At 70.3% G+C, this 229,041-nt stretch carries 192 protein-coding genes and 19 pseudogenes (1 of these 211 cut by a window edge); 121 read left to right on the top strand and 90 right to left on the bottom strand.

The window, feature by feature from the left end:
• Positions 1-1,279, top strand: the 3' portion of a protein-coding gene (locus ACIQU4_RS19165; RefSeq protein WP_403731756.1) for a sialidase family protein. 194 nt of this gene lie to the left of the window's left edge; only the last 1,279 of its 1,473 coding nucleotides appear in the window; the start codon falls outside the window, past its left edge; the stop codon is at positions 1,277-1,279.
• Positions 1,280-1,340: 61 nt separating this feature from the next.
• Here ACIQU4_RS19165 and ACIQU4_RS19160 read toward each other — a convergent pair whose 3' ends face one another.
• Positions 1,341-2,480: a hypothetical protein gene (locus tag ACIQU4_RS19160; protein ID WP_403731754.1), complete on the bottom strand. Its 1,140-nt coding sequence runs from the start codon at positions 2,478-2,480 to the stop codon at positions 1,341-1,343.
• A 122-nt stretch (positions 2,481-2,602) separates the two neighbouring features.
• Here ACIQU4_RS19160 and ACIQU4_RS19155 point away from each other — a divergent pair, with 122 nt between their 5' ends.
• The 3 genes from ACIQU4_RS19155 to ACIQU4_RS19145 all read left to right on the top strand — a co-directional run bounded on the left by ACIQU4_RS19155 (position 2,603) and on the right by ACIQU4_RS19145 (position 5,000).
• Positions 2,603-2,809, top strand: a complete 207-nt coding sequence (locus ACIQU4_RS19155) for a hypothetical protein (protein WP_403731751.1) — start codon at positions 2,603-2,605, stop codon at positions 2,807-2,809.
• Between the two features lie 212 nt (positions 2,810-3,021).
• Complete coding sequence (locus tag ACIQU4_RS19150) at positions 3,022-3,438, top strand: hypothetical protein (RefSeq protein WP_403731749.1); 417 nt, start codon at positions 3,022-3,024, stop codon at positions 3,436-3,438.
• Positions 3,439-3,818: 380 nt separating this feature from the next.
• Positions 3,819-5,000, top strand: a complete 1,182-nt coding sequence (locus ACIQU4_RS19145) for a 3-hydroxybenzoate 6-monooxygenase (RefSeq protein WP_403731746.1) — start codon at positions 3,819-3,821, stop codon at positions 4,998-5,000.
• A 133-nt stretch (positions 5,001-5,133) separates the two neighbouring features.
• On the opposite strand, the gene ACIQU4_RS19140 is transcribed toward ACIQU4_RS19145, so the two are convergent.
• The gene (locus tag ACIQU4_RS19140) at positions 5,134-5,910 is read right to left on the bottom strand and encodes an MIP/aquaporin family protein (protein ID WP_403731743.1); all 777 of its coding nucleotides are present in this window, start codon (positions 5,908-5,910) and stop codon (positions 5,134-5,136) included.
• A gap of 242 nt (positions 5,911-6,152) precedes the next feature.
• On the opposite strand from ACIQU4_RS19140, the gene asnB reads away from it, so the two are divergent.
• On the top strand, positions 6,153-8,006 hold the full coding sequence (gene asnB, locus ACIQU4_RS19135; RefSeq protein ID WP_403731741.1) for an asparagine synthase (glutamine-hydrolyzing): 1,854 nt from the start codon (positions 6,153-6,155) through the stop codon (positions 8,004-8,006).
• 64 nt (positions 8,007-8,070) lie between these two features.
• Positions 8,071-8,763 (top strand): DsbA family protein, encoded by a 693-nt coding sequence (locus tag ACIQU4_RS19130; protein ID WP_403731738.1) that lies wholly within the window; start codon positions 8,071-8,073, stop codon positions 8,761-8,763.
• Here the strand turns inward: ACIQU4_RS19130 and ACIQU4_RS19125 are convergent.
• A pseudogene (locus ACIQU4_RS19125) lies at positions 8,760-9,605 on the bottom strand (IS481 family transposase); the annotation flags it as partial. The gene ACIQU4_RS19130 and the pseudogene ACIQU4_RS19125 overlap by 4 nt on opposite strands.
• Positions 9,606-10,015: 410 nt before the next feature.
• Here ACIQU4_RS19125 and ACIQU4_RS19120 point away from each other — a divergent pair.
• Positions 10,016-11,026, top strand: a complete 1,011-nt coding sequence (locus ACIQU4_RS19120; RefSeq protein WP_390800904.1) for a quinone oxidoreductase family protein — start codon at positions 10,016-10,018, stop codon at positions 11,024-11,026.
• A gap of 351 nt (positions 11,027-11,377) precedes the next feature.
• Positions 11,378-11,884, top strand: coding sequence for a DinB family protein (locus tag ACIQU4_RS19115; RefSeq protein WP_403731735.1), 507 nt, complete (start codon positions 11,378-11,380; stop codon positions 11,882-11,884).
• A 5-nt stretch (positions 11,885-11,889) separates the two neighbouring features.
• On the opposite strand, the pseudogene ACIQU4_RS19110 reads toward ACIQU4_RS19115, so the two are convergent.
• The 3 genes and pseudogenes from ACIQU4_RS19110 to ACIQU4_RS19100 all read right to left on the bottom strand — a co-directional run.
• Positions 11,890-12,258: pseudogene (locus ACIQU4_RS19110) on the bottom strand (IS5 family transposase); the annotation flags it as partial.
• A gap of 24 nt (positions 12,259-12,282) precedes the next feature.
• Positions 12,283-12,783 carry a DUF4232 domain-containing protein gene (locus tag ACIQU4_RS19105; RefSeq protein WP_403731732.1) on the bottom strand — a complete coding sequence of 167 codons (501 nt, stop codon included), beginning with the start codon at positions 12,781-12,783 and terminating at the stop codon, positions 12,283-12,285.
• Between the two features lie 199 nt (positions 12,784-12,982).
• Positions 12,983-13,120 (bottom strand): hypothetical protein, encoded by a 138-nt coding sequence (locus ACIQU4_RS19100; RefSeq protein WP_403731730.1) that lies wholly within the window; start codon positions 13,118-13,120, stop codon positions 12,983-12,985.
• A gap of 49 nt (positions 13,121-13,169) precedes the next feature.
• Between ACIQU4_RS19100 and ACIQU4_RS19095 the strand changes: the two genes are divergently transcribed.
• Positions 13,170-14,729, top strand: coding sequence for an AMP-binding protein (locus ACIQU4_RS19095; RefSeq protein ID WP_403731728.1), 1,560 nt, complete (start codon positions 13,170-13,172; stop codon positions 14,727-14,729).
• Between the two features lie 43 nt (positions 14,730-14,772).
• Here ACIQU4_RS19095 and ACIQU4_RS19090 read toward each other — a convergent pair whose 3' ends face one another.
• The 4 genes from ACIQU4_RS19090 to ACIQU4_RS19075 form a co-directional block, all read right to left on the bottom strand.
• The gene (locus ACIQU4_RS19090; RefSeq protein ID WP_403731725.1) at positions 14,773-15,771 is read right to left on the bottom strand and encodes an endonuclease/exonuclease/phosphatase family protein; all 999 of its coding nucleotides are present in this window, start codon (positions 15,769-15,771) and stop codon (positions 14,773-14,775) included.
• A gap of 79 nt (positions 15,772-15,850) precedes the next feature.
• The gene (locus tag ACIQU4_RS19085) at positions 15,851-16,924 is read right to left on the bottom strand and encodes a M14 family metallopeptidase (protein WP_403731722.1); all 1,074 of its coding nucleotides are present in this window, start codon (positions 16,922-16,924) and stop codon (positions 15,851-15,853) included.
• Between the two features lie 10 nt (positions 16,925-16,934).
• Positions 16,935-17,249 carry a hypothetical protein gene (locus ACIQU4_RS19080; RefSeq protein WP_403731719.1) on the bottom strand — a complete coding sequence of 105 codons (315 nt, stop codon included), beginning with the start codon at positions 17,247-17,249 and terminating at the stop codon, positions 16,935-16,937.
• A 145-nt stretch (positions 17,250-17,394) separates the two neighbouring features.
• Positions 17,395-18,165, bottom strand: a complete 771-nt coding sequence (locus tag ACIQU4_RS19075) for a TetR/AcrR family transcriptional regulator (RefSeq protein ID WP_403731717.1) — start codon at positions 18,163-18,165, stop codon at positions 17,395-17,397.
• Between the two features lie 248 nt (positions 18,166-18,413).
• On the opposite strand from ACIQU4_RS19075, the pseudogene ACIQU4_RS19070 reads away from it, so the two are divergent.
• The 16 genes and pseudogenes from ACIQU4_RS19070 to ACIQU4_RS18995 all read left to right on the top strand — a co-directional run.
• A pseudogene (locus tag ACIQU4_RS19070) lies at positions 18,414-18,953 on the top strand (carbohydrate binding domain-containing protein); the annotation flags it as partial.
• 42 nt (positions 18,954-18,995) lie between these two features.
• Positions 18,996-20,069, top strand: a complete 1,074-nt coding sequence (locus tag ACIQU4_RS19065) for a chitinase (protein WP_403732113.1) — start codon at positions 18,996-18,998, stop codon at positions 20,067-20,069.
• 119 nt (positions 20,070-20,188) lie between these two features.
• The gene (locus ACIQU4_RS19060) at positions 20,189-20,731 is read left to right on the top strand and encodes a GNAT family N-acetyltransferase (protein WP_403731714.1); all 543 of its coding nucleotides are present in this window, start codon (positions 20,189-20,191) and stop codon (positions 20,729-20,731) included.
• A 164-nt stretch (positions 20,732-20,895) separates the two neighbouring features.
• A complete protein-coding gene (locus ACIQU4_RS19055; RefSeq protein ID WP_403731712.1) occupies positions 20,896-21,438 on the top strand; it encodes a hypothetical protein in 543 nt (180 codons plus the stop codon).
• Between the two features lie 20 nt (positions 21,439-21,458).
• The gene (locus tag ACIQU4_RS19050) at positions 21,459-22,640 is read left to right on the top strand and encodes a sensor histidine kinase (RefSeq protein ID WP_403731710.1); all 1,182 of its coding nucleotides are present in this window, start codon (positions 21,459-21,461) and stop codon (positions 22,638-22,640) included.
• Complete coding sequence (locus tag ACIQU4_RS19045) at positions 22,637-23,308, top strand: response regulator (RefSeq protein ID WP_403731707.1); 672 nt, start codon at positions 22,637-22,639, stop codon at positions 23,306-23,308. The genes ACIQU4_RS19050 and ACIQU4_RS19045 overlap by 4 nt, the downstream gene beginning before the upstream one ends.
• Positions 23,309-23,477: 169 nt before the next feature.
• Complete coding sequence (locus tag ACIQU4_RS19040; protein ID WP_403731704.1) at positions 23,478-23,801, top strand: hypothetical protein; 324 nt, start codon at positions 23,478-23,480, stop codon at positions 23,799-23,801.
• Positions 23,798-25,261: a PrsW family glutamic-type intramembrane protease gene (locus ACIQU4_RS19035; protein WP_403731701.1), complete on the top strand. Its 1,464-nt coding sequence runs from the start codon at positions 23,798-23,800 to the stop codon at positions 25,259-25,261. Before ACIQU4_RS19040 ends, ACIQU4_RS19035 begins: the two co-directional genes overlap by 4 nt.
• Positions 25,258-25,611 carry a hypothetical protein gene (locus ACIQU4_RS19030; protein ID WP_403731698.1) on the top strand — a complete coding sequence of 118 codons (354 nt, stop codon included), beginning with the start codon at positions 25,258-25,260 and terminating at the stop codon, positions 25,609-25,611. The genes ACIQU4_RS19035 and ACIQU4_RS19030 overlap by 4 nt, the downstream gene beginning before the upstream one ends.
• Positions 25,612-25,648: 37 nt before the next feature.
• A complete protein-coding gene (locus ACIQU4_RS19025) occupies positions 25,649-27,730 on the top strand; it encodes a hypothetical protein (RefSeq protein ID WP_403731695.1) in 2,082 nt (693 codons plus the stop codon).
• A 243-nt stretch (positions 27,731-27,973) separates the two neighbouring features.
• A complete protein-coding gene (locus ACIQU4_RS19020) occupies positions 27,974-28,549 on the top strand; it encodes an NADPH-dependent FMN reductase (protein WP_403731692.1) in 576 nt (191 codons plus the stop codon).
• Between the two features lie 578 nt (positions 28,550-29,127).
• Positions 29,128-31,026, top strand: a complete 1,899-nt coding sequence (locus ACIQU4_RS19015) for a PQQ-binding-like beta-propeller repeat protein (RefSeq protein ID WP_403731689.1) — start codon at positions 29,128-29,130, stop codon at positions 31,024-31,026.
• Complete coding sequence (locus ACIQU4_RS19010; RefSeq protein ID WP_403731686.1) at positions 31,023-32,306, top strand: MFS transporter; 1,284 nt, start codon at positions 31,023-31,025, stop codon at positions 32,304-32,306. Before ACIQU4_RS19015 ends, ACIQU4_RS19010 begins: the two co-directional genes overlap by 4 nt.
• Positions 32,307-32,317: 11 nt before the next feature.
• Positions 32,318-32,989, top strand: coding sequence for a GTP cyclohydrolase II (gene ribA, locus ACIQU4_RS19005; RefSeq protein WP_403731683.1), 672 nt, complete (start codon positions 32,318-32,320; stop codon positions 32,987-32,989).
• Positions 32,986-34,725 carry a WD40 repeat domain-containing protein gene (locus tag ACIQU4_RS19000; protein WP_403731680.1) on the top strand — a complete coding sequence of 580 codons (1,740 nt, stop codon included), beginning with the start codon at positions 32,986-32,988 and terminating at the stop codon, positions 34,723-34,725. The genes ribA and ACIQU4_RS19000 overlap by 4 nt, the downstream gene beginning before the upstream one ends.
• A 282-nt stretch (positions 34,726-35,007) precedes the next feature.
• Positions 35,008-35,745, top strand: coding sequence for a hypothetical protein (locus tag ACIQU4_RS18995; RefSeq protein WP_403731678.1), 738 nt, complete (start codon positions 35,008-35,010; stop codon positions 35,743-35,745).
• Positions 35,746-36,169: 424 nt separating this feature from the next.
• On the opposite strand, the gene ACIQU4_RS18990 is transcribed toward ACIQU4_RS18995, so the two are convergent.
• The 5 genes from ACIQU4_RS18990 to ACIQU4_RS18970 form a co-directional block, all read right to left on the bottom strand.
• Positions 36,170-37,120: an SDR family NAD(P)-dependent oxidoreductase gene (locus ACIQU4_RS18990; protein WP_403731676.1), complete on the bottom strand. Its 951-nt coding sequence runs from the start codon at positions 37,118-37,120 to the stop codon at positions 36,170-36,172.
• A 202-nt stretch (positions 37,121-37,322) separates the two neighbouring features.
• Complete coding sequence (locus ACIQU4_RS18985) at positions 37,323-38,288, bottom strand: DMT family transporter (RefSeq protein WP_403731673.1); 966 nt, start codon at positions 38,286-38,288, stop codon at positions 37,323-37,325.
• Positions 38,289-38,368: 80 nt separating this feature from the next.
• Positions 38,369-39,109 (bottom strand): ArsR/SmtB family transcription factor, encoded by a 741-nt coding sequence (locus ACIQU4_RS18980; protein WP_403731671.1) that lies wholly within the window; start codon positions 39,107-39,109, stop codon positions 38,369-38,371.
• Positions 39,110-39,216: 107 nt separating this feature from the next.
• The gene (locus tag ACIQU4_RS18975) at positions 39,217-39,570 is read right to left on the bottom strand and encodes a PRC-barrel domain containing protein (RefSeq protein WP_403731668.1); all 354 of its coding nucleotides are present in this window, start codon (positions 39,568-39,570) and stop codon (positions 39,217-39,219) included.
• 78 nt (positions 39,571-39,648) lie between these two features.
• The gene (locus ACIQU4_RS18970) at positions 39,649-40,044 is read right to left on the bottom strand and encodes a hypothetical protein (protein WP_403731665.1); all 396 of its coding nucleotides are present in this window, start codon (positions 40,042-40,044) and stop codon (positions 39,649-39,651) included.
• Positions 40,045-40,110: 66 nt separating this feature from the next.
• Here ACIQU4_RS18970 and ACIQU4_RS18965 point away from each other — a divergent pair, with 66 nt between their 5' ends.
• The gene (locus ACIQU4_RS18965) at positions 40,111-40,710 is read left to right on the top strand and encodes a SixA phosphatase family protein (RefSeq protein WP_403731663.1); all 600 of its coding nucleotides are present in this window, start codon (positions 40,111-40,113) and stop codon (positions 40,708-40,710) included.
• Positions 40,711-40,861: 151 nt separating this feature from the next.
• Positions 40,862-41,299 carry a DUF5709 domain-containing protein gene (locus ACIQU4_RS18960; protein ID WP_403731660.1) on the top strand — a complete coding sequence of 146 codons (438 nt, stop codon included), beginning with the start codon at positions 40,862-40,864 and terminating at the stop codon, positions 41,297-41,299.
• A 124-nt stretch (positions 41,300-41,423) separates the two neighbouring features.
• Here ACIQU4_RS18960 and ACIQU4_RS18955 read toward each other — a convergent pair whose 3' ends face one another.
• From ACIQU4_RS18955 to ACIQU4_RS18940, 4 genes are all read right to left on the bottom strand, one after another.
• Positions 41,424-41,975, bottom strand: a complete 552-nt coding sequence (locus ACIQU4_RS18955; RefSeq protein ID WP_403731657.1) for a hypothetical protein — start codon at positions 41,973-41,975, stop codon at positions 41,424-41,426.
• 472 nt (positions 41,976-42,447) lie between these two features.
• Positions 42,448-42,948, bottom strand: a complete 501-nt coding sequence (locus tag ACIQU4_RS18950) for a hemerythrin domain-containing protein (RefSeq protein ID WP_403731654.1) — start codon at positions 42,946-42,948, stop codon at positions 42,448-42,450.
• Positions 42,949-43,080: 132 nt separating this feature from the next.
• Complete coding sequence (locus ACIQU4_RS18945) at positions 43,081-44,769, bottom strand: SWIM zinc finger domain-containing protein (protein WP_403731652.1); 1,689 nt, start codon at positions 44,767-44,769, stop codon at positions 43,081-43,083.
• A 74-nt stretch (positions 44,770-44,843) separates the two neighbouring features.
• Positions 44,844-45,278: a hypothetical protein gene (locus ACIQU4_RS18940; RefSeq protein WP_403731649.1), complete on the bottom strand. Its 435-nt coding sequence runs from the start codon at positions 45,276-45,278 to the stop codon at positions 44,844-44,846.
• Between the two features lie 283 nt (positions 45,279-45,561).
• Between ACIQU4_RS18940 and ACIQU4_RS18935 the strand changes: the two genes are divergently transcribed.
• The 4 genes from ACIQU4_RS18935 to ACIQU4_RS18920 all read left to right on the top strand — a co-directional run bounded on the left by ACIQU4_RS18935 (position 45,562) and on the right by ACIQU4_RS18920 (position 49,069).
• Positions 45,562-45,870 carry a putative quinol monooxygenase gene (locus tag ACIQU4_RS18935; protein WP_403731645.1) on the top strand — a complete coding sequence of 103 codons (309 nt, stop codon included), beginning with the start codon at positions 45,562-45,564 and terminating at the stop codon, positions 45,868-45,870.
• 268 nt (positions 45,871-46,138) lie between these two features.
• The gene (locus ACIQU4_RS18930) at positions 46,139-46,513 is read left to right on the top strand and encodes a VOC family protein (protein ID WP_403731642.1); all 375 of its coding nucleotides are present in this window, start codon (positions 46,139-46,141) and stop codon (positions 46,511-46,513) included.
• Positions 46,514-46,796: 283 nt separating this feature from the next.
• A complete protein-coding gene (locus ACIQU4_RS18925) occupies positions 46,797-47,750 on the top strand; it encodes an SGNH/GDSL hydrolase family protein (protein ID WP_403731640.1) in 954 nt (317 codons plus the stop codon).
• Positions 47,747-49,069: an MFS transporter gene (locus tag ACIQU4_RS18920; protein WP_403731637.1), complete on the top strand. Its 1,323-nt coding sequence runs from the start codon at positions 47,747-47,749 to the stop codon at positions 49,067-49,069. Before ACIQU4_RS18925 ends, ACIQU4_RS18920 begins: the two co-directional genes overlap by 4 nt.
• Positions 49,070-49,196: 127 nt before the next feature.
• On the opposite strand, the gene ACIQU4_RS18915 is transcribed toward ACIQU4_RS18920, so the two are convergent.
• Together ACIQU4_RS18915 and ACIQU4_RS18910 are read right to left on the bottom strand one after the other, a co-directional pair.
• Entirely contained in the window at positions 49,197-50,393 is a 1,197-nt protein-coding gene (locus ACIQU4_RS18915; RefSeq protein WP_403731635.1) for a macrolide family glycosyltransferase, read from the bottom strand.
• A gap of 158 nt (positions 50,394-50,551) precedes the next feature.
• Entirely contained in the window at positions 50,552-51,988 is a 1,437-nt protein-coding gene (locus tag ACIQU4_RS18910; protein WP_403731632.1) for a CocE/NonD family hydrolase, read from the bottom strand.
• 608 nt (positions 51,989-52,596) lie between these two features.
• Between ACIQU4_RS18910 and ACIQU4_RS18905 the strand changes: the two genes are divergently transcribed.
• The 3 genes from ACIQU4_RS18905 to ACIQU4_RS18895 all read left to right on the top strand — a co-directional run bounded on the left by ACIQU4_RS18905 (position 52,597) and on the right by ACIQU4_RS18895 (position 54,252).
• A complete protein-coding gene (locus ACIQU4_RS18905; RefSeq protein ID WP_403731629.1) occupies positions 52,597-53,181 on the top strand; it encodes a TetR/AcrR family transcriptional regulator in 585 nt (194 codons plus the stop codon).
• A gap of 90 nt (positions 53,182-53,271) precedes the next feature.
• Positions 53,272-53,964 (top strand): alcohol dehydrogenase catalytic domain-containing protein, encoded by a 693-nt coding sequence (locus ACIQU4_RS18900; protein WP_403731626.1) that lies wholly within the window; start codon positions 53,272-53,274, stop codon positions 53,962-53,964.
• Complete coding sequence (locus tag ACIQU4_RS18895) at positions 53,965-54,252, top strand: zinc-binding dehydrogenase (RefSeq protein ID WP_403731623.1); 288 nt, start codon at positions 53,965-53,967, stop codon at positions 54,250-54,252. It abuts the gene before it with no gap.
• A 201-nt stretch (positions 54,253-54,453) separates the two neighbouring features.
• Here ACIQU4_RS18895 and ACIQU4_RS18890 read toward each other — a convergent pair whose 3' ends face one another.
• Positions 54,454-54,690: a SulP family inorganic anion transporter gene (locus ACIQU4_RS18890; RefSeq protein ID WP_403731620.1), complete on the bottom strand. Its 237-nt coding sequence runs from the start codon at positions 54,688-54,690 to the stop codon at positions 54,454-54,456.
• Positions 54,691-55,480: 790 nt separating this feature from the next.
• Here ACIQU4_RS18890 and ACIQU4_RS18885 point away from each other — a divergent pair.
• Both ACIQU4_RS18885 and ACIQU4_RS18880 read left to right on the top strand, forming a co-directional pair.
• Positions 55,481-56,314 carry a PIG-L family deacetylase gene (locus ACIQU4_RS18885; RefSeq protein WP_403731618.1) on the top strand — a complete coding sequence of 278 codons (834 nt, stop codon included), beginning with the start codon at positions 55,481-55,483 and terminating at the stop codon, positions 56,312-56,314.
• Positions 56,315-56,681: 367 nt separating this feature from the next.
• Positions 56,682-57,090: pseudogene (locus ACIQU4_RS18880) on the top strand (MerR family transcriptional regulator).
• A gap of 42 nt (positions 57,091-57,132) precedes the next feature.
• Here ACIQU4_RS18880 and ACIQU4_RS18875 read toward each other — a convergent pair.
• The gene (locus ACIQU4_RS18875; protein WP_403731614.1) at positions 57,133-57,960 is read right to left on the bottom strand and encodes an enoyl-CoA hydratase/isomerase family protein; all 828 of its coding nucleotides are present in this window, start codon (positions 57,958-57,960) and stop codon (positions 57,133-57,135) included.
• Positions 57,961-58,466: 506 nt separating this feature from the next.
• On the opposite strand from ACIQU4_RS18875, the gene ACIQU4_RS18870 reads away from it, so the two are divergent.
• The 6 genes from ACIQU4_RS18870 (at position 58,467) to ACIQU4_RS18845 (ending at position 63,352) form a co-directional block, all read left to right on the top strand.
• On the top strand, positions 58,467-60,239 hold the full coding sequence (locus ACIQU4_RS18870) for a BCCT family transporter (protein WP_403731611.1): 1,773 nt from the start codon (positions 58,467-58,469) through the stop codon (positions 60,237-60,239).
• 162 nt (positions 60,240-60,401) lie between these two features.
• The gene (locus tag ACIQU4_RS18865) at positions 60,402-60,815 is read left to right on the top strand and encodes a hypothetical protein (protein WP_403731608.1); all 414 of its coding nucleotides are present in this window, start codon (positions 60,402-60,404) and stop codon (positions 60,813-60,815) included.
• Positions 60,816-60,881: 66 nt separating this feature from the next.
• A complete protein-coding gene (locus tag ACIQU4_RS18860; protein WP_403731605.1) occupies positions 60,882-62,357 on the top strand; it encodes a serine/threonine-protein kinase in 1,476 nt (491 codons plus the stop codon).
• Positions 62,350-62,730: a hypothetical protein gene (locus tag ACIQU4_RS18855; protein WP_403731602.1), complete on the top strand. Its 381-nt coding sequence runs from the start codon at positions 62,350-62,352 to the stop codon at positions 62,728-62,730. The genes ACIQU4_RS18860 and ACIQU4_RS18855 overlap by 8 nt, the downstream gene beginning before the upstream one ends.
• A gap of 138 nt (positions 62,731-62,868) precedes the next feature.
• Positions 62,869-63,105 (top strand): hypothetical protein, encoded by a 237-nt coding sequence (locus ACIQU4_RS18850; RefSeq protein ID WP_403731599.1) that lies wholly within the window; start codon positions 62,869-62,871, stop codon positions 63,103-63,105.
• Complete coding sequence (locus ACIQU4_RS18845) at positions 63,095-63,352, top strand: hypothetical protein (protein WP_403731596.1); 258 nt, start codon at positions 63,095-63,097, stop codon at positions 63,350-63,352. The genes ACIQU4_RS18850 and ACIQU4_RS18845 overlap by 11 nt, the downstream gene beginning before the upstream one ends.
• On the opposite strand, the gene ACIQU4_RS18840 is transcribed toward ACIQU4_RS18845, so the two are convergent.
• The gene (locus ACIQU4_RS18840) at positions 63,337-63,519 is read right to left on the bottom strand and encodes a hypothetical protein (protein WP_403731593.1); all 183 of its coding nucleotides are present in this window, start codon (positions 63,517-63,519) and stop codon (positions 63,337-63,339) included. The genes ACIQU4_RS18845 and ACIQU4_RS18840 overlap by 16 nt on opposite strands.
• A gap of 125 nt (positions 63,520-63,644) precedes the next feature.
• On the bottom strand, positions 63,645-65,222 hold the full coding sequence (locus ACIQU4_RS18835; RefSeq protein WP_403731590.1) for a purple acid phosphatase family protein: 1,578 nt from the start codon (positions 65,220-65,222) through the stop codon (positions 63,645-63,647).
• A gap of 276 nt (positions 65,223-65,498) precedes the next feature.
• Here ACIQU4_RS18835 and ACIQU4_RS18830 point away from each other — a divergent pair.
• Positions 65,499-65,707: pseudogene (locus tag ACIQU4_RS18830) on the top strand (IS5/IS1182 family transposase); the annotation flags it as partial.
• 18 nt (positions 65,708-65,725) lie between these two features.
• Here the strand turns inward: ACIQU4_RS18830 and ACIQU4_RS18825 are convergent.
• From ACIQU4_RS18825 to ACIQU4_RS18810, 4 genes are all read right to left on the bottom strand, one after another.
• A complete protein-coding gene (locus ACIQU4_RS18825; protein ID WP_403731587.1) occupies positions 65,726-67,234 on the bottom strand; it encodes a DUF4246 domain-containing protein in 1,509 nt (502 codons plus the stop codon).
• A 358-nt stretch (positions 67,235-67,592) separates the two neighbouring features.
• On the bottom strand, positions 67,593-68,324 hold the full coding sequence (locus tag ACIQU4_RS18820; RefSeq protein ID WP_403731584.1) for an alpha/beta fold hydrolase: 732 nt from the start codon (positions 68,322-68,324) through the stop codon (positions 67,593-67,595).
• 142 nt (positions 68,325-68,466) lie between these two features.
• Complete coding sequence (locus tag ACIQU4_RS18815; protein WP_403731581.1) at positions 68,467-69,291, bottom strand: SDR family NAD(P)-dependent oxidoreductase; 825 nt, start codon at positions 69,289-69,291, stop codon at positions 68,467-68,469.
• Between the two features lie 166 nt (positions 69,292-69,457).
• Positions 69,458-69,946, bottom strand: coding sequence for a GNAT family N-acetyltransferase (locus ACIQU4_RS18810; protein WP_403731578.1), 489 nt, complete (start codon positions 69,944-69,946; stop codon positions 69,458-69,460).
• A 64-nt stretch (positions 69,947-70,010) separates the two neighbouring features.
• Between ACIQU4_RS18810 and ACIQU4_RS18805 the strand changes: the two are divergent.
• The 4 genes and pseudogenes from ACIQU4_RS18805 to ACIQU4_RS18790 form a co-directional block, all read left to right on the top strand.
• A pseudogene (locus tag ACIQU4_RS18805) lies at positions 70,011-70,124 on the top strand (transposase family protein); the annotation flags it as partial.
• 70 nt (positions 70,125-70,194) lie between these two features.
• Positions 70,195-71,112, top strand: coding sequence for a DUF6891 domain-containing protein (locus tag ACIQU4_RS18800; protein ID WP_403731575.1), 918 nt, complete (start codon positions 70,195-70,197; stop codon positions 71,110-71,112).
• Between the two features lie 510 nt (positions 71,113-71,622).
• Positions 71,623-72,129, top strand: a complete 507-nt coding sequence (locus tag ACIQU4_RS18795; protein ID WP_403731572.1) for a hypothetical protein — start codon at positions 71,623-71,625, stop codon at positions 72,127-72,129.
• Positions 72,130-72,223: 94 nt separating this feature from the next.
• Positions 72,224-72,850, top strand: coding sequence for a hypothetical protein (locus tag ACIQU4_RS18790; RefSeq protein ID WP_403731569.1), 627 nt, complete (start codon positions 72,224-72,226; stop codon positions 72,848-72,850).
• On the opposite strand, the gene ACIQU4_RS18785 is transcribed toward ACIQU4_RS18790, so the two are convergent.
• The gene (locus ACIQU4_RS18785; protein ID WP_403731566.1) at positions 72,816-73,760 is read right to left on the bottom strand and encodes a hypothetical protein; all 945 of its coding nucleotides are present in this window, start codon (positions 73,758-73,760) and stop codon (positions 72,816-72,818) included. The two genes, ACIQU4_RS18790 and ACIQU4_RS18785, sit on opposite strands and share 35 nt — an antisense overlap.
• Positions 73,761-73,878: 118 nt before the next feature.
• Positions 73,879-74,817, bottom strand: coding sequence for an amidohydrolase family protein (locus ACIQU4_RS18780; RefSeq protein WP_403731563.1), 939 nt, complete (start codon positions 74,815-74,817; stop codon positions 73,879-73,881).
• A 1,069-nt stretch (positions 74,818-75,886) separates the two neighbouring features.
• Between ACIQU4_RS18780 and ACIQU4_RS18775 the strand changes: the two genes are divergently transcribed.
• Entirely contained in the window at positions 75,887-76,777 is an 891-nt protein-coding gene (locus ACIQU4_RS18775; protein ID WP_403731560.1) for a hypothetical protein, read from the top strand.
• Positions 76,778-77,069: 292 nt separating this feature from the next.
• On the opposite strand, the gene ACIQU4_RS18770 is transcribed toward ACIQU4_RS18775, so the two are convergent.
• Together ACIQU4_RS18770 and ACIQU4_RS18765 are read right to left on the bottom strand one after the other, a co-directional pair.
• Positions 77,070-77,540 (bottom strand): peptidase inhibitor family I36 protein, encoded by a 471-nt coding sequence (locus ACIQU4_RS18770; protein ID WP_403731558.1) that lies wholly within the window; start codon positions 77,538-77,540, stop codon positions 77,070-77,072.
• Between the two features lie 947 nt (positions 77,541-78,487).
• Positions 78,488-79,468, bottom strand: a complete 981-nt coding sequence (locus tag ACIQU4_RS18765) for a hypothetical protein (protein WP_403731556.1) — start codon at positions 79,466-79,468, stop codon at positions 78,488-78,490.
• Positions 79,469-79,595: 127 nt separating this feature from the next.
• On the opposite strand from ACIQU4_RS18765, the gene ACIQU4_RS18760 reads away from it, so the two are divergent.
• Positions 79,596-79,739, top strand: coding sequence for a hypothetical protein (locus tag ACIQU4_RS18760; protein ID WP_403731554.1), 144 nt, complete (start codon positions 79,596-79,598; stop codon positions 79,737-79,739).
• A gap of 115 nt (positions 79,740-79,854) precedes the next feature.
• Positions 79,855-81,894, top strand: a complete 2,040-nt coding sequence (locus ACIQU4_RS18755) for a SpoIIE family protein phosphatase (protein WP_403731552.1) — start codon at positions 79,855-79,857, stop codon at positions 81,892-81,894.
• A gap of 159 nt (positions 81,895-82,053) precedes the next feature.
• On the opposite strand, the gene ACIQU4_RS18750 is transcribed toward ACIQU4_RS18755, so the two are convergent.
• Positions 82,054-84,096, bottom strand: a complete 2,043-nt coding sequence (locus tag ACIQU4_RS18750; RefSeq protein WP_403731550.1) for a M4 family metallopeptidase — start codon at positions 84,094-84,096, stop codon at positions 82,054-82,056.
• 449 nt (positions 84,097-84,545) lie between these two features.
• Here ACIQU4_RS18750 and ACIQU4_RS18745 point away from each other — a divergent pair, with 449 nt between their 5' ends.
• Together ACIQU4_RS18745 and ACIQU4_RS18740 are read left to right on the top strand one after the other, a co-directional pair.
• The gene (locus tag ACIQU4_RS18745) at positions 84,546-85,943 is read left to right on the top strand and encodes a S8 family serine peptidase (RefSeq protein ID WP_403731547.1); all 1,398 of its coding nucleotides are present in this window, start codon (positions 84,546-84,548) and stop codon (positions 85,941-85,943) included.
• A 250-nt stretch (positions 85,944-86,193) separates the two neighbouring features.
• Complete coding sequence (locus ACIQU4_RS18740; RefSeq protein WP_403731544.1) at positions 86,194-87,210, top strand: hypothetical protein; 1,017 nt, start codon at positions 86,194-86,196, stop codon at positions 87,208-87,210.
• Between the two features lie 115 nt (positions 87,211-87,325).
• On the opposite strand, the gene ACIQU4_RS18735 is transcribed toward ACIQU4_RS18740, so the two are convergent.
• The 4 genes from ACIQU4_RS18735 to ACIQU4_RS18720 form a co-directional block, all read right to left on the bottom strand.
• Positions 87,326-89,092, bottom strand: coding sequence for an HEXXH motif domain-containing protein (locus ACIQU4_RS18735; protein WP_403731541.1), 1,767 nt, complete (start codon positions 89,090-89,092; stop codon positions 87,326-87,328).
• On the bottom strand, positions 89,093-89,302 hold the full coding sequence (locus tag ACIQU4_RS18730) for an aldo/keto reductase (protein ID WP_385575349.1): 210 nt from the start codon (positions 89,300-89,302) through the stop codon (positions 89,093-89,095).
• Between the two features lie 142 nt (positions 89,303-89,444).
• The gene (locus ACIQU4_RS18725; protein WP_403731538.1) at positions 89,445-90,593 is read right to left on the bottom strand and encodes a caspase family protein; all 1,149 of its coding nucleotides are present in this window, start codon (positions 90,591-90,593) and stop codon (positions 89,445-89,447) included.
• Complete coding sequence (locus tag ACIQU4_RS18720) at positions 90,590-91,783, bottom strand: alpha/beta fold hydrolase (protein ID WP_403731535.1); 1,194 nt, start codon at positions 91,781-91,783, stop codon at positions 90,590-90,592. Before ACIQU4_RS18720 ends, ACIQU4_RS18725 begins: the two co-directional genes overlap by 4 nt.
• A 177-nt stretch (positions 91,784-91,960) precedes the next feature.
• Here ACIQU4_RS18720 and ACIQU4_RS18715 point away from each other — a divergent pair, with 177 nt between their 5' ends.
• On the top strand, positions 91,961-93,268 hold the full coding sequence (locus ACIQU4_RS18715; RefSeq protein ID WP_403731532.1) for a cation:proton antiporter: 1,308 nt from the start codon (positions 91,961-91,963) through the stop codon (positions 93,266-93,268).
• A 113-nt stretch (positions 93,269-93,381) separates the two neighbouring features.
• On the opposite strand, the gene fxsT is transcribed toward ACIQU4_RS18715, so the two are convergent.
• Genes fxsT through ACIQU4_RS18700 form a run of 3 tightly spaced genes read right to left on the bottom strand, consistent with a single transcriptional unit; the run spans position 93,382 to position 100,495 of the window.
• Entirely contained in the window at positions 93,382-97,839 is a 4,458-nt protein-coding gene (fxsT, locus tag ACIQU4_RS18710) for an FxSxx-COOH system tetratricopeptide repeat protein (protein WP_403731529.1), read from the bottom strand.
• Positions 97,839-99,002 carry an AAA family ATPase gene (locus ACIQU4_RS18705; RefSeq protein ID WP_403731524.1) on the bottom strand — a complete coding sequence of 388 codons (1,164 nt, stop codon included), beginning with the start codon at positions 99,000-99,002 and terminating at the stop codon, positions 97,839-97,841. The genes fxsT and ACIQU4_RS18705 overlap by 1 nt, the downstream gene beginning before the upstream one ends.
• The gene (locus tag ACIQU4_RS18700; RefSeq protein WP_403731522.1) at positions 98,999-100,495 is read right to left on the bottom strand and encodes a hypothetical protein; all 1,497 of its coding nucleotides are present in this window, start codon (positions 100,493-100,495) and stop codon (positions 98,999-99,001) included. Before ACIQU4_RS18700 ends, ACIQU4_RS18705 begins: the two co-directional genes overlap by 4 nt.
• Before the next feature lie 580 nt (positions 100,496-101,075).
• Here ACIQU4_RS18700 and ACIQU4_RS18695 point away from each other — a divergent pair.
• On the top strand, positions 101,076-101,564 hold the full coding sequence (locus ACIQU4_RS18695; protein WP_403731519.1) for an isochorismatase family protein: 489 nt from the start codon (positions 101,076-101,078) through the stop codon (positions 101,562-101,564).
• 338 nt (positions 101,565-101,902) lie between these two features.
• On the opposite strand, the gene ACIQU4_RS18690 is transcribed toward ACIQU4_RS18695, so the two are convergent.
• Positions 101,903-103,135: an MFS transporter gene (locus ACIQU4_RS18690; protein WP_403731517.1), complete on the bottom strand. Its 1,233-nt coding sequence runs from the start codon at positions 103,133-103,135 to the stop codon at positions 101,903-101,905.
• Positions 103,136-103,300: 165 nt separating this feature from the next.
• On the bottom strand, positions 103,301-103,882 hold the full coding sequence (locus tag ACIQU4_RS18685) for a TetR/AcrR family transcriptional regulator (RefSeq protein WP_403731515.1): 582 nt from the start codon (positions 103,880-103,882) through the stop codon (positions 103,301-103,303).
• A gap of 165 nt (positions 103,883-104,047) precedes the next feature.
• Here ACIQU4_RS18685 and ACIQU4_RS18680 point away from each other — a divergent pair, with 165 nt between their 5' ends.
• Positions 104,048-104,986 (top strand): alpha/beta hydrolase, encoded by a 939-nt coding sequence (locus ACIQU4_RS18680; protein WP_403732110.1) that lies wholly within the window; start codon positions 104,048-104,050, stop codon positions 104,984-104,986.
• A gap of 716 nt (positions 104,987-105,702) precedes the next feature.
• Positions 105,703-106,734, top strand: a complete 1,032-nt coding sequence (locus ACIQU4_RS18675) for a hypothetical protein (RefSeq protein WP_403731512.1) — start codon at positions 105,703-105,705, stop codon at positions 106,732-106,734.
• Positions 106,735-107,380: 646 nt separating this feature from the next.
• Here ACIQU4_RS18675 and ACIQU4_RS18670 read toward each other — a convergent pair.
• Positions 107,381-108,787, bottom strand: a complete 1,407-nt coding sequence (locus ACIQU4_RS18670; protein ID WP_403731510.1) for an MFS transporter — start codon at positions 108,785-108,787, stop codon at positions 107,381-107,383.
• A gap of 100 nt (positions 108,788-108,887) precedes the next feature.
• On the opposite strand from ACIQU4_RS18670, the gene ACIQU4_RS18665 reads away from it, so the two are divergent.
• Positions 108,888-109,415, top strand: a complete 528-nt coding sequence (locus ACIQU4_RS18665; RefSeq protein ID WP_403731507.1) for a winged helix-turn-helix transcriptional regulator — start codon at positions 108,888-108,890, stop codon at positions 109,413-109,415.
• 212 nt (positions 109,416-109,627) lie between these two features.
• Positions 109,628-110,065, top strand: coding sequence for a VOC family protein (locus ACIQU4_RS18660; RefSeq protein WP_403731504.1), 438 nt, complete (start codon positions 109,628-109,630; stop codon positions 110,063-110,065).
• Positions 110,066-110,339: 274 nt separating this feature from the next.
• Here the strand turns inward: ACIQU4_RS18660 and ACIQU4_RS18655 are convergent, their stop codons facing one another.
• The gene (locus ACIQU4_RS18655) at positions 110,340-110,993 is read right to left on the bottom strand and encodes a TetR/AcrR family transcriptional regulator (RefSeq protein ID WP_403731501.1); all 654 of its coding nucleotides are present in this window, start codon (positions 110,991-110,993) and stop codon (positions 110,340-110,342) included.
• Positions 110,994-111,363: 370 nt separating this feature from the next.
• On the opposite strand from ACIQU4_RS18655, the gene ACIQU4_RS18650 reads away from it, so the two are divergent.
• The 4 genes and pseudogenes from ACIQU4_RS18650 (at position 111,364) to ACIQU4_RS18635 (ending at position 115,219) form a co-directional block, all read left to right on the top strand.
• Positions 111,364-111,657, top strand: a complete 294-nt coding sequence (locus tag ACIQU4_RS18650) for a hypothetical protein (protein ID WP_403731498.1) — start codon at positions 111,364-111,366, stop codon at positions 111,655-111,657.
• A gap of 280 nt (positions 111,658-111,937) precedes the next feature.
• Positions 111,938-112,135: pseudogene (locus ACIQU4_RS18645) on the top strand (hypothetical protein); the annotation flags it as partial.
• 130 nt (positions 112,136-112,265) lie between these two features.
• On the top strand, positions 112,266-112,733 hold the full coding sequence (locus tag ACIQU4_RS18640; RefSeq protein ID WP_403731495.1) for a hypothetical protein: 468 nt from the start codon (positions 112,266-112,268) through the stop codon (positions 112,731-112,733).
• Positions 112,734-113,401: 668 nt separating this feature from the next.
• Complete coding sequence (locus ACIQU4_RS18635; protein WP_403731493.1) at positions 113,402-115,219, top strand: IPT/TIG domain-containing protein; 1,818 nt, start codon at positions 113,402-113,404, stop codon at positions 115,217-115,219.
• A 303-nt stretch (positions 115,220-115,522) separates the two neighbouring features.
• On the opposite strand, the gene ACIQU4_RS18630 is transcribed toward ACIQU4_RS18635, so the two are convergent.
• Together ACIQU4_RS18630 and ACIQU4_RS18625 are read right to left on the bottom strand one after the other, a co-directional pair.
• On the bottom strand, positions 115,523-116,635 hold the full coding sequence (locus ACIQU4_RS18630) for a C40 family peptidase (RefSeq protein WP_403731491.1): 1,113 nt from the start codon (positions 116,633-116,635) through the stop codon (positions 115,523-115,525).
• A gap of 183 nt (positions 116,636-116,818) precedes the next feature.
• A complete protein-coding gene (locus ACIQU4_RS18625; RefSeq protein WP_403731488.1) occupies positions 116,819-117,262 on the bottom strand; it encodes a hypothetical protein in 444 nt (147 codons plus the stop codon).
• Between the two features lie 328 nt (positions 117,263-117,590).
• Between ACIQU4_RS18625 and ACIQU4_RS18620 the strand changes: the two genes are divergently transcribed.
• Positions 117,591-118,556, top strand: coding sequence for an amidohydrolase family protein (locus ACIQU4_RS18620; RefSeq protein WP_403731485.1), 966 nt, complete (start codon positions 117,591-117,593; stop codon positions 118,554-118,556).
• A 326-nt stretch (positions 118,557-118,882) separates the two neighbouring features.
• On the opposite strand, the gene ACIQU4_RS18615 is transcribed toward ACIQU4_RS18620, so the two are convergent.
• Positions 118,883-119,461 (bottom strand): TetR/AcrR family transcriptional regulator, encoded by a 579-nt coding sequence (locus tag ACIQU4_RS18615; protein WP_403731482.1) that lies wholly within the window; start codon positions 119,459-119,461, stop codon positions 118,883-118,885.
• 91 nt (positions 119,462-119,552) lie between these two features.
• Between ACIQU4_RS18615 and ACIQU4_RS18610 the strand changes: the two genes are divergently transcribed.
• Positions 119,553-119,999, top strand: a complete 447-nt coding sequence (locus tag ACIQU4_RS18610) for an anthrone oxygenase family protein (protein WP_403731481.1) — start codon at positions 119,553-119,555, stop codon at positions 119,997-119,999.
• Positions 120,000-120,007: 8 nt separating this feature from the next.
• Here the strand turns inward: ACIQU4_RS18610 and ACIQU4_RS18605 are convergent.
• A pseudogene (locus tag ACIQU4_RS18605) lies at positions 120,008-120,109 on the bottom strand (LysR family transcriptional regulator); the annotation flags it as partial.
• A gap of 119 nt (positions 120,110-120,228) precedes the next feature.
• On the opposite strand from ACIQU4_RS18605, the gene ACIQU4_RS18600 reads away from it, so the two are divergent.
• Positions 120,229-120,579: an antibiotic biosynthesis monooxygenase family protein gene (locus ACIQU4_RS18600; RefSeq protein ID WP_403731479.1), complete on the top strand. Its 351-nt coding sequence runs from the start codon at positions 120,229-120,231 to the stop codon at positions 120,577-120,579.
• Positions 120,580-120,695: 116 nt separating this feature from the next.
• On the opposite strand, the pseudogene ACIQU4_RS18595 reads toward ACIQU4_RS18600, so the two are convergent.
• A pseudogene (locus ACIQU4_RS18595) lies at positions 120,696-120,872 on the bottom strand (IS5/IS1182 family transposase); the annotation flags it as partial.
• A gap of 119 nt (positions 120,873-120,991) precedes the next feature.
• On the opposite strand from ACIQU4_RS18595, the gene ACIQU4_RS18590 reads away from it, so the two are divergent.
• Positions 120,992-121,435, top strand: a complete 444-nt coding sequence (locus ACIQU4_RS18590) for a VOC family protein (RefSeq protein ID WP_403731477.1) — start codon at positions 120,992-120,994, stop codon at positions 121,433-121,435.
• Positions 121,436-121,873: 438 nt separating this feature from the next.
• Here the strand turns inward: ACIQU4_RS18590 and ACIQU4_RS18585 are convergent, their stop codons facing one another.
• Complete coding sequence (locus ACIQU4_RS18585) at positions 121,874-123,004, bottom strand: NADH:flavin oxidoreductase (protein ID WP_403731474.1); 1,131 nt, start codon at positions 123,002-123,004, stop codon at positions 121,874-121,876.
• A 222-nt stretch (positions 123,005-123,226) separates the two neighbouring features.
• Here ACIQU4_RS18585 and ACIQU4_RS18580 point away from each other — a divergent pair, with 222 nt between their 5' ends.
• Together ACIQU4_RS18580 and ACIQU4_RS18575 are read left to right on the top strand one after the other, a co-directional pair.
• A complete protein-coding gene (locus ACIQU4_RS18580) occupies positions 123,227-123,730 on the top strand; it encodes a MarR family winged helix-turn-helix transcriptional regulator (protein WP_403732107.1) in 504 nt (167 codons plus the stop codon).
• 688 nt (positions 123,731-124,418) lie between these two features.
• Positions 124,419-124,874: an NUDIX domain-containing protein gene (locus ACIQU4_RS18575; protein ID WP_403731471.1), complete on the top strand. Its 456-nt coding sequence runs from the start codon at positions 124,419-124,421 to the stop codon at positions 124,872-124,874.
• Between the two features lie 803 nt (positions 124,875-125,677).
• On the opposite strand, the gene ACIQU4_RS18570 is transcribed toward ACIQU4_RS18575, so the two are convergent.
• A complete protein-coding gene (locus ACIQU4_RS18570; RefSeq protein WP_403731468.1) occupies positions 125,678-127,327 on the bottom strand; it encodes an allantoin permease in 1,650 nt (549 codons plus the stop codon).
• 451 nt (positions 127,328-127,778) lie between these two features.
• On the bottom strand, positions 127,779-132,767 hold the full coding sequence (locus ACIQU4_RS18565) for an FG-GAP-like repeat-containing protein (RefSeq protein WP_403731465.1): 4,989 nt from the start codon (positions 132,765-132,767) through the stop codon (positions 127,779-127,781).
• Positions 132,768-133,064: 297 nt separating this feature from the next.
• On the opposite strand from ACIQU4_RS18565, the gene ACIQU4_RS18560 reads away from it, so the two are divergent.
• Entirely contained in the window at positions 133,065-140,261 is a 7,197-nt protein-coding gene (locus ACIQU4_RS18560; protein WP_403731462.1) for a polymorphic toxin-type HINT domain-containing protein, read from the top strand.
• The gene (locus ACIQU4_RS18555) at positions 140,243-140,665 is read left to right on the top strand and encodes a hypothetical protein (RefSeq protein ID WP_403731459.1); all 423 of its coding nucleotides are present in this window, start codon (positions 140,243-140,245) and stop codon (positions 140,663-140,665) included. The genes ACIQU4_RS18560 and ACIQU4_RS18555 overlap by 19 nt, the downstream gene beginning before the upstream one ends.
• Before the next feature lie 319 nt (positions 140,666-140,984).
• Here the strand turns inward: ACIQU4_RS18555 and ACIQU4_RS18550 are convergent, their stop codons facing one another.
• On the bottom strand, positions 140,985-142,358 hold the full coding sequence (locus ACIQU4_RS18550) for an erythromycin esterase family protein (RefSeq protein ID WP_403731456.1): 1,374 nt from the start codon (positions 142,356-142,358) through the stop codon (positions 140,985-140,987).
• Positions 142,359-142,894: 536 nt separating this feature from the next.
• On the opposite strand from ACIQU4_RS18550, the gene ACIQU4_RS18545 reads away from it, so the two are divergent.
• Positions 142,895-144,397 carry an IPT/TIG domain-containing protein gene (locus ACIQU4_RS18545; RefSeq protein WP_403731453.1) on the top strand — a complete coding sequence of 501 codons (1,503 nt, stop codon included), beginning with the start codon at positions 142,895-142,897 and terminating at the stop codon, positions 144,395-144,397.
• Between the two features lie 216 nt (positions 144,398-144,613).
• On the opposite strand, the gene ACIQU4_RS18540 is transcribed toward ACIQU4_RS18545, so the two are convergent.
• The 3 genes from ACIQU4_RS18540 to ACIQU4_RS18530 form a co-directional block, all read right to left on the bottom strand.
• Positions 144,614-146,821 (bottom strand): PP2C family protein-serine/threonine phosphatase, encoded by a 2,208-nt coding sequence (locus ACIQU4_RS18540; protein ID WP_403731450.1) that lies wholly within the window; start codon positions 146,819-146,821, stop codon positions 144,614-144,616.
• Positions 146,822-146,970: 149 nt separating this feature from the next.
• Positions 146,971-147,549 (bottom strand): sarcosine oxidase subunit gamma family protein, encoded by a 579-nt coding sequence (locus ACIQU4_RS18535; RefSeq protein WP_403731447.1) that lies wholly within the window; start codon positions 147,547-147,549, stop codon positions 146,971-146,973.
• A gap of 112 nt (positions 147,550-147,661) precedes the next feature.
• Positions 147,662-148,189 carry a 2'-5' RNA ligase family protein gene (locus tag ACIQU4_RS18530; RefSeq protein ID WP_403731444.1) on the bottom strand — a complete coding sequence of 176 codons (528 nt, stop codon included), beginning with the start codon at positions 148,187-148,189 and terminating at the stop codon, positions 147,662-147,664.
• 165 nt (positions 148,190-148,354) lie between these two features.
• On the opposite strand from ACIQU4_RS18530, the gene ACIQU4_RS18525 reads away from it, so the two are divergent.
• Positions 148,355-148,711, top strand: coding sequence for a hypothetical protein (locus ACIQU4_RS18525; protein ID WP_403731441.1), 357 nt, complete (start codon positions 148,355-148,357; stop codon positions 148,709-148,711).
• Positions 148,712-149,260: 549 nt separating this feature from the next.
• Here the strand turns inward: ACIQU4_RS18525 and ACIQU4_RS18520 are convergent.
• On the bottom strand, positions 149,261-150,511 hold the full coding sequence (locus tag ACIQU4_RS18520; protein ID WP_403731438.1) for an esterase/lipase family protein: 1,251 nt from the start codon (positions 150,509-150,511) through the stop codon (positions 149,261-149,263).
• Positions 150,512-151,154: 643 nt separating this feature from the next.
• On the opposite strand from ACIQU4_RS18520, the gene ACIQU4_RS18515 reads away from it, so the two are divergent.
• From ACIQU4_RS18515 to ACIQU4_RS18505, 3 genes and pseudogenes are all read left to right on the top strand, one after another.
• Positions 151,155-151,580 (top strand): contact-dependent growth inhibition system immunity protein, encoded by a 426-nt coding sequence (locus tag ACIQU4_RS18515; RefSeq protein ID WP_403731435.1) that lies wholly within the window; start codon positions 151,155-151,157, stop codon positions 151,578-151,580.
• Positions 151,581-151,782: 202 nt separating this feature from the next.
• A pseudogene (locus ACIQU4_RS18510) lies at positions 151,783-151,917 on the top strand (AAA family ATPase); the annotation flags it as partial.
• A gap of 86 nt (positions 151,918-152,003) precedes the next feature.
• Positions 152,004-152,540, top strand: a complete 537-nt coding sequence (locus ACIQU4_RS18505; RefSeq protein ID WP_403731432.1) for a GNAT family N-acetyltransferase — start codon at positions 152,004-152,006, stop codon at positions 152,538-152,540.
• A 627-nt stretch (positions 152,541-153,167) separates the two neighbouring features.
• On the opposite strand, the pseudogene ACIQU4_RS18500 reads toward ACIQU4_RS18505, so the two are convergent.
• A pseudogene (locus ACIQU4_RS18500) lies at positions 153,168-153,458 on the bottom strand (IS630 family transposase); the annotation flags it as partial.
• Positions 153,459-153,797: 339 nt separating this feature from the next.
• On the opposite strand from ACIQU4_RS18500, the gene ACIQU4_RS18495 reads away from it, so the two are divergent.
• The 7 genes and pseudogenes from ACIQU4_RS18495 to ACIQU4_RS18465 all read left to right on the top strand — a co-directional run bounded on the left by ACIQU4_RS18495 (position 153,798) and on the right by ACIQU4_RS18465 (position 161,094).
• A complete protein-coding gene (locus tag ACIQU4_RS18495; protein ID WP_403731429.1) occupies positions 153,798-154,658 on the top strand; it encodes a TauD/TfdA dioxygenase family protein in 861 nt (286 codons plus the stop codon).
• A 29-nt stretch (positions 154,659-154,687) separates the two neighbouring features.
• Positions 154,688-155,476 (top strand): TauD/TfdA dioxygenase family protein, encoded by a 789-nt coding sequence (locus tag ACIQU4_RS18490; protein WP_403731427.1) that lies wholly within the window; start codon positions 154,688-154,690, stop codon positions 155,474-155,476.
• Between the two features lie 28 nt (positions 155,477-155,504).
• Positions 155,505-157,682, top strand: coding sequence for a carbamoyltransferase (locus ACIQU4_RS18485; protein ID WP_403731424.1), 2,178 nt, complete (start codon positions 155,505-155,507; stop codon positions 157,680-157,682).
• Between the two features lie 41 nt (positions 157,683-157,723).
• A complete protein-coding gene (locus ACIQU4_RS18480) occupies positions 157,724-158,632 on the top strand; it encodes an amidohydrolase family protein (protein WP_403731421.1) in 909 nt (302 codons plus the stop codon).
• Between the two features lie 65 nt (positions 158,633-158,697).
• The gene (locus ACIQU4_RS18475) at positions 158,698-159,558 is read left to right on the top strand and encodes a helix-turn-helix domain-containing protein (RefSeq protein WP_403731418.1); all 861 of its coding nucleotides are present in this window, start codon (positions 158,698-158,700) and stop codon (positions 159,556-159,558) included.
• 255 nt (positions 159,559-159,813) lie between these two features.
• Entirely contained in the window at positions 159,814-160,128 is a 315-nt protein-coding gene (locus tag ACIQU4_RS18470) for a hypothetical protein (RefSeq protein ID WP_403731415.1), read from the top strand.
• Positions 160,129-160,213: 85 nt separating this feature from the next.
• Positions 160,214-161,094: pseudogene (locus ACIQU4_RS18465) on the top strand (transposase).
• Here the strand turns inward: ACIQU4_RS18465 and ACIQU4_RS18460 are convergent.
• From ACIQU4_RS18460 to ACIQU4_RS18435, 6 genes are all read right to left on the bottom strand, one after another.
• Positions 160,995-161,918 carry an MBL fold metallo-hydrolase gene (locus tag ACIQU4_RS18460; protein WP_403731412.1) on the bottom strand — a complete coding sequence of 308 codons (924 nt, stop codon included), beginning with the start codon at positions 161,916-161,918 and terminating at the stop codon, positions 160,995-160,997. The pseudogene ACIQU4_RS18465 and the gene ACIQU4_RS18460 sit on opposite strands and share 100 nt — an antisense overlap.
• 709 nt (positions 161,919-162,627) lie before the next feature.
• Complete coding sequence (locus tag ACIQU4_RS18455; protein ID WP_403731409.1) at positions 162,628-162,942, bottom strand: hypothetical protein; 315 nt, start codon at positions 162,940-162,942, stop codon at positions 162,628-162,630.
• 4 nt (positions 162,943-162,946) lie between these two features.
• Complete coding sequence (locus tag ACIQU4_RS18450) at positions 162,947-163,270, bottom strand: hypothetical protein (RefSeq protein WP_403731407.1); 324 nt, start codon at positions 163,268-163,270, stop codon at positions 162,947-162,949.
• 591 nt (positions 163,271-163,861) lie between these two features.
• Positions 163,862-165,058 carry an MFS transporter gene (locus tag ACIQU4_RS18445; RefSeq protein WP_403731404.1) on the bottom strand — a complete coding sequence of 399 codons (1,197 nt, stop codon included), beginning with the start codon at positions 165,056-165,058 and terminating at the stop codon, positions 163,862-163,864.
• Positions 165,059-165,621: 563 nt separating this feature from the next.
• Positions 165,622-165,933: a hypothetical protein gene (locus ACIQU4_RS18440; protein WP_403731402.1), complete on the bottom strand. Its 312-nt coding sequence runs from the start codon at positions 165,931-165,933 to the stop codon at positions 165,622-165,624.
• A 106-nt stretch (positions 165,934-166,039) separates the two neighbouring features.
• The gene (locus ACIQU4_RS18435) at positions 166,040-166,435 is read right to left on the bottom strand and encodes a hypothetical protein (protein ID WP_403731399.1); all 396 of its coding nucleotides are present in this window, start codon (positions 166,433-166,435) and stop codon (positions 166,040-166,042) included.
• Positions 166,436-166,662: 227 nt separating this feature from the next.
• On the opposite strand from ACIQU4_RS18435, the gene ACIQU4_RS18430 reads away from it, so the two are divergent.
• From ACIQU4_RS18430 to ACIQU4_RS18400, 7 genes and pseudogenes are all read left to right on the top strand, one after another.
• Positions 166,663-167,253, top strand: a complete 591-nt coding sequence (locus tag ACIQU4_RS18430; RefSeq protein ID WP_403731396.1) for a hypothetical protein — start codon at positions 166,663-166,665, stop codon at positions 167,251-167,253.
• Positions 167,254-167,732: 479 nt separating this feature from the next.
• Positions 167,733-167,999, top strand: a pseudogene (locus ACIQU4_RS18425) (hypothetical protein); the annotation flags it as partial.
• A 208-nt stretch (positions 168,000-168,207) separates the two neighbouring features.
• A complete protein-coding gene (locus ACIQU4_RS18420; RefSeq protein WP_403731393.1) occupies positions 168,208-168,402 on the top strand; it encodes a hypothetical protein in 195 nt (64 codons plus the stop codon).
• A gap of 342 nt (positions 168,403-168,744) precedes the next feature.
• The gene (locus tag ACIQU4_RS18415; protein ID WP_403731390.1) at positions 168,745-168,972 is read left to right on the top strand and encodes a hypothetical protein; all 228 of its coding nucleotides are present in this window, start codon (positions 168,745-168,747) and stop codon (positions 168,970-168,972) included.
• A 130-nt stretch (positions 168,973-169,102) separates the two neighbouring features.
• Entirely contained in the window at positions 169,103-169,480 is a 378-nt protein-coding gene (locus ACIQU4_RS18410; RefSeq protein WP_403731387.1) for a hypothetical protein, read from the top strand.
• 222 nt (positions 169,481-169,702) lie between these two features.
• Entirely contained in the window at positions 169,703-170,011 is a 309-nt protein-coding gene (locus ACIQU4_RS18405; protein WP_403731384.1) for a DUF6247 family protein, read from the top strand.
• Positions 170,008-170,310, top strand: coding sequence for a hypothetical protein (locus ACIQU4_RS18400; protein WP_403731381.1), 303 nt, complete (start codon positions 170,008-170,010; stop codon positions 170,308-170,310). Before ACIQU4_RS18405 ends, ACIQU4_RS18400 begins: the two co-directional genes overlap by 4 nt.
• Positions 170,311-170,355: 45 nt before the next feature.
• On the opposite strand, the gene ACIQU4_RS18395 is transcribed toward ACIQU4_RS18400, so the two are convergent.
• Both ACIQU4_RS18395 and ACIQU4_RS18390 read right to left on the bottom strand, forming a co-directional pair.
• Complete coding sequence (locus tag ACIQU4_RS18395; RefSeq protein ID WP_403731378.1) at positions 170,356-170,547, bottom strand: hypothetical protein; 192 nt, start codon at positions 170,545-170,547, stop codon at positions 170,356-170,358.
• Between the two features lie 210 nt (positions 170,548-170,757).
• Complete coding sequence (locus tag ACIQU4_RS18390) at positions 170,758-172,191, bottom strand: carotenoid oxygenase family protein (RefSeq protein ID WP_403731375.1); 1,434 nt, start codon at positions 172,189-172,191, stop codon at positions 170,758-170,760.
• Between the two features lie 764 nt (positions 172,192-172,955).
• Between ACIQU4_RS18390 and ACIQU4_RS18385 the strand changes: the two are divergent.
• Positions 172,956-173,078 (top strand): annotated as a pseudogene (locus ACIQU4_RS18385) (DeoR family transcriptional regulator); the annotation flags it as partial.
• A 66-nt stretch (positions 173,079-173,144) separates the two neighbouring features.
• On the opposite strand, the gene ACIQU4_RS18380 reads toward ACIQU4_RS18385, so the two are convergent.
• The 3 genes from ACIQU4_RS18380 to ACIQU4_RS18370 all read right to left on the bottom strand — a co-directional run bounded on the left by ACIQU4_RS18380 (position 173,145) and on the right by ACIQU4_RS18370 (position 177,546).
• The gene (locus ACIQU4_RS18380) at positions 173,145-173,612 is read right to left on the bottom strand and encodes a MarR family transcriptional regulator (RefSeq protein WP_403731372.1); all 468 of its coding nucleotides are present in this window, start codon (positions 173,610-173,612) and stop codon (positions 173,145-173,147) included.
• A 987-nt stretch (positions 173,613-174,599) separates the two neighbouring features.
• Positions 174,600-175,010 (bottom strand): STAS domain-containing protein, encoded by a 411-nt coding sequence (locus ACIQU4_RS18375; RefSeq protein WP_403731369.1) that lies wholly within the window; start codon positions 175,008-175,010, stop codon positions 174,600-174,602.
• An 88-nt stretch (positions 175,011-175,098) separates the two neighbouring features.
• Positions 175,099-177,546: a SpoIIE family protein phosphatase gene (locus ACIQU4_RS18370; protein ID WP_403731366.1), complete on the bottom strand. Its 2,448-nt coding sequence runs from the start codon at positions 177,544-177,546 to the stop codon at positions 175,099-175,101.
• Positions 177,547-178,608: 1,062 nt separating this feature from the next.
• Between ACIQU4_RS18370 and ctaD the strand changes: the two genes are divergently transcribed.
• Together ctaD and ACIQU4_RS18360 are read left to right on the top strand one after the other, a co-directional pair.
• Entirely contained in the window at positions 178,609-180,237 is a 1,629-nt protein-coding gene (gene ctaD, locus ACIQU4_RS18365) for a cytochrome c oxidase subunit I (protein ID WP_403732104.1), read from the top strand.
• The gene (locus ACIQU4_RS18360; RefSeq protein ID WP_403731363.1) at positions 180,234-180,629 is read left to right on the top strand and encodes a cytochrome c oxidase subunit 4; all 396 of its coding nucleotides are present in this window, start codon (positions 180,234-180,236) and stop codon (positions 180,627-180,629) included. Before ctaD ends, ACIQU4_RS18360 begins: the two co-directional genes overlap by 4 nt.
• 15 nt (positions 180,630-180,644) lie before the next feature.
• Here ACIQU4_RS18360 and ACIQU4_RS18355 read toward each other — a convergent pair whose 3' ends face one another.
• Entirely contained in the window at positions 180,645-182,297 is a 1,653-nt protein-coding gene (locus tag ACIQU4_RS18355; protein ID WP_403731360.1) for a cytochrome bc complex cytochrome b subunit, read from the bottom strand.
• Between the two features lie 71 nt (positions 182,298-182,368).
• Between ACIQU4_RS18355 and ACIQU4_RS18350 the strand changes: the two genes are divergently transcribed.
• Together ACIQU4_RS18350 and ACIQU4_RS18345 are read left to right on the top strand one after the other, a co-directional pair.
• Positions 182,369-182,935, top strand: coding sequence for a hypothetical protein (locus ACIQU4_RS18350; protein WP_403731358.1), 567 nt, complete (start codon positions 182,369-182,371; stop codon positions 182,933-182,935).
• 566 nt (positions 182,936-183,501) lie between these two features.
• Positions 183,502-184,965, top strand: a complete 1,464-nt coding sequence (locus tag ACIQU4_RS18345) for a PP2C family protein-serine/threonine phosphatase (protein ID WP_403731355.1) — start codon at positions 183,502-183,504, stop codon at positions 184,963-184,965.
• Between the two features lie 57 nt (positions 184,966-185,022).
• On the opposite strand, the gene ACIQU4_RS18340 is transcribed toward ACIQU4_RS18345, so the two are convergent.
• Complete coding sequence (locus tag ACIQU4_RS18340) at positions 185,023-186,255, bottom strand: cytochrome P450 (protein WP_403731352.1); 1,233 nt, start codon at positions 186,253-186,255, stop codon at positions 185,023-185,025.
• Between the two features lie 479 nt (positions 186,256-186,734).
• On the opposite strand from ACIQU4_RS18340, the gene ACIQU4_RS18335 reads away from it, so the two are divergent.
• Positions 186,735-187,673: an NADP-dependent oxidoreductase gene (locus ACIQU4_RS18335; RefSeq protein ID WP_403731349.1), complete on the top strand. Its 939-nt coding sequence runs from the start codon at positions 186,735-186,737 to the stop codon at positions 187,671-187,673.
• A 287-nt stretch (positions 187,674-187,960) separates the two neighbouring features.
• Here the strand turns inward: ACIQU4_RS18335 and ACIQU4_RS18330 are convergent.
• Positions 187,961-188,133, bottom strand: a pseudogene (locus ACIQU4_RS18330) (RidA family protein); the annotation flags it as partial.
• A 1,471-nt stretch (positions 188,134-189,604) separates the two neighbouring features.
• Between ACIQU4_RS18330 and ACIQU4_RS18325 the strand changes: the two are divergent.
• The 4 genes from ACIQU4_RS18325 to ACIQU4_RS18310 all read left to right on the top strand — a co-directional run bounded on the left by ACIQU4_RS18325 (position 189,605) and on the right by ACIQU4_RS18310 (position 193,655).
• Positions 189,605-190,072: a hypothetical protein gene (locus ACIQU4_RS18325; RefSeq protein ID WP_403731347.1), complete on the top strand. Its 468-nt coding sequence runs from the start codon at positions 189,605-189,607 to the stop codon at positions 190,070-190,072.
• A gap of 663 nt (positions 190,073-190,735) precedes the next feature.
• The gene (locus ACIQU4_RS18320) at positions 190,736-191,380 is read left to right on the top strand and encodes a LysE family translocator (RefSeq protein ID WP_403731344.1); all 645 of its coding nucleotides are present in this window, start codon (positions 190,736-190,738) and stop codon (positions 191,378-191,380) included.
• 337 nt (positions 191,381-191,717) lie between these two features.
• Positions 191,718-192,716, top strand: a complete 999-nt coding sequence (locus ACIQU4_RS18315) for a hypothetical protein (protein WP_403731341.1) — start codon at positions 191,718-191,720, stop codon at positions 192,714-192,716.
• A gap of 216 nt (positions 192,717-192,932) precedes the next feature.
• A complete protein-coding gene (locus tag ACIQU4_RS18310) occupies positions 192,933-193,655 on the top strand; it encodes a class I SAM-dependent methyltransferase (protein WP_403731338.1) in 723 nt (240 codons plus the stop codon).
• A 105-nt stretch (positions 193,656-193,760) separates the two neighbouring features.
• Here the strand turns inward: ACIQU4_RS18310 and ACIQU4_RS18305 are convergent, their stop codons facing one another.
• Positions 193,761-194,081 (bottom strand): hypothetical protein, encoded by a 321-nt coding sequence (locus tag ACIQU4_RS18305; RefSeq protein WP_403731335.1) that lies wholly within the window; start codon positions 194,079-194,081, stop codon positions 193,761-193,763.
• Positions 194,082-194,370: 289 nt separating this feature from the next.
• Between ACIQU4_RS18305 and ACIQU4_RS18300 the strand changes: the two genes are divergently transcribed.
• On the top strand, positions 194,371-194,610 hold the full coding sequence (locus ACIQU4_RS18300) for a hypothetical protein (RefSeq protein WP_403731088.1): 240 nt from the start codon (positions 194,371-194,373) through the stop codon (positions 194,608-194,610).
• A gap of 370 nt (positions 194,611-194,980) precedes the next feature.
• Here ACIQU4_RS18300 and ACIQU4_RS18295 read toward each other — a convergent pair whose 3' ends face one another.
• Positions 194,981-195,607 (bottom strand): TetR/AcrR family transcriptional regulator, encoded by a 627-nt coding sequence (locus ACIQU4_RS18295; RefSeq protein WP_403731332.1) that lies wholly within the window; start codon positions 195,605-195,607, stop codon positions 194,981-194,983.
• Between the two features lie 183 nt (positions 195,608-195,790).
• Here ACIQU4_RS18295 and ACIQU4_RS18290 point away from each other — a divergent pair, with 183 nt between their 5' ends.
• Both ACIQU4_RS18290 and ACIQU4_RS18285 read left to right on the top strand, forming a co-directional pair.
• The gene (locus ACIQU4_RS18290; protein WP_403731329.1) at positions 195,791-196,393 is read left to right on the top strand and encodes a dihydrofolate reductase family protein; all 603 of its coding nucleotides are present in this window, start codon (positions 195,791-195,793) and stop codon (positions 196,391-196,393) included.
• A gap of 8 nt (positions 196,394-196,401) precedes the next feature.
• Positions 196,402-197,358: a GNAT family N-acetyltransferase gene (locus ACIQU4_RS18285; protein WP_403731326.1), complete on the top strand. Its 957-nt coding sequence runs from the start codon at positions 196,402-196,404 to the stop codon at positions 197,356-197,358.
• 305 nt (positions 197,359-197,663) lie between these two features.
• Here the strand turns inward: ACIQU4_RS18285 and ACIQU4_RS18280 are convergent.
• The 3 genes and pseudogenes from ACIQU4_RS18280 to ACIQU4_RS18270 all read right to left on the bottom strand — a co-directional run.
• A pseudogene (locus ACIQU4_RS18280) lies at positions 197,664-197,855 on the bottom strand (transposase); the annotation flags it as partial.
• A gap of 64 nt (positions 197,856-197,919) precedes the next feature.
• Positions 197,920-198,240 carry a hypothetical protein gene (locus tag ACIQU4_RS18275; RefSeq protein ID WP_403731323.1) on the bottom strand — a complete coding sequence of 107 codons (321 nt, stop codon included), beginning with the start codon at positions 198,238-198,240 and terminating at the stop codon, positions 197,920-197,922.
• Positions 198,241-198,458: 218 nt separating this feature from the next.
• Positions 198,459-199,160 carry a hypothetical protein gene (locus ACIQU4_RS18270; protein WP_403731320.1) on the bottom strand — a complete coding sequence of 234 codons (702 nt, stop codon included), beginning with the start codon at positions 199,158-199,160 and terminating at the stop codon, positions 198,459-198,461.
• Between the two features lie 308 nt (positions 199,161-199,468).
• Between ACIQU4_RS18270 and ACIQU4_RS18265 the strand changes: the two genes are divergently transcribed.
• Entirely contained in the window at positions 199,469-200,062 is a 594-nt protein-coding gene (locus tag ACIQU4_RS18265) for a nitroreductase/quinone reductase family protein (RefSeq protein ID WP_403731318.1), read from the top strand.
• Between the two features lie 680 nt (positions 200,063-200,742).
• Here ACIQU4_RS18265 and ACIQU4_RS18260 read toward each other — a convergent pair.
• The 3 genes and pseudogenes from ACIQU4_RS18260 to ACIQU4_RS18250 all read right to left on the bottom strand — a co-directional run bounded on the left by ACIQU4_RS18260 (position 200,743) and on the right by ACIQU4_RS18250 (position 203,977).
• Complete coding sequence (locus ACIQU4_RS18260) at positions 200,743-201,036, bottom strand: hypothetical protein (RefSeq protein WP_403731315.1); 294 nt, start codon at positions 201,034-201,036, stop codon at positions 200,743-200,745.
• Positions 201,037-201,078: 42 nt separating this feature from the next.
• Positions 201,079-202,327 (bottom strand): annotated as a pseudogene (locus tag ACIQU4_RS18255) (IS110 family transposase).
• A 1,185-nt stretch (positions 202,328-203,512) separates the two neighbouring features.
• Positions 203,513-203,977 carry a hypothetical protein gene (locus ACIQU4_RS18250; RefSeq protein ID WP_403731312.1) on the bottom strand — a complete coding sequence of 155 codons (465 nt, stop codon included), beginning with the start codon at positions 203,975-203,977 and terminating at the stop codon, positions 203,513-203,515.
• 788 nt (positions 203,978-204,765) lie between these two features.
• Between ACIQU4_RS18250 and ACIQU4_RS18245 the strand changes: the two genes are divergently transcribed.
• The 6 genes and pseudogenes from ACIQU4_RS18245 (at position 204,766) to ACIQU4_RS18220 (ending at position 209,884) form a co-directional block, all read left to right on the top strand.
• On the top strand, positions 204,766-204,903 hold the full coding sequence (locus tag ACIQU4_RS18245; protein WP_403731310.1) for a hypothetical protein: 138 nt from the start codon (positions 204,766-204,768) through the stop codon (positions 204,901-204,903).
• A 105-nt stretch (positions 204,904-205,008) separates the two neighbouring features.
• Positions 205,009-206,229 carry an alpha/beta hydrolase family protein gene (locus ACIQU4_RS18240; protein ID WP_403731308.1) on the top strand — a complete coding sequence of 407 codons (1,221 nt, stop codon included), beginning with the start codon at positions 205,009-205,011 and terminating at the stop codon, positions 206,227-206,229.
• Positions 206,230-206,746: 517 nt separating this feature from the next.
• Positions 206,747-207,409: an AAA family ATPase gene (locus tag ACIQU4_RS18235; RefSeq protein ID WP_403731305.1), complete on the top strand. Its 663-nt coding sequence runs from the start codon at positions 206,747-206,749 to the stop codon at positions 207,407-207,409.
• Positions 207,410-207,787: 378 nt separating this feature from the next.
• A pseudogene (locus ACIQU4_RS18230) lies at positions 207,788-207,913 on the top strand (hypothetical protein); the annotation flags it as partial.
• A gap of 252 nt (positions 207,914-208,165) precedes the next feature.
• Complete coding sequence (locus ACIQU4_RS18225) at positions 208,166-208,702, top strand: RICIN domain-containing protein (protein ID WP_403732101.1); 537 nt, start codon at positions 208,166-208,168, stop codon at positions 208,700-208,702.
• Positions 208,703-208,795: 93 nt separating this feature from the next.
• On the top strand, positions 208,796-209,884 hold the full coding sequence (locus ACIQU4_RS18220) for an MBL fold metallo-hydrolase (RefSeq protein ID WP_403731302.1): 1,089 nt from the start codon (positions 208,796-208,798) through the stop codon (positions 209,882-209,884).
• Between the two features lie 11 nt (positions 209,885-209,895).
• Here ACIQU4_RS18220 and ACIQU4_RS18215 read toward each other — a convergent pair whose 3' ends face one another.
• Positions 209,896-211,329 (bottom strand): DMT family transporter, encoded by a 1,434-nt coding sequence (locus tag ACIQU4_RS18215; RefSeq protein WP_403731300.1) that lies wholly within the window; start codon positions 211,327-211,329, stop codon positions 209,896-209,898.
• Positions 211,330-211,756: 427 nt separating this feature from the next.
• Between ACIQU4_RS18215 and ACIQU4_RS18210 the strand changes: the two genes are divergently transcribed.
• On the top strand, positions 211,757-212,977 hold the full coding sequence (locus ACIQU4_RS18210) for a PucR family transcriptional regulator (RefSeq protein ID WP_403731298.1): 1,221 nt from the start codon (positions 211,757-211,759) through the stop codon (positions 212,975-212,977).
• 53 nt (positions 212,978-213,030) lie between these two features.
• Here ACIQU4_RS18210 and ACIQU4_RS18205 read toward each other — a convergent pair whose 3' ends face one another.
• A complete protein-coding gene (locus ACIQU4_RS18205; protein WP_403731295.1) occupies positions 213,031-213,663 on the bottom strand; it encodes a TetR/AcrR family transcriptional regulator in 633 nt (210 codons plus the stop codon).
• Positions 213,664-213,759: 96 nt separating this feature from the next.
• Between ACIQU4_RS18205 and ACIQU4_RS18200 the strand changes: the two genes are divergently transcribed.
• The 7 genes from ACIQU4_RS18200 (at position 213,760) to ACIQU4_RS18170 (ending at position 219,969) form a co-directional block, all read left to right on the top strand.
• Entirely contained in the window at positions 213,760-214,419 is a 660-nt protein-coding gene (locus ACIQU4_RS18200) for a peroxiredoxin-like family protein (protein WP_403731292.1), read from the top strand.
• A 316-nt stretch (positions 214,420-214,735) separates the two neighbouring features.
• On the top strand, positions 214,736-215,644 hold the full coding sequence (locus ACIQU4_RS18195; protein WP_403731289.1) for an RICIN domain-containing protein: 909 nt from the start codon (positions 214,736-214,738) through the stop codon (positions 215,642-215,644).
• 188 nt (positions 215,645-215,832) lie between these two features.
• Positions 215,833-216,255: a nuclear transport factor 2 family protein gene (locus ACIQU4_RS18190; protein ID WP_403731286.1), complete on the top strand. Its 423-nt coding sequence runs from the start codon at positions 215,833-215,835 to the stop codon at positions 216,253-216,255.
• A complete protein-coding gene (locus tag ACIQU4_RS18185; protein ID WP_403731283.1) occupies positions 216,255-217,094 on the top strand; it encodes an NAD(P)H-binding protein in 840 nt (279 codons plus the stop codon). Before ACIQU4_RS18190 ends, ACIQU4_RS18185 begins: the two co-directional genes overlap by 1 nt.
• Positions 217,091-218,299 (top strand): alpha/beta hydrolase family protein, encoded by a 1,209-nt coding sequence (locus tag ACIQU4_RS18180; protein ID WP_403731281.1) that lies wholly within the window; start codon positions 217,091-217,093, stop codon positions 218,297-218,299. The genes ACIQU4_RS18185 and ACIQU4_RS18180 overlap by 4 nt, the downstream gene beginning before the upstream one ends.
• A 193-nt stretch (positions 218,300-218,492) precedes the next feature.
• Positions 218,493-219,062: a TetR/AcrR family transcriptional regulator gene (locus ACIQU4_RS18175; RefSeq protein ID WP_403731279.1), complete on the top strand. Its 570-nt coding sequence runs from the start codon at positions 218,493-218,495 to the stop codon at positions 219,060-219,062.
• Positions 219,063-219,207: 145 nt separating this feature from the next.
• On the top strand, positions 219,208-219,969 hold the full coding sequence (locus ACIQU4_RS18170) for a DeoR/GlpR family DNA-binding transcription regulator (protein WP_403731276.1): 762 nt from the start codon (positions 219,208-219,210) through the stop codon (positions 219,967-219,969).
• Positions 219,970-220,103: 134 nt separating this feature from the next.
• Here ACIQU4_RS18170 and ACIQU4_RS18165 read toward each other — a convergent pair whose 3' ends face one another.
• Entirely contained in the window at positions 220,104-220,925 is an 822-nt protein-coding gene (locus ACIQU4_RS18165; protein WP_403731274.1) for a C40 family peptidase, read from the bottom strand.
• Positions 220,926-221,229: 304 nt separating this feature from the next.
• Positions 221,230-221,502, bottom strand: coding sequence for a hypothetical protein (locus ACIQU4_RS18160; protein WP_403731271.1), 273 nt, complete (start codon positions 221,500-221,502; stop codon positions 221,230-221,232).
• A gap of 109 nt (positions 221,503-221,611) precedes the next feature.
• Here ACIQU4_RS18160 and ACIQU4_RS18155 point away from each other — a divergent pair, with 109 nt between their 5' ends.
• Positions 221,612-222,052 carry a hypothetical protein gene (locus ACIQU4_RS18155; RefSeq protein ID WP_403731269.1) on the top strand — a complete coding sequence of 147 codons (441 nt, stop codon included), beginning with the start codon at positions 221,612-221,614 and terminating at the stop codon, positions 222,050-222,052.
• A 480-nt stretch (positions 222,053-222,532) separates the two neighbouring features.
• Here the strand turns inward: ACIQU4_RS18155 and ACIQU4_RS18150 are convergent, their stop codons facing one another.
• From ACIQU4_RS18150 to ACIQU4_RS18140, 3 genes and pseudogenes are all read right to left on the bottom strand, one after another.
• Positions 222,533-222,823, bottom strand: coding sequence for a hypothetical protein (locus tag ACIQU4_RS18150; protein ID WP_403731267.1), 291 nt, complete (start codon positions 222,821-222,823; stop codon positions 222,533-222,535).
• 141 nt (positions 222,824-222,964) lie between these two features.
• Positions 222,965-223,171, bottom strand: a pseudogene (locus tag ACIQU4_RS18145) (IS3 family transposase); the annotation flags it as partial.
• Positions 223,167-224,345 carry a fibronectin type III domain-containing protein gene (locus ACIQU4_RS18140; RefSeq protein WP_403732098.1) on the bottom strand — a complete coding sequence of 393 codons (1,179 nt, stop codon included), beginning with the start codon at positions 224,343-224,345 and terminating at the stop codon, positions 223,167-223,169. The pseudogene ACIQU4_RS18145 and the gene ACIQU4_RS18140, both read right to left, overlap by 5 nt.
• A gap of 139 nt (positions 224,346-224,484) precedes the next feature.
• Here ACIQU4_RS18140 and ACIQU4_RS18135 point away from each other — a divergent pair, with 139 nt between their 5' ends.
• Positions 224,485-225,042 carry a hypothetical protein gene (locus ACIQU4_RS18135; protein ID WP_403731263.1) on the top strand — a complete coding sequence of 186 codons (558 nt, stop codon included), beginning with the start codon at positions 224,485-224,487 and terminating at the stop codon, positions 225,040-225,042.
• Between the two features lie 475 nt (positions 225,043-225,517).
• Here ACIQU4_RS18135 and ACIQU4_RS18130 read toward each other — a convergent pair whose 3' ends face one another.
• Positions 225,518-225,850 carry a hypothetical protein gene (locus ACIQU4_RS18130; protein ID WP_403731260.1) on the bottom strand — a complete coding sequence of 111 codons (333 nt, stop codon included), beginning with the start codon at positions 225,848-225,850 and terminating at the stop codon, positions 225,518-225,520.
• A 316-nt stretch (positions 225,851-226,166) separates the two neighbouring features.
• Here ACIQU4_RS18130 and ACIQU4_RS18125 point away from each other — a divergent pair, with 316 nt between their 5' ends.
• The gene (locus ACIQU4_RS18125; RefSeq protein ID WP_403731257.1) at positions 226,167-226,988 is read left to right on the top strand and encodes a glycosyltransferase; all 822 of its coding nucleotides are present in this window, start codon (positions 226,167-226,169) and stop codon (positions 226,986-226,988) included.
• 443 nt (positions 226,989-227,431) lie between these two features.
• Positions 227,432-227,773, top strand: coding sequence for a hypothetical protein (locus tag ACIQU4_RS18120; protein ID WP_403731254.1), 342 nt, complete (start codon positions 227,432-227,434; stop codon positions 227,771-227,773).
• A 38-nt stretch (positions 227,774-227,811) separates the two neighbouring features.
• Here ACIQU4_RS18120 and ACIQU4_RS18115 read toward each other — a convergent pair whose 3' ends face one another.
• The gene (locus ACIQU4_RS18115; protein WP_403731251.1) at positions 227,812-228,927 is read right to left on the bottom strand and encodes an agmatinase family protein; all 1,116 of its coding nucleotides are present in this window, start codon (positions 228,925-228,927) and stop codon (positions 227,812-227,814) included.
• Positions 228,928-229,041 lie beyond the last annotated feature (114 nt).

Raw genomic sequence — 229,041 nt, 5'->3', positions numbered from 1 at the left:
GGTCGAGCCGTACCTGTCCGTCGATCCGCGCGACCCGAAGCGCGTGGTCACCGTGTTCCAGCAGGACCGCTGGAACGACGGCGGCGCCCGTGGTCTGGTGGCCAGCTGGACCACGGACGGCCGGACCTTCCGCCGGAGCAAGCTGCCGTTCAGTCTGTGCGCCCCGGGCGGGGCGGACTTCGAACGCGCCTCCGACCCCTGGGTGAGCACCGGACCGGACGGCACCGTCTACGCCGGCGGCGAGGGCGTCGACTTCACGAGGAGCACGCGCAGCGCCCTCCTGGCCGCCACGTCCCGCGACGGCGGCCGTACCTGGCAGAACCTCACCACCACACACGTCGACGAGCAGCCGTTCTTCAACGACAAGCCCTCACTCACCGCCGACCCGATCCGCAAGGGCACCGCCTACCAGGTCTGGAACCGCCTCGACAACGACCCACCCGGCCCCAGCTCCCTCGACGGTCCGGGCTACATCTCCCTCACCCGCGACGGCGGACGCACCTGGAGCGAGGCCCGGCCGTTCGTCGACACCAGCACCGTGCCCAACACGCAGACCATCGGCCATGTGATCGTCGTCGACCGGCGCACCGGCACCCTGTACGACTTCTTCGACCGGATCACCTACTCCGGCGACCTGAGCACCGTCGTCGAAGCCCACTACGCGGTGGTCACCTCGACCGACGCCGGGGAGACCTGGAGCGCCCCCGTCACCGTGGCCCGGGACACCTCCGTACCGGAGGTCGACCCGAACGACCCCACCAAGCTGCTGCGCGCCGCGGCCACCCTGCCCAGCCCGGCCGTCGACCCGAAGACGGGCACGCTGTACATGGCCTACGAGGGCTCGGACTTCTCCGGCGGCAAGTTCGACTCCGTCCAGCTGGTGCGCTCCACCGACGGCGGACGCACGTGGGGGACCCCGGAGCTGATCAGCCCGGAGGGGGTGCCTGCCTTCTCCCCGTCGATCGCGGTCGACGAGCGCGGCACCGTCGCGCTCACCTACTACGACCTGCGCTTCCTCAAGCCGGGCGACACCACCACCCTGCCCACCGCCTACCAGCTGGCCACGCTGCCCCACGGAGACCCGAGGCTCCGGACCGAACGACGGATCTCGCGGGTCTTCGACTGGCTGCAGGCGCCGTTCGCCGGGGGCTACTTCCTCGGCGACTACCAAGGCCTGGTGGCAGACGGCAAGGGAGTGCGGGCCGTGCTCACAGAGACCCACTCCGGCGCACCACAGAACCGTACGGACGTGTACAGCGGCAGTCTCCGCACCCGGTGAGCGACGGGCTCCATCGGCCGGCCCGACCGTCTGTGCCGGCAGCGGCCGGGCCGCGACCGGTTCAGAGCGCTGCGGAAGGCAGGGTCAGAAAGGTACGGACGGGCGGAGGCAGGAAACCGGGCGTCTGCATGAGCTCCCATTGACAGCCGGGCTGCAGCCGGTCGACCGCAGCGAGTTGTTCGCGCTGCAACAGCAGTCCAAGGGCCGCCAGAGCGGTACCGGATGCCTTCTCCTCGCGGGTGCGCAGCTCCTCCAGGAGAGAGATACCGGCCGGCAGCTGCCTGCTGATCCACCATTCCGTAGTGGCGTCGCCGGGCGTCCCAGCGGTGAGTTCCTCTTCTGCCCGGGCGCACAGGTCCAGCGCCCAGGTACGTACGTCCAGGGCAGCTCGCCAGGCGGCCCCGAGGTCCTCCGGTGAGGTTGTCGCCGCGAGCTCGTGAAGGCTGTGGCGGACATCGCCGGTCAGCGTGGACAGGCTGTCGTCGGGGCCGATGACGGGTGAGTCCGGGACGTCGCGCACGGTGGTTTCCACCAGGGACGCGATCGGGTTCACGCCCAGGCCGGGCGTCATGCCCCGCAGCAGGGCAGCGATCCGCGGCAGGGGCGCGCTGCCCGTGAGCAAGGCGTCGGCTGCGAACAGCGCGGCGCCCTGCGGCGTCAGGTGCTCGGGGCTGGGGTTCTCGTCCCACTGGGCGAGCTCCGCCGGAGGCCACGGAACGCCCGCGGACTCGAAGAATCCGACGATCTGCTCGTCCACCCGGCGAGCCCGGGCCGGCACCATGACCGCTGCCTGACCACCGCGCGCGATGTAGGTGTCCACGGCGTCCAGCTGCTCGTCAAGATCCTGGCCGGACTCGGCACCCCCGGGAAGGCGGACGGCATCGACGGTTGAACGGAACGCGGCGCGGACCGTCGCCTCAGGCACCGGGAGGCCTTCCCCGAACAGCAGCAGGGCCAGGTCCGTCGGCCGCTTCCCGCGACCGGACAGCCGGGCGAGAGCGAGTACCAGGGCGAAGCTGTCGGGGACCGGCTGAGAGGTGCTGCCCAAGCCGCGACCGAGGCCCCCGCCGTGCACGTTCGCAGGGAGCAGTCCGTGGCGCCGCCAGCCGGACAACTGCTTTCCCGTGACAGCGAGACCGTGTTCGCGGGCGTGCTCGATGAGCTGCTGGTCCGCCCGGCCGGGCTCCTTGGCGAGGTTCATCCCGTGACCGTACGGCGCGCACAATGACCGTTTGCCCCTTTTTAGAGACCCCCCACCTTCGACCGGTCGCTGTGCTAGAGGTCCGCTGCAATGGGCGCATCACCGAAGGAAGGGCTCTTCTCATGACCAGGAACGACGATCACCGAGAGCTGCGCACGCTCGTGCTCCTGCTGGCCTTGGCCGTGGGCCTGCTCGCCGCCGGCGCGGCAGTCTGTCTCGCGGTTACCCACCCGAGGCTGGCCGAACCCCTTGCCGTGGGCGCCGCGGTGCTGAGCTGTCTGGTCGGCCTCGCACGGACAGTGGCCAAAGCGACTCGGGAGCGTCGCTGACTTCCACCGGCCTGTGAGTCACTCCCCAGCGATGGGACGCACGTCGGGTCGATGACCGGATCGACCGCGGTACGGCGCTGCCTCCGTGACGCAGTCCGGGGCACCTGACGAAGTGCTCCCGGCATCCTGCGCCCGCCCGCTCAGGTCATTGCAGGGTGGCCGTGGGAGCTTGCCCCGTTCCGAACATCAGTCAAGGAGCCCTGAGCAGAACCGTGAGGACCCCACCGAGGAGCGCGACCGGACGCTTCGAACGGAGCGAGCTGGACCGCTGCGCCGTGGACGTCGCCCGCGCCCTGGCCGTTGACGTACTCGACGCCGTGGAAGGGGCCGGCCACGGCCACCCGGGCACGGCCATCAAGGCGCTGAAGACGGCCGGCAGCCTCACCCCCGCGCACCCCCTGCGCTTCCAGGAGCCGGCCGAGGGCCTCGCGCACGCCCGGCAGGTGGGCGAGCGGGCACGCCTGGACCGGGCGGAGTGGGACGAGCGTGAGCGGGACCGGCGCGCCGGTCCCCCCGAGCGCGCCGCCGAGTTGGACCGGATCTCGGCGCGCGAACTCGCCGCGCGTGTCCCCGGTTCCGACAGCGTGACCGACCGGGTCCTGCCGCCGGCCGCCACAGCCGATGGGTGACCCGGCTGCGAGCACCGCTGGTCAGCGACGACACCCTTGTCTCCCGTACGAGATCACCAGTACGGGGACCGCGGCCTGTTTCCTGCCGCCCTCGGCGGTCTGGGCGCCGCACCGAGGACCGGATCCGGAGGGGCCCTGCCGTGACAGCCCACCGCCACCGGTGGTGGGGACGGCAGCCTCACCGGCGGGTTCGACATCGACATGGGTGACGTATCGGACACGTTCATGGCTCTCGCGGCCATCGCGCCGCTGCATCACGCTCGACGACCCGTCCCGCGTCGCCAAGGCCTTTCCCGCCTCCCACGGTTTCCACGGTTTCCACGGCACATTCCGCCGACTCTTCCTCGAACACACGACAACCCAAGGGATGTGAACCACAGATGGCGAACATACTCATCGCGGGGGGAGGCATCGGCGGACTCGCCGCGGCGCTCGGCCTCGCGGGCCGCGGCCACCGGGTGACCGTTCTGGAGCGCAGGGAGACGTTCACCGAACTCGGCGCAGGCATCCAGCTCGGCCCCAACGCCTTCCACGCCCTCGACCTGCTCGGCGTGGGCGCACAGGTCCGCGACCGGGCGGTCTACATCGACGAACTGCGGCTCATGGACGGCACCACGGACGAGTGGATCGCCTCGATGCCGGTGGCCGGCGACTACCGCACGCGTTTCGGCAATCCGTACGCGGTCGTGCAGCGCTCCGACGTGTACGAGCCGCTGCTCGAAGGCTGCCGCAGCCACCCGCTGATCGAACTGCGCGGCGGTAGCCAGGTGGTGGCGTACGAGCAGCGCGGCCAGGGCTCGGGCGAGGTGACCGCCGTCCTGGGCAGCGGTGAGCGGCTCAGCGGCGCGGCACTGATCGGGGCCGACGGCATCCGTTCGGAGGTACGGCGTCAACTGGTCGGCGACGGGGACCCGAGGGTCTCCGGGCACACGATCTACCGCTCGGTGGTTTCGGTGGAGCAGGTGCCCGAGGAGCTGCGGTGGAACACCGTGACGCTGTGGGCGGGCCCCAAGTGGCACTTCGTCCACTATCCGATCGGCGGCGGCGCGTGGCTGAACCTGGCCGCGACCCGGGACGACGGCGCGCAGGTGGCCGTCGTCGGGCAGCCCACCGGGCGCGACCACGTGCTGAACGAGTTCCCGGAGCTGGGCGGGACGGCGCGGCGGCTGCTGGAGCTCGGTCGGGACTGGAAGGCGTGGGTGCTGTGCGACCGCGATCCGGTCGACGTGTGGACCGACGGGCGTGTGGCGCTGCTCGGCGACGCGGCGCACCCGATGCTGCAGTACGCGGCCCAGGGTGCCTGTCAGGCGCTGGAGGATGCGGTGGTCCTCGCCGAGTCGCTGGACTGCTGCGAGGACACGGTCGTGCAGCGGCTGGAGAAGTACAGCGCGGCGCGCCGGGAGCGTACGGCCCGTACCCAACTGGTCGCCCGTGAGATTGGCCGCCGGCTGTACCACCCGGTGGGCGACGCGGCGCGCGAGCGCAACGCGATGCTGACGGGCCTTTCGCCCGACGACATGTTCGACAAGGTCGCATGGCTCCACGGGGCGGACCTGGGCTGACCCCGACCCGCCATGGCCTGCCCGCGGGACTGGCAGCCCGCGGGACTGGCAGCCCGCGGGAATGGCAGAGGGGCGGCCCCCGGTCCTGGACCGGGTTCGCCCCGGCGGATCTACCGGAGACGCCCCGACGGGTTCATCGGCGTCGGCGCGGGCTCCGGCGCACCAGCGCCCACACCGCGCCCGCGAGGAGCGATCCGGCGACGGGTGCGAGCAGGTAGACCCACAGCAGGCCGGTCGTACCGGAGACGAGGGCCGGCCCGAGCTGGCGCGCCGGGTTACCGCCACCGCCGGAGAGCGGCCCGAGGAAGATGATGACGGCCGCGACACAGGCGCCGATGACGGGCGGTAGATGGCGCAGCAGCGGTGGACGGGTCCCGAAGCAGGCCACGATCAGCATGATCACGGCCATGGACCCCGCCTCGGCCAGGAACACGCGTCCGGCGCCCCAGCCGGGCCCGGGGGCCAGCGCGGCGTCGCCGACCGCGGCGGCCGCGTCGCCCCACACGAGCCGCGCCAGCGCGACCCCGCACACGGAGCCGGCCAGCTGTGCCACGACGAAGGGCAGCACCGCCTTTCCGGGGAAGACGCGCAGCAGCCACAGTCCGATGCTGACCGCGGGATTGAGATGGCCGGCGGTCTCGCGGCGCATGGAGGGCCCGAGTACGGCGGTGACGACTGCGCCGACCAGCAGCCCCATCACCACCAGTTGGCTGCGCGGGGTCGCCAGCAGCCCGGAGAAGGGAGAGCCGGGTCCCGCCATCCAGCGGGCGGCCGTGACCACGGTGAACAGCATGCCGGTGGTGAGCGCGAACTCGTAGCCGGCGGTCACCAGGAGGGGAGGCAGGCGCCTGTGCGCGCGTACGGGACGGCTTGCGGCCGGGGGATCGGTGTCGAGAGACGTCTGTGTCACCTCATGGAATGTGCGTCCGCGCAGGGGCCGCGGCAATCGACGGGGGAGCCCTGTGTCAGGTCGGGCGGGCGGCCCGGCTCCCCTCCCCGTGCGGCCTCGGGCAGCCATGTTCACCTGACAAAGTGAAGCGGCGCCGGTGGATTTGGGATTCCGGGCCGCTCGACACTCTGGGGAATCGGCCACAGACACCTGGTCACCTGGTCGCCTGCTCATCCCCCCTTGTCGAGAGGAACCGATCACCTATGTGCGGCCTTGCCGGATGGGTCAGCTTTCAGCGCGATCTGACGGCGCACTCGGAAATCGCGTCGGCCATGACGTGCACCCTGGAGTGCCGCGGCCCGGATGCGGGTGGGCTGTGGACCTCGCCCCGCGCGATCCTCGGGCACCGCCGTCTGGCGATCATCGACCTGGAGGGCGGCCGGCAGCCCATGGCCGCCGTCGAGAACGACGACACGCAGCCGGTCATCACCTATACCGGCGAGGTGTACAACTTCCGGGAGCTGCGCGAGGAACTGCGCGGACTCGGCCACGAGTTCCGTACGTCCAGCGACACCGAGGTCGTCCTGCGCTCCTACCTGGAGTGGGGCGCCGGCTTCGCGGAGCGCCTCAACGGCATCTACGCCTTCGCGATCTGGGACCCGCGTACCGAGGAACTGCTCCTCGTCCGCGACCGGATGGGCGTCAAGCCGCTCTACTACTACCCGACCGCCGACGGCGTGCTGTTCGGCTCCGAGCCGAAGGCGATCCTGGCCCACCAGGACGCCGAGGCCGTGGTCGACCCCGAGGGACTGAAGGAGATCTTCAGCATCGTCAAGACCCCCGGGCACGCGGTCTTCCGCGGCATGCACGAGGTCGTCCCCGCCACGACCGTGCGCTTCACCCGCGAGGGGCAGAGCACCACGAAGTACTGGGAGCTCAAGGCCACCCCGCACACCGACGACCTCGACACGACGATCGCCAACGTCCGCGATCTGCTCGAAGACATCGTGGAGCGCCAGCTCGTCGCGGACGTCACCGTCGGCACGCTGCTCTCCGGAGGCCTCGACTCCAGCGCGGTGACCGCGCTCGCCGCCAAGGCCCTCGCCAAACAGGGTGTCGAACAGCCCATCCGTGCCTTCTCCGTGGACTTCACCGGTCACGAGGACCGCTTCGAGGCCAACGTGCAGTGGGCCGACCCGGACACCCCGTTCGCGGTCGAGGTGGCCGAGCACGTCGGCGCCGAGCACATCATCGTCGAGCTCGAGAACGAGGACATCCTCGACCCCGAGGTGCGCAGTACCGTGCTGCGCGCCCAGGACCTGCCGGTCTCCACCGGCGACATGGAGTTCTCGCTGCTCATCCTGTGCCGTGCGCTGAAGGAGCGGATGACCGTCGCGCTCTCCGGCGAGGCGGCGGACGAGCTGTTCGGCGGCTACACGTGGTTCCACGACAAGGAAGCCGTCGAGTTGGACAGTTTCCCCTGGCACCACCCCTTCGAGAAGGGTGGCGGCATCGGCGCGCTGCGCACGGTCGGCCTGTGGGACAAGCTCGGGCTCACCGAGTACGTGAAGGAGCGCTACACCCAGGCCCTGGCGGCGGTGCCCCGGCTGGAGGGCGAGACCGGCCTCGAGGCGCGGATGCGTGAGCTGACGTACCTCAACCTCACCCGCTGGGAGAACTTCCTGCTGGACCGCAAGGACCGCATGAGCATGGCGGCGAGCCTGGAGGTGCGTGTTCCCTTCACCGACCACCGGCTGGTCGAGTACGTCTACAACACCCCGTGGGCGATGAGGAACTTCGACGGCCGCGAGAAGAGCCTGCTGCGCGCGTCGATGCGCGGCCTGCTGCCCGACTCGGTGCTCGACCGCAAGAAGAACCCGTACCCCTCCACGCAGGACCGCAAGTACGAGATCGCCCTGCGCGAGAAGGTCGAAGGCCTCCTCGTCGAGGGCGCCCCGGTGCTCCGGCTGGTCTCCGAGGCGGACATCCGCAAGCTGCTCGACGTGCCGGTCGGCTCGTACGGCTTCGGCGGCCCCTGGAGTGCCCGCGCCGTACTGGAGCGGCTCATCGAGTTCAACACCTGGGTCACCGAGTACGACGTCCGCGTCGAGCTCTGACCGATGTGTGCCCGGCCGCCGCGAGGCCGCCGGGCACATGAGCCCCACCCCAGGAGGATCTGACATGGTGACACGAACCGACAGCCCGACGGTGACCGTATGGTCGGACATCGGCTGCCCCTGGGCGAGTCTCGCCCTGCACACCTTGCGCGCCGCGGCCCGGCGCCGGTCTCTGCCGCTGCTCGTCGACCACCGGGCCTTCCCGCTGGAGCTGTTCAACCGCGAGCCCACCCCCAAGTTCATCGTGGACCCGGAGATCATGGCGATCGCCGCCCGTCTGCCCGAGCTCGGCTGGCGGCTGTGGGACGGCCCGGCGCACGCCTACCCGGTGACGACCCTGCCGGCCCTCGAAGCGATCCAGGCCGCGAAGGACCCCGCGATAGGCGGGCTGCGGGGCAGCGACGAGCTGGACGAGGCGCTGCGCCGGGCGTTCTACGCCGACAGCAGGTGCATCAGCGTCCACGCGGTGATCCTCGACATCGCCGAGCAGTGCGAGCACGTCGACGCCGAGGCGCTGGCGGGGGCGCTGGCCCGGGGCAGCGGACGTGCCGAGGTCTACGCGCAGTGGCGGACGGCGGAAGGGCCGGAGATCCAGGGCAGCCCGCACCTCTTCGCCGCGGGCGGCTACGCCGCGCACAACCCCGGCGCCACGTTCACGTGGACGGGCTCCCCCTACGAGGGCGGCCTGCCGCGACTGGACGACTACAGCACCGCCTGGGCTGACGACCTGCTCGACACGATTCACCGAGAGGGCTAGGTGTATTGCCTCGTTAGGTTGGGGACGCGGCTTGCGGGTGGTTTGCCTGCGAGTGCGGTGTGTCCGCGGTGGTGATTGTAGGAGTGGAGCCAGCCGGGGAACGCTTCGCGGCGTTCGATGTCTGACCGGTAGGGGCGGGCGTAGGCCCATTCGTCGAGCAGGGTGCGGTTGAAGCGTTCGACCTTGCCGTTGGTCTGGGGCCGGTAGGGCCGGGTTCGTTCGTGGGTGATCCCGGCCGCCGCCAGGCTGTCGCGCCAGTCGCGTGAGCGGTAGCAGGAGCCGTTGTCGGTCAGAACCCGTTCGACGGTGATCCCAGCGCCGGTGAAGAAGGCGTGGGCCGGTTGCCAGAAGGCGGTGGCGGTCTCCTTCTTCTCGTCCGCGTGGATCTCGCTGTGGGCGAGGCGGGAGTGGTCGTCGACGGCGGTGTGCAGGTAGCTGTAGCCGGCGTTCCTGCGGGTCTTGCGGCCCGCTTGCCGGCCCAGGACCTTGTGTCCGCCGCCGTCGGGGATGTTGCCGAGCTTCTTGATGTCGACGTGCACGAGCTCGCCGGGTTTCTCGCGTTCGTAGCGGCGTATGACGTGCCCGGTCGCGCGGTCGAGGTGGGTCAGGCGGGCCAGCCGGTAGCGGGTCAGGACGCGGTGGACGGTCGAGGGGACCAGGCCGAGCAGGTGGGCGATACGGGCCGGTCCCCAGCGGCGCAGGAGGCGGACCTTGATGATCCGGCGTTCGGTCCGGGTCGGTGTCCGGCGCGGCGTGTGATGGGGACGGCTGGAGCGGTCACCCATGCCCGCTTCGCCCAGGGCGCGGTACCGGTCGGCCCATCGCTGGGCGGTGGTCGGTGAGGGAGGAGGCGGCGTGGGCGGCGGAGCGGATGGACGCGGATGGAGATCAGCTGGCCCTGCTGCTGGCGTTGAAGTCGTACCAGCGGATGGGCCGGTTCCCGAGGCCGGAGGAGTATCCGGAGGCGGTGGTCGATTTCGTGCGCCGCGCGGTGGAGCTGCCGGAGGCTACGCCGGTCCGGGTGGGTGGCCGTACGGCGGTGCGGAAGCGGCGGGTGGTGCATTCGTCGACCCTTGACGGCCTCGGTCTCCTGTCCCAGACCCGGGTGCAAAGCAGGCGTCTCAGCTCTCGGCGGGGGCGGCGGGCTGGTCTGCTTGCCGGGAATCGGATCGCCATCAACGGGGTTGGTGGGGGATGAGCCGTTAATCGCCATCAACGGGGTTGGTGGGGGATGAGCCGTTATTGGAGGGCCATGCGAGCGATTCAGGTGTACGAAGTGGGCGGTCCCGAGGTGCTGCAGGAGGCCAAGGTGGACCAGCCGCGGCCGGGTCCGGGCGAGGCGGTCGTGGAGGTCGCCGCATCCGGGGTCAACTTCCTCGACGTCTACCACCGCGAAGGCCGGTACAGCCTCCCGCTGCCCTTCACCCCGGGCGCTGAGGGCGCCGGCACGGTCGTCGAAGTTGGACCCGGCGTCGCTGACGTCGCAGTCGGGGACCGGGTCGGTTGGGTGGAGATTCCCGGCACGTATGCCGAGCGGGCCGTCGTGGACTCCTCCCGGCTGGTGCCGCTGCCCGACGATATCGGCTTCGAGACAGCCGCCGCTGTGCTCCTCCAAGGCATGACCGCGCACTATCTCGTCAAGGACGCCTACCCGGTTCAGGGGGGCGACACGGTGCTCGTGCATGCGGCTGCTGGTGGCATGGGGCTGCTTTTGACCCAGCTCATCACCCATCTCGGCGGCAGGGTGATCGGCACGACGTCGACCACGGCGAAGGCCGAGCTGGCGAAGCGTGCCGGGGCCGCTGAGGTGATCCTTTCCTCCGCAGTCGACGATCTCGCAGCTGAGGTGAGGCGGCTCAACGGCGGTCAGGGACTGCCGGTTGTCTTCGACGGCGTCGGCGCGCACACGTTCGATGCGAGCCTCGCCAGCCTGCGAACCCGCGGCCATCTCGTGCTCTTCGGCGCGGCAAGTGGTGCCGTGCCGCCGTTTGATCCGATTCGACTCGCCCACGGCGGTTCGCTGACCCTGATCCGGCCCAGCCTCGGGGACTTCATCGCCGATCGGTCCGAACTGCTCCGACGGGCCGCCGATGTGTTCGAGTGGGTGCGCTCCAAGGCACTTGAGGTCACCGTAACGGGCCGCTACGCATTGTCCGAGGCCGCCCAGGCCCACAGCGATCTGGAGGCTCGGCGTACCACCGGCAAGCTGCTCGTCGTACCCGATGCGGCCGCTATTGGACGCCGCGAGGAGACGCAGAGCTGATCGCGGGTGACGAGGTCGGGGATCTTGGAGACTGAGATGTCGAGGGCATGGCCGACCGTCATCGCCAAGATCCCCGACACCGTCAGGCACTCAGCAGGCCAAGATCAAGTTCTGGCGGGTTTCTGGCGTATCTGGGTCACACCCCTTCAAGATCCCTCAGCCGAGACCTGGCTCACCCGTCCACAACCTCCCGGGACAGAACAGCTAGGGCCTGTCCGGCGGATCATGCCGGGCGGCCCCCCGGTGCTGAATCGCTGTAGCGGTCCGCCGGACAGGGAGCTGGGTGGAGCAGGTTGGGTCCGCCGTCAAATACCTCGACAGCGGGCGCGGTGATCGGGGACGCTTCGCGCGATGACCAGAATCGATGACACGCCGCCCGCGTGGGACGAGCTCACCCAGCTCACCACGTTTCTCGACTACACACGTGACACCGCCCGAGCCAAGTGCGATGGCGTCTCGGCAGAGAACGCTCGCAAGGCGCTCCTGCCGGGCTCACCGCTGATGACCATGAGCGGAGTGATCAACCACCTCCGCTGGGTCGAGTACTACTGGTTCCAGGTGGTCTTCCTCGGCGAGGAAGACCAGGGTCCCTGGACCGAGGAGGATCCCGACCGCGAGATGCGTATCGCCGTCGACTTCCCACTCACGCAGTTGCTCGACGAATACGCCGAACAGAGCGCCCGCTACCGCGAACTGGTCGGTGGCAACGGCTTGGACGATCAGGCCAAGCGAGCCATCCGCAACGACCTCCACGTCGACTTGCGCTGGATCCTCCTGCACCTCACCGAGGAGACGGCCCGCCACAACGGCCACCTGGACATCCTGCGCGAGATGCTCGACGGCACGACCGGCGACTAGATCCGGCGGCGTCCACCCTCACCGGCGAGGTGGATCTTGCAGGTCAGGCCGCCCCGGGAGCGTCCAAGTCCCTCGTCGGGGCGGTGCTGCCGGGGCGTGCGCCTTTCCCCTGCCGGCATCCGCGGCGCCTCCCTGTGAGCCCCGGCGGCGTGCTGATGGGCCCGGCAGGAGGTCGAATCGATGCTCACCATCGACCAGTCGATTCGGCCTTCCGCATCGGCATCAGCCAGGACGGCCGCGAAGATCCTGTCCCACTTGCCGTCGGCCGACCAGCGTCTGTGTCGCTCGTACACCGTCTTCCACGGACCGAAACGCGCAGGTAGATCCCGCCGTGGCACCCCAGTGCACTGCCGGAACAGCATCCCGTTGATGACGTCCGGTCCCCAGGGCCCCTGGTGTCAGGCTCCCGGTCGGACCGGGCCGATGACGGTGCCGGAGGCCACCTCGAAGGGGCCCTCGGCAACGGAGGTGCCCGGGATCTCGCCGTCCGGGGCGCGGAGGGTGAAGGACACCTCGTCCGCGGGGGTGCCGTGGCCCTGGTTGGGGACCTGGACGTCGAAGTGGACGGGCCGGCCCGGCCCGAAGGTCACGTCGGTGGTCTGGTCGCCGTACCGGCCGGCCGTGACACCCAGTGTCGTTCCGTGGTGCGCGAAGGCGACGTCGGTCGGGGAACCGGCCAGCCTGCACGCCGCGTACCCCTTCGGCGCGGTCAGTGTGACGCGGAAGTGGATGTGCCCGGAACCGGCTTGGTCCTGCGTGATCTTCGCGAGGTGGTTGGCCGGCCTACAGGCCGATGGGGCCCCGAGGCCGCCCGGTGTTGCCGCCCGCGCGGTGCCCGCGCTCGCGACGGCCGCCAGAGCGGCGGCGGCGACGATGGCGGACGTGCGGTTCGTTCGCATGCTGGGCTTGCCTTGCCTTGCCTTGCTCGACCGGTCCGCGAGCCACTCCCGCGGAACCACGGATCGCCAGGATTCCTGCCCGACACTCCTCGGCGCTAATGTCCCGAAACATCAAGGGAAAGTCCGCTTTGTTCCCGAATGGGTGCATGCCATGCCGGCCGTCAGGTGCGGGGGCGGTCTCAGCGGGCGAGTTCGGCCATCATCGGCAACGGGTCGGCCCGTCGACCTGCGAGGCCACGGCCCGTTCCTGATCTGTCAGCCCCTTGCGGCGCAGCTCCGCGGGCGGGGGCGCGGACGTTGGCTGGATGTCGGCGTCCGGCTTGGGCGTGTGGATCATCGACCGTTACCCTCCCACTAGTTGCTCAAGTCAACCAATAGGGATCGGTATGGACGACACCACCGCACACTTCCACAGCCACGTGGAAGAGATTCTTGACGCCCTGGAAAAGGAACCGGGCCGTGAGGCCCTGGTACACCGGGGCCGGCGCGTGAGCGCGGGTGAACTGCGCGGCCTCGTCCACGGCATGGCCCGGGCGCTGCGGTCCCAGGGGGTGAGGCGCGGCCAGACAGTCACCCTCCTCTCCGGCAACCTTCCCGAGACGATCGCCGCCCGCTACGCCGCCGGGCTGCTCGGCTGCGCCGTGAACCACCTCTACGCCGGCCTTTCGGCCGACGTGCACGCCGACATCCTCCGGGACGTCGAGACCCGGACGCTGATGGTCGACCCCGCCTACGAGGCGCGCGCTGCCGACCTGGCCCAGCGGGTGCCGCTGGAACGGGTACTGGTCCTCGGCGCAGGCACAGGCGCCGGCGTGGGCGTGGGCCTGGATCTGGTGAAGCTCGCCGCCGAGGAGTCCGCGCAAGTCTTGACCGGTTCGGCCCAGCCGCAGGACATCTGCACCATCCGTCACACCGGTGGGACCACCGGTCACCCCAAGGCCATCTGCACGACCTTCGAGCAGTGCGTGTCGATCGGACCGGACTGGTCCGAGGAGGGGCAGGTCAGGGCCCTGGTGTGCACCACCCTCGCGCATGCCGCGGGCCTCATGGCGGACACCACGCTGCGCCGCGGAGGCACCGTCGTCCTGCTGGACGAGTTCGAGGCCGGTGCAGTGCTCGCCGCCATCGAGCGCGAGCGCATCTCCCACATGTTCCTGCTGCCGCCGCTCCTCTACCAGTTGATGGACCACCCCGATGTCGACTGCACCGACACCTCCAGCCTGCGCATGCTCACGTACGGGGGCTGCGCCTCCTCCCCGACCCGACTCGCGGCGGCGGTCCGCCGCTTCGGCCCCGTACTGAACCAGTTCTACGGCCAGAACGAAGCGGGCGGGATCAGCATGCTCTCCCCCCAGGACCACGATCCGCGCCGCCCGGAGCTGCTGCGAACCGCCGGCAAGGTCATGGAAGGCGTCGAGGTCGCCACCCGCGATCCCGACGGACGGCACCTGCCCGCGGGCGAGTACGGCGAGATCTGCGTACGTTCCCCGCAGGTGATGAAGGGCTACTGGAAGCAGCCCGAGCTCACCGCGGAGGTACTGCGGGACGGCTGGCTCCACACCGGTGACATCGGGTTCGTCGACTCGGACGGCTACATCACGATCGTGGACCGGCTGAAGGACATGATCGTGGTGGTGGGAGGCCACGTGTACACGGCGGAACTGGAAGACGTGCTGAACTCCCATCCCCAGGTCCTGCAGAGCGCAGTGCTCGGAGTGCCCGACGCCAACCTCATGGAGCAGGTCCACGCGGTCGTCGTCCGCAGGCCGGGCGGCGACGTCGGCGAGGAAGAGCTGCGGGCCATGGTGCGGGAGAGGAAGGGCGCCATGTACGAGCCCGCCGGCATCGAGTTCGTCGACGCGCTGCCCCTGACCGACGCGGGCAAGCCCGACAAGAAGCTGCTGCGCGGCCGGGCCGTCGCGGCGACCGGATCTCACCGACCGTAGACGACCGCGCCAGGATCCGGCGGCGTCGAATGAAATCCAGGTCTCAGCCGAATTCGAAGGTGGCGACGACGGCAGCGTGGTCGGACTCGGGGAATTTGTCGTCGGTGGCGAAGGCGAGGGAGTCGTCGTGGAGGAGCTCGTTGTGGATCTCCGAGCCGCGGTAGTGGGCGAGGAGGTTGCGGGTGACGAGCATGTGGTCGAGCATCTGGCCGCGACCGTGGTGGAAGAGGGTGTAGCGGGCATCGCCCGGGATGGTGCGTTCGATGGGGACCAGGACCTTCGGGGCGAGTTCGCCGTTGTTGGTGTCCTCGACGTTGCCGCAGATCGCCAGGACCGGGACCTCCTCCGGCTCGGCGTTGAAGTCGCCGGCGACGATGATCCGCGCGTCGGGGTCGTCCTTGAGGATCTGGTCGACCAGGCGCCGCACTTCCAGAGCCTGGCTCATGCGCTTCATGGACGACAGGAAGCTGCCTTCGGCCCAGGCGTCGGCGCTGCGCCAGTTGCCCTTCCTGGGTTCGATCACCTGACCGGGGATCTCACTCGGGATCTTGGACTTCAGGTGCACGGTGATGACGTGCAGCAGGCGGCCGGGTGCTGCGTGATCGGTGTCGATCTGAGCGTGCAGGACGGGACGTTCGATCCCGATCGCGATCGGCTGCGCGTCGGGGGGCAGCGCAGTGAGCCGCTGGTAGCGGGGCTCGGCGACGAGGTTGTTCTTCAGCTGCTCGTGCTTGATGACCGGCAGGTGGGTGGCGATGACCAGGTTACGGACGTCGAAGACCGCGTCGTCTTCGGGTTTCGTGCTCACCAGCTCGGCCCCGTCGAGGTTGGTCCCCGTGAGCAGCTCCTTGAGGGCGAGCAGCGCACGCGGCTGGCCGGGGCGCTCTTGCCCATGGACTTCCTGGAAACAGGCGATGTCAGCACGCAGCCGCCTGATCTGCGGCTTCATCAGCCGGATGCGTTCGTCCAGTGTCGGGCGGTCGGTCGGTGCGGTCTCGTCGAAATTCTCAAGGTTGAATGTGGAAATCCGGATCTGCGTCATGGGTGGCCCCCAAGGCTTGACTTGGCGGGATTGCAAACGCATCGGAAGCGATGCACGTGCATGCCCCTCAACAGGCGTCCTACGCGGCAGCGGTCAGGCAGAACTGCACGAGGCCGGCGTCGACATCGAGGACGATCTTCTTCATCTCCGCCCACGGTGGGTGGAAGGCCGTTCCCCACTCGATCGTGAAGGCGAGGATCTTCTCCTCCTCCTGGCCCGAGAGGATGTGGCGGGCGTAGGTGTAGTCGTCGCTGGTTCCGCACGTCGGGTACAGGTCGAAGGCGGGCTCAGGGGTGTACTCCGTGCCGCGTACGCCCTTCAGGGCCTCGCAGAACCGCTCGGCGAGCACGGCGGAGTCGTCGGCGTCGCCCTCGTCGACGAACTCGGCGTAGAGCAGTCCGTCCTTCAGGCCGCGCTTGCCGTCGAAGAGGGGGTTGCGGAAATTCTTGGCCGGGTCGACGGACTGGTTCTGGTCGTCGCCCCACACGTAGAGCATCTTCTGGGTGTAGCTGTGGACGTCGACGAACCAGCGGGTGCGGATGAACCGGTCCAGCAGCCGGCGCACGTTGCGGGTCTCCACCTCCGAGAAGGGCTCAGGGCCCTGGTAGACCTGGTCGGGGTCGGCCGGGTCGTCCGAGACCCGCACGGGCGCGAGCGGGTGGAAGGCGGTCCGGTAGTCGAAGAGGTGGTCGTAGTTGCGGTTGACGTCGACGCCGACCGCCGCCGGATTGCCGCCGGACCGGGCCGGATTGCGGTTGCGCCGCCACATGGGATCGACGGTCTGGCTGTAGTGCCGGCCGTCCGGGTTGACGAGCGGGAAGACGACGACGTCGAGCTCCTCCATGAGCGTGCGCACCTGGGCGGAGGTGAAGCTCGTACCGCCGTACGCAAGGCCCGTACCGCCGGCGTGCGCGTGCAACAGGTCGGCAGCGAGGTTGACCAGGATCTCGCTGCTGCCCCACTCGCGGGCGTGTGCGCCGCCGATCAGGACGACGGCGGGCTTCGGCTCCAGGCGGTGGGTGCCGATGCGCAGGGCGTGGCAGGTCCGGCCCTCGAAGGTCGGCTCGGGAAGCTCGATGAGGTCGGCCGTCGGGAATGCCGTGGCCAGGCTGGTCACGCCGGACTCGACTTCGGTGATGTTCAGGTACGGCATGGCGTCCCTCCTAGATGTCCCGCACCTTGAGGGCGAGACCCTGCGGAACCGCGTCCTCAGGGGCGAACCGGTCTCCTTCGCCCACCTCGGCCTGGCGGGCGCGTCCGGTGGCGGTGGCGTCCTCGACCGTCTCGACCGATACGCCCTCGCGAGCCAGGTCTTCGGCCTGCTCGGGGGAGACGTATGCGTCGAAGGTGAGGCTGCCGTCCTGGTTCTCGCGGACCCGGCCGCCGACGTCGGGACGTGAGTCGCGCAGCAGGGCGCGCAGGGTGTCGGCGTCCTTGGCCGTGACGCGGACACGCAGGATGGTGTACTCGCTGGACATGACGGGCCCCTCTCGGGCGCCGTCGGGCCTCGGATCGACCGGGCCGGCCCGGCCGGGGGACGGCGCGCTCACGACGAGTGGACGAGTGGGCGGGGTGCATACAAGTCTGCTATGTACGCTTACACCCGATGTGTACCTCGTATCCTCAGCGTGCGCTCCCGCCATAGAACGAGTCAAGAGGTGGATCGGGCATCCCGCTCAGGAGGCTGTCCAGACCCGCGATCAGCTCCTGCTCGTCGTCGTACTCGGCGAACCGCGGGACCAGCGCGCGCAGGCGGGGGTACTCGGCAGCGGGCAGCCGGTGCAGGCCCAGGCCCAACAAGAGGTCCGGCTCGTCCGGATCGTCGACCACCTGGCGCTTGTCCACGAGCAGGCAGCCGAGGTTCCATGCCACGAAGGCTCGGTAGATCGTGAGCGCGGTGGCGTCGTCGAAGCCCGCCCGCCCGAGCACGGCGAGGATGTGCTCGGTCAGCTGGAGGGCCGGCGTCGGTCGCCGGGCCACCGGCACGGCGAGCGGGCGGGTGGCCACGACGGGCAGGATCTCGCGGTGGGCGTGGACGACAGCGGCGAAGGCGCGGGCGATCCGGCGCAGCTCGGCGCGCCAGGGGGGAACGCCGGCGGGGTCGGACGAAGGGTCCGCGCAGGTGGCGGCCGTGGTCCGCAGCCGGTCGTTGACCTCGGCGAAGAAGGCCTCGACCAGGCCGTCCAGCAGGGCTTCCTTGCTGGGCGTGTACCGGTAGATGGCCATGGGCTCGACGCCCAGGTCAGCGGCGAGTCGCCGCATGGTCAGCGCCGCGAGTCCCTCCCGGTCCACGAGCGCGACGGCCGCGGCGAGCACCCGCGGGCGGCTCAGCCGCCCGCGCCGCTCGGGGGTGTCCGGCTCGTCCATGTCCCGGCCTACGGATGCGGTCCCCACAGACGTAGGGATACTTAGTAAATTTCGTCCATTATTGCACTAATGGCGGATTCCGAGAGCGCTTCGGTGCGCTTCGGTGCGCATCGGCGGCGGTTTCGGGGTCAATGGTCCAGACCTATTGACGAGCCTTGCCGGTCCTCCTACGATCCGGTCCGGCACAGCCCCACATGTCCCACCTCACCCAGGCCGGGCGTCACGCCCCCACGCGTCGGTCATGCCCATGACGCTCGGCGGGAAGGGAGCGCAGCATGTTCCGTCGAAGGCCGCGTACTTCACGACCGTCGGGCGATCTCGGCCCTTGTCCCCAGCCCGGCCGCGCCCAGCGCAGACCGGCCGTCCTGAGGCGCTCCCTCGCCGGGGTCAGCGCCGCTGCCGTCATCGCCACCGGCCTCGCGGTGGCCGGCTCCGTCACGGCCGGGGCCGCCACCAGCAACCTGGCCGCCACCACCGACATGGTGGCCAACTCCGGCTTCGAGAACGGGCTGACCGACTGGACATGCCCCGGCGGTGGCGCCGCGGCCGTCGGCAGTCCGGTCCGCTCCGGCAGCTCCGCGCTCAAGGCGGCACCGACCGGTCAGGACAACGCCCAGTGCACGCAGACCGTCAGCGTGCAGCCCAACTCCCAGTACACCCTGAGCGCCTACGTACAGGGCAGCTACGTCTACCTGGGCGCCACCGGCACCGGCATCACCGGCGCCCCGTCCACGTGGACGCCGGACAGCCCGTCGTACAGCCGGCTCAGCGTCGCCTTCACCACCGGGCCGAACACCACATCGGTCACCGTCTACCTGCACGGCTGGTACGGGCAGCCCGCGTACTACGCGGACGACGTGTCGCTCAGCGGCCCCGGCGGCACGGACCCCACACCGACCACGGCTCCGCCGACCACCGCCCCACCGACCACCACCCCGCCGACCACCGCTCCACCGACCTCCACCCCGCCGGGTGACACCTGCCCCACGAAGCCCAGGCCGTCAGGCAAGGTCCTGCAGGGCTACTGGGAGAACTGGGACGGCGCCTCCAACGGAGTCCACCCCGGCATGGGCTGGGTCCCCATCACGGACAGCCGGATCGCCGCGCACGGCTACAACGTCATCAATGCCGCCTTCCCGGTGATCCTCTCGGACGGCACCGTCCAGTGGCAGGACGGCATGGATACCGGCGTCAAGGTCTCGACCCCCGCCGAGATGTGCCAGGCCAAGGCGGCCGGGGCGACGCTCTTGATGTCGATCGGCGGCGCCGCCGCCGGCATCGATCTGAGCTCCAGTACCGTCGCCGACAGGTTCGTGGCGACCGTCGTCCCGATCCTGAAGAAGTACAACTTCGACGGCATGGACATCGACATCGAGACCGGCCTGTCCGGAAGCGGCGACATCAACACGTTGTCCCCCTCCCAGTCCAACCTGATCCGCATCATTGACGGTGTCCTCGCGCAGATGCCGGCCGGCTTCGGCCTCACCATGGCCCCCGAAACCGCGTACGTCACCGGTGGAAGCGTCACCTACGGGTCGATCTGGGGCGCCTACCTGCCGGTCATCAAGAAGTACGCCGACAACGGCCGCCTGTGGTGGCTGAACATGCAGTACTACAACGGCAGCATGTACGGCTGCTCCGGCGACTCCTACCAGGCCGGCACGGTCCAGGGCTTCACCGCGCAGACGACGTGCCTGAACAACGGTCTGACCATCCAGGGCACCACCATCAAGGTGCCCTACGACAAGCAGGTGCCCGGCCTGCCCGCCCAGCCCGGCGCGGGCGGCGGCTACATGGCGCCGAACCTGGTCAGCCAGTCCTGGAACGCCTTCGGCGGGTCGTTGAAGGGGCTCATGACCTGGTCGGTCAACTGGGACGGCTCGAAGGGCTGGACCTTCGGCGACAACGTCAAGAACCTGCAGGGCCGTTGATGTCGCGCTGACTCGGCCACAGTGCCCTACCGGGGCTCAGGGGCCTGGGGTATCTGCGGAGCCGATGACTCCGCAGATACCCTGGTCAGTCGTCAACAGACCACGGAGGCCACCCCGCCATGAGCAGCACCACGTCGTCCTTTCCCGATCGCATCGAAGTCACCGGGGAGGGTCTCGTCCTGCGCGACTGGACGGAAGCAGACCTGGCGGCCATGCCCGCGCTGTTCGACGACCCCGACGTCGCGTACTGGACGCCCATCGTCTCGCCCTTCGACGAAGCGGCCGCCCGCGCACGGCTGGAACGGGACCGGAAGATGCGGGCCGAGGGCACGGTCGTCCTGCTCGCCATCACCGTCGACGGCCACGCACCGCTCGGCGAGGTGATGCTGCGGCGCGCTCCCGAGGGTACGGAGCTCGGCTACGCGGTCGGACCGGCTCACCGCGGCCGGGGACTGGCTGCACGGGCGGTGCGGGTGATGGCCGCGTATGCCTTCGAGAAGCTGGGCGTGGACCAGGTGATCCTTGAGCTGGAGGCCGAGAACGCCGCCAGCGTCGCGGTCGCCGTGAAGGCCGGCTTCGGCCTGCTCGACGTCCCGCTGATCGAAGGCGAGGAGAAGGGGCGGCCCTACACCTTGCAGACGTGGGCCCTGAACCGCCCCTGATATCCATCCACGGTTCTCCTGGCTCCGGATCCCCCGGGCCACGACGGCCGGGGGCCGGGTGCGGCAGTGGCTGGATCGCGGCCCTCTCGACGGCGCGGATCTCCACCCCTGTCTCCACCCTTGGGTCCAGGCGCTGCGTGCCTGCTCACAGCAGGCTTGAGGGCATGACCACCACCACATGGATCACCGACATCGCCCTCATCCTGATCGTCTTCCGGCAGCTGCGCGAAGGCCCGCTGACCCCGAAGTCCTACCTGCTCCCGCTCGGGATCGTGACCTTCGTGGGATTCAGCTACCTCGACACCGTCCCCACGGGCGGCAACGACCCGGTCCTGATCGGCGCCCTCATGGGTGTCGGCGCGGTGCTCGGCATCGGCGGCGGCATCTTCACCTGGATGCGGCGCGCCGACGGGCACGTCCTGATCAAGGCCGGTTTCGTCTCGGCGGCCCTGTGGGTGATCGGCATGGGCGCCCGGCTGGGCTTCCAGCTGTGGGTCGACCACGGCGGCGCCGCCGACATCGCGCGGTTCAGCGTGGATCACCGGATCACCGGCGCGCAGGCGTGGGTGGCCGCGCTGGTGCTGATGGCCCTGACCGAGGTGGTCACGCGGCTGGCCACGATCTTCGTCCGGAGCCGGCGGCTGACGCCTGCGCAGCAGTCCGCGGCGGCCGCGCAGACCGTCGTCGCTGCCCGTCGTAGGGCCTGACCGTGGGCTATGGTCGCGGCATGCCAGCACGAGAGGCGGACCGGCCCGTCGGCGTGGCCGGGGGGCGTCCGCTCGATCGAGGGGGACGGAGCGCCCGCTCCCAGTGGGTGCTGGCCGCCGCGATCATCATCGTGGGGATCGTGACGATCCGGCCGATGGGCCTCAGCGGCCGGGGCCTGGTCGTCCTCGTTCTCTTCGTGATCAACTGCGCGGTGCTCGCGGTGCGGCTCGTGCCCGAGTCCGCCGTTCCCGATCGGTCCGTCGCCCTCTGGCTGACATTCGGCGTACTGGCGGCGGCCGCGCTGCTCGGGACCAGCCGCTCGGGGACGTCGTACCTCTTCGCGTTCTTCCTCGTCGCCTTCGCAGGGTCCCGCCTGGACACCAGACCGGCCCTGGTCATCGCCGTTTCGTCCAGCCTCCTGTGCGGTGGTGTGCTGTACCTCCAGGCCGAGCCGGGCCAGTACGCGACATCCCTCGTGGGCTTCGCGACCGGCGCCGCCGTGCTGGGCGGCATGGCAGGGCGAAGCCGGGCGCAGGCCACGCGGGCGGCGATCGCGGCGGCCGAATCCGCCGAGAAGGCGGCGCGGGCCGAAGCCCGGACGGCGGTACTGGCGGAGCGCACCCGGATCGCCCGGGACGTCCACGACGTACTCGCACACTCGCTCGCCGGGATCAACATGCAACTGGAACTGGTCGACGCGCTGATCGACACCGGAGACCTGACCAGGATCCGGGAGGCCAACGGCAGAGCGCACAGCCTGGTCAGGGAGAGCCTCCAGCAGGCGCAGTGGACCGTGCACGCGCTGCGCGAAGACCATCTGCCGCTGCGCGAGAGTCTGGCCGCGATGCTCCGGTCGTCGGGACACCACGACGCCCTCAGCGTCGTAGGAGACGTCCGTGAGTTGTCGGCGCAGTCGACGCAGTGCCTGCTGAGGATCGCCCAGGAGGCGCTGACCAATGCCACCCGGCACGCTCCCGGCGGCGAAGTCGCCATGAAGCTGACCTTCGCCGAAGAAGCGACCGTACTGAACGTCCGCAACCGACCCGCCACCTTGCCGGTGACCGCGGCCGCCGGAAGCGGGTTGGGACTGATCGGCATGCGCGAACGCATCGCCCTGCTCGGCGGCAGCATCACCACCGGACCCGTCACCGCGGGGCCGGACTCGGGCGGCTGGCAAGTGGAAGCGGTGATCCCGCGATGAGCGAACCCATGGACGCCACGGACGCCCCCCGGCCCATCAACGTGGTCGTCGCCGACGACCAGGCCGCCGTACGGGAACCGCTCGCCACCGTCCTCTCGCTGCTCCAGGACATCGACGTCGTCGCCACCGCGACGGACGGGTACGAGGTACTGGCGGCCGTCGCCGCAGGCCCGGTGGACGTCGTACTCATGGACCTGCGGATGCCCGGCATGGACGGAACCGAGGCGACCCGCCGCCTGAGCGCGGAACACCCCGGTGTGGCGGTGGTCGTTCTGACCACCTTCGCCGACGACGACTCGATCCTGGGCGCACTGGGCGCGGGAGCCCGGGGCTACCTGACGAAGAACGCAGGCCGCCAGGACATCGCCCGGGCGATCCGGGCAGCCGCCGCGGGGCAGTCGGTGCTCGACCGCGAAGTGCAGGCCAGGCTACTCGCCGCCGTGCACACGCACCGGCCCGAGCCGAAGCCCCTTCCGCAAGACCTCACGCTCCGCGAACGGGAGGTCCTCACCCTCATCGGCCAGGGCCTCCCGAACAGGGCCATCGCCGAACGGCTGTTCATCAGCGAGGCCACCGTCAAGACCCACATCAACAACCTGTTCGCCAAGGCGGACATCCGGAACCGGGCCGACGCCGTGCGCCTCGCCATCGGAGCCGGCCTGGCCTGAGCGGCACAACGGAGGCTGCGGGACTCCCTCGGATTTCACGAAGTAGCCCCGGAGCGGTGGGCATCACCGTTTCACGGCGATTTCATCGGTCCTTCGTAGCGTCCTGTCGACATGTTCGCGGCGGTGCGCCGGGACGTGACGTGTACTGCCCAGGTGAGTGGAGTCTGGCGTGACCGAACCGCTGCCCGAACCCGTCCCCGAGGCCGACCCCGGCGGCCCGTCCGGTCGTCAGATCCGGGTGCTGCTGGGCGGCGGGCTCCTCGGGGCGGTGCTCCTGGCCGCCTCGCTGGTGATCGACCTCTCGGGGGCCAACGACGTGAGCGTCCCGCAGTTGCCGAAGCTGCCCTCGCTGCCGACGTCCTTCCCGACGGGTTTCCCCACGGGCCGCCCGTCCGGTTTCCCGTCCGGTTTCCCGACGAACTTGCCGACCGACTTCCCCGGGCTCCCCACGTCCTTGCCCAGCCTGCCCGCCATGCCGGGGGGTGGCTCGTGAACGGACGCGTGTTCCAGGCCCTCCGGGACGACCGGGCGGCCACCGCGAGGGCCCTGCTGATCGCCCGCGGTGCCATCGCGCTGTACCTGGTCGAGCTGCTGGGGAACCTGACCCGCCCTCGGCTGCTGCCCGACGAACCGGCCCTGTCGATCTTCTACAAGCTGCCGTCCGACCTCGCCGGCATGCCGGGCTTCTCGGGCTCGCTCGACCGGGTGCTGTCCATGCCGCGCGCCGTCTTCTGGAGCGTGCTGGCGGGCATCGTGGCGGGCGTCCTGATCCAGGTGTTCGTCGCCGTCACACGGCAGCCCGACCGGAGGGCGGCGGTGCTGACATGGGTGACTCTGGGGCTCCTGCTGCTGCCGTTCGGGCTGATCCCGCTGGTGGTGGTGGTCGAGTACTTCCCACTGACGCTGGCCTGCCTGCCCAGCACCGCGTTCGTGCTGCTCCTGCTGCGCGCCGGGGTGCGGTTCGCCCGGGTGCCGCTCGCCGCGCTGCTGGCCGCGTTCGGCTGGGGTGCGCTGATCGTCTTCGGCCTCGGCCGCGCCTACACCGGTCTCGCGTTCGCCACCATCAACGGCCACCTGAGCCCCTCCGGCAGCGACCTCGGCCAGTTCACCAGGAACCAGTTCCGCACCATCGACCTGGTCATCGTGCACCTCGGCGTCGTCAACGCCCTCGTCGTCGCGGCCGGTGTGCTGCTGCTCCTGCTGCTGTTCCGGTACCGCGTCACCGACGCCGTGACCGGCCTGACCCTCGGCGCCGCCGTCGGGCTGGGCTACAGCTTCGTGGAGAGCATCCTGTTCATCAAGATCTACGGCTCGTTCGGCTCCTTCTTCGGGACGACCGGCGGCTTCGAGTACTGGATCCGACAGTCGGTCGGCCTGCTCGGCGGGCAGGTGGTCTTCGGCGCGCTGCTGGGAGCCGGGCTCGCGCTCGCGGCCCGGGCGCAGCGCCGCGGGCTGGTCGCGACGGCGGCCCTGGTGGCGGCAGCCGGCGGGGCGACGGCGGCCGAGACGCTCTCCGGGTGGCTGTCCTCGCAGCTCCGGGGCCAGGTCGACACCGGCAGCGCGCTGGACACCCTGGTGGTCTCGCCACTGCTCTGGCTGCTCCCGCAACTGCCCTTCATGGCGCTGACCGTGGTGCTCCTGGTACTCGGACTGCGCGAGCGCGGCACGGCCCTGCGGGCCGCTGCGGCGGCGGAGGCCGCGACGGGCAGCTCGGCCGTCACGCGGGCGGAGGAGCCCGTCCTGGTCTCGCCCACATTGCGGTTCTGGGCGCTGGCGAGTACCGGCCGCCGGTACGGGCGGCAGGCGGCCCTGCGGCTGCACCGCGTGCAGACCGTGCAGTTGGAGCTCATGAGCTGGCGGGTGCAGGAGAATCCGGACCTCGAACCACAGGGAGCCGAGTTGCGCGCACGAATACTGCGGCTGAAAGGCGTACGAACGGGGGCCGGCTCATGACGGGCCGCCGGGTCGGCACGGTCGCCGCGCGGCTCGCCGGGGCCGCCGCCCTGATCGCCTGCAGCACCCTGCTGTCGGCCCCGCCCGCCTCCGCCTGCGTGGTCGGCATCGGCTACAAGCCGTCCATGGGCATCGGTGATCGGAGCCACCACCGGACCTGCTCGACCGGCACCTCCCTCGCCGGAGCCGGCGGGGTCGCCGTGCTGGTCCTCGGCGCCCTCGGCGTGGCGGGCCGCCGCGCCTACCGGCGGGGTGAGGAGGCCATGGGCTCGGGCCCGGCACTGACCGGATACCTGGACGCCACGGGTGTGCTCCCGCCGGAGAGCGGACGCGGCCATGCCGAGCCGTAGCATCCGGCGCCCGGGGGCGAGCAGGTGGAGTCGGGCGGTGCGGGCCGTCCTGCTGCCCGTCGCCGTGCTGGCGGTCGGCCTGCCGGTGCCCTCGGCGGTGGCGGCGGGCACCCCGTCTCCCAGCCAGTCCCAGGTCGGGGGCGAGTTCGCGGACATCGCGCGCGATCTCCTGGCGGACCCGATCGGCCGGGCCGGGATCGAGGCCCACGAGAGGCTCAACATGCGGGACGGAAACCGCAATCTCGCCGTCGTCTGGTTCGACCTGACCGACTTCCAGATGACACATGTCGAATCGATCACCAGGACGTTCGGGACAGCCGGCGACACCATCAAAACGCCCCCCTGGACCGGCTACGGCAGGCTGCTGAAACGCGAGGGGAACGAGGCACTGTTCGACCGGATCGGAATCTCGGGGGACGGCCCGCTGTTGGAGTTCGCCGCCGTCAACGACCCGGGCAGGGACCACTCCGAGGCGGTCATCTACGACAAGTTCATGAACACCATCCTCACGGATCTCGGCCTGCGCGACTCGGCGATCACCAGGCTGAAGAACAGGGCGGTCGCCGGATACTCGGACCGGGGCCGCTGCGGAAACTGCCTGAAGCTCACCGGCGCCATCGACGAGAAGGACAAGACGAAGGACAAGAGCAGCTTCGTGTCCGCGACGCCGTACGAGACCGATCAGGACAGGAAGGGGTCGGCGAACCGCGTGGCCGGCATCACGAGCCAGGGCCTCTCCCAGCTCGATCGGGAGCGGAAGGAGAAGGAGAAGCAGGCCAAGGCAGCCCTGCCGGTGCCGGGCAGCCAGGCCACCCCGTGCACCTCGATGGGGAGCGGCAACGGACGGCCCGTCATGGCGATGTCCCTGCACCTGGCCGCGGGTCCGTGCGGCGGGGAGGACGGGAGCGCGCGGCCGGGGGCGCTCGACCGGGCGCTCGCACCGTCCGGTACGACCTACGGCGGGGTGGACTTCTCGACGCTGGAGATGCGCTATTTCTCCGACGGCTCGGGCGGGGTGCAGTACGCGTACTCCTCGCAGCCGCTGCCCGAGGGCTACCAGCAGGACGCCGGGCTCGGGGCGCGGATGGTCGAGAACCTGGGCGACGACCTGCGGACCTGGCTGGTGCTCGACCCGCAGAAGTTCTGGGTCAACCTCAACCCCACCGAACCGGACCGCATCGTCGACCCCGCCCTGGGGGAGACCAACGCCGGGAAGGCCATGCTGGAGGCGGACCTCCAGATGAAGCGCACCGAGGCGAAGATCCTGCACCCCGACTCGGAGACGGGGGCGAAGTACTGGCAGCAGATCCAGCCCGGTGCGGACGGCTCGCTCTGCTTCTCCGCCCGGATGTGGATCGTGCCCGGGCAGGTGGAGGTGCGCGAGGACGGCGGGTCGCTCTACATCCTCAAGGCGCTGCTCGACGTGAAGACGAAGTCGGACCACATCGACGACCCGTACTCCCAGCCGTGCAAGACCGACCCGGCCACCGATGCCCGCAACGAGGAGCTGGAGCGCACCCTCGTGCTGCCCGAGGTGGTGAAGGCGGTCAACACCGCGTCGGAGTACGCACCCCTGCGCCGCGCGTTCATGGCGCGCATCATTGCGCAGTGGGTCCGCGAGCGGCACCAGCAGGGGCACCGGACCTCGTTCGACAAGATCATCGACTCCAAGAACCTGGGCCCGGCCCGGCTGGACGGCGGCTGGCGCCCGAAGCAGGTCTTCGACGACTACGTCCGCTCGTACCGTGACAAGGAGTTCGACATCACGCGGGAGACCACCGACGGCGGCGTCCGGCGCGTCACCCGGTACGTCTACGGCGGGGCCGACCTGACGAACGTCCAACTGACCACCGTGGGCGCGGCCGAAGTACAACAGCGGTACCCGCAGGTCACCCAGGCAGCGCAAGGCTCCGCCGGCAAGCCGGTCACCACGCCTGACGGTGCGATCTGGCTGGGTGGCTCGGTCCAGGCGCCGAAGCAGGGCGTCTGGGACGGGCTCAAGGACGACGCCACCAGGCTGACGGGCGGGAACGGCCCGTGGCTGGCGCTTCTCCTGCTCGCCCTGGGGGGCGTCCTGTTCGGCTTCCGGAGCCGACGCGGCGGCCGTACCGCCGGGTGAAACCGGCCTGGCTGCGCGGAAAGCCGCGCCCGGGCTCATCGTGACAGCGCGCGGGCCCCGAGCACGAGCCGATATCCGAGCCACACCGGTGGGAATGCCAGATTCCGGGACCGGTTCGGCTCCGACTTGATTCAGCCTGAAATACGAGTTCTCGCCATTGAACTCCACGCGGCAATCTCATTCCTACGAGGCAGGCCAACCGTCAAGGAGACGGAGGGTCGCTGATGGGTAGGGAGTCGGGGTATGGCCAGGATCGTTCTCGTGTCGGGGAGTTTGCGCCGGCAGTCGGTGAACAGTGCTGCTCTCGCCACCATCCGCAGCATTCTCGACCGGCGTGACGGAGAATTCCACACGTCGGAGATCAGGGTCGCCGATCTTCCCTATTACAACGAGGATCTGGACGTGGGTCCCGGGCCGGCAGCGGTGAGTGCCGCACGTGAGCTGCTCATCGCATCCGATGCCGCGATCATCAGCACACCGTCCTACAACGGTGCCATGACAGGGGCGTTGAAGAACGCCCTCGACTGGCTCTCCCGGCCGTGGAAGGCGAGTTCGCTCTCCGGTAAGCCCGTCGCGCTCCTCACGGCTTCCCCCGGGATGTACGGCGGCGTCGATGCGCAGCCCGACACTCGCAGGGTCCTCGAAAGGTGCGGCGCCTTACTGATCGACCATGCGCGGGTGGCCATCGGCAATGCCGAATTCCTGGTCGGCCGCGACGGGACCATCACCGAACCCTCGGTGGTGGCGGAGCTCGAAGGTCTCGTCGACGCCACCGTCGCCGCGGTCCGCGGTCACCACCGAGTCCCCGTCGCGGCGTAAGGCACCGCCTAGATCGCCGGGCTCCCTCGGACACACCCACAGACATGCCCGCTGAGGCGGTGGTCTCCAGCCGGGCACGGCCATTTTCCACCCGCAGAAGGAGGTGAATTCCATGAAGAAGAATGTCGTCCGTCGCGTCGTCAACAACAGGATCTGATCCCTTCCGGGCCGGATGGATCGATTCCTCCAGCGTATTCGCGAAGGCGGTCGCTTCCGTGAACAAGGTCGCCCGCCGCGTGACTCGCAACAAGATCCGAGCCGTGTCCTCCGGGGCCGCCGGATCATTCCCGGTATCGCGCAGTGAGGGAGGTGACTTTCATGGCCAAGGGCATCGTGCGTCGGGTCATCCGTAACGAGATCTGAGTCCCCTGGGCCGGATCGCTCCCGGTATCTCACCCGTAGAGGGAGGTGATTCCCATGGAGAAGATCGTTCGTCGTGTCGTCCGTCACGACATCTGATGCGGAAGCCGCATCTCGGCTGAGGGGTAAACCCCTCGGGCACTTGTCTCCCGGGGAAAGCGATCGGCTTTCCCCGGGGGCTGTCCCATTGAACCAATCTACCAACAGGGGGTATTCCCATGGCGAACCTGGAGCGCCTTACCCGTATCGTGAACAGTCCCGGCCGGGGCCTCCTGGGTGCGGATGCCCGTGGTGGTCTGCACTGGCTCGACCGCGATCTCAACGTGCTGAGTTCGTCCAATTCCTCCGCCCCGTCGCAGGACCCCGCCGGCGACCCGGTCTACGCCGTCACCTTCGTCGACGACTGGATCATCACGCGCGACAAGACGGGCACGATCTCCCGCTGGCACGCCGACACCCTGCGGCTCTCCGACCGCCTCGACGCCGCCGCGACCGCCGACACCTCGCTGCTCCTCGAAGGCGAGCGGCCCGCCCCCACCATGCTCCGCGGCATCGGCGTCTGGGACGGCAAGCTCTACACGAACAACGGGTACTTCCAGGTGGTTGTCATCGACCTGGAGACCTTCACCATCGAGCGGATCACCGAATGGCCGCACGGCTACGACATGCTCGAATGGTTCTGCACCGACGCCCCCGGGGTGCACGCCGTCTCCGACCGGTCCGGCCGCATCCACCTCGGCTCGCTGCCGGAACTCTCCTTCCCGACGGTCGTCCAGGTCGACACCTCCAACGTCCACCGGGTCGTCTACGACGCCCGGCACAACCGCCTGTGGGCCCTCGGCGACGCGGGCCTGGGGGAGACCCGCAACATCAAGAACGGCGTGATCACGCTCGGTCTCGACGGCACCGTCGGCGAGCGCTTCGACTACGCGCGCAACGACGTCGAAGGCCTCGTCTTCTCGCCCGACTTCTCCTCCGTCTACACCGGCGGCTTCGACGGCGAGCTGCTGATCTTCGACAACACCGACCCCGAGCTGCGCGTGGCCAAGCGGGTCGGCGGCTTCAGCCACCAGATCATCGACATCACCGTCGACGAGTACGGCGACGTCTACACCCTCACCCAGGACGGTGAGGTGACCGCGCTGACGGCGGACGGCACCGTACGCGCCCGGCTCGGCTACGAGCGCCAGTGCGTGTGGGACCTCCAGCCCGTCCCGGGCGACGACCGCGCCCTGCTGGCCGCGACCGACGACGGCACCGCCCTGCTGCGCCTGGTCGAGCAGGTCCCGGGCCACCCGGCGCTCGTCCTGGCCGGACAGGAGTTCTCGGGCCTCGGCTTCACCCGCCGCCTCGTCACCCTCGACGACGGCTGGGCCGGAGTCTTCTGGCCGGGGACCGTACGCCGCGTCTCCCGTGCGGGCCAGGTGGTGTGGGAGCGGCAGATGCCCGCCATCTCGCACACGCTCAGCCGGTCCCCCGACGCCGGCCGGCTGCTCGTCGCCTGCAACGCCGGCGCGATCGAGCTCGACGCCGCGACCGGTGAGGAGCTGTCCCGGATCGACGACCTGCCCGCCAGCGCCTGGGCGGGCGCCTACCTGGAGGACGGCAGCCGGCTCATCGCCACCCGCAACGGGGTGATGGCCGCCTACTCCGCCGAGGGCGAGGCCACCTGGACCACCGAACTCGGCGGCTACCCCAAGCGCCTCCTCGTCGACGGCAACCGGGTACGCGCCACCGGTGGCGGCGGCATCAAGGAGTTCGAGGTCGGGCAGCCCCAACTCGGGCAGCGTTTCACCGAGTTGCTCGACAACACCGGCGAGAACTGCGTCGTGGCCGACGGCATCCTCGTCGCGATCACGTACGGTCTTCAGGTCGCGGCGTACGACCACGAATCCGGTGAACTCCTCGGGCTCCACGAGGATCTGCCCGACTTCCCCAAGGGCATCGCCCTGCTGCGCGGCCAGGACGGCACCACGTACGTCGTCATCGGCGGCCGCGGTGGATTCCTCCGCCTCTACCGGCTGGACCGCGACCGCAAGGACAGCGTCCTGACCGCCGTGCGCGACCTGTGGCTCCCCACCTCCACCGGCGACTATCCGAACGCCGGCGCACGATGAGCTCTCCCGCGGCCACCACGCCCAAGGCCGGCCCCGCCTCCGGCTCGGACGCGGTGGTCGAGCCCTCGCCCTTCCAGAACCCGCGGTTCACGGTGTTCGCCGCGGGAAACGCGATCAACAACATCGGCGAGGCGATGTACGCCACGGCCCTGCCGTTGCTCGCCTACCGGCTGACCGGCTCGCTCGCCATCATGACGCTGCTGGCCGCCGCGGTCCCCGTCGGCATGCTCCTCGCACCGTCGTTGGGCTGGGTGGCCGACCGCTGGGGGCCGCGTGCACTGGTCGTACCGGGTCTGCTGCTCCAAGCCGCCGCGGCCCTGGTCATGAACCTCGTCCTGCATGCGGGCACGCCCACCCCGGCCTCGCTCTTCGTCTGCGCCCTGCTGGTCGCGATCGGCGGAGCCGCGTACCGGACGGGCTGGATGACCGGAGTGCCGGGGATGTTCCCCGACAGCCCGGTGCGTGCGCGAGGGACGCTGAACAGCCTCTTCTTCGCCGCCACGCTCATCGGCCCCGTGGTCTTCTCCCTCTGCCTGCCCTTCATGGGCTACGAGGGCCTGCTGTGGCTCAACCTGGCCACCTTCTTCGCACCGGTCGCGGTCTGGGCGATGGGGGTGCACCCGCCCCGCGTCCAGCCGGGCGGGCCGGGCGCGGGCCGCAACTGGAAGCTCTCCGAGGGCTGGAAGGCGATAGTCGCGGACCGCCGCGTCCTCGACATGCTCACCGTGCAGGTGGTACTCGCCATCACCTGCGGTGCGGGCTTCGAAGCCCTGGTCGTCTACTCGCTGGGCCACACCTGGCACCTCTCCGACCGCGCCGTGAGCGCCGTCATCACCGTGATGAACGCGTGCATGCTCGCCGGCAACCTGCTCGTCGCCCAGCGCAAGCGGATCCGCCCGTGGATCGCCCTGACGCTGGGCATGACGGCCTGCGGCCTGTCGCTGCTGCTGCTGGCCGTGCCGTGGTGGCCGGTGTTCCTCGCGGCCGTCGCGCTCGGCGCGCTCGGCGAGGGCGCCGTCCTCAGCACCGTCGTGATGATGCGGGTCAAGTACCTGCCCGGCCCGGTGCTGGGGCGCGCCTCGGGGCTGATGTGGCTCATCACCGGCGGCGCCGCGCTGCTCTCGCCCGCCGTCACCCCGGCGCTGACCGAGGCCGTCGGAGCACGGGGGACGTTCCTCGTGCTGGGCCTGGGCGCGTGCTCCGCCCTCTGGTACCTCAGGCGCGGCCGGAAGGGCTGGGTCCGGCCGTCCGCGCCGGTCGCCCGCGAATCGAACGTCTAGGAGGAAACACCATGCAGGAAGTTGCCGAAGTATCCCGCAGGACGGCCCACCCCGGGCCCCTCCGGTCCCGTGCCGCGGTGCGCTCCCAGGTGCGCGTCCCGATCGGCTTCGGGGCCGGCCCCCAGCTCGACGCGCAGGTGATGACCTTCGACGGACTGGCCGACGGCAAGGAGCACCTGGCCCTCGAACTCGGTGTCCGCCCGGCCGACGGCGTCCCCCTGGTCCGCCTCCACTCGGAGTGCCTGACCGGCGATGTCTTCGGATCGGCCCGGTGCGACTGTGGTCCGCAGCTGCACGAGGCCCTGCGGATGATCGACGGCGTAGGCGGCGTGCTGCTCTACCTGCGGCAGGAGGGGCGCGGCATCGGCCTCTACAACAAGCTCGACGCGTACCGGCTCCAGGACGACGGGCTGGACACGTACGAGGCCAACCGAGCCCTGGGTCTCGGCGACGACCTCCGCGACTACACCGCCGCGGCGCAGATGCTGCGGACGCTGGGGATCACCGAGGTCGATCTGCTCACGAACAACCCCGACAAGTCCGGTCAGTTGACCCGGCACGGCATCGTCGTGCGCAGCACCGTGCGGACAGGGGTGTTCGCCAACCCCCACAACATCTCGTACCTCACGGCGAAGGCCGACAAGACGCTGCACACCATCAGCCTCAAGGAGAAGATCGCGTGATCAAGCACCAAGGCCCGATCAGCGGGGTCGCCACCTTCGGTGACCGCTACGTGGCCACCGCCGGCTACGACAACCAGGTCATCCTCTGGGACGCCGCCGGGCACACGCCCCTGGCCCGCGGCGTGCACGACCATCTGGTCAACCAGGTGGCGTTCAGTCCGGACGGCTCGCTGCTCGTCACCTCCTCCAGCGACTACTCCGCACGCCTGTGGTCGGTCCCCGACCTGCGGCTGCGCGCGGTGCTGGGGGACCAGAAGGACGACGTGGAGATGTCCGTGTTCCACCCGGAGCAGCAGCTGGTCGCCACGGCCTCCCGCGACCACACGGTCCGCGTGTACGACTTCTCCGGCGCCGTGGTCCGCCGCTTCGAGGGCCACACCGCCGATGTGATCTCCGTCGAGTGGCTGCCCGCCACCGGCGAGCTCATCTCCTCCAGCGACGACGGGACGATCAAGCGCTGGTCGCTCGCCACGGGTGAGATGACCGCCGACATCGACCTCGACGGCGTCGAGACGGACACCATCGCGATCACGCGCGGCGGCGTGGTGTTCGCCGGCAACGACGACGGCGCCATCATTCGCATCGAGAACGGCGAGACCGAGTACTTCCCGGCCCACGACGCCGGCATCAAGCGCCTCGTCCTCAACTCCGCGACCGGCGCCCTCGTCAGCCTCAGCTACGACCGCTCCCTGCGCGTCTGGGACACGGCCGAGGGGCTGCGCCCGCTGCACACGGCCCAGTTCCCCGCGGAGATCTGGGCCCGGTCCTGTGCGTTCCTCGACGACCACACGCTCGCCTTCGCCACCTTCGGTTCCACGTACGCGACGTACGACACCGTCTCCGCGACCTGGAACCTGGACCTGGTGGAGGGCACACGGTGCGTGAACGCCGTCACCACCCTGCCGGACGGGCGCACCTACACAGTCGGGGACGCGGGCGTCGTCCGCGTCGACGGGGTCGAGGGGGGACGCCCGGACAGCCTGTGCAACTTCCTGGTCCCCGTGGGCGGCCGGGTGCTCACCGGAGGCCAGCTGGGCCGGGTCTTCGACGCCGACACCGGCGAGACGCTCCACCAGCACCGCTCCCCGCTGAACTGCGCGGCCGCCTTCGAGCGCGACGGCGTACCGCACCTGGTCGTCGGCGCCTACACCGGTGAGGGTCTCGTCTTCGCCGTACGGGCGGACGGGGCGGTCGAGCACGTGGCGACGCTCCCGCTGCTGGCCAACGCCGTGAAGGGCCTGGCCGTCTCCGGCGACACGATCTTCGCGGTGTGCGCGGACGCCTCGGCCAGCTGGTTCAGCGCGCAGACCCTTCAGGAGACCGCCCGCGTGGAGGAGGCGCACACCCGGATCGCCAACGGCTGCGCACCGCTGCCCGGCGGCCGGTTCGCCAGCGTCAGCCGGGACCTGGTCCTGCGTCTGTGGGACGGCGACGGTGCGACGGCCGTACCCACCCCGCACGACCACTCCATCAAGTGCGTCGCGGCCTCCGCCGACGGAGCCCTGGTGGCCACCGGCTCGTACGGGGGCACGGTCGCCGTCTACGACACGCGCACCGGAACCTGGCCGTACGTCGGCAAGCCGACCACCGCCGGCATCTCCAGCCTCCACTACGCGCCGGAGGCGGACACCTTCCTCGCGGCCTCGTACGACGGCTCGGTGTACCCGGTCCCGGTGGCGGCCCGGGAGGAGGCGGGGGTCCGGGGCGAGGGGAAAGCGGGTATTCCGGGGCATTAGCATGTTCCAGTTTCATGGACTAGTAAACTCCATATTGGCGGATTCTTTGATTCCGGATCGTTGGCGGGCTGCGGGGTCGCCTTAACTCAGATGAACCTCAAAAGATTTAAGATCGATTGACGTGTCGCGAAGCTCTCGGGCACTCTTTGTGAGGCGCGACCGCGGGGATCTAAAAGGCGGGCGCGTGACACGGGGGGCCGGGGCCTGGGGCACGCTTTTGTGCACCTCTCCCTTTCCTGCCCGAATTAATCGAGTGGAAAGCAAAAGGGAGAGAAAACCAGCATGCGCTCCGCGATCAGAAAAGGCCTCACCACCACCGCCGCCGTCGCTCTTGCCGGAATAGCTCTGGCGATGTTGCCCGGCTCGGCGCAGGCTGACGACGGCCTGGTCTCGCAGGCCGCCAGGGTCGCCAAGTACCAGGCCTACCTCGCGATGAAGTCGGCTCAGGGGGACGAGCAGGCCAAGGAGACCGCGCAGGGATTCTCGGCCCTTTCGGGCGCCCAGAAGACCAGGTTCCTCGACCTGCTCGAGGACCGCTCCCTGATGAAGCAGCTCTTCGAGGACGCCGAGTCCCCGGCCGTCGCGGGTATCACGCGGTCGGTGCTGGCGGGCGGCGACGTCGTGGTCGAGCGCGAGTCCACCGGCGGTGGCGACGACGCGTCCCCCAACTCCAGCATCGCGCTCAGGGCGGCCGGCTACCACGACATGTGGGCCTCGTACTCGTACACGGACAAGTTCATGGGCGTCAAGGTCTCGCGGGTCTCGGTGCGGACCAACTACCAGGTCAAGGGCAAGGACACCACGAAGGTGTACCCGGGCAGCGCCTCCCACTACCTCTACGTGCCGGGATGCGACTTCTCCCACAGCCCGGTCAAGGAGTGGATCTCCTCGCCGCCGGCCGACAACGCCCAGAGCGAGACCATCTGGACGGCGTCGTGCTGGGGCAGCTCCTGGGATGAGCGCGAGCGCGTCTGGGGTGACTACCGGGGCTTCGTCGGCGGTTACCTCAAGGACGAGTAGAACCCATGGGCCTGCGGTTGCCGAAAATGCAGTGTCGGTGATCGCAGGCCCCGGCCGGATCGAACGCGGGGTGGTCGATGCGTGGCCCTCCCGCCGCTGTCCCGAATCGGCTAGCTGATTTCTCTGTGGTCAAGGAGATGTTGTGTTCGGAACCATGGGATTTGGCCCGCTCATCCCCGTTCTGTTCGTACTCCTCGTTGTTTGCGTGGCGGGTGGCGCAATCTGGAAGAAGCGTCACTCCCGCTCGGCCGACGACGACTGATGGCGTCAGCAAAATATCCCCGCCACTCTATTCGCGAGAGGCGGGGATATTTGCATGGCGATCTTAAACAGCCTGACGGTGCCGAGGGAAAGCTTCGACGGAAGTGGCGTCGCGAAGTTCTTTCCGGGCTGGGTTTCGCCGGGCCGGCGCGCGTGCCCGGGGCTATCCGGGGATGGCACCGGGGTCGACGCCGGTCAGGTCGCAGCTTGCCTCCCACAACCGCCCCGCGACGGAGGCGTCGGCGAGGTGGTTCCATATCGGTTCGTGCCGGGGCTCGCCGCGCAGGCCGAAGACGCGTGGTCCCCACAGCTGGCCTCCACGCACGGCCGGGTCGAGCACCGCTCGGACTGCGGGCCATGCGCCGGCGTGCTTGCCCTGGACGAGGAGGGCCGCGGGTGCCGCGCTCAGCCGGGCGCCGGTGGTTCGCACATGAACCGGCGGCCGTGACGGGGTGAGGGAGTCCAGCGCGCCGCCGGGATGGACCACCACGCTCGTCACCGTGCTGCCGGTAGCACGCAGCCGGCGGTCGAGTTCGACACCGAAGCACATCTGCGCCAACTTGGAGCGTCCGTAGGTGCGCTTGGGCTGGTAGTCCTTCCGGGACTGCAGATCGCCCAGGTCGAGCCGCTCGGACTTTGCCGCGAAGCTGCCCGTGGTCACGACGCGGGCCGCCGGCGCGGCCGACAGCAGCGGCATCAGCCACCGGGTCAACGCGAAGTGCCCGAGGTGGTTCGTGCCGAACATGAGCTCGTGACCGTCCCCGGTCTCCCTGCGCGGCGGGTCGTCAAGCGCGACGCCGGCGTTGTGGACCACCGCGTCAAGGCGCTCCACCCCCAGTGATTCCACCGCTGTTTCGAGCGACGAGAGGTCGGCGAGGTCCAGCCGTACGGCCCGCACCCGCGCACCGGCGACGCGCGCACGGATCGAGGCCGTGGCGACCTCGGCCTTGGCGGGATTCCGGCTGCCGAGTACGACGGTGGCTCCGGTTGCCGACAACTGCTCCGCGACGAAGTACCCGATGCCGGCGTTGCCGCCGGTGACGAGGAAAACGCTGCCATCGGCACGCGGCAGCCGTTGGACATTCCAAGGCGGGGTGGAGGATGCGGACGACATGGCGACGGGGCTCCCTTACTGGTGAAGGCGGCTGCGACTGCTCCGCCGGCAACTCGACACCCAGGGTTCCAGCGGCCACCGACACATCGCCTATGGATCACCGACAGTCCCGCCAGGCGGCCGACAATTCCTACACGTGCCACCAGTACGAGGCAGGGCTCGGCATCCCGTGAACGCCCGGGACCCGGCCCCGAGTCCGGGTTCAGGGGAGCGGGGATTCGGTCAGGGGCCGGTCCGTGCCGGGTTCGCCGCCTTTATCGACCGGCGTGCGCCGGGGGCGCGGCGCGTACCGGGACACCGCCACTCCGGCCAGGCAGAGCACGCCGCCGAGGAGGGTCAGCCAGGCCGGTACCTCGCCCAGGAGGGCCCAACTCAGCAGGACGACGACGGCCGGGACCGCGTACGTGGTCGCCCCCAGCTTGCCTGCGGGCATGCGGGCCAGGGCGTAGGTCCACGTCGTGAAGGCGAGGGCGGTCGGCACCACCCCCAGGTAGACCATGTTCCATGTGGCGGACGCCGGCGCCCGGGGCAGTTCCTCGAGCAGCTGCCCGCTGAAGGGCAGGCAGGCCGCGGTTCCCGTCAGGCAGCTGTACGCGGTGATCTGCAGCGGTGTCCCGTACGAGAGGGCGGGCTTCTGGGCGATGACGCCGGTGGCGTAGGCGACCGCCGCGAGCAGGCAGAGAACGACCCCGAGCACCGAGGTCGAGCCACCGTCCCCGGATGACATCGACAGCCCCACGACCACCGCTCCGGCGAAGGAGACGGCCATGCCCGCCAACAGCCGCGGCGGGAGCGCCTCGCCGAGGAGGCGGGCCGCGAGGAGCGCCATGAGGATCGGCCCGGTGTTCACGAGCAGGGACGCGGTACCCGCGTCGACCAGCCGCTCACCCCAGTTCAGCGCGACCGTGTAGCCGCAGAACCACACCACGCCGGACAGCAGGATGCCGCGCCAGGCCTCGCGGGGCGGCAGGCCTTGGCGGCGTACGAGGAGCAGGACGGCGAGCACCAGCGACGCGGCCAGCAGCCTGCCGAGGGCCAGCGCACCGGGTGAGTAGGCGGCGCCCGCACTGCGGATCGAGACGAAGGCGGAGGCCCAGGCGAACACCGTGAAGGAAACGGCGCCGACCGTGACGACGCCGGGTGTGAGGTGACTTGAGCGGAACGTCATCGGTCCACCCTACGGGGCGAACTTTTCGGTGTCGACCGAAATGTTGATCCGGCTTCAGTAGCTTCAGCTCCGGCTCCGGCTCAGCTCCACGCCGCGGGCGTGATCCCCAGCAGCTCCCCGAAGGCCCGCTCCCCGGCCGCGGTGACCTCCAGCCCCCGCCCTCCGCCCGCCGGACGCACCACCCACTCCGCGTCCAGCGCCCGCGCGCACAGGCGTGCTCCGGTGAGGCCGCCCAGGTGGCGCCGCCGTTCGGTCCAGTCCAGGCAGGAACTCGCCAGTGGTCTGCGACCCGCACCGGCGCCGGCGAGACTGATCCCGGCCTCGGTGCACCAGGCCCGGCCGTCCTCCGTCAGCTCGAACACGCCCTGGGTGCGCAGCAGCCCGCGCCGCCCCATCGCATCGGTGACCGCCATGCCGAACCGGCCGGCGAAGTGGTCGTAGCAGGTCCGTGCGCGAGCCAGCGGGTCCGGCGCGGCCACCACCGGTACGGCGTGCGCAGCGTCCCGGTCCGGAATCGCGTGCGAGGCGATTTCGTCGACCAGGCGGGCGGTCGCGGCATCGGCGATGCGCACGTAACTGTGGCGCCCCTGCCGCTCGGTCACGCAGATGCCGGCGTTGAGCAACCGGGTCAGGTGGCCGCTGACGGTGGAGGGCGCCACGGCGGTGATCCGGGCCAGTTCGCCCGCGGTCCAGGCGCGGCCCTCCAGCAGCGTCATGCAGATCGCGGCCCGCGTCTCGTCGGCGAGGGCCGCGGCGAAGGCCGCCAGGCGGGCCGCGGGGGCCGGGGCGTCGGCGGGCGTCGAGGGGGGCAGCTCATTCATGTCCTCAGGATGCCTGATCGTTTCGGTGATGGACGAATGATTCCATCTCGATCACCGAAGCCGGACCGGGGCCCCGGACGCCCGCGCCCTTCCGTAGGGTCCCGCGGTCACATCGGCGGGAGCATGCCGTAGTAGCCGCCGAGCTGCCGGCGGTAGTCCTGGTCCTGCAGGTGCTTGTCCCGTACGAACTCGGGCGCGTTCTTGATCTGTTCCTTGGTCAGGCCGACGTGGATCTTCTCCTCGTCCACGTCGATGGCGGTGACCGTCCCGGCCGGGAGGAGGACCTCCTTGCCGAAGATCCACGGGCCGGTGTCCACGACCAGGTAGGCGGATCCTGCCTCGTCGGAGTGCTTGTCGACCCTTCCGATGCTGCCGTCGGTGGCTTCCACTTTGTAGCCGGACAGGTCCACATCCGTGATGCGGCCGGCAGTGATGAGGTAGGCCCAGACGTTCTCAGACATGGGGAACAGTTCCCTTCATCGTCGCGTTTCCGTCATGGCCCGCCTGCCCGGAGGCTCCGCGGATACGCACCTGCGTCCTTACGCCCCCTCGTCGTAGGTTCCCGCCTCGACTTCGAGGGCGAGTTCCTGGAGGACCTCGATCGAAGTGACGTCCGTGCGGCCGCTGTCGTGCGCGATCGCGAGGCTCGTGAACGCCAGGCTGAATCCGGAGACCATCGTGTGCAGGGCCGGACCGAGGGCTTCGGCCACCAGCGCCGCCACCTGTTGCGGGGACGCGTCGGCCGGCACGCTGATGGACGGCAGGATTTCGTTCAGGAGCGTGGTGGCCACACCGGCCGTCGCGTCGGGGCCGTCACCCTCCCCGTGGGCATCGCCGTAGCCGTCCTCGTCCTGGCCGGATTCGACGGCCCGGCGGATGTCCTGGGCTTCGGTGAGGATGCCGATCACCCGCTTGAGTACCTCTGCGCGTTCCATCCTGCGGAGCGTAGTCGTGCTCGCCGGCCGGGGGCGAGGGTGCGCCGAGCCCGTAGTGACCGCACCATGACCGTGTACGGGTACCCCGCGGCGAAGGAGGCGGCCATGTCCTCGGGCCCCGCCCCACCCATGACGTCCTCGGCCTCGGAAGAGGCCGGCGCGTGCCGGCTGCTGCTGGTGCGGCACGCGAAGGCCGTACCCAAGGAAGATCCGGCCCAGGACGCCCAGCGACCCCTCAGCGAGCGCGGCAGGGCCGACGCGCCCCGGGCGGGCCGCTGGCTGGCCGAGTCGGGCTTCACGCCCGACCTTGCGCTGTGCTCCCCGGCGCTCCGCACACGGCAGACCTGGCAGTTGCTGGTCCCCGCGCTGGCGGAGCCGCCGTCCGCCGTGTACGACGAGCGCCTCTACAGCGGGCCGCCCAACGCGCTGGTCACCGTATTGGCGGAGCGGGCCGCGGGCCTCGGCTGCGTGGCCCTGATCGGCCACAACCCCGGCATCCACGACCTGGCCTCGGCCCTGTGCGGTTCCGGTCCGCCGAAGCTGCTGGAGGAGCTGAGGGCGGGGCTGCGGACGTCGGCGGTCGCGGTGGTGGACCTTCCGGGAGGCTGGGACGCCCTTACCCCCGGTACGGGGTACCTGACGGCCCTCTGGTCACCGCACCACTGACCTCCTGCCCGGCACGCGGGGCCGGCGCGGTCGGTCGGTCGTGCGGGCGCGGTCCGCTGCCGCGCCGCGTGTTCTGCGCATTCCTGGGGAGACGCCCAGAGAGCACGCAGCGCGACCCGAACCGGCGCTGCGACGAGGAGAGGACAGGCTCATGAGCGACTCCGAAGCCCGCGGTGACGACGTCTACCAGCCCCAGCCCGAGGACGAGCCTTCCGAGCGGCAGCCGGACATGGACGACAGCATCGGGGAACCCGGCACCGATGCCCTGATCGACCAGGGTTACTCACCGCCCGACTGGCCCTTTGCGAAAGAGCGGGGGGACAGTCTCGACGAGCGCCTCGCCCGCGAACTCCCCGAGCGGGAGACGCCCGCCGGCGACGGGATCGGGGACCTGACGGGTGGTGCGGGCGAGCCCGTGGACCCGCAGGCGGGCGGTGCGCGCGCAGGCCGGCTGGCCCCGACCACCACGTTCCCCCACGAGAACAACGTCTTCGCGCACGACGTCGGCATCGATGCCGGTGCCGCCTCCGCGGAGGAGGCCGCCATGCACGTCATCGAGGACTTGGACGGGCAAGAGGGGGAGCCGTAGCGGAACGGGCCGCAGCCCGTCGCACCCGCCCCGGCCTGGAATCCTCGGCCGCAGGGATTCCCGGGCGCTCCGGTATGCACCGCGACCGGCTGCTCAAGCCGCTGACCCGCACCGGCAAGGTTGCCTAACCCTGGCCCTCGTCCCGGTGGATGACGTGGTCCCACCGGATCCGGTCGGCGTTGGCACGGCGCACCCGTTCCTCGTCGAGGGGCGGCTGCAGCGCACCGGTTCCGGTGCGCGAGGGGACCCCCGGCTGCCGCCCGTGGTCGTCCGCCGTTCCCCCCTCGTGCTGGAGCAGCGGCCGCTGCTGTGCCCCTGAGGCGGGGGCCGGCTCTTCCGGCATCGCCGCGCGCAGGGCCCGCCCCGTCGGCTCGGGTTCGGCAACGGAGACGGCCACCCGGCTGAACGGCGCGCCGGGGCCCAGATCCATGCACAGCACCACACTGCCGGCCCGCACCGCCACGAAGTCCTCGCCGCCGAGTGCGTGCCGGATCCCGACGCACCGCCCCGGGGCCCACAGGCCCGGACCGGGCTGCCCGCGCAGCACGCGCCACCAGCTGGTCTCGACGTCGACCCGGCGCAGCGCCGAGACGGGTACGCGGACCTCGCGCCGTCGTGCGGCGAGCCCCTCCCGGAAGCCCAGCCGGACGACGACGTCGGCCCCTTCGACGCTCACGCGTGCCATGGTCTGCCCACCGTCCTTCCTACGGCCCGGAGAGGGCCTCGCCCCGCGTGATCCCGACCGCGTCCAGGCCGGTCCGTGCCCGCTCCCCGTCAGGCGGCGTCCGGGCTCCGGTCGCCCAGGGCCACCTCCACACGGGCCGGGCGCCGTCCGCCACGGTGCCTCAGCGGCACCAGCTGCTCGCGCAGGTCGTTCCCTGTCGGCGGTCGGCCCGGACCTGCTCGCCCAGCCCGTCGGCGAGCAGCACGTCGATGACGGCCGAGGCCCAAGACACCCGGCGCCTACCCGGCAACCGGATTCCCATGCGGCCGTCGGCCCGCCGCGTGTCCCACCTCAGGCGCCCGGCCGCACCGGCGGGGACGGGGCCGGCGGGGCCTGGCGAGGTGTCCCGTGGGAGCGGGACGGGACGGGACGGACAGGACACCCTCACCTGGTGCGCACCGTCGTCGCCTGAGCCTCGGCCGGCTCACCGGCCGACGATCTTGCGTACGCTCTCGATGCGGCCGCAGTCGGACGCCAGTTGCTTCTCGCGTTCCCGCAGGAACGCGGTGCCCAGCTCGGCCCTGCGCTCGTCGGGAACGCTCTCCCTGGCACCGTTGAGGATCGTCCGCTCCTCCTCGTCCAGATGGTGGGAGACCGCCTTGACCAGGGCCTCCAGCCGCGTGTCCCACTCCTCGGAGCCGATTTCGTCCACTTCGAGCAGCGCCAGCAGGGCCTTGTTGCCCTCGGCATGCTCCTCCTCGCCGTGCTCGACCTCCTCGTTGTCGACGTCCCTGAAGCGCTTGAGGGCTCCGTAGACCTCGGCCTCCTCGGCCTCGCCGTGCGCGATGAGCAGGGCCGCGAACTTCTCCCTGGCTCCCGCACGGTCGGCCTCGACGCTCCGCATGCGGCGGAACAGTTCCTCCATGGTGCGATGGTCCTTGAGGATCACCGCGACGACGTCCGGGTCCGTGCTCTCTCCCGCCATACCGCTCACCTCCTCGATCGTCCCCCACGCCGGAATCGGCGCGGCGGACATACGGGCGACTGCCCGTGTCCGGCGGGTTCATGCGGGCCCCTGTCGGCGTGCGGTCTCCGGGGGAGCTGATCGAGGGACCACTCACAGTCCGTGCTGATCAAGCGTCGCGATCAGCTTCCGCTTGCGTTTCTGGTCGGCGCGCAGAGCGGCCAGGTACGCGGCGAACTCGGCCTCGGTGCCCAGCGTGCGGTGGCAGGCGCGGGCGCTGAGCAGCAGCTCCGCCACGCGTTCGTACGTGCGGTCACCGGTCTCCGTGCGCAGTGGCTCGATCCAGCGCAGGTAGACGGTCAGCGCGTCGGCCGGTTGCTCGTCGCGGATCCGGTCGGCCAGGGCCAGCCACTGCTGCTGGTCCGCATATCCGTCAGCGGCGGCCTGCCAGGCGGCCTCGACGTCGGCGTCGTCCATGAGCGCGTCGACCAGCACCGAACCGCCGTACCAACGGCCCTTCACCGGCAGGTCGGAGGCCCTCAGTACCCCCAGGGCGCCCGCGCGCTCGGCGCCCTCCCAGGTCCCGGCCGTACGGGCCGCGGTACGAAGATGCTGGTAGGCGGTCAGGGAGGGACGGACCCCCAGCAGATCCCGGCGGACCGTGACCACATCGGCCAGGCGGCCGGCCCGCGTGTACCGATCGCAGACGAAGGCGACCAGCTCGTCATCCGGCCCCCGCTCGGACTCGGCCTCCCGCAACCCACGTTCGGCCCACTCCAGGGCCTCGGCCTTGCGGCCCGCGCCCTCCAGCTCCCGGGCGATCACCAGGTGGGTGTGGCCGTTCGGGTCGAGGTCCGCCGCGTGGACGGCGACCAGTGCGTCCACGCTGCCGCCGTCCGCCTTCAGCAGGCGCTCCATCAGGTACTTCTCTGTCCATGCCTTGGGGTTGATCCGCCAGGCGGCCACCACCATTTCGCGCGCACGGGTCATGCCCGGCTCGCCCAGGACCTCCCGGTAGTCGAAGAGGTCGATGTCCGTGATGCCGTTCTCTTCATCCAACAGGTGGCGCACCAGCCACTCGGCGGCCTCCACCGGGTCGGGGCGGGAGGACAGGCAGGCCTCCAGGTGGGCCTCTGCCAGGCCGGTGGCGACGTCCCCGATCAGGCCGTCCGAGTCGTCGATCTCCCCGTACGTCCGGCCCAAGGTCCGCAGCGCCTCGCGGGCCACCTCCACCGCGTCGGCGGCCCGGCCGCCCGCCGTCAGCGCCCGCAGGGCGGCGACCGCCTCCGCCGCCTGCTGCCCGTAGGCGTGGGCGTCGGCGTATTCGACGTAGCCGTGGCGGGCGAAGGGGCGGGTGTCGAGGAGGCTCAGGATGCGCTCCCGGACGATGGCGCTGTCATCCCCGGCGGTGGCCGCACGCAGCTCTAGCCGGCGGCGCAGGCCACGGTCGACGGCGAGCTGTTCCCTCATGAGGGCGGCCAGTTCCTCGCGGGTGCGCGACTCCAGCCAGTCGTCCAGCAGCCGGGTGCGCGAGGCGGCGGCCGACCGCTGCTGCGGCGCCGATCCGGCCTGTTCCAGGACGGCCAGACCCACCGCCACGCAGTGCTTGCAGAAGTTGCCTTCCCGCCCGTACGGGCAGTCGCACCATCCGCTGAGCCGGCCGTCTTCGTCCTCGGTCAGCTCGATCTCGTACGCGTCGGTGCCGTCCACGGTGGCTGTGGTCGTCTCGCCCCCGATCTCCAGCCGGGACACCACTGACACATAGCCGACTCCCCGCTCGAAGGAGCGTGCGCCCGCCAGTCGGCGCAGGTCTTCCTCGGTGAAAGCCAGAGCATGTGTCACGGCATCCATTCAACCGGACGAGAATTCTCGGTGCTGGACGTTTCAGGACATCACCATCCGCGCACCCGCCTGGGTCACCGGTGTTCGTTCACGCCCTCGGCGATGAGGGAAACGCCGATGCCCAGCAGCCAAATGTCCTTGGCCAGCGCGATCCCCTGTTCGGTGGGACGCAGGCTGCCTTCCTGCCGCATGCCCGGCGTACGGAGGTAGAGCCCGAGGGTGCCGACGGTGAACGTGGTCAGCGCCACCCCGGCGACAGCGGCAGGAACGAGCGGTACGAGCAGCGTGGCGGCTATGGCGAGCTCCCCGGCGGAGAGCACGCGGACGAACTGCTGTGCGTCCTGCTCGCCGAGGAACGGGTAGGTTCCGGCGGCGAACTGATGGAGCCGCTCGGCCGTGGCCTCGTCCGCGCCGCGTTTCGAGAGTCCGGAATTCAGGAAGAACGCGCCGGCCGTGAGCCTGAGCGGAAGCTGCCGCGCCGCCGAACGCCATGCCCCACAGGAAACCATGCCGAGCCTCCCAGCGATGACCCCACGTACCACCCTGCCACCCCTGCGAAGCGTGTCAAACGGGGATCGGTCAGAGCGGGTGGAGCTGCCGGTCCGCCGCGACGTCGTCTCCGGCCCCGCCTATCGGCAAGCGGGTTGAACTTGTCCGCCCGCTACCGGCCAACCTCGTGGAATTGCCGCGTCGGCGGGTGTGTGAGCCGGGGGCGGCCCGTGCGGAGGTGTTTGCTGGCGGCGAGCAGGACCTCACCCGCGAGGCCGCCACGCGCCAGGAGGAACCGGAAGCATGAAGTTCGCCCAGATCATCGACTTCGAGACCGAGCGCATCGACGAGGTGCGCAACCTCATGCGCTCCTACGAGGAGCGGGCCCGCTCGGAAGGCCGCGCCGGCGCCCCCGACTCCCGCACCCTGCTCAAGGACCGGGCCAACCCCAACCGCTACCTCGCCGTGGTCGAGTTCGACTCCTACGAGGCCGCCATGGCCAACAGCAAAGCGCCCGAGACCAACGAGCTGGCCCAGCAGCTCTCGACGCTGATGACCAGGCCGCCGGTCTACACCGACTGCGACATCCAGGATCGGCAGAGCATCGGCTGACGTCGGCGGTCGCGCGCCGGCATCCTCCCAGGTCACCGCGATGGGCCCGGCGCCGTACCGATCCCCGAGCGGCCGGGCCGCAGTCCGACCCCGGGCCGACGGTCGGCCCGCCGAGGCCGACCAGTCCAGGGGCGGTACGGCAGGCCCCTCCGACGCCGCCACCGCGCGATCAGTACGCCGTACCGCAGGCATGTCCGCCGGGGCGGCGGGTACGACCCCTCGCGTACGCAAGAGCGCGGAAGCTACCGAGGAACGAGGGGTGTCGGAAGTGATTCGAAAGCTGCAGGCGGTGGCGCTGGACTGTGCCGATCCGGTACGGCTCGCAGAGTTCTACGCGGATCTGCTCGGCGGCCGGGTGGTCGCGGACCCGGAGGGTCCCGACTGGGTCGAGGTGCACGGATTCGAGGGAACGCCGCTGGCCTGCCAGCGGGTGGACGGCTACCGACCGCCCGAATGGCCCGGACAGCAGCACCCGCAGCAGCTCCACCTGGATTTCGACGTGGACGACCTCGACGGGGAGGAGAAGCGGGCGCTCGCCCTCGGCGCGACCGTACTGGAGCGGACGGACCAGCTCCGCCCGGACGCCAACTGGCGGGTTTACGCGGACCCGGCCGGCCATCCTTTCTGCCTCTGCCTTCACTGAGTCCACGGGGCCGCGGCCTGCGGCGCGCACATCGTCCCGCTGCCCGGCGAAGGCGCCCGCTACCCCGCTACATCGGCGCGGACAACCGGATGCAACCCGAAGAGTCTGCGGCGGTGGGCGGTCGCCGTCTCCATGCCGGGGGATCGTGTCCTCGCCCGTTCTTGATCGTTTGACGTTCCGTGTTTGTGACCTCGGGCCGTCGTGGCGATGCCCGTGGGACAGGGCCGATGGGTGGAAGGCCCGAGCAGCCCGAGTTGTGCTGTCGTCGGGAAGGGGGCGCGTGATGGGTGCCGAGGTACTGGAGCGGACGTGGAAGCGGCTCCGCCGCCGGGTGCTGAAGTCTGCGGTGAAGGGGTACGCGGCTCTTTTGCTACGGCAGCCGTTGTACGACGGGCGGGACGTACCTTCACCCTCGGGCCGCTACGGCTCGGGCGCGGGAACGCCGTTGCCGCTCGTGCTCCTGGGGGACTCATCGGCGGTGACCGTCGGGGTGCTGACGGCGGCGGACACCGTCGGAGCCCATCTGGCCCGGCTGCTGGCCGACCGGCTGGAGTGCCCGGTCGACCTCGACGTCCTGGCCCGTGCGGGAGCCACCACAGCGGGGATGGGACGCCAGGTCAGATCGGTCGCCGGACGGGCCGCACCCGGTGTGGCGTTCATTCTGATCGGCGGCAACGACGTGTTGCTGCCCGCGCCCCTGGGCCGGGCGGCGGACCGTCTGGGCCGGTACGTGCGCGAGCTGCGCGGCGCGGGATGGGAGGTCGTGGTCGGTTCGTGCGCGGATATCGGTGCGGCTCCCGCCCTGCGACTGCCGGCGGCCGTCGTGGCCTCGGTCCGATCACGCCGGCTGGCCCGGCTCCAGCGGCCCGCCGCTGTGGCGGCCGGCGGGCGCGTGGTCACCCTCGAGACGGACGCCTTCCGGAGGAACCCCGGCCGGCTGTACTGCGCTGACGCGTTCCATCCTTCCGCCGAGGGTTATCGGCTCTACCTCGGCCTTGCAGCGCCCGCGGTGGCCACCGCGGGCGAGGCGTGCCTGCGTACCAGAGCGTCAGCGCAACGTGCCGCGCTGCCCGTCGTGAAGACCTGCCGGACGGCCGCGCCGGGCACAGCGGGGGTACCGGGCCACACACAACTGCCCCGTCCGGTCCGCCCGCTCCTGCGGTCCGTCCGACGCCGCGCCGCGGCCGGGGCAGCGGATGCGGCCCGGTCGGGGGTATCCGAGCGGGAACAACTGTGACGGTGAAGGGGCGCTCCGCCTGGGCGGCGTGTGCGGTCACCGCGCTGGCGGTATTCCTGTGCGGGCTCGACCACTTGGTGCTCCTCACCGCGCTGACCGCGATCCGCGCCGATCTGGGCCGGGACGCCGACGCCGCGGCGGCCGGCTGGTTCGCCAACGCCTATCTCGTGCCGGTGGCCGTTCTGCCTCTTCCCGTGGCCAGGCTCGCGTCGCGGTTCGGGCAGCTGCGCGTGTTCACCGCCGCGCTGGTGGTGTTCACCGCCGGATCCGCCGCGGCCGCGTCTTCGACGACCGCGGAACTCCTCACGATCGCCCGTGCCGTGCAGGGGGTGGGTGCTGCGGGGGTCCTGCCGCTGAGTCTGACCCTGGTCGCGGCCGCCGTTTCCGCGCGCCGCCGGCCCGTACTACTGGGAGTGTGGGGGGCCTTGGGCGGGCTGGCCGTGGCGGTGGGTCCCCTGGTCGGTGGCGCCGTCGTCCAGTGGGGCGGCTGGCAGTCCGTCTTCTGGATCAACGTGCCCCTGGGGTGTCTGCTGGCCGTCGCAGCGCTGGTCTTTCTGCGCGAGCCGCCGACAGCCGGGGTTCGGGCCGTGGCCAGGCCCCGCCCCTTGGGCGGCCTGCGGGCCGGGTCCGGGCACCGGCACGCATTTCGGGGTGTGCCGGCGGTGCATGCCTGCGGGTTTCTGATGCACGCAGCCGTTTTCGGGACGGTGTTCTGGCTGGCGCAATTCCCGCAAGCCGTTCAGGGCTACAGCCCCTGGGAGGCGGGCCTGCGGATCCTTCCGTGGACGGCGATGCCCCTGTTGGTGGCGCCCCTGGCCGGACTGGCGATGGCCCGTACCGGGACGCGTCCCGTCCTTGCGGCCGGCTTCCTGCTGACCGCGGCAAGTTCGGCCTGGTTCGCGGTGCTGCTCACCCCGCAGACCGCGTACGTGATGCAGCTACCGGGCCTGCTGGCCGGCGGGGTGGGGATGGCACTGTTCTTCACGGCGGCGCCGGAGGCTCTCCTGGTGAACGCGCCCGAGGGGAGCGCCTCGGCGGCGTCGGGCGTCAACAGTTCGGTCCGGGAGCTCGGCGCGCTGGCCGGAGTCGCCGCGTCCGCTGCGCTCTTCACCCGCCAGGGCTCCACCGCCGGGCCCGTCCCGTTCACCCACGGACTGGCCGCCGTCCTGTGGGGCGGTGCGGCGGTCGCCGTACTGGGCTTCCTGACCACGCCCGCGACCGGCCCCGCGATCCGTATCCGAGGCCGTATCCGAGGCCGAGGCCGAGTGCCGTCCGATGCCATGGAGCAGGCCGCACCGACGCTGCCGACGGTGACCTGAACCACCGTGAGTCGAACAGGTCAACGTCGGTCCGGGGGCTGCGGGTCGGGGGCCGGGGCGCCCCGCGCCCACCCCCTCATGCCAGGCGTTCGACGATCGCCAGGAGTGGGGTCGGCCAGGAGCGGGGTCAGTCCGAAAGCATGGGCAGGTCCGCCAGGACCTTCTCGACCACGTCCGCCGCGGCCGTGGCGCCGCCGGCCTCGCTGATCTCCTGGCGCAGCCCGGCCACCGCGGCCGCGATCTGCCGGTCCTCCATGACCGCCCGTACCGTGTCCCGCAGCGCCTGAGCGGTGGCCTGCTCAGGGGGCAGCCAGCGGCCCACGCCCAACTCCTGGACCTGGCCCGCGTTGACCCGCTGCTCGGCCATCTGCGGCACCACGACGACCGGCACGCCCAGCGAGAAGGCCTCCATCAGGCTGCCCATCCCACCATGCGTCACGAACACCGATGCGGCAGCCAGGACATCGAGCTGCGGCACGCTCGCGTGCACCTCGAAACCGTCACCCACCACACCGAGTCCGGCCGCCGCCACCTCGGCACCCACGCTCATCACCACGTGCCACCCCTGGCCCGCGAATGCTTCCACGCAGGAGCGGTAGAACTCCGGGCGCCGGTTGAACTGCGAGCCCAGCGAGACGTACAGCACCGGCAGTCCGCTGTCCGGCTTGCGCCACCGGCCCTGGAAGGACCGGTCGGAGATCGCCGGCCCCACCCAGTGCGCTTCACCCGCCTGCACCGTCTGCGGCCGCCGCTGGAAGGAACGGGGGAAGAACGCGACGGTCCGCGGCGGTGCCAGCGTCAGAGCGTGGACTCCGCCCGGCACGCCGAACTCCTCCAGCGCCCCGGCGAGCTCGGGGAAGCCGGGGATCTGCGCGATGTCCTCGAGGCCGAAGAACTCCCGCACCAGGCCGTCGTACGGGATGTGCGTCGGCGCCAGCTGGACGGCGGGCACCCCCCAGCGGGCCGCGAGCAGCGGTCCTGCCCAGGCGTATACGTCGGACAGCACCACATCCGGCACGTCCGTGCCGAACGCGGCTTCCAGCTGCGGCAGCGCGGCCACGTTGACGACGACCGCCTCGGTCACGCCCACAGCCATGTCCTCGGGAGCCTCACCCGCCGCGGTCGCCTCATACAGAACAGGCTGCGCTCCGACGGCGCGTACATGATCGGCGAACTCCGCGGTCACCGCGTAGCTCACCCGGTGGCCACGGCTCACCAGTTCCCGTACGACCGCCAAGGTCGGAATCACGTGCCCGTGCATCGGCACGTTGAACACGGCCACATGGGGCGCTCGCCCCGTCCCGCCGGCCGGGATATCCAGCATGAGAACCACTCCAGACTTCGTACTTCGCTGCGCGGCACGGTCGCCGCTCAAGATCGATGGACTTGCCGCTAGCCCAACGCCGGTTCCCCGTATGAAGACACCACCGCCCAGGCCTTTTCACCTGCGCAAGACCTGAGATCAGGGGCGGACCGCGAGCCTCACCCGGCGCGGCCGGGAACGCTCAGGTGCGTATCGGCCGCGGAGAACGCCAGGGACGACCCGATGGGACCGACGCCGGTGTAGCGGTGGTCGCCGCTGTCGAGGACGAGTGCCAGCCGGTGTCCCCGAGCGACGTTCCATGCCGTGGCGGGCATCAGTACATCGGCCGTGACGGGCGTGCCCGGTCGCACACCGGTGAAGCTGTACGGGGCATGGCTGATCAGGCGGGCCACACCCGAGGGGCCCACGTCGTAGAGGTAGGCCACGAATGTGCCCCGCGACGCGGTGGAAGTCAGGCGCGTGCGCACGCGGGGAGAGCCGCGCAATGCCCACGGGGCATCCACCGGACCGCTGCGCCAGACCGCCGCGAGCGGCGGGGTGAGCAGAGGGACCGCGGTGGTGGGCGGCAGACCGAGCGAGTCGGCCAATCCGGAGACGGGGAAGGGGCCCGAGTCGGCGGGTGAGTCCAGGCCCGCGAGCACGCGCCTGCTGCCGCCTTCCCCGGCGCCGTCAGCCCGGAGCGCGACCTGCGACGGCGACCGCTCCAGAGCCGACCAGCTCGGGTAGGTCTCCACCCCCTCGGCGTTGCGCGGCCGCACCATCAGCGGTGCAAGACGGTCCGCACCGTTGGGACGGCCCAGGAGGAACCGGTCGAGCCAGCGCTGGGCGTGCCCGCGGATCGCGGCCCGGGGCTTCAACAGCTCGGCTTCACGGGAACTGGAATCCCCGTGGCCGCCCGGACTCATCCACAGCTGCTTGGGACCGGCCAACTGGTCCAAGAACCTGCCCGTGTGCCCGGCCGGTACCAGGGGATCGTTCCACTCCCCGGCCATGAACACCGCCGTGCGGCGCGCGTGGAGCGCCGAGGCGAACGTACGAGGCGACCGCTCCCTCGCCCAAGCCCGCACCTGCGCCGTGTCCCGGCCGCTCCTCAACCGCTCGAAGGCCTGAAGCGTCGCCGGGCTCATCCGGCCGTTGACCGATCCGATCAGCGCCTGGAAGGTGGTGATCGGCCCGGCACGCGTGTCGTTGCGCACGAACGATTCGAACAGATCGGTCCAGGGACACAGCGCCGCGACGGCGACCACCCGCGGATCCTGGGCAGCCGCGTTCAGGCTCACGGCCGCCCCGTAGGAGGACGAGTACAACCCCACCCGCCCCTCGTCCGAAGGCGTGTGGCCCAGCGCCCAGGTGATCACGTCGGAGACGTCCGCCACGTCCGACGGCCCGGCCATGTCGATCTCTCCGCCCGACCGCCGTAGCCCCCGAGGGTCGTAGGAGACCACCACGTAACCCGACTCCGCCAGCTGCTTCTTGTTGTCGAGCAACGCGTCCTGTGGCATGGCCCACCACGCGCCCGGCATCACGATCAACGGATGGTGGCCCGCCACCGACGGAACGTACACGGTGGCGGCGATCCGGGTGCCGTCACGCATCACGATCGTCGTGGCGGCAACCGAAACCGGCCCACCCTCCCGAGCGGCGTGACCCACTCCGTCTCCGCCGGAATCTGCCGCGGCAGGAGTGCCGTGAGCCGCCAGTACCGAAGCCAACAACGCCACGGAGAGCGTCCCTCGCCATGCCCGCGCCTTCCGCACTCCGCTCACGAACTCACCACAGTGCCGACCGCCCTTCCACCAGGCCAACGCGAGCACCCTCGCGATCACGCCCGTCCAACGACCCCCGCCCGGCTCTGTCACGGATCCGCCGCCCAGAGAGGGGGCGGCTCCCGATGGCGCCGGCTCCCACGGCGGCGGTGGTGACGCCCCGCGGGGGCCGGAATCCGGTCCACGAGCCGTCGGGCCGCCGCTGCTGGTGGTACACCAACCCGTCGAGGCCGATCGCGAGGACCTCACGAGGTTCACGCCGGAGCAGACCCCGTAGGCGGTGCGGTCGAGCGCTGCTCCACGGTGTCGGTGAAGAGGCCGGCGCGAGAGCGGGGCGCTGAATCGCCGGCGGCGCTGGTCGCTTCTCTGTGGCCGCAGAGATCGCTTCCTGCGCATCGGCAGTTGTTCTTGAATGGTCGTTCATGTATTTTTTACGCATGCCCAGACCTCGCGAGTTCGAGCCCGACGCCGTCCTGAACGCCGCCATGCTGCGGTTCTGGGAACGCGGGTACCGGGCGACGTCCATCGAGGATCTGGTGAAGGCGACCGGGGTCAAGCCCGGCAGCCTCTACGGTGTCTTTCCGGGCGGTAAGCACGCGCTGTTCCTGAAGTCGCTGGAGCGCTACTCGAAGCTGGTCGTCCCCGAGAAGCTGGGCGAGCTGGAGGCTCCGGGGGCTTCGGTGGCCGAGATCCGAGGCTACTTCGACGGGCTGGTGCGCGACCTGCTCAGCCCCGAGGGCCGGCAGGGCTGCCTGCTCGTCAACACGGCGATCGAGAACGCCGCCGAGGACGGCGAGGCGGCGGCCGTCGTCCGCGGCCACCTGGCCCGGCTGGAGCGCTGCATGACTCACGCGCTGGAGAACGCGGTCCGCAGGGGCCAGGTGCGCGCCTCACTGGACTGCGCCGGCAGCGCCAAGCTGCTGGTCGCCACCTGCCAGGGGCTGATGGTCGTCGGGAAGGCCAATCCCGACGAGACGCTCCTGCGAACGATCGTCGACAACGCCTTCACCGCTCTCGCCTGACGGCGAGGCGCACGCCACACGGGCCACCGTACGCGGTGGCCCTTCTTCCGCACCGATAGTTGAATGACTGCTCAAGAATGGAGTCGGTACATGAAGGCCATCGTCATCTCCGCCCACGGCGGCCCCGAGGTCCTCACCTCCACCGAACTGCCCGACCCCGTACCCGCCGACGGCGAAGTGCTGATCCGGGTCAAGGCGTTCGGCCTCAACCACGCCGAGGCGTACATGCGCAGCGGCGCCTGGGGGAAGGTCGCCGCCGTCCCCGGGATCGAGTGCGCCGGGGTGGTGGAGGCCGACCCGTCCGGTGGACTCCCCGTCGGGACGAGAGTGGTGGCGATCCTCGGCGGCATGGGGAGGACCCGTAACGGAAGCTACGCGGAGCTGGTGACCGTTCCGGCGACCAACGTGGTGGCCGTGCGTTCGCCGCTGGACTGGGCCGATCTGGCGGCGGTTCCCGAGGTGTACACGACCGCCTGGAGCGGCCTGTTCGGGAATCTGGACCTACGGCCGGGCGAGACCGTCGTGGTGAGGGGAGCGACCTCCTCGCTGGGCCAGGCCGCCGTCAACCTGGCGGTCGACCACGGCGCGACCGTGCTCGCCACGACCCGGGACCCGCGGCGGGCGCCGCTGTTGAAGGAGCTCGGGGCCGCCGACGTGCTCATCGACGACGGCGCGCTCGCCGCCCAGGTCTCGCAGCGGGAGATCGGAGTCGACGCGGTGTTCGACGTCGTCGGCAACAACGTCCTGCGTGACTCGCTGGCCCTGGTCCGGCCGCGCGGCTGAGTGTGCCAGCTCGGCTTCCTGGGCGGATTCGAGCCGGTGCGGGACTTCGACCCGATCGCCGATCTCCCCAGCGGGGTCCGGCTCAGCTTCTTCGGCAGCGCCTTCGTCCTGGGCACCCCCGCGTTCCCGCTCACCGACGTGCCGTTGGACGACATCTACGCCAAGGTTCACACCGGCGCCCTGCGGGCCCGTCCCACCCGGGTCTTCCGGTTCGACGAGATCGTCGAGGCCCACCGGAGCATGGAGGCAGGAGAAGCCCTCGGCAAGATGGTCGTCACCCTCGACTGAACCCGAGCCCGCCGCCGGCCTCCTCGGTCCGGAGCGCGGACCGTGCCGCCCCCGGCAGCTCGCGGCCTGGTGACGGCCGTCGTGGTCAGCGCCCTGCTGCCCGGCGTGCTCCGCTCGGCCGCCGGCGGCACCCGGGCGGACGCGGGCCCGGCACCGGGCACCCTGGCCCGCGGGCCCCGGTGGGCGCTGGTACGGCGGCCTTCACGGTGGGGGACAAGTGCTGCGGGTCGATGGTGCGGGTGAGCTCGTACCGCTCGAACTTGCGCCGCGTACGGCCCCGGCACGTCGGCCGGGCAGTGACACGGTGATGACCATGGCGGCCAGGGCCGGCTGGGGGAGGTTGCGGAACAGGCCCGGAGCCGGCACGAGCATGAGGACGATGACTACCGCTCCGACGACCCCGGTGAGTCGGCTCCTGGCCCCCGCGCGCTCCGCCACCGCCGTACGCGACCCGCTCGCACTGACGGGGAAGCCCTGGAAGAGGTCGGCCGACTGGCGTGGCCGCGCCGACGCCCGCCATCTCCTGGTTGCCGCGGACCTGCTGCCCCGTACGGGCTGGAAGCCCCATGCTGCGAACCCCCAGCAGCGGCGCGAGGTCGGCGAACCGTACCTCGGGGATCGTGAACGGCGGGAAGCCCCCGGGCAGCACCCGGACCAGGCCGACGCCGGGTGCCCTCAGGCCGAAGCCGGTGGCCGCGGCGATCGCCAGGACCACCATCACACCATCACGAGCACCGCGGGGACTTCGGGCAGGAAACGCTGGAGGAACAGGATGGCGACGGTCCCGGCGCCGTCCACCGCGGCGGCGGCCGGCACCACCACCCCATCTGCGATCAGGCGGCCCTCGGCCGGCGGGCCGCGGACTCGTCCAGCTCCCGTACGAGCAGCAGCGCGAGGGGCGGCCAGCAGCGTCTCAAATCTCGTGTCGGAATCTCGCGGCCGATGTCGGACCGAAGTCGGACCGAAGTCGGATCCGACCTGGCGTTGAGAGGTGCAGGCCGCGCTCGTACCTCGTTCACGTTGAAACGCCGACGCCTGGAGGCCGAGCGGCCCCGCCGGGAACAGCCGGTCCGGTCGGCGTGGTTGCATCGACCGAGGGACCGGCGCCGCACGGCGGGGAACACGGAGACCACGAGGTCGTCCGCCCCACCAGGATCCGGGCCCCAAGGTCGCGGTACGCCCGCCGCGCACTCGGACCAAGAAGTATTTCTGCAGGAGGACTGTTTTCATGACTGACCGGCCCTTGACGCTCATGGCAGTACACGCCCACCCCGACGACGAGGCCACCGGAACCGGAGGTGTCCTCGCGCGGTACGCGGCGGAAGGCATCCGCACGGTTCTCGTGACGTGTACCGATGGCCGTTGCGGTGACGGACCGGGGGGTTCCAAGCCGGGCGACCCCGGGCACGATCCGGCGACCGTCGCCTTGATGCGCCGTCAAGAACTCGAAGCGAGCTGTGCCGTCCTGAAGGTCAGCGATCTGGAGGTGCTGGACTATGCCGACTCCGGGATGATGGGCTGGCCGAGCAACGACGCCCCCGGATCCTTCTGGCAGACCCCCGTGGAGGAAGGCGCCGCCCGACTTGCGGAACTCATGCGGCACTACCGGCCCGATGTGGTCGTCACCTACGACGAGAACGGCTTCTACGGCCACCCCGACCACATCCAGGCCCACCGCATCACGATGGCGGCGCTGGAGATGACCGCGCTGACACCGAAGGTGTACTGGACGACGATGCCCCGCTCGATGATGCAGCGGTTCGGGGAGATCATGCGCGAGTTTCATGAGGACATGCCGGAGCCGGATCCTGCCGAGGCCGCCGCGATGGCCGAGATCGGCCTCCCCGACGATGAGATCACCACGTGGGTGGACAGCACCGCATTCAGCGGTCAGAAGTTCGATGCGCTGGCCGCGCACGCCAGTCAGGGCGAGAACATCTTCTTCCTCAGGATGGGCAAGGAGAGGTTCGGCGAGTTGATGGGCATGGAGACCTTCGTACGTGTCCAGGACGCCACCGGCGCGGCCGTACCCGAGAACGATCTCTTCGCCGGACTGCGCTGATCCGCCCGTAGGACGGCGGTTTTGGGCGGCGCGGACTCGGAAGAGCCGTTGATGCCGCCACTGGAGGCGATCGAACTGGACGCCTTCCGCCGGCGGCACGAAAGGACACGTGCTGGTACGGGCTGCTCCTCGGTGGAGAGGCGGGAGGCTACAGGGATTTGAGAGGCGCCGAGGTCTTGGCCGGGGTCCGGATGTTCACGGGTTTCGGCAGCGGGAGGAGTGCGTTCCGCTTGGGATGTGGACCGCACGTCCGTCCGGCTGCGAGGAGCATGGATTTCGGGGGTTGAAGTTGCCGCTGCGGCAGCTCCTACCGTCGTGACCAGGGCCGGAGAGACCGGCCCGGCGACACACACGTGCAGGAGTCGTGATGGACTGGCCGATCTCAGAGGTGGCCCGGATCTCGGGCGTCACCGCCCGGACACTGCGCCACTACGACGAGACCGGCCTGCTGCCGCCGGCCCGGATCGGCGCCAACGGCCACCGCTACTACGAGGAGCGCCAGCTTCTGCTGCCGAAGCAGATCCTCGTACTGCGGGCGCTGGGCGTCGGGCTGCCGGCTGGCCGAACTCATGGCCGCAGGCCACCCGGCCGACGCAGACCCCGTGCAGGCCGAGATCGACGCCCAGTACCGGGCGCTGACCCAGCTGCACAGCGTCTCCGCCGAGCAGTTCCGGGCCGTCGGGCGCTCCTGCGTGGACAACGACGCCTGGCGCACCGCCTACGAGGCGATCGCCCCGGGTCTGGCCGCGTACGCACGAGGGTTCCGCCGGCGGTGACCCGGAACGGGTCCGGCCGACCGGTGTGGCGGTCCCGCGCGTTCACAGCTCGCCGAGCACCGAACCGTACTCGAGCTCGGTGCGGGAACGCTTCTGCAGCCCGCGCTGCATGAGGGCGGCCACCCGGGCGGCGCTCTCCGGGTCACGTGCCAGTATCTGGAACTGGGCCGCGTCGACCTGGACATCCTCCTTGGGCGGGAGACTGGCTGCGTTGATCCGGCGTTTGGCCAACCGCACGGCCGCCTCCGGGAATCCGGCGATACGTTCGGCGAGGTGCTCGACGTAGGGGATCAATTCTTCGTCCGACAGGGCCTTGTTGACCAGGCCGATGCGTTCGGCCTCTCGCGCGTCGAGGTCCTCGGACCCCAGGACCACCTGCATGGCCTGACCGCGGCCGGCGAGCCGCACGAGCTGCTGCACCGCACCCGCGCCGGGAAAGACGCCCGTTCCCACCTCCGGCTGGCCGATCACCGCATGCTCGGCAGACGCGAACCGCATGTCGCACGCGTACAGCAACTCCGCGCCGGCGCCGCGCGCCCGGCCTTCGAGGACCGCGATCGTCACGGGGCGCGCCTCGCTGAGTCTGCGAAACAGTGTGCCGAGGCTGCTGTCGTCGGGCCCGCCGGACGTCGCCGCCATCGCCGTGTACTCGGCGATTCGCTCGAGGTCGACATGCGGGATGAAGAAGTCGGGATCCCCGCTGCGGAAGACGACGACCCGCACGCTGCCGTGTGTGTCGGTGTCGTCGAGCAATGAGATCAGGTCGGCTACGAACCGTTCGTCGATCAGGTTGACGGGGGGATTGTCGATCGTGGCCCAGAGGACCCCGTCACGCGGTTCCGCTCGGATTGTCGAGTAGTTCCAAGGCATGGTCCACGGGCTCCTCTGTCCACGGCTCCCCAAGACCGTCAGCCGGGCGTCAACCGCCTTGCCGGCTCATCGCTGCAAGGTGGATCCGAGTGATGGAACAGGCTGCAGAGCCTCCTGTCCCCCTCCCCATCGTCTCTCGCATGCCGAGGCCCGCCACCTGGGCCGGCCCGATCCGCGCTCGGACCGGCACGTGCCGCTGGGGCCGGACCAGGCCGCAGTGAGCCTGGGCGGGCACCGGCGACCACCTCGTCCCCGGCCTCGGCGATCACCCGCGCGCGGCCGTCGGCGCCGCCTACCTCACCCGCCGGGACGGAGTCGACCACCGGACCTCCGTCAAGTCCGGCGCGGTCGGCTGCGCGGCGACGCCGACGACCGCCACCGTTCCTTGACACCTGTGCGGCCCATCGCCTCGCAGAGGGTGCCCGTGGACGCCTGTTGATGCCGGGGCAGGCGTGCGTGCCGTGGTAGGGGATATCAGAAGCCAAATCGGCCCGTGATCGCGAAAGGTGCCGCCTGTGTCTCAGGAGCAACGCAAACCGGGGCAGAGGCGGCGGCTGCCCGTGAAGGCGGCCCTGCCCGGCCGCCATCCGCACGAGGACAAGACGGCCGTCACCGACCGGGTGGTCTTCGGCGTGACGGCCGTACTGACCCTGGGCTTCGTGATCTGGGGTGTCACGGCCACCAGCTCGCTGGAGAGCGTCTCCGACATCTTGCTGAACGGCCTGATGCACAACGCCGGCTGGGTGTTCGTCCTGGCAGCCTCGGGGTTCGTCGTCTTCGCGCTCTGGCTCGCCATCAGCCGGTACGGACGGATCGAGCTGGGCCAGGAGCACGAGAAGCCGGAGTTCAGCACCGTCTCCTGGGTCGCCATGATGTTCAGCGCCGGCATGGGCATCGGCCTGATGTTCTACGGCGTCAGCGAACCCCTCGCGCACTACACCACTCCGCCGCCGGGCACCGACCCCGCCGACTCGGCGGACGCCATGCAGACGGCGCTCGCCACCACGCTCTTCCACTGGACGCTGCACCCGTGGGCCATCTACGCGGTGGTCGGCCTGGCCATCGCGTACAGCACCTTCCGGCGCCGCAGGCGGCAGACGATCAGCGCCGTTTTCGTCCCGCTCCTCGGGAAGAAGCGCGCCGAGGGCGCACCCGGCCGGGTGATCGACATCCTGGCGATCTTCGCCACGCTGTTCGGCTCGGCCACGTCCCTGGGACTCGGCGCGCTCCAGATCGGCAGCGGCATGCACGAGGTGGGCTGGCTGAGCAAGGCCGGTACGGGGCTGCTCGTCGCCATCATCGGCGTGCTGACCGTCTGCTTCGTCTTCTCCGCCGTCTCCGGAGTGGAGAAGGGCATCCAGTGGCTCTCCAACATCAACATGGTGCTGGCCGTCATCCTCGCGGTCTTCGTGTTCGTCGTCGGCCCCACCATCCTGGTGCTCGACCTGATCCCCACCTCCCTCGCCGCGTACTTCGGCGAACTGCCCCAGCTGATCGGCCGCACCGAGGCGTCCACCGGCGGCGGTGACGTCGCCGACTGGCTGAGCAGCTGGACGGTCTTCTACTGGGCCTGGTGGATCTCCTGGACGCCGTTCGTCGGCATGTTCATCGCCCGCATCAGCCGGGGCCGCACGATCCGTCAGTTCGTCGGCGGCGTCATCCTGGTGCCCAGCACCGTGAGTCTGGTCTGGTTCGCCATCTTCGGCGGTACGGCCATGCACCTGAAGGAGCAGGGAAAGCTCGGCGGCGCGACGACGCCCGAGGCGCAGCTCTTCGGCGTGCTTCAGGAGTTCCCGATCGCCGGCGTGATGAGCCTGCTCGTGATGATCCTGGTCGGCATCTTCTTCGTCTCCGGCGCCGACGCGGCGTCGATCGTGATGGGCACCCTGTCCCAGAAGGGCACCTTCGAACCCGACCGGTTCGTCGTCGTCTTCTGGGGCGTGGTGACCGGTGGTGTGGCGGCCGTGATGCTGCTCGTCGGTGAGGGCAAGGGCGAAGCCCTCGCGGGCCTGCAACACTTGACGATCCTCGTCGCGGCCCTGTTCGTCCTGGTGATGATCGGCATGTGCTGGGCCCTCTTGCGGGACCTCCGCCAGGACCCGCTGATCGTCCGGAGCGAACTCGCCGAGGAGGCGGTGGAGGAAGCCGTGATCGCGGGCCACGAGAAGTACGCGGGCGGGTTCGAGATCCGCATCGGCCCGGCGCAGGACGAGGCACCCGGGGAAACGAAGAACGACCGCGACCGCGAAGACCCGGAAGCCCCACCCCCGGCCTCCTGACGGCTGCGGTGCGTTCGGTGTCCAGGTGCATGGGCCGAAACGATCACGCGTCCGGCTCGTTGGCGGAATATGAATCACACTAGGCGTGGTCTCGCATTCATCGCCCTGACGGCCGCAGTCGGCCTGCTCACAGTCCCCCTCACAGTCCCCTCCGCGCACGCTGTGGACGACACGACCGAGGGTGCGGGCGTCTCCGACACCTGCGGTGGCTCGCTCGCGGATTACCTCGACACGGCCGCGGGAACTGCTGACACTGCTTTCGCGGGCACGTTGACCGTGGCCGGAGGCGCCTCACCCATCGCCATGACAGTCACTCCGCAGGCGTCCGGAGGGGTGGTCCCCACGGACCTCGTCCGTACGGAGTTCACCCACCCGGCCATCTCGGATGACGCCGTAACCTCCATCCCCGGTCTGGTGAACGGCCAGTCCGAAAGGAGCCGGCTCCTGTTCGAGACCCCGTGGGGCCCGACGCTCGCCACGGCCGGATGTACCGGTGCCACGCCCCGTGTCACCAACCTGACCGGCGGCATCACGCATGAGGGCGTCGTCTACCAGTACACCCTCACCCGCCCGTGAGTACCCGTTCATCGACTACAAGACGGAGGACATGAACGACTGCGCCTGCCCTTTGGAACAGGACGCATGGGAGCCGCAGATTCGGTCGATGGCCCTACGCACGCTCCTGTGATTCCGTACGCTGCGTGCATCCGCAGGGGTAGGACCGACTGGGGGGACATGGCCGGCGCAGAAGGAGCAGGGCCCGTACTCGGGGGCCGTTACCGGCTCGTGCGCCCGATGGGATCCGGCGGATCCGGACTGACCTGGCAGGCACACGACGAGCTCCTCGGTACCCGCGTGGTGGCCAAGGAGTTACGGGAGCCCTGGACGCTGACGGACGCCGAGCGCGGGAACTGGCTGCGGCGGACGGAACGGCAGGTCCGCTGGACTGCGGGACTGCCCCGGCATCCGAACCTGGCGGCCGTCCATGACCTGCTGGTGGACGGCCACAGCCTCTGGACCGTCATGGAGTTCGTCGAAGGGCAATCGCTGGCGGCCCGTCTCCGGACGCAGGGGCCGCTGCGCGCACCGGGGGCCGTACGCGTCGCCACCGCCCTGCTGGCCGCTCTGCAGGCGGCACACAACGCGATGTTCGTGCACGGCGCGGTCTGTCCTGACAACGTGATGCTGGACGGCGACAGGGTGGTCCTGCTCATCGACCCGGAGACCGCTGTCCACCTCGGGGACAACGGGGACTACGGGGACGGCGACCCGGCCGCAGTCAGTGGGCTCATGCGCCGGCTGGACCACCTCGCGCCGGAGCGGATCCAGGGACTCCCTCAGGAGCCCGCGAGCGATCTGTACTCCCTCGGTGTCACGCTGTACGAGGCCGTCGAGGGGATCTCGCCGTTCCGCGGTGACTCTCCCGCAGCCATCCTGACCGCCATCGTGCACAGGCCACCCCCACCGATGCGGCGCGCCTGGCCGCTGGAACCGCTGATCGAAGGGCTCCTGCGGAAGGACCCCGCTGCCCGCCTCACGATCCCCCAGGCCTGGGGTTACCTGAACCACCCTTCTGCGCCCGTCGGCGAGGACGCCCCGTTGCGAACCATGCCCGAGGCGTTCCCGACCAGTCCCGCGCGCAGGCCCACGGCTGCTGCGCCCGTCCGCGAGGACGCCCCCGTGCAAGCCATGCCCGAGCCCGCGCCCATGCACCCTCCCCCCATCACGGCATCCGGCGGCAACAGCACCCTGGTCGTGACGGCCCTGCTCCTGCTGTCCCTGGTCGCGGTGTGCGTTCTGCTGGCGCGCCCGGTGCTGGAGTACGCCGGCTCCCTCGCGGCGGCTTCCCTCTGGCCGGCCGTGCTGTCGTGGATGGTGTTCGCGCTCGGGCTGCTCGTACTCGGGCACCAAGTGCGGGCCACCGTACGGCAGGAGGGCCCGCGGCACCCCGTACGGTCTCGGCTGTCGCTGGTACCGCCACCGCGGTGGTCGCCGCACGAGCTCGCGGTCCGCCGCGAGGCGGCAGAGCGGGCCGTGGACGAGTCCTTGCTGCGGGTAGACCAGCGGCTGGCAGCCGCCTCGCCCCGGCCGAACCGGAACGGGGGCATCGATGCCTGACCAGGATCCCGTCACCCCGACACCGGCACCGGCGGCTGCCTCGGCCGCGCCCGCGGCACCGGCCCCGAGTGCCATGCCCTCCTTCCCCCACGCGGACGAGGCGTCGAAGTGGAAGGACATCGAACCGGACCACCTCGCGTGGCGGCGCGCCCTGGTGGAGCGCCAGTTGCGGCAGGAGCGCCTGGACCAGTGGACGGGCTACGGCTTCCGGCTGCTGGAGTACGCGATCGTCGTGGGGTTCGGCGTGGCCTTCGTCTGGCTCGGCTTCTACGCGGTGGACCACAAGGCCTCGGGGCAGGCCGCCCCGCTGATCGGCGGCGGGATGGCCGGGCTGGTCAGCGCGGTTCTGGCGGTACGCAACCGGCGGAACTGAGGGCGCCCCGCGCCGAGGCCGGTCGCCGGACCGCTCGCATGCCACTCCTTGAGCCGGGTTCGCCCGTACCGGCTTCCCGTGCCCCGGCGTGGCGATACCCTGGACGCAGCACGCCAGATGACAGCCCAGGAGCCCTGGATGAGCCAGCAGCCGGCCACCGCGCCCGTGCCGGACCGCCAACCCCTCGACGAGCACGCCGCCGCGTCCGTCCTCGCCTACGCGGCCGACCAGCGTGCGAAAGTGGACGTCCTCGCCTCCGTCCTCGAGGACATCGCCGCGAACGGCTACCCGTCCCCGGAGACCGGCCTGCTGTGGGAGACCGCTCGCGACGCCCACCTCGACCGCCTCGCGGACGAGCGGCCCCGTGTCGCCTGACCCCTCCGCGCGCCGCTCGCGCGTCGTCATGGTGGAGCCCGCGCTCACCCAGCTCGCCAAGCTCACCGCGAACGAGACGCACCGCCTGGACCGCGCGATCGTCGCCATCAGCGTGAACCCCGAGCTCGGCACCGAGGTGCCCGGCACCCTGCTGCGCGACTACGCGGACGAGATCGACGGGATACGCGTCATCTATTACGTAACCGCCCTGCGGACCATCACGATCGTGGCCTACGTCGAAGCCTGAGCGCGCAGCAGCGGCGCGGGCCGGCCGGGCAGTTCGCGGGCCGACCTCAGCGGCGACAGCAGCAGGGGGACCACGGCGAGCAACTCGCCCGGTGCCCCGACCCACAGAGCCGTCCGGGCCCCGAAGTGCTGTCCCAGCAGCCCTCCGAGGAGGGCACCGACCGGCATGGCTCCCCCCACCACGAGGGCTGTAGAAGCAGCTGCGCAGTGCTGTTCCCACCGGGGGCCGAGAAGCCCCAGGTCGCCTACCTGGGGCTTCGTTCAGCTCGGACAGGGTTCCGCCGCGAGAGACCCTAGCGGCCGCGTCCCCTCTGGATCTCGAAGTGGTCGATCCGCTGGCCCGTCTCGGCCAGTGCGCTGACCTTCAGCTTCGGGGAGCGGCCCGTCTCGACCTCGACGGCGAGGAAGGAATAGTTGGTGTACCGCACGCGCGACCACTCGACCGTCTCGGTCGCCTTCGAACCGCCCTTGACCCACCGGTAGGACTCGACGCTGTCACGGTCCGCGACGTGGCCCTCGTACGAGTCCGGCACCGGGAAGCTGTACAGCGAGCGCCCCGCCGCGCCGGCCGTGACGTACACGATGCCGTCCTGCGTGGGGTCGGTGCGCTCGCCGATGGGGACCTTCCGGCCGACCTTGTTGCCCTTGATCGCGTCGGTCCGTTCGTACACGTGGTTGTGGCCGTTGATGACCAGGTCCACCTGGTGCTTCTCGAACAGCGGCACCCACACGTCGCGCACCCCGCCCTCCGACGCGTGCGCGCTGGTGGTGGAGAACGCGCAGTGGTGGAAGAACACCACGATGAAGTCCACGTCGCGGTGGTGGCGGAGTTCGCCCAGCCGCCGGTCCAGCCACGCGGTCTGCTTTCCGCCGCTGATCCCGAAGTTGGCGGGGATCTCGTACGAGACGTCGTTCGCGTCGAGCGCGACGACCCCGACGTTGCCGTGTACGAACGAGTACACGCCGGGCTGGTTGACCGGGTCCGGGCCGTTGTCGGGCAGGGACCAGCGGGCGTTCTGGCCGCCGTAGCCCTGGGGCGAGTACCAGGCCTCCATGTCGTGGTTGCCGGTCGTCACCATCCACGGCACGGTCTTGGCCACCGTCTCCGTCTGGGCCAGGAACTGGTCCCAGGCCCGCGCGTCGTAGGTGTCGCCGGCGGTGCCCGAACCGGAGGAGTCGGCGTAGCAGATGTCGCCCGCGTGCAGGTGGAAGGCCGGGTTCTGGGCCAGCAGTACCGCGTCATTGCCGAGCGCGTGGTAGCTCACGCCTTGGTCGCCGAAGGCGGTGAAGGTGAAGTTCTCGGCGCGCGAGGGGGCGGTGGTGAAGGTGCCGAGAGTACCCAGGTTGCGGTGGTCGGCAGGGTCGAAACCGTCGTGACCGACCCCGTAGTAGTAGGTCTGACCGGGCCTCAGCCGGTCCAGGCCCACGTGCAGGTAGAACTGCTCGGCCGCGGCGATCTTGCCGCCGTTCAGGACCGGGGTGCTCAGGTGCCGGACCTCGGCATCGATCTTCATGCTCAGCGCCCAGGGGCTGGTGCCCACGCGCAGGTACGGCTTCTTCACCGCGAACGGCACCTGCCAGGACACCCGCATCTGCGTCTTCGGGTCGGCGCCGTACTGCAAGTGCCGTGCGAACGGTGCGGCCAGGGCGCCGTCGACACCGCGCCGCTCGGTGGAGGTCGGCGCGGCCGGAGCCGCGTACGCGGGTGAGGCCGCGCCGACGCTCAGGCCGGCACCGGCGACGGCAGCGGTCACCGCACCCGCGCGCAGCGCGCCGCGCCGGGTGAACTTCGCACGCAGGTAGTCGTGCTGCTCAGCCATGCTCATCCGGGAGGCGAGCTTCTGGGGGATACCGAAATCGGGAAGGTCCATGGCAGCAAACCTCATTGTCCGAGACGACGCGGAGGTCGCCGAGAGGTGAACGGACGGGGGCGGAACCCCCATGAGAATCCCCGGAATTACCCATCTTCGTGCCACCCCGGTTCGATGCCGGGCCGATGTCGGACCGATACCGGGGTGGCGGGTGGCCCTGCCGGGGAGACGTACTCAGTTTCTCGGCGGCGCTTCTTCGCGTCGAAGGAGGGGAGGGCGACCGTCATCGTTCCCGCCCCGACGGGGGATCCACAGGGCGGGCGCGCCGGGTTCGGACCTGACCGCGATCACACCATCGCCGAGCGGTCCAAGAGCTACGGGTACTCCACCATCCACCAGGCCGTCATCGACGCCGACGCCCGCCTGGCCGTCGTGGTCGGGTGGCCGCCGGCCGGAAACCGCAACGACGCGGAGCCTGGAGGAGTACTGCGCCGAAGCCGCCCGTCGGCAAGACCACAACGATCGCTGACGGCGACTACCCCGGCGGGCCCAAGGCCGAGGTTTCAGTGCTCGCAGAGGGAGAATTCTCGTTCGTAGAGCTGCTCGTTGTGTTCGTCGACGAAGAACTTGCGTTCCTGCATGAGTTGTTCGCGGTAGTTCTTTGCCTGTTCGAGCGTCATGGTCGATGTGTCGGACCATGGTTGTTGCGGCGACACATCGGATGTCGAGACGATCTCTTCCGACGGGTCAACCAGGAAGAACGCGAGAATCTTGCGATATCCCGGGCGGGTGGTGTCCGTGAGGCGGAATGAGTCGACGCGGTGTTGCAGGATGTTCGGGAACGCCAGACAGCGGCCCGCCGGGGTCGATGTCGATCCCAGTGTCTGGTTCAGTGCGTCCTCGTCCTCCAGACCGTAGACCTCGCGCAGGCCGTTGTCGTCGTTCTGTTCGTATCTCGGGTCGTCGAGTGCCGCCCGGAAACTCAGCCGGCTTTCGGTGATGTTCTCGCTGTCCCAGTAGTAGATGCCGGTCGAGACGATCCGCTCGTTCATCATCCCCTCGACGTGCCAGGAACCGCCGGGGTACTCGGGCTTGTCCGGGGTGAGATGAATGGTGGCGAGCTTGACGATGACCTGGAGACGACGGCCGCGCAGGTCGACTCGCGCGGATGCATCGGGCAACTCGGGCGGGGTGAATGCCGGGGCGTCCGGGATGACCGGGCGGCGGTTGTCCCACCAGTCGTCCTGGACCTGTTCCCACGTACGAACGGCTTCTGCGTAAGCCTCATCATCACTGTAGGAGGCTTCGTTCGGATACTCCGGCTCCGAGTCGTACCACCCGTAAGGATCGGCCTCGATCCGCAGGGGCCGCGGATGGCGCAGATCGGTGAGCACGTTCTCCAGCAGCGGGCGAAAGCGCGCGAACAAGTCCGGCAGGACGGAGACTAGTTCGCGATGATTCTCGGGGTGGACGTTGTTGACGTACGAACGGAATGCGACATCGCCGTCTTCGCTGACGTCGACGTCCGTGGGTAGCCACTGGAATTTCTCCGAGAACTCGTATCTCGAATAGCGGTCCGTCGGATTTTGCCAAGCCCTCTCGGGTGCACCGCTCACCTCCCTCACCAGGCAGAACAGTGAGGGATGAACCAGATCCAGCACCTGGCCGTCGGATCCGGGATGCCAGTCCTGTTCCGCTTCGGGGACCTGCTCCAGAACCCGAACCGCCTCGCGCAGCCGGGACCTGAGCTTGTCGTCGACCAGCGTGTCCGACTGCCACACCCCGTCGACGGCGGCCACCTCGACGCCGGTTCGTCCGTCCCGCAGCGCGGCGTAATGCGCGAGTTCGGCAAGCACGTAACGAACCTGCGCTTCGGTGAGGCCCTGGGTGACCGCTTCTTGCGTCCACCTGGCGACGATGTCGGCATCGCTCATCTTGTCGAACCAGCCCGGCTTCGCGCGAATGAGTGAGCTGCACTGCATCATCTGAATTTCCCGCAGCGTTCGGGGTGTCGCGAGCGATATGGAACGGGAATCATGAAAGGGCAGCGGGAACGCAGACAGGCCAGTCAACTCTCTTGGTCCTCCGAGTCGGTGTGCGGTGGCGGGAAGGATACTTCAGCAGACTGACACCGCAGCCGTGGCCCTGTCATCGCTGGTCCGGGAGCCGGGGCGACGAACGGCGTTCACGCCTTCGAGCGTGGATGACCAGGAGGCCGGGCTGGCGCGACCGGGCCGGCTTCGGCGTCGTCCGGCCGGGATCGGGCCACCGCCACTCGCCCGAGTCCGCCGGCGTCGCCACCGCTGCGCCGCCGTGTCCGGCGGCGGGACGCAGCTGGCCGTCAGGCCTTCTGGCGCGTCCGGTCCAGGGTGAGTGCCCGCTCTCTCGATGGCCACGGCCCGGGACGTCTGTGGACGGAGCGCCCGGGCTTCAGCCGGAAGGGGGCAGCTGCTGGGCGAAGCGGCGGACGGCGCTGGTGAAGGCATCTGGATCGTCGAAGTTCGAGAGGTGTCTTGCGCGTGGGATCAGCTCGATCCGTGCCTGCGGATGGGCGAGGGCGAAGTCCCTTTCACCGGACCGGAAGACGGTGTCCTTCTCGCCGTTGAGGATGAGGACCGGTGCCGCCACGTGGCGCATGGAACCCGCATCGAAGCGGCCCAGTACCTCGCCCCATGCGGCCGGCACGGTGTGAAAGGCGTACCCGGCGCGGATGGTCGCCTCAACCACGTCAAGCGGATAGAGGCGGCGCAGCAACCGGTCGTTCCACCGGGTCAGCCGGTCCGCCGGTACGCGGGGGGCAAGCTGTGCGGCCCACCGGTACGGTATCGCCCAGGCGCCTCGCGTCGAGACGCTGGCACCCGCGAGGACGAGCCCGCGCAGTTTGTCCGGGCAACGCCGCGCGAACTCCAGCGAGGCGTATCCGCCGAGCGAGTGCCCGACCACCACGGCCGGCCCGCGGCCGAGCGAGTCCACTGCCGACGCGATGATCTCCGTTGCCGCGTCAAGGCTCCATGGCTGGGCAGAACGGGCGCCGTGACCGGGGAGGTCGACCGCGGCTACCGGAAACCCTTCGTGGAGGGCGGCGAGCTGCGGACTCCACTGTGCCGCGCTGAAGCGCGTCCCGTGCACGAAGACGATGGGCGGTACATCATCTGGCCACATGGATCCCCCCGAATCGTTTCTCCTGTCCGCCCAACTCTACTGACCGGGCGCCAAGATGCCTGTCGTGTCCGGTTGAGAGGCGCTCTGCCCTCGCCGTCCGCACCGCCCACTCGCTACGGGCGTAATTTCCTGTTCGCGCGTCTCAGGTACGCAGGTATGAGGCCCCGTTGAGGTCCAGAACCGTCCCCGAGGCCCATTCGGCCGCCGGTGACGCCAGCCACAGCACGGCCGCCGCGATCTCGTCCGCCGACGCCACTCGCCCGAACGGGCTCTGGGCACGGATCACATCGCCCTCCGCCCCACCCAGCCGGTGCGCGACTCGCTCCGTTTCGAAGAACCCGGGTGCGACGGAGGCGACGCCGATTCCGTACGGGGCGAGGTGCACGGCGAGGGACTGGCCCAGCGCGTGCACCGCCGCCTTCGTCGCCCCGTACGCCGGGTGGTCGGGCTCGCCACGGAAGGCTCCGCGCGAGCCGACATTGACGATCCGGCCACCGCCGCCCTGCCCGATCATCCGGCTAGCGGCGAGGTGACTGAGATTCGCCGTCGCGAGGAGGTTGACGGATACGTGACTCTGCCAGGCGGCCGCCCAGTCCTCGTACGAGGTGGTGGCGAGCGGATGCGGGAGGTTCACGGCGGCGTTGTTCACCAGTACGTCCAGCCCGCCGAGCCCTCCGGCGGCGGTCTCGGCCACGGCTCGCGCACCGTCCGGGGTGGACAGGTCGCCCCCGGCAAGTACATGCCCCGTACCGGCGAGGGAAGCGAGCGTCTTCTCAGCCTCCCCACGCCGCGAGCCGAAGTGGACAGCCACCCGGTCCCCATTGGCTGCGAACGCCTGCGCGAGCGCACGGCCCAGTCCCCGCGAGGCACCGCTGATGAGCACACGACGGCCGGTCGACGCGAAATCCCGCGCGGTGACGCTGGAAGAGGAGGCATCGATGGAAGGAGGGAGCTCTGCGGAAGTCATAAGGATCATGATGCCCCTCGGCCCGCCCGGCCGGGCGCCGGCAGTCGCCGGGCCATCTGCCTCTGGATGCGATGAGCCACTCCGCGGCCCGCAGCCTCTGGCGGAACCCGAGGAAGAAGCCTCCACCATGGCTGACGAACTTGGAGGGTGGCGCCCGTGGCTGAGCCTACGAGAGGTCCTTCCGCATCAACGTGCACATCGTTTCGTAGCGGCGCAACGATCCATCCGGGGCTCGTTCGTCCCACGAGTCCGGCTGGCGGCCGTACGCGACATAGCCCAGTCGTTCGTACAGCTCACGTGCCCGGGGGTTGCTTTCCTCCACGGCCAGCTCGGCCTGCCGCAGACCGCGCTTCCTGATCCGCAGTTCTGCGGCTTCGACAAGGAACGTGCCGATCCCGCACGACTGCAATGCGGGGTGGACTGCCAGCTGCCACAAAGTGCCGACGCCTTCCTTGACCTGGTAGTCGACGCCGCCCTTCGCCACTGGGATGTCCGTTGCAGGGCAGACCGCCAGGTAGTCGACCTCACCGATCCGGGCACGCTCCAACTGCTTGGCGACGCCGGCCAAGTGGTGGTCGGACCCTGCCCACCCGCACGACGCCAGATCCGCATGCACCAAATCACGGGCTGACAGCTTCAGCACAACATCGGTCATCTTCAGTACCTCCGGTCAGTCAGCATCCACGTCGATCACACGGGGCGCAAAGCCGTTTCCTCAGCGGACGAACATGACGATGCGCAAGCTCGCCCCGCTGTTCGGGGTGTCCAAGTCGGCGGCGGACCGCATCGTCGACCACCTCGGGCCGATGCTCGCGCTCCAGCCCCGCAAGAGGTGTCGTCGCAGTGAGCTGCGTCGCGGGTCCCGGGGGGTCTGCGGCCAGGGGGGTGTGTCAGAGTCTGCGCATGCTTGAGATCGTGGTGAAGGCCGAGAACGGGGAGCGGCACGTTCGTGTGTCCGCCGAGGGGCTGGCTGGGCTGGTCCGGCGAATCGGCGGTGAGGGCGACCGGTTTCTGGTGGTTCATCGGATACCCGACCTGCCCGACGTCTTCGCCCAGGTCTGGCACGAGGCCGGCGGGGGTTACACGCTGGAGCACCGCGACGGTGCCGCCGACCGGCACTTCCAGGTGATGGTCGACGGTTGCGAGGCCGTGATTGAGGCGATGACCGGCTGGGCCAGGCAGGGGTCCGATTGGAGCACTGATCTGACCTGGTCGCTGCTGGATATGGGCCCCACCCGTGAGGTGCCGCCGCTCGACCTGGACGAAGTCGAGCGCGAGGAGTTGGAGAAGCGCGTCCGCGAGGAGCTGGTCGGCGGCTATGCCGACCGCGCCGAACTGGCGGAGCTCGCCGAGGAGTACCTGGTCACCGCGGACCGTCGGCCCGTATCGCGCGAGCAGGCGGAGGCGCTGGCCGACCGGATGTGGCTGGAGCGCGTCGCGGAGCAGGCCGAATGGCACGGCGAGACCGACCCGGAACGGCTCACCCGCGCGTTCACCGCCCTGCAGGAGGCCGGTATCACCGCCCGCGAGAACTTCACCTGCTGCCGCAGCTGCGGCCAGTCCGAGATCGGTGGCGAAGGCGGGACCGACGCCCGTGGCTTCGTCTATTTCCACTCCCAGTGCACGGACTCCGCCGCTGCCGGCCACGGACTGATGCTCCTCTACGGAGGCTTCGACGGCTCGTCCGAGACCACTGCGGCCATCGGCCACGAGGTCGTGGCCGCCCTGGAAGCAGTCGGTCTCCAGGTCGATTGGGACCGTGACCCGGGCCGGGCCATCACCATCACCTCCCTGGAGTGGCGCCGCCGCCTGGTCGGATAGAGACCGTCGCCACCGGAGTACGTGAGCCCCGGCCTTCGGGGGCGCCGCCTGGACGGCCACGTGACGTTCAGGGTGAAGGACGTGGAGGAGCTGTTCTCCGGGAAGCTGATCACCGGTTTCGACGGGGACTAGATCGTGGTCCGGGAGGAGTTCCCCAAGGGTGGCTCCGCCCGATGCAAACCGTAGGCATGGCCCGTATTCACGCTCCGGAGCCGGAAGACCAGGTCGATGAGCTGGTCGAAGACCAATGCTGCTGGTGGGACGGGGTGTCGAGAAACAGCCGCGCAGTGCTGTTCTGGACGCGCAGCGCCCTCGTTTCCAACGACCACCGCCGTCGCGCCGACGGCCGTTCGGTCGCGGGTGCTCCGTGTACTCACCGGCGTCTGAGTACGGGAGCGGTAGTGCGCGGTGGGATCCGCCTGTTGGGATGGGCCCATGACTACGACTCCCCTTCCCACCACCTGTCCGCGGGACCCCGCGCCGTTTCGCCGGCGAGGCAGGGTGCTGACCGTGGGCGGCGCGGTGCTGCTCGTCGGGGCACTGACTCAGGGCTGCGCGGGCGGTCGGGTGATGTCGGAGACGGAGTTTCGCGAGCACCTGAGGCTGACGCAGGAGGCGGGCGAGGACGCGGTGCGCGGGCTGGGGATGGTCCCCTCGTCAATTGTGGACCGGCGTGAGATGGCCAACGCCTCCTGCAAGGACGACCTCGGTGTCGACTCCGAGGGCGTCACCCGTGACCAGCCGAGAGTGACCTGGGCACCCGACTTCTCGGGCCGCGGGGCGTACGAGGCAGCGCTCGAGACACTCCGCGATGCGTGGTCCGGGCAGGGCCTGAAAGTGCAGGACATAGCCGCGCCCGGCAACGGTGAGCCGGGAGCCGGCCTGCCGGGGGTTCGCACGACCAACGACCATGGCATCGACCTGTCGTTGAGGCCCGACCGGTACTCGGGGGAGCCGACGCTCCTTGCCGACGGCGGGTGCGTTCGGCACCAGAGCTACCTGGTCACGTGGGAGTAGTGCAACCTACGTGGAGGGTGTACTGGCACCGGCGAGCGCCGTTGTCCTGGAAATGGTGAGGCGTTCGTATCAGTGGCCGATGGACACTGTGTGAGTGCTGATCATGGATGCCGTACTGGAGACCTACAAGGCCACGGATTTCACTCTGTGGCCCATTGCCGAACCGTCCGCAAACCGCCTACTGCCTTTGTCCGGACAGTTGTCGTCGCGAGAGGTTGGCACGGCCATGGCGATTCTGACGGAATACAACGGGAGCAGCCGGCGTAGAGCTCGCGCCACCGAGAAGAGCCTGGAGCAGGTCCGGCGCCTGGTGACAGCGGAGTCCGTCGTCGCACCCGGTGGTCTGAGGATCCGGGACACCGTCACCGGAGTCACGGCGTTGCCCGGATGCTGCTTCGGATTGGAGAACTGGCGGGACTGGGGGGTCCTGGCCGACGGGGAGTGGCCCTGGCTCGGGCACGATCCGACGCCGCGCGTCGAGCACGTCGGGGCGATCATCAGGCTGTGGCCCGATACGGACCGCCACGAGGGGCCGCCCATCGACATTCCCCGGGCCCAGCTGCCCGAACTCCTGGGCTCCGTTCAGGACGAACTCGTCGCCTTCTCGCGATCCGTTGGCCGCTGGGCCGGGCACTGGTTTCCGCCCGTTTCCGCCGCTCTGGTCGAGAGGCTCGACGAGGGCCTGGTCATATCTGCCCCGCTGCCGGACAGCCACAGCTGAGACGCTCGGCGGCGCCTGCCGCCCCGATGGGTCCATGTCTCATGAGACATGCCACAGCCAGGAGAACGAAGGCCACCGCACGATCCGATTCATTCATCCCGTCGGCACCGGCGGCCGATTGCTGCTGCAGACCCCCTGCACGTCGCCGCCGAGAAGGACATGGTCCGAGGTTTCGGATCCCGGTTGTACGCCGACGCCGACGCCGTCCGCGACCGCGGTGCCCGCGAGCAGCGTGAGGCCGGTCTAGCCGATCTCCAGCAGCATGGTTCTCGCAGCCGTCGATCCGTACGTCGACCGCCGGGTGTTCGCGGAAGACTGCGCGCGAGGAGGAGTTCAGCACGGTCAGTTCGGCCAGCCGGGCCTGCCCGGAGGATTCGGCGCGCAAGCGCGCGGCCGCCTCCCGGAACCGGACGAGGGACTCCTCGGCCCTTCCGATACGGTGCAGGGCCGCAGCCCCGTACCCGAGGGCCCAGCAGGTCTGGAGCCCGTCGCCGAGCGCGCGCGCCACCGCCGGCGCCTCGTCGGCGACGGCCAGGGCGCCCGGATGGTCGTGCACGCACAAGTTGCGTGCCCAGGCCGGGTAGTTGAGATGTACGGCCTCGTCCCGCCGGCTGCCCAGGGCACGGACCGACGTCACGCCCAGCCCGAACAGCTCCGCCCACTCCTCCCAGTGCTTTGTGAGGTCGGAGAACCAGTGCATGGCCTGCGCCGCGTCGGTGACCTGCCGGTGCCGTCCCGTCTCGGCGGCCCGCCGCAGCGCGGCCAGCCACTGGGCGCGCTCCGCGTCGAGCCAGGCGCGGGCCTCCGCCCGGCCGCCGGGGGCGGTGGCCGGGTCCGGGTCCGTACCGTGGGTCTCCCCGTGCCGGTCGGCGTCGAAGAGGAGCGCGGCGGCGGTGGCCCGGCCCAGCATCCAGTCGGCGGTCCGGTCCAGTGCCGCGGCGCGGCACCCGGCGTCGTCGTCCGCGGCCAGCCGTTCCGCGGCAGCCCAGGCGGGTTTTACGGTTCCTGGCCAGGCCAGGCCAGGCCCGTCAGGAACCGGTCAGGTTCAGCAACTGGGCGGCATTGGTGTCGAGGATCGTCGCTGCTTCCTGCGGTGCCAGCCCCGAACGGGAGATGTAGTCCACGGCCTGCAGGAAGCGTTCCCCGTCCTCGTAGGGGTAGTCCGTGCCGAGGACGAGGCGGTCCGCGCCGAACGTCGCGGCGCCAGCCGCCAGTGCCGGTGGGTGCACGTGGCTGACCGTGTCGTACCAGAGCCGCCCGAGGGCCACGGACGGCGGTTCAGGCGTGTCGGGGGACTCGAACGCCAGGTGGTCGTCGAGGCGGCGCGGCAGGAGCGGCAGCGCTCCGCCCAGGTGTGAGGCCAGCACCCGCATCCGGGGATAGCGGGCCGGGATGCCCGCGAGGACGAGGTGCATCATCGCCACCGTGTCCTCCACCGGTGCCCCCACCATCCACGTCATGCGGTGTCGGGTGATCAGGGGGCTGGCGGCGCCCTCGCCTGCCGGGTGCACGTACAGGACCGCTCCGCGCCGGTCGAGCTCCTCGTAGAGGGGCCACAGCAGCGGATCGGCGAGCGTGCGGCCGAGTACGGTCGTGGTCACGCCGACGCCGACCGCGCCGAGGCCGTCGAGGGCCCGGGCGGTCTCGTCCAGGGCTGCGTCGAGGTGGGGCAGCGGAATCGCGGCAAAGGCGCGGAAGCGTCCCGGGAAGCGGGTCACCAGTTCCGCGTACGCGTCGTTCGCCTCGCGGGCCAAGGCTACGGCCTCGGATTCCTTCTCCAGGTGAGGGCATTGCGGGGCCACCGAGAGCACCTGCAGATCGATACCCGCCCGTTCCATCAGCGCGAAACGGTGCTCCAAGTCGGCGTCGGTGGCATCGGCACGGATCCCGCGCTGGGTGCCAGTGTCCGTCTTCCCGAGTTGTTCGAGGCGGTCGAGATACCGCGCTGTCCACAGATGTGCGTGCACGTCGATACGCAAAGAGACCACACATCCATGGAACACCGTGTGCATGGCCCGTGCCAGCCGGCGGCCGATACCGGGCCACGGGTGCGGGCCGTACGAGGTTTGAGGGATGCGAGTGAGTGAGTGAGTGAGTCGTCCGAGGCGTCGACCCCGCACGGACCTTACGTGGGGAGACTTCCCCGTCCGCCGACCACGACGGCCCGTTCCCGTACGGAGTGGACATGCGGCGCGGTGAGACGCCGCGTCGCCGGAAGGCGAGGGATCCCCGATTCGGCCAGCGTGGGTCTGATTCGCGCCGGTTGGGCCGGTTCGGGTTCGCGGGTTGTCCGGCGAGCGCTTTGCTGAAAGGGCTGCGTCCGTGGGGGGGGTGAGCGTCCGCACAGCAGAAACAGGGGGTCTTCAGCGATGGCTTCTCTGAACTACGAAATCCTCACCGACCCGGCTCCGCTCCAGGTGGCGGAGGCAGGCGATGAATCGCAGGGAGCGGTCCACATCGTCGTCTCCAATCCGACCATGGACGAGGTGATCTGGTACTCGATCGAGGTACGAGTACCAGTCGGCCCGGCGGACGGTGACCTGACGCTCCATCCGAAGGCGATCAACGCACGGGTCGAGCACAACACCGCGACGAGGCAAGGGGAAGAGCCGCTCGTCGTCTGGGACGGCGACGCAGGTGTCCTCACCGTGACCGGCCGGCCCAACACGCTGTTCCAGAAAGCCGGCTCCATGGTTTTGGTACTCGACGGCTTCCCGGTCTCCGGCGCGGCGGGACTGGTGCTGCTGCACGTGACGGAGAGGGCGGCGAACGGCGCCAGGGTGCAGAGCAACCCCGTGACTCTGGGCCTGCTGAAGCAGGCGTCCAAGGTGCCGCGCAACTTCCGCCCGAAGGACTCCCTGGTGGTCGCGGGCAACGACGTCGTCCTGCGGTGGGACGGTCCCGACACCCTCACGTACCGGATCCAGGGTCCGGACGGCCCGCCGGAGACCGTCACGTCGGGGAAGGGGGGCATCCGGCTGGGAGTGGTCGCCGAAGGCGGGCCAGGAGCCGAAACGGGATGCCACGTACATCCTGATGGCCACCTCGCCGGGCTCGCAGCAGCCGGGGTCCTTCCTCACGACCACCGTCCACCTGCGCAGCCCCGAGTTCGAGAGCGTGACGGCGACGACCGGGGTGCACACCCCGTGGGTCGAGGGCACGGAGAACAGGGGCCGGATCACCTTCACCACGCGGGGCGCGCAGTTCCAGGACGACGCCCAGGCGCTGGGCACCGTCGCGGCGGCCACGGCCGACGCCGAGACGGTGACCGCGACGTGGGTGCGGGGCCGGGACAGTGGTGCCGGGTGGATCCGGTTCCCGTCGGACGGGATCAAGGTCGGCCATGGCGCGGGAGGCGACCTGGGTACCGTCACGGCTGACAAGGTCAGCGTGAACGGCATCAACACCCAGTGGGTGGGGGACCGCGACGCGGGCAAGGGGTGGATCGAGTTCCCGCAGTCCGGAGTGAGCGTACGCAAGGACGGAAATCGGGAGTGGGGAACCGTCGCCGCTGACAAGGCGGACCTGAACGGCATCAACACCAAGTGGGTGCAGGGCCGCACAGCCGCCGACGGATGGATCGAGTTCCCCGCCGCCGGGGTGAACGTGTTCCAGGGCGCCGGAAACCGCCAGTGGGGAACCGTCGCGGCCGACAAGGCGGACCTGAACGACTTGATCACCCGTCGGGCCCAGGTCAAGGAACGTCTCACCCTCCAGGGAGGGCTGACCGTCGACAACGTGCTGGAGACGCAGGACGGGCCACCGCGGCTGATCGTCCACGGGGAGTCGGAGTTCGAGGGAAAGGTGAACGCCAACGGACACCTGTCGGTCCGTAACGACGTCGGATGGATCATGCACACCCGCGACGACTTGGTTGCGATCAACGGCGACCTACGTGTCCACGGGGCATTCCGCTCGGACAGCTGATGGCAGACGGCAGACGGCAGACGGCAGGTACAGGAAGAGGCGCGCGGGCGCGGCCGGCGCCGCGGCGAGGAGCGGTTTCCTGTCGGATCGCGACGTTCCACGCGGGGACGGAGGCCGAGGAGGCGGTGTGCTGCCTGACCGGCGGCGTCCGCCTCTACTTCCGTCCCCCCGGCCCGGGCAGCGCCTGGAACTGGATGCCCCCAGCGACCTGATGTCGGTCACCCTCCGCCACGGCACCGGCCTCGAGGAGCGCACCGACACCCGCTGACGGCAGGGTGGGGGTGGGGTGGGGTCAGGTCAGCCGGCACGTGTGGAACCGGTTGGAGTGGATGTTCCCGAACGACGCGGGGATCCGGGCGATGCCCTTGTCAGGGCGGATGGTCCGGCTCTGCCCCCGATACTCGGTGCCGCTGTACACGGTGACGCAGCGGCCCCACAGCTGGCCGCCCCGGCGCCACGTTCCGGCACTGTTCCACACGGATGCACCACCGTTGAATCCGACGTACGCGGTCGTCTCCGGGTAACGCGGCATGTCCTGCGAGACGAAGCTCGCCACGCCCGTGTAGCCGGGGCCGGTCCAGCCGCACACCCAGCCGGACGTGCACGGCTCGGACGGCGCGGGGGCGGCCTGCGCCGGTGGGGTGGCGAAGGCGAACGCGACGCAGAGCCCGCAGACAGCGGCGGCGGCCGCCGCCCTCCGCCTCCGCTCGCGCGGGGGGCGTTCGCTTCGCCGTCCATCGGCCACGGCGCGTACGGTCGTCACGGGGATCACCGTCACTCTCCGGGGAAGCCGCGGGCCGCGCGACGGCCTGCGGGGACAGCTCCATCGCACCTCCGTTCCGCCTTGATCGCATCACCAGACTCCGTCTCCGGCCTCGGCTCGGGCTCCGGTGCTACGGCGGTGTCAGGCCGAGGCGGGCAGACCGGGCGTGGCTGCGATTCCGCGCACCCCCGTCCGGCAGCCACAGGAAGATGGGCACGTTTCACTGTTCGCCGGGCGCTGTACGCGGGGCCATGGCGAGGGTCATGCGGCGGTGCCAGCCTTCGTAGCGGCGGACCCCAGGTAGTCGTCCGGGCCGCGCTCCTGCTTCGCGGCCCGGGAACACTCCTCGACCGCCCACCGGCCGACCGCTGGGGTCGCAGGCCAAACCAATGACGCCATCCAGCCGCCTGACTGCGCCTGACCGCCCGTCACCTGGCTTGGCACACGATTGGCCGGACAGCTCCCAGGGCGGCCCAGGTCACCGTGCGCGCAGACGACCTGGAGCGGAGCGCGTCCCCCAGCAGCTCGAAGCCCTGCCCCCATGACAGTGAGCCTTCAGCGAGACGCCGGCGGAACCGGGGGAGGGCGCCTCCGGGACGACCGTCCAGCGCCTGGTGTCAGTGTGGGGCGTCAACCCTCGACCGCGCATGTCACACAGGATGCCGAATGCTGTGCTTCTCGGGCGGGCCGCCGACTTGCTGTGGCTATGGTCGGCTCAGTCCGCGTCGACAGGGCGTGCGCGGGCGAGGCCCGGTGACCAGAGCGCTCTGGAGGCAGTAGCACCGGGCCGCCCAACCACCTTCCGGACCCGAGGTCCGGTGTACGAACAGGCGGCGGGTACTGGCCGAGGAACTCGGCGTAGGCGGCCTCCGGTTGGGCAAGCCGGCGCACCTGGGGGTCGTCGTGGCGGCGGGCGCGGTCGGCCACCGCCGGGTGCAGCCGGGTCGTCATCGCCGCCACGGCCCAGCGCAGCTGCGGGGAGCGGGGACTCCAGGTGCCGAAGGCACTCGTCCACCGGCGCTTCCAGGAGCCACCGTGGTCCGGCCCAGGGCCGCGACAGCCCGATGGCGAGCTCGGCGATCCCCGCCTCCTCGTCGCCCGCCCCCGCACCCGCTTCGATCTCCGCCGAGCAGCGCGGCCCGGCGCTCGTGGGACAGCCGGCGGCTGAACAGCAGGCGACACCGGACGAGTCCGTCCCGGTCGGCTTCCAGCAGGTCACGCGACTCCTCCGGCAACCCGGGGTGGCCGACGAGCACCGCGCGCACCTCGCTGTCCGGGTCACCGGCCAGCTCGACTGCGAGCGCTGCGGACAGGCCCACATGCGCAACGGTCAACGCCCGGGTCGCCGGATCGGCCGGCAGCCGCTCGTGCAGGTCCTGCGGCGGTGCCGGGCACCTCGGACGGCAGGCGGCGGCCCTCACCGACGGGTCCTCGTCGGCGAGCAGAAGCCGCACCGTCCGCGGAGGCAGGACCGCGACCTGAGTGGCCAGGGCAGCCCGTACCCCTGGATCCGGATCCGCCACCGGGAGGTCCCGGATCGAGGCCGGCGCCTCGTGCCGGGCCACCGCCGCCCGGACCCGCGCATCACCGTCCGCAGCGAGCAGCTCAGACAGGTCGGCCGCCAGGCCGTTGCGGGGCACCCCGCTCCGTACCTCGGGATCGGGGTGCCGCGCAAGGCGCCGGAGGACCGCCTGCGGCAGATGCTCGTTCATCGCGAGCGCGGCGTCGACATCCCGGTCTCCGAGCCGCAGCATGGTGTCGGCCACCTCCGAGTCGACCTGCGGATTGCTCCAGGCGATCTCCTGCGCGGCTCCGGTAAGCCCCGACAGGCGGCACAGGACGTCAGGGGTGGCCGATCGATTGACGATCAGCCCTTGCAGAGCGGCTTGCCGCTGGGCCGCGCCCAGCGGCGGCAGTTCGGTGGTCACAGAAGCATGCTGCCGGGCCCTCTTGGCCCCCGGACAGCCAGCGCGAAGCTCGACCTGCCGGCCGGAACCCACCTCACGTCCACCGCAAACGGCGCCGAAATTCGCCGATGCCGAAGACAACCCCGTCATGCGGATGCGGCCGGGCACCGTGACCGACGCCCAGGGCAGCAAGCACGCCTACAAGCTGACCGTCGGCGGGAACACCCTGACGCAGACCATCGAAGGCGCCCCGGGCGAGACGATCGAGGGAACCGAGACCCTCGGTTACTGAGCGCCGACATGCCATGACCGGCCCGTAGCCGGAGGCGTCGCCGGGCCAGGGTGTGCTGAGGGTGCCTGGTTTCCCCTCGGGGACGATACTGAAGGTCACGGTGCGTGGAGGCGACATGCGTGAACCGGAGCGTCGTGGCCCGAAGCCCGCCTCGGTGCCCGTCATCGAAACGGCAGCGGTCGTACTCGACGACGCAGGTGTGGTCATGGCCCGTTCGGAGCTGGCTGCGACCCTGCTGGAATGTTCGCCGGGTCAGATCTGTGCTTCCCTGCTGGGGCTCCTGCCGCGCGCCGGTACGGAGGCGGGTCAAGAGGTTCCGGTTCCTGTGGTCTCTCTGGACTGCACGGTCGTCCGGCTTGCAGCTCGGACTCCCGGCGCTTCCGGCGCCGCCGCGCAGTGGCTCGTCCTGGTCACCCCGGCGGAAACCGCGGTGGAGGCAGCGGAGCGAGATGCGCGGCGACGCCGGACGGGGCTGTCCCACGCCGCCGCCGAGGGCATCGGCGCATCCCTGGACGTGATCGAGATGGCCGAGACCCTCGCGAATCTGCTCGTTCCTGATTTCGCCGACCTGGCGACCGTGGACATCGCCGAGCAGGTACTGGTGGGCGACGAGCCCCCACACCTTGACACCAGCGGCGACGTCCGCCTGCGCCGGACCGCCGCTGCGCAGAGCCCCGAGATATCAGCCGAGAACCTCCTGGCGGTTGGAGAGGCGCTTCCTCCAGTGACGGACAGTACGTTGATGCGCCCCCTCATGAAGGGGCTGCCCGTGCTGGTGCCGGACGTCGCCATCCTGCACGCGAAACTCGGCGTGGATCCGGAGAGCCTGCCGTTGCTCGTTCCGAGCGGGGCGCACTCCTCCGTTGCGGTGCCGCTCTACGCCCGAGGCCTGATCCTCGGCTGCGTCACGGTCTGGCGCAGTCAGTTGCCCTCCGCGTTCAGCGAAGAGGACGCTGCCCTGCTGCAGGACGTCGCATCGAGGGCCGCGCTCGGCGTGGACAACGCACGCCGCTACACGAAGGAACACCGGTCGGTGGTGGCCCTGCAGCGAAGCCTGCTGCCGCGCTCGGCCTTGGATTCCGCGGCTGCCGAGACGGTGGGCGTATACCAGCCGGCGGGTGGCGGCGTCGGGGTCGGCGGGGACTGGTTCGACGTGATCCCACTGCCCTCGTTGCGCGTCGGGTTCGTCGTCGGGGACGTCGTCGGCCATGGACTCGATGCCACCGCGGCCATGGCGCGACTGAGGACCGCGGTGCAGGCCCTGGCCGACCTCGATCTGGATCCGGGTGAGCTGCTCACGCACCTGGACGACCTGGTGCTCGGTCTCTCCAGCGAGGAGATGACCGGCGATTCCCGCTCCGAGACGGCGATGCTCGGGGCGACGTGCCTGTACGCCGTCTACGACCCGGTGACAAGGAAATGCACCGCCGGCACGGCGGGACACCCGCCGCCCGCCCTGGTGTCGCCCGGTGACGAGCCGACTTTCGTCGGTATGACGCCGGGACCGCCGCTCGGAGTCGGCGGAATGCCATTTGAGGTCACGGAGTTCGAAGTACAGCCCGGCAGCATGCTCGCGTTCTTCACGGACGGACTCGTCGACAGCCGCGACGGCGACATCGAGGAGGGAATGGAGAGGCTGAGGAGCTCGCTCGCCGGCGCGGACCCGAGCCGGACCCTGGGCGAGATCAGCCAGAGCATCTTCGACAGCGTGCTGCCCCAAGAGCCCGCCGACGACGTCGCTCTGCTGCTCGCCCGCACCCACGCCCTCTCGCCGGATCAAGTCGCCGAGTGGGAGCTCGAACCCGACCTGTCCCTCGTCGCGCACGCCCGTGAGCTGGTGGTGGGCCAGTTGGGCGACTGGGAGTTGGACGAACTGGGCTTCGTGACGGAGCTCGTCGTCAGCGAGCTGGTCACGAACGCGATCCGATACGCGGGCGGACCCGTGAGGCTCCGGCTGATCCGCGACCGGGTGCTCGTGTGCGAGGTGTCCGACCCCAGCAGTACTCAGCCGCGCCTGCGCCGCGCACGGGAGTCGGACGAAGGCGGGCGTGGCCTCTTCCTCGTGGCCCAGCTCACCGACCGCTGGGGCTGCCGGTTCACCGGTAGCGGGAAGATCATCTGGACGGAGCAGCCCATAGGAGGGCTTCTCGTCTAGGGCCTGTGTGATGGTGGTGGCCGATCTGGTGTCCACCCGCAGCACGACACCCCCGTCCTCCTGTGTCGTGGAGGCGGGGGTGTCGGCGTACCTGGGTGCAGGCCCTTTGCAGGGTCAGGTCATGCAGTCATGCAGTCAGGCGGTCATGCAGTCAGGCGGTCAGAAGGTGAGCTTGAAGTCGGTGATGGTGCCGACGTCCGCGGCGCCCTTGTCCTGGACCTTCAGCTTCCAGGTGCCGTTGGCCGCGACGGCCGAGGCGTTGACGGTGTACGTCTTGTCGAGGTTCGCCGCGGAGTCCGAGGAGGAGTTCTGCAGGCGGAACGACGTCCCGTTGGGCGCCACGAGGTCGATCTGGAGGTCACCGATGTAGGTGTGGGTGATCTTCACGCCGACCTTGAGGGCGCTCGGCGCGTTGCCGGTGACACCGGTGACGCTGACCGACGAGGTGACCGCGGGCCCCGGGGAGTCCGGGATGGCGACCTGGCCGGTGCTCTCGAAGACGTTGCCCGGGGTGGGGGTGCTGCCGTTCGAACGGGCGCCCACGTTGACGGCGGCCCAGGCGTCGGTGATGTTCTTGACCTCGGCGCTGCCGGCGCCGTACAGCTCGGTCGCCGCGGCGATCGTGCCGTCGCGGGCGCCCTTGTAGTCGGTGCTGGAGTTGAACTTGGTGGTGAGCGCCTTGTACCAGATCAGCTGCGCCTTGTCCCGGCCGATGCCGGTGACGGGCAGACCGTCGGAGGTGGGCGAGTTGTAGTTGACGCCGTTGACAGTCTTGGCGCCGGAGCCCTCGGAGGCCAGGTAGAACCAGTGGTTCGCCGGGCCGGAGGAGTAGTGGACGTCGAGGCTGCCGATGCCCGAGTACCACGCGTCCTTGGAGCCGCCGTCCTTGCTCGGCTTGTCCATGTAGCGCAGCGGGGTGCCGTCGCCGTTGATGTCGATCTGCTCGCCGATGAGGTAGTTGCCCGGCGCGCTGGAGTTGTTGGCGTAGAACTCGACCGAGGTGCCCATGATGTCGGAGGTCGCCTCGTTCAGGCCACCCGACTCGGCGCTGTACTCGAGACCGGCGGTGGCGGCGGTGACGCCGTGCGTCATCTCGTGACCGGCGACGTCCAGTGAGGTCAGCGGGTCGTTGTTGCCGGTTCCGTCGCCGTAGGTCATGCAGAAGCAGCCGTCGTCCCAGAACGCGTTGACGTACGCGTTTCCGTAGTGGACCCGGGAGTAGGCGGCGACGCCGTCGCCGCGGATGCCGGACCGGCCCAGGACGTTCTTGTAGAAGTCCCAGGTGACCCCGGCGCCATAGGCGGCGTCGGCGCCCGCGGTGGCGGCGTTGGAGTTGGCTCCGTTGCCCCAGGTGTCGGTGGACTGGCTGAACAGCGATCCCGTGCCGGACGTACCGTGGTTCAGGTTGTACGTCTTGTGGCTGCCGCGGCCCGTGTCGTTCAGCGTGAAGTTCGAACCGGACTTCGAGGTGCCGAGGGTGACCTGGCCGCTGTAGTGGGTGTTGCCGACACCGGTCTCGATGCCCTGCCACTGGTGGAGCTTGGCGCCGGTCGTGGCATCGGTGATGACGTGGAGCTGGTTGGGGGTGCCGTCGTCCTGGAGCCCGCCGATGACGGTCTCGTAGGCGAGGGTCGGCACGCCCTTGGCCATCCACACGACCTTGCGGGGGGCGGCGTCGGCCTTGGTGGCCTTGGAGCCGACCGCCTTCGCGGCGTCGAGGGCCTGCGCGGAGGCGGCCGCCGGAGCGTCGGCCGGGGCGGAGGTGGAGACGCCCGCCAGCTGGGCGTCGGACGCCTTGCTGACGCTCTGCGTCGCGTTGGCCGCCGTACGGCTGACGACCAAGTCGCCGCCGAGGACCGGGAGTCCCTCGTACGTGCGCTCGTACCGGGTGTGGGTGGTACCGTCCTGGTCCTTGACCACATCGTGGACGAGGAGCTTCTCCTGGGAGGTGAGGCCGAGCTCCTTGGCCGTCGCGGCCGTGGTGCTCTGGGCCTTCGCTATGAGCTCGGCGCGCTGGGACGGGGAGAGCTGTGCGGGCAGCGCGCCCGGGTTGCGCACCGGCTGGCCCTCGGGGGCGGCGGCCTTCGCGGACTGCTCGGGCTGCGCGCTGGCGCTGCCTGCCTGGACACCTACGGTGAGCAGGGCTGCTGCGGCGAGCAGGGCACCGGTGGCGGTGGCGTTACGACGAGGCGTGGACTTCACGCTGACTCCTTCTGCCTGTGGGGGGTTACCGGGCGGCTGGGATGAGGCCGGCCGGGCAGAGCGATGCGGAGCTGGTCCGTGCGGGGATGGGGAGAGAGTGTCAGCGATCGCGATCATTGTCAGGAGCGCGTCATGAATCAGCCGAATCGAGTCCGGATTTCGCCGTTGACTGTTCGCTGAGCGGACGTTCTGGGTGGGTGATCGGCTGCTTCGGGCACGCCCGAAAGGGCTGACCTGGGGCGGGACTTGCTCCGGCCGGGGGTGCGCAGTTGCCGCGGGCGTTCGCCGGTGGCCTGGGGGTGGTGGTGCAGGCGGCCGTGGAGGCGGCGTACTGCGCAATCAGGTAAAGCGTTCGGCATCAAGCGTCAAATAGCCTTGTCCTGCACATGACTTGCCGGGTGAGATCGCGGAAGCCGCTCTGCGCGGCGCCACCCCCCAGGGAGTCTGCAATGCATCCAGTTCGTCGTACGTGGTCGCGTTCCGCAGCCGCCACGGCCGCTGCCGTCGGCCTCGCGCTCACCGCGATGGCGGCCGCCCCACTGACCGGTACCGCGACCGCCTCCGCGCCGCACGCCCCAGCGGTCCCGCGCACCGTGGCCCGTCCGGCCGTCGCGGGACACCAGCTGATCCGCTCCGTGGGCAGCCCGCTCTCCATCGAGGAGTGCCGGACCAAGTGGAAGATCGCCTGTTACACCCCGCTGCAGTACCGCGAGGCGTACCACCTGAACCCGCTGTACAAGGCGGGCATCACCGGTAAGGGCCGCACGATCGTCATCGTGGACTCCTTCGGCTCGCCGACCGTCCAGCACGACCTGGACGTCTACAGCAAGCAGTTCGGGATACCCAGCACCAAGGTGGAGGTGGTCAAGTGGGGCAACGTCCCCGCGTGGGACCCGAAGAACGCCGACATGCTGGGCTGGGCCGGCGAGGCGACCCTCGATGTGGAGATGGCGCACGCGGTGGCGCCGGACGCGAAGATCGTCCTGGTGGAGACGGCGGTCGCGGAGACCGAAGGCACCACCGGCCTGCCGGAGATGATGGACGCCGAGAAGTCCCTGATCGACCGCGGCATCGGCGATGTGATCACGCAGAGCTTCGGTGCGACCGAGAACACCTTCCCCGGTTTCGACAAGGGTGACTTCTCCAGCATCAAGAACCTGCGCTACGCCTTCGAGGCCGCGGCGCGCAACCACGTCACCGTGCTCGCCTCCTCCGGCGACGGCGGAGCCACCGACTACAACGCCGACGGCAGCGCCTACTACGACCACCCCGTCAACTCCTGGCCCTCCTCGGACCCGTTGGTGACCTCCATCGGTGGCACCCAGCTGCACCTGAACGACGCAGGCAGGCGGACCGCCCCCGAGAGCGTCTACAACGACAACGGCGCGGGTGGCGGAGGCCAGTCGCACGTGTTCAAGCGTCCGGCCTTCCAGAACGGAGTCAAGGGCATCGTCGGCGCGCAGCGCGGCACCCCGGACATCTCGATGGCCGCTGCGGTCGACGGCGGCGCGTGGATCTACACCAGCTATGACCCGGCGTCCGCCGGCTGGGACGTCTCCGGCGGCACCAGCGAGTCCAGCCCGCTGTTCTCCGGGATCGTGGCCCTGGCCGACCAGGCTGCGGGCAAGCGCCTGGGGAACATCAACGAGGCGCTGTACTGCCTGTACGGGCGCTCCGCCTATGACCGTTCCACCGGCCTCGTCGACGTCAATGACGGTACGAACAACAGCTACGAGGGCGTCACGGGCTACACGGCGGTGAACGGCTACGACATGGCCACCGGCGTCGGCACGCTGGACGCGGCCCGCTTCGTACCCGCCCTCGCCCGCGAAGGACAGCGCGGCTGACGGTTCGCTCCGACAGCCCGGCACGGGTGCGCTGCCGCAGGAGGCAGCGCACCCGCGCCCTACTCGCTGCGAAGCTGGCCACAACGAGCAACTGAGCACGGTGGCGGAGTCTGCGCAGCCCCGCGCCCACTCCCGCAGCGCGGGCCACGGCACGCGCCCGACCTGTCCGCAGCGAGTCCGCGGGCAGGTCGGCTTTCCGGCGTCGGGGCTCTTACGATCTTCTTAGGATTGCTTCCTACTCTCGCCGCTCATGACGACCCGACGACTCTCCGCCGTGCTCGGCGTTCTCCTTGCCGCGGCCCTCGCGCACCCCGGCCTCGTGCCGACGGCCGCGGCGGCTCCCGCCGGCTCCGGGCACGCGGCACGGACCCAGGCTCCGGCCCAGTACCTCTATTCCTCGATCGGGGACTTCGACACCGAAGTCAAGCCCTTGATCGAGCGGCCCGACATCGCAGGTGTGCAGGTGGTCGTGGCTTGGAAGGCCCTGGAACCGCAGAAGGACCAGTACGACTTCTCCGCGATCGAAGAGGCCCTCAGCTACCTCCAGGCCCGTCACAAGAAGCTGTTCGTCCAGGTACAGGACCGCTTCTTCAGCGCTCCCACACGGCTTCCGAACTACCTGCTCACGGACCCGGAGTACGCCGGCGGCGCCGCCCCGACCACGAACGAGAACGGACTGGGGCCCGGCGAACCCGGAGCCGTTGCAGCCCAGTGGAACCCCGAGGTGCGCCGACGCTTCCAGAGCCTGCTCAAGGCGCTCGCCGACCGCTTCGACGGGCGTCTGGCAGGGGTGAACCTTCCGGAGACCGCCACCCAAGTGGATCTGGGAAAGGACCACAGCGGCTACACCGACGAGTCGTACTTCCGGGCCGAACTCGACAACATGGCCTTCGGCGCCAAGGTCTTCAAGCGGACGCAGTTCATCCAGTACGTGAACTTCTGGCCCGGTGAGTGGAACAACGACCACGGCTACATGGCGAGGACCTTCGAATTCGCCAAGGCCCACGGCGTGGGTCTGGGCGGACCGGACGTGTTGCCGAACCGCCAGGCGCAGATGGAGAACTCCTACCCCTTCTTCGAACGGTACCGCGGGCTGCTCCCCATGGTGGCGATGGCTGTGCAGGAACCGGACTTCGAGTACACCAACCCCTCGACCGGCAAGCCGTACACCAAGAAGGAGTTCGTCGACTTCGGCGGCCGGCGTCTGGGTGCGGACGTGATGTTCTGGGCGACCAGCGCCCCCTGGCTCCACCAGACGGCGTCCTGACGCCCGAGCCGCTGACGGCGGGCGAATCGTCACCGCGATCGCCCGACCGGCCTGACTCGGACCGTGGGGAACCCCCGATCGCTTCCGGATCCTGCACACCGGTTGAGACCAGGACCTACGCCCCGGCCAGCCAGGCGACGGCCGCCCGCAGCTCCTCCGGCGTGCCCGGCGCCAGGGCCGACAGACGCTCCGGGCGGCCCAGGAGCCGCCGGTGGGCCGGGGTGAGCACGGCCTCGGCCAGCAGCCAGCCGCTGAGGGCGTGCGGGTCCGTGGGGGACCGGCGCAGGGTCTCGGCGTAGAGGTCCTGGGCCGTGCGCGGGACCCCGGCGACGAGCTGGGCATCCGCACCGGCCGGCGTGAGCGGCGGATCGCGGTGGAGACGGGCGCGGGGGTCGTGCCACGGACCCGGCGGGCCGGCCAGGACCGGCTGGTGCGCACCGGTCGGCGGGGGAGTGTCTCCCGCGGCGAACGCCGAGGCCAGCGCAGTCCGTTCGGGCTCGTCGCAGCGCAGGTTCCGCAGCCGCCACTCGACGAGGTGGCTCAGCGCGGCGGCCCGCGCCCGCTCCGCCGTCCGCGGTGCCACGGGCTCGCGCAACCAGCCGTCGAGGGTGGCCGCCAGCCCGCGCAGCAGCCGGGTGCCGGGTGTGGTCAGCCGGGCCCGGGTCAGCAGCGTACGGACGATCAGCCGGGTCTGCAGGCGGCGCAGCGCGAAGTGGAACGCCGCGATCCCGGGGTCCACCCCCGGGTCCGTCATGCGGTCACGCCAGAAGCCGGTGACCCCCGTGAAGGCGTACGCGCCGTGCAGCAGCCCGGTGGTGTGGCGCGGATCGGGCCGCCATGGAGCGTAGTGGATCTCGGCGCCGTCGTCGTGGAGCAGAGGGAAGAGATGGAGCAGCGCGCCGAGCTTGCTGTGCTGGAACTCGTGCACCATCGCCTCGGCGAGCGCCAGCGCGTCGGGCGGACGGGAGACGACCATGGAACCGAAGGCGTCCGACGTGGTCGCGCTGACCAGTACGTCGGTGGGCGCGGGGCCCGGCGCGGTCGATGCCGTACGGGTCGGCCCGCCCGGCTCCGCGAGGTCCGCCGGCACGATGCGCCGGACCTCGGCCACCCGCAGCCCGCCCGGCCCGTCCGGCGAGGACCCCTCCAGGATGGCCGCGGCCTCGGTGAACAGCCGTTGCCAGCGCTCCGCCTCCGCCCCGGACAGCGGCTGCGGGCTGACCGGTTCGTCCAGGTCGCGGTAGGGGTCCAGGTCGTCCAGCCAGGTCGACGTACCGGCGAAGGTGCGCGATGGGGTCCAGTGGCTGCGCCAGGCCTCGTCCAGCGGGCGGACCAGGATCGTGCGGCCGCCCGAGGTCAGGTGCAGATCGCCGCTCCGCAGCCGGGCCCGCCCCGTGCCGAAGCCCTGAAGACCGCCGATCCGGGCCAGGCCCAGGGTGGGCAGGGACAGGCCGCCGTCCCGCAGGGGCACGTCCAGTTCGACATCCAGCCCGGCAAGGATCCGCGCGGTCAGTGAGATGGCGCAGAGGTGCCCGGCGTCCGCCCACAGCGGCGGGCCGCCCGTCGTGCCGTGGAGACGGCGCACCATGTGCGCCGTCCAGCAGCCCATGTGCGGGCTCATCAACAATGTCTCGCACGCGTCCGGTTCTGCCTCGGCCGCCTCGGCGAACAACTCCCAGACCGGTGCGGCCGGGCCCAGTTCGCCCAGTGCGTCCGGGAGTTCGTTCAGCCGGTCGAGCAGTTCACCCAGGAGCATCAGGCGCCTGGTGCGTTCGCCCCGGACCAGGAACGCGACTGCTTCGGCGGAGCCGCCGCCCGAGGCGAGTTCGTCGAACCGGGCGCCGGGCATCCGTAATCGCGCTTCGTGCTCCTGCGACGCCATCTACTCGGCCCTGGCCCCGCCGGTCGGATTGCTGTGCCCCATGGTGTTGCTCCGGGCACGGCGGGCCTGGGCGAGCAGCCGTCGGCTGCGCAACTGTGCGGGAACGCCGCGCATCGCGGCGAGGCTCACCCCGGTCAGATCCGCGAGATCGGATTCGACGTGCTCCGCGCGGTCCGCACCGGGATGGTCCGCGTTGGCCGGCTCATGCAACGTGCTTCCCCCTTCAAGTGCCCCGTTCCCACCGATCGGACGGGACGTACCGCCGGCGCTGCCGGAGTCACCTCCATGATGACGAACGGGAGCTGTACCGAAAAGCCCATGTGATCAAGCCATCTGACGATGCCCCGGCCCTTCACCCGGCGGGTCGCGGTCCGGCACACGCGTGGACGGCCGCCTCCAGGGCCACGGCCCGCTGCTCGTCATCGTCCAGCAGAGTGACCGCGGCGTGGAGCAGCCACAGCTCTCCGGGCACCTCGCTCAGGGCCCGGACGATCCCGATGAGGTCGGTGCGCGGTTTGGCGTGCCTGCGCATCCGTTCCACGGTGCGGGTGGCCCCGCCCAACTCCGTGACGATCGACTGCCGTTCCTCGGGGTCGGTCATCATCGGGTAGGCGAGCAGGGCGCCGATCAGGCGTTCCATCCGCTGAGCGGGTGTGTTCGCCACCCCCACGGCAGCCCGCGGTGCCGCCGTCGCGGGGGTCGGCGGCGCCGGGTGCTCGGACCGCTGGGGGCCGTAGAGCCAGACCATCGGCAACTGGTCGGTGCGCCGCTCGGCCCGCAGTCGCTCCACCCGCTCCTGGACGTCGCCGAACAGTGCCTCCGGATCCGGCCACTGAGGCGCACCCGCGCCGACCACGCCGCGCCTGCTGTCAAGGGCCTCCAGGACACTGGCCGAGAACAGACCTGTGCCGCGCCCGGGATCGTTCGTGGCCCGCTGTCCCCGGGTCGCCGCCAGCAGCAGCGTCTGCTGGTGGGACTGCACCCGCCGTCCCACGGGCAGGGTCTCGGAGGGCAGCGTGTGCTCGAAGCCGTACTCCTCCTCGAACGTCTGGCAGGCGTCCACGATCCAGATCTGCCGGCCGAAGCCGGGCAAGGTGTCGCTCGCCAGGGTCCGGCGCATCGAGTCCAGGTCGAGGTTGCGCTTGTCGGCGGTGGTGGCGTCCGCGCAGAACAGCCGCAACCGCTCCGCCCGGTCCAGCACCCCGTGCCCGCCCCACCACACCCACAGCGCCTCGCCCCGCAGGGAGTGCAGCCCGGACACCACCAGCCGGCGCAGCGTCGCGTGGTCGGCGGGCCGGTACGGCACGCCCGGGTCGGTCAGCGGGTCGAGGTGGAGCAGGATGTTCTGCTCCGGTACGCCGGCACGCAGCAGCCAGGAGCGGAACCGCAGGGCGTCCCCGGCAGGCCCGGGCAGTTCCCAGCCGGACCCGGCGGCGTACCGCTCGATGCCCACGACCACTGCGAAGGTGCGCTCCGGCGCGGGAGCCGCGGTCCCCGTCACGACAACCGGGCCGCGATCTCGCGGTAGACGGCCGGATTGGTCCAGTAGGCGCTGTGCGCGGCCGGGAACGGCTGCCGGTTGTCGACCTCGACGTCGGTGACCCGGTCGGGGAACAACCCCGCCCCGAGGTAGCCGAGCAGGTCCCGCCGGTCGTATACGTTCAGCCAGTCGGGCACGTGGCGCGGCAGCGGCTCCGGGTGGGAGAGCCCGGGCAGGGCCCCGCTCTCGTAGAGGAACGGCCCCTGGGACCCCACCGTGACCAGCAGTTCCACTTGTGGCAGCGGAGTGCTGACCAGGGTGTCCAGGGCGATGATGCCGCCGAGGCTGTGCCCGACCACGACCACCGGCGCCGGCAGCTCCTCGATCAGCTCGCGCAGCCTCCGCCGCAGCGCCCCGCCCCGGGCCAGGTACCGCATGATGTCGGCGGCGGCCGGATGGGCGGCCTCGGTCAGCGCCCGACGGCGCCGGACCGCGGCATGTGAGGCGAGCCGGAGCGCCGGCCGGGCGAGCAGGGCTCCGAGGCCGCGCTCGGAGCCCGCCGGCCGGGCCCCCATGAGTTCGGCCAGAGCGGCCACGGCCGCGTCCCGCGCCTCGCCGTCGGGGACGACGGGCGCGTCCTCGGCGAGTACGGCGGACAGCGCCGCCGCGACCACCGCCCGGGCCAGCAGCCGGGCGAGGTCCTCGTCGTCGGGCAGGCCGCTCGCGGCCCGGCCGGGCAGAGGGCTGCGGGTGAGCGCCAGAGCGGCCTCGGCCAGGTGCTGTTCCGGTACACCGGTGCGTTCGGCGACATCGGCGACCTTCCCTTCGAGGGCGGCCAGCAGCGCCCGAGGCCGCTCCCCCGGGATCGCGGCGCCGAGGGGCAGCTCGCCGGGGGCGGCCGGGCCGTCAGCGGCGACCAGCGTCAGTTCGACGAGCGGATCGCGGTACAGGTCGGCCCAGCGCTCGCTGTCGGTGTCCTCGGCCGGGGCCGCGTCGGGCGACTCGCCGAGGCCGCCGCGGCTGCGTCCGCCCGGCTGCGGCAGGGACAGGCCACCGGCCGCCAGCGTCGCGCCGAACTCCCCGCCCCAGTAGAACGGTACCGGGCGGACGTCCGGGGCCACGGCGCGCAGCCCGGCCGAGAAGCGCCCGTACAACTCCGAGAACCCGGGCTCCCGGACCCCCGTGCCGTGGATGAACAATGCCGTCGTCATAAGTCCCCACCCCCGACGTCAACCAGTCGCCGTGAACGCGATCGTGGCACATTACGAGCCGTCAACTTGGCAGTATGCTGAAATCGTGCCCCTCGACCCCGGGTGCGCGCTCTTTGGTCTGCCGTGCACCCGCCGTGGCCGTTCCGGCCCGGCGCCGGACTCCTCGAGGGGGACCGTATGGGTACTGATGCGATGATCACCCATCTCGTCGGCGCCACCGCGCTCGTCCTGGTCGTCGCCCACACCGCGGGCTGGCTCGCCCGGCGGTGGCGACAGCCCACGATCATCGGGCAGTTGATCGCCGGCATCGCCCTCGGCCCGACCATGCTCGCGGGGCTCTCCCCGGAGCTGTCGCGGATCCTGTTCCCCCCGGCGCTGGGCCCGGTGCTCACCGGGCTCTCCCAGATCGCCCTGGTCCTCTTCCTGTTCGCCGTCGGCTACGAACTCGATCTCGGCGTGGTCAGGGGCCGGGCCCGTACCGTGGTGGCGGTCTCGCTCGCGGCGTTCGCGCTGCCGATGGCGGCCGGGTGCGCCGCCGCGCTGGTCTTCCACGACCGGCTGGCGGAGCTGGGCGCGCCCCAGGAGATGTCCGCGGCCTCGGTGCTGTTCTTCGGCGTGGCGCTGTCCATCACGGCCGTGCCCGTCCTGACGGCCATAGTCCGCGAGAACGGCCTGGCCGGGACAGTTCCCGGAATCGTCGCCGTCGCCGCCGCCGGGGTGATCGACGTCATGGGCTGGACCGTCCTGGTGGGCACGCTGCTGGAGACCGAGGCGAAGGGCGGGCTCTCCCGGCCGGTGCGGCTGGCACTGCTGCTCGGGTTCACGGCCGTGATGCTGCTCGCCGCCCGGCCGGTCCTGCGCCGCCTGTTGTGGCGCTCGGGGGTCGATCCCTCGGTGCGGCTCGCCGTCCTGGTGGGCTTCGCGTTCGCCTCGGCCTGGGTCACCCAGGCCCTCGGGCTGCACGTCATCTTCGGCGCCCTGCTCGCCGGCGTGGTCACCCCGCGGGAGGACGGAGGCACCCTGGATCCGGACCTGGTCCGGCCGCTGCACGACATCGGCATGCTGCTGCTGCCGTTCTTCTTCGTGGTCTCCGGCCGCAGCGTGGAGATCGGCGCGCTCGACTCCGAAGGTGTGGTCGCGGTGATCGCCGTGACCCTGCTCGCCGTCACCGTCAAGGTGGTGAGCGGGACCGTTGCGGCCCGGCTCGCGGGCCTGGACCGGCACGATGCCCGGACCGTGGGCGTCCTGCTCAACACCCGTGGTCTGACGGAGCTGATCGCGCTGAACGCGGGACTGCAGGCGGGTCTGCTCAGCGGCCGGCTCTACACCGCGCTGGTGCTGATGGCCCTGGCGACCACCGTGGCCACCGAGCCCCTGCTGGCCCTCGTACGCCGCCTGCGGGCGCGCGCGGAGGGCGCGGGCGGGGACACTTCACCGCCACCACCCCGCACCCCGGTCGACGCATCTTCCGCCGAGGCCCTCTGACACCGTGTACGCGGCGGCGTAGGGCGGCACCGCGGCGCACGGCGTCCGTACGGCGGCACTCCGTCCACTCCGTACGGAGTGGACGGAGCGGACGGAGTGCCGCCGTACGGCGCCTACAGGGGCATCGGCGCGATGTCGCACTCGATCCGCTGGTGCAGCCGGGCCGCCACCAGCCACGGGTGGTCCGGGCCGAGCACCCGGGTCATGCCCTCCACGGCGTCGGCGTTGAGCTCGTCGGCCTCCCGGATCCGGCCGAGCCCGCGCAGGTCCAGGGCCAGGTTCGCCCGGCAGGAGAGGGTGAGCGGGTGGTCGGGGCCGCAGGTGCGGACGAACTTCGGCAGGTTCTCCTCGTCGATGGCGCGGGCCGCGTCGAAGTCCAGCTTGGCGTATTGGTTGTTCGCCAGCCCCAGGACGGCGGTCAGCGTGAAGGTGTGCATCTCGCCGAGGGTCTCCCGGAATGTGGCGGTGGACTCCAGGTCCAGTGCCTCGGCCTCCTCGACCTCGCCGAGGGCACGCAGTGTCGCCGCCAGGTTGGTCATCGTGATGAGGGTGAACGCGTGCTGCGGGCCCAGGGTCGTCCGGTAGCGCTCCAGGGTCTGCAGGCCCAGCTCGCGGGAGGCGGTGAAGTCCCCGCGCAGCCGCCGGTCGACGGTGGCGTTCACGGCGCAGGCCAAGGTGTCCGGGTACTGGGCACCGTAGCGGAGGGTGAACCGCTCCAAGGTCTCCTCGGTGAGGTCCGAGGCCTCCTGGAGGGCCGCGTCCCGGCGCCGGCACACCGCCAGGTTGCGGGCGGCGCGGATGGTGGCCGCGTTGTCCTCGCCGAAGACCGTGCGGTAGATCCTGTACGTCTCCTCCTGCATGACCCGGGCGGCCGGGTAGTCGCCGCTCTCGCGGATGTCGATCGCCAGGCCGTTCATCGTGTTCAGCGTCAGGCCGTTGGTGGTGCCGTAGAGGATGTCCCACTGCCGGGCGGTCTCCTCGTCCAGCTCCCGGGCCGCCGCGAACTGACCGCACGCCCGCAGGGTCACGCCGTAGCTGTGGGCGGCCAGCAGGGTGGCGGGCTCCTCCGGGCCGATCAGGTCACGGGCCCGGCTGTCGGCCTCCTCGTCCAGCGCGCGGGCGGCGTAGAAGTCGCCCTTGTAGCGCAGGGCGCCGGCCATCTGCGTCATCGAGTCGATCAGGTCCTCCTCGGGAACCGAATCCCGCCGCGAGATCTCCAGCACCTTCTGGAACAGCTCCAGGGCCTGCGTGACGCCGCCGGTCTGGAGCAGCAGGAACCCCAGGAGCTTGCCCATCACCAGGACCTGCGCGTCCTCCTCGCCGGACCGGGCGGTCCATGTCCGCCACGCTTCCTGGGCCATTTCGGTACCGGTTTCGTGCGCGCCCCAGTAGTAGAGGTAGAGCACCATGGACTTGATCAGTTCGCGGCCCCACGGGTCGGAGGTGCGGACCGCGCCGCTCGCCATCACGTGCGGAAGCAGAGCCTGGTACGCCGGCCACTGGTCGGGTGAGTTGGGCGCCCCCGGCGCGGCGGTGGCCAGCAGCAGGTGCGCCGCGCGCCGCAGGTCCTCGGTCCGGCTCTCGTCGAGCCCGGCGGCGAGTACCGCCTGCATCAGACGGTGGATGTGCAGGGTGCCGTTCTTGTGGTCCAGCTTGATCAGCGACAGCTTGCTGAGGTCGCGGGTGGCCCGTGCCAGCAGCACCGGGTCGCGCAGCACCGGGTCCAGTTCCGGGGTGATGTCGACGTTGCGGGTGCCGCGCAGGATGCTCAGGGGGATCGGCTCGGGAGCCATGCAGGCACAGATCTCCAGGAGCTGGCGGGCGGCCGGGTTGCTGTCGGCCAGCTGGTCCAGGGAGATGTTCCACGCGGCGGCGACCGAGACCGGATAGTCCGGAGACGGGTCGAGCTCCAGGATGCCGGGTCGGCGCTGGTCCAGCAGGTCCAGGTACTGGCCGACCGGCATGCCGGTGGCGGCGTGCCAGGCGCCGGCCTGTTCGATCGCGAGCGGCAGGTCGCCCAGGGCCTCGGCGAGGCGGTCGGCGTCCCCGTGGCTGAGGTCGCGGGCCCGGCGCTGGAGCAGGGCGATGCTCTCCTCGCGCTCGAAGACGTTGACGGTCAGTGGGGAGGCGACCCGCTCCCAGTCGCGGTTGCGGGAGGTGACGATGATCTTGCCGGGGCCGCCGGTGGGGAAGTAGCCGCGGACCGTCTCGATGTCCTCGGCGTTGTCGAAGACCAGCAGCCAGTTGTCGTGCGGTCGTCCGGTGCGCAGCGCCTCCCGGACGGCGGGCACCGCGGTGTTGGCCTGCGGGCCGACCTCCAGGTTCAGGGCGCGGGCGAGGTCGACGAGGGCTCCGAGGATGAGGTTCTCCCGCTCCGCGGGGATCCACCAGATGACGTTGTACTCGTGGCTGTGCCGGTAGATGTACTCGATGGCCAGCTGTGACTTGCCGACCCCGCCCATGCCATGGAGGGCGTGCGGGAGCACCGCAGCCGTCTCGTCCGACATTAGCTGATCCTCGACGGCCGCCAACAGGCTCTCCCGGCCGGTGAAGTTGGGGTTCTTCGGCGGGACGTTCCCCATGACCCTCGGCTGGCCGGAGCGGACGAAGAGAGTTTGGGACTTGGTGTCCATGATCGGTTCAGCCTTCCGGACTGCGGGGTCTGAGGGGTCGGTGGTGGTCGGCACACGTTCTCCAGGGGAAGCGTCGTCGTTCGCGGGGACGGGGATCTCCTGGGGAGGTATGCCCTCTCTTGGAAGGTCGGGTACGCCGGGAGGGCCGGAGCCACCCGCCGTGTTGACGGTGGGGTCCGTACTGACGCCGCCCGGCCCGGCCCCGCCCGGCCCGCCGCCGACGGCGGCCAGGACCCGGTCGGCGCGCCGGGCGTACGGGCCCGAGAGGGCCTTGAGCACGGCCAGTTCGACGCGCAGCCACGGCCGGTCGGCGGCCGTCGCCTCCGGCAGGGCGGCGTGCTCGGGGTCCTGCAGCGCGGCCCGCAGCCGTACGCCGCGCCCGCGGGCGCTCGGCAGATCGGCGAACAGGCTCACGGTCCGGGCGAGCTGGCTGCGGGTACCGGTGGCGAGCAGCGCCTCCCGGATGCCCTCGGCGAAGTCGGGGCGGCCGTCGGAGCCCGGGCCTTCCCAGTCGATCAGCCCACCCATCAGCAGCTCGGCCACGTGCCCGGGACCGGCCTCCGGCACCGCCCGGTCGCGCAGCTCCTCGATCAGCTCGAACTCGAAGGGCAGGGCGGCCAGATGGGTGGCCAGCCGGCGTGCGGTCGGCGTGGCCAGCGAGAAGAACCGGCGGACCGCGGCCTCGGCGGCCTCCGCGGAGCCGGGCCCCTCCGTCCGCGGCGGCCGCAGCCCCGGCGTCGGCCGGCCCTCGGCCAGTGTCCCGGCCAGCAGGAAGGGCAGCGTCCGGCGTACGCCGAGCTCCCCGGCCACCAGCTCGGCCCAGGCAGTGAACGACTCCGGTTTCAGACTCAGTACGGGCACGGGGACGACCGGCTTGCCCTCCGCCCCCCAGGGCGGCTCCCCGGCCGGGTCCTCGTACGCGGGGCCGTGGCCGATCCGGGTATTGGGCGCGCCGAAGCCGCCCGCCTCCAGCTCCGCGCGGTACGGCGCGGCGGAGGAGCGGTGCCACAGATAGGTGGGCAGCAGGTGCACCAGCGCCGTGGGCCCGCTGCGCGCCAGCCGCATCAGCAGGTCGTCCGCCGCCGGTCCGGCCCAGCCGTGCGCCAGCCCGTCGGTGACCAGCAGGTGCACCCGGGAGCCGCGCGCGTCGATGACCTCCGCCGGATCACCGGTCCCCTCCCCGGGCCAGCGCAGCCGGGCCCGGCCGCTCGGGGGTAACTCCAGCCGGACCGTGCGCACGTCCCGGAACGCGCCGCTGCGGGCCGCCTCCACCGCGATCGCGGCGATTCGCTGCTGCCAGATCCGCATGGTGGGTGCCGCGTCGACGAGCAGCACGAGGTCGAACGCCTTCTCGGTGGCCGGCCGCAGGTACGGAATCCAGAGGTTGTCGGAGATGCCGTACCGGGCGGTGCGTTCCTCGTCCAGTTCCATGCGGTGGCGGGCGGGCAGGCTGCGGCTGAGCAGGTGCAGCGCCTTCGCCAGGCGCAGCGGCACCGGTCTGCGGGCCCGCCGGGCGGCGGGGGCGACGGGCACGGTGCGGCCGGCCTCGGCCTCGGCTTCGGCCCCGGTCTGCCGGAGGCCCGCCGGGCCGTCCTCGTCCGAACGGTCGGACGGGGACGGGAGCGTGACGAGGGAACCGGTGGCATCGTCCGGGCCCCGCACCGGCTCGGCCTGCGGCGGGCCGCCGGGCATGCTCGGGGGCGGGGTCACGTCACCGGCCAGCCCCGGGTCGAGTTCCGGTGCGTGCTCCGGGTCGTCCTCCGGGGCGTTCTCCGTGGGAGGGCACTGCTCCTCGGCGGCCGGCGCCGGGGCCGCGGCCCGACGGGCCGCCGCGAGCCAGACAGCGTCGGCGACCTCCCGCCAGGTCGGACCGTCGCCGGAGGCACCGTCCGTCCCGGTACGGGCGTCGGGTGCGCGCTCCCTGGGAGTGCCGTCCATCAGCGGCCTTTCGCGAGGTCGCGCAACAGCAGTTCAATGAGCTTACGCCCGTCGGAGTCCGCCTGGAAACCACCCGCTGTGGTCATATGGACAGCATTGAGCAACTGGTCGACCGACTGTGTGCCTCCGGTACGTACCCGCCGCTCGAAGTCGTCGATCAGTGCGTCCACCGCTTCGGGCCTGCTCCGCAGGTGGCTGACCACGATCGAGACGAGCTGCTCCCGGCTGGGCGGACGCATCTCCAGCGGCAGACAGCGGCGCCGGAAGGCGGCCGGAAACTCCCGTTCCCCGTTGCTGGTGATCACCACGAGCGGGAACTCCCGGCACTCGACCCGGCCGTCGACGATCTCGGCCCGGCCGTCCGGGTCGTCCGTGAACACGCTGACCGTCGGCAGGGCGCTGCGGATCAGTTCCGGGACCGTGTAACTGCCGTTCTCCAGGACGTGGAGCAGGTCGTTGGGCAGGTCGATGTCGCTCTTGTCGAGCTCGTCGATCAGCAGGACGCGGGGGCGGGCGTAGGCGAGCAGGGCGGTGCCGACGGGGCCGAGGGTGACGAAGTCGCCGAGATAGGGCGCGAGTTCGGGCCCGGCGTCGGGCGGTAAGGCGGGCGTCGAGGGTACGCGCGTCGAGGGTACGGGCGAGCCGGGGAGCCCCGCGGCCGGGGCCGGCCTGTCGGCGCCCGCCCGCCAGGCCGCGATGGCCTGGGCCCGGCCGATGGAGTCGTACTCGTAGAGCCCGTCGCGCAGCGTGGTCCGGCTGACGATGCTCCACTGGAGCACCCGCCCGAGGCCCAGTTCGCGGGCGACCAGATAGGCGAGGGTCGACTTGCCTACCCCGGGCGGACCGGACACCAGCAGCGGACGGCGCAGCAGCAGCGCGGCGTTGACGGTGTCGATCTCCTCGTCGCGCAGTCCGGGCCGGGCGTCGTGCGCGCCCAGACGGCGGTGCAGGGCACGGTCGTCGTCGGCGGGGGCGGGCTGGAGCGGCGCGCCCAGGAACTCCCGCCAGGGCGGGGCGGGCGGGATCGTCGGCGGGTCACCGGCCGGTGGCGCGCCGGTCGCGTGGAAGACGTGCCAGGATCCGCCCGGCGCGGTACCGGTGCTGCCGCCGGCGGCCGGGGCGGTGTCGTGCTCCGGCTTCTGTTCCTGCTCGTACTCGGTCACGCCGGTACCTCCTCGCAGTCGATGAGCCGAAACGGGTCATCGTAGAAGAACGCCACATGGCGGCCGGGCAGTTGCATTCCGTGCAATTCGGTCTCGGCCTTCATGCGCAGCCGGTGGATGGTGCCGGGCAGCTGGGTCGTGGGATAGCCGACGAGCATGTCGAGCGGGGTGCCCAGCGCCTGCGGCGCGGGGTCCCGACGGTCCCAGAGCGCCACGCCGATGCCCTCGGCGATGGCCGCCTTCAGCGGTTCCAGGGCCTTCCCCTCCAGGGCGGGGGCGCCGAGCGTCACCGCCGTCAGCTGCTGGTCCGCGACCAGCTTGTTGCGCCAGATGCGCAGCCCCGTCGTGGTCGGATCGGCACCCGTCCAGGAGTGCGGGCGGGCGGCGCTGGCCGCCCGCAGGGTCTGCCAGCGCAGCCGCCAGCGGCGCAGCTGGGCCGGGTCGCGGGTACGCATCCGCTCCAGGCTGCGCAGGTGGACGTAGTAGCGCAGCCCTATGGGGACCGGCTCGTCCTCGCCCGCCTCGCGCAGCCCCAGGCCGGCCACGTCGTGGTTGAGCATGCTGTATGGAAGGACGAACTCGATGTGGATCGGGCTGGGGTCCTCGCCGGCACTGTCCGCGTCGGCCCAGTGCGCCTCACCGCGCCGGACGGCCCGCTCCACCGCCGTGCCCAGGGTCGGCGGGGTGGCCCGTTCCAGGGCGCCCGAGACCGGGGCCCAGTGGCCGGCGGTCCGGTTGACCCAGTGCCGCACGTAGATGTCGGGCGAACCGTCGAGGGCTGGATCCACCATGACGATCAGACAGCGGGGAACGTCCCCGCCGGTCGGCCCCGTGGTGCCCGGCCGGCCCGGGGCGTCCAGCCGCTCGCGCCGCCGGCGCAGCGCCTCGTCGGTCCCCGCTCCCGCGCCGGACGCCCAGGCCTCGCACCACTCCCGAAGCCGGCGCCGCCGCTCGCTGTCCTGCGGCATCAGCTCGGCGACGCACTCCAGCAGGACCACGGCGGGCGGCAGTCCGCCGGCCTGGGCGTTGAGGTCGACCAGGTGGTCGAAGAGCTGGCCGGGCATGAGTCCGCCGGGCAGATCCAGCCGCAGCTCCCGTCTCAGCCGGTCCAGCAACTCGCCCGCGTCGACTCCTGTGTGCCCGGCGAGCAGCGCCCGGGCGGCCTTGAGGTCACTGTCCTCGAATGCGCCGAGCAGGGGCAGCGCCGAGGAGGACCCGGGCTCCCAGGCCCGTAGCACCCGCTCCCGCACACGCCCGGCGACGTCACTGCCCTCGTGCAGCTCGACGGCGTAGAGGAGCGCGTCCACGGCCGTCTCCACGTCCTGCTGGTCCCGTAACACCGCCTGCACAAGGGCGACCGTATCGTTCCGGGCGTTCTTGCCGGGCAGATCCAGGACTCTTTCGAGGTATCCGCCGACACTCTGGCCGAACAACAGCCGCTCGCTGGGGTCCCGGACGCAGTCCAGCGCACTCAGCTCGTCCACGAGCGCCATCCGCAAGCGCGCCTTTTCCCCAACGCCCAACCGCACCACCACGTTCCCCACCCCCGACCGTCCCCCAGAAGTCGGCACGAGTCCCCTCGCTGGTTGGCGAAATTATCACGGGGCCTTCCTTGCCACCAGAAGAACTGATCAATCCCCTGGGATAGTTCCGCAAAAAATTCAGGGCTTGGCCGAAGAGGTGCTTTTCCCACGCGCAGCGGGCTGTTCACCCCGGCACCCGGGAGAGCAGTGCGCGGCCCGGGGCCGTCCGCCCCGGACTCAGGTCCGTGCTGTGCCCCGGGGCGCCGCGGCCGCAGTGGGGGAGTTCCGCTGTCTGGACCAGGTGGCTTAACCCAGGCCTCGCCCGCCTCCGAGCGGTCCGCCGGCAGCCGGTCCGGGCGTCAGTGGCCGTCCTCCTCGCCCGCCGCGGGGGCCCCTCCGCGGCGATGCGGCGCTCGGCGGCCGAGGAGGCGCCCGGGGCGTCGTAACGGGCCGCCTCATACCGCCGCGACACCTGGAGGGCCGGGTCCATTGGTTCCCATGCCATTGCCGGCCAACTCCCGGTGGACCGAACGGCCTTACGATCGTCGCCATGACCTCCGCACTGATCCTCATCGACCTGATGCCGCGCATCATCGCCCTCCCGCTCGCACCGCACTCCGGTGGCGAAGTGCTCGCGCGCTGCCGTGCGTTGGCCAGGTCGTTCCGGGCGAGCGGACAGCCGGTGGTGATGGTCCGGGTGGAGCGCCCGAACGTCGCCGAGCAGCCGCCGGGCAGCGACTTCGCCGAAGACCTGGTGGAGGACGGCGACATCGTGGTGGTCAAGCGCACCATCGGAGCGTTTTACGGCACCGACCTGGACGAGCAGTTGCGCAAGCTCGGCGTGAACACCGTGGTGCTCGCCGGGCTGGTCACCACGATGGGCGTCGAATCCACCGCCCGGGCCGCGGCCGACCACGGTTATGAGCTCGAGTTCGTGGCCGACGCGATGTCCGGACTGGCCGCGGACGAGCACGAGTTCACCGTAGAGCGGAGCTTCCCGCGCTTCGGCGAGGTACGGAACGCGGCCGACTACAGCTGACCCCGGCTCAGCCGGGCCCACCCCGCAGGGTGGCGCCCGTGTCCGGACCGTTGCAGCGGGCGGCCGACCGGCCCCCACTGACGCCGCTCCCCGGCTTGTCGCGGGGCGCCCTGGTGGGGTGCCCGTAGCGTGCGGCCATGCCTGATGCTCTGTCCGCCCGGAAGCGGTCGACGCTCTTCGGCCAGTGCCCCGGTGCCGTACGCGCGACCCCCTGCCGGCGTCGACACGTCGAGGACACTCGCCGCGTCGGCCTTCAGGGCTTGTGGCGGCTACTGCCCGATGTGTAGCGCATCGCGCAGCCGCCACGGCTACCAAGTGGCGGTCCATTCTGCTGTTGGTCAGCGTCGCAGGCCGGGTGGAGCCACTGGCTTGATTGACCTGCGCTTCCTTGGTGCGCGACGTTGTGGTGACCGGGCGGACCCCGGTGTCACGCGAAGGTGCAGTGCGGCGAGCAGTAGGCAGAACGCGGCCATCGCGGACCACAGTGCGGTCGTCCCCGCGTGGGCGAGCAGTTGGGTGCCGAGGACGGGTGCGAGCGTCGCGGCGATCCCCCAGCTGGTACCGAAGACGGCCAGGTAGCGGCCGCTTGCGCCGGGTGGCGCGAGGTCGGTGACGAGCGCGTAGATGCGGCCCATGACCAGGAGATCGCCGAGGCTCATCACGGCGGCCGAGGCGAGCAGTGCCGGCAGCGTGCGGGTGAGGGCGTAGCCGGTCAGTCCCGCGGCCAGGAGGAGATGGGCGAGGGCGAGTGCGACGGGCGTGGTGAGCCGGGTCGCGCAGCGCAGGCGGATCAGCGGCTGGGCGAGCACGGTGGTGGCTGCGGCGGCGGTGAACAACAGCCCGGCATCGGCGGCGGGCAGGCCCTGCCGCGTGAGTGCGAGCGGCAGGGTGATCACGGTCTGTTGGTTGATCAGGGCGTAGGCGGTGCCGGTGGCCAGGACGCTCAGCAGGGCTCGGTCGCGCAGCGGTCGTACGGCGGTGCTCTCCTGGTTCGCTCCGGGTTGTTCGGGACGGTCGCGGGGGAGGGCCAGCCGGATCAGCAGTGCGCAGGCCAGGCAGGTGGCGGCGTCGGTGACGAAGAGCCAGCGCAGGTCCCAGCGGCCGAGCAGGGCGGCGAGCAGCCCGGCGCCCATGCCGCCCGCTGCGAGCGCGGCGCTGAACAGGCTGAACGCGCGCACCCGGTGCTGCTCCGGCACGGACTCGCCGATGATCGCCTGGCTCGGGGGCTCGTAGAGCTCGAAGGCCAGCCCGAGCAGCACCGCCCCGGCGACCGCCCAGGTGAGCGACGCGGAGGCCGCGATCGCCAGCTGTGCGGCGGCGCATCCGCAGAGCCCGAGCACGATGGTGGTGCGCCGGCCGATTCGGTCGGCCAGGTGTCCCCCGGCCAGCCGCGAGGGGATCGTAGCGAGCCCGAAGGCGGCGCTGACCAGCCCGGCGGCGGTCAGGTTCGCGCCGTGGTCGGTGCTGATCAGCGCGGTGAGGAAGGGCAGTGAGAAGGCCCCGAGTCGGTTGACGACCCGGGCGAGTAACAGCAGGCGGGCGGTGCGGGGCAGTGGTTCGGGGCGCGACACGGCGCCTCCCGTTCTCGTGAATCGTGAATCGTCAATGTCAGTGATCGGCGGGTGGTACGTGAGTTGATGCCCGGCTCGTCCTCGTGTCACCTGTGAGCGCTGCTGCCCGATGCCGTCTGCGCCGGCCGCAGCATGGGTCTGCGCTGCCGGGTCGGTGATCCACCGTCAGGTCGGACCGACGCCGCGGGCGAAGTGCGGCAGCATCATCGCGACCAGGGCGTCGACATCGGCATCGGCCATCGGTTCGCCGGTCATGCCCATCCGGTGGAGCAGGGTGCCGACGGCGGTATCGATGAAGAACAGGACCCTGTTCTCCGGCTCGTCGAGCGCGTCCTGGAGGGCGAGGCGGTAGGGGTCCTGCAACCGTGCGGAGAGGATGTCGCGCAGGGCCGGGTCGCTGACGGCGTCGCTGAACACGCCCGCGAACGCGTCTCCCACCCCGGGCTCGCCGATCTTCGCCGCGATCCAGCGGATGGTCGAGGACATGAGTTCGGCCCGGTCGGCGCCCTCCTCCAGCGGAACCGGGCCGAACGCGTCGAGGAGGCAGTCCACGATCAGCGAGCCCTTCGACGGCCAGCGGCGGTAGACCGTCGACTTCGCGATGCCGGCCGCGGCGGCGATGCGCTCGACCGTGGCGCGCGCGTAGCCGATTTCGTGGACCGTGCTCAGGGTGGCGGTGAAGACCTGGGCGTCGAGGCCGGCGCGCGGGCGTCCGGGCGGTCGGGCGGGAGGAGGCGTTCGAGTCATTCCTTCACCATAGCTAGTTCCGCTACCTTAGGTATCGATACCTAAGGTAGCGAAACCATTCGGGGAGGAGAAGGCATGGGCGGGGACAGCGGTGCGCGGCAGCCGTCGGCGAGCAGCAGCGGGTTGCGGCAGCAGGCATTGGGGGGCGAGCCGGACTGGGCGGCGATGACCGCCGAGGAACTGGCCGCCTACCGTGAGGCGGAGAACCGCAGGCGGGCGTCGCCCGCGATGCGGGAGATCACCGGGATGCCGGACACCGGTGCCGCGATCGACTGGCAGTCGCTGGCGCTGCCCGGCCGCCGCCTGCCGGTCCGGGTCCACCGGCCGGCGGGCGAACGCGGCTCCGGCTCCGGCTCCGGCTCCGCCGACCGTGCGGCGGCCCTGCCCCTCGTACTCCACGTCCATGGCGGCGGGTTCGTGGGCACGGCGGTGCAGAGCGACTGGATCAACAGCCATCTCGCCGCTCAGTTGCCGGCCCTCGTCGTCTCGGTCGAGCACCGCCTCCTCGCCCCGGACACTGCGCTGTCGGCCGCCGCCGACGACGGCTGGGACGCGCTCCAACACCTGGTGCGGCACGCCGCCGACTGGGGCATCGACCCGGCGCGCATCGCTGTGTTCGGCGAGAGCTGCGGCGCACTGATCACCGCCCTGGCCGCCATTCGCGCCAGGCAGGCCGGCCTGCAACTGCGGGCGCAGGTGCTGGTCAACCCCGTCGCGGACGTGACCGGGACGATGTTCGACCATCCCTCGGTCACCGAGCACGCCCACAGCCCGACCCTGACCGTTCCCCAACTGCGCCTGTTGCACCGGCTCGCCGTCCCCTCGGGAACCGATCCCCGTGCGCTGTCTCCGCTGCACGCCGGCAGTCTCACCGGGCTCGCCCCGGCGCTGGTGGTGGTGCCGAGCCATGACCCGCTGGCCGACCACGGCCGCCGCTACGCCGAGCGCCTGCGCGCGGCCGGGACGCCCGCGCGGCTGACCGAGTTCCCCGAGGCCACGCACGCCTTCGTCAGCATGCCGGCCGTAGTGCCGCAGGCCGAGGCGGCACGGGCGGAGATCACCGAGTTCCTCCGCGACGCCCTCGGCCGCCCCGGCGGCCGCTGACCAAACGAGTCCGACGGACGGGCCGCGGCGTCCACCGGCGCCCCGCGCCCCGAACCGAGCGGTCAACGTCACCTGTCAGACCGGCGACGCAGGCAAGCCCATGGCGACTCCGGGCAAGTCCGCGCAGTCGGTGGCGGCTGGAGGCCGGGACGCATGGACGGGGATGAGGAGTTGCTGCGCGGCCGGGTCTACGGCCCGCTGGACGGCGTCCCGCTCGACATCAGCGGCTGGACAGCGGACGAGCTCCAGACCGGCACCGCGCTGCTGACCGAACTTGGGCAGTTCGGCAGCCTGGCTGCTGGGGGCGGACCGGCCGCCTGGGATCTCACCACAGCGGGTGGATGCTGTCGCCGACCTCGGCGGCTGCGGTGGGGGCTGTGGCAGTTCTCGCCTTCCTCGCCGACCACTACTCCTGGCGCACCACTACGCCGTCCTCGCCGCCCTGACCGTCCCGAGCCACGGCCTTGCCCTGCGCGCCCCGTGGCCGCCGGCCCCCGACAGCCCCCGGTATCCAGCCGCATCCAGCCGCCGGACGGGTGGCTGCGTAGGCCATTTCCGGGCGCGGTCGTTTGCGGCGTCCAGGAACGATTCGTGGTCACCAATACCCGGGATGTCGGTGAAAGGTAGGAACACCTCCCGACCATCGGGGGCGGATCCCTCGGCTCGGCGACCGGCCGGCTGAGGGCCAGGCGGCCGCGGCCTTAAGGTTCGGGATCATGACGAGGACCACGCCACCGCGCCCGCTCGACGTCGAGGTGCTCTTCCCCGGGCTCGCCGCCCACCGCGGCACGACCACCCGGCTGCACCCGCGGCCGGGCAGCCCCGACGCGTCGGTGAGCTCCGTGGGCGGGCCGATGCTCTGGCCGGCGGACGAGCCGTGGCCGGTGTGCACCGATCCGCACCCACACGGGCGCGGCCGGCGCCCCGCGGACATCCACCGGGAGCGGCAGCTCCTGGCCGCCGCATGGGCCCGGGACCCGGATTCCGGCCCCACGGACGAGGAGCGCCGGCTCCTGGAGGAGCTCAGGCGCAGGCACCGGGCGGCGGGGGAGAGCGGGGAGACGGATCCGCTCCCGATGATCGCTCTGGCCCAGCTGTACCGCCGGGACGTGCCCGACCTGCTCGCGGGGCCGGAGGACTGCGATCTGCTCCAGGTGTTCTGGTGCCCCTTCGACGCGCACGGCGAGAACCGGACCGGCATGCTGCTGGACCTCCGCTGGCGCCGGTCGTGGGAGGTCGTCAGGGCGATGGCGCAGCCGCCCGTGCCGGAGGTCGTGGGCTTTGAGGGTTACGTACCCGAGCCGTGCGTGCTGCACCCCGAGCAGGTGGTCACGTACCCCTTCGCCGGGCTGCTGCCCGAAGAGCTGTGCGCCCGGATCGAGGCCAGGGAAGAGGCCCTCGAAGAGGAGGCCGAGGAAGCGGACGCGGAGGAATGGGACTGGCCGACCTACCAGTTCGACCTGTCCATCCCGCCCGGCTGGCGCGCCGGGGGCTACGCGTCCTGGAACCTGACCGACGCCGCCGCCACTGACTGCCCGGCCTGCGCGGCCCCGATGGAACTGCTGCTGACCATCGCCAGCTCGGAGTGGGACGGCGGAAGCGGCAGCTGGATGCCGCTGGAGGAACGGGACCCGGCCGTCGGCGGGGGCGGCGAGCCCACCGAGGTCCAGGTGGGCCGCTGGGGCAAGCTGAACGTCTTCGCCTGCCCCGCCGACCCGGGACATCCGCACCTCACGAGCATCCAGTAGCTGCCGTACGGACCCCGGCGCCCACCGCACGGGTACGCGCGGACGCCGGCCCCGGCCCCCGCCCCGGCCCCGGAGCCGGCGGCGGGATGCCGGGCGTACCGGGCCTCCCGGGCACTCGGCATCCGGCCCACCACATCACCACCTGTTCCGATTCGCCCAGCACACGAGAAGGGCTTCGAGCAGGTACCGGCGCGTTTCCGGAACTCGGCAACACGTCTCCTGTCGCCGAGAGACCGTTCACGCGTGCCACCAAAAGCCGTTGCTTGCTCTCGGCGACAAAGCCAGTTGGTCCAGGTAGCGGTCAAGGGGTTGGGTGCGTTGCGGGCGCGCAGTGCATCGCGGGGGGCCGGCGCCAGGTGCTCGTCCCGCATCGTCTCCAGGTCCGGGATGGTGACGGAGCGGATGATGCTGTGGGCGATGTCCGGCGCCCCCGGTGGTGGGGGAGTCCCGCGGCCCGTCCCGCAGGGCGGTGAGCAGGATGCACCCGACCCCTTCCACTGCGAAGGAGCCCGCGTGTGGATCGGATTCCCCGCCCACGGCCGCTGTGGGCCCGATGACGCCGTCGGCCGGCTGGAGCAGCCGGTAGGCCGGCTCCGGGTCGGCGGCCGCGCGGTCCGCGCGGTCCGCGAAGGACGGGACTCGCTTCTCAGGCGGCGCCGGCCTTCGCGGCTTCCGCGGCCTCTGCGACGTCGGCTGTCCTGGTGGCGGCCGGTCGCGGCTTGCGGACGAGCGGGACCGTCGCGCACGCGGCGAGCAGGGACGCCACGGCGACCGCGTACCAGCCATGCTGGAACGCGGCGACAGAGTGTCCGGGGGCCGGGGTGCCGAGGATGCCGACCAGGATCGCGACGCCGAGGACCGCGCCGATCTGGCGGCCCATCGAGGTGATGGCCGAGCCGGTGGCGAAGCGGGCCGGCGGCAGGGCGGCCGCCGACGCCCCGGTCAGGACCGGGATCGTCATGCCGACGCCGAGGCCGGTCAGCATCATGCCGGGCAGGAGCGAGGCCGCGTAGGCCGAGCCGGTGTCGAGCGTCGCGGCCCACCACAGGATGCCGGCCGCGAACAGGACGGATCCCGCCAGCGCGATACGGCCCGCACCGAATCTGGCCACGGCGGGCCCGATCCGCAATGCGACCGGCGGAACCAGCAAGGGTCCCGGCGCGATGGCGAAGCCGGTGCGCAGAGCCGAGTAGCCCCACACGCCCTGGCACCACAGCACCGCGCCCAGCAGCATTCCGGCGAACGCGACGGTGAACAGCGTCAGAGCGGCCGCGGCGGATGCGAACGCCGGAACCCGGAGCAGCGGCAGCTCGACGATCGGCACGGGGTGGCGGGCCGAGCGCAGGACGAACCAGACGCCGAGCAGTACCGCGGCAGCCAGGCCGCCGAGGGTGCCGGCGCTCGTCCAACCCCAGTCAGGAGCCTTGACCAGGCCGAGCGAGAGCGTTGCGATCGATCCGGTGAGAAGGACGGCGCCGAACAGGTCGGGCAGCGGACTCTTCTCCGCCCCAGCGCGTCCGGGCGACGGCAGCACCTTGACACCGAGCGCGAACGCCGCGATCCCCACCGGCACGTTGACGATGAACACCCAGGGCCATCCGGCCTCGACCAGCAGCCCGCCGGCCACGGGCCCGAGTCCGGCGGCGATCCCGCCGATCGACGCCCAGGCCCGCACCGCCCCGGCGCGCTTCTCGGGCGCCGTCGTGTCGAGCAGCAGCGCGAGCGACGTCGGCATCAGCAGCGCAGCGCCGGCGGCCTGTACGAGCCGTGCCGCGACCAGCGTCCCGACGTTGGGAGCGAGTGCGCAGCCGACCGAGGCGAGGGTGAACACCGCCAATCCGGTCAGGAAGACCGGCTTGTGGCCGGAGCGGTCGGCGACGCGGCCGGCGACTACGAGGAGCGCCGCGAAGACGATCGCGTAGCCGTTGAGGACCCAGGAGAGGGAGCCGAGGCCGCTGCCGCCGAACGAGCGGCCCATCGCCGGGAGGGCCACGTTGACGATGAAGAGGTCGAGGTTCGACATGAAGACCGCGGCCGCAACCGTTGCGAACACGGCTCGGGACACCCTTTGTGGGTTTGAAATTCCAACTGTCATGGTCGGAGGCTAGCCGTGTGAGTTTGAAAACACAACGGACTCGGGGGAGGATGGGGACATGACCTCGAACGCGAAGCAGGGCGAGAACTCGGTTCCGCACCCCGAAGTGCCCGGTCGGCCGTGCTCCGCGGCCGCCGCGCTGCAACTCGTCGGCGAACGCTGGGCCCTCCTGGCGATCCGCGAGATCTTCTACGGCAACCAGCGCTTCGACCGGATCGTCCGCAACACCGGCGCCCCCCGCGACCGCCTCGCCGCCAGACTGCGCGCACTGGAAGAGGCGGGCGTGGTCCAGCGCCGCGCCTACAGCGAGCGCCCCCCGCGCTTCGAATACCACCTCACGGAAGCCGGCCGCGATCTCGCACCGGTGATGCACGCGCTGCTGGCCTGGGGCGATCGCTGGGCGGTGGACACGCCGCCGGTCGCCTTCCGGCATCGCGGCGGGCCCGGATCCGAGCAGGGCGGTGAGCACGACCTCGATCTGAAGTCGACGTGCCGGACCTGCGGTGAGGAGGTCGGGTCGGGAGGTCTCACGATCGACGTGCGGGCGCCTGGATGGGATCGGGCCGGGCCGATCGAAGGCTCCTGAACTCGGCGGCGATCAGGAGCGAAGGGGTCGCCGCGATCGCACCCGGCGGAACCTCCAACCTCGCGCTTTCACGAGGCGGGCTTTCCGAGTAGTGATCAAGAAAGCAGAAAGTGCCCGGTGGACAGGTCGCGGTCGACGTCGACGGTTTCCCGGTACGCCGCTGTGTCCTTGCCGGAAGTACCTGATCGGCTCGGCTCGGTAGCATGCAACGCATGGCCATCAAACTTGAGAACGTCGGCATCGCCGTTCGCGACCTGGAAGCAACGATCTCCTTCTTCACCGACCTCGGCCTCACGGTCGTCGGCCGTGACACGGTCAGTGGTGAGTGGACCGACACCGCCGTCGGCCTTGATGGCAATCACGCCAAGATTGCGATGCTCCAGACGCCGGACGGTCACGGTCGCCTTGAGCTCTTCGAGTACATCCACCCCGAAGCGATCGAGACGGAGCCCACTCGTCCCAACGAGATCGGCATGCATCGCGTCGCCTTCTCGGTCGACGACGTCGACAAAGCCCTTGAGGCAGCCGCAAAGCACGGATGCCGTCCGCTTCGCGGTGTGGCGACCTATGAGGACGTCTACAAGCTCGCGTACGTCCGCGGTCCCAGCGGCATCATTGTGATGCTCGCCGAGGAGTTGAAGAAGAACTGACTGCCGATCGGGTCAGTTGGCCTCGTGCTTTCACGAGGCGGGCTTCCGTTTTGAGGCGGTCGCTGTGGAGTCGGACGGTGGCTTCGACGGCGGCGGCGTGCTGTTCTGCAGCCCGGCCAAGCCAGGCAACTGCGCAGACATCGCTCACGCCCGTCCTGGTGGACGGCCGGGCCGGCAGCGGAAGTCCTTGTCGACGCCGGCTGCAAGCCGTCGCCGGTCGGCTCTCCCGTCAGTAAGCCGAGGACCTGATCCCGGCGGCACGGCACGCTGTCCTTCATTCCTGACGGGTGTCCTCGTCTGTCGCCTCGAGGGCTGCGGCAGAGCCCTGTGTCAGCGCGCCGGCGCGGGCAGCGGCGAGCGTGATCCGCGCGGCCTGGACAGCGGTGTCCTCCCCGATCGGATCGGCGCTGACAAGCAACCGGTAGTAGATCGGAGCGGCCAGCGTTTTCAACAGCTCGGCCGGATCCGTTCCTGCCGGGACTTCGCCCCGCTCGATGGCGCGGGCGACCACGGGTGCAGCCCGCCGGAACCGATCTGCCAAGACCCGCCGCTGCCCCTCGGCGATCTCTGGCAGTCGGCGGGCATCGGAGAACATCGCGGTCTGCACCGCCCTGCCCACCGGGCCCGTCATGCTCTGCACGAGCGCACGCGCGATTGCTTGCAGGTCGGTCTCAAGGGTGCCGGTGTCCGGAGTGGGGATGTCGGTGGCGAAATGCTCGGAGAGCGCGTCGACGACCAGGCTCTCGCGGTCCTTCCAGCGCCGGTAGAGCGTCGTCTTGTGTACCCCGGCCCGCTGAGCCACGCCCTCGATGGTCAGTTCGGCATATCCCCGGTCCACCAACTCGGCGAGGGTGGCGGCGCGCACCGCCGCCTGTGCCTTGCGGCCGCGTCCGACCGGGCGGACGGGTCCGGAGGAACCCAACTCCATTGCAACTCCTAGTTGCGTTAGCGGGCGGCTGTGTGTCAGGCTCCAGCCTATCGCAACTAGTAGTTGCGTTATGTCGGTCTCTGTCCAGCTGCGCGCCGGACGCCCTCACCCACGAGAAGGAAGGCCATGCCCAGCGCTGCCCGTACGAGGACCCTCGACTCGATCTCCCATGAATCCCGCCGACGGCGGTGGTCGCCAGAGCCGACAGCGACACCGTCCAGGTCACAGCAGCGGCACTCGCTCAGGCACCCGGCGCCCATGCCGAGGAGCGCCTCCCTGACCTGGCCGCTCTTACCTCCGTACGCGCCTTCGCCGACGGCTGGACCGTGACCGGCTCGCCCGGCTCGATCTGCTGGTCAACCACGCAGGTGTGGCGATGGTGCCGTTTCCCCGTACCGCCGCCGGCCTCGAATCGCCGTTCGGGATCAACCACCCGGACACCTTCGCCCTGACCGGACTGATGCGGCCCCATCCGCTCGCCTCGCCCGATGCGCGGGTGGTCACCGTCAGCAGCGAAGGCCGGCGATTCGCCCGCTTCGACCCGGACGACCTCAGCGCCGAACGCCACTGTCGCGCGACATCTGCCTACCCGTGCAGTCCCAGCGACGCGCCGACATCCAGCTTGCCCCCGACCGGCAACGCCGTGCCGATGTCGCCGGCCTGAGGCTGCGCAGCGCGGTCGTCGCCCCTGGCCCCACCCACACCAACGTTCTCACCAGCGGCGCCAACGGCGGCCGCGCTCACTCCAAGGAGCGTTGACCCGGCTGCTCCGTGCCCGCCGGGCCGCTGCAGCTCTGCGGCGAGCCTGTCCTGAGCAACCGAGAGTGTGCCATCCATGACACCACCACCACCGCCCGCCGGCTGTGGGAGCTGCTGTCCCAAGACCTCGCCGGCGTTCGCTTCCGGCTGTCCGACGATGCCGCATGCCCCGCCCAAGTGCCCTGATGGCCGGCCCAGTTCAACTCGGAGGAGATTCACCTCGAACTCAGACTCACCCCGAACTCAGATTCACCCCGCGCACGTTCGTAATGCAGACCAATGAATGGAAGGACGGTGAAAGCCTGTTCCTGACCTGCTCGGTACGGCGCCGGGCCGCCGAGAACGCCGCCGCCACCATCGACCCCAGAACCCGCGCCATCGTCCTGACGACCCGTGGGCCCCACAGAGCTCGTATGTGCCGTTCCAGCCCTCGCCGCGACCGGTCCGCGCGACCCGTCGCGGCCCCTCCCGCGCGTGAGCAGTATCTCGACCCCGGACAGGAGCCCCGCCCCCGTGAACCGCACACCCGATGTCGTCCCCCTCGCTTCCCTCGACACTCATCGCCTGATCGTCACTCTTCCGAACCACGGCCCCGCCGACGTCCGCTCGAACCTCCCGCGCGCCACGGCCGCCGCCATGCTGCGCCGACTCGCCGACGAGCTCGACGCCGAGCAGCTTCTCGCCGCCCTGCCCGGGGAAGCGTTCGCCACCCTCACCCAGCAGCTCACCCGCCGCCACCGCCACGCCGAGGCCGCGCGGCTCGCTGCCGCCGCCCTCGCCCACCACACCCGCGAGCTCGCCGGCATGCTCGACGCCGCCCTCGACCGGGGCATCCCCGCCCAAGCCCCGTCGGTCGGGCGGCATCTGGTCTCGATACTGCGCAGCCACGCCGTCAATATCGACAGCCCGCCCCGGACCGCCATCGATGTGCTCGACCTCGCCGCCGCCCGCCGCGCCCGTCTTACCGGGCGCACGCAGTGATGAGCAGTCGGCGCGGGCGAGCCGTCTTCACGGCTGTCATGGAGTGAGCGGGCTGCTGCCGTGAGGCGCCTCTTGGAAGTTGGCATGAGCGTGGCCGATCACACCACGAACCGGGCCCGTAGCCGACGTCGTTGCGGGCCCGGGGCGGGGGAGAGGGAGGGCGGCCAGCGGTGTGGGGCCGGTACCCGGCCGCGGTGGTGAACCGGCCGCGACCGCCCAGCCGGTCGACGTCGGCGCAGCGCACCGCGGTGCCCCGCTGGGACTCGGCCGCCCGTACGGCCGCCCCGACCATCGCCTGCCAGGCCCGGTGGGGAGATTGCACCCCGACGAGGCGGGCCGGCGGCGGGCTCGGGAAACAGCGGCGTCGGGGCGGAACTTCGTATCGTAAACGCCCCCGTCCCCTCGCTCGGCGATTTCGCCGAGGCCAACGGCATGATCTGGCGTTTCGCCCGCGTCCCGGCTCAGCGGCTGCGATGCTTCCGCCGGTGTCACAGGTCCCCGCCCCGCGAGGGGCCCGGTGATACCGGCGAACGTCGGCGGCTCCGTGTGCGGGACGGCGCTCCGGTTCGTCGTGCCGGAGCGTCCGGCCGCGGCTTCCCAGGAGTCTTCGCCTCCGGCCGCCGCCGGGCGCAACTGAGGGGGAGGCTTCGATGTCATCGACTGCTGTGGTGAGCGGACCGAGATCCCGGTGGCGCCACCGGCTGCTGGCAGTGGCCGCGTCGTCCGCGCTGGCCGCGGGCAGCCTGGCGGTTCTGGAGGTTCCGGCGGTGGCGGAAGGGGTGTGCGCCGCCCCGGTCATGGCGGATGCCGTCACCACGATCACCTGCACGGCGGGTGGTTCGGGAAGCCTCACCGTGCCCGACGGCGTGTCCAGCGCCGTGGTCACCCTCGACGGCGCCGGAGGCGGGAGCGCCTTCGACGGGACACCGGGCGGCAAGGGCGCGCACCTCGTGGCGACCGTTCCCGTGACTGCCGGGCAGACGTTCAACGTCACCGTCGGCCGCCGCGGCGCCAACGCCACTGCGAACCCGCAGTTCGGAGCGTCCGGGTCCGGCGGCGCCCTCGTCGCGGTGACCACGGCCTCCAACAGCCCCTTTCTGACGGCCGGTTCGGGCGGCGGCGCGGGCGGAGCGGGCATCGGTTCCCCGGCCTACCCGGGAGCGGGCGGCGGTGACAGCGGCAGCGCGGGCGCCGACGGCCACGGCCTGGTCCCGGACGCGCAGGGCGGTACGGGCGGCGGCCCGGGCACCGACACCGCAGGCGGGGCGGCGGGGACGGGAGGGCAGGGCGCGGACAACGAGGGCGCGAACGGCTCGTCCGGCGCCTACCCGAACGGCTCCGGCGGCGCCGCCGCGCAAGGTGTCTTCAATCCGACCGGCGCCGGCGGGCGCGGCGGAGCGGGCTACGGCGGCGGAGGCCGGGGCGGTGCCGGCGGCCGGTACGGAACCACAGGTGGCGGAGGCGGCGGCGGAGGCGGCGGATCGAGCCTGGTCTCCGGCACGGTCCCCGGCTCACCGGTCATCCTGACCGACGGGGCCAACGCCGCGGACGGTCGGATCGTGTTCGCCTTCCACCGCGACGCGCCCACGGTCACCGGCATCAGCCCGGACACCGGACTCGCGGCAGGCGGCACGGCGCTGACGGTCACCGGCACCGATCTGGCGGGCGCCGTCATCACCTTCGGCGCGGGCAACCCCGCCACCGGCGTCTCCTGCACCCCGACCTCCTGCACCGCCACCGCGCCGGCCGGGACCGGGACGGTGGACGTACAAGCCACCACGCCCGCCGGCACCAGTGCCACGTCCCCCGCCGTCCGCTACAGCTACCTTCCCGTACCCGTGGTGACATCGCTCAGCCCCTCCGCGGGCCCGACCGACGGCGGGACCGTCGTCACGGTCACCGGCACCGGTCTGAGCGGCGCCACCTCGCTGACCTTCGGCCCCGGCAACCCGGCCGGCGCCCTGTCCTGCACCGCCACCACCTGCACGGCCACCGCACCCGCGCACGCTGCCGCCGGCTTCGTCGACGTGCAGGTCACCACGCCGGGCGGGACCAGCGCCGTGGCCGGCGTGGCCCGGTACACCTACCAGCTCCCGCCCGCCGACATCGACGTGGACCTGGCCGCGCAGCCGGGCCTCAGCCTCCTCGTCCCGTACCTCACCTACACCCTGACCGCCCACAACACCGGCCCCGGTACGGTCACTTCGGCCACCCTCACCGCGACCCTTCAGCAGGGCTCCTCCGCCACCGCGCTGTCCCCGGGGTGTACCGCCATGGGGACCACCGTGACCTGCGGCTACGGCACCATCGCCGCCGGCGCCGCTTCGGCCAAGACGTTCCGGGTACCGCTGAGCCTGCTCTCGCTGGGCCGCGTCTCGGTCAGCGCCACCCGTACGGTGTCCGCTCCGTCCGACCCCAACCCGCTCAACGACAGTGCCACCGCTACCTGCACGGTCGTCTCCGTCCTCCTGGCCACCTGCCCCTGACGCCCGGGACGACACCCGCCTTCAGGATCGGCCCCGGTCCCGCGAGCCCACAGGCTCGCGGGGCCGCGCCGCGCCGATCCTCGGGGCCACCGGGCGCCGTGCCCCCAACCGACTCCACCGCCAACGAGTCCGCGCCCGGCAGATCCGGCAGGGGGTTCGCAGGATGCCGGACGAGTCGTGGACGACGGATGAGTTCGGGCCCCTCGTACCGGGGCCGGGTGGGGTGCTGCTGGAGGACGGGAGCGTTCCCGAGCCGGTGTGCTTGGTGGCCAGGGTTGGCCGTGCGGCAGTGCCGTACGTGCGTCAGCGGGTGAGGAAGCGGGTGGCGCCCACGTAGACGCGGCCGGTGGAACCGATGGGCTCCTCCCTGACCGGGTCACCGGTCCGAGGCGAGTTGATCATCATGGGTTCGCCGTTCCTCGTCCCCGAGTAGATGCCGACGTGGGTGACCTCGGTGCCGGTGGCGGGGCGGAAGGCGACGATGTCGCCGGGCCTGAGGTCCGCCGTACCGCTGATCCGCACCCCCGCGGCCGAGCCGGCGGGTACCTGTCCGCCGCCCGCCTCGAACTGCGGCTGGGCGTCCCGGGGGATCGTCACGCCGAGGGCGGAGTAGACCTGGCCGGTGAGACCGGAGCAGTCGTAGCCGAATCCTGAGGTGCCCGACCACAGGTAGGGCAGACCCAGGAAGGCGCGTGCGGCGGCGACCACGTCCGCGCCGCTCGGTGCGGCCGGCACCCTCGCCAGGTCCTCAGCCCGGAAGAACAGCCGGCCACCGCTGGGGGAGTAGGCGGCGACGACCCCGGGCAGCGGACCGGCCTTCACCGGGAAGGAGGTGTTGTACGAGTACTCGCTCACCTGCCCGGACTGACGGCCGGCAAGCGCGGCCTGCGCGGTGGCGAAGCCCCGGGCCGTGGGGCGGGCAACGCGTTCCTCGTGCGTACCGCCGGGCGGGCGCCGGTGCTCCGAGGTCAGTTGCCGGTCGGGAATCCAGCCGGGGTAGGCGCCCCGCCCTGCCTCGTCCCTGGGGGTGGGCTGGCCGTGCACCCATACGTGGTCCCAGAGCAGACCGCCGTGCCGCTCGGTGCGGTCGACGGTCACCGGGACGCCGTGGAGAGCCTGCGTCTCCCCGGCGACCTCGCGCCGCTCGTCCAGGGACATGGTCGTCAACCAGCCGCGGATGTCCGCGGGATTGGTGGTCGCCGGAGCGTCCACGGGCCGGACCTGTCCGGGACTCACCCAGACCTGAGCGACCGTCACGTCGACGTAGCAGGTCGGGGCGCCGTCGCAGGGACGTGGCTCGGCGGACACGGAGGGGCGGGCCGCGGTGCTGGGAGCCGCGGGGACTGCGGCGGCAGGAGCGGCGAGGGCGAGGAGCATTGCGGCGGTGGCCGTAAGGACGGTCTTCACGGAGTACATGCGTCCATCCTGTCCAGGGCGGCGCGCCTGCGAACCCCTCCGGCCGGGTCGGCCCCCGCGGGGGTCATGGGATCGAATCGCCGCCGTCAACCGGTCCCCGGCGAAATGGATTTGAGCCACTCCCGCCCGGCAACCGCCCCCGATACGACCGGAATCCGGCCGGTGGCCGCCCGCCCCGCCGGATCACACTGAGGCCATGGAGACGGTGTACGCCCTGCTCGTGGGCATCAACGAGTACCCCGCCGCGAGGCGTGCCGCTCTGCGCGGGTGTCTGAACGACGTGGCCGGTGCCCGCGCCGTGCTGGAGGCGGCGGCCCCGGGCCGGGTCCTCGCCCGTGTCCTCACCGACGGCGCGACCAGAGCCGCCGCCCGGGTGCCGCGCGCAAGGCCGAGGCTGTACTCGGCGGCTTCCTGGAGGGTGCCCCCGCCCATCGCGGCGACGGCGGTGCGCAGCAGCCGCTCGACGGCGGGGAAGTGCGGCTCTCCGGAGCCGGCCTCCCCCGGACCGGCCGACATGCCGGTGAGTACCGGGAGCCGGAGCTCACGCAGTCGGACGATCCCGGCCCGCCGCACTTCCCTCACCTCCGCGAGGACCTCCCCGTAATCCGGCAGTTGTGTGGGCGACATGGCGGAAGGATCGCACCGCCCGCGCGCCCCGTACAAGCCGGAACCGGCCCTCTTCTCCCATGGTGCGGACGGGCCCGGTCGCGGCCGGGTCGCCCGCTGGTCGTGGCCGGTCGGGTCCGGGTCGGATCCGGGTCGGGTCCGGGTCGGCGGTTACGGCCGGGCCCCCGCCGGGCCGCAGTGAGCCCTCGAACCGACCTCCCTCACTCGGGAGTTGACAGCCGAAGGCCGCCCGATGAGATCGGCTGCCCTCGTGGCCTTATGGTCCACGCGACGCCCATCGAACGGCGAAGACTTCGCCGGGACCCGTCCTCACGCCAGGAGCCTCCGCATGCCCGCACCCACCGGTCTGATCGACGTCCACCACCACGCGATCCCGCCCTTCTACGCCGAGGCCCTCGGCGACCGGAAGGCCATCCCCGGCGTGGACTACCCGACGTGGACCCCCGAGCAGAGCCTGGAGGTCATGGACGCCCACGGCATCGCCGCCGCCGTCCTGTCCATCACCGCCCCCGGTGTCACCTTCCTCGACGGCCCGGACGCCCCGAAGCTGGCCCGCCGCGTCAACGAGTACTTCGCCGAACTGGTGCGCGAGCACCCGACCCGCTTCGGCGCCTTCGCGGTCCTGCCCCTCCCCGACGTGGCCGCCGCCCGCGAGGAGCTCCGCTACGCGCTCGACGAGCTCGGCCTGGACGGCGCCGGCGTCCTGACCTCATACGGTCACCGCTACCTCGGCGACCCCGGGTTCGAGCCCCTCTTCGCGGAGATCGCCGAGCGCGGCGCGGCCGTCCACGTCCACCCGGCCGCCCCGCCCAGCCGCGACCTGGCCACCTTCGACCTGCCGGTCTCCCTCTACGAGTTCACCTTCGAGACCACCCGCACCGCGGCCAGCCTGCTCTTCAACGGCGTCCTCGACCGCCTGCCCGACCTGCGGATGATCCTCTCGCACGCCGGCGGCACCCTCCCCTTCCTGGCCCGCCGCCTCACCTTTGGCACCACCATCGGCGCGTACCTCAAGGACCGCGCCCCGGAGGACGTCATCGGCACCCTCGGCCGCCTCCACTACGACATCGCGATGTCCGCCAATGACTTCGCGCTCCCCGCCCTGACCCGCCTCACGGGCACGGACCACATCCTCTACGGCAGCGACTACCCCTTCATGCCGGCCGCTCACACGACCGAGAACACCAACGGCTTCGCCGAGTTCGACGGCTGGACCGACGCCCAACGTGCAGAGATCGGCCGTACGAACGCCCTCCGCCTCCTGCCCGCCCTGGCCGCCCGCCTCACCCCCTGAAAACCCGCCCGGTGCCGCCCCCGCGTCACCCTGGCGCGGGAGGCGCGGACCGTAGCCGGGCCGGACGATCCCGCTGAGGAGGCCCCAGACCCCGGTGCGTGCGAGAGGGGGAGCCCGAACGGCACACCAGCGGCCGCGCCGCGGGTTTCTGCTGCCCGGGGACCTTGAGATCGATCTTGACGAGGGCCGGGGCGGCCGTGCCCCGTCGGGGGTACGGGGCCCGGCGACCTGCGGCTGCGTCGTGTGGGCGTGAGTGACCGGAGGCGACGCCGCAGGCAGGCAGCCGCGCCCGAGGGCCCCGGCTGCGTGCCCGCCGGTGTGGTGTGTCAGACGATGGCGAGCCGGTCCACCAGCAGTTCCACCCTCTGCGCGGTGTCCTCCGGCGGCAGCCGTCCCGCCCGGGTCAGGGTGGCCAGCCCGTGCAGGGACGCCCAGAACACCTCGGTGAACAACCCCGGGTGGACGCCGTCCCCGGCGACCTCGCCGAGGCTCTCCAGCAGCGCGGCGAATGCGTCCTTCAACGGCTCCGGGGTGTCCTCGTGCGCGAACGCCAGGCCGCCGTCGAGCTGGAACATGGCGTCGTAGACCGCCGGGTTGCGTTCGGCGAAGTCGAGGTAGGCGCGGGCGAGGGCGGTGACCCGGGTGCGAGGGCCGCCCGCGGCGGAGGTCGCGGCCCGCAGTGCCGCGGCCATCTCGGCGGCGCCTTCCAGGGCGACGGCGCCGATGATCTCGCGCTTGCCGCGGAAATGGCTGTAGAGGACGGGCTGGCTGTATTCGATGCGCTCGGCGAGCCGGCGGGTGGTGACCGCGTCCCAGCCCTGCTGCTCGGCGAGCTCGCGGGCCGTCGCCACGATGAGGCGCTCGCGGTCCGCCCGTTCGCGCTGCTTGCGTTCCTGTACCGACATGATTCGATCCTAGCATCGCTAGACAATCGAGCGGCAGTAGTACTAGCGTTGCCTCATCACCTAGCGATGCTAGATCCCAGGAGGGGTCAACATGCTCAACGCACTCCAGGTCATCACCACCGTGGTCGTCGGAGTGATGGTGGGGGTGGAGTTCTCCGTCGCCTTCGTCATCAACCGGATCCTGAACGCACTACCCGAGGACAGCGGCCAACTCGGCCGCGCCCACGGGGGCCGGATGCTCGGCGCCGTGATGCCGGTCTGGTACATCACCTCGCTCATCCTCGTCGCGGTCTGGGCCATCACCAGATGGCACCACCACGGCACCGGCCTGGTCGTCACCTCCGCCGCCCTGCTGATCCTCAGCGTGATCATGTCGATCCTGCTGCTCGTCCCGATCAACAACCGGGGCAAGACGTGGACCCCCGAGAACCGGCCCGCCGACTGGAAGGAGCAGATGAACCGCTGGGACCGCTACCACTACATCCGCGTCGCCGTCATCATCGCCGCTTTCGCCCTGCTGGTCGCCGCCCTCACCTGAGCCCGCGGGCTCACCCAGCCGGTCGTCAGCCGCAACCGCTCGGCCGTGCGCCCCAGGTGCAGTTCCTCGGCCGGCGTCAGGAAAGCCTCCGCCTCCGCCCGCTCCAGCAGGGCGCCTCCGGTCCATCCACATCCAGGACCCGGACACCAACACCCTCGAACTCCGCTGGTATCCCCAGGACGGGTCCCCAGCGACACCCACTGACCGATAGCGAGAGGAAGTACCGAAAATGGCCAAGCTGCAGAGTCTCGATCCACACACACCGATGTGCGCGCAGTTCAAGGAGAAGACCGGGCCCATCGTCCTGGCCAACACCTTCTTCGTCCCGAAGGAGAGGACTGAATCGTTCCTGGCCCTCTTTCGGAGGCAGGCCGAGTTCATGAAGGCTCAGCCGGGATTCGTCTCCCTGCAAATACACAAGGGAACGGCGAACAGTCAGCTTCTGATGAACGTCGCGGTCTGGGAATCGACCGAGGCGCTCGCCACGGCGTTCGGCAGCCCGGAGTTCCAGCGCATGGCGGCCGAGTTCCCCGACGACATCGTGTCGTACCCGCACATCTTCGAGCAGATCGACCTATGACACGCGGCAGCAGTAGCTCCGCGACGGGGTGATGTCCTCGTGCTCGGCCCTGCGGGTGGGCGATCCAGCTCCGGATCACCTGCGACACCACGGGCCGACACCGCGCCAGTGGCGCACCGTCCCCACTCCCCGGGCGGCAGCTTCCGGTTGGCGGCCTGGTCCCGTTTCTCCGGGATGACGGCCTTGATGCCGAGCCTGCGCGGGTGGGCGCGGTCGCCGCGGGACGAGTACGCCTCGTCCCCGGCGACTGCCTCCGGGCGGGTGCGGGGACGGCCGACGGGACCGTGGACGCGCTGCCCGGGTGACCAGGGCCGTACGGGACGGCCAGACACGGGGTGCCGAATCGTTCGATCTCTCAACGGTCGGAACTGATCCCAGATCCCGCTGTCCGTCGACCTTCAACTCGGTCGGCGTGTCATCGAACCCGGCCGAGGATCTTCTCGGCCGTGGCGTGCCAGGATGCCGGGGACACGACCGTCAGTACGTCGATGAACAGGGGGTAGCCGTGATCAACGGTGCACATGTCATCCTCTACAGCCACGACGCCGAGGCGGACCGTGCTTTCATCCGTGACGTCCTCGGCTTCCCCGGCGTCGACGCGGGCGGCGGCTGGCTCATCTTCAAGCTGCCCCCGTCCGAAGTCGCCGTGCACCCGGCCGATGGCCCACCCCGGCACGAGTTCTACCTGATGTGCGACGACCTTGATTCCCAGCTCGGCGAGTTCCGCGCCAAGGGCGTCGAGATCACCCGCCCGGTCAGCGAACAGCGCTGGGGCAAACTGACTGCGGTCCGGCTTCCCAGCGGCTCCGAACTTCCGCTGTACGAACCGCTGCACCCCATCGCACACAGCTTGTGACCCACGGGGCAGACCGGCTCGGTCAGCCCCAACTCTGCGTATTGGTCGGCCATCGAGGAACCCGTTGGCTCGGTCACGTGGAGCTTTGCGTCGCTGGAGGACGACCCGGGCGGCGATCGAATACCGCGACGGCTCCGCCGGCCACCGCCACCGGACAAGCACCTGCCCGCCCGCCGGTGTCCAACCCGCTGACAAGGTCGAGTCCCGTTCGGCGATGGACCGTACGGGGCAAGCCCAGGCTCGTGGGGGTGCCGGCCACCGTTCTGCGCGGGCATGCGCGATCAGGCGGGCGCGCAGTGCTTCGGGCAGGTGGGCGACGTCCTGCCACTGGCGAGGCTCGGCGATTGTTGACCGGAGCGCGAACGCCCCGTGACCTCGGCGGACCGATGTCACGGGGGCGTCCTCGGACCGGCCGTCCGGTCGGCTACCGGCTACCGGCTACCGGCTGAGCGACCTGAGCGCCGCCGCGTCGTAAGGCTTCAGCTCGTCGAAGCGGTTGCCGAGGACCTTCGCCGCCCACTGCGGGTCCTGGAGCAGCGCCCGGCCGACGGCGACCATGTCGAACTCGTCGCGTTCCATGCGGTCCAGGAGGTTGTCGATGTCGCCGAGGGCCGCACCCTCGCCGGCGAAGGCGCGGATGAAGTCGCCGTCGAGGCCGACCGAGCCGACGGTGATGGTCGGCCGGCCGGTGAGCTTCTTGGTCCAGCCCGCCAGGTTCAGGTCCGAGCCCTCGAACTCCGGGATCCAGTAGCGTCGGGTGGAAGCGTGGAACGCATCGACGCCGGCTGCCGCCAGCGGGGTCAGGATCGCCTCCAGTTCCTCCGGAGTCTGCGCGAGCCGTGCGTCGTAGGCCTCCTGCTTCCACTGCGAGTAGCGGAAGATCACCGGGAAGTCGGCCGGAACGCGCTCGCGGACCGCGGCCACGATCTCCGCGGCGAACTTCGTACGGGCCACCGCGTCGCCGCCGTAGGAGTCGGTGCGGCGGTTGGTCCGCTCCCACAGGAACTGGTCGAGCAGGTAGCCGTGGGCGCCGTGCAGTTCGACGCCGTCGAAGCCGATCCGCTCGGCCTCCGCGGCGGCGTCGGCGAACGCGCCGATGACGTCGTCGAGGTCGGCGCGGGTCATCGCGTTGCCGGTCCCCTCGGTGCCGTCGACGCGGATGCCGGAGGGGCCGACGGCGGGGGCGTCGGCATACGGTGCCTCGCCCTGCTTGCGCACCATGCCTATGTGCCACAGCTGAGGCACGATCGTGCCGCCCGCCTCGTGCACGGCAGCGGCGACCTTCGCCCACCCCGCCAGCTGGTCCTCACCGTGGAACCGCGGGACCCGGTCGCTCTGCCCGGCGGAGTCGTGACCGATGTAGGTGCCCTCGGTGACGATCAAGCCCACACCCGCGGCGGCCCGGCTGGCGTAGTACGCCTGCACGTCCTCGCCGGGCACGCCGCCGGGGGAGAACATCCGCGTCATCGGCGCCATCGCGATGCGGTTGGGGACGGTCAGTCCGTTGAGCGTGACGGGCCGGGACAAGATCTCGGCGGCGCGGGAGGCGGTGGACGTGGTGACGGTCATGCGGGTCCTCCGGGTTAAGGCTGTGGCTCGTCGGGGTGACAACGAGAAGTGCATAATACACATGCTATGTATCATGCATATTGCGGTGTCCGGCCGTCGTACGGCGGCTCCCGCAGGCCGAGCCGTGCAGGGGTCCGCCGGTCCCCGGGTTCACAGGTCAGCGATAATGGAGCGCCGGAAGGAGCTGGAGGCGTAGTGCTGGAGAAACTGGAGCGGGAGCTGATGCTGCTCTCGCGGCACCAGGTGCTTGCCCGGCGCGAGCGCGATCCCGAACGCCTGGAGCGGTCGGCGTACCTGCTGCTCAGCCGGATCGACACACAAGGCCCCATGTCCATCGGGGAGTTGGCGGAGGCCTTCGCGCTCGATACCTCGACCGTGAACCGTCAGACGGCCGCGCTGCTGCGCTGCGGGCTGGCCGAGCGCGTCGCGGACCCGGACGGCGGCATGGCCCGCAAGCTGCGCATCACCGCCGAAGGCGGGCGCCGGCTCGCCGGAGACCGTGAGGTCAACCGGTCCTGCCTGGCGCGGGTGGTCGCCGACTGGTCCCCTGAGGAGGTACGGGAGCTGGAGGACGTCCTGGTCCGGCTCAACCGCAGCGCCGAGGCCCTCGAAGGACGGTACTGGCCGCGCACGGAGGAAGACGACACCCGCGCCGCATGCCACCCGCCGGTCCCGTACGAATCCCCGACTCCGGCTCCGCAGGCACCCGCGACTCCCGCCCCGTAGGAACGCCCGCGCATCGGGATTCTGAGCCAGTGAGGTTGGAGCACCGGGACGTTCACGCCGGCGAATGTCGCCCACGTGGCGAGGCCGCTGACCGTGTCAGAGCCCGTCAGCCGTGATGCCAAACCAGCGTGTGCCTTGCGTCCCTTGTTTCATGACCCAGCCATGACGACATTCATCCGACAGTGCCCACTGCACTGGAACGGCGGCCCTGTGAGCCCCCGAGCCGCCGCATGATCCACCGGTGGTGGAGGGCGTTGTGGTCCCTTGGGTGGACGGAATGGAATCGGGCAAGGTCCGATGGCATCGGTGGCGGCCACGGGCTCCTTTGGGGCGAGGGCAGTGTCCTGTGCCGGTGCGTGCGCTCGCCTCGGATCGCTGCACATGGAATCCCTGGTCAGAAAGCCTGCTACCCGCACCCGCGGGGATGAACCCGCCCTGGCCACCGCGAGTGGTGCACGTAGTGCCGGCTTCTCTCCACGACTGGGTGATGGACCCCGCGGCCGGAGTCACCGGCATGCCGGACCGATCTGCTGCCCGAGCCTGCTAGGCGGCGGACCCGTGCCGAGGCCGCCGTGCAGACGTACTGGATCATGGATGTGTGCTTGCACATTCGGGCTCCGGTCCGTGAGTCAGGCGTCCCGGCAGAGATCCCTTCTGCTGGAGAGGCATCTCTTCCGAGGAGTCATTCATGACCGCATCCGTCAGCCGCGCGAGGGCCACTGCGTCCGCCGCCGCCATTGTCAGCGACGAACAGGGCCGGGTGCTCATCGTCAACCCGGTCTACAAGGAGCGGTGGAACCTGCCGGGCGGCCACATCGAGGAAGGGGAGCTCCCCGCCGCCGCTGCGCGCCGAGAGGTCCGTGAGGAAATCGGCCTGGACCTCGAGATCGGGGTTCTCCTCGTGACCGCCTGGGTGACCAGGGCGGAAGGCTCGCACGTCTTCTACGTCTTCGACGGCCCCGAGCTGAGCGCGGAGCAGCAGCAGGCCATCACGCTCCAGGAGTCGGAGATCGGTGAGATCCGTTTCTGTCTCCCCGCAGACATCTCTCCCCACATGATTCCGCCCTTCGCCCTCGCCATATGGCGCAAGGCCCTCACGGCACGTGAGGACAAACGTGCCGTCTACCTCGAACTCGCCCTGTAGGCCTGCGCTCCACGCATGGTTCACGCTGCGCCGCGGCCCCGATTGCCGCGCTGCCGCCTCCGGTGATCTGGGAGTTGCCCGAGCGACCCCGGATGCTTGCGGTGTGCTGTGGGGGGAGTCCCGCGCTCACCCACCCACCCTCCCGTCCACTCGACAGGCGCGAAGACCTCGAAGGGAACGGCAGATGGCTGCGATCGTGCAGATCGACTGCACGTTCCTGAAAGCCTCGCGGAAGCTCAACGCGCTGCACACGGAGCGGGGTGTGTGGCCGGAGCGGGGGATGAGCGTGAGCTGATCACGGATCGCAGGCGTGGTCCTGGCCACCGCCTTCGGCGCCACCGCCCAACGGGCCGCGAAGGAGATCGCTGGCCGCTCTGATGCCGCTCGCGACCCCGTTCCCGGCCTCTGGCTCCATCACGACCACGGGTCCGGTCGTTGCACCCGCGTCGGCCTCGACGATCGTCGACGCGAGTCCCTTCTCCACCAACGGAGCCCTGGTGGTCGCCAACACGCCGGAACCGCTGCGCTCGGACGTCGGTTTCCTGGCCCAGTACTACGGAGCGGAGGCCCGACCACGGCCCGGCACGGGGCCCGGCAGTCCTACCCGGACCCGGCCGCGGCCCCGCGCCGGGGGAAGCGCTTCGACCAGGGTGGTCTTGCCGCCCCGGCGTCAGCGAGGGCGACCGCCGCCAGTTGCGGCCGCTCTCACTGGACTTGCCCGCGGTCATCGACCGCTCCTCAGACTCGTTCCCCGCCCGGCGGCTGCCTGGAGAGGAGGCAGGGCCGCCCCGAACGGGGCTGTCCTACACGGTGGCCGGCAGGACGTGGTCGCCGACCTTGTCCGTACTCAGGCACAGCGAGCAGACGACCGCGTCGTGGGTGACACAGGCGGTGAGGTCGGGGCGCTCGTAGGGCTGGTGGCAGACGTGGCAGTCGAGGGTGGCTGCGCTCGGGTTCCCGTCGGTGTCCAGCAGGGGCTCGCTGATGCCGTCGTCGGTGCGGCGCAAGTAGTAGCGGCCCTTGGTGACCACGGCCATCAGCGGGGTGACGACGAAGGCGATCACGGCTGCGGCCACGGGTGAGTACGGCTGGAGGGTGTCGCCGAGGAGGTGGAAATACATGGCGATCGACAGGCCGGAGGCGGCGACGAAGGCCACGACGCCGACCGGATTGATCGCGTGGAGCATGCCCCGGCGGAACTCCGGCTGGAGGGGGGACAGCTTCAGCACGTACTTGTTGATGCCGATGTCGGTGGCCACGGTGACCACCCAGGCGATCGCGCAGTTCGAGTAGAAGCCCAGGATGCTGCCCAGGAAGCTGAACATGTCGGCCTCCATCAGGGCGAGTGCGAAGGCCAGGTTGACCAGGACGAAGACCATGCGGCCGGGGTAGTGCTTGGTGACGCGGGTGAAGGAGTTCGTCCAGGCCAGTGAGCCGGAGTACGCGTTCGTCACGTTGATCTTGATCTGGCTGATGACCACCAGGACCACGGCCAGCGGGATGACCATCCAGGACGGCAGCATCGCGTCGAAGGCGCTGCGGAACTGCTGGATGGGCTCGGGCGCTGCCGCCGGTCCGACCTCGGCGATGATGTAGACGGCGAGGAAGACACCGATGGCCTGCTTGAGCGCACCGAGCACGACCCACCCGGGGCCGGCCATGACCACGGCGGTCCACCAGCTGCGCTTGTTCGCCTCGGACTTGGGCGGCATGAAGCGCAGGTAGTCGATCTGCTCGCCGATCTGCGCGATCAAGGACAGACACACACCCGCTCCGAGCATGACGGAGGCGGTGTTGACGGCGCCGTCGCCGTTCGTGCCGGGATAGGCCAGGAAGCGGTCGACGGTGCCGGGGTCGTTGGCGATCAGGTAGACCAGCGGACCGGCCATGAGCAGCAGCCAGATCGGGGTGGTCCACACCTGGAGCGTGCTGAGCGCCTTCATGCCGTAGACGACCAGCGGGATCACCATGAGCGTGGAGACGGCGTAGCCCAGCCACAGCGGCAGTCCGAGGCCGAGTTTGAGGCCCTGGGCCATGATCGAACCTTCGAGGGCGAAGAAGATGAAGGTGAAGCTGGCGAAGATGACGCTGGTGACGACCGAGCCGTAGTAGCCGAAGCCGGAGCCGCGGGTGATCAGGTCGAGGTCGATGTTGTAGCGCGCGCCGTAGTAGGCCAGTGGGAATCCGGTGATGAAGATGACGACCGCGGCGACGGCGATGGCCACGAGCGCGTTGCCGGTGCCGTGGGCCAGGCCGATGCCGGCGCCGATGGAGAAGTCGGCCATGTAGGCGATGCCGCCGAGGGCCGTGGTGGCCACGACCATGGGGGTCCAGCGGCGGTAACTGCGGGGTGCGAAACGGAGGGTGTAGTCCTCCAGCGTCTCCTTGACCGCCTGGTCGGCGGCGGTCCTCGTCGTTTCTGTCGTGGTCTGTCGTGACTCGGTGGTGCTCATGCCACGCCTCCCGGTGGGGCTGGGTGCAGGGGTGATGCGATGCGGAGCCCCGTATGGCGCCGTTGGCAGGACGGGGGCGATGGACCGTCATGGGTGGTTTCCGGCAACCCTGTTCACGGCTGTGATCCCACGGTCGGTCACGCTAGAAAGCGGTTGTTACCCCGGGTGTGCGTTGTGGTGAACACCATGTTGCCGCCGGCAGCGTGGCTGCGTACGTACGCCCCACTCGCGCAGGCTGCCCGCAGGGATCCGTAACCAGGTCGACCGGTACGCGCGCTACGGCGACCGGATTGCCCGCACCCCTGACACTCCCCTCGACCAGGAGTCGTCGGTGAACACCACAACGACAAGGTCGGCCGAGCACCGTCACGTGTCCCGTGAGCGGCGAGGCCCCGCACCTTCGCCGAAGGTGCGGGGCCATGGGGGACCTACCGGCGCGGAGCCGGCGGGGTCACCAGGTGCCGGGCAGGGCCTGCCAGCTCTGGAGGCTGTTCTCGAAGCCGCCGTCCGGGCGGCTCTTGAACGTGAAGGCGCTGGAGGCGCCGCTCGCGTAGTTGTACACGATGCCGATGTCCTCCCGGCCGTCACCGTCGGTGTCGCCCGAGACCGGCAGGGCGGCGCTGGTGCCGTACCAGTTCTCCTCCGGCGTGTCCCAGCTGCGGACGTTCTCGCCGACCGTGCCGTCGGCCTTGCCGAGCAGGGTGTCCAGCGAGGAGTGGCCGTCACCGTGGTCGTACATCAGGGCGACGTCGGCGCGCTTGTCGCCGTTGTAGTCGCCAACGGTCATCTTCGTCTTCGCGTACTCCCAGACCCCGGCGGGCTTCGCCCAGTGCTTCACCGGGGCGGCGAAGCCGCCGTTCGGCTGGGCGAGTCCGGTGAACAGGGCCGTGCCGTAGGAGGCATAGCCGTACATGGCCAGGAAGTCGTCCCGTCCGTCGCCGTTCATGTCGCCGACGCGGAAGGTGGCGTAGTCGATCCACCACTTGCCGGCGCCTGTGCGCCAGCTCGCGACGGAGGCGTTGAAGGTGTTGTCGCCCTTGGACGTCCACGTGTGGGCGCCCATGTCACCGTTGCCGTAATCCTGGATCAGGGCAAAGTCGGCCCGCTTGTCGCCGTTGAAGTCACCGGCCAGGGGCTGGGACTTGGCCCAGGTGTACACGCCCTTGGCGACGGTGATGCTCTTCACCGGGGTGAAGGTGCCCGTGGCGTTGGAGACGAAGTTCCACAGCGCGGTGCTGCCGTCCTCGTACCCGTACCAGGCGCCGATGTCGGCCCGGCCGTCGCCGTTGAAGTCGCCCGCGACCCACTTGGCCTGGTCGGCGGAGAAGCTGCCCTTGGCGCTGGTCCAGCGGACCGTCGGCTCCGAGAAGCCGCCGCTGGGCAGGGCGTCGAAGACCCACAGCGCGGTGGTGCCGTCGCCGTAGTCGTACGCGGTGGCCAGGTCGCTGCGGCCGTCGCCGTTGAAGTCGCCCGACAAGTCGGTCCGCAGGTGCGCGGTCCGGTCGGCGGGCTGGTGCTCGACGGTAGTGCCGGTGGTGCGGTTGTGGCGGATGTAGCCCTTTTCGAAGTCCTCCCGAGGGCCGCCCGCGACGTCGTACTCGTCGGAGGTGGGGTAGCCGAGGGTGCTCTTCTCGCCGCCCAGCGCGATCCACTTCTTGCGGATCGAACCGAACACCGACCAGGCGCCGTTGGCCTTGCTCCAGTAGACAGAGCCGGTGTCGGCGGAGTCGGAGCGCTTGCGGAAGTGGTTGAAGCGGGCCACGCTGCCGTCGCCCACGTTCGTCTCGTCCGTGGTCGGGTAGCCGAGGTAACTGGCCGGGCCGCCGAGCGAGGCGTACTTGTTGAAGATCGATCCGTGGACGGACCAGGCGCCGGTCTCGGCGGACCAGTAGATGCCGCCCTTGCCGCCCGTGGTGGAGGAGAAGGTGGAGTTGTAGCCCGCGCCGTCGAAGTTCTTGGCCTCGTCGGAGGTGGGGTAGCCCATGATGGACTTCTCGGCGCCCATGCTGAGCCACTTGGCCCGGATGGCGCCCCACACGACCCAGGCACCACTGCTGGGGTGCCAGTAGATGGAGCCGTTGTCGCTGGTCGCGCCCGCACCGCGGAGGTTCACGTACCGGCCCACGCCGTCGCCGGGGACGAGGACGTCGGTCGTCGGGTAGCCGAGCGACGTGCCGCCCTTGGCCAGGAACTTGGACAGGATCGGACCGCACAGCGTGTGCGTGCCGGTGGCCGTCGAGGTGAAGGCCTGGCACTCGGACCACGAGGTGCCGCCGAGGACCAGCGGACGGCCCGCCGCGAAGGCGGAGCCGGCGGACGCGGCCCGGCCCGGGAACTCGGTGATCCGGCCGTCGCCGCCGCGGGACCACAGGTCCGCGAAGCCGTCGGTCTCGAAGTCGCCGTTGCTGGACAGGTGCGGGTACGCGGCGCCGGTGAATCCGGTGGCGATCGCGCTCTCGCGGGCGGAGGGCTCACCGAAGACCGCGAGGTCGGCGGTGGTGGTCGCGCCGGGCTCCGTGGTGCGGCGGCTGGTGTACTGGTGGATCTTGCCGCTGACGGTGTCGCGGGCCCAGACCTCGGGCAGCTGGTCGCCGTTGAGGTCGCCGGGCGCCATGATCGTCATGTTCTTCCAGTCGGCGTTGCCGAGCCCGACGGGCTCGCCGAACGCGTCCAGGAAGCCGACCGTGGAACCGAGGTACAGCCACAGCTGGTCGCCGGACTTGACCAGCAGGTCGGGCTGGTCGTTGTCGTCGGTGCGGCCGTCGCCGTTGTCGTCGTTGACGCTGCCGATGGAGACGACCTGGTCGGCATTGGCCCAGTGGTCGTCCGCGTCGGGGTTGCCGGCCTGGAGTTCCTGGCGGTTGGCGTCCGCGGTTTCCAGATCGCCGTCGCCCTTGTTCGGGTAGACGTACAGGTTCTTGCGCGAACCGTCGGGACCGGGCCGCAGGACGACGAGGTCCTCGTAGTAGTCCTCGTTCCAGCTGCCGCGGTGCGCCAGCGAGGTGGCGTCTGCGAAGGAACCCTGGTCGAGCTGGCGGGACAGGTCGAAGGTGCCGTCGCCCTTGCCCGGGTGCAGCCACAGGGTGCCGGCGCCCGGGTCGACGCTCCAGATGTCGACCGTGCCGTCGCCGTTGAGGTCGCCGTGCTTGTCACGGGTGGCCAGGCGCTTGGCGTAGAAGAGGTATTCCTTCAGGTTCGACCGGTTGCCGGAAGCGTCCAGGCTGCGGACGAAGAGCCGCTGCGGACCGGCAGTGGTCGGCGTGTACTTGACGTCGACCGAGCCGCCCTGGGTGGTCGGAGCCACCTTGTTGACCTTGGGGTTGGAGTCGGTCCACCACTCGAAGGCGGTGACGTCCTTCACGCCGTTGGCGCCCAGGGTGAAGACGCCCTCGGTGCGGGCCAATCCCGTCTTCTCGGGGTCGTCCTCGTTCTCGGGGAACTGGACGGACTTCACGGACGGGGTCTTGTCCGGCCGGGTGCGGTCGATCGTGAAGGTGCACTGGCCCGCCCAGGGGCCGGGAGGACCGACCTTGTCCAGCGCCCGGACGTCCCAGCGGTAGGTGCCGTCGAGTCCGGTCGCGGGGATGGGCAGCTGGGCCACATTGCCGTTGGTGATCTTCTTTTCGACCTTGGTGGGGGTCGAGGTGCCGTCCTTCCAGTAGTGGAACTCGGCCCAGAGATTGATGTCCTCCTTGTCCTTGTCCTTCACGCGGGCCCGCAGGACGACCTGGTCGGTCGTCCCGATGATGCCGCCGGTGCAGGGGACGGAGGGGTCGGTGGACCGCTCGGTCACCTTCTCCGGGGTGGTGTTGAAGGTGACCGAGATCCGGGCGCTGTTCGGGTCGAGCTTGCGCCAGGAGACGTCGACGGTGTCCTTGGCCGCCTTCAGACCGAACGTCCAGTTGCCCCAGTGCTTCTGGGCGGCCATCGCTACGGCCGACTTCACGTTCAGCTCGATCAGGTCGCCGTCACCGGGGCAGTTGCGCCCGCCGTAGGACTGGCCGGTCGCGTCGACCATCCGGACCCAGTTCGGCTGGTTGTTCCAGGTGGTGGACTTGGAGATGGTGCCGGTGTCCCAGACCTGGATGTCACCGGACTTGCAGCTCCAGGAGCCGGCCGACTTCTGCTTGATGCGCAGGGTCGACTCGATGATCTGCTTGTCCCAGTAGTCGGTCATGCCGACCTGGAAGAAGGTCTTGGCGCAGATCACCGCGTTGCCGTTGGCGGCGTCCTTCGCGCAGCCGACGCGGGCGTCCTTGCTGAGCGTGCCGCCGTTCCAGTAGTTGGTGCTCGGCGAGGAGGGGAACGCGTTGTGCTTGTACGCGATCGTCCAGGCCTGCTTCCAGGCGTCCCAGGTCGGGTCGATGACGACCGGGTACGTGGTGTCCGGGGCCCGCAGCAGGCTCTGGTCCGGGGTCAGCGTCAGCGTGGACCCGGAGAGCCGGATGCCGAGGTCGGCCTGCTTGGCGCCGGTGGTGACGCCCTCGACCGGGGCGGCGGGTGCCGCGGGGGCCGCGGCTGCGGGCGCCGGAGGGGCGGCCTGCGGGGCTGCCGCGGGTGCGGCGGCGGCCGAGCGCGGCGCCTTGGCGGCGGGGGTCGCCGGGGCGGCGGCCTCGGGGGTCTGGGTCTGGGTCTGGGGCTGGGCCTGGGCCTGGGTCTGGGGCTCGGCGGTCTTCTGCCCGCCCGCGTCCCACATCTGCGGCTTCGCCGAGCCGAATACGGTCTGGCCGTTCGGGTCCAGCGCGCGCAGTTGGCCGTCGGTCTCGGCCCGTACGGTCAGCCCCTTGGCCTTGAGGCCGAAGTCGAGCTGCGCGAGGGCCGGGTTGGACGCCGCCTCGCGGGACTTGACGATCAGGGCGTGGGAGAAGCTGTCGACGGTCGCGCTGACGCGCAGGTCGACTCCGGGGAGGACCTCGGGGTAGACGGCGCTGTCGCCCTCCAGCTTGGGCTCGGGAAGCGGCTTGGGCCAGGACAGGGAAACATCACGGCCGTTCTCCGACATCACCGCCAGCGGAGCCTCTCCGCCGCCGGAGAAGGTCAGGCCCATTGCCGTTGCTTTAGGTGCGATGCGTCCGTCGCGGCCGCGCTCCAGCGTGGTGTCGACCGGGATCAGCTTTCCGCCCTTGCGGACCCGGACGGGCACCAGAGCGCGATTGGCCGTCTTGGTCCCGTCGGGGTTGGCCCAGACCTCGTCGGTCTCGGTGCGCCCGCTCACGATCTCGACCGGCTTGCCGGTCCGCTTTGCCTCAGCGGCCGCCCTTTCGGCGTCGGTCCGGGCGGCGGGAGCCTCATGTCCGGCGGCCGCTTCGCGGACACCGGCCGCCAGGGCGGCGGGAGCCGTGGCCAGCAGGCCGGCAGTCAGGGCCACGGTGGTGACCAGCGCCGATGCCCGCAGGCGTGGCTGGCCGATGGCGCGGAGCCGCGCCAGGGGTGGTCTCACGGGTGTTCCTTGAAGTCGTCCCGCGCGCCCTGGGAACCGGTTCCCGCGCGCGGATGGCTCGAATAAGACCGGGTGAGCTTCTCACGTGGGATGCGCCGAGAATAAAGCGGAAGTGGAAATTCCGATTCCATAGGCTTCCTGTCCGCCTTTGCCCGTTCTTGGTGCACTCAAAGGACTCCGGGAGACCCGTGGTAACAGCAGCCATAAAGTGTGACGCACTCCTCGCTGTTACTTTTTGGGTCCTTGTCGAAACAGCGTGTAGATTGCTTCCACGCGTGACCTTTCACGGAATCCACTTTGCCAAATCATAATTCGTACGGTAAGGGCAGACGGCGCAGACGCTCGCTCGGCTGGTCGATACCAGCCCTTGCCGTCAGCCTGCTCGTCACAGGACTCAGCGCACCGCCCGCGACGGCCGCTGCCGCGGCCAAGCCGGAGCTGCAGAAACTGACCAAGGTCGGGGGCAGGCCGGTCACCGGCAAACCCGCCCCCGGCCCTGCGGAATCCCAGCGGAACAAGTGGACCGGCGCCCCCAAGGTCGCCTGGCCCGCAGCAGGCTCCGCCGAGGTCCAGGTCCCCGCGGCCTCCGCCCCCACCGCCTCCCGCGCCGGGATGCTCGCCGCGCCCGCGGCGGGCGGCCCCGAAGCTCCGGCCGCACCCAAGGTGCAGGCCGGGGCGCTGCCGGTACGGCTCGCCGCCGGAGGGACGGCGCAGCCGCAGACCACCAGCGCGCCCGAGGGCCCGCGGGCCTTCGCCGCCCCCGCGCCCGGTGCCCCGGCCCAGGACGACGTCAAGGTCCGGGTCGACCTGCACGACCGCGCCCAGGCCGACCGGGCCGGCGTACCGAACGGCCTGCTCCTCACCGTGCAGCGGACCGATGCCCGCACCGGGGACGCCCCGGTGTCGGTGGAGCTCGACTACAACGCCTTCAAGAACGCCTACGGCGGCAGCTGGGGTTCGCGCCTGCGCTTCACGGCCCTGCCCGGCTGCGCGCTGACCACCCCGGAGCGGCCGGAGTGCCGAAACGGCACTCCCGTCACCACGCGGAACGACGCGCAGACGGGCACGCTCACGGCGACCGTCGAGGCCCCTGCCCGCGCGGCCTCGGCCCCGGCCCCGGCCGTCGGGTCCTTCGCCAAGTCGGCGTCCCCGTCGGTCGCCCGGCCGATGATGCTGGCCTCGGCCGCCGGCGCCGCACCGATGGTGCTCGCCGCCGCGCCGAGCGCCGACGGCGCGAACGGCACTTTCAAGGCCACCTCGCTCAGCGCGACGGGCACCTGGCAGGCCGGCGGCTCCGCCGGTGACTTCTCCTGGTCGTACCCGCTGGAGATCCCCGCCTCCCTCGGCGGCCCCAGCCCGTCGCTGGCGCTCGGCTACTCCAGTGCGCAGATCGACGGCCGCACCTCCGCGTCCTCGCAGCAGACCTCCTGGGTCGGCGACGGATGGGACCTGGGCTCGAACTTCATCGAGCGCTCGTTCCTGCCGTGCAGCCAGGACAAGAAGGAGGGTTCTGGCTTCAACAACCCGAAGGACGACACCGGCGACCTCTGCCACGCCGTCTCGGCCGTCACCATGTCCCTCAACGGCGGCTCCACGCAGCTCGTACGGGACGACAAGACGGGCGTCTGGCGTCCGGCCCAGGACGACGGCTCGCGCGTCGAGCTCCTGACCGGCGCCGACAACGGCGACAAGAAGGGCGAGCACTGGCGCGTCACCACCGCCCAGGGCATCCAGTTCCACTTCGGCCTGAACAAGGTCCCGGGCTGGACCCCGGGCAAGCCGGTCACCAACTCGGCCCTGCTCGTCCCCGTCTACGGCAACCACCCCGGCGAGGACTGCTTCAAATCCGGTGACTTCGCGGGCTCCGTCTGCGACCAGGCCTACCGCTGGAACCTGGACTACGTCGTCGACCCCCGCGGCAACGCGATGACCTACTGGTACAACAAGGAGGTCAACCACTACGGGTCGAACTACAAGATCGCCGGTGGTTCCACCAACCGCGCCTACGACCGCGCCGGCTGGCTCGACCACGTCTCCTACGGCCTGCGCAAGGACAACCTCTTCGCCCCGGCGCCCGCCCAGGTCGACTTCACCGTCGCCGAGCGCTGCCTGAAGACGAAGGACTTCGACTGCGCCGAGGGCAAGCTCAAGCCCGAGGTCGACTGGAACATCGCCAAGATGTGGCCGGACACCCCCGGCGACCAGCTCTGCGGGGCGGGCGAGGAGTGCAAGGCCCGCTTCACGCCGACCTTCTTCTCCCGCAAGCGCCTCACCGAGATCACCACCAAGGTCTGGAACGGCACCGCCCACCAGCCGGTGGACACCTGGAAGCTGACCCAGGACTTCCCGCAGACCGGTGACGGCACCGACTACCCGCTGTGGCTCTCCGCCATCCAGCACACGGGCCGCAACGGCCAGGAGATCACCCTCCCGGCGGTCAACTTCCGCGGCAAGCAGCTCCCGAACCGCGTGGACGGCATGGGCGACGGCAAGCCGCCCTACCTGCGCTACCGCATCATGGCGATCGACACCGAGACCGGGTCGACCGTCAACGTGACCTACCGCGACCCGGAGTGCCGGGCCTCGGACCCCAAGGTCCTGCCCGCCTCCCACGAGTCGAACACCCTGCGCTGCTACCCGGTGATCAACGAGATACCGGACCCGAACGACCCCAAGCGCGAGAAAAAGCTCTACACCACCGACTGGTTCCACAAGCACGTCGTCGACACGGTCTCCGAAGAGGACCGCAACGGCAACTCGCCGACGCGCGTCACCCAGTACCAGTACCTGGGCGCGCCCGCGTGGGCGTACGACGACGAGACCGAGGCGATGCGGGCGAACACCCGCACGTGGTCGCAGTGGCGCGGCTACGAGCGCGTCCGCACCCTGATCGGCGAGGCCCCCGACAAGCGGGCCATGACGGAGAGCCTGTTCTTCCGCGGCCTCGACGGCGATCGCGCCGCCCCCTCGGGCGGCAAGAAGTCGGTCAAGGTCAAGGACTCCGAGGGCAACGAGGTCGCCGACCACCGCCTCTTCGCGGGCCAGACCCGCGAGGTGCTCGCGTACGACGGCGAGGGCGGCCGGCTGGAAGCGGCGACCACGTACATGCCGTGGCTGCACGGACCCACCGCCTCCCGGGCCCGCGAGGGCATCGAGCCGATGGAGGCCTACGTCCGGGGCACGGCCAAGGTGGCCTCCCGCATCCTCCTGTCGGACGACCGCGGCTGGCGCCGTACCGCGCAGGACACGGTCTTCGACGACCGCGGTCTGCCGAAGACCGTCTCGGATCTCGGCGACGTCGCCGACCCGAAGGACGACAGCTGCACCCGCTTCGAGTACGAGTCGGACGAATCCCTGTGGATCATCGGCCGCCAGAAGCGAATCGAGTCCCTCGGCAAGGCCTGTGACGCCACCGACGTGAAGCGCCCCGAGGACGTCATGTCCGACGCGCGCGTCTACTACGACGCCGTCGGCAACGTCACCCGCACCGAGTCCCTGTCCGGGTACGCGGGCGGTCAGCCGGTCTACGTGACGGACGGATCGGTCACCTTCGACGCCTACGGCCGTCCGAAGACGACCACCGACGCGTTCGGCAAGGTCACGAAGGTCGACTACACGCCGGCCGCCGACCAGATCGTCACCAAGACGGTCAGCACCAACCCGCTGGGCCACACCCAGACCTTGGAGACCGACCGCGGACGCGGCTCCATCCTGGCCAAGGCGGACACCAACGGCCGCCGCACCGTGATGCAGTACGACGGCCTCGGCCGCGTGAGCAAGGCCTGGTCCCCGGACCGCAACCCCGACACCAAGTCCCCGGACGCGGAGTTCGGCTACGACGTCCGCACCGACGGGCCGGTGGTCATCTCGACCAAGAGCCTGCTCGACGACGGTACGTACCGCAGCAGCTACGAGATCTTCGACAGCAGCCTGCGCATCCGCCAGACCCAGATGGAGGCCCTCGGAGGCGGTCGGATCATCGCCGACACCTTCTACAACAGCCTCGGCCAGGTCTGGAAGTCCAACGGCGCCTACTACACCGCCGGTGCTCCGTCCGGCGCCCAGTGGGAGCCCAAGGACAACCAGGTGCCGGCCTCGACCCTGACCCAGTACGACGGGTCGGGCCGCTCGGTCGCGCAGATCTCCCGGAAGTTCGGCGAGGAGACCTCCCGCACGACCAGCCGCTACGGCGGCGACTCGATCACGGTCGACCCGCCGAAGGGCGAGACCCCGACCCAGGCCTTCCTCGACGGCCAGGGCCGCAAGACCGAGCTGCGCTTCTTCCGCTCGGACTCGCCGACCGGCCCGTACGACACGACCCGGTACGCCTATGACCGCCGGGGCCAGCTCCAGAGCGTCGTCAACGAGGCCGGGGACACCTGGTCCTTCGAGTACGACATCCGCGGCCGCGAGACCCGCGTCTCCGACCCCGAGAAGGGCGTCGCGACCAAGGCGTACGGCAAGGGCGACCGCCTGGAGTCGATCACCGACGCCCGGGGCAAGACGATCGCCTTCGCCTATGACGCCCTGGGCCGCACCACGGCCACGCACGAGGGCTCGCTCAGCGGTCCCAAGCTCACGGAGATGGTCTACGACACCCTCCCCGGTGCCCTCGGACTCGCCGTGTCCTCGACCCGGTACGTCAACGGCAGCGCGTACACCACGTCGGTCACCGGATACGACACCGAGTACCGGCCCACCGGTACGTCGGTGACGATCCCGCAGTCCGAGGGCGGCCTGGCGGGCACGTACGAATCCTCGGTCGGCTACCGGCCCAACACCGGCCTGACGGCGTGGTCGCAGCTGCCCGCGGCCGGCGGACTGCCCGCCGAGCGCGTCACGATGACGTACAACCGCTACGAACTGCCCACCACCATGGGCGTCGCGGGCAAGTCGTTCGTCTCCAAGATCGACTACTCGCCCATGGGCGACGTCCTGCGCACGCAGGCGGGCCCGGCCGGCTCGCAGCTGTACACCAGCAACTTCTTCGACGAGCAGACCCGGCGGCTGACCCGCTCGGTCAACGACCGGGAGAAGGCGCCGGGCCGGATCAACGACACGTCGTACGAGTACGACACGGTCGGCAACATCCTGAAGATCGCCGACAAGGAGGGCCCGGAGGCCTCCGCGACCACCGACACGCAGTGCTTCGCCTACGACTACATGCGCCGCATGTCGGACGCCTGGACGGCGACCGACGACTGCGCTGCCCAGCCTGGCGCGGCGGGCCCGGGCTCCACCCCCAAGGTGGGCGGACCCAACCCGTACTGGTCGTCCTACGGCTTCGACGCGGCCGGCAACCGGACGAAGGAGACCCGGCACTCTCCCACCGGTGACCTGACCAAGGACGTCATCCGCACCTACGGTCACGGCACCCCGGGCACGTACGGGGCCAACCGCCTCGCGAAGGTCGACACCGCCGGTCCCGGTGGCTCGCGGACCGAGTCCTACACCTACGACGAGATCGGCAACACCCGCTCGCGGACCGTCCAGGGCAACACCCAGAACCTGGAATGGGACATCGAGGGGCACCTAGCGAAGGTCACCGAGGGCTCGCAGACGACCGAGTTCGTCTACGACACCGCGGGCAGCAGGCTCATCAAGCGGGATCCGTCGGGCACCACGCTCTACCTGCCCGGCACCGAGGTGAAGCTGACCAAGGCCGGCAAGTTCGAGAGCAACCGGTACTACGCCCACCCCGCCGGCCCGACGATGGTCAAGACCGTCAAGGACGGCGTGACGTCGACCTCGTACCTGCTCAGCGACAACAACGGCACGGCCACCACGGCCGTGGACGCCGCCACGCAGGCGGTCACCCGCCGCAAGTTCACCCCCTTCGGCGAGGCACGCGGCGAGGTCCCGTCGGTCTGGCCCGGCAAGAAGGGCTTCATCGGCGGGGAGCTGGACGAGTCCACGGGCCTGGTCCACGTGGGTGCGCGCGAGTACGACCCGGCAACCGGACGGTTCTTGTCGGTCGACCCCGTGGTCGACTTCAACGAGCCCAAGCAGATGGCGCCCTACGCCTACGCGAACAACTCGCCGGTGACCTTCCCCGACCCGACCGGCAAGTCCATCGCCCCGCCGGTCATGCCCATCAAGGACTTCTCGGACGCCGAAGCGGCCTGGGCGAACTGGGCCAACGGCCGCAGCGCGCTCGACGTGGCCCTCGACGTCGCGGTGAGCATCCTGAAGGACGTGTCCGGATACAACGACATCCGGTCCTGCCTGGGCGGCGACTGGGGTGCCTGTGCGGGCCTCGCCTTCGAGGCGGCGCTGCCCTTCGCGGGCAAGGCCAAGCGGATAATCAAGGCGCTGGACCGGGCCTGGGACGCTTTCAACAGCTGGATGGGGAAGCTGAGGCTCGCGCGGGACATCATCTCCCGGGTCCAGCGTTACGAACAGGCCATGGCGAAGTACGCCGAGGACCTGGCCGAGTGGAAGAGGCAGATCGAGGAAGCGGCCGAACGGGCCCGAAAACTGGAGGAGGAAGCGGCCGCGGCGAGAAGAGCCGCGCAAGAGGCCGCGGCCGCAGCGGCAAAGAAGGCCGACGAGGCCGCGGCGACCGCGGCGCGGCAGGCCAAGGATGCCGCGGCCAAGGCCAAGAAGGCCGACAGGGGCGGCAAGGCCAAGAAGGCCGAGGAGCCCAAGAAGGCCGACAACAAGGAGAAGGCGAAGGGCGACGGCGGCGGTCACGGCGGAGCCGCCAAGAAGGCCGAGCAGGGCGAGACCTGCAACAGCTTCGTGCCCGGCACCCAGGTGCTGCTGGCCGACGGCTCGACCAAGGCGATCGAGGACGTCCAGATCGGCGACGAGGTCGTCTCCACGGACGCCCGGACCGGCACCACCACGGCTGAGCCGGTCGTCGCCAAGATCGTGGGCGAGGGCCGGAAGAACCTGGTGGAAGTCACCATCGACACCGATGGCGACCGGGGCGACGCGTCGGAGACCATCACGGCGACCGACGGCCACCCGTTCTGGGTCCCGACCCTGAAGGAGTGGATCACTGCCGCCGAGCTGAAGGCCGGCTCCTGGCTCCAGACCTCCTCGGGCACCTGGGTCCAGGTCACCCAGGTGAAGTCCTGGACCCAGCAGAAGCGGGTCCACAACCTCACCGTGGCCAGCCACCACACGTACTACGTGGTGGCGGGTCAGACCCCGGTCTTCGTCCACAACTGCGGCATCTCGATGGAGGAGGCCATCGACCGCGCCATCGCGCACGTCAGCGGCAACGGTCCGGTGCGGATCGTGCGGTCCGGCAGCGGTGGTGTGCAGTTCATGGCCGAACACACCGACGAGGGCGGCAACCTCGTCAAGAAGATCGCCCGCTTCGACGTGAACCCGGAGAGCGGGCACGTCCAGAAGCTCAAGCCGCACCTCAACCTGGAAACCCAGATCAACGGTGACACGATCAAGAAGGGTCCGCTCGCGGACCCGCACACACAGATCGATCCGGCTACGATCCGGCCGGGTGACTGGTGGCCGAAGGGAACATAGGGGAGATCATGCTGTACGTCCTGGTGAGTGACGCGACCGGGGAGCTGGAGCTCTCGGGATCCCGCGCCGAGCTGTACGCCTTCGGGCGGCAGCTGCGCGCGGGTCTCGGCGGGACGGCCCTCTCCCACGTGGCCGACCCGGCCCCCTACAGCCGGTCGCTATCGCGCGTCGCCTTCGGGCAGACGGAGGCCGAAGCGGTGATTTCCGTCCTCGCGGACGGAGAGACCCTTGAAGTGCGGGGCGGGCCGGAAGCCCTGGCCTACCTCGCCGCCAACATCGAGGGCTTCGCCGAGGAGGCGGACCCGTCCGACCATCTCCACCTGGAGTATCCGGGACACGCCTACCTGTCGGAGGAATCGGACCCCCTGGTCCTCGCCTTCGACGGGGAGTCCACCCCGTCCTGACCGACGGAACACGCAGGGCCCTGCCGCGGCTTCACCGCCGCGGCAGGGCCTTTCCGTTGTCCGGGCGGCCGCGACCCCACCGGCCCGGCGTCCCTTCGTGTGCGAAGACACGGCGAGCGCGAGCGAGTCGGCGCTCGACCGAGCTCGTCCCGCCTTCCTTTCCAGCACCTGCAGTGGCCCACCGGCCCCGCCCTCGTGATGGAGGGAGCTGCTGCCGCCCCCTCCGACCAGGACGGACTCAAGGCCGGTGGCGCCTTCGGGCACCCGGAGCCCGTATTTCCCGGCCTTGGAGCGGGGCGGCTCGGCTGGCATCACCCGGTCATGGGGCGATGTTCGTGGCTGCGTGGATCTGGTTGAGGTGGATGAGGATGTCGTAGGCCCGGGTGATGGCGAGGGTGGGGAGCGGGTCCTTCTTGAAGGACGAGCCGGCCTCGTAGGTGGGGCGGGGGGTGTTCAGCCAGGTGCGGCCCGCGGCGGGCAGGGCGCGCAGGTCGAGGTAGTAGTCGCGGTGGTGCACCCGGTCCAGGGTGTACTCCTGCATGTCGGGGGTGGCCGCGGGGACGGTGACCTCGTTCCAAGGGCTGCCGAGGGTGGTCGCGGTGAGGAACGAGCCGCGGCCGAAGGTGAAACCGATGGCGGCGTAGTCCCGGCCGAGGTTCTCGCGCAGGAAGGCGCCCTGGGTCGTGGGGTACATCACCGGGTCGGTGGCCAGGTAGCCCACGTGGCCGTTGTGCGCCGAGAGCAGTATCTTGTCGCCGGTTCGGCGGTGCCACCAGGCGGTGTTGTCGGCCATGACCCGGTCGCGGAGGTGCTCCGCGGCGGACACCGACGCGGGGTCGGACAGGTCGAGCGAGGTGAACTCGAAGGTCTGGGCGATGCTGCGGGCGTGCTGCTCGGCCCATTCGTAGGCGTCGCCGCCGGCCCCCTTGTCCGCGGTGACCAGGTCGAACGCCTGCTGGGCGGTGGAGGCGTTGAGGCGACGTTCGGCGACGGGCTTGCTCAGGTAGGCGAAGACGTCGTCGAGGGGGCGCAGGCCCGCGTACAGCTGCTCAAGGCGTGCGACGTTCTGGGGGTGGCTCGTGCGGACGTACGAGAGCACCCGGTCGAAGACCGCGTCGCCGAGCTTGGGCGCTCCGATGTCGTTGCCCATGAAGTGGACCTTGCGGCCGGGGTGGCGGTCGTTGTAGCGCCGCATCCAGGCGATGAGGCTGACGAACTCCTCGCGTTCCCAGGGCGATCCGGTCAGCGTCTCCTTGGCGATCCGCCGGGCGTCGCCGGGGCCGCCCTGGAGGTACTCGTCGATCAGCAGGCCGGCCGTCCAGCTCATCTCCAAGCCGAAGGTGGTGAAGCCCTTCTCCTCGACGAGGTGACTGAAGACGCGTTGCTTCATGGCGAAGAACTCGTGCGAGCCGTGGGTGGCTTCGCCCAGTCCGACCACCTTGGCGTCGCCGATCATGGCGTCCAGCGCGCGTAGGTCAGTGGTGTTGCCGCCCGGTTCCGTCGAGCGCAGGGGGTGGGCGGCGCGCTCCAGCGCGCGGAGCGCCTCGGCCTGCCCGCCTTTCGCCGCCGGAGTGGCGGGCGGGGTGGGTGTGGTGGTGGCGGAGGCCGTGGGGGCCAGCAGGGCCGTGGCCGCGAGCCCGGCCGTCGCGGCGAGCAGCCTCCGTCGGCCGATCGTTCGGTGGTGCGCGGTCATGCTGAACTCCTCGGCTCGTTCTTGTTCCCCTGGGCGGTGAAACGATCATGACCTGGGGTAGGAGCGGGCCGCGCTGGGGGCTTCCTCCGGGTTTGACCGGGGGATATCCCCCCTTGGACACTCGCACGATGCGTGACAGCGGATCGTCGTGGACCTCCTCACCCCCCGCTGGAAATGCTCCACTGCCGCACCTGCCCGGCTGACCCCCACCGGGTGCGTGCCCTCACCCTCCGTGGCGTACGCCCGGCCCGGGTCACCGGCGCGCGAGTGGACACGCAAGCGCACCGCGCGGATGTGGACCGCGTCGTCGATGGTCGACGAGGCCAGCCGTCGCCGGCACCCTTCGTGCTCGCCGATTGCCGGCCGGAACAGCGGACCATCGGAGCCTCCCCGCCGGACGGGCACAACCCTCCTCAGGGGCTGCTGCCCCAATCGCGTGAACCCGGGACCCGCCTCCCGTCGGGTCTCACCGGCGAAAAGTAGGTTGGACGCGAGCCTGCTCCGGCCGCGGACCGGGTGATCCCAGAGGAGCGAGCATGGCGACCGATGCGAATCAGCCGACCGTCCCACAGGTGACCATGACGCTCTCCGCGATCGCGGCGACCGGCGCCACCCCGCGCCCCTCGGGCGAGACCCTCGCGGAGCAGAGCACCCGGATCATCCTCGGCATCAACCGGCAACTGGCCGACGCCTCGCTCGCGACCCAGGGCACCTGGGTCCTCTGCTGGCTCGCGGTGAGTCCGGGCAACGCCAACATGGCCTACCTCGCCAAGAACACCGACGGCTCGAACTCGTTCGCCGTGGTGATCCGCGGCAGCGTCGGCAACGTGCCCGATCTGCTGGAGGACCTCGACGTCGGCACGGTGGTCCCGTTCAACCTCGTCGGGATGCCGTCCCCGGTCCCGGTCTCCAAGGGGGCGATGAAGGCGTTCACCCAGGTCGTCACCATGAGCACGGCGGGTGTCAGCCTGGCGCAGGCGCTCGGAACGGCCCTGGGGCAGGCGCAGCCGAACCCGACGGTCTACGTGACCGGCCACAGCCTGGGCGGCTGTATCGCGACCATGGTCGCCCCGTACCTGCAGACGCTCACCTGGCCCGGCGGGCGGCCGAACTTCGAGCTGCACACCTTCGCCGCCCCCACCGCCGGCGGAGAGGAGTTCGCCGCCTACGTCGACTCCCTGGAATGGCAGGCGAACGAGCGCCACTACAACATGTACGACCTGGTGCCGCAGGCCTGGAACAACCTTGTGGCGGCTCACCAGTGGTACCCGAGTCCTCCGGGCCCGGCGGCGGACGATGACGTCAAAGCCGTCATCGCGACGCTCGCCGGGCTCCCCGGTCCCAACATCTACGTCCAGCCGGGCAAGGTCGACCAGCTGAACAACACCTACGACCCCGTCGACCCGAACGTGGTGAAGCAGTCGACCCAGGACTTCATGGGCCAGGTGGCCTTCCAGCACGCCAACTCCACCTACCTGGGCCTCCTCGGCGCGCCTGACGTGCAGTCGGGTCCGGTGGTGACCATCGTCACCCCCGTCGGCACGGCCGGCGCCCCCGTCGAGATCGTCGGCAGCGGGTTCGAGCAGGGGGTCGTGGTCGACTTCGGCACGGTGTCGAGCACCAGGAATTACGTCTTCCGCGACGACGTGATGATCGCCTGGGCACCCGAGGGCGTCGGCGTGGTCGACATCCGGGTCACCAGTGGTCTGGGCACCTCCCCGGCCGTTCCGCGCGGCCAGTTCGCCTACGGCGGCCCCGCCGCCGTGCTGGTCACCGGCATCAGCCCGGACAGCGGCCGGGCCGGCGACCAAGTCCAGGTCAACGGCGTCTACTTCACCTCGGACGCCCAGGTCTACTTCGGCGACAACCTCGCCGAGCTCGTCGACTACGCCCCCGAGCAACTGCTCGTCACGGTGCCCAAGCCGACCATCGCCATCGGCAAGCCCGCGACCGTCAACATCACCGTCCTCTCGAACAGCTACTCCTCGCCCGCGAGCCCGGCGGACGAGTTCACCTACCTGGAGTGGCCCCAGCCCTGAACCGGATCCCGCCCCTGAACCGCCTCCCGGGCGGCGGGCCCGGGTCGATCAGCGGTGGCGCCTCAGCCGATGGCGGCGCTGCGGCGTTCGACCAGGACGACGTCGGGCCACCTCCCGTGGTGGCGGCCGATGCGCCGGAGCCGACCACCACCGCGACCATCCCCGCCGTGCCGATCCCCTCGACGGCCGCCCGCCGGAACAGCGGCGCGCCGGCGCTCACCCTCCACAGAACGGGTGCCGCCCCTCCTGGGCGAAGCGCAGCAGGAGCAGGGCGATGTCGTCGGTACGGGGGGCTCCGCCGCGGGCTCGGCCGATGAGGTCGTCCGCCAGCGTGCTCACCGGGTGGCGTTCGTGGGTTGCGGTGATGCGGGCGGCGACGGCCGCGATGCCATCCTCCAGATCCTCGCCCGGAACCTCGACCAGCCCGTCGGTGTACAAGGTGAGCAGGGTGCCCGGCCGGAATGGGATCTCGACGGCCGTGTACGAGGCGTCCGGGTCGATGCCGAGGAGCAGCCCGGGCGGCAGGTGGAGCATCTTCGCCGGGCCGCCGGCGTGGCGCAGCAGCGGGGGCGGGTGGCCGGCCGTGGCCAGGTGGGCGGTGCGGGCCGAGAGGTCGATGTGGGCGTACACGCAGCTGGTGAACAGTCCGGGTTCGAGGTCGGTCAGGAGCCGGTTGGCACGGGCGAGGACCTCCGCCGGGGGCTCGCCGGCGGAGGCGTGGACGGCCGTGCGGACCTGGCCCATGAGGGCGGCGGCGTTCACGTTGTGGCCCTGGACGTCGCCGACGGCGGCCGCGACGGTGGTGTCGTCGATCCGGATGAGGTCGTAGAAGTCACCGCCGATGTCGAACCCGTGAGCCGCCGGCAGGTAGCGGGCGGCTACTTCGAGGTGCGGGACGCGGGGCAGGACGCGCGGCAGCAGGCCGGTCTGCAGGCTGTGGGCGAGCTGGTGGGTGGCGTCGTAGAGGCGGGCGCGGTCCAGGGCCTGGGCGATGAGTCCGGCGAGGGAGATCAGGATCGCCCGTTCACCGGGGACGAACGTATGGGGACGCGCGTAGGCCAGGATGAGGGTGCCGATGGGCCGGCCGGACGCGATGAGCGGCAGGAAGGTCCACGCCGCCATGTCGTCCCCGATGACGACGGCCGGGAAGGCGGCCGCGAGCTCGCCCGCGTCCGCGAAGAACAGCGGCTCGCCCGTGCGCAGGCCATGGGTGCTGGCCGTGTGGACGCCGAGCGGGATGCCGTCGTAGCGGGCCATGAGCTCGGCCGTGTAGCCGCGGAAGCCGACGATGCGCAGGCGCTGCTCCTCGGCCACCAGAAGGGCCAGGGCCTGGGCGCCGAGAGCGGGGACGAGTAGGTCGGCAGCCTGGTCGACGACGTCGCGGGCGTGGACGGCTTCCGTGAGGGCGGCCGCCAGGTGCATGAGCTGGTAGAGGGCGGTGGCTCGGCTGGGTGAGGGCTCCGCGGGGACGGCTGTCGGCGGGGCGGTCGGCGGGACGGACTCGTCGGCGGCGACCGGGGTGATGCGGACACTGATCCCGGTGTCGTCCGGGTAGAGGTCGAAGCGCAGGTAGCGGCCGATCGGGGGCGCGGCGGTGAAGCTGCGCGGCAGCCGGCTGATCGCCGCGGCCCGGTAGTGGTCCTCGATGACGGGGGTGTCCATCCAGGGCAGCGCTTCCCAGGGCAGGGCGCCGCGGAGGCGGGAGACGGGTGCGCCCAGCAGCTCGGCCGCCTCGGTGGTGATGAAGGTGATCGTGCCGTTCAGATCGAGTGCGCAGCTGCCTCCGGGCAGCCGGCGGATGAAGGCCATGGCGGCGGCCGCCTCGACCGGTCCGGGCGTGGGAGGGGGAAGCGGGCGCAGCATGACCGGCTGTGCCGGCGGACGGACGGGGTGTCCGGCGTCGGCGGCCCGGCGCAGGTGGTTCGCGAGACGGCCGCAGGCCGAGTCCACGGCGTCGCGTTCCCGGTCGGTCAGGTGGGGCGCGTGGGAGCCGGGCCACAGGAGGACGAGACCGGCCCCGGTGGGCTCCGCCGCCTCGGGTGCCGGGTCGGGGACGAGCGGGGCGGCGGCGAGGGCGAAGTCGTACGGCAGGACGAGGCCGAGGCGCGGGTAGCGCCGGGCCGTCTCCTCCTGGCCGCCCAGCCAGACGAACCGCCCGTCGCGGACCGCGTCGGCCACCGGGATGGAATCGTCCACGACGACCCGGGACCAGGGCAGCGCGAACTCACGGGCAAGTCCGAGGGTCATCGCCAGGTGCAGGACGCGCCGGGCGGGGTCGGGCAGGTAGAGCATGCCGACGGACGCCCCCGCGGCCGCGCAAGCCCGGACCAGGGCCTCGCCGAGCGCCCGCTGATCGGCGCCCTCGGCGGGTTCGGCGCCCTCGGCGGGTTCGGCCCCCTGGTCACGCCCTGGAAGGTTTCGCACCCGTCCATGGTCCCCCCACACGCCGCCCGCGCGTCGGCACCGGCCCGCCCCGGCGAGCCCGCGGCGTCCGCCCGCCTCCGGCCGTGTGCGAGCGGACGGTTACCGGGTGTCACGTATGGGGGTCGAAGGGGACAGGGGCTTCGAGGCGTTCAGGGCGTCGTTGAAGCGTCCGTCGGTGATCTTGATGGTGGCGGAGTCGAAGGCCAGTCGGCGGGGTAGCCGGCGAACGAGGAGCGCACCAGCACCCGGAACCCGAACCGGGGCCGGGGTTCATCGCGCACCAGCACGACCTGCGCCGGGGCCGGTGTCGTCTGGCCGCAGCGCCAGGCGCCGAAAGATCGGGGGTGCAGATCGAGGGAGCAGCCGTGCGCGAGGAGCTCGGCGGCCCGGACCCCGTCGATGAGCGGGGTGGTGCGCTGCGCGGAGACGTCGTCGGCGGCGTGCCGGTCCCCGACGGCCTCGCGCAGCCGGGCTTCGAGGTGCGTGCGGGTTCCGGTCGGGCCCAGCCACAGCGCTGCGAACTCGGCGCCGCCCGCGAGCGTGTTGTGTCGGGCGCGTGGGCCGGTGTCGTGGCGGGACTGGCCGGGAGGAGGCGCGGGCAGGCGGGACAGCGGCAGTGCCGCCCCGCCGTCGATCTCCCCGCGCTGCCGCGGGTCTGCGCCTCGCCGTCGGCCGACCGGCCGTGGACGAGGGCTCGGTGTGGCCAGCCCTGCTCGCCGGTCCGCCATTGCCCATCACCGTGAACGACACGGCGAAGAAGGCCGCGCCGGCGGTGATGGCGCCAACCAGGTCACCGGGCCCCTGCTGGCCTCTGACAGTGGTCGCGGCGAGGGGTGGTGTTCACCGTCCGTCCGGGCCGCCGAGCGGTGCGGTGAACCGCGGCCGCCAGCCTTCCTCCGTCAGCACCACCAGCTGGACCGCGGCCGCACGGGTGCGCAGCGGCAGCAGGCTGTCGATCGCAGCGCGGACATGGGCGGCAGCTTTCGGGTTGTCTGCACCCATGGCGACCGTGACATGGGCGGCGGGCCGTGCCCCGAAGCGGCCGCTGTACGGGCGCAACCCGGGCCATTGGGCGTGGAAGGCATCGACGATCGGTTGGAGTTCGGGAACGGTGACGCCGACGAAGCCGGACGCCGTCACGAGCTCCTCCAAGAGCAGATCAGCTGCCGGAAAACTCGCCGCCAGGGAACGCACGCCCTTCTCGTCCTGACCTGTCAGTGCCGGTTCCGGCACGAACGGGTAGAGGAGCGAGACATGCGCCGGCACCCCACGACGCACCAGAGCCGGGTCGATACGCCACGCCGCATCCAGGAGCGGGGCGGCATCGGGCAGAACAATGACGACGGCAGTGGTCCCTGGCTCTGGCACGCCACCATCATCGCAGGCCGGCTACGAGACCCGACACTGTCAGACGGGGAGTGCGGGGTGGTTGGGGTCTGGCCCAAGCTGGGTGACGTGGTGTCACGGACCGTCAGGCCGGAGGACGCGCGCCGGCCCGCCTGGCGAGCTTGCCGCGGGCGTGGTGGAGGGGGCGTGGGCGGCGCCGGCCCGTTGGATGCGGCGACGTGCGCGGTGATGCGGGAGGGGCCCCAGCTCGTGATTCCGAAGAAGGCGGCCAGCGGTTCGTCGACCGCCGATCTCCTCGCCTACCCCTTCGGTCCGGGGGAGCGCGACGAGCACGTCGCCCCTCACCTCGTCGGCGGTTGGGACCCGGATCTGCCGTTCCCGGCCCGCGACCTCGGGCGGATGGCGCTCGCGGAGCCGGTCGCCGCCACCCTGGTCGCCGCCGGGATCGCCGGCCACGGTGATGATCAGGCCTGCCGGTGGATCGCCGCGCGGCACGGCGACGTTGGCCCGGCAGGACGGCCGACACCCGCGCGTGCGCGGTGACATCCTCGCGATGCATGCGGCAGCGAGAAGGGTCGAGGCCCGTTGGGGCCTCACCCCGATGGGCGGGCGAGTGGTCGTCTTCGGGGGCGGTGGGTGGCTCGGACTGGCGGGACAGGGGCAGTCCCGGCCGCGCGGGCGGCGGGCCGGCGGGCTGCTTGTGGTCCGCCGCGGCCGCGGCGGGGGAGGTCCTCGCGGGCCGGGTAGGGGCCGGGCGGACGGTGACGTATCCGTCAGGCGGCGAGGAGGACGGCGTGGAGCTCGGCCACCGAGCTGTTGCCGTACGGGCCTGGTCCTCGATGGCGAACTGGTCGTCTGGGACGCCGAAGAGAGCTGGTTGTCGTTCGAGGCGTTGCAGCGCCGGCCTGACCACTTGACCGGATCGGTGCTGGTTGCAGCGAAGGGTGCAGACGGGGCACAGTCGCTCCCTTGCACTCGCCGGACTGGCGCACGGCCGCGTGGCTGTGACGGCGGCTGGACGGCTCGGTGACCGGATCCCGGGTCCCCTCGGTCGTGCAAGGACCGGGATCCGGTCATCGTCGTGGCAGTGGGTTATTCGCCCTGGAGCTTGGTCAGGATCCACTCGCCGAGTTCCTCGGTCATCACTGTGTGTCCCTCGTTGTCACTGGCGCACATGAAGGCGTCGAGTTCGCTGTCGGCGGCGTCGATCTTGCTGTAAAGCGTGTCGTGGTCGTCGATTTCGCCGGCCGCCACTGCGCTGACGCTCGGGACGAACGTGCTCGTGTTGTAGGTGAGTTCGGCCGGCTCACCTTCGAGAAGCCCGGCCAGAAAGGCGGCGGTTCCGAAGTTTCCGGGGTGGCCCGGGAGGTTGTGCGCCTCGGGGAACAGGCCGCCCGGAGCGCCGTCGATGTCGGGCAGGCCGCTGGTGGTGATCTGGATCTCGGTGGCTCCGGCCTTCTTCAGGATGGCGACGACCTGTTCTCCCGTGTTCTGCGTGTCCAGACGGGTGCCCGTCAGCTCCTGACCGGTGGTCCGCATCGCCGTCACGCCGGCCGGGATGTTGTTTCCGGCGCCGGTGCCCGTCCCGTTTCCGACACCGAGCCGGCGTACGCCCTCCGGCCAGCCGCCGACCCGTTCGAGTTCGGCGAGGAAGTCGGTGCGGGCCCGGTCCTGGCGGGCCTCGGCGCCGACGGTACCGATGTGCCAGCGCAGCAGTTCTCGGGCGGCTGGGCTGTTGACCAGCACGGAGAAGCTGCCGAGGAGTTCGCCGAACCCCGGGATCGAGCCCCAGTTGTCCTTCACCCAGTGCGCGAACGCCTGTACCGCGATGGGCAGCCAGGCGCCGCAGTGAGGGGTGTCGTAGGAGAGATAGGTCGAGGTCTCGTGGTCGTCACCGTCGTGCTGCATCTTCGCGAGGGCGTAACGCGTGACCAGCCCACCCATACTGAAACCGCCGACCGTCAGCTTGGCGGTCCCTTCGCGGTCGTCGATCGCCTTCTTGATGCACTGGATCGCCACGCCGGCGTTGTCGAGGATGGACGCGGACCGCTCGTCGAAGCCGAGGAGAACCAGGTCGAAGCCGGCCTCCCGCAGCGAGGAGACGAAGGGGTACTCGCCGTTCTCCAGGGCGTTCCACAGGGCGTCTGGATCGCTCTTCCCGCCGGAGAAGCCGTCGGAGAGGATCACCGGCTTCCTGACCCGGCTCTGGCCGGGCGTGCTGTAGAACACCCAGGCGGTTCCCCCTTCGAGTGGCCACGTGGCGTCCCACGCGGAAGTCCTCGGGTACGCGGGCTGCGCGCCCGGCATGGCGTTGTCCCAGATGCTCACAACAGGCATGGACATGAATCCAGTTCCTCCCTCTCGTGGTGCGGCCGGGCTGCGTCACCCGTGAGGCCGCCGCTTTCAGGGCGAAAGCGGAACCTATGATTGCGAGGCTCGGATCCCGCTACCAGCGAATCCAGAACACGTCACTCTTTCGACCCGACGCCCTTTCCGTGCAGGTCACAGGGCTGACAGGGAAGAAACGATGATGCGGGTCCGAGGCCCGGGAGCATTCGGCCGGGCGCGAAATCCGGCTGAGAGACGGCTTCGAGCGCCCCCCGGCACTACGGGCGTACCGTGATTCTGGTCAGCCGTGTGCATCGACCAGAAGAAGATGACCGCGATGCGCACGGCGGTCAGTGACCGGGTGTGCACAAGGGATCCTGAGTAAGCGGGTAAGCCCCTGGCCAGCCGCCACCTCGCGGGATGTTCGGTTGTGGTTCTCGCATGACAAGTCCGCCGGAGTGCTCGCGAGGAAGGGTCTTGGCCATCATGGGACCCTCGCCCGCCCGGGACTGTTCGTCCTCGGCCGCGACGACCGGGACGGCCGGCTGCGCGCGGCCGGCCGCATGGTGTCCCTGTCAACGCTCTGCCGTGGCACCAGTCCGAACTGGCCCGCTGACCCGAGCCGGAGAGTCTCTGGCAGCCCGGGTGAGAATGAACCATGGACCGTCTGCTGCACCTCGACCGCCCGCTCGACGAGCTGGACCCACCCCGCTGGGAGCCTCCCGCCGGCGACGCGACCCATCTGGTCCGCAAGGTCCATGAGCTGCGGCGCATTCCGCTGGGCGAACTCGGTCCGGCAGATCTGCGAACCCTCATCTCGCAGCAAGTGGCGCTGGCGTACGTCCTTCCGCTCGCCGTGCGCCTGCTGCTTGAGGAGCCGCTGCTCGACGCCCACTTCTACGAGGGCGACCTCCTGCTTGCCACCGTCAACGTCCCCGCTTCTGCCTGGTCCCTGCTGCCCGACCTCGCCGCGCGGCTGCGTGCCGTGATCACGGCACTGCCGCAGGACGTCGTCGCAGGCCTGCCCCGCGGCGCCGCCGAGGAACTCACCCGATTCGTCACGCAGACCGAATCGCCTCGCTGATGAAGGCGCGGGCGAAGGATGCCCAGGCTCCGCCCCGGACTCGTGGTGGTTCATTGGTCCACCCCCGCTCGCCTGCGTCCACTCATACGGGCGGACACAGCGCTCTGTCGTGCGGCCGGACACCATCCTTGGCCCACTGGCGTGTGCGCGTGCTCGCTGTCCCTACAGGAAGGAGCCGTTCCGTGCCGCTCAGAAGGTGCTGACCAAGACCTTCACCGATCCTCGGCTCTGCGCGGCCATCATCGACCGGCTGGCCTTCGGCGGCCGCCTCATCCAGACCGGCACCGAGTCCTGCCGTCTCGCCATCACCCAAGCCCGGGCCGCAGCACAAGACTCCGGCCGCCGGCCTCGCACCCGGCCCTCTCCCGTCGATCGGCTGATCGATCACTTGGCCAGTCCTCGGGGAGAGATCATCATGTGGGGATGTCTGAGAATCAATCCTTTCCGGCACCGGCTGTAGTGCGGCTCCCTCGGTACACGAAGACAGACCAGGACGAGATCCTCGGCGACGGCGATGATCCCTTCGGTGTTGCCGCGGCCGGTTTGACCTGGCTGCCCAAAGAAGAACACTTCGGTATCAGACACGGCGGCCGGCTCGTGGCACACGCCGGCCTCCTACGGCTGCCTGTTGCGATCGGCGACGTCGGGACAGAGACAGTGGGCCTCGGTGGAGTGGCCGTGGCACCCGACATGCAGGGCCAGGGGTTGGCCCGGCGTGTGGTCACAGCGGCACTTGATCACGCTCGTACGATGGGTCCTCAGCACGCGCTCCTGTTCTGCAGGCCTCCCCTCGTGCCGCTGTACCAGCGCCTCGGATGGCACCCCCTCGACAAGGACGTACTTGTCGAACAACCCGAAAACCGGCTGGTGACCATGCCGCTGCGGACCATGGTGACGCCCCTGCGCGACGATGCGCATTGGCCTTCAGAGCCAGTGCGTCTGTTCTCCCTCCCGATGTGACGGGCCCTTCCGCGAGGGCCGTCCGGCCACGCGGCACAGGACTCACCCCTGCGACACCGGTGTCGGTTCTCGCTGACATTTTCCGACTCTTTGATCAACAAGTGCTGCCCGAACTCGGCTCTGGCACACATTCCGTGAGGGATCATGGGGCTGGCTGCCCGGGGCTCGTACGACTCCCGATCGCTGCTGGTCGTGCGACTCGTTCCGCTGGCTGGCGCGAGACCGGCAAGATCTTTCACGGAATCGATGCCAGAACCCACATCTCACCTACGCAGCCACGCCCTCTTCCGCTGTGTTCAGTGCCCGCTCGGCGTGGACGAGCTTGGCGCGTAGGTAGGTCACCACGGTGCGCAGGCGCGGCAGGTCGGGCGGGAGTTCGGACACCGCTCAGCCGCCGTACTGCGCCTGCCGCAGGGCCTTGCACGCCGCGCAGAGAGGCGAGGCCCGACCCCGTACCTCCAGGTTGACGCACCGTGGCCGGTGCCATGGGGCGCGCGGCTCCGGTCGGGCCGCCCCTTCACCAGCGAACGGCGGTGAAGTCAACCGGCCGAGGCTGCAGCAGCCGAGTGCGCTCCGCCAGTGTTCTCAACCGCCCAGTGCTGTGACCGCATTGGTTCGCCGGGTTTGTCAGCCTGCGGTTTTGAGAGGGCGTCCGCCCCAGCGGATGCCCTTCTCGCTGCGGATGCGGGCGCGCTCCTTGCGTTCGGCGGCCAGGACGTCGCGGTGACGGGCGTTTGCGTTGCGCCACCGCAGGTAGGCGTGCAGGGCCCGGGTCTGGACGGTGTGGTTCGGGTGATTCGAATTGGCGATGGTGAACTGCCTCAGCGGTCCGAAGTGGGCTTCGATCGGGTTGGCCCAGGAGGCGTAGGTCGGTGTGAAGCACAACTCGACCTTGTTCTTCTCCTCCCAGCGGCGAAGTAGTCCGGGCTGGATGCGGCCACAATGGCGTGCCCTCGACCCTCATGGATCCGGTCTCGTCGCACCCGGCGACCGGCGCGTCCGTGATCCGCGCGCGCCCGCTCGGTGAACTCGCCCAGGGCGCGCGCTGCCTGGTGGCCAGGGACGCGACCGTGCCCGGGGCTATCGGCGCGCCGAAGACCTCGCCAATCCGGCGAGGCGGGCCTTGGCCAGGAACTGCCCGCGCAACAGAGGGGCCGTTGACATGGGCTGACCAATAAGCTTCGCTGCTTTTGCCAGTTCGTCACGATAACTGGTCTCGCTACGACATTGGTTCGACCAACGGCGTAAGGAGCGAATGTGTCACTGGAATTCACCGCCCTCCACGAAGAATTTGTCGTGGAAGTCACCGGGCGGACCGGTACATTGCTGGCCGGTCGCGACGGAGACGCCATAAAGAAGGCGCTCATCACCTACTCGGTCGTCGTGATCAGAGGTCTGGAACTGGTCCCGGCAGAACAGGTGGCATTGACCCGGCTGCTCGGGACACCCGAGGTGGTAACGGACATGCGCAATCACCACCCCGAAAGCCAGGACATCTTGGTGGTCAGCAATTCGGGCGCCACCCCCGTGGTCGGAAACCGGTGCTGGCACTCGGACCGATCCTTCTTGCCCGAACCGACGCGCTACACGATGCTGCGGGCGGAGGTTGTTCCGCCGCAGGGCGGGGACACCCTGTTCGCCGACATGGTGGAGGCCTATGCGCAGTCCCCGGAATCCTGGAAGGAAGCGCTCTCCGGCGCGGTCGGTGTGCATTCCTACGACAAGATTGCCCGCCTGCGCTCCGAGATCCACCGCAAGCCCATCGAGGAGGGTTATGAGGACCTTTATCCTCCGGTACGCCATCCTGCGGTGCGCGCCCACCCGGAAACCGGTACTCCCGCGCTGTATCTGAGTGACCTGTGCCTTGACCGCATCGAAACCGAGCAGGGCACCTCCCTTCCCATTCCGCTGGACAAGCTCCACGCGCATGCCACCGACGACAGGTTCGTCTACCGTCATCGCTGGCAGGTGGGGGACGTCGTGATCTGGGACAACGCCAGGGTGCTGCACAAGGCGGACATGCGGCTGTGGGAGCTGCCGCGCGTCCTGCACCGCAGCACCACGGCAAGCCTCCCGCCTGTCCCGGCCGACGCGTACGTGCCGGACGGAACCCGCTGATGACGGCCCCATCGGATTCCCCTGGCTTTGTGGCGGAACTCCCGGCCGATGACGACCGGCGATACGATCCCGATGCGCTGCTGACGTTGTTGCGGACGTTCGCATTGGTTGTTCTGCGGGGGATGGAGCTGACTCCCGCTCAGCAGGTCGAATTGACGCGCGGCCTTGGTGAACCACAGGTGGACCCGGATACGCACAACAGGCACCCCGACCATCCCGAACTCTTCGTCGTGGACAACTCCGGTGACACGCCGGTGGTCGGAAACAATGTCTGGCACACCGATGGCTCGTTTTTGCGCCGGCCCATCAGGTACACCATGCTGAGGGCGGTCACGCTGCCGCCGTCAGGCGGCGACACCTTGTACGCGGACTCGCGGACCGCGTACGAAACCATGCCCCCACAGTGGCGAGACGTGCTGGCCGGCGCGATGGGCGTGCATACCTACGACCGCATTGCGGCCAAGCGGGCCGAGGCTCACAACAACCCCGCTGCGCTGGCAGGCAGTTCCACACATACGCCGGTCCGTCACCCGGTCATCAGGGCGCACCCCGATACCGGAGCTCCGGTTCTCTTCGTGAACGACCTCTGTCTTTCTCGAATCGAGTCCGGTGCCGGATTCCCCGTGGAACTTACCGGGGCGGACCTGATCGCGCACGCCACCCAGGACCAGTTCGTGTACCGCCATCAGTGGGCGCCCGGTGACGTGGTGGTCTGGGACAACGCCAGAGCCCTGCACCGATCGGACTTCACCGCTGCGCTGACCCGGGTCATGCATCGTACGACCACTGCGGGCGACATTCCGCGGTCTTTCACCTAGCTCTTCCTTCGATAAAAGGTGGGTGCAAGTGATTGTTCTGGGAACCAAGCCCGGCCAGCATGACGCGTGTTTCGCCCTCATCCGGGATGGAGAGCCCCTCTTCGTCTATGAGGTAGAGCGCTTCAATCGGGTCAAGCGCGCCACGTCCACAGATCTTTCGGTGCTGTTCGAAGGGCTCGCGGAGCACTCGATATCACCTGCCGACGTGGACCTCGTGACAAACTGCATGCACCCCGGTGAGTTGGAGAAGCGCAAGTCGCTGATCTCGGGGTACATGACTCCCGATAAAACTGGTGATGTACATCGCTTTCTCGACTGGCATCTTCCGTCGTGGGACCTGCTGCTGCGCGAGGGAGGCTTTCCGGCTGACCGGATCGTCAATATTCGCCACCATCTGTGCCATGTGGCCGGCGTCTACTATTCGGGACCGAGCGATGACGCGGCCATCCTCAGTGTCGACGGCGGCGGCGAGGCGGAGACCGCGATGCTCGCGCACGGTCGTAATGGCCGCATCTCCATCCTCAGGACCACTCCGCACCCGCACTCGCTCGGGCACCTCTATCAAGGTGTCACCATCTGGCTCGGGTGGGGGTACGGCGAGGAGGGGAAGACGATGGCACTTGCGGCCTACGGTGACCCTCAACGCTTCAGGCGGCAGTTGGACACGTTCATTCAGTTCGACGATGAGGGTCAGTTCCAGTACCTCCCGGCCCTTCGCCCTGGAGCGTTGCGGTACGCGTCGACAGAGATCGGGCGCATCATCCTGCCGCAACTGGTCGGGCCGGGTCGGCAGGACGGCGAGGAAGTAACGCAGACGCACCGGGACGTTGCGGCGGCCGTCCAGGCGATATGCGAAGAGATCATGCTGAGGCAGGCGAGATTCCTGAAGCGGGAAACCGGCGCGAAGACCCTCCTCCTCGCGGGCGGCGTAGGCCTCAACTCGGTCACCAACGGAATCCTTTCGGCGGACAGTGGATTCGACGATGTTGTCGCCTATCCGCAGGCAAGCGATGCGGGGACCGCGCTCGGCGGAGCGCTGTACGCGTATCACAACATCGGCGCACCCGATCAGCCGCGCCGGTGGAACATGACGCATGCGTACTGGGGCAAGAGCGTCGATCTGGAAAACCTGGACGCGGCAAGCAAGAGCTACCAGGTGAGTGGCAGGCAGTCGGATGACATCGCCGCGGATGCCGCTGACACGCTGACCGCCGGTCATATCGTCGGGTGGGTGCAAGGCAGGTCAGAGATTGGGCCGAGGGCCCTTGGGAATCGCTCGATTCTGGCAAACCCCCTCGCAGCCGGCATCAAAGACAAGGTCAATGGCGTCAAGCACCGGGAGTCGTGGCGACCCTTCGCGCCGTCGGTCCTTCGAGAGGACGTGAGCACCTACTTCGAGGCCGACGGTGACCTGCCGTACATGACCGCAGTCGCCCGCATCAGGGATGAGTGGCGCCAGCCCCTCAGCTCGATCGGTCACGTCGACGGCACCGCGCGCGTTCAAACGGTAACGGAGCAGAGCAACCCCCTCTTCTACCGATTGCTGCAGGAGTTCAAGCTGCGGACCGGAATCGGACTGCTGCTGAACACATCGCTGAATGGCCGGGGCGAACCGCTCATCCAGACATGCGAGCAGGCACTCCGGTTCTACGTGAACTCCGACCTCGATGCGATCGTCATCGGAGACCGGCTGTTCACTGACAAATCAAACGCACTCGTGGGGCAGACTCTCGTTCCCTATGTGTGGAACATCCGAAAGTTGCCGCGGACACGACTCCTGGTCGTGCCCGGCGAGCTGCCGGTCAGCAAGCATGAGCTGTTGTTCCATATCGTGCAGGACAATCCGCAAGCACGCGTTGCGGTACCCGTAGACTCGGCGGTGGCGAAAGCCATTTCGTCCGCTGGCCAGGAAAGGATCGTATCGGCGTCAACGCTTGAGCCCGGCGACATCGCGGCCGCGTACGATGCGGTGGCCTTCTACGTGCCCTTCCCCGGCGACAAGTGCGTCTTCGAGGAGGAAGTTTACTATTCTCCGCTCGCCGTTCTTTCGCGGCGCATCATGGAGGAAGCCGGCATCCCCGTGTACTGGATCGACTCCAGCGGCGATGTCAATTTCATGCGGGATTCCCTCTACGTCCACCATGAGGAAACTCCGGAACTGGCGATACCGTCCACGTACCAACGGTTCTGGACGCCCGAGGCGTGAGGTCCGCTCACGAGCCGATCCAGGACCCGGATCTACCGATCGTGGATCCGCACCACCACCTGTGGCCGGACTACTCGGTACAGGACCTGCGCGCCGATACCCGGTCCGGGCACAACGTCGTGGCCACGGTTTTCGTGGAGTGCTCCAGTAACTACTACACCGAGGGTCCGCACCATCTACGGCCCGTGGGAGAGACGGACTGGGTGGCGAGTCAGTCCGTCTCCGGTGGACTGCTCAGCGGTATCGTCGGTTTCGCGGACCTGACGTGGGATCCGTCTGAACTCGGCGAAGCCCTGGATGCGCATGTCGAAGCAGGGAAGGGCGCATTCAAAGGGATCCGCCACACGGTGGCCTGGGATGCGAATCCAGGTGTGTTCGCCAGTGCCCACAGGCCACCCCCGGGGCTCCTTCTCGACAGCGGCTTCAGGAGAGGGGCGGCCGAACTGGCGCGCCGCAGGCTCGTGTACGAGACCTGGACGTACTTTCACCAGCTCCCGGCGCTGTGCGACTTCGCCCGAGCGCACCCGGACCTCGTGGTGGTTCTGAACCATCTCGGCGGCCCGGCGGCGACCGGGCTGTACTCCGGGCGGAGGAGCGAGGTGCTCGAAGAATGGCGCGCCGGTATCAAGGCGCTGGAGGACGTTCCCCAAGTGGTGATGAAGCTCGGTGGGATCGGCATGCCCGCGTTCACCCCCGCCGAATTCATCGAATCAACCCCGATGACATCCACCAGGATCGCCGAATACTGGGGCCCGCACATCCGCTACTGCATCGACACCCTGGGCCCCGAACGATGCATGTTCGAAAGCAACTTCCCGGTGGACAGAAGGCTATGTGAATACGTCACCCTGTGGAACTCGTTCAAATTGATCGCTGCACCCTACTCACGTGCCGAGTGCGAATCCCTCTTCGCCGGTACTGCTCGTCGAACCTACGGTATTGGACCATAGAGAGGTAGCCGGGTGTGAGGGAAGTAGAAAGCCCGTACGCTTGGATGAGTCCGCGCGATGGAGATTTGATCAAGACGGTCCTGCTCAACGCGGCCGAGGGCTCAGCGCGGCAGCTTCGTGTTCTGGAATGGGGTGCGGGTCAAAGCACGTTGTCCTATACCCAAATCCTGGCCGCGCACGACCTGCCCTTCCAGTGGCTCGCCCTCGAATACGACCGCGAGTTCTTCGACACCTGCGTGGCGCCCGCACTGCTGTATCGGGCTGACACCGTCCTGCGCTATCCAGACGACGGCAGGGTCTTGCACGGACCGGTCGGCACCGGACGCGCCCATATCGAAGCGGTGTGCTGGAACCGCACCGCACTGCGCCCGTCAGAGCGATCGGCGGATCGTGAGGCAGATCTGGATGACTACGTCGATTATCCCGCCGCGACCGGCCACGGTTTCGACGTCGTCCTCGTCGACGGGCGCAAGCGGCGCCGCTGCCTGTCGGCGGCTGCGGACTTCATGGAAGCCGACACCGTCGTACTGCTGCACGATGCCCGGCACCCGCACTACCACGGCCCGCTGGACCGGTACCCGGCCTCTCGATTCATCGGCGACGACATGTGGGTCGGAGCGGGCAGCACCGCTCGGCTCGATGAGGTGCTTGCCGAGAGGGCGGCGATGACTGCCTCTCTCGGGTATCGGTGGCATGTGCGCAAGTTGATGACCGAGCGGAAGATGTTCGAGACCACCGAGCTGGAGCATCTGCTGGCCGAGCGGGGCGTCATGGTGTCCCGTGAGCAGGTCCACCGGCTGTTCACCGGCGTCCCGGAACGGCTCAACCCCAATCTCCTGGTGGCGCTGTGCGACATCTTGGACTGCCAGGTCGGCGACCTGATCGAGCCGGCGCGGCAGGCGCCTTCGCGCTCATCGGGCTACTGACCTCGCGCTTCAGGAACGCACACAGGGCCCCGCTGCCGTGGTGACGGCGGCGGGGCCCTGTGCTGTGCACGCGCGGGTGGCGCGGGTCCGACGGTTACTGCGGTACCGCGGGTGGGACGGGCCGTACGGGTGGTGCTAGGTGCTGTGACCGCATAGGTTCACCGGGTTAGGGTCTGTGCGCTTGCTGGTGCTGTGAGTCCGCTCCAGGGGTGTGACTGGCACCTCACCCGCACGGGCCCTTGGCAGAATCTCCGCGTGATTCAGAAGAAGCTCGACGCGCTCGCGCAGATGATGGACGAGTACAGGGCCATGCCGTTCCCGAACGGGTTCCGCGGCCTGGACGTTGAGGACCAGGACATGGTCATGCTCGACGCGGACACCGCTGGCTACGTCTATCGCATCCTCGATGGCCCCCTCCCCGAACCGTCCCGAGGAGGCTTGATCAGGTTGGTGGGGGTGTTCGAGAAGGTTCTTTCGGCAATCAGCGACGAGTACGCGAGCAAGTACTACACGCAGGCGCGCGACGTAGCCGCGCTGGCTGCCGAGATCGAAGTCATGCGCGACAAGTAGTCCTCTGGCGGGGAACGTTCGCCACGCTGGCGTTCGTGGCGGTTGGATGTGCGGTGACACGTCCGATCCGATCGCTGGAGGTGCGGTGGCCGAGCCTGTCCGTGTACGCAGACTGACCGATCAGGAGGGGCAGCGGCTGCAGCAGATCGTGCGCCGGGGCAGCACGAGTTCGGTGCGTTATCGGCGCGCGATGATGCTGCTGGCCTCGGCCGGCGGTAACCGTGTCCTGGTGATCGCCCAGCTGGTGCAGGCCGACGAGGACACCGTCCGGGACGTGATCCACCGGTTCAACGAGATCGGCCTGGCCTGCCTGGACCCTCAGTGGGCGGGAGGCCGTCCCCACCTGCTCAGCCCTGACGACGAGGACTTCGTCATCCAGACGGCCGCCACCCGCCCGGTCAAGCTCGGCCAGCCTTTCACCCGCTGGTCACTGCGTAAACTCGCCGCCTACCTGCGCAAAGTCCATGGCCGGACCATACGCGTCGGCCGCGAGGCATTACGCCGCCTCCGCGCCCGCCGGGGCGTCACTTTCCAGCGGACCAAGACGTGGAAAGAGTCTCCCGATCCTGACCGCGAGGCGAAACTGGACCGAATCGAGGACGTCCTGGACCGCTTCCCGGACCGTGTCTTCGCGTTCGACGAGTTCGGCCCCCTCGGGATTCGCCCCACCGCAGGCTCGGGGTGGGCTGGCCAGGGGCGCCCCGACCGGCTGCCGGCTACCTACCACCGCACCCACGGGGTCCGGTACTTCCACGGCTGCTATTCGGTCGGCGACGACCGCCTGTGGCCAATTCGAATCACCCGAACCACACCGTCCAGACCCGGGCCCTGCACGCCTACCTGCGGTGGCGCAACGCAAACGCCCGTCACCGCGACGTCCTGGCCGCCGAACGCAAGGAGCGCGCCCGCATCCGCAGCGAGAAGGGCATCCGCTGGGGCGGACGCCCTCTCAAAACCGCAGGCTGACAAACCCGGCGAACCAATGCGGTCACAGCACTTGACATCTCGTCGGCGGGCAGCCGACGGCGATCGCCGTGGCCTGGCAGAACCCACTCGAACCGGAGCCGTCCGGCCGCCCTGGCCAGTGAGGAGGCCAACTCCTCGATGGAGTACCAGGTCACACTTTCCGCGACTTCCAGATCGCCGGTGGTGCGTGACCAGTAGAAGCTGTCGCCGCTGAAGCAATACCGGTCATCTGCGAGGTAGAGCACGCTGCCCTGAGTGTGGCCGGGCAGCGGGTGGGCGGTGACCCCCTCGCTGATCTCCAAAGGTTCGAGACCGCGCATCACCTGGTCCGCGTCTGGCGCCGCATCGAGGTCGCCCTCGTGGATCCACAGCCGGGCGCCGAAATGGTCCGCGTAGCGGCGGCCGTGTGCAGCGTGGTCGCGGTGGGTGAGCAGCACATCGGTGATCGGGCCAACTGCTGCGTAACGTTCGGCGAGTTCACGACTCCAGCGCGGTGTGTCGATCATCATGACCGTGCGGGAAGGCCGCAGAAGCAAGTAGGAATTGGCCCCGGCAGTGTGTTTCGAATTGTGCCCGCACAGCAATACGCCGCTGTCCAAGGCCATCGGAAAGGGGTCGAGTCGCTGGTCCGGTCGCCCGGAAAAGGGGCGGATCGAGCGGGTGGGGCAGGCGAAGACGGCTGCGTGCAAGTCCCGCGTTTCCTTTTCACCGCGCGGCGGGCGCAGGATCTGGGACCTTCCGTCGGCCTCGCCGATCAGGTCGGGCGCGAGCTGTCGTGCGACATCGCAGTTGAAGCAGCGCTCATCCACGTACCAGTCGTCCACGGCAAGTGTCCTTCCAGGGGCAACGGCCCCCGATCGGGGCCGCCTTTCAGAGATACCCCAGCCGCGGCCGGAACCGGTAGGCCCCGCCGATCTTGTACTTTCGGCCCCAACGCGTTCTCCCGACCCGGTCGATGCCAGGGTCATGTTGGCCGTGAGGCGTGGACCTGCAAAGACGCTCAGCACCCACCAGCAGAACACCCGTTTGGTGCAGTCAACAGACCGAACGTGTTGTCGTTATGGGGTCGGTGGGAACCCCCTTTGCCAGGAGTGCCGAGCTCGGCTCCTGGAGTTACGGCAGAAGCCGGCCCACCTCACAGCCTGACGACTGGTTCTGCCCCCTCCCGAAGGCCTGCGGGCGCTTCGTGAGGAAGCCGGGCTGACATACGACGAGCTGGCCGTGAAGAGCGGTCTGTCTGCGGCCACGCCGAAGCGTGCGGCTTCAGAGAAAACGCTGCCCGCGCTCAAGACAGCTGAGAAGTTCACCACCAACTGCGGCGGTGAGTGGATTCGGGTCCACCATCTGTGGCTCGCGGCCAGGATGGCCGGTCGGGGCCGCCCACATCCTGTTCACCCGCCGGTCATCCCGCCGTTTGAGATACCAGTCGCGTGGTGCGGGACCGGGTGCCGGCCACGGAATCCTGCACGGATGCAGCACCGCCATCAGGAGCCTGAGCGTGTCGGTGACAATCTTCCGCTTCCGCCCGACGATCTAACCTTGCCGTTCTACGGCCAAAAGCACCTGCTGTTCGTGGTCTACGCGGTAGAACTTTCCCCGTTCCAGCTGGTGATGGGGAACGCTGAGTACGGCGAGGTCAGCCGCTTCCCGTTCTCTTACCTGAGGGGAGACGTAACTGAGAGCGGTCTGCTCCATCTGTTCGCGGTCGCGGACTTCTGCTCCGGGCAGGTTTACTACCTGATGAATGTGATTGATCACCCCGCTTCCTCTGTTGTACACGACAAACACATACTGCGATTCGGGTTCTACGGATCCGTCGGTTCCGTTGAGAGATTCTTGCGGCAGCATGCGATCAGCTCCACTGGAAGATGTTGCAGACGGCGGTGCCTTCTTGAGCTGAGCCGAGCGCGAGTGCGAACGTGACACTGGTCAGATGCTCATCAAATACCGTGTTCGGCCAGTTGTAGAAGTTATCGCCGAAGTCTGTGACCTGCTCCGCCCCTGTGGAACTCGGGCGTGTCCGAAAGCCACGGATGCCCGAATTGCAGAGGCCGGCGCCATCGGCCTGCCCCAGGGTGACCTGTCCCACAGCCTTCTGGGCGCCGATGTTCATCTCCAGTGTGCGACCTCCGTTGCTGGACCAGAGGATGTTCCACATCATATTGGCGATCGGCATTGGTGACCTTTTCTCGTGCCGGAACTAGGCGCGGGCCAGCGGCCCGTGTGGATGCCGATGGCGGTGTTCCGGCGGCTGGCGCGGCCAATCAAGGGCCACCCTGCCAGCCCTGCCCTTCCGGAACGTATTTGCAGCATCACGCTTGGTTAAGGAGCCCGCAACTTGACGGCAGCATCACCTTGATCGTTGGCTTGCGGAGCGAGGCTCGTGTGGTCTGGGAGTTCCCTTTCCGGCGCGGTCAATGGACGGCAGGGCGCTGTCCAGGATCACGATCTTGTCGAGGCGTACTGGTCGGACGTTTTGGTGGGGATGATTCCGCCCCTCGCGAGGTGTGGGGAACCGACTGTGGATCGTTGGCGACGGTCTGAGGGCCCTGATCGAGCCGTTGCTGCCGTCCCGGCCCCGAGGGGCGCCGGCCCGAGGCCGGTGCCTGACCGGCTGTGTCTTCAGGGCATCTTGTAGGTGCTCTACCACGTGTATTCCGGAGAAAATGCTCCGGGCTGACGTGTAGCCAGCCCAAAGCGGCTGGTCAGTAGGTCTGCTGCCCGCGCTCGCGGGGATGGCTCCGAGTCGGGCCCGGTGGGCGGCGGGCTATTTTCTCGCCAGGCTCCCACGCCCGGCGACCGACAGTGCGAGCACGGCGGCAGCGGCGGCCGCGCCGCAGGACATGGTGAAGGCCGCCCCGTACCCGTACGCCCGCGCCAGCGGGCCCGCGGCTGCGGCGCCCAGCGCCTGCCCGATGATCAGGCCGCTACCAACCATGGTCATGACCTCTCCCATCCGCTGCGCGGGGCCGACGCGTTCGACGAGCCCGAACAGCGCGATGAGGTGCGGAGCCACCATCAGCCCGATTCCGGCGACGGCGAACGCCGCGCCCCACAGACTCGACACCGCGAGCAGCGGAAGCGTCAGCAGGGCCTGGACGGCGATGGTGCGGCGAAGTCGGACCGTTAGGTCGGCCGTACCGGGCCGGGCCACTGTCACGAAGCCGGCGATCGAGCTGGTCACGGCCATGGCGGACCACACGAGCCCGGCGGCCCCTGGGGAGCCGGCGGACTCGGCGAGCGCGTTGACCCCAGTGTTGGCGCTGCTCCAGGCGGCGCCCTGCAGGACGGCCATGGCGGACAGCAGCGCCAGACCCGGGGACCACAGCCGTACGCCGCTGCGCGCGGCGGTGGCGGTTCCCGTCGGCCCGGGCGCCGTGCGGTGCAGGGCGAAGAGCGTTCCGAAGGTGAGGATCAGGGCGGCTGCGAGGACGAGTGCTGCCGTGGGGTGGAGGGTCACCGCGAGGATCCCGGCCAGCGCGGGTCCCACCATGAAGGCGACCTCGTCGAGGGTGGTGTCGAAGGAGAGTGCGGCCCCGACCAGAGCCTTGTCGTCTCCGGCCAGCCGCGCCCACCGGGCCCGGGCCAGCGGCCCGACCTGCGGCACGGTGAGGCCGGTGGCTACGGCCAGCGTCAGCTGGGCGGCCAGGGGCAATCCGCCGAGGACGGCTGCGACGAGGGCGAGGAGCACGACTGCGTTCGCGGTACAGGCGGCCAACAGGACGGGGCGGTGGCCGCGCCGGTCGGCGAGCCGGCCGATGACCGGGCCGCCGAGGGCCTGGCCGAGCCAGAGAGCCGCCGCGACAGTACCCGCGTCGCCGATGCCGGCGCGTTCGTTGACGAGCAGCAGCGTCCCGATGGGACACAGGGCGGCGGGGAGCCGGGCGAGGAACCCGTAGACGGGGAGAGCGGCACCGCCGAGCGAGATGACCCCACGGAAGCCGCTGGACGCGGATCCGGGCACGGGAGGAAGCGGGGAGCCGGGTGGGGTTACGGGCACGGGCACGGGCACGGACATGGAAAACCTCCAGTCACACGCCGACCCTCCCGTTTCTCCGGCGCGCGCTGTTGCCCGTTGACGGGGACCGTAGTGGAGGAACGAGTGGTTCGGTAGGCCCTGTCCGTGGCGACGGGCCCCATGCCATGAGTGAAGGTGGTCGCAGCCCCCACCGCCCCGGATCTGGTCACGCGGCCGCGTCGGGTCCGTGCCCGCGCGCCACCGGCCGCTCCGGCGGGCACCACTGCTGGTGAGCGTGGACGCGAGAGTTGTTGCCCGGCGTCCCCGTCCCGCCTGCCGGGAACCTGCACTCCCCACGACCGCGGGGTCCAGCCTCCTGGGTCAGGTGGCGGGTCGGTGCGGTGTCGAGTACGCCCCGAGCCGCAGGGTCAGGTGACCGCCCCGAGGATCGTCTGCCGACTCCTGCTGGTGGAGGTGGCATGGCTGTCGTTGCCGATGCTGCGGCGGCACGCCATGGAGGGCGGCGGGTTGACCGACGCGGGGAGGGCCGGACGGGAGCGCAGTCGGCTTCAGGCCGTGGAGCCACCCCGGGAATAGGACCGAACGGTCTGAATCCCGTATGTGGTCATCCTCTCGTACGCGGATACCTCGTGCTCGCAAGGGGATTGGCGCTTCTGATCCTCGGCTACGGCGTCGGGGGACGGTCCGAAGGCCTCAGTGACGTCCTGCCGCCTGGCGATACTGATGAACACGCCGGTCGCGACAACGGCGAGGGCCGTGCCGCCGCCGATGATGATCTTCTTGTTCTTCTTGAACAGGTTCTTCACGGTCTCGGTGACGGAGGTGGGATCGCCGTCCTCGGGGGGAGTCTGGTTGGGCATGGAGGCGTTCACCCGCACAGACCTACCGGACCCACCCCTCAGCTGTCAGGCAATCACCCGACATCGCCCGATCAACTTCAGCAGGTGGTCCAGAGCCGGCCCTGGTCTACGACGCCGCGGATACGTGACTGCGGGCCGCCGTCATGCTCACGATCGTCCAGGTAGCCGTGGCCCACAGGGAGAGCGCGGCGCCCCCGCCCACAACTTGGCGCACGAACGCGTCGGACCCGTCCGCCCAACTGATGACGGCTCCCGCCGCTCTGACGGCCACCAACAGGGCGGCCGGCAACTTGAGGCGGGGCTGCTCGAACGTCGCCGCCAAGGGGAGGAAGTGCAACCCGACGGCCACTGCCACCAAGGACGGGATCAGCGCCTGCGCCCCCGCGCTCGTGCAGCCTGCCACCACAGCGGCGATCACCAGCCACTGCAGGGCATTGATCTGGTTGAAACGGCGTCGCCGCACCGGGTCGGCGAGTCCATCCACCTGCGTGCCATCGAGCACACCTCGCTGATCAAGCCGTTGGTGATCCTGAGAGTGTCGGTCCCGCTTCCGGCGACGGTCCGGCCGTCCTCGTCCGTGACGGCAGCGAGATAGGGCCGGGCGACCAGGCCGGTCGGTGCGCCATCTCCAAGCGTGAGGTCCACTACGGCCGAGCCCTCGGCCACGAAGTGAAGCCCGCGGCGCCCTTGATGCCAGGCGGCGATGATGTCGGCGAGCTGTTGCGGAGTGTGGACATCATCGAAGGCCTCGGTGCCTGCCTGGGCATGACGCAGGACGAATTCCGGCGCCGTGATCTTCTCGGCAAGGTGCAGATCACCGTTCCACATCGCCGTCCACCGGTTGTAGGTGTGGATGCCGAACTGCCCGCGCGCGCCGTCGCCGCCGAAAGCAGGCAGAACCTCTACCTCGCCGCGCCCCGGGAGCAGTTCTTGCGCCTGTTGGAGCTCACCGGTACCGGGGATCTGTTCACCATCGAGCCGGCCGGCCCCGCCGTTCTGACCGCCCGGACCGCGTGGCGGCCCCGTACTGCTGCTCCTTCGCTCCGCCGCGTCCGGGCTCCAGACGTCCGGGCCGCCGCGGCGCCACTCGATCAGCAGGGCGTCGTCCAGGTGACCTTGCAGGGAATCCTTTTGGAGCGTGTCACCAGCTCCCTGACGCGGGAGTTGCGGACCGAGCGGCTCGGTGGCGAGCCGAACGTCTGGTGGGCTGGCGGCATCGTGAGGCCGGTGTCGCGGCGATGGCCGGTTGAGCGTGCTGGACGAGGGGTGTGTGTGCCGGGCTGCTGCCGTCGAGTCCGTTGCCCGGGGACGGCGGTATGAGCGCCGGCGCCGGGGGTTTGCCGAGCGCCCCTGTTCCGGGTCGGTGAGGGAGGCCGGGACGGGGGTGTTCGGGTGCCGTACGGATCCCGGCGGCAGCCCGTCGTGCGGGCGGGCCTGCCGCATGACGCCGGGGAGGGGATGGGCGGCATGCGGCGGGGCCTGCTCCGAAAGCGTCCCATCCGCAGGTGGCAGCTTCCGGTATTACGCGTCTAACCCGGCCTCCCTCCTCTAAACGCCTTCCCCGCCAGGAGTTCTGAGGACATGTCAGAACCATCAAAGGATGTTGGGCTCTGGCGTGGTGCCGTTGGCCGGCCTGCCGCACATCGGATGGATGGCGGATCAAGCGGAGATCGTGATCCACGCCGTGTCGCCGCAGGGCGGGGGAGCGACAGCCGCGTCGTCGACAGCCGCACCACGGGCGGGGTGATCGAACGCTGCGGCCAGACCAAGGTCACCTCCCTGCGTGTGCATGAGGCGTGATGGGTCCGGCCATACTCGGCCCGTTACAGGAGCTGGACCTGGTCACGTACTTGCGCTTCGCGTCCGTCTGTAAAGCGTTCGACTCCCTTGAGGACTTCGAGACCGCCGTCGCGGAACTGTGTGAGCGGAAGCGGGCGCAGGGGCCGGTGCGCTCCCTGGGCCCGCCGCCGACTGACCGACAGCCGTCGCTGCCCGCCCGTGCCTTCCAGCTTCCGGCTCTTGACAAGGAAACTTGGCGATGGCCAGAAGGAGAGGTGCTCGTATAGCGAACGCACAGTGCCGTACGGCAGCAGTGCAGCGGGCGTACAGAAGCCGCACAGTTGGCGGCCCCGATGGCAGTGTTGAGCGCATTGATGAGGGACCGGCCTCGCGGACCCCGGGACCCCGCACGGTGCCGTCCAGGACGCGACGCGATCCCTGACGTCCTGCCTCGCGCGCCGGTCCGCCGACCCAGCTCCGGCCCCGGCGGGGACCGTGCGCAGGTACACCCTGCTCGGTGTCCGGGCCGCTGACGGGCAGCCAGTCCATCTGCCCAGCAGTCGGCCCCCTGGTACACGGGTCGTCTGGAGCGGTCCAGCAGGGAAGACGGAGCAGTTCGAGCTCACCGACGCTGTCATGGAGGACGGCACGTACGCGGCGGAGCCGATGGCGCTGTACCGGCGCGGATAGCTGGGCCTGATTCGTTGGCGGCGCCGGCGGACGACTATGGGCTTGGGAGCCTGGACTACGCGTTGTTGTCGGGTCCCCGATCCATGGACGCTGTTGCCCCAACGGCTCGTCGTGGTGCGGGCGCACCGGCCGAGCACAACCGCGGCAAGGTGGTCTGGAAGGTCGACTGGCCATGCGCTGGGCGTACGAGGCGTGATCTTCGAGCCGTCCGGTGTCGACCTCTCCTCGGCCGCGGCGGGGTGCTGTGCCGGTGCTCTCCGCACGCGACTGCATCCTTTGGCCTACTGCGTTTTCGTCCCTGAAGAGGACGATCTTGCGGCACCGCCGCGAGATCGTTGATCCGTGCGAACAACCATCGGATACACCGTCGAAAGTATCGGCTACGTCGTAGGAGCCCAGGGGCTTGTCAGCTTCGCTTCGCAGACCTTCTTCGGCACGGAGTGGGGCTGGCTGCACAAGGTCGTCGACCTTCCGTCCACCGCTTACCTCGGCATCGTCGCCGTGGGGCTGGCGCTCATCTTCGGCGGGGTGAAGACGCGGAAGACGCCCCAGCGCCAGAAGGTCGCCTGACCGGCGGGCATTTCAGCCCGCGACTCCCATTTTCCGTGTCGAGTGGTCGAAGCCCGCAGGCCGCCCGGCCGCGTGACCCGTGCTTACGGCGGCCCGGCCCGCGCCCCGGCCCCTCACGTAGCGTTCGGCCATGCACACCACTCTTACGGAGCACGCCAGGTGCGTCTGGGGCGACGAGTACGGCCCGAGGCCCGAGTGTGAAGTCCGCGAGCACCACTGGATGTACTTCGTGGAGGAGCTGACTTTCGCCGATGCCGAGGCGATCCTCGCCATGTTGCGTGAGCTCTGCCCTCACCTGGTCGACGGCTTCCTGCCCGTGTGGGTCCGCAACCTGGCCTACCGGCTGATTCTGCTCCAGCGGCCCGACGACCCGGCGATGATACGGGAGGCGGCCCTCAACCTTGAGGCGCACGGACCGTCCTGGGACGACATCGCCGAGGACCTCCGCGCCCGCGCGGACGCCCTCGATCCGGAGGGAGCCAGAGCCTGGGGGCAGGGACCGGGGTAGTCCCTGTCCGGTCTGCACGGCGTCCAGAGCGGCGGCGACCTCGGGGATGCGGGCGTCCGGTCCGGGCTTCGGCGGCCGCGCGGGTCCGCAGCGTGGAGCACGAGGGAGGCCGCGGCCCGCCGCTACGTTCAGAGCCGTTTCCCTCGGCCGGGAGGACCGAACCGCTCCTCCCTCCACCGCCGCGGCGGCTACCGTGGCGGTACGACCTGTCTGGAGGAGCCCGTGACCGCCCGACCCGCCGACGACGTACCCGTCCCGCCGTATGCGCCCGCGCCCGGCGCGCCGGCCGAACTCCGTGCCCTGCTGCGTGCCGACCGCCGTGCGGACACGTGGGTGCCGGCGTTCGAGCGGGACTGGGCCAAGGCCCTGGAGGATGCCCGCGACTCCTTCAGCCTCACCCCTTTGCACGAGGTGGTGCGTGCCTGGCAGTTGCGCGTCGCCGCGGCCCCGGCCGTCGAAGCCTTCATGGACTCCGGCCGTGACGAGTCCGGCTTCGTGGACCTGGACGACGTCCTCGGTCGCCGCCGGTGACCGGTCAGCCGTGGGCGGTGCGTCTGTCCCCGCAGGCCGCGAAGACGCTCGCCGAGCCTCCCGACCCGGCCAGGGAGATGGTCCGCGACGTCCTGGACATCGCGGTGCGCTCGCCGTGGGGCTGGCCCCAGTGGAACGACGGCGATCCGGAGGGCGAGGACCTCCGCGCAGCGTCCGTCGGACAGCTGTCCGACGTCTACGTGGCCAACCGCTGTTCTATCAACGACTTGTTCGCCGAAGCGGGCATCCGTGACCGGGCGGCCGCCGTCCGGCGCGCCGTCGAGGCGGGCCTGTCCTGATGCGGCCGAGCCCTGTCGGAACCTGGGCGCCGACCAGGTGAGCGGTCAGGTTCCGGGCTGGATCGGGCCGATGAGGGTTCCGGAGGCGACTCCGAAGCGGCCTTCGCCGACGGAGGCGCCGGGGATCTCCCCACCCGGTCCCCTGAGCGTGGAGGACGCCTCGTCGGCCGGCCTGCTGTGGCCGTTGTCGGGGACCCGGATGTCGAAGTGGACGGGCCGGCCCGGCCCGGAGGCCACCACGGCCCCCTGCCCGCCGTACCGCCCGGCCGTGATGCCGCGGGGCGAGCCGTTCTTCGCGAAGGCCAGGTCGGTCGGGGAGCCGACCAGTTCGCATGCCGCGGACCCCTTCGGCGCGGTCAGCGTGACGCGGAAGCGGGCGTGCCCGGAGCTCGCTCGGCCCTGCGTGATCTCCGCGAGGTGGTTGGCCGGCCGGCGGGCGGTCCTCGCTCAGCCGTCGGTCGGCAGCCAGCAGCCGTGCAGGCCCAGCGGGACCCGGACCGGGATCCGGGCCCGGGCCACGGGGCCGGAGGCCGGGTCCTCGGCCGGGACGACCAGGAACCAGGCGGACCCGTCGGTGCGGTCGGTGGCGAACGCCAGCCAGTAGCCGTGCTCCTCGGAGGCCCGCCCCGGCACCGGTGCGAAGACCGGCTCCCCGACGGACAGGTCCCCGGCATCCCAGACGCGGGCGGTGTCGGTCTCGATGTCATGGAAGCGCACGGCGTCGTACTCGCCGGGCAGCAGGTCCGTCCGGCCGGTCTCGGTGGCCAGCGCGGCGTAGCGGTGGCGGCGGCCGATGCGCCGGTCGTCGATGCGGGGGAATTCCACCGGGGCGTCGTCCAGCGGGGTCCGGGCCATGGTGCCCGCCACCGGGTCGATGTGCGCCCGTACGAGTCCGCCGCTCGCGGGGGCCGCTCCGGGCTCCGGTTCTCCGCCGACGGTCAGCCGGCTCCACTGCACGTAGTCCAGGACCACCGGGGCGTCCGGGCCGGGTCCGTCGTCGTACGCGTTCACCGTGTGCCAGAGCCAGAACGCCTCGTCGGCGGCCCAGCGCGGAGGTCCGCCGTCACGCGGGACGAGGACCACGCGGGTGCCCCGCTCGGGCCGCCAGGCGAGGAACGAGCCGCCCGCCATGGCCGCGGCGAGGTCGAAGAAGGCGGGCGCGAGGACGATGACCGCGTAGCGCTCGGTCAGGGCCATGTCGTGGATCATCATCGGCTCGTCCACGCCGTCGATCGGTGTGGGCCCGCGCGTGACCGAGCCGTCGCGGCCGATGACCGACCAGGTCAGGTACGGCGGCTCCAGGCCGTAGCAGAAAACGACCATCTCGCCCGTGACCGGATCGATCTTGGGGTGGGCGGTGATGCCCATCGGCAGGGTGCCGTCGAAGTCCTCACGGCCGAGCGTCTCCAGACCGGCGCCGATCCGGTAGGGGCACGCGGATTCGGCGAGCGCCAGCAGCCGGCCGCCGTGCCGTACCACGTTGATGTCGGGCATGTCCCTGAAGGTGCCCGCGAGCTCGGGCCCGACCTGGCCGGCGTCCGGCACGGTCATCGACTCCAGGCCGCCCCACAGGGCCCGGCCGACCCGCTCCTCGGCCCGCAGCGCAGGGGTGCGTACGAAGCGGTTGCGGTAGCGGGCGCGGCCCTGGGAGAGCCAGACCCCGTGCAGCATGCCGTCCCCGTCGATGGGGTACAGGTACGAGCCGATCGGGGTGAAGCGGGGATTGGGGCCGTTGCGCAGGTACAGCCCGTCCAGCGCCGTCGGGATCTCGCCGGTCACCTCCAGGTCCGCGACGTCGACCTCCTCGCTCACCGGCGCGAACGAGCCCAGCAGGTGGGGAACCCGGGTGGGGTCGAAGCGCGGCGGCGTGTGCGTGTTCACGGGACCTCCCGGGGTGTGCTGGTTCCGGTCCTGCCGACACTTTCCAGTGAAGCGCGGTGCACGGGGCGGCGCCAGGCGTCCGGCACGGCGCAGACAGGCCGCCGGGCGCCGCCCGGCACACCGGCAGCGCCGCACCCGACTCGACCGGGCGTACCGCCGTACCCCGCTGTACCCCGCCGTGCACCGCCGGCCCCGGCGGTGCACGGAAGAGCCCCGACCCGCCGGGGGCGACCGGTCCTGTCGGCACCCCTGCCGAACGGCCGGCATCCGGCGGTGGGAGGAGCCGCGGTGCGTAACAGGAACGCCGTGGTCCGGCCACCCGCCGCCGCATACAGCCCGGCCGCCGGTGTCACCCTGTGCGGAAAGGCCCGTCCATGCCCTCGATCGTCGTCGCCGCCCGTGCCTCCCGTACCTTCACGCCCCGCTGACGGAGCGTGCCGCGGATGGCGGGACCGGGTCCCTGTCGGCGTACGCCGCGCAGGCTCTCGCCGCCGCCGTGGAGACCTCCGAGGCCGGCGGCCCCGGGTGGACGGCCCCCTGGTCGCTGCCGTGTTGCGCGCGGCCGGCGTCGCCGCGCAGGACCCGGACGACGACCCCGTGCACCCGCCAGGCCCACCGGGAGCTGTGCGTGTTCCTGGCCCGGGTCGTCGACCGCCGGGAGCCGAGGCCACCTCTCCGAGGTCGGTCCTCTCCGGCGGGCCCTGGACGCCGCCGTGCCGAGGAAGACCGCCCCGACGATCGCGGCCCTGCTGGGCGGCCTGTGCTCCGCCCGCCGCACGGTCGTGGTCGCCTACCGCACCAAGTGGTCCACGCTGGGGCTGACCACCTTCGCCACGCTGGACGAGGTGGATGTCCTGATCACCAACGCCCTGCCCGAGGACCAGGCCGCGGGCGGTTTGAGATCAAGTCACAGTGCTGGCCGTATGGGGGCGAGTTGGCGGGGCCGGCGTTTGTCAGGAGGCCGTCCCGCCTGCGTTGCGGATCAGCCGCTGGAGTACTTTCACGGTGGTGACGTAGTCCGCGTCGTCGATGCCGTCGTGGAGGGCTGCGCGGATCGCGGGCGCGTTGCGCGCGAGGTCGACTCGGGCGTTTTCCCCCTCCTCGGTCAGCCACAGCCGGTGCTCGGTGTCCTGGGTCAGCCAGCCGCGTTCCATGAGTACTTCGGCCTCCGCCGCCAGGTCGTCCTCGGGACGGATGTAGGAGGTCATGGCCACCTGGAGCTCGGGCAGGGTCATTCCCTCGCCGTCGGGGGAGATGTCGTTCGCCGACAGGTTGCGCAGCAGCCAGAACTGGGGCTGGGTGTAGCCCTTCTCAGCCTGTCGGGCCCGGGTGAATGCGATGAGCGCCTCGTAGGCGACACCGGTCCAGTACGCGGCGGGCTGTCCGGCGAGTTCAGCGTCGGAGATGTGCTGGGTGGTCATGGGGTGTTCCCTCCTCGTATCCGGGGCGGCGCCTGCACGCCGTGCACGTCATGCGGGCCATGCAGGAAACGTACGACCTCAAGTGTGGTTGAGGGCAAGCAGGTGATCTCCCGGACGCCTCCGGCGGCCCGACCCCGGACACCACGTGGCTGCTCAGCTGGCAGGGACCGCTCCGTGCAGTAAGCCGATCAGCAGGTCCGTCACAGTGGCAGGCCGCTCCAGGCTGGGGAGATGGTCGGCCCAGGGCAGTTCGACGTGCCGGGTGCCGGTGAGCAGCCCCGGCAGTCGGGGGCCGGGATCTGCGGTCCCGCGTGGTCGAGCCACGGCGCCCGGCGGGTCAGCCGGGGGTGGAGCCCATCCCAGGCTTGTGCGGTTGCGGTCCCGCATCCCGTCGGTGTTGATGACGGTAACCGCGGTGGCCTTGAGAGTGTCTCTTCGGCGTGGTTGGTCAGTTGATCGGGCAGGGTGCGGCCATCGGTACCTTGGAGTTGCCGCACCTCGAAGGAACAATGTCGAAGAAGTCGACGCTTGGCGCACGGGGCGGAGCTACCCGGTTCGGGCAGTCCGCCGCTTCCTTGTCCCAGTGGTTGGGTCGTCGACGGTGAGCTTGAATCCGACGCGAACCAACAGCCGGAAGAACGTCCAAGACCCATGGTGAGAGAGGCCGCTGCGGAGCCGGGCCGGAGGCATCCGGTACTTGGCCGTGGCCGGCAAGGGGTGGACCACCTCGTTGATCAGCCCGGTGTAATAGGCGAGCGTCTTCGCCGCGTCCTGGCAGGTGCTCTTGCGGGTGGTGGGGGCCAGCTCTGTGGAGAGCCCTCGCTGGACGACGGCAGCCTCTCGTGGCCGCCTCACCGCCGCGTGGATCCCACCCGGCCGCTGCTGCGGACGCCTTTAGGCGGGCTCCCCTCGGGGCCCCGTTCCCGGGTCCAGCAGACGACCTGGGTTCCCGGAGGCCTCGCCAGTGAGTCCGGTCGCGGCACCGGGTCACCGTGTCGGTGGCGCCGTGCGTCGTCGGGCGGTGGGCTCCTGGGACCGGCGTTGCTCTGCCGACAGGGCGGTCTCGACGTCGGGGTGGACCCGGAAGACCTGGTCCGCACCCGTGATATAGAACATTCGTTCGACTGGTCGGTGTAGGCCGACCAGCTCCAAGCTGCCCCCGACGTTTCCGGCCGCGAGCCGACCGTGCAACAACACGTTCAACCCCGTCGAATCGCAGAATTCCAGGCGGCTCAAATCGACCAGCAGCCGACCGCCGCCCTGGCGGGCGGTGTCGAGTGCCTGCCGCAGGGGCTCGGCGGTGTCATGGTCGAGCTCGCCGGCCAGGGCCAGAACCGTGGCTCCCGGGACGGACTCGACCTCGACGGCGAAGCGCTCACCGTTCGCCGTGGCCATCATGCCTCCTCCCGTCCAGGGACCTTCGCCGCGTATCGCGCATACCCCGCTTCGTAGGGCGTATGCCTGGCACCAGGCGGGCGCCGGGCGCTCAGGGGCCATCGTCGGGGACGCGGATCTCCAGGACGCAGATGTCGTCTCGGTTGCCCGGGCGCATCGCGGCCAGCGTCCGGGTGAGGGCTTCGCCCCGACCCTCTCGAATCAGGCGCAGGGCGGTTGCGGAGAACCGGTCGAGTCCGACTTCGATGTCCTCGCCCGGTTCCTCCACGAGTCCGTCGGTGTAGAGCAGCAAGCGGTCGCCGGGTAGTAGGTCGATGACGGCCTGCCCGTAGGAGGAGTCGAAGCTGGCGCCCAGGAGGCTGCCCGGCGGCTGTTCGAGGAAGTCCGCTCGATCTCCGCGGATCAGCAAGGGGGGCAGGTGTCCCGCCCGCACCCAGATCAGGCGCCGGTCCCAGGGCTGGTAACGGCCCATGACCATCGTGGCGGTGGCGCCGGCCGACGGGTCCGAAGCGGTGTGGAGCAGGAGGGTGTTGAGCCTGTGCAGGACGTCGGGCAGCGGCGAGCCGGTGACCGTCATGCCCTTCGCGGTGAATCGCAGCTGGGCCATGGTGCCGACGGCGGCCAGACCGTGCCCCGCCACGTCCCCGACGACGAACAGCGCGCTCTCGTCGGGAAGTCCGATCGCGCTGTACCAGTCGCCTCCGACGTTCACTCCGCTGTCCGCGGGGACGTAGGCGACATCGACGCGCAGGCCGGCGAGTTCCAAGGACTGTTCGGGGATCGGTAGCAGGGTGTCCTGAAGTCGGGTGGCGAGTGTGCGTTCGGCCTGGAGCATGCCCCGTTGGAGGAGGACGGCGCGCTCGCTCTCGCGCAGCGCCAGCTCGGCGCCGCGCTGTGCGGTGAGATCCTGGAAGAAGCCGTGCACCTCGACCGGGGTGCCGTCGGCGTCGGTCTGGGCCTCGGCGACGATCCGCAGGTGTCGTACGCCGTGCGCGGTGGTGATCCGGAACGGCTGATCGATGGCCTCCCCGTCGCTCAGGAGCCGCTGGACGGCCGCGCCCAGCTTCGGCAGGTCGTCGGTGAGGAGGTGCGCCGGCAGTTCCTCCAGCGCTATCGGTCCCTCGCGGGGATCGCGGTCGAAGATGGCGTAGACCTGCTCGGACCAGATGACGGTGTCCGTCGCCAGGTTCCATCCCGCCCAGCCCAGGTTGCCCAGCCGCTGCATGTCGGCCAGTCGCCGGGCCTCCCGCTCACTGGTGTCGTGACGGACCCAGGACACCACGAGGTGGCCCTCCAGCCTGGACGCCCGCACCGAGTAGACGGACTGCTGGGGGACCCCGGTGACCACCTCCTCGTAGGTGAAGGGCTCACCCTCGTAAGTGGTTCCCGTGGTCAGCGTCTCCAGGTACCCGTCCCACAGCGCGGTGCCCGCCACTGTCGGGTATGTCTCCAGGACCTGTCGGCCCACGAGCTCCTTGCCGCGCCGCCCCGCCACGTCCACCGACTCCGGCGCCGCCGCGTCGATGCGGTAGTCCTCCACCTCGCCGGACGCCGAGCGCAGGGGTGTGAGCAGGACCGCGGGTCCTGCCATCGCATCCAGGATCCGCTGGACGGACGCCACGACGGCATCGCCTGCGGCCTCCCCGTCGTCGTGGGCCTGCTCCGGCCACCCCAGCGGGCCCGCGCACAACCGGGCCGCCCGCCGAAGCAGGGCCCGGGTGTCGGCCGCGAAGGGACCCGGCTCCGAACGGAGGAAGCCGATGGCCGCCTTCGGGGGGCCGTCCGCGGGGACGGGGAGCCATGCGCGCGACGGCCACCGCTGCGGCGGGTCTCCGATCAGCAGGTAGCGTCGGGCGTCCTGCGCCGGGTTCTCGAGCCACAGGGCCCGGCGGTCGGCGATCGCCTCCAGGGCGGCGATGCCACTGAGCGGGGGGACGTGACGCCATTGCCCGGCCAGCGCCTCGTCGATGCCGGCGCGGCCGGTCAGCTCCAGACTCCCGGCGGAGGTCAGGGAGTAGATCATCACGGCGTCCACGCCGGTGGCCCCGCCGAGCACGGTTCGCAGCAGCTCCGCGATGTCGTCACCGTTGTGTGCCGCGGCCAGCCCTTCGGCGATCCGGGCCAGGAACGGACGCAGGGCGGGTTCGGAGCCGCTGTGACCCCTGCGGTAGCGTCCGCGGCTGAAAGGGGAGGAGACCTGCTCCTTCTGCGCGCACACGGCCTCGGCGGGGGCGTACGCGGACACGGGCGGGCCGGTCCCGGACGGCGTACGGGAGCCTACCTGCCCCAGGGTGATCCAGCACTCCTCCAGGAGTGTGTGGCCCCGCCCGCCCGCGTGGTCGAGGAGCACTTGGTACGCCGTGTCGGCGGATACCCCTTCTTGGGCCATCAGTACGCCCTTGGCCCGCTCCACGACGGCGGTGGTCGCGGCTATGCCTTCCAGGTCCGCGAATTCCGACCGCAGCCTGGCGATCACTTTGGCGAGCGCCAACACCTCGGGTGCGGCGCCCTCACCCGGTGGCGCGGCATCACGCTTCACACCTTGAGCATGGCACGTTGGCGCGCGATGGGCGCGATGCCGGCATTGGCTGGTACCGGACGGTGACGGCACTCCGGCGGTCTTGGTCCTGGGGCATGCCGATGAACCACGGATCGTATTCGGGGTGAGGCTGTCGTCCCGCCATCCGCTGATCTTTGACGGGTCCCGAGCTGCGGTTGCAGGCGCTCGGACACGAGACGAAGCCTTGAAGACGGTCCGATTCGGGTCTACACGCCCACAACATGGCCGCGTTAGCGGGCCGGAGCCGCGATGGCGGGTTTACCCCACCTGCTGGCAGCCGTACCGCGGGTAGATCTGCCTGAGCAGGGAGGTGGCCTGCGGGGTCGTGGTGACCGTGAAGACCGGCCCTCCGTTGCAAGACCACCTCGTAGTCACCAGCGCAGCAGCTTCAGCTGAGGACGGCAGAAGAAGGCTGCCGGCAATCAGGCAGCCGGCGAGTGCCGCCAGGCACCTGCGAAATGGAACCTGCCACATGTCTCTCACCACTCTCCATCAGGTCCGGCCCTGAGAGCCTGGACGAACATAAGGATTATTTCTGCAATAAAAAGGAAACGCCGACATTTATGAGCTGAACGGGTGCGAGAGCAAACATCAGCCCGGCACCCAGGAGGCTCTTGCCGAGGCGACCCTCGGCGCGGTCACGGGAACCCTGGGCCGGCCGCAGGTCCTCGTCCTTGGGCGGCCTCGAAGCCGGCCCGCCGGAGCGGCCGCCCCGAGTCCATCTGCGGGCCTGCCGCGCGGTAGGGGACGGACGCGGCCGGCCGCCGACACACCCATCACACCCATCTGAAGATCCACCAGGTCTCGCGCTCCTTCGACCGCGGTCAAGCCCGCCGTCCGCGGCGGGCGCCGGTGAGTCGGTGAGGTACGCAGACGCTCGGACGCTCGGCCGGGGATACGCCCAACCGGGGGCAGCTGGCGGTTCGGCTGCCGGAGGACGCCTCCCGGGAATGCCAAGGTAGCGGGGTGGCTGGGTGCACGTCCCGGCTCTCACGTGCTCCGGGAGGCCCGATGACATCGGTCGACGAGTCGCCGCGCGTGATGGAACCGTCCCCGGGCAGAGATCGGCGTGTGAGGTCCGGCGCCAGGGTCCTGAGACTCGTGTCGACCACCGATCACAAGGTGATCGGCAACATGTACCTGGTCACCGCGTTCGCGTTCTTTCTCTTCGCTGGGGCGCTGGCGCTGATCATGAGGGCGGAGCTCGCCCGGCCGGGTCTGCAGATCGTTTCGCGCGAGCAGTACAACCAACTCTTCACTGTCCACGGCACCGTCATGATGCTGCTGTTCGCGACGCCTACATTCACGGGCTTCGCCAACGCCGTGATGCCCTTGCAGATCGGCGCACCGGACGTCGCCTTTCCCCGGCTGAACGCCTTCACCTACTGGGTGTACCTCTTCGGCGGCCTGATGGTGGTCAGCGGCTTCCTCACGGCCGACGGATCCGCGGCCTTCGGCTGGTTCGCCTACGCCCCGCTCAACGGCGCCGTCTACTCACCCGGCGTGGGAGCGGACCTATGGGTGATGGGGTTGGTGGTCTCGGGGCTGAGCACGATCCTCGGGTCGGTCAACTTCATCACGACGATCATCTGCCTGCGCGCTCCTGGAATGACCCTGTTCAGGATGCCGATCTTCACCTGGAACGTGCTGCTCACCTCGGTCCTGGCCCTGTTGGCCTTCCCGGTCCTCACGGCCGCGCTCCTCGCCTTGGAGGCGGACCGTAAATTCGGGGCGCACGTCTTCGACGCCGCGAACGGCGGGGCGCTGTTGTGGCAGCACCTGTTCTGGTTCTTCGGCCATCCGGAGGTGTACATCGTGGCACTGCCATTTTTCGGGATTGTCAGCGAGATCCTCCCGGTGTTCAGTCGCAAACCGATCTTCGGGTACGTGGCCCTAGTGGGCGCCACCGTGGCCATCACCGGCTTGTCCGCCACGGTCTGGGCGCACCACATGTTCGCGACGGGTGCGGTCCTGCTGCCCTTCTTCTCCCTCCTGTCGTTCCTCATCGCCGTCCCGACCGGGGTGAAGTTCTTCAACTGGATCGGAACGATGTGGAACGGTTCGCTGTCCTTCGAGACACCGATGCTGTGGTGCATCGGCTTTCTCGTCACCTTCCTGCTCGGTGGGCTCACCGGTGTCCTGATCGCCTCACCGCCCATGGACTTCCACCTCACCGACAGCTACTTCGTCGTGGCCCACCTGCACTACGTGCTCTTCGGTACCATCGTCTTCGCCACCTTCGCGGGTTTCTATTTCTGGTGGCCGAAGCTCACCGGAAAGCTCCTCGACGAACGCCTCGGCAGGATCCATTTCTGGTGCCTGTTCACAGGATTCCAGCTGACCTTCCTCGTCCAGCACTGGCTCGGTGAACAGGGAATGCCCCGCCGCTATGCCGACTACCTGGCCGCCGACGGGTTCACCCTTCTCAATACCCTGTCCAGCATTGGAGCGTTCCTCCTGGGCCTCTCCACGCTGCCCTTCCTCTACAACGTGTGGACGACTGCCCGCCACGGCGTCGCGGTGGACGTCGACGACCCCTGGGGGTGGGGCCGTTCACTGGAGTGGGCCACCAGCTGCCCACCGCCCCGGCACAACTTCCACGCGCTGCCCCGGATCCGGTCCGACTCGCCGGCGTTCGATCTGCACCACCCGGAAGTGAGGTCTCCATGAAGGCCGAGGCCTGGCTCTTCAGTGGTATCGCGGCGTTCTTCGCCGTCACGGGTGGCGTCTATGTGTGGTTCTCCAGCGACCCGGTCGGCGTTGCCGCCCTCTCGGTCTCGTTCCTGATGTCCGGCCTCGTCGCCACCTTCCTCTGGAGGCAGTACAGCCGACTCGGCATCCGGCCCGAGGACCGGACCGGCGCCCTCGTCCAGGAGGTGGGGGACCGACGCTTCTCCTTCCCCGCCCGCTCCTACGCTCCCGTCGTATCGGCTGTCGGCACAGCCCTGGTCGGGCTGGGAGTCGTCCAGGGGCTCTGGCTGGCCCTCATCGGCTTCGGCGTGCTCGCCGTCGGCGTCTTCGGATTCGTGTTCCGGCCCGTCGAAGCCGACATCGGGCCCTGAGCGGTGGTGTGCCGCTCATCCACGTGAGTCGGTTTCTGCCGCGTCCGGGCCCGCCAGGATCGCGTCGACCCTGCGCCGGTGTTCTTCCCGCATCGGCGGTGCCACCGCGTCCTTGTAGTACCAGTGGCTCAAGGCGGCTCGCAGGCGCTGTGCCCCGGCTCTGTGTTCGCCCGGCACCGCGGGCTCCGGAAGCAGCGGCTCGGGGACGCGCCGCACCAGCAGGTGGTAGCGCTGTGGGGCGCTCACCGGGAGGTGGGAGGACTCGTAGCCGCCCTCGACCGTCTGTCGTACCTCGTCCCCCTCCGCGCCCCGTTCCAGCAGTTCGGCGTCCTGCTGCTGCAGTGCCAGGCACAGGCGCCGGGTGAGCCAGAAGACACCGGGCGGGAGGACGACGAGCGCGCAGCGCAGGGCCCACGTCAGGGCCGGCAGCGGAGCCTCGAAGACGAAGGCGAGCAGGTCCTGCGCGCCCGCCAGCAGCAGAACCGCGTAGGCGCAGAGGACCGCCAGGCCCAGGGCCGTCCGGGCGGGGCGGTTCCGCGGCCGGTCGCACAGGTGCTGCTCGCCCCGGTCCGGACTGATCCACCGCTCGAAGAACGGGTACGCGTACAGCCCCGCGAACAGGACACCGGGCAGCAGAACCCCGGGGACGAGGGGGTTCCACATCAGGGTGTGCCCCCACAATCTGGTCTCGATACCGGGCATCAGGCGCAGAGCACCCTCCAGGAACCCGACGTACCAGTCGGGCTGGGAACCGGTGGAGACGAGGTCCGGCCGGTAGGGCCCGTACGCCCAGACGGGGTTGATCTGCGCCAGTGCTCCGACCGCGGCGAGGAGGCCGGCCACCATGAAGAAGAAGCCCCCTGATTTCGCGGCGTACTGAGGGAAGAAGGGGGCTCCGACGGCGTTGCGGCCGGTCCGCCCGGAATGGGCCCACTGGGTGTGCTTCAGATGGACGACCAGGATCAGGTGCAGCGTCACCAGCGCGAGCAGGAGTCCGGGTACGAGCAGGATGTGGACCGGATACAGCCGGGAGACGATGTCCTCGCCCGGATACTCGTCGCCGAAGACGAAGAAGCTCATGTACGTGCCGATGACGGGCAGGGACAGCATGATGCCCTGGGCCGTGCGCAGCCCGGTACCGGAGAGCAGGTCGTCCGGGAGCGAGTAGCCGGCGAAGCCCTCGACGAGGGCCAGTACGAACATCGTGAGGCCCACGAGCCAGTTGACCTCGCGGGGTCTACGGAAGGCTCCTGTGAAGAACACGCGGAGCAGGTGGGCCCCGACGGCGGCGACGAACACGAGCGCCGCCCAGTGGTGCATCTGCCGGATCAGCAGGCCGCCGCGCACATCGAAGCTGATCCGCAGGGTGGAGTCGTACGCCTCGGAGACGCGCAGGCCGCGCAACGGGCCGTAGGAGCCGGTGTAGGTGACCTCGCCCATGGAGGGCTGAAAGAAGAGGGTGAGGTACGTGCCGGTGAGCAGCAGCACGACGAGACTGTAGAGCGCGATCTCGCCGAGCAGGAAGGACCAGTGGTCAGGGAACGCCTTCCTCAGGCCTGCCTTCGCTACTTCGCCCAGTGGTAGGCGGGCGTCCAGCGCGAAACCCGCTCGCCTCACCGTCCGTCGCGCCGCCCGAGCGAGCCGTGCCCTTCTTCGTCCCAGCAGCACGCGCTCAGGCCTCCCACCGACGGCCCCGTCCCGACGGTCGGCCCCGGCGGGATTCGGATCCAGGGTCGAGCATGGCGCCCCTCGGGACCGACACCGCGAAGGCGCGCAGTCGGCGTCCATCGGACGCACCGGCGGGCCCCGACACCCACGACGAGACCAAACGCTTCTACGTCGCCGTGACGGAGACAGAACGACCGGTGGCGGTCGCAGTGCTCGACGCGGGCGTCGGGCAGGGCGGCGCGTTCGACGACACGGACCTCGAGGACGCGTTGGAGATCGTGGACCTCAACGTACGCTCCACCGTGAAGCCGGCCAAACGCATGGTGCGGGACCTGGCCTCCGACGGACCCCGGCTGGTCCGCTGTTCGCCCTTCGAGACGACCGGCCTGCTGGGCGCGGCTGCCGCGCGGACGAGGATGCGGCACGTAGTCGAGTTCCTGCACGGCGGCGGGGACGATGGCCGCGGCCACGGTCCGCTTGGCATGGGCCGGCGCATCGTCCGGTCGATCACGTTCGGCAGCTGCTCGGGGACGGTCACCGTCTCACAGAACGGGACATGGCGGACAAGACGCGGTCGATCCCCGTCCCGCCCGTCAGCCGTCCCCCAAACGCCCGCGCGCCCTGCCCGTCCCCCTTGAGAACAACCTGATCGGGCTCGTGGCGCTCCGGCCGGTGTGATCCGCTGATGGGTAGGGCACCCAGGGAGCCCGAACCAGCCCCCGAGGGGATCGGTCCGAGGAGGAGGGCATGACGTGCCCATGAGTGAATCCGATGCGGCGGCGATGACGTCTGCCGGCCCCCGCCCCAGCCCGGGGAAGAGCCGTCGGAGGCCCAGCCGGCTGGACGACGACCTGGGGAAGTCCGACACCGACGACATGCTCGACCAGGGCCGCTCGCCGACCCGATCCTCTCCCGCTCAGCCGTTGCGCTGGTTCGATGCCGGCGAGGCCGAGGACCGACGATGCCCTTGACCCCGCGGGATCCCGAGACGCTCAAGCGATTGATCGCGCGTGAGGTGGATGGGCTGCGTGCTGCCGCCAGTCGCCGTGCGGGCGTTCGGAGCGACGACGCGCCGGTCTCGAAGGCCCCCTCCGCCGTGGCCTGCCCCTGCGGAGGCGCCGAGGGCCGGACGCACGCGTGTGGAGCCGCGGGAGACGGGGACGACCCGTGGGCCTGTGTCTGCGCGACCCTGCCCGCCATTCCGGTGTCTGCGGCCGTGCTCGTGCCGGTCCGGGATGGCGAGGGCCGGACGGTGGATTTCACCGTGCGGGCCGGGAACCACGTCCGCGCGGCCGAGTGGCTGGAGAGCTCCGCGGCCTGTACCGGCCGCAGACTCCTTGAGGTCCAGCCCGGCGCGGCAGCCGGAGGACTGATCGATGCCCTTTCCGAGGTCCTCGACCGAGGGCACGTCCTGGAGTCGTACGCCGTGGACTATACGGAGCAGCGGGCGGACGGGTTGCACCGCACACAGCTGCTCTACGACGCCGCGTCCTGCGGGGGCCACGTGCTGGTCACCTGGCGGCCCGCCCGCAACCGGACGGAGCTGCTCTCACTCGACGCGCAGTACATCGCCTCCATGGGGTGGGGGACGTGGGACCTGTTGTCCGGCAAAGCCACTTGGTCGGAGGGTATGTCCTCCATCTTCCGAACGGAGACCGGGCGGACCCTCTCACTGGCAGAGCTGTGCGACGCCGTTCTGCTGGAGGACGTGTGGCGCTTCGGCAAGCTGCTCACCGGGCTGCTGGACGGGGAGGAGCCGCCGGGTGCGGAGATTCGCTTCAGCGTGGGGGGAGAGGTACTCACCCTGCACCTGGTGGGGCACTCCGTCATCGCCAGGGACGGGCTGCCCTGGGCCCTGCACCTCATCGCCCGGGATCTGAGTGCGCAAGTGCGCAGCCGCCAGAGACTGGCGGTCACCCGGCTGCGCACGGAACGGCTCGCGGAGGAGGCGGCCGCGGAACGCCGTGTGGCTTCGGTGCTCCGTGAGGCACTTCTGCCCACGCATTCCACGGCGCTCGCCGAGATCGGGCTGGCCGTCGCGGCGGCGTACCTGCCCTCCGAATCCGAGGCGATCGGCGGCGATTGGTACAAGTGCCGCCGGCTGCCCGACGGGCGCGTCCTGGCGGCCATCGGTGATGCATCGGGACACGGCCTCGGCGCCGTCGCCCGCATGGCCCAGCAGCGCCACGCACTCGCCGGCCTTGCGCACGCCCCAGGCACCGACGCGGGGCAGTTGACGACCTGGCTCAACGAGCTGTTGTGCGCCGATCCCAGCGCGGAGACCGCGACGGGGATCATCGGGCACATCGATGCGGAGCGCACGCTGCGCTGGGCGTGTGCGGGCCACCCGGCGCCGCTCCTCCTACGGGACGGACAGGCGTCGGTCCTCGGCACCGAGCACCGGGGACCCCTCTTCGGGCTGATGCCGGGCCACGCATACGCGACGGCGGACGTGCAGCTCCGGCCCGACGACCTGTTGCTCCTGTACACGGACGGCATGGTCGAGCGACGGGGCGAGGACATCACAGTCGGCATCAACGCCCTGCTGGCCGCATTCGAAACCTGCGGCGGGCTCGCCGCCCAGGAGGCTCTCGATCGCATCATGAGCCGCTACGCGGTCGAGGACCACGAGGACGACACCTGCCTCTTCGTTCTGAGTTTGGAGTGACAGCGCCGACCCGGGCAGGCGAGCACGGCCGGCTTCACCCTCGCCGGCAGCGACCTTTCACGACAGGCTCAGTACGAAGCCGCTGCGGGGCGCGGAGGGCATGCGGGTCAGGGGGATGGTGAGGTCCTGGTCGGGGACGTCGTAGTCGAGCCGTGCGAGTTCGGCGGTGATTGCCGACAGGGCCGTCACGGTGATGTCTTCGCCGGGGCAGCGGTGGCCGCGGGCGGCGTCGCCGCCGCCCTGGGGGATCAGGTTGGCGAGCGGGTTGTCCGCGCCGTTCGGGCTGGTGAAGCGGTGCGGGTCGAAGTGGTAGGGGTGGTCCCACAGGGCCGGGTCGTGATTCTGCCCGTAGAGGTCCAGCAGGATCAGGGTGTCCTTGCGGATGTCTTCGCCCCGCCAGGTCAGGTCGCGGGTGGCGAGGCCGCCGACGAAGGGGGCGAAGGGGTAGAAGCGCCGCACCTCGTGAGCGAACGCTTCGGCGTAGGTGCCCTCGGGATCCGAACGCAGGAGTTCACGGTGGTGGGGCCACCGGTGCAGCGCGTGGGCGGCGAACGCGACGAACCAGGCGATGGCGATCGTGGGCCGGATGATGTTCAGCAGTTCCACCGCTGCGGTGTGCGGGTCCAGGAGGGCGCCGTCCACGTCGCGGTGCCAGGCCACCGTCTCCAGGGCGGAAGCCTTGGTGTCGGGCTCCTGGGTGCCGCGGACCCGAGTGACCAGCATGGCGAGGACCTTCTCCTGGCGGGCCCGGGCGCGGCGTGCGCGCAGGTGCCGGGGCCAGGGCGTGGCGAACCCGTCGACCATGGCCGTGCAGTCGCCTGCCATCCGGGAGGCCTCCGCGTCGGACAGCGGGAGCCCCGCCCAGTCGCCCACGGCCAGGGCGAGGACTCTGGCGGTCTCGTCGAAGAGCACCACCCGGCCCCGCTGCCATCCGGTCACCGCTTCGCGCCACCGCCAGCTGACGTGGCCGCCGAGCGTGGCGACGCCCTTCTCGTCCTTGAGGAGGGCGATGAACATCGCCTTGCGGACCCGGTGGGCCTCAGCGTCCAGGGTGTGGACGGCGCCCTGTCCGAACAGGGTGTCGAGGACGGGATCCGGGAGGGCCGCAGAGCGTAGGACGTGGCGTTCGTCGTAGAAGAAGTCGGCGGCTGCCGGGCCCCGCAGGGCGATCGTCGGCCTGCCCAGCAGACGAGTCCTGAACGTGCCGTCCGAAGCGGTGCGCATCCGGTCGGGCAGCCAGGCGTAGCCGCGGGTCAGGAGACTGAGCGTGCTGTCACTGAAAGAGGACATGAAACTCGCGTACCCGGTTCGTTGTCCCGCACACGCCCCTCGGCCTGTCGCCACCCGGCTCGCCCCGGCCCTTCACCCTCACGCGCCGCGGCGAGCCCGAGGCCGGTCTCGGCCAGGGTTCTTCGCGGGCCGGCTGTGCGCTGGCTGGTCGCGTTGCGGCGGGATGGGGCGCCGCCGTCCCGGCGTGTGCGGTTGATGGCCGAAGCCCTTCAGGTGAAGGAGCGAACGGTATGGCGGTGCCTGGCTGCTGGCGAGCGTGACGAGAGTGCGGCTGAACGTTCGGGCGGGCGGGCCAGTCCCGTGACCGGTTCACGGTTACCCCGAGATCTGTGCCTTGTCGCGTTCAAGCGTGTTTACCCAGCGCTACCGCCATTGGCGGTGGTAGCGCGAAGACATCGCCGCACTGGGCGGCGTCCTTCGTGTCAGGCCGGGGGCGAAGCCGCTTCTCTTTCATGATCATCAGGCGCAGAATGTTCTGCATGACGACGACACGGGTGATCACACAGCAGGCTCTCGGCGGCTCCGATGTGCTGGAACTTGCCGAGATACCTCTTCCCTCGCCTGGCCCGGGCGAGGTCCTGGTGCGCGTACGGGCCACCGGTATGAACCCTGCGGACTGGAAGGTCCGTATCGGCAAGGTGGACTTCTTCGGCCCGCCGCCGTTCGTGCTCGGCCACGAGTTCAGCGGCGTGGTGGAGGGTATCGGCGAGGGCGCCACCCGCTTCGCGGTGGGCGAGGAGGTCTACGGCTGGACCGTCCCGCCGTATGGCAGCCATGCCGACCACGTGGTGGTGACCGAAGACCGGATCGCGCCAAAGCCGCGCACCCTCGACCACGTCGGCTCCGCGGCGCTGCCGATCTCCGGCTTCACCGCCTACCAGGCCCTGGTCACCCTCTCCGACGTACAGCCCGGCCAGCGGGTGCTGATCCACGGCGCGGCCGGGGGCGTCGGCCACATCGCCGTGCAGATCGCCAAGTCCCGGGGCGCGTACGTCATCGGCACGGCCCGCGCAGCCAAGCACGACTACCTGCGCGGACTCGGCGCTGACGAGCTGATCGACTACACGGTGGAGGACTTCTCGGCCCTGCGCGGCATCGACGCGGTCCTGGACACCGTCAGCAACGACTACGGCCCGCGTTCCCTGCCCACTCTCAAGCCGGGCGGCATCCTGGTCGACGTCGTCGGCGTCGGCGTGGACCGCACCGAGGTGACGGCCCGGGCCGCCGAACTCGGCATACGATTCGTGGAGTTCTTCCTGGAACCCACCCCCGCCGTGCTGACCGCGTTCGCCGAACTCGTCGACACCCATGGCCTAAACCCCACGATCGCCGACGCCCTCCCGCTCACCGAGGCCGCGAAGGCCCACGAGCTCAGCGAAACCGGCCGGGTCCAGGGCAAGATCGTCCTCGTGCCGTAGTACCGAAGTCCTGGATCCATCAGGTCGAGAAGGTGGGTGCCCCGACCCCGGCTGAACTCACCGGGCCAGGTGCCCGGCCCTCGCTTGTCCATGGCGTCGGCCCCGACCAGCCGCATCCGGGCGGGGCCGACGCCGTCCGGAGTCGGGCCGCCCGCAGCCCCACGGTGTCACGAAGCCCTCGCCGACGCCGGCGTGAAGTGCTGGGCCGACAAGGCGTACCAGGGCGCCGACGGCACTGTACGCGCCCCCTACCGCGGTTCGGCGGGAAACCTCACCGCAGACCAGCGCGCCGTCAACGTCTCCCACGCCCACATCCGACCTATTTGCGTGTCAAGGGAATCGCGACCGACGAGGTCACCGTTTCGATCAAGCGGACACTGCCCTGCGAGGTAGGCCGTGCGGCCGCCTCCACCACGGTGACGTGGTGCAGGCCAGGCGTTCGATGCAACTGCTCGGGCACCTGGTTCGCGAAGTCCCAGCGTCTCCATCGCGTCGACCGCCACCACCTCGCCGAATGGGCCGGCGGATCCCGACCCCTGTTGGAACTCCTGCACGCACTGGCTCCAACCGTTCGTCCGGCCGTGCGGCGACTGCCGTAGGCGTGCTGACCTGTGGCGGAGCGGCATGTTGGTGGGGTTGTGGACGGCGCTGGACGGCGCTGGACTCAACCACAACTGCAACCGACATCGCCGAACTCGCCCTATCGGAGGAGGAGCCTGGCGACCTGCCGCGCCACGCCCTCCGGGTCGACGTCCGGCGGTAGCGGTAGCGTGCCACTGCGCCGCAGTGCTGTGAAGCCATGAACCAGCGACCAGGCCGCCAGCGTCGGCGGCCCGTCGGGCGAGGGTGCTGGCACTCTCTTTGCGGCAGGGACCGGATCGCTGTGGAAGGCGTGCTGCTCGCCGCCGTTGGCGCCGTGCCTTGAGCAGGGCGGCGAGGACGAGGTAGGGGCAGGGGCCGGCGGCGTATGCCGCCGCCGTTCCGCACTCGGGCCCCGGAGCGGCCCAGACGGCCCCGGACGGGCCCCTCGGATGGATGACATGCCGCGCAGCCCACGGCGGGGCTCCTCTGGTCGGGCCGACCATAGATGGAGGGTGACCGGGCGGGAGGCCCCGGAGATGGTGTTGCGACCGCCGGTTGAGCCGATGCTGGCGCAGGCCGCGGAGCCGCTGCCTGGCCCGGCCGCACTGCGCGCAGGCGTTGGTTGCTTATGAGCAGAAGTTCGACGGCTCTCCAGGCACTTTGAGCTGTCTCATCCGGTTCGGCAGACACCTTGAGACATCTCGACGGAGGTGAGTCTTGTGGCTCTGTTCACGAGAACGAGCAGCACCTGTAAGCCTCTTGGGGGTCGGTCTGCGCTGACAGGCGATTCGAAATGTTCACGGGAACGGACAGCGCGGCTGTAGTTGTTTCTGAACCTGAGGTGCGACTGATCAATTTCTTGTGTGACCTTCAGGGTCGGCTGCGATGGCGAGACCAGAGAGCGAAGCGTCGAGCCTGACGAACCCGGCTGCGGCCGTCGTCGGGGACCGGGCCTTTGGCGCCCGGACGGCTGCTCCAACAGACGTGGCGCGGAATCTCGGCGTTCTTGCAGTGCGGCGCGGATCGCGGTCTCGGCGCGTGCCCCTCGTTGACCGCCGGCTTCCAGTAGGTCATCCGGGTGGGTGAGCCGTTTCCGGACTGTTGTCTTCCGCACGTCGGTCGCCTGTCTTGCCTGCGCCGACGGACCGTTAGGACGCATGAGCGACGCATCAGTGCTGAGTGGGGCACCGGAGGACGGCGATGCAACCTCATGGTGACTGAAAGTATCCATAGGAGCGCACACCGTCACTCATCGAGGTGTGGCGCAGGTGGACTGCGGCGATCCTCACAACACACCGGTCAGTGCGAACTCCGGTCAAATCAGGACCCCTTCACACCGAGGAGCTGCCATGAGTACGCCGCCGCAGAATTCCTTCCGTATCACCAGCGCCCCGAACATCTCCTACGCGAAGTGGGACGCCGAACGCTTCGAGACCACCAGCACCAGTTGGACCGACGTTCCGGGCGCATCGATCAACCTGAGCCTGGGGCAGGGAGCCCCCTCGTACGGCGCGCTCTTCGTGGCCACCTTCTCCGCGGAGGCCCTCTCCTCCGACCAGGGCGGCGACGGGCAGGGCGTGCTGTACGCGACCGTCTTCTTCGGCGACCAGCAGGCCGAGCCGCTCAGCAACAACCACCGCTTCATCACCGCCCGCGGCAACCCGGAATGGTCCAGCCATACCCTCATCCGCGTGGTCCGATTCGAACCCGAATTCGCCGAACGGAAGGTCAACGCCCAGGTCAAGCTCCACGTCAGCGACAGGGATATGGGCGGCGTGCAGAACTGGGTACTGAAGATCGAGCGCTACAACCTCTGACCGCTCGCACGGGGCGGCCGGAGCACCGCCGCTCACCCAGCCGATGCGATGGGGTTCGAGTCGAAAGGGATTCGATCCCGCGATGGGCGCTGGAGGGGTTCCGGTAGCGCTACCTGCGCAGACGCCCCGATGGTGCGCCTGTCTCCTGAACGCGACTGGTCGGCGCGGTATCTGACACACCCGCTTCTAGGAGGCTGGCCGCCAGCTTCGGCCGGGAGCCTCCCACGGCCGCCGTCCGTCCGAGCTCCCGATCGGCCTGACACGCGCCCCATGCCCCGCTGTCGTACCTCGGCGGCGGGGCATCACCTTATGCGTCACCGATTGAGCACGCACGATCTGACGGAGTGCTGCTGCTTCTCGTGAACATCGAACACGATCCCCAGAGCGCGCCTCCCAACCCCGTGAACAGCCGCTGTAGCAACTCGTGAACAAAGCCAGTCTTGGGAGCTGCCTTTCAATGCCTGCCCGCGTTCAGCTGCGGGATCAGCAACTTGATGTCGTCGGCGGGCCAGGAACGGGGCCGGGGGGCGCATGAAGACGGCGAGCGGCAAGGCCGTACTCTGCAGACGGCAAGACAGTCGCTGCTGATGCGACGTAGCCGTCCGTTGCATGTCGGCTACCCAGTTCCATCAGATGCCCGACGAACGACCAGGAGGTTGACCGGTGATCACTCTGACCGCAGTCGGAGGAGTGGCCCTGGTCGAACTGGGCATGGCCCTGACTCCGGGACCGAACATGATTCACCTCGCCTCTCGCGCGATCACCCAAGGCCGCAGGGCGGGCCTGGTCAGCCTCAGTGGAACCGCCGTGGGATTCGTGTGCTATCTGCTGGCCGCGGCTGCGGGCCTGTCGGCGTTGTTCGCTGCCGTGCCGGTGGCGTTCATGGCGGTCAAACTTGCTGGAGCCGCCTACCTGGCCTACCTCGCTTGGGGCATGCTCAAGCCCGGTGGCCGCTCGCCCTTCGCCCCGGCCCAGGACCTGGCTCCGGTCTCTGACGCCCGCCTGTTCTCGATGGGGCTGCTGACGAACCTGCTCAACCCCAAGATCGCTCTCATGTATGCCGCCCTACTGCCCCAGTTCTTGGACCCGCAGGCAGGTTCGGCCTGGGGGCAACTGCTCCAGCTCGGTGGGGTGCAGATCATCGTGGGGATCTCGGTGAACGCTCTGATCATGTTGGGCGCAGCGCGGGTGTCGGGGTTTCTGACCGCCCGGCCCCGTGCCATGACTGCCCAGCGGTTCACGGCGGGTGGCCTGCTCGGCGCCTTCGCGCTGCGCACCGCGCTGTCCCGCACTCCTGTCTCCACCTGAACTCCGCCCGCGTCACCGTGACGCCAGACCAGGGCCCAGCCGCTCGCTCCCCCCGGGGGCCGTCTTGTCGGTGGCCGCGTGTCTCACGAGACACGTCAAAGTCTGGAGAACGGCGAGGAGGAGGGAGCGGAAGACGATGAGCCACCACCACGGGACGGCGTGGTCGAAGGTCTGTTCGTTGGAGCATCAGGTGAAGGGGCCGATCGTAGCGGGTGGGGTCACCGGAGTGCCCGCGGATGTTCCGGGCGGCGCCGTGAGCGGAACGCGCTTACGCTAGGGGAGAAGGCGTCCGTCTGCTCGGCACCGTGCGGCCACGCACGAGTATCCGGGGTGATCGATGAGCAGCAAGCGCAGAGCGGGCCCGCGATCGCGCAGGGGAATCGGCACGATCGCCGCCGCGGCCACGATCGCAACGGCATGCCTGGTGTCCGGGTATGCGGAATCCGCCGCCGCGCCCGCGGCCGGTTCCTGCTCGACCTCGCTGCCTGACAGCTTCTGGCGTGCGCCGGTAGACGGGCTTCCCGTGCACCCGAAGTCCGCCCAGTACGTCTCCTCGATCGGCGCTTCGGAGCCCCTGCACCCGGACTTCGGGTCGGGGCTCATCGACGGCCGACCGTTCGGCATCCCGATCACCGTCACGGACGCGGCGGTGCCGGAGTCGAAGGTCACCCTGGACAACGCCGAGGAGAGCGAGACTTCCGGGTACCGGATTCCGCAGGACGCCCGGGTCGAGAACGGGCCGGCCAGCGACGGCGACCGGCACGTCATCGTCTGGGACCGCGGCCTGTGCAAGTCGTACGAGCTCTGGAACGCACAGCGCGAGAGCGGCAACGCCTGGCACGCCGGGTCGGGCGCGGTCTTCGATCTGCGGAGCAATGCGCTGCGGCCCGACGGGTGGACGTCGGCCGATGCCGCGGGCCTCGCTGTCCTCCCCGGCCTGGTTCGCCGCGACGAAGCGGCGGCCGGGCACATCGACCATGCGATCCGGATCACCGTGCCTCGCTCGGATCAGAGCTACGTCTGGCCCGCCCGGCACCAGGCCGGCTCTGCGGCGGACGCGTCGCTGCCTCCGATGGGACTGCGGCTGCGGCTCAAGAGCACCGTGGACACCTCGAAGCTCGCCCCGCAGGCGAAGGCCGTCGCCGAGGCGCTCAAGAAGTACGGCGCCATCGTCGCGGACAACGGCTCTGCCTGGTACATCTCGGGGGAGGAGAACCCCGGCTGGAACAACTCCCAGCTCGACGGGCTCAAGAAGATCAAGGGGTCGGACTTCGAAGCGGTCGACACCTCCGGCCTCCAACGGTCCCCCGACTCGGGAGCCGTCGCACCACGGTGATCGTGGATGCCGTCGGCCGTCCCGGCCCCGGCAGCCCCGGATCCCGCGAAGACCGTCGCGTAAATGGTCACCGGCCCCCTCGCCGTGCCACGGGGGCCAGGCACGGGGTTCGTCGTGGAGCGCACCTGGAGGCGTCGATGCTGGCGTTGTTGCAGCCGTTTCGTGGCGGGATCGGCGCTCTGGCGGGGGTGCGCGGGTGGTGGTTAGGGTCCGGGCGTGGTCAATTCCTATACCGGGCTTTCGCGGCACTACGACCTGATCATGACGTCGGGTTACTACGACTACGACGACTACGCGCGCACGCTTGCTTCGGTCCTCAAGGGCCGGCGGGAGGTCTTGGAGCTGGGTGTCGGTACGGGCTTGGTCTGCGAGCGGCTGCTCGCCCTGGGAGAGCCGCCCGGCCTCAGTCTCACGGGGATCGATCACACCGAGGAAATGCTGGTCCAGGCCCGGCGGCGCCTGGCCGGCAGCGTCCGGCTCGTGCGGCAGGACGTCCTGCAGATGGCAATCCCGCCCACCTTCGACGCGGCCTTTTCCGTCGGCGGGATCTGGTTCTACATCCACGACCAGCACGCAGTCGAAGACGTCTTCTGCAGTCACCTCCTGAACGAAGAGGACAACGTACTGGCGCTGCGCAATCTGCACGCGGCGATGAAGCCGGGCGGCCTGCTGGCCCTGGCCTCCCAGGGCCCCCACCACAGCTACGAACGTGACCTGCCCGGCGGCCTGGTCTATGCCCAGGACGTGCGTGCCGCGGCCGGTGACCGGTTCGTGAAGGACTACTACGTCAGGTCTCACGACGAGGTGGTGGCCCATCAGCGTTGCGAGTTCCGCCTGTTCGCACGGGAGCAGGCCACCCGGCTGCTGGAGCACTGCGGGTTCCGCTTCGAGGGCACCGCCGCAGACGGCCTGTTCCGCCTCTACGCCCGGCTGCCGTGAACCGGCCGGGGGCTGCCGGGGCGCCGGCATGATCGGTGAGGTGGGCCTGTCCGAGGGTTGTGACGGCACCGGGTGAAGGGCGCACTGGCCAAGGCTGTGGCGCTCTCAGGCTGGTGGTGGGGGCAGTACGAGGATGTGGTCGTTCTGGGTTTCGGTGGTGAAGCCCGCGGTATGGAGTGCGGCGGCCAGGGCGAGACCGGTGGCGTGGTGCAGTCCGGCCAGCTCCGTACGGGACTGGTCAGGGGTGTTGGTGCCGCTGGTGCGGGCGTGCAACTCGTCGATCTCTTCGGGCATCCAGCCCACCATGACGCCGCGGGCGTGGCGGACCAGATGCACGCCCTCCCCGCCTTCGCTGCCTGGGTCGAAGCCCGCTTCGCGGAGGGCGGTGCGTACCGCGTCCAGGAGGTGCGTCTCGTGATCATCCACAGTTCGCACTGTAGAGGGTCGGTCAGGGCGGTGCGTTGTCCGTGGCGCTGCCCGGGTCCCGCGTGTGTGGACTCTCTTGTCGCCCTGCCACCCTGACATGCCGGGGCCCGGGCTGCGCGCCGGCACGGGGAGGGGTGTGCCGGGCGGGTGACACGCTCACACTTGCGGCTGTGCGGGGGCGCGCCGGGCATCGGCTCACCTGAGGATGGGGATTCCCGCAATTCGCGTTGTGCCTCGTCGAATGGAGCCGTTCATGTTGGAGCGCAGGTCGCGCAGGGATGGTACCGAGGTGACGTTCGTTCTGCCGGGGGAGGATCCGCCGGGGCCGGTGAGCGTGGTGGGGGACTTCAATGACTGGCGGCCCGGCGTCCACACGCTCCAGCCGCGAAACGACGGCAAGCGGGCGGTCACGGTCGCACTGCCCGGCGAGACCACCCACTCCTTCCGTTACCTGGCGGCGGGCGACTACTGGTTCAACGAAGAGAGCACCGAGGACCGCGACGGCGCCAACAACTACCTCCGCACCTGACCTGACGCCCGCCGAGAGCCAGGGCCTGCCCGCGAGCTGGTGTGTCGGGCAGGGCCGGCACCCTACGCGCGGTTCTACGGTGCGCTCATGCCCGACAAGCTCCCGGCCCGCATCCGGTCCGCTGTGCTGGCCCGGCTGCGCACCGGCGAGGCCGTGCAGGCGGTGGCGCAAGATCTGGCGGTGCTGGTCCGGGAGGTGTTCCGCGCGGCCCGCACGGATGCGGGGCCGGCGCTCGCGCTGGCCGGCATGGACCCCGACAGTGCCGAAGCAGTGGGCGTTGTCGGCCGCGCGGACCACTTGCGGCTGCTGGCTTGCGTGCATCTCCCAGTCTGGCGTCCCAGATCGTGTTCGACGGTCACCGAAGCCGGACTCACGCATCACCCAGCCCGAGCGGAGCCTGGCCAGAACTTTTCCGGTTTCCGTATGCGGTCCAGAACATGTCGAGCAGGCCGTCGATGGCGTATGCGTCGAGGGGGAGGTCGGTGACGAGCCAGCGGTAGTAAAGGGCCCCGCTGAGTACCTCCGCGGGGTAGGTGAGGTCGGCGTCCGGGTCGAGTTCGCCGGTCTGCTGGGCGAGGGTGATGCGGTTGAGCGTGCTCTGCTCCACGGTGGTCAGGAATCGCTCGTGCAGGGTCGCCCGGAGGGCCGGGTCGGCCTGTGCCTCGGCGATGACCGCGCGGTAGAGGGGGCCGAGCGGCAGGGTGGAGAGGGCGGTCACCGACCGCTGGAACTGTTCGCGCAGGTCGGCGCGGACGTCACCGGTGTCAAGGTAGTCCAGGCCTGTGGTCCACACGCGGTTGAGCGCATCGAGGAGCAGCGCCGATTTGGAGGGCCAGCGCCGGTAGATCGTGTGCTTCCCGACGCCGGCTCGGCGGGCGAGGGCCTCGATGCTCAGGGCCGCATAGCCGACTTCGGCCGCCAGATCGAGGGTCGTTTGGAGCAGCTCGTCGGTGCGTGCGGCCCCCCGGCGTCGAGGTAGAGCCTGCTCATCGTTCATGCCACCGATTCTATCGGCACAGCCTGTGCCGTTGACATGGTTTGAATGAGTGGACAGGATGAGGCCAAGATCTGAACGGCACGGGCCGTGCCGATATCGCCTTGGTCGAGCACGCGCCCGCAGCCTTGCTGCGCGCCCGCACTCGGCAGCGCACGCCCCCATCACTGGTCGAAAGCAGGATGTGTGCGCACGCTCACCTATTACGTCGGCACCACCCTGGACGGCTTCATCGCCGGCCCGGAGGGCCAGTTCGACTTCTTCCCCTTCGAAGGGGACCTCGCGGCTGCGCTGGTGGCTGAGTACCCGGAGACCATCCCAGTCCACGGCCGGGGCCCGCTGGGCCTCGACGGGGTCGCCAACAAGCGCTTCGACACGGTCCTGATGGGCCGTGTCACCTACGAGCCGGGTCTCGCCGTCGGCGTGACCAGCCCCTACCCGCACCTGCGCCAGTACGTCTTCTCCCGTACCCTCGCGCCGCTCGATCCGGAGGTGGAGGTCATCTCCACGGACCCCGTGGAGTTCGTCCGCGGCCTCAAGCAGCAGGACGGGGCCGGTATTTGGCTGTGCGGAGGAGCCGACCTCGCCGGACAACTGCTCGGCGAGATCGACGAGCTGTTCGTCAAGCGCTATCCGGTCGTCATCGGCTCCGGAATCCCGCTCTTCAAATCCCCCTTCCTCCCGGTCGGGTTCACCCTGACCGACTCCCGCGTCTTCGACACCGGCGCCAGCATCACCACCTTCACCACCACATCCGCCGCCCCCGCCCCCGCCGCCGTTCGGAAGTGAGTACCCGCATGCTGCTGCGTCCCACGACCCCCGCCGACCTCGACCGCGTAACCGCCGTCACGGTGACCGAACCCGTCGGCTGGATCCCCGCCGACCGCTACCTCGACGAACTGCGCGAGAACATGTACCGCCCCGAATGGACCTGGATCGCCGAGGACGACGCCGGCCGGATCGTGGCCCGCGCCCTGTGGTGGGGCCAGGCAAGCAGCGAGCACCCCGTCGCACTGGACTGCCTGTACGTCGACCCCTCAGTCACCGACCGCGTGGCCGTCGGCGCCGAGCTGATCCGATCCGGTCTGCGCGCATTCACCGAACAGGGCGCGCCCAAGCTCCCGCTCTACAACTTGACACTCCCGCAGGGCTGGCGCGAGGCCCCGGCCGTCGTGGCGGCAGCCGGCTGGAGAGGCGACGCCGCACGGGCCGCCGGGCTCACCGACGCGGTGGAGCGCCTGCGCCTGGAGTGGTCCCCCGACGCCGGGGTGCCCGCCCCCAGCGGACGCCTCACCTTCACCGAGGGCACCGACGAGGAGTTCCTCGACGTCTTCCGGCGAATCGCCGTCGGTAGCCTGGACGGCGAGACGCGCCGCAACCTCGCGCGCATCGGGGCCGAGGCCACCGCTCGCGAGGAGGTGGACTTCTACCTCGGCTGCCCCGGCGAGCGCTCCTGGTGGCGCCTGGCCCGCACCCCTGACGGTCAGCTCGCCGGGCTCGCCCTGCCGTCCGCCACTCCCTACAACCGCAACGTCGGCTACCTCGGCGTCGTCCCCGAACTGCGCGGACACGGCTACGTCGACGAGATCCTCGCCGAGATCACCCGTGTCCAGGTGGAAGCCGGGGCCGAGCTGATCACCGCCACCACGGACACCGACAACGCCCCGATGGCCGCCGCGTTCGCCCGGGCCGGATACCGGATCACCCAGACCCGGATGATCTGGTCCGCACCCGAGCTCACCCCGGCCACCTGAGGCAGGTCCCCGGCCGTCCGGAGAAGCTGCGGGCCGCTGCGGGACTGGCGCTCAGTCCTTCCACGGCGGAGGGGCGCCGGCGCCGGTCCCGCCGGCGCAGGTCGGCTCTCTGCCCGCAGCTTGCCCCGGATATCCCGATTTCGGGGCGGACCTGTGAGGTCATGTCAGGTTCATCGGATGGTTGGTCCGGTCGTGAGGGAAGCAGAGTTGTCTGATGCTGCGTGGACGGTGAGCGAGCCGTTGATACCGCCGGTGGGCCGGGCTCGTGGGCGGTGGGGTGACGGCGGCGAGGGCGCCAAGCACTGGGCGACGTAGATGGGCCGGTCGGTGACGGCGCCATCACGGATCTTCACGTGGATGGCGTCGATGAAGACCACCGGATGGACGGCGTCGAGCGGCCGGTTCTGCCATTGGGCCATGCCATCGAGGACCTTGTCGGTGATCGTGGAGATCGTCTGCCGGGAGACCTCGGCGCCATAGACCTCCGCGAGGTGGGCCTTGTCGACGACGGCGTGATTCCCCAGGGGCTGTGGTCAGGCAATTTCCCAAGGCCTCGCGGGGTCAGACATCATCGAACGGTTCGTCACTCCACCTGAACCAAGCACGAGCGTCACTGATGTGCAGAAGGAACTCCGCGACCGGTCCTGACGGGGCCACCAGCGATAAGGTGCCCGCGATCCGGTCGTAGGAGTCGTCGAACCGCTCGTACTCCTCCGCCTCCATCAGAGCCAGCGACTCGTCGAACCACGGTTCCACCTCTCCGAACGCCGGCGTTGGAACGAAGTGACCGTTCAGCCAGGGAAAGTCGGACTCGTGGATCACGATTTCGCCGAGCAGATCCTCCTGCCGCATCAGTCGCCAGACTTCGCCCTCGAAACCCATCCCGCCAGCTCTCCATCCATGTCCTGGTGTCGCCGGGCAGCCTCTCACGCGGCAAGGTCGGCGCCGGATCGGGTCGAGGCCGCGGACCATCGACGAGTACTTCGAGGTCGAGCGGCCGCTGCTGATGCCGCTGCCGGAAAAGCCCTTCGAGACGGGCCGGCTGATCGGAAAGCGGGTCCGGGTTGTGCATCATGCCCCTCACCAGAGCGGCATGCCTCCTACTCGACGACCTCGATCTCGTCGGCCATGACCCACGGGGGGCCGACCGTGGCCCGTGATCCGCTCGGGTCGTTGGTCTCGTAGACGTCCTTGCCGTCGTGCTTGGCCGCGGAGCCGGTCAGGAGGATGCAGTCGCCCGGCCGGTAGTAGCTGTCTGTTGCGCGGAAGCTCTCGATCTCGTTCCAGGTGCGGACGAAGGACTTGAGGTCGCGGCTCGGCTCCCCATAGATGCGTACCTTCGCCTCGTACTTGCGAGCGCCAGGACCCTTGACCTTGGCGTCGCACTTGGGCAGGCCGGCGGGGATGTCGTCCCCGTCCAGGTAGACCTTGTCCCGGTTCCTGTAGACGGTGTAGAAGCTCTTGTACTCCACCCCGGCCGCGTCCTCCTTCGCGGGTGTCCAGGTGATGTAGTCGAACGGCCTGGGCATGCCGACGTACTGCTTGGACTCGACCTGCTTGGTGAAGTAGCCCTTGACCGCGCCTTCGTGCACGATGCGAGTCAGGCAGTCACCCTTGTTCCACTGCCCGTAGCCCTTCACTTCGGAGCCGTCGAGGCTGTAACTCTGAGCGTGCCGCTCAAGGACGGCACCCGCACACTGCTCATCGTCACGGCGGGTCTGGACCGTGGCGCTCGCGCCCGCCATCGAGGCCGACAGGACAGAGGCGGTCGAGACGGCGATCAGCAAGATTTTCTTGATCATGAATGGTGTAACCAGTGAGCCCACCCTGGGTAACGGCACGTGTGGGAGATCCACTCGCACCGGGTAGCGGACCTGGCCAAGGGGGCAGCGCGTGCTCGGCCCACCGTGGTCAAGGGGGTCGCTGGGCGCAGGATGCACTGTGAACTGGGCGGCGGCGCACCCGGCTCAGAGCATCGAGTGCGGTCCACCGCGTGCGCGTCCCTGTGCCCGGGTGCCCGGGTGCCCGGAACATGGCGGGAGTTGCGCCGGTGATGGAGTCCGGACCGCCTGCGGCGGTGACGTCGTGGCGTCCAGCACGTTGGTGAGGCATGAACGCAACGGGTTCGGACAGCGGCGGAGTCGACGGGGTTCGCGCGGTGGCGCAGCGGCCCAGGGGCCGTCAGCGGTTGGAAGGTGTATCAAGGGTGGCCGGTGCGCCGGTGCGAGGCGCTGTTTTCCGGGCGATGGACAGGATCATCCCCGTGCGTTGGGCAGCTGCGATGATGAGAGTGGTCTTGGTGCCCCTGGACAGGATGGTCCAAGTGCGCAGTGGGGGCCGGTTCAGTGTCTCCGGGCTGCTGGGGCTTCCGTCGCTGCTCCTGATCACGGTCGGTGCCCGCTCCGGTCGCCTCGTTCCCACTCCTTTGTGCTACGTCGGCCACGCGGACGGCTTCGCGGTCGTGGCCTCGAATTTCGGCCAGGCACGGCATCCAGTGTGGAGCACTAATCTCCTGAAGAATCCGGCGGCCACGCTCTGTACGGGAGGCCGGCGCATGCCGGTTTCGGCTCGGCTCGTCACTGGCGTCGAACGAGATGAGATCTTGCAGCGCTTCCTTTGTATTTCGAGCCACTACCAGGCCTACTGTGACCGCTCCGGTCGTGACGTGCGGATCTTCCACCTGCAGCCTGCAGGCCCCGCGTAGGGCGCGCTACGCCGATGAGAGACGAGCGACCGCGGTGGTGGCGGGGCCCCATCCGGCGGGGCGCCGCGTTCCCCAGGCACCTGGACGCGCACGGCCGCTGGGCCAAGCCCTGGGTGCTTGCCCGGGGCAGGCCCGGGCGCCTGCTGCTTTCGACAATGTCGACTACATGGGGCGGCGAAGGAGATCAGAGCAGCGTTGCGTGCTCATTCCGTTCTGCTCGCAGCCGGGTCGAACAGGCCTGCATCGTACGGATGCAGTCGCGGGGGCTCCCTTCTGCCCCGGCAGGAACGTCTGCCCGTTGCGGCGGTGTCTTTCGCGGGCTCCATGGCGTTGATCAGGCGTGACCACGGGACGGGCAGGCACGGATGAGACCGACGACGCTACGGCAACCGGCGTCGCTCGGGAGGTTCCACGGGCGCCTGGGTACCGGCTGGGCCACCTGCCGCTGCTGAAGCACGGGTTGCTGCCCGCACTGGCCCGGCTGAGCGCCGGACCCCCGGTGGTGAGGCTGCAGTTCGGCGCGGTGACCAAGTACGTGGTGAGTGAGGGGGGACTGGCACAGGAGATCCTCGTTGACAAGGGTCAGGCCTTCGGACGTAGCCGGGTGATCCGAGGGTTCCGCCCTGTAACGTGCCCCTATCTCTTTGGTCAAGCTGTCTGGGGGTTCCGCAGCGGGAGCGTCAGCCGTCCGTAGCCGTCTCGGCTCCGGTGTGTTCGTAGGTCCAGCCGGCGGGAGCATCGGGGGTCCGGACCCGCGTGTAGGTGTGCCGGGTGGCAGGGTTCGAAGGTCCCTGGCCCTGGCCACCGCGAGCACGGAGGCGTGCGGGCGGAAGTCCGTCGTGATCGAGCTGGACAATCTTGGTCCGTCCATTGAACGGGCCGCCGGTCAGCTTGATACCGACGGAGTTGTTGACCACCTCGCCGGCGAGCCAGCGGTGGACGACCTTCATGTGCTCGGAATCCTCGGCCTCCATCTCTGAAGCTGATCACGCGCCTGTCGGGAGGACAAGGAGGTCTCAAGTCGCTGCGGTGGTCCGGGATTCGTAGAAGGTTCCGTCGCGGAGCATGGCGAAGAGGACGTCGGCTCGTCGTCGGGCGAGGCAGAGCAGGGCCTGGGTGTGGTGCTTTCCCTGGCTGATCTTTTTGTCATAGTAAGCCCGGGATGCCGGGTCGCCCAGGGCCGCGAAGGCGGAGAGGAAGAAGGCGCGTTTGAGCTGCTTGTTTCCCCTGCGGGAGGGTTGTTCGCCGCGGATCGAGGAGCCCGAGCTCCTGGTCGCCGGGGCGAGTCCTGCGTAGGCGGCGAGGTGGCCTGCGGTCGGGAAGGTGCTGCCGTCGCCGACCTCGATCAGAATCCGGGCTCCGGTCCTGACGCCGACTCCCGGCATGGACGTCAGGACCTTGGAAAGAGGGTGGGCGTCCAGGAGTTCCTCGATCCGTCCGGCCAGGAGTTTGCGCTGGTCCAGGACGGCTGTCAGGGATCCGGCCAGGCTCGGGACGATCAGCGCGGCCGCCTCGGTCCCCGGAACGGTGACCGTCTGCTCATCCAGCGCGTTGAAGATCTCCTCGACCAGGCGCTCGGCCATCCTCGGTGCCTTCGGCCGTAACAGCGTGACCAGGCGGCGCCGGCCGGCCTTGCGGATCTGAGCCGGGGATCCGAACCGTTCCAGCAGCGTGAGGACGGCCGGGTGCTGTAATCGCGGCCCCAGGACCCGCTCCAGCGACGGGTGGATCTGGGTCAGCAGGCCGTGGAGCCGGTTGGCGACCCGGGTCGCTTCGCCGGCCAGGTCGTCGTCGAAGCCGACGATCATCTCCAGCTCGGCGATCGTCTCGTCCTCGCCGGCAATCGCCCGGAGTGTGTGCGGCATCGCCCGGGCCGCGTCCGCGATGATGAACGCGTCCCTGGCGTCGGTCTTGGCCTCGCCCGGGTAGAGGTCGGCGATCCGCCGCATCGTCAGGTCCGGTAAGTAGGCGACAGGGCAGCCCATGTCCCGGGCGACGGCCAGTGGCAGGGCCCCGATCGAGGCGGGCTGGTCGACGACGACCAGCACAGTTCCGTGCTTGGCCTGGAGTTTCGCGAACAGTTCACGGAGCTTGGGTTCGGTGTTGGGCAGGCGCTTGTCGAAGGCTTTCTTTCCGGCCGGTGTGACGGCGGTGGCCCTGGTGTTCGCTCTTGCCGACGTCCAGGCCGAGGAAGACGTCGATGTTGCCGATGTCGATCACGTGCAGGCCCCTCCATGACGCTTTCGTCCGGCCTTGCCTCGGCATCGAGCTGCCACACCCACGTTACGGAGAGCTCTTCCGACTTGGGTGAAGCCGGTGCTCAAGCCCCTCATCAGCGGTCCGTCGATGCCTCCGGGCCCGGTGACACCACCCCCCGGATCATCAACCGCAACAAGGGGGGAAGTCATGCCGGACCCGAAGGCCGGTAGGCCCATTGCGGAGCCACGAAAAAGGTAACGGGGGGGCTTGAGGCGTGTGAACCGGGTGTGAGTCGGGCTGGCCGAGTCGTCGGAGACGTCGGACAAGTTCGACGCGTGGGCCGGCGAAGGCGTGCACGAATCCATCAGCGGTGGGGCTCTGGGTGACGGTGCCCGGGTTCGGCCCGAGGGGGCTGATCCATGCGTGTCCGGCGTCGGTCGTGTCGTCGTACCGCACGCGCGCGCCGAAGCGGCCGTAGTACGAGGCCAGGGCATCGGCCACGGGCCGCTCGACGGTCGCGTCCCGCGACCGCTGAAGAGGTGGACGGGGTCGCCGGAGAGGTTGGCGGCGACGGGGGGCGACCAGCCCTTGGGCGGACCAGTCGCGGGTGGTGCGTTCGAGGCGTCGAGCCGGAGGTCCTGGTACGTCTTCATGCACGCGTACTGGGCCCGGTAGAGGTCGCCCTGCGCGCAGCCGTACGGGCCGGCCGCGAAGACGGCGGATCCGGCGAACGTGCCGGAGTACACAACGTGGAGCTGCGTCGCCATGTAACCGCCGGAGGAGACCCCGGCGGTGTGGGTGGCACTGACGGAGTGCGGTTTCAGCTCGCCGGGGCTGGGCGCCGGCGCCGCGGTGCGGGCTGCGGCTGCGGTCGGGACCTGGGTCGCCGCAGCGAGCAGCAGCATCACGGCCATCCGGCGCAACCGCCGGAAGCGGGGCTTTCGCTTCGAGGGGGCCTCCTCGGTGGGGTGGGGATTTCCCGGGAGGCCAGGACCGCGCGTGGCCGCCTGCCATGTGCCGGACGGCCACAACGGGCCGGGCGAGTACGGGAGTTCAGACACGGTCGGCATCGAGGTCTCCGGCACCCGTCCGCAACGGCCGCCCTGCCCCCAGCCCCCGGCGGCCGTCGACGCCGCGGGCGGTCGGGGTCGTACTCGGCGAGGCGGTCGCTGTGGTGGAGCGTACGCGACCGGGACCGCAACGGGCCGGGCAGGACGGCCCGGGCCGAGTGAGAGTCACCCGGTTGTAGACCTAACCGCTGCGGGTGGCGACGTACACGTACAGGGCGAACAGGCCCGTGAGGCACAGGAGGACCGCCCAGGAGGCGGCGCCCGTGTGACGCCCGGTCCGCCAGGCGTCGCGTCGGCCGCGTATGCGTCGGCGGCGGGGCCCGGCGGGGTGCCCGCCGCGCTGCCGGGGGACGGTCGGGGCCGCGGTCTCGGCGAGGAGGCGGCGGCACAGGGCCGCGAGGCCGGGCGTGCCGGCGGCCGGGTCCGCCACGGCCTCGCAGCGGGCCGGTGCCGTGGTGCCGCCGGGCAGGATACGGCCCGCCCGGACGAGCAGTTCGCCGCTGACGCCCGTCGGGGCCAGGCTGATCCACCGCTCGACGTGGTCCCCACGGATCACCACCCCGCCCGACCTCTCCCGGTACACGGTGTGCTCCCGCCACAACAGGACGGCCAGTTCCGCCGCGGTCTCCCTCAGACGTGCGCTCATGTCTCCCCACCCCCGGCACTGCACGAACAGTCGAACGGCACTGTAACGGTGGACACCGACAGTCCCGGTCGCGGGTGCGCGGTCCCGGGCCTCCGGCACCTTGCGCCCGCGCGGGGTGAGCCGGACGAGCGGGTCGCTGCGGGTGGTGCGGACGACGAGTCGCCGTACGACCCCGGGGTCGAGCGGCGCCGCCCTCGTGGATCCGCGCCGGGACGCCGAGGAACCCCTCCACCTGCGCGACCCGGTCCTTGCGGATGTCGGCGACGACGACGTCCGGGCGCAGCTCCTCGGTTTCCTGGAGCAGCGACACGGTGTCTGGTGGCGCGGCGAGCACCTCGGGCGGTGCGGCCACGTCCGGGCCGTGGGGACCCCAAGCAGGGCCCGTTCGCCGCCTGCTCGCCCAAGGGGCACACACAGACACCGTTCCCACCGCTCCCCGATGACCCGTACGACCCGGCCCGGTGACCAGCAGGACCCTGACCGGCGCGGTCGCCCATTTCGGATCGGCGCGGACCTTGCCGAGTACGCCGGTTCTTCAGGGCGCAGGCTCTTCCGCGAGTGCCGGTGGACGGCTCTCCGGTGCGGGTTGTGGAGGGTTCGGATCAGGGCAGGCAGCAGCGGGGGAGGGTGCCTCTGCCGCCGGTGGACCTGCCGGCCGTCCTGGCTCCGGTTGACGCCGTCTGGGCGCGTCTGGACCGTCCGGCCGTCCGTCGACAGGTGTCGACTGCTGATTCCGTACGCAAGTTGCGCTGGGCCAGGGGTGGCCACCTTCGCGGCTCTACTCCCCAGTGACGGCGAGCGACCTCGTGGGCTACGAGTCGTGGCAGGAGCGGGGCCGGTTGATCCTGCTGGAACGCGAGCCCGAGGTGATCGGGATGGCCCCGCAACCGGACGACACCGCCGACCGCATCAGCCCCAGGGTGTAAACCCGTGGGCGGATGCTGCGCGAGTGGGGCACGTGACAGCGTTCCCCTGTGCCCACGGACTGCCCGTCGCGGCACGGTTGACGACCCGTCACCAGGGGAGGGCCCATGACCACCACACCGTTCATCAGCCGGAAGGGCATGACGCGCCGCAGCATGCTGGGAGCCGCGCTGGCCGCCGGGGCCGCCGTGCCGCTTGCCGCCGCTGCCGGCCCCGCGTGGGCCGACCCGGCCCCGGCCGCCCCCGCCGCGGCGCGGCTCATGCTGCCCGCGCCGACCGGGCCGCACCCGGTGGGCACGGTCCAACTGCACCTCGTCGACCGGTCGCGTCCCGACGACATCGCGGGCCCCGGGCACTTCCGCGAGCTGATGGCCACCGTCTGGTACCCCGCCCGCGACGTCCAGCGGTACCCGGTGGCGCCCTGGATGCCGGCCGGCGCACTCCAGGCGTTCCTCGCCGACGTCGGGTTCAGCGATCTGGCCCCTCTGGGACCGCTCACTGCCGCCCACGTGGGCGCTCCGGTGCGGCGGACGGGCCAACGGCTGCCCGTCGTCCTGTTCTCGCACGGCGCGCACAGCCACCAGGGCGACCACACCGTCATGGTCCAAGAGCTCGCCAGCCACGGATACGCGGCTGTGACGGTGGCCCACCAGTACGACACGTACACCGAGTTCCCCGACGGCCGGGTCGCCGTGCCGCTCCACGACAGGCAGGCGCCGACGCTGCCCGGGGACTTCGCCGCCGACCTGCGCTTCGTCCTCGACTGCGTCGAGCAGCTCGCCGCCGGGTGCAATCCCGACGTCGACCGCAAGGAGCTGCCGGCCGGGCTGCTCGGCTCCCTCGACCCGCGGCGCATGGGCGCGTTCGGCTGGTCGAAGGGCGGGACGGCCACCGCCTGCGCCATGCTCGCGGACGAGCGAATCCGGGCCGGGCTGAGCCTCGACGGCCCGATGCAGATGAATCCACCGCTGGCCGGCGACTTGGACCGGCCGTTCATGATGATGTCCGCCGTGTTCACCCGGGCCACGGATCCCGAGGCCGCCGCATTCTGGTCGCACCTGCGGGGTTGGCGGCTGAACATTCAGGCCCAGGGCGCCGTCCACGTCTCGTACGGCGACAACGAGGCGCTGTTCCCGCAGGTGGCGAAGCTGTACGGATGGAGCGGGCAGCAGCTCCAGGACGTGATCGGCACCCTCGATCCCGACCAGGCGGTGAAGATCCAGCAGGCGTACCCGCTCGCGTTCTTCGACGAGCACCTGCGCCACCGTCGGGGGCACCTGCTCGACGGCCCGTCCCCAGCCTTCCCGGCAGTGACGTTCCTCCCCTGAGCACCCGGGACCGTAGCATCGCGGCCCCTCGCAGGCCCTTGAGGGAGCAGGACGACTGGGCCGAGTTCTACCCGAACCGCCTCGGTTTCAGCACGCCGAGGGACGGCTCGTACGACCCGTAAAGGATCCGCAGCCAAGATCGTTTGGCAAAGGTCAAGATCTCTTGTCAGAGGTAGGCCGCGGAATGAGGCGGGGGGCGGGTAGGCGCCGATCGGTCCGTCGAGTTCGTAGGTGTGGACGACGGGTGTCCCTCTCCTCCTTGAACGGCGGCTCTCAGGTATCACTCGACGGTGGGACGCGCCCGCACTCTCCGTACGGGTGTCTGGATCGTCTGGGACAGCAGGGGGGAGCTCGATGCCGGGGCCGTACGTATCACCACGTTCGATCCAGAAGTGCGAGCAGGCTTGGCTCCACGGGGTCGCGCAGCTGAGGCTGGGCAACCGGGGTGCTGCGGCCGAGTGCTTCCGCGTGGCTGTCGAGCACGATCGGATCGCGGCCGATGCCTGGTTAGGGCTCCATGCCGCCGGACAGCTCGGCGACAACGCCGGCTTTTGTCGGGGAGGTCGCCTGTCTGCGCGGTCGCGCTCACGAGCAGCTCGGCCGGACCGAGGAGGCGCTGAAGCAGTTCCAGACTGCGTTCCGGTATGGCCCGGGGCTGGGTGACGTGGCCCAGCGCGCGAAGGTGGTTGCCCCGCCTGCCGCACGTGTGCCCGCCCTGGCCGCCGCGGCCGCGCGGGAACAGCGTGGGGACTCCTCCGGCGGCACCTTGAGCGATGAGGAGCGTTCGGTGTTGCTGGACGAGGCGATGGCCGAACTGGACGCGATGGCCGGTCTGGCCCCGGTGAAACGACAGGCGCGGAGCCTGTCGGCACAGCTGAGGATGGCCGCGGTGCGCAGGAGCCAGGGCCTGGCTGCGGCGCCGGCTCTTCAGCATCTGGTCTTCGCCGGGCCGCCCGGCACGGGCAAGACCACGGTCGCCCGCGTCGTCGGCAAGGTCTTCGCCGGGCTCGGCCTGCTGGAGCGGGGCCATGTCGTCGAGACCCAGTGCGTCGACCTCGTGGGACAGCACCTCGGAGAGACGGCGATCAAGACGTCCGAGGCCATCGACCGGGCGCTGGACGGCGTTCTCTTCATCGACGAGGCGTACGCGCTGTCCAACGCCGGGCTACTCGGGCGGTGACGCCTTCGGGAAGGAAGCGTTGCGGGTACTGCTCAAACGGGCCGAGGACGACAGGTACCGCCTGGTCGTGGTTCTGTCCGGGTATCCGAACGAGATCGCCGAGCTCCTGTCGGCAAGGGCCGCTTCGCGCGCGAACTCGCCCGGAAGACCGCGCCCTGGTCACGGAGGCCAGGTGCGGACCGTGTCCGGAGCGATCCGCAGACGGCGCGACACCTCCATGACCGATTGCCCCTCCGCGCCCTCCAGCACGATCCGTGACCCGCTAGGCCAACGCCTGGGCCGTCGTACGACGACGTACCCAGCCCTCCAGACAGCCTGCTGGGCATCGGTCAGCTACAACGGCGGAAGGGGCTTTCGCGTCGCAGGTCGTGAACCGCCGTGAACCGCCGTGAACACCTCGGCATCGACCCGGACCGGCTCAACGTCAACGGTGACGGCATCGCCGTCGGCCACCCCTACGGCATGAGCTGTGCCCGGCTCGTCGGACACGCGCTGCTGGAAGGGCGGCGGCATGGGCACGGCGGGTCTGTTCGGGATCGGCTGACGCAACGGCTCGGCAGAGGACCACTCCGAAGGCGTAAGCATTTGGTCATGGGCGATGGCCTAGCGAACCGGAACTCCCTTGATCACCATGGGAGCACGGATGCCGGACGGCATACCGGGCGCTCCCGGACGGGAGCCTGCGGCCATCAGGATGTCCGCCATCACCACAAGAGGGACCATCATATGAAGCGTGATCGCACACAGTTGAGGCGAATGGGACGTTGGGCGGTGGCCGGCGTGTTCGGCACCGTCCTCGCCCTGGCCGGATCCGTCGCCACACCCGCACCCGCGGAGGCGGCCACGCTCAGCGGCCACCTCAAGAACGCGAAGACGGGGCGCTGCCTCGATTCCAATTTCGCGGGCGAGGTGTACACCCTCCCGTGCCAGCACGGGAACGACCATCAGATCTGGGAGATTTCGGACGACCTCCCGTCCGAGTACCGTACGGCGGAGGACGGCCACGGCCGGTTCCGATTCCGCAACCGGGCGACCGGCCGATGCCTCTGGGTCGTCGCGGCGGCCGGTGGCTCGAACGGTGCGCTCGGGACTGCGTCGTGTGTTGACATGATCCCGCAGTACACCACGTTCATCGACGGTGTCGGCAACGGTTTCAGCAATGTGTACCTCCGCGGACAGCACGCCCTCACCGGCGGGCGTCCCTTCTGTGTCGGCGGCAGCTACTCGCAGGCCTACGCGCAGAGCTGCAACTACAGCAACCCGTACCAGCGCTGGAGCAGGGTCAGGGTGTGACTCCTGGGCCGGTGCTGCGGGCAATCGCCCTGCGCAGCACCGGCCCTTCCGGTTTCCGCTCCTGCCCGGGTGCTGCGGGATCGACGCATGTTAATGTCATTCACATTAGGGTGGTGTGAACAACCGGAAGTGCCACCCGTACACCTGGACCGCCGCCGACCAACGGAGCGAACCGTGACCGCTCAAGCGCACCCACCGCTGTCCGTATCCCGGCCGCTCAATGAACTCCGCAGCTGGCCGCGGTCCTTCGCGGACCGGCTGACCTCGCCCCTCCCCGGGCTCGGCGACTTCGTCCGCCTGGCCCTGCGGGGCGAACGCCTGCGCCCGTCGGCCGAAGGGCGCGCCCAGATTCCCGACCTGCCCTTCCAGCCCGGCCCGCTCCCCGAGGCCGGGCCAGCGGACCTGGCCCTGACCTGGGTGGGCCATGCGAGTTACGTGCTGCGGATCGGTGGCCTCACCGTCCTCACGGACCCGGTCTGGTCCCGGCGCATCGTGGGGACGCCGGAGCGTGTGACGCCCGTAGGGGTCTCCTGGCGGGACCTTCCGCCGGTCGACGCCGTGGTCATCAGCCACAACCACTACGACCACCTCGACGCCCCCACCCTGGACAGACTGCCGCGCGACACCCAGGTGTTCGTGCCGGCCGGCCTTGCCGGCTGGGTGCGGGGGAGGGGCTTCACGCACGTCACCGAGCTCGACTGGTGGGAGGCGGCAGAGCTGCCCGGCCCGTCGGGGCCGGTCCGATTCGACTTCGTGCCCTCCCACCACTGGAGCCGTCGAGGCCTGTCCGACACCTGCCGCAGCCTCTGGGGCGGCTGGGTCCTGACCGGGCCCGACGGGAAGCGCCTCTACTTCGCGGGAGACACCGGATACGGGAAATGGTTCGGGGAGATCGGGGCCCGCTACCCCGGGATCGACGTGGCGCTCTTGCCGATCGGCGCGTACGAGCCGCGCTGGATGCTGTCGCCCGTCCACACGTCTCCGGAGGAAGCCGTCCGGGCCTGCGTCGATCTCGGCGCGCGGATCATGTCACCGATGCACTGGGCGACGTTCCTGCTCTCGGCCGAACCGCCGCTGGAGCCCCTGCACCGGGTGCGAGCCGCCTGGGCGGAGGCGGGACGCCCCGCCGGGGACCTGTGGGACCTTCCCGTCGGCGGCTCCCACGCACTGGAGCACCGTTGAGGGGCGCCGTCTCAATCCTGCGGTACCGGGAGGGTGCGGATGCCCCTGTGGAGCAGGTGCCGGTCCATGGCGGCCGGGGCGTCGGGGCGAAGGTCGGGGTGCCTTTCGTACGTGGTCCGCAGCGCGGTTGCCAGTGCGCTCACGAGGTGGTCGTCCTCGATGTTGGTCCACTCGTGGAAGGCGCGGTCGAGGCACTCTCGTGTTGCGCGGAGGTCCGGGTTCGGCGTTGCCGAGTGGAACCGGGCGGCGGACAGCCACAGTCGGGTCGCGAGGCCGGGGTCCCGGGCGATGCCGGCGACGACGGCCCGCACTTCGATCCAGTGGGTGGCCTGGGGCGACTTGGAGCCGTGGACGCGTATGGCCTGGGTTTCCAGCCGCCGTATGGCGGCCTCGACTTCCTCGTACCGACCCGCGCGGGCCTCTCGCCACAGAAAGGCGTGGGTGTCGCCGCCGGGCACGGAGTCCAGGGTGAGCAGCGGGTGCTGCGGGAGCGTCACGGCGCTGCCCGCACGACCGGGGGCTCCCTTCGCCGGATCCGTGCGTCGGGCGTCCGCCACCACGACCAGGGTCACGCCCAGCATGATCACGAGGAGTCCCGGCCACGCGTCCGCGGCGGGCAGCTGGCCGAGCCACAGCCAGGCGATGAGCGCGGCCACCGGTGCCTCCAGCAGCAGCATCACGCTCACCGCCGTGGCCGGCGCCCGGCCGAGGGCGAAGTTGAGCGAGAAAAGCCCCAGCAGCTGCGGGAAGATGAGCAGGCCCAGCAGCGCGAGCCAGGTGTCGCCGGTGAAGGCGAACAACGGGGTCGAGGTGGCGAGGCAGAGGATCAGCAGCTCCACCGTGCACACCGTGAAGCACAGCACCGAGTACATCGGTGTGCTGACGTCGGGACGGGCCTTCTCGCTGAGCGCTGTGTAGCCGGCGAGCGCGATCGCGCCCGCGAGGGCGAGAAGGTCACCGACGAGCGCCTGGGTGCCCGCCTGCACGTCCGTGCCGCTGGCGAACGCGGCTCCCGCCACGGAGACGCCGAGGCCCGCCCAAGTGGCCCGCGGGAGCCGGCTCTTCTGCAGGGTCGCGATGAGGGCCTGCCAGACGGGCTGGGTGGCGACCAGAGCGGTGGCCATCGCCACGCTGGTCAGCCGGGTGCTGGGCATGAACGTGGCGAAATGGGCGGCCAGCGCCGTGCCGGCGAAGACGCCGTGGATGACGGCGCGGCGTTGCTCCTTTTGGACGAGCGATCGCTGCCCGAGGAAGACCTTGCGCACCTCGCGCCGACGGACCAGCATGAACGCCGGTCCCAAGGTGAGGAGCCCCAGCGCGTTGCGCCCGAATGCGAGAGCGAGCGTGGGGCCGGTGGCGTACGCGGTCAACGGCGCGGTGGCGGAGAACGCGAGGACCGTCACCAGCACGGCAGTGACGGAGACGGCATCAAGCTTCGTGCGCATGGCAAGGAGCAACTTTCCTGGTGGATCGCCTTATGGCGGTTGACGGCATCGATGCCCTGCGGGCCCGCGAGGTGAGCGCCGTGTCGGACGGCTGCGTCGCCTCGGCGACGAGACGGCAGGCGTGGTCAGGGGAGGTGGCGTCGTTGGATCACGGGTTCGGCGACTGGGGAGGTCGGGTCACCGGAACAGGGAGGGGGCTGCGGCGTAGGTGGTCTCGTTCCCACCGTCGTAGGGTCGGCGCCGCAGGCGGCTGATGCCGACAATCCTCGCGTCGTGCCAGTGGCTGGTCACTGTTGCGGCCCACCCGGTTTCGGGGTCCCACTTGTCCTGGTCCACAACACGACGCCCACACGCCCGCCTTGCGATGCACCGCACCGGACGACGCGCCCCGGCAGACCTCGCCGGCCACAGCAATAGGATGATCAGCATGACGGATTCGCCGGCCACCGATCCGGACGTCATCGACGCCCAAGTCGCGCTGCTCGCGGCCGGAATGCTCGAACGCGCCGAGAAACTCGCCGCGAGCGCGACGGCCAGGATCCGGGAGGCGGTTCCGGTCTACCGCGGCGATGCGGTGCCCGCCGAGGAGCTGTACGAGGCGGCGCTCGACAATGTCCACCGGCTGTTCGGACGGATGGGACGCACACCTGGCCCGGCCACCGATATCGCCCGTGAACACGGCAGAGCCCGCGCGCGAGCCGGGGTGCCGCTGCCCGCGGTGATGGAGGGATACCGGGTCGGGGCCTGGTACTTGTGGGATCAGCTGGCCGGCGCAGCCGCGGACAGCGGGCTGTCCGGGAGTTCTACGGTGCTGGCCGCCTCCGAGGTGTGGAGCGCGATGCACACTCACACCGAGCAGATGGTCGGCGGCTACCGTGACGAGCTCGCCGCGCGGTTGGTGACCCAGGAACAGCGGCGGTCCGCGCTCCTGCAGGCGCTGCTCGAAGGGCGACTGACCGACACCAGCCTGTGGGAGGCCGCCCATGTCCTACGGCTGCCCGCCACGGGCCCCTACGCGGTCGTCGTGGCCAGCGTGCCGACCGTCGGCCGGCACTCTCTGCCCGACATCGAGTCCATCCTCGGCCGAGCCGGTATCGCGTCGGTTTGGCGACTGAGCCATGACGTCGAGATAGGCGTCGCCTGCGTCCGCGGGCCCGAGAGCCGCTTCGACCGCCTGGTCGCCGCGCTGACCTCGGATGCAGCCGGCTTCGTCGGCGTCAGCCCACCCTACGCCGACCTGCGCGCGACCGGCTCGGCCCTGCGGCTGGCCCGGATCGCCCTGCACGGCGCATTCGACGGCCACCAGGTCGTCGTCTTCGACCGGGATCCGCTGGCTGTCGCGGTCGCGAGCGATCCGGAGGTCATGCAGAGGGTCGCCCGCACCACCCTCGCCGGGCTCGACGGAGTCTCACCTGCCGAGCGGGCGTTGCTGCTTGAAACGTTCGGGGCGTGGTTGGACAACGGTGGGTCTGCGCAGCGGTCGGCCGGGCGGCTGCACGTCCACGCCAACACGGTCCGGCACCGTCTGCGCCGGTTGGAAGAGCGCACCGGACGCTCGCTCTCGGATCCGCGGTGGGTCGTCGAACTGGCCTTGGCCTTCGAAGCCGACCGCAGACTGCGATCCGAGGCGCCGCGCGCACGGTCCTGATGGCCGATCCCCGGGGCGGTCCTGCCGAGTACCACAGCGCCAGACCGTGCAGGTTATGCCTGGTGGCTTCGGAGGTGCGCCAGGGCCATGCCCAGGGCGTCGCGGAGGGGAGTGATGTCGTGGCGCAGCCGGGCCATCATCATTCCGCCTTGGAGTGCGGCCATGGTGGCGGCGGCCAGCCGCTGGGGGTCTGCGTCCGGCCGTAGGGCGCCGTTGTCGCGCAGCCGGATGAGGCCTTCGGAGAGGTGGGACTCCCAGGCACGGTAGGCGTCGGCGAGGCGGACGCGCAGCACCTCGTCGTCGTCGAGTTCGCCGACGAGCTTGCCCAGCGGGCAGGCCAGGGGGCCCGCGGGGCCCTGGTGCAGGGCCAGGAGTTCATTGGCCCAGGCGTCGAAATCAGCCCAGGAGTCCAGGTCCGTCAGGCGCGGCTGGGCCTGGAGGATGCCGGCCAGCTGGAGGTCGATGACGGCGCCCGTCAGATCCTGCTTTCCGCCGAAGTAGTGGTAGAGCTGAGACTTCCCCGCGCCACTTGCCGCCAGTACCTGGTCCAGGCCGGTTGCCGCCACGCCGTGCTCGTACATCAGCTCACCCGCGGCCTTCACGATTGCGGCCCGGGTGCGCCTGCCCTGCTCGGTGCGCGGCACCGCGCGCTGAGTGCTACTGGGGGACTTGCCTTGCTCGGCCATGTACCGAATAGTACAGTCACGCTGATGTACCGATCGGTACATGTTCTGGCTTTCCGCCGGCTCTACCCGCAGCAGCGCCTTTCGAAGGGTTTTCCCGTGACCGACGATTCGCTCAACGCCCGCCTCGCCGAGATTTCCGGACAGCTTGGGTCCGCCCTTCCCGCTGAAGCCCTCGGTGTCCTCTTCGAGGAGCAGCGGCGCCTCGGGGAGGAAGGCCGCACCCCGGCCCTCGTCAAGCCGGGCGACGTGCTGCCGACGGCGACCCTCACCGGTCCCGACGGCGTCCCGGTGGACCTCGCGGAGGCGCTGGGCGACGGTCCGGCCGTCGTGGTCTTCTACCGTGGCGGCTGGTGCCCGTACTGCAATCTGACACTCCGCACCTATCAGCAGGAACTCCTGCCGCACCTGGGGGAGTTCGGTGCCACGTTGGTGGCGGTCAGCCCGCAGGCGTACGACGGCTCGCTGGACACCAAGGGGGCCGCCGGGCTCGAGTACGCCGTACTTTCGGACATCGGCAACACGCTGGCCAGGGAACTCGGCATCACCCACGCCGTATCCGAGGAAGTGCGCCGGACGCAGACCGGTCTCGGGCTCGATCTGGGAGAGGTGAACGGGACGGGCCGGTGGGAGCTGCCCCACCCGACCGTGCTGGTCGTCAGCGCGGACCGCACCGTCCTGCTCGCCGACGTCCACCCCGACTTCAGCACCCGTACCGAAGTCTCGACCGTCCTCGAAGCCTTGCGCTCCGAGCGCTGACATCGCCGTCCGGCCCGGCCGGTGACCGAATGAGAGGGAAGCGGCGCTTTGCATGACCGATTCGATGGTTGTGCTGTGTGGTTTCGGACCGGACCTGATTCCGCTCCCGGGCCGTGCCACGCTGACCGCGAGGCGAGGACGGCCGGTGCCAAGGGGGGGGGTGCGTGTCTCGACCGACCGACCCGGGACCGTTGCGGCCCGTCCGATTCCGAGCGGGGCCGCCGTGGTGAGCGGGGTCCGCCGCTCTTGGCCGGGCGTCAGGCGCCGCCCGGCGGGCGGGGAACCGGTCCCCGTGGGGGCGGCCGGAATTGCCGCGGTGCCCGGTGACCCCTCCTCCACGTTCCTGGCGGCGGAGCACCACGACGGCCTCGTCCTGCTGCGCACGGCCCACGACCGCACCCCCACCCCCCGGTTGGTGGCGGATCTCGTGACCATCCTCGGAGCCGCGGCGAGGGAGGCGCCGGAGGGACAGGTGGTCACCGTCCTGCCCCTGTGCCCGCCTGCGGGGGAGAGCCGGTTCTGGGATGCGCCGGCAGGTTCACCGGCCCTCGGCAACTCCGGGGCCGAAGCCGCTGCCGGCCCCGCGCTCACCGCGGGGAGTCCCGGCCCAGTCGTCTCCTTCACCGAGGCGCCGCCCGCCGGCGAGCCGTCGAACGCCCCCGCCCCCGTCCGGTCCGGTGAAGCGGCCGATCGGGCCGCGGGCCCGGTGGTCCCGGGCCGCACCCGCCCCGCTGTCACCCCGGATCCGTCCAACTCGAAGCGGGTGCTGCTGAGGAACAGCATGACCGGCAAGTGCGCCGACCTGCCCGGAACGGGCAGGGGGTACTCCAACCAGGCGGTTCGGCAGGGAGAGTGCAACTCCAGTTCCTCCGAAAACCAGTTGTGGGACTTCGAGCTCCACTACCCCCGGGGTGGCCCGGGCGGCGCGAACCTCTTGCAGATTCGCAACGTCAAGGACCGGCTCTGTCTGGACCTTGAGGGCACGGGCGGCGCGCCCCGCAACACGTGGGTCGCCGAGAACCAGTGCGTCGGTACGTACAAGGACAATCAGCTCTGGTGGCTCCAGCGCAAGAGCGACGGCACGTACTGGATCCACAACTTCGCCAGCGCGCAGCAGTGCCTGAACGTGGTCGGCTGGGCGGGTGACTCGGCCGACGGCGCGCCTCTGGAGATCCGGCCCTGCCTGGTGAACGACGACCACAAGTGGACCATCGTGAATCAGTGATGCGGGGCGCCCCGGGCGACGCGCGGCCCGCACACGAAGAAGCCCCGACCGTCGGCGGTCGGGGCTTCTCCGTGTGCCGGACGCGGGAAACCTTGAGAATCGGACCGGCGGTCCGTATGCTTCATTTTATGCGGACCGCTGGTCCGCATGCGGCTCGCCGTATCTTCGAGCAGAACGGAACCTTGATCATGACAGCCCCCATGACGCCCGCGGAGCTTTACCGCCACGGTCTGCAGCTGCTGCTGCAGAAGGACATTCCCGGCTGGGTGGACCTGTGGGACGAGGATGGTGTCCTGGAGTTCCCGTTCGCGCCGGAGGGCTGGCCCGTGCGGCTGGAGAGCAAGGCCGCGGTCGGTGACTACATGCGCCACTACCCCGACCACGTCGACATGCACGACTTCCCCGAGGTGACGGTCCACGAGACCACGGTCCCCGAGACGATCGTGGTGGAGATGCGCGGTGTCGGTCGCCTGGTGGAGAGCGACACCCCCTTCGGCATGACCTATATCGCCGTGGTCACGGTCAAGGACGGACTCATCTCCTCCTACCGCGACTACTGGAACCCCCTCGCCGTACAGCAGCCCGGCGCCGACTTCGTAGGAGCGAACTGATGAACGACCTCAACGCGACCCTGGTCATCGGTGCCACCGGCACCACCGGCCGCCGCGTCACCGCCGGCCTGATCGCCGAAGGCCACCGCGTCAAGGCCGCCAGCCGCAACGCCACCCCGGTCGACGGCGCACAGGCGGTCCGTTTCGACTGGAACGAGCCTGCCACCTGGGACGAGGCCCTGGCCGGCGTCGGTCGTACCTACCTCGTCCCGCCGATCGGCTCCTCGGACCCGGCCGCGGTCATGCTGCCCTTCCTCCGCAAGGCCCGTGCGGAGGGCGTGCGCCGTGCGGTGCTGCTGAGCTCTTCGGCGATCCCCGCGGGCGGTCCGGCGGTGGGACAGGTCCACGAGGCGCTGCCCGGGTTGATCGGGGAGTGGGCGGTGCTGCGGCCCTCCTGGTTCATGCAGAACTTCGCCGGCCACACGCCCCACGCGCGCAGCATCCGTGACGAGGGCGCCATCCGGACCGCCTCGGGGAAGGGCCGTGTCGGGTTCATCGACGCCGGCGACATCGCCGCGGTCGCCGTACGCGCACTGACCGACGAGCAGGCCCCCAACGCCGACCTCATCCTGACCGGGCCGCAGGCGCTGAGCTACGACGACGTCGCCGCGATCATCGCCGAGGTGACCGGCCGGCCGGTCACACACCAGCACCTGACCTTCGAGCAGCTGCGCGACCGCTGGGCGGCCGAGATCCCGCTGGAGTTCGCCACCATGCTGGCCGGCATGGACCGCGCCATCGCCGACGGCGCCGAGGACCGCGTCACGGACGCCGTCGAGCGCCTCACCGGGCGCCCCCCGGGCACCCTCCGCGCCTTCGTGGAACGGGAGGTCCAATGAAGCAGTTGATGTTCCAGGACGATCCCGCGTTCTGGTTCGAGACCCTGCGCAACCTCGGCCTCGCCGCCTACGGCGGCTCGGACGTCGGCGAAGTCATCGCCACAGCCTCCCGCATCACCCCCGGCGACTACGACGGCTGGCACGACGCCTGGCTGTCCACAGCCGAGCGCCTGGAGACCGAGGCGCGCGGGTCCCACCCCGTCAGCGCGCGCGACGGACTGCTGCGCGCCTCCAGCTACTACCGGGCGGCCGAGTTCTTCCTCCACGGCAACCCCGACGACCCGCGCATCGACCACGCGTACGAGCGCGGCGTCGCCTGCTTCCGCGACGCCATCGCCCACCTCCCCGACGTCACGCCCGTGGAGATCCCCTACGAGGACACCGTCCTGCACGGCTACTTCTACCGGGCGGCGGGCGAAGGTCCGAGGCCGGCGCTGGTCATGCACAACGGATTCGACGGCGCCGCCGAGGAGCTGCACTTCCTCGGCGCACTCGGCGGACAGGAACGCGGCTACCACGTCCTGACCTTCGACGGCCCGGGCCAACCCGCCGCCATCCACCTCGACGGGCTGGCCTTCCGGCCGGACTGGGAGAACGTCGTCGGCCCCGTACTGGACTTCCTCACCCGCGACCCCGGCGTCGACCCGGCCCGCATCGCGCTCCTCGGCGTCAGCCTCGGCGGCTACCTCGCACCCCGCGCGGCCGCCCACGAGCCGCGCCTGGCAGCCGTCGTCGCCCTCGACGGCGTCTTCGACGCCGTCTCCGCCCTGACCGCGCACCTCCCACTGCCGCACGAGGAAGCCGTCCGGCGGGCGGCAGCCGAGCACGACGGGGAACTGGACCGGATGCTCGCCGACGGCCGCGCGCGCAGCCCGATCCTGCGCTGGGCCTTCGACCACGGCCGCTACGTCACCAGGACCTCGACGGACCGGCAATTCCTTGCCGAGTACGCCCGCTACAGCTTCAAGGACGGCAGTGCCGGGAACATCACCTGCCCCGTGCTGGTGTGCGAGGCGACCGACGACCTGTACTACTCCGCCACCGGGGAGGAGGAACCCGATCCACGCAAGCTCTACCGCCACCTCACCGCCCCGAAGACACTCCTGAGCTTCACCGAGGAGGAAGGGGCAGACGCCCACTGCCACCCGGGCGCCATCCGGCTCGCGACAGGGCGTGTCTTCGACTGGCTCGACGACACGCTCTGATACGACGCACACTCCGCCCCGGGCGTCCGACCATGTCGTGCAGGGCCTCGACGATCTGCCTGTGGCCGGCCGGCACCACCAGGACGCCCCGAAGAGCCGGGAGGCTGCTGCTTCGAAGCCACTGAAACAAGGATTCGACCGCCGCACCGGCCCCCTCCCCCTCCCGGGCCGGCCGACAAGTTACGGAGTACCCGTGACCCAGCGCCCGGAGCGCGCCGACGCCCAGCGCAACCGAGGGGCGGTCCTGGCCGCCGCCGATGCCCTCTTCGCCGCCAGCAGCTCCCCGCACAGCGTGTCGATGGACGACATCGCGGCGGCAGCGGGGGTGGGTAAGGGCACCCTCTTCCGTCGCTTCGGCGACCGCGCCGGCCTGATCGCTGCCGTGATCGCCTCCCGCCTCGAACCCCTCCAGCAGGAGGTACGGGAAGCACAGGACGGTGCCGAGTCGCCACCGCGGCAGCGCGTGGCGGATCTTCTCGACCTCTCGCTCCGCTTCAAGATCGAGAACCGGCACCTCATGTCGGCTGCGGAGGACGCCGGGCTCAGCAGCCCCTACCAGGCCGAGCACTACAGCTGGTGGCACGGGACCTTGGGGGCGGAATTGGAGCTGGTGCCCGGCGTCCACGACCCGGACTACACGGCCCACGCCCTGCTGGCTGCCATCCGCGCCGATCTCGTGGTCTATCTGATCGATGGCCAGGAGATGGAGCCCGAAGCCCTGCGGACCTCACTCGCGGCGTATATCGACAGCGTTCTCGGCTGAGCGAAGCGGGCCCGGTGCGGAGCGCCGGGCCCGCACGTCGTCAACCATGACGGAACGCTGACGGCCGGCGGCAATTGCTGGCCCCAGGGCACCCGAGGCGGTCAGATCGAACCGTAACGGAGCACGACGCAGGACAGGAGAGGCCATGGAAGTCGCCGAGCGGCAGCGCGTCATACTCTCTCAGGCGCGCGACAAAGGGTCGGTCGAGGTATCGGGGCTGGCCGTCCAACTCGCGGTGTCGTCGGAGACGATCCGGCGGGATCTGCGGATGCTGGCATCGTGCGGATTGTTGCGGCGCACCCATGGTGGTGCGTATCCCGTGGAGAGCCGGGCGTACGAGACCTCGCTGGAGACGCGGACGAATCGCCATGTTCCGCAGAAGCGGCGGATCGCGGTGGCGGCGGCGGGTTTGCTGGGGCCGGCGGAGACGGTGTTCATCGATGAGGGGTTCACTCTGCAGCTGATCGCGGAGGCGTTGCCCGAGGACCGGCCGTTGACGGTGCTGACGCCGGCGCTGGGGACCGCGCAGGTTTTGAGCCTGCGGGACAATGTGACAGTGCTGTTGCTGGGTGGTCAGGTACGGGGGCGTACGCAGGCGACGGTGGGCCCTTGGGCGTCGCGCATGTTGTCGGGGTTCGTGATCGACATGGCGTACGTGGGCGCGAACGGGATTTCCCGGGAGCACGGTCTGACGACGCCGGACCCGGCGGTGGCCGAGATCAAATCGCAGGCGATGAAGGCAGCGCGGCGCAAGGTGTTCTGCGGTGTACACACGAAGTTCGGCGCGGTGAGCTTCTGCCGGTTCGCGGACTTCCGGGAGTTCGAGACGATCGTCACCGACACAGACCTGCCCAGCGCCGAAGCGCAGCGCTACGCCCGTGCGGGCAGCCACGTCCTGCGCGTATGAGAATCACTCCGGGCCGGTGTGGGCCAACCGGCCGCCGCGGAGGACGTTGCCAGAGCGGCCGGGGACGCTGACCGCGGCCGCGGCCGCGGCCGCGACGGCGACGGCGATCGCCTTCGACACCGATGAGGCTCCCCTCAGAACGGTCGTACGACGGCGAAGACCGGCATCGCGTCGATCCTCTGTGTGGTGACGGTGCGCCCGGGCCGGGGAGCGTGCACCACTTTCCCGTCGCCCACGTACATGCCCACGTGGGCGCCCCCGCGATAGAAGATGAGGTCTCCGGGGCGCACCTGGGAGACCGGAACCCGGGAACCGGCGTTGATCTGGTCCCACGTGGTGCGCGGGAGCCGTATGCCGGCCCGCGCGTACACGTACTGCATGAGCCCCGAGCAGTCGAACGCGGAAGGCCCTTCCGCACCCCAGACGTACGGCTTGCCGATCTCCGCCAGTACGCCGCCTACTGCCGTCGACGCACGGACGGACGGCATGGCGGCGAGCGCGGCGGGGGAGACCTGTCGGGTCTTCGCCAGGGTTTGCGCCGGAACCGGCACGGAGCCTGCGGTCCGGCGGACCGTCGCCGTCCGCGGTTTGGTGCCGACGAGTGCCTCGCGGCGGGCCGTTTCCTGCTTCTCGCGCTCTGCGGCCAGAGAGGCGGCCGCCTGCGCCCCGGCCTCCTTCGCGCCCGTCCGCTCCCGCTCGGCCAGCTCCCGTTCCATGGCAAGCTCCGCATGGTCCTGCCGGACCTGCTCGCTCCTGGCGGCCCACGCCCGCGATCCCGGCCGCTCCTCTTCCCAGCCGGCCTCGCTCGGCAGCGGGTCGCTCTCGGCCCGTGATGGACTCTGTGGCCGGTCGGACCTGTCCTGCACCGTGACGACGGCACTCGCGTTCGTGGCCAGGCCGATGCTCCCGAGAGCGGCGACGGCGGTGATCACGCGAACGACAGCGCGAGTACGCATGGGTGGACTCTCCTTAGGGCAGGTGCGCCGGTCCGAGGATGAGGACGGTCGCGCCGCCGAAGGCGGGCTCGAAGCCGATCGACCTCTCAAGTGATCCTAAAAGCAGCAAGGTTGTCCATCCGCTTCCGATTTCCGGGACCGCATGTCCGATCCATGACCACTGCCGTTCCCCGCGTGCGGCGCGTGAGCCGGTCGAGGGATGGCCGCGGCCGTCCGGACCGACTGATTGACGCGTGGGGGTGTGGCGTTGATGACCGCCCGGGACACGGAGGCCGGACTGCTGCCGAGCCGGCTCGTTCAGGCCTTACCGTTCGTGCGGCTGACGCAGCATCAGTACCGACAGGCCGGGTAGCGCGGCCCAGAGGACCGTGCCATCAGATCCGTCGACGCGGTCGAGCGCAGCACCGCGTTCCGCCGGGCTCCGGCGACGACCCGAACGGGCACGCTCCCGCTTCGACCGCTCAAGCCCATAGGCGGCGGGGAGGGGCCCGAAGTCGCCGTCGGGCCGGTCCCAGAAGTGCGGGGCGCCGGTCAGCTGCTCCCGTACGGCGGCCAGCTGGTCCCGATCGCTCGACACGTGGTGGAGGCATGCTGGTCGGCCAGGTGTCGCAGCGCTGTTGGCCGGTGTTGAGACGCTGCTGGAGCCCTGGTGCGCGGGTGGCGGCCGGGTAGGCTAGTTTGCTCGGATGAGTCTCCTTGATGATGTGGCCGAGCGCGACGGCTGGCGGTGCTGGGTCTGTGACGAACCGGTCGACCCCGACGAGTCGGTGAACGACCCGCGGGGGCCCAGTGTCGACAGCCGGACCGCCGACCGGAAGGCCAAGGTCGCCGAGCGGCTCGCGCACCGCGGGTGCAATACCCGCAAGGGTGCGGTCAAGGTGGTCATCGCCTGGCCGGAGCGCCTGTACGTAGTCGAACCCGCGCCGCTGATCGCCGTTGCCGACAGGCTGGAGCGCAAGGGGGGCCGCGAGATCGTGGGCCGTTGTCCGACCAGGAAGGACGCCCAAGAGGCGGCGGATTGGCTGGTGGACCGGTTCTCCCGACTGGTGCCGGGGATGCCGGTGACCGCCGGCATCGAGGCGGGCGGCGGCCAGTTCCTCGTCATCCTGACCACCGGCCGCCGCTGATCGAGGATCACCCGCGCACACGCGCGTCGAGATGGTGGTCATCTGACTGTCCAACGCCGCAAAGCCTGGCCGACCAGCGTGCGAAGTGTCGGTGGCCAGTCAGATCTCCCCGCCCACGGCCGCCTGACGGGAAAACAAGTGGCCGTGGCTCGACTCATCGTCAGTGACGAACATGAGCCTCCTCGCAGCGGATGGCCCCCGATGCCCACGGTTCTCGTGGTGGCGCCGTCGGCCTGGAGGCCGACTTGGGTTTGGGTGTTTTCTGCCATCCTGCGGCGGACGGTCGATCAGACGTTCTTCAGTGGCCGTCGCACGGGTCGTCGCCCGCAGGCACCGGCTTGGTGTCGGCCGCCAGGCAGGAGGAGTACACCCGCGGCGGCGTGGGCCGCGGCTCCGGTTCCGACGTGGCGCACACCGTAATGATTGCCCCCGCACTGACGAGGGTGAGCCCTGCCATCGCGGCGAGCCAGGTACCCCGGCTCACCGGTCGCCGCGGAAGTGATTGCGGAGATCGTCGCGGCAGTCGTCCTCGGCGTCGACCTTGACTCGCGAGAAGGTCAGCACTCCGTCTCCCTTGCCTTCCTGCTTGGCCTTGGCCAGCTGCATCTCGATGTCCGCGATGTAATCGGCGCACTCGCCGCTGACGGGCTTCTCGGGCTGCGGGTCCGGTGCCGAGGAGACGTTCAGTTCGGCGGTGGCGGCGAGGCCGGCCGCGCACAGCACGGCCCACACGGCAACCCACGTGCGGCTCATCCGTATCGGTTTGGGCATCCAGGCATCCTACGAGCGCCGCGGCGGCCTGTCGCCGAATCCCGGCTTCCTCATCGAGGAGGCCAACGAGGGAGCCTGCTGGCATCGCCGACGAGGGCGACGGTGTCGGGTCTGGTGCAGCTCTTTGGGTGACAGGTTCGGTCACGCGGCCTGGAGGGCCGGTGTGGTCATGACGGTCTCGAATTCGACGGGGGTCGGTCGGCCGAGCGCGGCTTGTCTGCGGCGGCGGTGGTAGGTCCGCTCGATCCAGGTCACGATCGCGATCCGCAGTTCCTCGCGGGTGGTCCGGCTCTGGCTGTCGAGCGCCCGGACGAACTTCCAAGACCGGAACTGCGATCCGCGATCACTCCCGTCCGGGGTCGGCGAACCGGCCTTCCGCCAAGGTGGATAGTGCCGCAGGATCCGCAGAGCGGCCGCCGGCCGCGGAGGATCGCCCGGCGCCACCGGCCGACGGGGGCGGGAGCGGGACCGAGACGCAGCCGGACCGGCCCGACTCCAGCGCGCCGTTGAACGCGGAGACGCAGAACTCGAAGTTCCAGTTGCCCGGGAACAGGAAGGCGATCTCGTGCGAGGGGATGTCGGTGGAGGATTGGTCCGCCGTGAACGGGCCGCCCGCGGTGGCGTTCCGTACCCACACCCGGTATCCGGCCGCCTGGGCGGAGCCCTGCCAGGTGAGGCGGACGGTCGTGGCGTCGAGGGACTGGATCTTCACGTCCGCCGGCACGGGGGGCACGCCCGCGCCGACCGTCACGGACCTGGCCACGGTGGGCATGCCGCCGCCCGCCCGGTTCCAGGTCGCCACCGCGACGAGATAGTGGTGGCCCGGTACGAGGCCGTCGATCCGCGCGGACGTGCCCCTGACCGCCGTGCTGTTGATGTAGGAGCCAGGCACGTCCTTGTCCCAGGTGATGATCTCGTACCGGTCGATGCTGTCCGTGTGCGGGCCGGTCGGCGCGTCCCAGTACACGTCGAGTCCGTTGGAGTAGGGAAGGGTGGAGACGTTCGTGGGCGGGGCGGCGGTCGCCGGGTGCGCGGTCGCGGAGACCGTCTCGGACCATACGGACACGCCGTCGGTGCCGTTGTCGGTGTTGACCTGGTACTCCCAGGTCCAGCCGTCCTCCGTCCAGGTGGTGTCGTAGCGGTTGGTCGAGACGTGGGTCTGGTTCCAGTTCGCGGCGCCCGCGAGCCGGTACCGGACCGTGTAGCCGCGCGCACCGAACACCGGTGACCAGGTCACCTTCACCCCGCTCGGGACGGACTCGGCCACCAGGGTGTTCACCGGGAACGTCGGCCGCCGGGGGATCGTCTGCGGGATGCCGGGCACGAACTGGCCGATGTCGTACCCCTCGTGGAGGGTGCGTTCGAAGGCGGACGCGATCTGGAACTCACCGAGGGCGTTGGGGTGCAGGTTGTCGTAGCCGCCCGGGCAGGTGTTCGTGTCGCAGCCGTACGCCGCCTCCCAGTCGACCAGCTTCACCGGCGAGAGCGGGGTGCTCCAGGACGGGATCGCCGTCCGGAGCATGTCGTTGAACTGCCGGGTCTTGACGATCAGATCCTGGCGGCCGTCGATGAGCGGCCGCATGGGCACGTTCGCCACGGCGAAGCGGACGTCCGGTTTGGCCGCGCGCGACCGGTCGACGAGGGTCTTCACGCTGTCCAGGGTGCCGATCCAAGCCGATGGCGTCCATCGGGGTGACGATCACGAGGGTGTCGTCGACGGCTTGGACGGTGCCCTGGAAGTCGGCGCTTCCCTCTTGCGGCGGATAGATCCCGACGCTGTGCTGCCGGGCGCGCTCGGTGAGCGAGGCACCCAGGCTCATGCCCGCGGCCTGGTCGGCGTGGATCTGGTCGACCAACTCCTTCATGCGGGCGCGCACATGCTGGCGGCGCTCGGCGATCGGGAAGTCCAGGGCCATGACCAGGTCGTTGTCGTTCGCCGCGAGCGAGCGCAGACCGCCCGCGTCCTTGGCGCAGCCCAGCCGCACCGTCATCGGCGCTCCCTGATCGCCCTCCGTGGCGAAGGACGTGGCATGGGTGCCGCACAAGGAGGCGGCCCCGGCCGCGGAGCCCTGCGCCGCGGCGGGCTCGGCAGGGTGCCGAGCAGCAACGCCAGGGAGACCAGCAGGGTCAACGCGTACGAGCGCGGCGCTGATCCCCTCGCGCCGGACCGCCCGCGGACCGGTCGTAACCTATGCCCCCATATACCCATGTCGATGTGAGCTCCTTCCGGGCCGGGATGTCCAGACCAGCAGCGTTGATCATGTCGTACGGGTACGCGACGCGCAGGCCAGGGGGAGAGCGTCAGCGCCCACTCCGCCGCTCTCCTCGTGGCGCGGGAGGCTACCGCCGTGGCGGCGGTCGAGCAGGCCTGTACGGCGACTCGATGGGCCGCCACTGGCGAAAGCGGGAGGTCGCACGGCGACCCAGGGCGGCGGTAGTTACATGATCGGGCGAACAGGTCCGGTACGGGTCGCCCAGAGGAACCCGCACGTGTCGTGCCCCGGCCCCGGCCGCAGTGCGCCGGCGTCCCCGGCTCAGGGCGCGGTGGCTTCCCAGGCCGCCTTGATCATTCGGAAGACCTCGTCCACCGGCGCTTCACTTGGCGGACGTGAGTAAAGGGCAACGCCCATGGGACGGCCGATCTTCGCCGACGAACCGGCGGGCGGCAATGCGCGCCCGCTGCAAGGCCGCCGTCTACAGTCCAAAGGCCAGCAGGATCGTGACCGTCGGCGGGACCGTCGCGACCCACCCCGCCCAGCGGCCCGCCCTGGCCAGGGCGGGGTGGCGCCGGCACAGCCAGAAGGCAACCACGAGCAGTGGAGTAGCCGTCCAGGACCCAAACCAGAAGACCGTGACGACCGCCACGGTCTGAGGATGAACCTCTGCGGCCATCCCGGCCAGGGCCCCGAAGACGAACGCCACCGGAATCAGGGCCACCGCCAAGGTCGTGACCCACCGCAGCACCACGTCCGCCGCAGGGGTTTCGACGGCGCAGTCGGTGGTCAGGGAGGGTGTTGTCTCGTGCATGGGTACAGCCAATCGGCTCCGGCGCCGGTTCGCTTGCGCGGGCGTACTCAGGGCCGGCAGGTCTTCGTACTCATCATGCCCAGGCAGCTGCCCAGGCGTCGGGGCCGTCACACGGAACTGCGGGCCGTGGGCCAAGCTTGAGTTGCAAGCCATCGGGATCCCATTTCACAGGACATTTGCCAACTCACGCGCTCACCTGCCAAGTGCAGGGTTCTGACCGCACTTCCGTGATGGCTGCGTTCGGTGGAGGGCGTGATTCGGACGCTGAGCCCTGAATGGGCGGTGCGCCGTGTGGAGCGGTGGCTACGCTCCGGGGATGCCTCGCGCGCCTCGCCACCTCCACCTGCTGACCGGCCTGCACCCTGAGTTGGCCTTCCACTTACCCGAGACGGCGGACGGTGTCGCGGAGGCGGGGGAACGGCTGGGGAAGTCCGGGTGGGAGATGTCGTGGATCGTGGTGATCGACGGGCCGGGTGAGGTCGGGTTCCAGCAGTGGCCGCCGGGCACGGTCGTGGTGCGGAATCCGGTTCACGGCGGGGTGTCGGCGGCCCGCAACCGCGCCCTCGCCCTGGCCGGGGAGGGCTGGGTCCTCTCCCTGGACGCCGACGACCTCCCCGATGCCGAGGGACTGGCCGCCTTCGCAGGCGACCCTCTCGTTGATGAGGAGGACGTGGGCTGGGTCTCCGCCAACCGTTCGTTCCTCGACGGGGCTCCCTCGGTCCACCACCGCGACGCAGCGCGCGGCTGGGCACAGCACGAACTCAGCCCGGCGTGGACGCTTCCGGCCTATCCCTTCAACGTGAGCTCGGTACTGGCCCGTACCGAAGTGGCACTCGCGGCCGGCGGCTGGCCCGCTCTGATCGTCTGCGAGAACATCGGATGGGTCCTGGCCATGTCCGAGCTGGCCGCCGGGGCATCGAGCACCCACACCGTCACCCGCTACCGCACCTGGCAGGGCCAGACCACGCACCACACCTGGTTCGACCACGAATTCGTCACCGCCTACACGGCGGTCACCCGCATGACCAACGCCAGGCGCAAGATCATGGGGCAGCCGGCCGTCACCTTCCCGGTTCCCCCCACCTCTGGCGTCGGTGACTCCGCCCACCGCCGACGGCAAGCCCCACCAGGACCGTGACACCGACAGCCGAGCCCCTACGCATACGGCGATGATCACAAACACACGCCGACTCCTCCGTCCGCCAGAGCACCACCGGGCGGCCCACAGCCGTAGCCGTCACGGAAGCGCGAACCCTCCGGCCACCCTTCCGGCGTAGAGCAGGGGACGGGGGTCGCGCAGGGCCTCGGCCGGGAGATCACCGAGGCGGTGCTCCACTCCATCGGCGACGGGCACCCGTGATGGCAGACGGACGTGGACTGGGTCATCCGCAACCCCGACCGGATGATCACCGACGCCTACTCCGACTAGGCCGGGTGCGCTCACCAGTGCGGGCCCCCGGTCCGTGGCGGGCCTCGGCCGGAGTCGCTTCGACCGGCCGGGTCCCGCCCGTGTGGACCCTCTCGTCGCCCTGGCACCCTGACATGCACGGGCCCCGGCTGCGCGCCGGGGAGACCGGGTGGGTGACACGCTCACGCCCGCGGCTGCACCACGGCGCGGCGGGTGCCCCCTCGTCCAATGGAGCCCTTCATGTTGGAGCGCAGGTCGCGCAGGGACGGTACCGAAGTCACCTTCGTTCTCCCGGGGGAGGATCCGCCGGGGCCGGTGAGCGTGGTGGGGATTTCAACGACTGGCGGCCCGGCGTCCACAGGCTCCAGCCGCGAAACGACGGCAAGCGGGCGGTCACGGTCGCACTGCCCGCCGAGACGACCCAGTCGTTCCGCTACCTGGCGGCGGGCGACTACTGGTTCAACGACGAGAGCGCCGAGGACCGCGACGGCGCCAACAACCGCCTCCACACCTGACCTGACGCCCGCCCGCCCGCCCGCCGAGAGCCAGGGCGCTATTTCTTTTCCCCGGTCGGGAGTCCGGAGACGTCCGGGTCAAGGTAGGCCGGGCCCGGCAGTCCCTTTCGCCGCATGGCGATCCCCGTCAGCGCCTCGAAGATGGCCCGGCGGGCGTTCATCGTCGTGGTGTAGCCGGGATCGAGGTGGGGCGCGACCTCGACGATGTCCATACCCACGACCGGTGTCTCATGGCAGATCCGGCGGATGGCCGGCAGCAGTTCGCGATTGGTCAGGCCGGGGGGCTCCGGCGTGCCGGTGCCCGGCGCGAAGGCCGGGTCCAGCACGTCGATGTCCAGTGACACGAACAGGTACTCCGGCCCGTCCAGTGCCTCTTCGATGGCCTGCTGCAGCACCGCGTCGAAACCGCGCCGGTCGATCTCGGCCATGAAGTGCGTGCGCATCCCGTGCTCGCGCATCCACTCGAACAGTTCGGCGTCGGGGGCGATCGCACTGCGCAGGCCGATCTGGATGAAGTTCCGTCCGGGGACGTGCTCGTCCTCGATCAGCCGGCGGATCGGCGTGGCGTGCGAGACGGGATGCCCGAGCAAGTCACGGGAGCAGTCCGGATGCGCATCGAAGTGGATGACCCCGACCTTGCCTGCCCCGTACACGTCGGCCACGGCTGCGGCATCGGGCCACAGGATCGAGTGGTCCCCGCCGAGCACAATCGGGATCGCGCCCGTTTCAGCGATCTCACGGACCAGTGCGCGGATCGGTTCCATGGAGGTATCGATGCTGAACGGGTCGACCGCGGCGTCGCCGTAGTCGACCACCGTCAGCTCCTCGAACGGCTTGATGCGGGTGCTGGGATTGACCAGCATCTGAGGCGTGTTGGGCAGGATCCGTTCGTCCGCGCGGATCGCGCGCGGCCCGTAGGCGGCTCCCCGGTGCCCGACGGACATGTCCACCGGAGCCCCCAGGACCGCCACATCAACCTGGCCGGCGCGCAGATCGTCGGGGTTGAGGCACAGCGGCAGCCCGAAGAGCGTGGCGATCCCGGCGTAGGCCGGTACGAACGCGTACCGCTGCAGGTTGATCGGCCCCGGCTCACGCCTCGGGCCCGACGTACGGTCGACTTCCCACTTCCAGGCATCCGGGGGTACACCCTCCACATCCAGCTCCTCTCGATCCCGTCCGGGCAAAGGTGCGACCGCGGAGCGCGGCCGGGCTCGCGTCATTGCGGCCGCGACCGGCAGCAGCGGGAACGCGGGCAGCACCGACGGCGC

Source organism: Streptomyces sp. NPDC090741 (assembly GCF_044769045.1).
In the GTDB taxonomy this organism is placed as follows: Bacteria; Actinomycetota; Actinomycetes; order Streptomycetales; family Streptomycetaceae; genus Streptomyces.
Note: the sequence above shows the minus strand (reverse complement) of the source record. Positions and strands in the feature narration are given on the sequence as shown.

Coding starts and splice junctions, on each gene's coding strand:
- ACIQU4_RS19160 (WP_403731754.1), bottom strand. CDS start 2,480: ATGAACCTCGCCAAGGAGCCCGGCCGGGCGGACCAGCAGCTCATCGAG.
- ACIQU4_RS19155 (WP_403731751.1), top strand. CDS start 2,603: ATGACCAGGAACGACGATCACCGAGAGCTGCGCACGCTCGTGCTCCTG.
- ACIQU4_RS19145 (WP_403731746.1), top strand. CDS start 3,819: ATGGCGAACATACTCATCGCGGGGGGAGGCATCGGCGGACTCGCCGCG.
- asnB (WP_403731741.1), top strand. CDS start 6,153: ATGTGCGGCCTTGCCGGATGGGTCAGCTTTCAGCGCGATCTGACGGCG.
- ACIQU4_RS19130 (WP_403731738.1), top strand. CDS start 8,071: ATGGTGACACGAACCGACAGCCCGACGGTGACCGTATGGTCGGACATC.
- ACIQU4_RS19120 (WP_390800904.1), top strand. CDS start 10,016: ATGCGAGCGATTCAGGTGTACGAAGTGGGCGGTCCCGAGGTGCTGCAG.
- ACIQU4_RS19115 (WP_403731735.1), top strand. CDS start 11,378: ATGACCAGAATCGATGACACGCCGCCCGCGTGGGACGAGCTCACCCAG.
- ACIQU4_RS19105 (WP_403731732.1), bottom strand. CDS start 12,783: ATGCGAACGAACCGCACGTCCGCCATCGTCGCCGCCGCCGCTCTGGCG.
- ACIQU4_RS19100 (WP_403731730.1), bottom strand. CDS start 13,120: ATGATCCACACGCCCAAGCCGGACGCCGACATCCAGCCAACGTCCGCG.
- ACIQU4_RS19095 (WP_403731728.1), top strand. CDS start 13,170: ATGGACGACACCACCGCACACTTCCACAGCCACGTGGAAGAGATTCTT.
- ACIQU4_RS19090 (WP_403731725.1), bottom strand. CDS start 15,771: ATGACGCAGATCCGGATTTCCACATTCAACCTTGAGAATTTCGACGAG.
- ACIQU4_RS19085 (WP_403731722.1), bottom strand. CDS start 16,924: ATGCCGTACCTGAACATCACCGAAGTCGAGTCCGGCGTGACCAGCCTG.
- ACIQU4_RS19080 (WP_403731719.1), bottom strand. CDS start 17,249: ATGTCCAGCGAGTACACCATCCTGCGTGTCCGCGTCACGGCCAAGGAC.
- ACIQU4_RS19060 (WP_403731714.1), top strand. CDS start 20,189: ATGAGCAGCACCACGTCGTCCTTTCCCGATCGCATCGAAGTCACCGGG.
- ACIQU4_RS19055 (WP_403731712.1), top strand. CDS start 20,896: ATGACCACCACCACATGGATCACCGACATCGCCCTCATCCTGATCGTC.
- ACIQU4_RS19050 (WP_403731710.1), top strand. CDS start 21,459: ATGCCAGCACGAGAGGCGGACCGGCCCGTCGGCGTGGCCGGGGGGCGT.
- ACIQU4_RS19045 (WP_403731707.1), top strand. CDS start 22,637: ATGAGCGAACCCATGGACGCCACGGACGCCCCCCGGCCCATCAACGTG.
- ACIQU4_RS19030 (WP_403731698.1), top strand. CDS start 25,258: ATGACGGGCCGCCGGGTCGGCACGGTCGCCGCGCGGCTCGCCGGGGCC.
- ACIQU4_RS19020 (WP_403731692.1), top strand. CDS start 27,974: ATGGCCAGGATCGTTCTCGTGTCGGGGAGTTTGCGCCGGCAGTCGGTG.
- ACIQU4_RS19015 (WP_403731689.1), top strand. CDS start 29,128: ATGGCGAACCTGGAGCGCCTTACCCGTATCGTGAACAGTCCCGGCCGG.
- ACIQU4_RS19010 (WP_403731686.1), top strand. CDS start 31,023: ATGAGCTCTCCCGCGGCCACCACGCCCAAGGCCGGCCCCGCCTCCGGC.
- ribA (WP_403731683.1), top strand. CDS start 32,318: ATGCAGGAAGTTGCCGAAGTATCCCGCAGGACGGCCCACCCCGGGCCC.
- ACIQU4_RS18995 (WP_403731678.1), top strand. CDS start 35,008: ATGCGCTCCGCGATCAGAAAAGGCCTCACCACCACCGCCGCCGTCGCT.
- ACIQU4_RS18990 (WP_403731676.1), bottom strand. CDS start 37,120: ATGTCGTCCGCATCCTCCACCCCGCCTTGGAATGTCCAACGGCTGCCG.
- ACIQU4_RS18985 (WP_403731673.1), bottom strand. CDS start 38,288: ATGACGTTCCGCTCAAGTCACCTCACACCCGGCGTCGTCACGGTCGGC.
- ACIQU4_RS18980 (WP_403731671.1), bottom strand. CDS start 39,109: ATGAATGAGCTGCCCCCCTCGACGCCCGCCGACGCCCCGGCCCCCGCG.
- ACIQU4_RS18975 (WP_403731668.1), bottom strand. CDS start 39,570: ATGTCTGAGAACGTCTGGGCCTACCTCATCACTGCCGGCCGCATCACG.
- ACIQU4_RS18970 (WP_403731665.1), bottom strand. CDS start 40,044: ATGGAACGCGCAGAGGTACTCAAGCGGGTGATCGGCATCCTCACCGAA.
- ACIQU4_RS18965 (WP_403731663.1), top strand. CDS start 40,111: ATGACCGTGTACGGGTACCCCGCGGCGAAGGAGGCGGCCATGTCCTCG.
- ACIQU4_RS18960 (WP_403731660.1), top strand. CDS start 40,862: ATGAGCGACTCCGAAGCCCGCGGTGACGACGTCTACCAGCCCCAGCCC.
- ACIQU4_RS18950 (WP_403731654.1), bottom strand. CDS start 42,948: ATGGCGGGAGAGAGCACGGACCCGGACGTCGTCGCGGTGATCCTCAAG.
- ACIQU4_RS18940 (WP_403731649.1), bottom strand. CDS start 45,278: ATGGTTTCCTGTGGGGCATGGCGTTCGGCGGCGCGGCAGCTTCCGCTC.
- ACIQU4_RS18935 (WP_403731645.1), top strand. CDS start 45,562: ATGAAGTTCGCCCAGATCATCGACTTCGAGACCGAGCGCATCGACGAG.
- ACIQU4_RS18925 (WP_403731640.1), top strand. CDS start 46,797: ATGGGTGCCGAGGTACTGGAGCGGACGTGGAAGCGGCTCCGCCGCCGG.
- ACIQU4_RS18915 (WP_403731635.1), bottom strand. CDS start 50,393: ATGCTGGATATCCCGGCCGGCGGGACGGGGCGAGCGCCCCATGTGGCC.
- ACIQU4_RS18910 (WP_403731632.1), bottom strand. CDS start 51,988: ATGCGTGACGGCACCCGGATCGCCGCCACCGTGTACGTTCCGTCGGTG.
- ACIQU4_RS18905 (WP_403731629.1), top strand. CDS start 52,597: ATGCCCAGACCTCGCGAGTTCGAGCCCGACGCCGTCCTGAACGCCGCC.
- ACIQU4_RS18900 (WP_403731626.1), top strand. CDS start 53,272: ATGAAGGCCATCGTCATCTCCGCCCACGGCGGCCCCGAGGTCCTCACC.
- ACIQU4_RS18885 (WP_403731618.1), top strand. CDS start 55,481: ATGACTGACCGGCCCTTGACGCTCATGGCAGTACACGCCCACCCCGAC.
- ACIQU4_RS18875 (WP_403731614.1), bottom strand. CDS start 57,960: ATGCCTTGGAACTACTCGACAATCCGAGCGGAACCGCGTGACGGGGTC.
- ACIQU4_RS18860 (WP_403731605.1), top strand. CDS start 60,882: ATGGGAGCCGCAGATTCGGTCGATGGCCCTACGCACGCTCCTGTGATT.
- ACIQU4_RS18855 (WP_403731602.1), top strand. CDS start 62,350: ATGCCTGACCAGGATCCCGTCACCCCGACACCGGCACCGGCGGCTGCC.
- ACIQU4_RS18850 (WP_403731599.1), top strand. CDS start 62,869: ATGAGCCAGCAGCCGGCCACCGCGCCCGTGCCGGACCGCCAACCCCTC.
- ACIQU4_RS18840 (WP_403731593.1), bottom strand. CDS start 63,519: ATGCCGGTCGGTGCCCTCCTCGGAGGGCTGCTGGGACAGCACTTCGGG.
- ACIQU4_RS18835 (WP_403731590.1), bottom strand. CDS start 65,222: ATGGACCTTCCCGATTTCGGTATCCCCCAGAAGCTCGCCTCCCGGATG.
- ACIQU4_RS18820 (WP_403731584.1), bottom strand. CDS start 68,324: ATGTGGCCAGATGATGTACCGCCCATCGTCTTCGTGCACGGGACGCGC.
- ACIQU4_RS18815 (WP_403731581.1), bottom strand. CDS start 69,291: ATGACTTCCGCAGAGCTCCCTCCTTCCATCGATGCCTCCTCTTCCAGC.
- ACIQU4_RS18810 (WP_403731578.1), bottom strand. CDS start 69,946: ATGACCGATGTTGTGCTGAAGCTGTCAGCCCGTGATTTGGTGCATGCG.
- ACIQU4_RS18800 (WP_403731575.1), top strand. CDS start 70,195: ATGCTTGAGATCGTGGTGAAGGCCGAGAACGGGGAGCGGCACGTTCGT.
- ACIQU4_RS18785 (WP_403731566.1), bottom strand. CDS start 73,760: ATGCTGGGCCGGGCCACCGCCGCCGCGCTCCTCTTCGACGCCGACCGG.
- ACIQU4_RS18775 (WP_403731560.1), top strand. CDS start 75,887: ATGGCCACCTCGCCGGGCTCGCAGCAGCCGGGGTCCTTCCTCACGACC.
- ACIQU4_RS18760 (WP_403731554.1), top strand. CDS start 79,596: ATGCGGATGCGGCCGGGCACCGTGACCGACGCCCAGGGCAGCAAGCAC.
- ACIQU4_RS18755 (WP_403731552.1), top strand. CDS start 79,855: ATGCGTGAACCGGAGCGTCGTGGCCCGAAGCCCGCCTCGGTGCCCGTC.
- ACIQU4_RS18745 (WP_403731547.1), top strand. CDS start 84,546: ATGCATCCAGTTCGTCGTACGTGGTCGCGTTCCGCAGCCGCCACGGCC.
- ACIQU4_RS18740 (WP_403731544.1), top strand. CDS start 86,194: ATGACGACCCGACGACTCTCCGCCGTGCTCGGCGTTCTCCTTGCCGCG.
- ACIQU4_RS18735 (WP_403731541.1), bottom strand. CDS start 89,092: ATGGCGTCGCAGGAGCACGAAGCGCGATTACGGATGCCCGGCGCCCGG.
- ACIQU4_RS18720 (WP_403731535.1), bottom strand. CDS start 91,783: ATGACGACGGCATTGTTCATCCACGGCACGGGGGTCCGGGAGCCCGGG.
- ACIQU4_RS18715 (WP_403731532.1), top strand. CDS start 91,961: ATGGGTACTGATGCGATGATCACCCATCTCGTCGGCGCCACCGCGCTC.
- fxsT (WP_403731529.1), bottom strand. CDS start 97,839: ATGGACGGCACTCCCAGGGAGCGCGCACCCGACGCCCGTACCGGGACG.
- ACIQU4_RS18700 (WP_403731522.1), bottom strand. CDS start 100,495: ATGGCGCTCGTGGACGAGCTGAGTGCGCTGGACTGCGTCCGGGACCCC.
- ACIQU4_RS18695 (WP_403731519.1), top strand. CDS start 101,076: ATGACCTCCGCACTGATCCTCATCGACCTGATGCCGCGCATCATCGCC.
- ACIQU4_RS18685 (WP_403731515.1), bottom strand. CDS start 103,882: ATGACTCGAACGCCTCCTCCCGCCCGACCGCCCGGACGCCCGCGCGCC.
- ACIQU4_RS18680 (WP_403732110.1), top strand. CDS start 104,048: ATGACCGCCGAGGAACTGGCCGCCTACCGTGAGGCGGAGAACCGCAGG.
- ACIQU4_RS18675 (WP_403731512.1), top strand. CDS start 105,703: ATGACGAGGACCACGCCACCGCGCCCGCTCGACGTCGAGGTGCTCTTC.
- ACIQU4_RS18665 (WP_403731507.1), top strand. CDS start 108,888: ATGACCTCGAACGCGAAGCAGGGCGAGAACTCGGTTCCGCACCCCGAA.
- ACIQU4_RS18660 (WP_403731504.1), top strand. CDS start 109,628: ATGGCCATCAAACTTGAGAACGTCGGCATCGCCGTTCGCGACCTGGAA.
- ACIQU4_RS18655 (WP_403731501.1), bottom strand. CDS start 110,993: ATGGAGTTGGGTTCCTCCGGACCCGTCCGCCCGGTCGGACGCGGCCGC.
- ACIQU4_RS18630 (WP_403731491.1), bottom strand. CDS start 116,635: ATGTACTCCGTGAAGACCGTCCTTACGGCCACCGCCGCAATGCTCCTC.
- ACIQU4_RS18625 (WP_403731488.1), bottom strand. CDS start 117,262: ATGTCGCCCACACAACTGCCGGATTACGGGGAGGTCCTCGCGGAGGTG.
- ACIQU4_RS18620 (WP_403731485.1), top strand. CDS start 117,591: ATGCCCGCACCCACCGGTCTGATCGACGTCCACCACCACGCGATCCCG.
- ACIQU4_RS18615 (WP_403731482.1), bottom strand. CDS start 119,461: ATGTCGGTACAGGAACGCAAGCAGCGCGAACGGGCGGACCGCGAGCGC.
- ACIQU4_RS18610 (WP_403731481.1), top strand. CDS start 119,553: ATGCTCAACGCACTCCAGGTCATCACCACCGTGGTCGTCGGAGTGATG.
- ACIQU4_RS18600 (WP_403731479.1), top strand. CDS start 120,229: ATGGCCAAGCTGCAGAGTCTCGATCCACACACACCGATGTGCGCGCAG.
- ACIQU4_RS18585 (WP_403731474.1), bottom strand. CDS start 123,004: ATGACCGTCACCACGTCCACCGCCTCCCGCGCCGCCGAGATCTTGTCC.
- ACIQU4_RS18580 (WP_403732107.1), top strand. CDS start 123,227: ATGCTGCTCTCGCGGCACCAGGTGCTTGCCCGGCGCGAGCGCGATCCC.
- ACIQU4_RS18575 (WP_403731471.1), top strand. CDS start 124,419: ATGACCGCATCCGTCAGCCGCGCGAGGGCCACTGCGTCCGCCGCCGCC.
- ACIQU4_RS18570 (WP_403731468.1), bottom strand. CDS start 127,327: ATGAGCACCACCGAGTCACGACAGACCACGACAGAAACGACGAGGACC.
- ACIQU4_RS18550 (WP_403731456.1), bottom strand. CDS start 142,358: ATGACCGCGCACCACCGAACGATCGGCCGACGGAGGCTGCTCGCCGCG.
- ACIQU4_RS18545 (WP_403731453.1), top strand. CDS start 142,895: ATGGCGACCGATGCGAATCAGCCGACCGTCCCACAGGTGACCATGACG.
- ACIQU4_RS18535 (WP_403731447.1), bottom strand. CDS start 147,549: ATGGCGGACCGGCGAGCAGGGCTGGCCACACCGAGCCCTCGTCCACGG.
- ACIQU4_RS18520 (WP_403731438.1), bottom strand. CDS start 150,511: ATGTCCATGCCTGTTGTGAGCATCTGGGACAACGCCATGCCGGGCGCG.
- ACIQU4_RS18515 (WP_403731435.1), top strand. CDS start 151,155: ATGGACCGTCTGCTGCACCTCGACCGCCCGCTCGACGAGCTGGACCCA.
- ACIQU4_RS18505 (WP_403731432.1), top strand. CDS start 152,004: ATGTCTGAGAATCAATCCTTTCCGGCACCGGCTGTAGTGCGGCTCCCT.
- ACIQU4_RS18455 (WP_403731409.1), bottom strand. CDS start 162,942: ATGCTGCCGCAAGAATCTCTCAACGGAACCGACGGATCCGTAGAACCC.
- ACIQU4_RS18450 (WP_403731407.1), bottom strand. CDS start 163,270: ATGCCGATCGCCAATATGATGTGGAACATCCTCTGGTCCAGCAACGGA.
- ACIQU4_RS18440 (WP_403731402.1), bottom strand. CDS start 165,933: ATGCCCAACCAGACTCCCCCCGAGGACGGCGATCCCACCTCCGTCACC.
- ACIQU4_RS18410 (WP_403731387.1), top strand. CDS start 169,103: ATGCACACCACTCTTACGGAGCACGCCAGGTGCGTCTGGGGCGACGAG.
- ACIQU4_RS18380 (WP_403731372.1), bottom strand. CDS start 173,612: ATGACCACCCAGCACATCTCCGACGCTGAACTCGCCGGACAGCCCGCC.
- ACIQU4_RS18375 (WP_403731369.1), bottom strand. CDS start 175,010: ATGATGGCCACGGCGAACGGTGAGCGCTTCGCCGTCGAGGTCGAGTCC.
- ctaD (WP_403732104.1), top strand. CDS start 178,609: ATGGAACCGTCCCCGGGCAGAGATCGGCGTGTGAGGTCCGGCGCCAGG.
- ACIQU4_RS18360 (WP_403731363.1), top strand. CDS start 180,234: ATGAAGGCCGAGGCCTGGCTCTTCAGTGGTATCGCGGCGTTCTTCGCC.
- ACIQU4_RS18350 (WP_403731358.1), top strand. CDS start 182,369: ATGGCGCCCCTCGGGACCGACACCGCGAAGGCGCGCAGTCGGCGTCCA.
- ACIQU4_RS18340 (WP_403731352.1), bottom strand. CDS start 186,255: ATGTCCTCTTTCAGTGACAGCACGCTCAGTCTCCTGACCCGCGGCTAC.
- ACIQU4_RS18335 (WP_403731349.1), top strand. CDS start 186,735: ATGACGACGACACGGGTGATCACACAGCAGGCTCTCGGCGGCTCCGAT.
- ACIQU4_RS18325 (WP_403731347.1), top strand. CDS start 189,605: ATGAGTACGCCGCCGCAGAATTCCTTCCGTATCACCAGCGCCCCGAAC.
- ACIQU4_RS18315 (WP_403731341.1), top strand. CDS start 191,718: ATGAGCAGCAAGCGCAGAGCGGGCCCGCGATCGCGCAGGGGAATCGGC.
- ACIQU4_RS18295 (WP_403731332.1), bottom strand. CDS start 195,607: ATGAACGATGAGCAGGCTCTACCTCGACGCCGGGGGGCCGCACGCACC.
- ACIQU4_RS18285 (WP_403731326.1), top strand. CDS start 196,402: ATGCTGCTGCGTCCCACGACCCCCGCCGACCTCGACCGCGTAACCGCC.
- ACIQU4_RS18275 (WP_403731323.1), bottom strand. CDS start 198,240: ATGGGTTTCGAGGGCGAAGTCTGGCGACTGATGCGGCAGGAGGATCTG.
- ACIQU4_RS18270 (WP_403731320.1), bottom strand. CDS start 199,160: ATGATCAAGAAAATCTTGCTGATCGCCGTCTCGACCGCCTCTGTCCTG.
- ACIQU4_RS18265 (WP_403731318.1), top strand. CDS start 199,469: ATGAACGCAACGGGTTCGGACAGCGGCGGAGTCGACGGGGTTCGCGCG.
- ACIQU4_RS18260 (WP_403731315.1), bottom strand. CDS start 201,036: ATGGAGGCCGAGGATTCCGAGCACATGAAGGTCGTCCACCGCTGGCTC.
- ACIQU4_RS18250 (WP_403731312.1), bottom strand. CDS start 203,977: ATGAGCGCACGTCTGAGGGAGACCGCGGCGGAACTGGCCGTCCTGTTG.
- ACIQU4_RS18240 (WP_403731308.1), top strand. CDS start 205,009: ATGACCACCACACCGTTCATCAGCCGGAAGGGCATGACGCGCCGCAGC.
- ACIQU4_RS18235 (WP_403731305.1), top strand. CDS start 206,747: ATGCCGCCGGACAGCTCGGCGACAACGCCGGCTTTTGTCGGGGAGGTC.
- ACIQU4_RS18225 (WP_403732101.1), top strand. CDS start 208,166: ATGGGACGTTGGGCGGTGGCCGGCGTGTTCGGCACCGTCCTCGCCCTG.
- ACIQU4_RS18220 (WP_403731302.1), top strand. CDS start 208,796: ATGTCATTCACATTAGGGTGGTGTGAACAACCGGAAGTGCCACCCGTA.
- ACIQU4_RS18215 (WP_403731300.1), bottom strand. CDS start 211,329: ATGCGCACGAAGCTTGATGCCGTCTCCGTCACTGCCGTGCTGGTGACG.
- ACIQU4_RS18210 (WP_403731298.1), top strand. CDS start 211,757: ATGACGGATTCGCCGGCCACCGATCCGGACGTCATCGACGCCCAAGTC.
- ACIQU4_RS18205 (WP_403731295.1), bottom strand. CDS start 213,663: ATGGCCGAGCAAGGCAAGTCCCCCAGTAGCACTCAGCGCGCGGTGCCG.
- ACIQU4_RS18190 (WP_403731286.1), top strand. CDS start 215,833: ATGACAGCCCCCATGACGCCCGCGGAGCTTTACCGCCACGGTCTGCAG.
- ACIQU4_RS18185 (WP_403731283.1), top strand. CDS start 216,255: ATGAACGACCTCAACGCGACCCTGGTCATCGGTGCCACCGGCACCACC.
- ACIQU4_RS18180 (WP_403731281.1), top strand. CDS start 217,091: ATGAAGCAGTTGATGTTCCAGGACGATCCCGCGTTCTGGTTCGAGACC.
- ACIQU4_RS18170 (WP_403731276.1), top strand. CDS start 219,208: ATGGAAGTCGCCGAGCGGCAGCGCGTCATACTCTCTCAGGCGCGCGAC.
- ACIQU4_RS18165 (WP_403731274.1), bottom strand. CDS start 220,925: ATGCGTACTCGCGCTGTCGTTCGCGTGATCACCGCCGTCGCCGCTCTC.
- ACIQU4_RS18155 (WP_403731269.1), top strand. CDS start 221,612: ATGAGTCTCCTTGATGATGTGGCCGAGCGCGACGGCTGGCGGTGCTGG.
- ACIQU4_RS18150 (WP_403731267.1), bottom strand. CDS start 222,823: ATGCCCAAACCGATACGGATGAGCCGCACGTGGGTTGCCGTGTGGGCC.
- ACIQU4_RS18140 (WP_403732098.1), bottom strand. CDS start 224,345: ATGCTCCGGACGGCGATCCCGTCCTGGAGCACCCCGCTCTCGCCGGTG.
- ACIQU4_RS18130 (WP_403731260.1), bottom strand. CDS start 225,850: ATGCACGAGACAACACCCTCCCTGACCACCGACTGCGCCGTCGAAACC.
- ACIQU4_RS18125 (WP_403731257.1), top strand. CDS start 226,167: ATGCCTCGCGCGCCTCGCCACCTCCACCTGCTGACCGGCCTGCACCCT.